Genomic DNA, 226,592 nt, shown 5'->3' on the forward strand with positions numbered 1-226,592 from the left:
CTGAAGGGCCGTCGAAGACTACGACGTTGATAGGTTGGGTGTGTAAGCGCTGTGAGGCGTTGAGCTAACCAATACTAATTGCCCGTGAGGCTTGACCATATAACACCCAAGCAATTTGCATGCTCTGTGCTGAAAAGCAAAGAGACCAGATTGCGGTGTGTGAAGACGAAATGAACCGAAAGTTCGAATCTCACAAAACACCGAAAGCTATCACATACCCAATTTGCTGACGCGAGGCCATCTGGTCACGACTCAGTACCCGAATTTCTTGACGACCATAGAGCATTGGAACCACCTGATCCCATCCCGAACTCAGCAGTGAAACGATGCATCGCCGATGGTAGTGTGGGGTTTCCCCATGTGAGAGTAGGTCATCGTCAAGATTAAATTCCAAAGCCCCTGTTTGCTAACGCAAACAGGGGCTTTGTTTTGGGCGGTCGAAAACATTCCGGTCATCACCGTTTCAGTCGGCTTGCCTCACTTGCAGCCTGCGGCCGCCTTCAATGCTAAAGTCGCTGCCTCGATTTTGCTTTTCCCAAGGAAGCCGTTATGCCGGATGCGACGTCCCTCAGCGCTGGATTCATGGTGGTTCACGGCAACCGCCTGGACGAGCTGCGCAGCTTGGTGGTCAGCTGGATGCGCCGCTATCCGCTCGCGCCCTTGGAAAACGAAATCGCTCTGGTACAAAGCAACGGCATCGCTCAATGGCTCAAGTTAGCCCTGGCTGAAGACCCAGAAGACGACGACATGGGGGGCTGCGGCATCGCTGCGGCAATCGACGTGCAACTGCCCGGCAGCTTCATGTGGCAGCTCTATCGCATGGTCCTGGGCCGTGACGAAATCCCGCCCAAGTCCCTGCTCGATAAAGCGCCTCTGACGTGGCGCCTGATGCGCCTGCTCCCTGAACTCATCGATCAACCGCACTTCGAGCCGTTGCAGCGCTTCCTTACTCACGACACTGACCTGCGCAAACGCTATCAACTGGCTGAACGCCTGGCCGACCTGTTCGACCAATACCAGGTGTACCGTGCCGACTGGCTGGAAGACTGGGCTGCTGGCCGCCACCAATTGCGTAACGGGCGAGGCGAATCCAAGCCCCTTAATCCCGCAAACTGCTGGCAGGCCGAATTGTGGCGTGCATTGCTGATCGACGTCGGTGAGGAGGGGATGGCCGAAAGCCGCGCCGGTGTGCACCAGCGCTTTATTGAACGCATCAATACCCTTGAACAGGCGCCCGCAGGCTTACCATCCCGAGTGATTGTTTTCGGCATTTCCTCATTGCCTGCGCAAGCCCTTGAGGCGCTCGCCGGCTTAGCGAGGTTCAGCCAAGTCTTGCTCTGCGTGCACAACCCTTGCCGTCATCACTGGTCCGACATCGTTGCCGACAAGGACCTGCTGCGTAATGAATACAAACGCCAAGCGCGCAAAGCCGGCATGCCGGTCACCATCGATCCGCAAACCCTGCACCAGCACGCCCACCCGCTGCTGGCCGCTTGGGGCAAACAGGGCCGTGACTACATCAGCCTGCTGGACAGTTACGACGACCCCAACAGCTACCGCGCCGCCTTCCGTGATGGCCGCATCGACCTGTTCAGTGACAGCGAGCCCACCACGCTGCTCAACCAGTTGCAGGATGACATCCTCGAACTGCGCCCACTCAACGAAACGCGCGAGCTATGGCCGGCCGTCGATCTAAATAACGACAGCTCCATCCGCTTCCACATCGCCCACAGCGCCCAACGCGAAGTGGAAATTCTCCACGACCAATTGCTCCAACGTTTCAGTGCCGACCCGACGCTGCGCCCGCGCGACATCATCGTCATGGTCCCTGACGTTGACAGCTACGCGCCGCACATTCGCGCCGTGTTTGGCCAACTTGAGCGAAGCGACCCACGCTTCATTCCCTTCACCCTTACCGATCAAGGCCAGCGCGGCCGTGACCCTCTGCTGATCGCCGTCGAACACCTGCTCAAACTCCCGGACAGCCGCTTCCCGGTCAGCGAAATCCTCGACCTGCTCGACGTCCCCGCCTTGCGCGAACGTTTTGCCATCAAGGAGCGCGACCTGCCTACGTTGCACCGCTGGATCGAAGGGGCGGGCATCCGTTGGGGCCTCAACGCCGAGCAACGCGCCGGCCTCGGCTTGCCGCATGAGCTGGAACAAAACAGCTGGCGATTTGGCCTGCGCCGCATGCTGCTGGGTTACGCCGTCGGCACCGGCGTCGCCTGCGACGGCATCGAACCCTACGATGAAATCGGCGGCCTCGACGCGGCCCTGATCGGCCCGTTGGTCTCCTTGCTCGATGCGCTAAACGACGCCCATCAGGCCTTGTCTCAACCGGCAGCGCCCCATGAGTGGGGTGAACGCCTGCAACGCCTTATGCAACTCTTCTTCCTGCCCAGCAGCGAACACGACGACTACCTCTTAGGCCAACTCGAACAACTGAGAGAGGACTGGCTGGAAACCTGCGAGTCCGTCGGCCTGCAGGACGAGTTACCCCTCACTGTAGTCCGCGAGGCCTGGTTGGCCGGCCTGGACCAGGGCCGTCTGTCCCAGCGCTTCCTCGCCGGAGCTGTCAATTTTTGTACCCTGATGCCCATGCGCGCCATCCCGTTCAAACTCGTATGCCTGCTCGGCATGAACGACGGGGACTACCCGCGCGCGCAACCGCCGTTGGACTTCGACCTGATGGGCAGCGACTACCGCCCCGGCGACCGTTCACGCCGCGAGGACGATCGCTACCTGCTGCTCGAAGCCCTGCTGTCCGCCCGCGACCAGCTCTACATCAGTTGGGTCGGCCGCAGCATCCGCGACAACAGCGACCGGCCGGCCTCGGTACTGATCGGCCAACTGCGAGACCATATCGCCAGCGGCTGGCACAACGCACACCAGCAAGAATTGCTCGAAGCAATGACCCAGGAACACCCGCTCCAACCCTTCAGTGCGCGTTATTTCCATGAAGGCGATGCGCTCTTCAGTTACGCCCGCGAGTGGCAGTTGCTCCACGAGGCACCCGAGGTTCCAGTTAAAGAACACGAACTGGCAGAGCACCAACAGGAAGAACCTCTGAGCCTCGGCCAGTTGCAGGATTTCCTGCGCAACCCGGTCAAACATTTCTTCAGTCAACGTCTGAAAGTGTTCTTCGAAGCCGCCGAAGTACCGCTCGCCGATGAAGAGCCCTTCGTGCTCGACGCGCTGCAACGCTACAGCCTCAGCGACAGCCTGCTGAACGCTGCACTGACCCAGCCCGATCATGTGGATCAAGCACTCAACGCCCAGGCCCTGCGCCTGCAAGGCAGCGGCCTGCTGCCCATGGTGGGTTTCGGCGAGTGCCTGCGTAACGAACTGATCGAGCCGCTGCCCGATTTGCTGCAACGCTACCGCCACTTATTGGCACTTTGGCCCACACCACAAACCACCGCCGAGCCGATCAGTTTTGAGCATCAAGGCATCCAGTTGGAAGGCTGGATCAGCGGCCTGCACCGACGCAGTGATGGCGGCTTGCTCAGCGTGACCACCATCCCCAACAGCATCGGTTCGATCAAGACGCGTAAGTGGCACCGTCTGATTCGCCCCTGGGTCAATCATGTGGTGGCGTGCGCCTGCGGCCTGCCACTCAGCACCGGTTTGGTGGCGAGTGACGACACCTTGTTACTCGCCCCGCTGGATCAATCCAATGCTCGGGAAATCCTTGGCAACGTGCTGCTGGCCTGGCATACCGGCATGCGTAAGCCGCTCCCGGTAGCCGTTAAAACCGCCTTCGCCTGGCTCGGCCAAACCGATCCCGCCAAAGCCCTGGCCGCCGCAAGCAAAGCCTATGAAGGCGACGGCCTGACCACCGACGGTGAGCGCCGCGAAACCCCTGCACTCACCCGCCAATTCCCCGACTTCGCCACGCTCATCGCCAGCGAAGAATTCGAAGGCTGGGCCGAAACCCTGTATCGCCCATTGCTCAATGCACCCTGGCGATCGCTCAACAGTGAGGAGGCCAGCGCATGATGGGTAAACCTTTAGCCCTGGCCTTCCCGCTAAAAGGCAGCCAACTGATCGAAGCCAGCGCCGGCACCGGCAAGACCTTCACTATTTCCGCGCTGTACCTGCGCCTGGTGCTTGGCCATGGCGGCGACGAAGCCGGCTTCGGCCGCGAGTTACTGCCGCCTCAAATTCTGGTGGTGACCTTCACCGATGCCGCCACCAAAGAGCTGCGCGAACGCATCCGCGTTCGGCTGGCGGAAGCCGCACGTTTCTTCCGCGACGAAATCGAGCAACCGGACGCATTGATCGCCGACCTGCGCGACCAATACCTCCCCGAGCAATGGCCCGCCTGCGCCAATCGCCTGGACATCGCCGCGCAATGGATGGACGAGGCCGCCGTCTCTACCATCCACAGTTGGTGCCAGCGCATGCTGCGCGAGCACGCGTTCGACAGTGGCAGCCTGTTCACCCAAACTCTGGAAACCGACCACAGCGACCTGCTCGGCGAAGTGCTGCGTGACTACTGGCGGCTGTTTTGCTACCCGATGCACGACGACGCACTCAACTGGGTGCGCAAAAACTGGAGCGGCCCCGCCGCCCTGATGCCCCGCGTACGTGCGCTGTTCGGCAGCGAACGGCCCACTGGTGAAAGCCGTGAGCCCGCCGAGCTGATCAACGCTTGCCTGCAAGAGCGCCGCGAAGCCTTGGTAAGTCTCAAGGCGCCGTGGCAACAATGGGCCGCCGAACTGCGTGATATCTGCCTGCAAGCCGTGGCCGCGAAAGCCGTCGACGGCCGCAAGATGCAGGCGCGTTACTTCGAGCCCTGGTTTGAAAAAATCAGTGCCTGGGCGGCTGACGAAACCCTCGAACAACTGGACATCGGCACCGGCTTCACGCGCCTGACGCCCGACGGCATGGCCGAAGCCTGGAAGGGCGAGCCGCCCAATCACCCCGGCATCGACGCCATGGCCACTCTCAAAGCCAGCCTCGATGCCTTGCCAACACCCGACGCCGCGGTGCTGCAACACGCCGCCGGCTGGGTGGGTAAACGCTTCGAAGAAGAAAAACGCCGCCGCGCCGAAATGGGTTTCGACGACATGCTGATCCGCCTCAACGCCGCCCTGCAGGCCGACGGTGGCGAACGTCTTGCCAGTGTGATCCGCGAGCAATTCCCGGTCGCCTTGATCGACGAATTCCAGGACACCGACCCGGTGCAATACAGCATCTTCGACAGCATCTACCGCATCGAAGAAAACCACCTCGACAGCGGCCTGTTCCTGATCGGCGACCCCAAGCAGGCGATCTATGCCTTCCGCGGCGCCGACATCTACACCTACCTGCGCGCCCGTCAGTCCACCACTGGCCGTCACCACACACTGGGCACCAACTTCCGCTCCAGCCACGCAATGGTCGAGGCGGTGAACCACGTGTTCCAGCGCGCCGAAAGCGGCCGGGGGGCTTTCCTGTTCCGCGAGCCGAATGGCGACAACCCGGTGCCGTTCCACTCGGTGCTGTCCCAGGGCCGCAGGGAGCAACTGCAAGTGGATGGCCACACGTTGCCGGCAATGAACCTCTGGCACCTGCCCACCGATCAGCCGATTTCCAACGCGGTGTATCGCCAGCAACTGGCGGCTGCCTGCGCCACCCAAATCGTCGCGTTGCTCAATGGCGGGCAGCAAGGTACCGCCGGTTTCCTACACGCGGACGCCAGCTTCAACGGCGTCCTTCCGTCAGACATCGCCATCCTGGTACGTGACGGCAAAGAAGCCCAAGCCGTGCGCGCCGAGTTGGCCGCTCGGGGCGTGCGCAGCGTGTACCTGTCTGACAAAGACTCGGTCTTCGCCGCCCAGGAAGCCCACGACCTGCTCGCCTGGCTCAAGGCCTGCGCAGAGCCCGACGTCGAGCGCCCGCTGCGTGCCGCGCTGGCCTGCGTGACCTTGAACCTGTCACTGCCGGAACTGGAGCGTCTGAATCAGGACGAACTGGCGTGGGAAACCCGCGTGATGCAGTTCCGTGGCTACCGCGCGATCTGGCGCACCCAAGGCGTGCTGCCGATGCTGCGGCGCCTGCTGCATGATTTCAAACTGCCGCAAACCCTGATCGCCCGCAGCGATGGCGAACGCGTGCTGACCAACCTGTTGCACCTCAGCGAGTTGCTGCAGCAGGCCGCGTCAGAGCTGGACGGCGAGCAAGCGCTGATCCGTCATCTGGCCGAACACTTGGCCCTCTCTGGTCAGGCCGGTGAGGAGCAGATTCTGCGCCTGGAAAGCGATGAGCAATTGGTCAAGGTAGTGACCATCCATAAATCCAAAGGCCTGGAGTACGACCTGGTCTTCCTGCCGTTCATCTGTTCGGCCAAGCCCGTGGATGGCAGTCGCCTGCCGCTGCATTACCACGACGAACAGGGCAAATCGCAAGTCAGCCTGCGGCCCACCGCCGAATTGATTGCCCAGGCCGATGATGAGCGCCTCGCCGAAGACCTGCGTTTGTTCTACGTGGCGCTCACACGGGCCAAACATGCGTGCTGGCTGGGCATTGCCGATCTCAAGCGTGGCAATAACAGCAGCTCGGTCCTGCACCTGTCCGCGCTCGGCTATTTGCTCGGCGCCGGTGCGTCGCTGGGCGAGTCTGCCGGCCTGGCGCGCTGGCTGCTGGATTTGCAGCAAGGCTGCGCCGCGATCCACTACGGCCATGTCCCGGACGCGCAAGACACGCTGTTTCACCCGCCGCGCAACGCAGCCACGTTGCTCGCGCCGTTGCTGCCCAAGCGCAAGGCCGCCGAAAACTGGTGGATCGCCTCTTACAGCGCATTGCGCATCGGCGACAGCATGAGCGCCGCGCCCCTCGAAGCACCGGAGAGCCCACAAGCCCAGAAGCTGTTTGACGACGAGCGTCTCGACCCCGACGCACCGCGTGAAGTGGCGGCGTCTGGTGGCGACATACACCGTTTCCCACGCGGACCAAACCCCGGCACCTTCCTTCATGGCTTGTTGGAATGGGCGGGCGAAGAGGGTTTCAACGTCACCCCCGAAGCCATCGAAAAAGCCGTAGGCGCGCGCTGTAACCGGCGCAATTGGGAAGGCTGGATCGTCACCCTCAGCGCTTGGCTCGGCCACCTGCTGCAAACGCCGCTGCCGGTGGATAACGATCAGCTCACCCTGAGCAGCCTGCAGCAGTATCAGATCGAGATGGAGTTCTGGTTCGCCAGCCACAAAGTCGACGTGCTGGCCCTCGATAAACTGGTGTGCCAGTACACCCACAACGGCGTGTCCCGCGTCGCCGCCGAACCGGTGCTGCTCAACGGCATGTTCAAAGGCTTTATCGACCTGACCTTCGAACACGACGGCCGCTACTACGTGGCTGACTACAAATCCAATTGGCTCGGCCCTGACGATTCGGCCTACACCTTAGAGGCCATGGAACACTCGATCCTCGAGCATCGGTACGACCTGCAATACGTGCTTTACCTGCTGGCCCTGCACCGCCAGCTGAAGGCGCGCCTGCCGGATTATGACTACGACCGCCACGTCGGCGGTGCGCTTTACGTGTTCCTGCGCGGCACGGAGTCGGTGAGCAAAGGCGCGTATTTCACCCGGCCGCCACGTGAACTGATCGAAGGCTTGGACGCGTTGTTCCAGGGCAAACCCATACCGCCCAAGGTTGAGCCCGCCTGGGAACAAGGAGTGCTGCTATGAGCCTGTCGCCGTTACCGCTTGAAGCGCTGATGCCGCTCAACCGCGCCGCCGACCTGCTGCAACTGCTCGAACGCTGGGTTGACCGGGGCTGGCTGCGCGCGTTGGACAAGGCTTTTGTCGGCTTCCTGCACGAGCTCGATCCGCAGGCCGACCCTCTGGTGTTGCTGGCCGCGGCCTTAACCAGCCACCAATTGGGCCATGGCCATGTGTGCCTCGACCTGTTCGAAACCCTCAAAGCGCCGGATTTCGCCCTGTCGCTGCCGCCCGAAGGCGACCTGCAAACCGGCGCGATGCTGCTGCCGTCGCAGCTGCTCGACGGCCTCGACGGCGCCCACTGGTGCCACGCGCTGGCTGCCAGCCAATTGGTCGCCCTGGCGCTTGATGGCAGCGAAGCCGCGCAGAGCCGCCCGTTGGTCTTGTCCGGCAAACGCCTTTACCTGCGCCGCTACTGGACGTACGAACGGCGCATCGACACAGCCTTGCGCCTGCGCCTGGCCACCCAGGAAGACATCGCCGCCGATTTGCCGCAACGCCTCGACAGCCTCTTCAACCAACCGCCGCCCGACGGCGTGATCGACTGGCAAAAGCTTGCCTGCGCCTTGGCCACGCGCGGTGCTTTCAGCATCGTCACCGGCGGCCCCGGCACCGGCAAGACCACCACCGTGGTGCGCCTGCTCGCGCTGTTGCAGGCGCCGGCCGTGGAAGCCGGCAGCCCGTTGCGCATCCGCCTGGCTGCGCCCACCGGCAAAGCTGCCGCACGCCTTACCGAATCCATCAGCCAGCAAGTGCAGTCGTTGACCGTGCCCGACAGCGTGCGGGAAAAAATCCCGACAGAGGTCACCACTGTTCACCGTTTGTTGGGCAGTCGCCCGGGCACGCGGCACTTCCGCCATCACCTGGGCAACCCGTTGCCGCTGGACGTGCTGGTGGTGGACGAAGCCTCGATGATCGACCTGGAAATGATGGCCAACTTGCTGGACGCCTTGCCGCCCCACGCACGCTTGGTATTGCTGGGCGACAAGGACCAGCTTGCCTCGGTCGAGGCCGGCGCCGTACTGGGCGATTTATGCCGCGACGCCGAAGCCGGCTGGTACAGCCCCGACACGCGCCAATGGCTGCAAGCGGTCAGTGGCGAAGACCTCAGCGCCAGTGGCCTTCACGAAGACCTCGACGCCAGCCATCCGCTGGCCCAGCAAGTGGTGATGCTGCGCTATTCGCGACGTTTTGGTGAAGGCAGCGGCATCGGCCAATTGGCACGTTGGGTCAACCAGCAAAACGCCGAAGAGGCGCGCCAACTGCTCGCTGCGCGCAGCCACGATGACCTGTTCTGCCTCAGCCTCAAGGGCGAGCATGACCACGCCCTTGAGCGGCTGATATTGGACGGGCAGGGCGGCGACGCCCAAGGCTATCGTTATTACCTTAACTTGCTGCAAAGCGCACGCCCGGCCCTCGACACCCCGCGCGAAGACCTCGCCTGGACGCACTGGGCGCAGCAACTGCTGCAAGCTTTCGACGCCTTCCAGTTGCTCTGCGCTGTGCGCAAAGGCCCGTGGGGCGTAGAAGGGCTGAACCTGCGCATCACCGCGGCCTTGCGCAAAGTGCGGCTGATCGAAGGGGACGAGCAATGGTACGAAGGCCGCCCGGTGCTGATGACCCGCAACGATTACGGCCTGGGCTTGATGAACGGCGACATCGGCATCGCGCTCAAACTTCCCGAAAGCGACGGCGGCCCCCACGTGCTGCGCGTGGCCTTCCCACGTAACGATGGCCAGGGCGGCGTGCGCTTTGTACTGCCCAGCCGTCTGAACGATGTGGAAACCGTGTACGCCATGACCGTGCACAAGTCCCAGGGCTCGGAATTTACCCACACCGCGCTGATCCTGCCGGATGCGCTGAACCCGGTGCTGACCAAAGAACTGATCTACACCGGCATCACCCGCGCCAAGCGCTGGTTCAGCCTGATCGAACCGCGTGGCGGCGTGTTTGAAGAAGCCGTGCGGCGTAAGGTCAAGCGCTTGAGTGGGTTGATGCTGGAATTGGACGTACCGGCTGTAAAAACTGACTGATTGGTCATGAAATATTTCTGATTCAGTCGTCTGAATTTTCTGGAAAAATAGCGGACTCCGCGAAGGCCCGGCTTCGCGGGGCCTTCCGCCGCTGTGCTATCGTTGCGGCATCACCCTGAAAAACCTGAAGAGAATCGCTGCATGAACGTGGCTGTCTCGCCCACAGAGCGCAGTTTGAGCTGGAGACGCATGTTACTGGTGGCACTTCTGTGCGTGCTCGCCCCGCGAGCATTTGCCCAGGCCCCCGGCCCGGCAGATCAGCGCGCCCAGGCGGTGACGCAAGTGGTGCTCGGCATCCTCAGCTATGCACGCTGGCCGGTGGAGCCTGCGCAACTGCGCTTGTGCATCGTCGGGCCCACCCAATACACCGATGACTTGGTCAAAGGCACTACCCAGGCGACCGGTCGTCCGGTGGTGGTGCAGCGTTTGCTCGCCGATCATCCTGATATCGTCAGTGCCTGCGACGCCGTGTACATCGGCAAACTCAGCGCCGATGAACGCTCGCGGTTGTTTACCTCACTGATCGGCCACCCGGTGCTGAGCATCAGCGAAGGCGGCGACCAATGCACCGTGGGCAGCCTGTTCTGCCTGCGCGTGGGTGATGAGCAGGTGTCATTTGAGGTCAACCTGGACTCCGTCGCCCGCAGCGGCGTGCGCATTCACCCCAGCGTGTTGCAGTTGTCCCGCCGTCGAGCGCCTGCGTCATGAGAACCCCGAAAGCGCGGCCGACCTTGCGCTCGGTCATCGGTCGTGGGCATTTGATCCTGGCGTTGGTGGCCGTGACCCTGGCCAGTGTGTCCTTAACCCTGCTCGGCGTGCTGGCGCTGCGCGTGTATGCCGAGCACAACCTGCACCTGATCGCGCGGTCGATCAATTACACCGTGGAAGCGGCTGTGGTGTTCAACGACAGCGCCGCCGCCACTGAAGCACTGAGCCTGATTGCCTCCACCGAAGAAGTGGCCCAGGCCGAAGTCTTCGATGCCAGCGGCAAACTGCTGGCGCAATGGGTGCGGCCGGAAACCGGCATGCTGTCCCAAGTCGAACTGGCACTGGCGCATGCCTTGCTCGAACAGCCCATCAGCCAGCCGATCCTGCACCAGGGGCAAACCGTGGGCAGCATTCACGTGGTCGGCCACGGCGGTAGCCTGCTGCGCTTCCTGCTCAGCGGCCTGGCCGGCATCGTGATTTGCACCGCCCTCAGCGCCTGGGTGGCGTTGTACTTGGCGCGGCGCCTGCTGCAGGGCATCACCAAACCGTTGCAAAGCCTGGCCGCGGTGGCCCACGCCGCCCGTAGCGAGCGAGACTTTGACCGACGCGTGCCACCGGCGCAGATCGCCGAGCTCGACAGCCTGGGCAGCGACTTCAACGCCCTGCTCGGCGAGATGGAAGCCTGGCAGAGCCACCTGCAAAGTGAAAACGAAACCCTGGCTCACCAGGCCAGCCACGACAGCCTGACCGGCTTGCCCAACCGCGCGTATTTCGAAGGCCGGCTGATCCGCGCGTTGCGCAGCGCCGCCAAGTTCAATGAACGGGTCGCCGTGTTGTTTCTCGACAGCGACCGTTTCAAAGACATCAATGACAACTTCGGCCACGCCGCCGGCGATGCAGTGCTGGTGGCCGTCGCCGAGCGGGTGCGCGCGCAGTTGCGTGAAGATGACCTGGTGGCGCGCCTGGGCGGTGATGAGTTCGCGGTGCTGCTGGCGCCATTGCATAAAGCGGAGGATGCCCAGCGTATTGCCGACAAGATCATTGCCAGCATGGACACGCCGATCCGGGTGCCCGGCAACACCGAGGTGTTGACCTCCCTCAGTATCGGCATTGCCATCTACCCCGATCATGGCGCCACTCCCGGCACCTTGCTCAATGCCGCCGATGCGGCGATGTACCAGGCCAAACGCTTGTCCCAGGGCGGCCAGCAAACGGCGGATTCGGAGCCCACCGCCGCAAACGTTATCCACAGGAGTTGATCCCTTGTTCTCGACCGCGCGTTTCATGTTTATCACGTTACTGGTGGCATTCCTTGCCCTCGGTGGGTGCCAGACGGCCCCACCCAAAGGCCTGACACCGGCGCAAATTGCAGTCCTCAAACAGCAGGGTTTTGAACTGACTGACGAAGGTTGGGCGTTTGGCCTGTCGGGCAAAGTGTTGTTTGGCAGCGACGTTGAAAGCCTCAACAAAGCCAGCACCGATATCGTTGAACGCATCGGCAAAGCCCTGTTGGGCGCCGGGATCGAACGCGTGCGCGTCGACGGCCACACCGACGCCTCGGGCAAAGAAACCTACAACCAGCAACTGTCCCTGCGCCGCGCCAAAAGCGTGAGCAACGTGTTGACCGGTGTGGGCATGAAGGAAGAAAACATCCAGCTGCGCGGTTTGGGCAGCAGCGAGCCGGTGGCGCCGAACACCACCGTAGCGGGCCGCACCGAAAACCGGCGCGTGTCGATTGTAGTGATCGCGGACTGAGCGGGTTCACCCCTCTCAATCTGAAATGCCATCAAACTGTGGGAGCGGGCTTGCCGGCGATAGCGGTGTATCAGCAGCAAATAATCTGACTGACCCACCGCCATCGCAGGCAAGCCACCTCCCACACTGATTTGTGCCTGACGCAAAATTTCCCGCCCGCCACAGTTCAAAAATGTGGGAGCGGGCTTGCCCGCGAATGCGGTGTATCAGCAGCAAATAATCTGGCTGACCCACCGCCTTCGCAGGCAAACCAGCTCCCACCTACATTTGTGCCTGACGCAAAATTTCCCATCCGGCACAGCCCCAAATGTGGGAGCGGGCTTGCTCGCGAATGCGGTGTATCAGCAGCAAATAATCTGACTGACCCACCGCCATCGCAGGCAAGCCAGCTCCCACACTGATTTGTGCCTGACGCGAAATTTCCCGCCCGCCACAGTTCAAAAATGTGGGAGCGGGCTTGCCCGCGAATGCGGTGTATCAGCAGCAATTGAGCTGACTGACCCACCGCCATCGCAGGCAAGCCAGCTCCCACACTGATTTATGCCTGATGCAAAATTTCCCGCCCGCCACAGTTCAAAAATGTGGGAGCGGGCTTGCCCGCGAATGCGGTGTATCAGCAGCAAATAATCTGGCTGACCCACCGCCTTCGCAGGCAAACCAGCTCCCACACTGATTTGTGCCTGACGCAAAATTTCCACCCGCCACAGTCCCAAATGTGGGAGCGGGCTTGCTCGCGAATGCGGTGTATCAGCAGCAAATAATCTGGCTGACCCGCCATCGCAGGCAAGCCAGCTCCCACCTACATTTGCGCCTGACGCAAAACTCCCACCCGCCAAAGCCCAAAACTGTGGGAGCGGGCTTGCTCGCGAATGCGGTGTATCAGCAGCAAATAAGCTGGCTGACCCACCGCCATCGCAGGCAAGCCAGCTCCCACACTAATTTGTGCCTGACGCAAAATTTCCACCCGCCACAGTTCAAAAAGTGTGGGAGCGGGCTTGCCCGTGAATGCGGTGTATCAGCAGCAAATAATCTGGCTGACCCACCGCCATCGCAGGCAAGCCAGCTCCCACACTGATTTGTGCCTGACGCAAAATTTCCCGCCCGGCACAGTTCAACTGTGGGAGCGGGCTTGCCCGCGATGGCGGTCGTTCAGGTAATGATGTATTGGCTGATCCAGCGCATTCGCGAGCAAGCCCACTTCCACCTTTATGCCGCAGTGTTCGCTTAACTGCCCGGCGTCATCGCTTGCGTCAGGTCATCCACCACGGCTTTGCCCATCTCACACAGGTAATGCGCGGCCCAGGCGTATTGCTCGCCGCGCACATCTATGGCGGCTTCCATCGCGAGTTTCTTAGAGTAAAAAAGCAGGGTGGAGGCGTGTTCCAGGGCTTGCTCAATCGGCATGCCGGCGTTGACGCGGAACAGGGGTTGTTGGTTTTCGCCGTAGTCGCCGAACGTGACGACGCCGAGGGTGGTAATGGAGGAAAGCGGTGGATCGGGGACGATTTTTGACATGATGTTTCCCAAATTTGCAGTAGGGGTCACCACGGCATGTCGCTAAACATGAAGAGGTGGCAGCTGTACACGGGTTAGCGAACCGGTAAATTTGGGAACCCGGCAGACCCGAAGGTCTCCCGCGTACAGCCGCCATAAAACGGTAAAGACAGGTCAAACGCCTGGCAATACTTTGGCATCACATCCCCAACTAATCCGAGTCGCTAAACCCGATCGCTGATGAGCAGCGAAGTCAGGAGGCTAGTGACCCAAACGGTAAGGCGCAATGGGGTAGAGAGTCTCTAGGAAACGTCCTGCAAATTAAAGCGAATCGTCATTGATGGCCCTTTAATCCGCGAACGTTATCTCCCGCGTTTCCCCCATCAACAACCCGGTGTTCTGCTCTGTCACCTCTCGGATGTAATCCCACAACAACGTAATCCGCTTCAACTTGCGCAAATCCTCCCGGCAATACATCCAGAACTGCCGCGTGATCGAAATCTGCTCCCCCAACACCGGCAACAACCGCGGATCCTGCGCCGCCAAAAAGCACGGCAATATCGCCATCGACCGACCCTGCTGCGCCGCCACGTACTGCGCGATCACGCTGGTGCTGCGCAAACTCGCGCTGGCGCCGGGCACTACATTCGCCAGGTACAACAGCTCCGAGCTGAACGCCAAGTCATCCACATAACTGATAAACGGATGCTCGGCCAAGTCCGCCGGGCGTTGGATGGGCGGGTGTTGGTCGAGGTAGTCCTGGGTCGCGTACAGCTGCAGTTTGTAGTCGCACAGCTTGCAGCATACATAGGGCCCGTGCTCCGGGCGTTCCAGGGCGATGACGATGTCGGCTTCGCGCTTGGACAGGCTGATGAAGTGGGGCAGGGGCAGAATATCCACCGAAATCGCCGGGTACGTGTCGACAAAATGGCTGAGCTGCGGGGTGACAAAAAAACTGCCGAAGCCTTCGGTGCAGCCCATGCGCACGTGGCCGGACAGCGCCACGCCGGAGCCGGACACCTGCTCGCACGCCATGTGCAGCGTGCTTTCGATGGACTCCGCGTAACCCAGCAAACGCTGGCCTTCAGCGGTGAGCACGAAGCCGTTGGTCCGGGATTTTTCGAACAGCAGCGTGCCTAGCGACACTTCCAACGAGCTGATGCGCCGCGACACAGTGGTGTAGTCCACCGCCAGACGCTTGGCGGCGACGCTGGCCTTGCGGGTGCGGGCCACTTCGAGGAAAAACTTCAGGTCATCCCAGTTCAGGGAGCCCAAGGACGTGATGTTTTTTTGCATATTGGACCGGCTTTTATGTGCGTTCTTATTAGAGATTTGCACATCTATACTCCAAAAACAGTCCGAACGCCTCATTCCCAAGGCGATTCACGCGCCTTGTCTCTGCATAACTACAAGATTGGAGACCACATGAACGCTTCTGCCGACATTTCCGTGCAACAGGTCAAGTTGCTGATCAACGGTGAATGGGTCGAGTCCAAGACCACCCATTGGCAAGACATCATTAACCCGGCCACCCAGCAAGTGTTGGCCAAAGTCCCTTTCGCCACCGCCGATGAAGTCAACGCGGCCATCGACGCTGCCCATCAAGCCTTCCAAACCTGGAAGCTGACGCCGATCGGTGCGCGCATGCGCATCATGCTCAAGCTGCAAGCCTTGATCCGTGAACATTCCAAACGCATCGCTGTAGTCCTCAGTGCCGAGCAGGGTAAGACCATTGCCGATGCCGAAGGCGATATTTTCCGTGGCCTGGAAGTGGTCGAACACGCGTGCTCCATCGGCACGTTGCAGATGGGCGAATTCGCCGAAAACGTCGCCGGTGGCGTCGACACCTACACCCTGCGCCAACCTATCGGTGTGTGCGCCGGTATTACCCCGTTCAATTTCCCGGCGATGATTCCGCTGTGGATGTTCCCGATGGCGATTGCCTGCGGTAACACCTTCGTACTCAAGCCGTCCGAGCAAGACCCGCTGTCCACCCTGTTGCTGGTGGAGCTGGCGCTGGAAGCCGGTGTGCCGGCCGGCGTGCTCAACGTGGTGCACGGCGGCAAGGATGTGGTAGATGCGCTGTGCACCCACAAAGACATCAAGGCTGTGTCCTTTGTCGGCTCAACCGCCGTGGGCACTCATGTGTACGACCTGGCCGGTAAACACGGCAAGCGCGTGCAGTCGATGATGGGCGCCAAGAACCACGCCGTGGTGCTGCCGGACGCCAACCGCGAACACACGCTGAATGCCTTGGTCGGTGCCGGTTTCGGCGCGGCGGGCCAGCGTTGCATGGCCACCTCGGTGGTGGTGCTGGTGGGCGCGGCCAAGCAATGGCTGCCGGATCTGAAAGCGTTGGCGCAAAAACTCAAGGTGAATGCCGGCAGCGAAGCCGGTACGGATGTCGGCCCGGTGATTTCCAAACGCGCCAAGGCGCGCATCCTGGAGCTGATCGAAAGCGGCGTGAAAGAAGGCGCCAAGCTGGAGCTGGACGGTCGCGACATCAAGGTGCCGGGCTTCGAGCAAGGCAACTTCGTCGGCCCGACCCTGTTCTCGGGCGTGACCACGGACATGCAAATCTACACCCAGGAAATTTTCGGCCCGGTGCTGGTGGTGCTCGAAGTTGCCACGCTGGATGAAGCCATCGCGCTGGTCAACGCCAACCCATTCGGCAACGGCACCGGCCTGTTCACCCAAAGTGGTGCGGCGGCGCGTAAGTTCCAGAGCGAAATCGATGTAGGCCAGGTCGGCATCAACATTCCGATTCCGGTGCCAGTGCCGTTCTTCAGCTTCACCGGTTCGCGCGGTTCCAAGCTCGGCGACCTCGGCCCCTACGGCAAGCAAGTGGTGCAGTTCTACACCCAGACCAAAACTGTCACGAGCCGCTGGTTCGATGACGACACGGTCAATGATGGCGTCAACACCACCATCAACCTGCGCTGATTCGGGAGACGACCATGAAGATTGCATTTATCGGCTTGGGCAACATGGGCGCGCCCATGGCCCGCAACCTGATCAAGGCCGGGCACGCGCTGAACCTGTTCGACCTGAACCAGACCGTGCTCAAGGAACTCGCCGAACTGGGCGGCACCATCAGCGACTCACCACGCGATGCCTCGAAGGACGCTGAGCTGGTGATTTCCATGCTGCCGGCCGCCGCCCATGTGCGCAGCGTGTGGCTGAATGAAGACGGCGTACTTGCTGGAATTGGAAAGGGCGTGCCCGCGGTGGATTGCAGCACCATCGACCCACAAACCATCCGCGATGTCTCTGCGGCGGCGGCCAAGCAAGGTGTTGCAGTGGCTGACGCGCCGGTCTCCGGTGGCACCGGCGGCGCACAGGCTGGGACGCTGACTTTTATGGTCGGCGCCACCCCGGAGCTGTTCGCCACCCTGCACCCGGTGCTGGCGCAGATGGGCCGTAACATCGTGCACTGCGGCGACGTCGGCACCGGCCAGATCGCCAAGATCTGCAACAACCTGCTGCTCGGCATCAGCATGGTCGGCGTCAGCGAAGCCATGGCCTTGGGCGATGCGCTGGGCATCGACACCCAAGTGCTGGCCGGCATTATCAACAGCTCCACCGGGCGCTGCTGGAGTTCCGACACCTACAACCCCTGGCCGGGCGTGATTGAGACCGCGCCGTCATCGCGAGGCTACACCGGTGGTTTCGGCGCCGACCTGATGCTCAAGGACCTGGGCCTGGCCACCGAGGCTGCGCGTCAGGCCAAGCAACCGGTGATTCTGGGCGCCGTGGCCCAGCAGTTGTATCAATCGATGAGCCAGCGCGGGGAAGGCGGTAAGGATTTCTCGGCGATCATCAATAGCTATCGCAAGCCCCAGTAGAGTGCCAAGCCCGCTTGCCGTAGCAAGCAGGCTTTCTATGGCAAATGGGCTTGTATGGCAAATGGGCTTTTTGTGGCTGGCAGACTTGTTGTGGCGAGCGGGCTTGCCCCGCGTTGGGCTGCGCAGCAGCCCCAATAAAGTCAACGCATTTTCCCAGCCAAACCGCGGTGCCTGGACCAGGGGCCGCTACGCAGCCCAACGCGGGCAAGCCCGCTCGCCACAAGGAAGTAGTCCGAGTTAGGTTGTTCAGGCAAACACAAAATACTTACGCACCGTCTCGACCACTTCCCACGTGCCCTTCATCCCCGGCTCCACCACAAAGATATCCCCAGCCCGCAGGTGGATCGGCTCCAGGCCTTCCGGGGTGATCACGCAATAGCCTTCCTGGAAATGGCAGTACTCCCACTTCACGTATTCCACGTACCACTTGCCCGGTGTGCAGATCCAGGTACCCATGATCTTGCTGCCGTCTTCGCTGGTGTAGGCGTTGAGGTTGACGGTGTGCGGGTCGCCTTCGAGTTTTTCCCATTTGCAGGCATCCAGGACCGGCAGTGGGTGGGTGTCGCGCAGTACGGTGATGGGCTTGGGCATGGTGGCTCCGAGGCAGGGGGACGAGAGTGGAACCCTATAGCGTCGGCGATCGGGTCAGTGGTCTGAACTCGACATCGGGATGCCCAGAAGCGCAGGCGAATGCGATTGCTCTGACACCCATGCAGTCCCTGTGGGAGCGGGCTTGCTCGCGAAAGCGGTGGCTCAGCCCGCACATGTCTTGACTGGCACACCGCCTTCGCGAGCAAGCCCGCTCCCACATTGGATCTCCAGTGTTTGAGCGGCTTTGGTCAGAAAAAATATTCGGGCGCCAATCCGGCATTTCCTCGCAGTAACTGCGAAAGAATTCCCGCCTGGCGCTGGAATTAGCAAGAAAATGCACGGCCGGCCCTCGTATCATTCACCCCAGAACGAGTGAGAGCCTTGAAATGAACCCAATAAAAACGTGGTGGGATATCAGCCCGCCCTTGAGCACGGCGACCCCGACCTGGCCGGGCGATACGCCGTTTCAGGAAGAGCGCGTGTGGCAGTTTGGCCCCGAGTGCCCGGTGAATGTGGGCCGCGTGACGTTCTCGCCGCACACCGGCGCGCATGTAGATGCCCCGCTGCATTACAGCGCTGACGGCGCGCCGATCGGCGAAGTGTCGCTGGACGTGTACATGGGCCCGTGCCGGGTGTTGCATTGCCTGGGCAGTGGCGCGCTGGTGCAGCCGCATCAGTTGGAAGGCCGTGTGGATAACTTGCCCGAGCGTGTGTTGCTGCGCACTTATCCACAAGCGCCCCTGACCGAATGGGATTCGAACTTCACCGCCATTGCGCCGCAAACCATCGAGCTGCTCGCCAGCCTGGGCGTGCGCCTGATCGGTATCGACACGCCGTCCCTGGACCCGCAACAGTCCAAGACCATGGATTCGCACAATGCCGTGGCCCGCCATGGCATGGCGATTCTCGAAGGCATCGTGCTTGATGACGTGCCGGAGGGCGACTATGAATTGATCGCGCTGCCGCTGCGCTTTGCCAACCTGGACGCGAGCCCGGTCCGCGCCATCCTCCGCCCGCTCAAGGAGCCCACGCGATGAGCCAATGCCCCTTCTCACCTGATTACCAGCCCCCGGAAGAATGGCATAACGCCGAGCTGAATTTTTCCGAGTCCATGAGCTACGGCGACTACCTGAACCTGGGCAAGGTCCTGAGCGCCCAGCACCCGCTGTCGCCCGACCACAACGAAATGCTCTTTATCATCCAGCACCAGACGTCCGAGCTGTGGATGAAACTGATGCTCCACGAACTCAAGGCTGCCCGCGAACACGTGCGCCTGGGCGAGCTGCCGCCGGCGTTCAAGATGCTGGCGCGGGTGTCGCGGATCTTCGATCAACTGGTGCACGCCTGGGCGGTGCTGGCCACCATGACGCCGTCGGAATACAAGGCCATTCGCCCGTTCCTGGGGCAGTCGTCGGGGTTTCAGTCGTTCCAGTACCGTGAGATCGAATTTATCCTCGGCAATAAAAGCGCGGCGCTGTTGCGGCCTCACGCGCACCGGCCGCAGTTATTGAACGAGTTGAAAGTGGCGATTGCCACGCCGTCGCTGTATGACGAGGCGGTCAACCTGATGGCGAAAGCCGGTTTGGCGATTGACCCCAAACGCGCCGAGCGCGACCCGACAACGGCCACGGTTCACGATGAGTCGGTGGAAGCGGCCTGGCGTGAGGTGTATCGCGACCCGAACCGGTATTGGGATTTGTATCAGTTGGCCGAGAAGTTTATCGACCTGGAGGATTCGTTCCGCCAGTGGCGCTTCAGGCATGTGACCACGGTTGAGCGGATCATCGGCTTTCAACCTGGTACGGGCGGCACCGAGGGCGTGGGGTATTTGCGCAAGATGCTCGACACGGTGCTGTTCCCCGAATTGTGGCGAGTGCGTTCCACGCTATAAAAAAAGCCCCGGAATCCCGGGGCTTTTTCATGAGCAATCCAATCAAGTGTGGGAGGGGGCTTGCCCCCGATGGCAGCGTGTCAGCCACCGCATCCGGTGTCTGACTCACCGCCATCGCGGGCAAGCCCGGCTCCCACAGGGATCAATGTGCATTCACCACAGCGCTACCCTTTTTGACCCGCATCCGGTAGGCCATGTAGATAATCCCCACCCAAACCGGCATCGCATACACCGACTCACGAATGCCATCGATCGCCAGCATCACGCTGACAATCATCGCCATGAACGCCAGGCACAGGTAGTTGCTGAACGGGAACCAGAAGGTCTTGAACGACGGCGTCACGCCTTGCTCGCCCATGGCCTTGCGGAACTTGATGTGAGTGATGCTGATCAGCGCCCAGTTGATCATCAGCGAGGCAACCACCAGTGCGAACAACAACTCCAGGGCGCTCTTGGGCGCGACGTAGTTGACCACCACGCACAGCATCGTCACCAGTGCCGAAATCGCCAGGGCGCGCAGCGGCACGCCTTGCTTGTTCAGCTTCATCAGCGCTTTGGGCGCATCGCCTTGCTCGGCCAGGCCGAACAGCATGCGGCTGTTGCAGTACACGCCGCTGTTGTACACCGACAGCGCCGCGGTCAGCACCACGAAGTTGAGGATGTGCGCGGCGGTGTCGTTACCGATCAGCGAGAAGATCTGCACAAACGGGCTACCGCTGTAGGGATCGCCCGACGCGCCGAGGGTTTGCAGCAGTTGGTCCCACGGGTACAGCGACAGCAGCACGGTCAGTGCGCCGACGTAGAAAATCAGAATCCGGTAGACCACCTGGTTGATGGCTTTGGGGATCACTTTGCGCGGCTCGCTGGCCTCGGCAGCGGTGATGCCCACCAGCTCCAGGCCACCAAACGAGAACATGATAAAGGCCATCGACATCAGCAGCCCCATGCCGCCATTGGGGAAGAACCCGCCGTGGCTCCACAGGTTGCTCACCGCGGCTTGCGGGCCGCCGGTGCCGCTGAACAGCAGGTAGCAGCCGAGCACGATCATGCCGACAATCGCGACTACCTTGATGATCGCGAACCAGAATTCGGCTTCACCGAAGAACTTCACGTTCAGCGTGTTGATCAGGTTGACCGCCACAAAGAACACCAGCGCGCTGACCCAGGTCGGAATTTCCGGCCACCAGAACTGGATGTACTTGCCCACGGCGGTCAGTTCGGCCATGCCCACCAGCACGTAGAGCACCCAGTAGTTCCAGCCCGCCAGGAAGCCTGCGTAGCCGCCCCAGTATTTGTGGGCGAAGTGGCTGAAGGAGCCGGCCACCGGCTCTTCGACGATCATCTCGCCGAGCTGGCGCATGATCAGGAACGCGATGAAACCGGCAATCGCGTACCCCAGGATCATCGACGGGCCCGCCGACTTGAGCACCCCGGCCGAGCCGAGGAACAACCCCGTGCCAATCGCCCCTCCCAAGGCAATCAGCTGAATATGCCGGTTCTTCAGGCCACGCTTGAGGCCTACCGGGTTAACCATGTCATCCGCCATTAACATTCCCTTCTACTTGTTTTTCTCAGGGTTGATTGCACGCCGCACCCGCCCCTCAAAAGTACTGAGGGGTCAGATATTACTCTGCGTAAACTTTTCGTAATACAGCTGAACGCCAACAAGTGCCTGATCCAGCAGCCATTGTTGGATGGATTCGACCATCGGAGGGGGGCCGCACACGTACATATCCGCCGATTGGTCCCGCAATTCGGCCAGGTCGAAATGCTCGGTGAGGTAACCGCGCTTGCCGGGCCACTCGGGCGATGGGTCACTCAGCACTTGGGTGTATCGAAACCCCGGGATTTTCGACGCGTAGGCTTCAATGCGTGTTGCTTCGCACAAGTCCTCGGCGCCCCGTACGCCGTAGTACAGGTGCACCGGCTGCTCGCAACCGTTGGCCGCCAGCTCATCGAGCATGCCCAGCAACGCCGACAACCCGGTGCCGCCCGCCACCAGCACCAGCGGTTGGGTGACATGCCGCAGGTAAAACGCGCCCAACGGTGCTTCCATCAACACTTCATCACCGACCTGGCAGCGCTCGCGCAGGTAGTTGCTCATGACGCCATCGGGCAGCAGGCGCACCAGAAACTGCAGCAGGTTACCCGGTCGGTTGGCGAAGGAGTACGAGCGCCAGCTGTCGGTGCCGGGCACCGACAGGCGAGCGTATTGGCCGGGCAGGAAGTCCAGCGGCGCCTCCAACTGCACGTGCAATATGGCCGTGCTGGCCGAGACCAACTGCACCGCACTCACCAATCCACGCACCTGCACCGGCCCCGGCGCATTGCACAGGCTCGAATCGAAATCGAAGTAAAACGTTGCATCGGATTTAACCCGCGTCTGGCAGCTGAGCATTTTACGTTGCTGCAGGTCGAGGCTGGAAAGCGCTTCCTCGTCGACATAATCCTGGCTGTAGTCGCCCGACTCGCAACGGCCCTGGCAGGTGCCGCACACACCTTCACGGCAATCCAGCGGGATCTTGATGCCGTTGCGCAAGGCCGCGTCCAGCAGGATTTCGTTGGCGCCCACCGGGAAAAACAGGGTTTTGCCGTCGGCAAAGCTGAAGGCCACTTTGTGATTCATCCGCATAACTCCGCGTATCTGATTGGATGGCTGACGAGTGAGCTTTTGTGGCGAGCGGCCTGTTGTGGCGAGCGGACTTGCCCCGCGTTGGGCTGCGAAGCGGCCTCAATAAGGTCACCGCATTTGTGCAGTCAAACCGCAGTGGCTGGGCCAGGGGCCGCTTCGCGCCCCAACGCGGGGCAAGCCCGCTCGCCACGACAAGCCTTCTCGCCACAACCGGCCCGGTCGCCACGCCAGGCATGGTCAAAGGTGATAAAAATCCAGCACCGAATTGATGGTGTCGTTGAGCAGCAGGGCGTGCTTGCGGGTGATCAGCCAGCTGTCGCCGTGGGCTTTCAGGCTGTAGGTGGCGCTGCCATAGAACTGCTCCGACATGGCCAGCCGATAGAACAGCGTGTGCCAGTTCAACTTCACTTCCAACAGCCCGCCGGGTTGCTCGGCAATCCGCACGTTATTGATCAGGTGCAAAGTGCGCGGCATTGGCGTGGCCGACGCCGCCTTGCCGGTGCGCAGGCGGAACACGCGGTCTTCCAGGCCCGAACGGTTGGCGTAATAGATCAACGACATCTCGCGCTTGGGGTCGCGGGTGTAGACGTGTTCCGAGTCCCATTGCGGCAGGTGAAACTCACTCTGCGGGTCGAACAACTGCACATAAGCGTCCCAGTCCTGGGCGTCGCACAACTCGGATTTACGGTAGAAAAACTGCTCGATCTGGTACTGCAATTGCGCATTCATCACTTCACCTCCCGCAGCTTCAGCGCGTGTTGGTCCAGGCCGTTGAGCAGGAAGTACTGCCAGTTGCGGTGCTGGTTGACGTACAGGCCTTCGTGGGTGAACTCGGTGCCGGTCATCGCCGGTTGGATGCCGATGGCTTCGCTGTTCGGCGTAGGCCCGGTCTCCCAGCGATGGCTGCCGCGTGAGATATCGCTCCAGCGTTCCAGGCGGCCCTGGAAACCGCGCTGGGCTTCGCGAAATTCCACCAGGTCATCGGGTGTGCCCATGCCCGACACGTTGAAGAAATCCTCGAACTGGCGGATGCGGTTTTCGCGATCTGCATCCGACTCGTTTTTCACCCCCAGGCACTGACTGATAATTTCGGTCTTGTTCCACGCCACCGGGCGAATAATCCGCAGCTGCGAGCTGATCTGGTCGAGGAAGAACAGGCTCGGGTAGATGTTCAGGTTGCGCAGGCGGTGCATCATCCACTCGGCCTTTTGCTGCCCGTGTTCTTCCACCAGGCGGGGCATGATGGTGGCGTAACCGGAGCGCACGCTCGGGTTGGGCATGTCGCTGAACAACAGGCTGTGGCCGTTGTTGAAGGCGAACCAGCCGTCATCGGTGTTCGCATCGCCCGCGCCGAGCTTGCTGTAGTCCAGCGTGCTGGCACAGCCGCTGCCGTTTTCGGTGTTCACCTGCTGACGATGCTGCACCGTGGCCACGTAGTTGTAGTGCACGGTGCTGACGTGATAACCGTCCAGGCCGTTTTCGTTCTGCAGTTTCCAGTTGCCGTCGTAGGTGTAGGCGGATTTGCCCGGCAGCACTTCCAGCTCACCGGTAGCGGACTGCGCGACCATCATGTCGAAGAACACTTTGGCGTCGCCGAGGAAGTCCTCCAGGCTGTCGCTGCCATTCACGTCCAGGCTGATAAACACAAAGCCCTTGTAGCTTTCGATGCGGGCTTTCTTCAGGCCGCGCGTGGCTTTGTCGAAGCCTTCCGGGTATTCCCCCGGCGCCTTGACCTTCACCAGCCGGCCATCGCTCTTGTAGCACCAGGCATGGAACGGGCAAGTAAAGGTGGATTGATTGCCTTTGCCGACGCGCGTCAGCGTGGTGCCGCGATGCTGGCAGGCGTTGATCAGCGCATTCAGTTGGCCCTCGCCATCGCGGGTGATGATCATCGGCTGGCGCCCGGCGCGCATCGTCACGAAGTCGTGGTTATGGGCCAGTTCGCTTTCGTGGCAGGCGTAGATCCAGTTTTTTTCGAAGATCAGTTCCATCTCCAGGTCGAACAGTTCCGGCTCGGTGAACATGTCCCGGGCGATGCGGAACACGGCGTCCGCCGGGCGAAAATCCAGGCAGCTTTCGATAAACGTTTTCCACTGCTCGACGTTTTTTGCACCACTCATGGGAGGCACCTTTTTTTGATAGGGGCTAATCGGTGGTTCATTAGAGGCAGCGCGGCAGGGTGCGGGCTATCCGCTTAATGGGCAGAGATGGGCCATATAGTTGGGCCGCATAGTTGGCGCGCGTCATTGGGCAGCAAATACCCAGTTCGGTGCAGCGAGGTGACGCGATGCGCTACTGTCATACCAAGGGAAAGTCGCAAAAACCTGCGGCTTATCCACATAGTCGATCGTTGCTATCCACCCCGTTGCATTACGGCGCGCGTGGCGTAGAACTTGCTGTCGATTGTCAACGACGCGCCGCCAGAGCGCGCAACCGCCTAACCGCCGTGGGTGCACCCTGATGAGTAGCCATACACGCGAAATCCATATTCAACGCTTCGACCTCGAAGGCGCCTGCAGCTGGATGTCCGGCATTTGTGGGCCGCACCGCCTGGCGACGTCGACGCCCGAGCGCCTGCGCTTTCACCACAGCGCCAATGTGTTCAAGTCCCGCGCTACCACCTTGGGCGTGATCGAGTACGGCACGGACGTGACCATCGGCATCGAAGACGCCGAGCACTTCAGCAGCTACAGCCTGAGCCTGCCATTGGTGGGCGAGCAGGAATTGAGCAAGAACGGCGAGCGGCTGAGTTCCAATCGCGACCAGGGCGTGATCCTGTCGCCCAACGAGCATCAGGTGCTGGCAATCTCCGGCGATTGCCGCAAGTTGCAGGTGGTGATCACCCGCGCGGCGATGAGTGAATCCCTGGAAGGTTTGCTGCAACGGCCAATTGAGGCACCGCTGCGCTTTGAGTCGGTGATGGACGCGGTGGAGGGGGCTTCAGCGTCGTGGTGGCGCATGGCGCGGTATTTCATTGCCGAGCTTGAGCGCAGCAGCGAGTTGTATGAGCAGGCGGCGTTTACGCGTGACTTGGAAAGCTCGTTGATCAAAGGCTTGATCCTTGCCCAGCCGAATAACTATTCAGAAGAGCTGCGCGACGTGCTGGGCGTGAAGCTGCCGCATTACCTGATTCGTGCCCGGCAGTACATCCACGACAACGCCCGCGAAGCGGTGCATCTGGAAGACCTGGAAGCGGCTGCGGGCGTGTCGCGGTTCAAGCTGTTTGATGCCTTTCGCAAGTACTTTGCGCTGTCGCCCATGGCGTACTTGAAGAAGTACCGGCTGGGCGCTGTGCGCCAGGAAATCCTTGAGCAGGGCTCTACTCGGACCATTTCCGAGATTGCCCTGGGTTGGGGCTTTACCCATTTAGGGCGGTTTTCGGCGGAGTACCGCAAGCTGTTTGATGAATCGCCTAGCCAGACCCTGCAGCGCAAGCGCCTGCGCAGTCTGTAAACCTTATGAAGATCAAACGGTGGGAGCGGGCTTGCTCGCGAATACGGTGTGTCAGTCAATGCATGTGCCGGCTGACCTACCGCATTCGCGAGCAAGCCCGCTCCCACAGGGGATTTGTGGTGTGCGGGCGCTCTCAGATCAACTCTTCCACCAACTGCAAACAATGACTGAGCCCCGGCGACTGGTCATTCACCCGCCGGCTGAGAATGATCGGCGAGGTCGCGGTGGTTTCCACAATCGGCGTGTAGCCGATATCCGCGCGGTGCAGCACCTGCACCGAGGCCGGCACCAGCGTCACGCCCATGCCAGCACCGACCAGGCCGATGGCGGTCTGCAATTCGTTGGTCCACTGCGCCACCTTGAGGCTCAGCCCGTGGGCGTCGAACAGCGCAATCACATGGTCGGCATAGCTGGGGCGCGGGTTGCCGGGGTAAAGCACAAATGGCTCGGCGGCCAATTGGGCGAGGGTCGCGGGCGCACCCAGCAGCGGATGGCCGGCGGGCAGTACGGCGACCAGTCGATCCTCCACCAGCACACGCTGGACGATGGCCGGGTCGTCGATGCGAATGCGCCCGAAGCCCACGTCAATGCGGCCGGCTTTCAGCGCTTCGACCTGCTGCAAGGTGGTCATCTCCGACAAACCCAATTCCAGCTCCAGCACCGCGTGGTTGCGCAGCCGCCGAATCAACTCTGGCAGCACGCCATACAAGGTCGACGGTGCAAAGCCAATGCCCAGCCAGGTCTTTTCGCCCTGGCCAATGCGGCGCGTGGTGTCGCACACCTTGCCCAGTTGCTCGAGCAGCACATTGGCGTGTTCATAGAAAAACCGCCCGGCTGCGGTCAGCCGCAGCGGTCGGCCACGCTCGAGCAGAATTACCCCCAGTTCGTCTTCCAATTGCTGGATCTGCCGACTCAGCGGCGGCTGGGCGATGTGCAGGCGTTCGGCGGCGCGGGTGAAGTTCAGCGTTTCACCCAGCACCTGGAAATAGCGCAGATGACGCAGTTCCATGGCGGCTCCTTTCATACCTTGAGGGTATTGTGCGAGACCCATTCTATATTGGAAGCCGCGAAAAATAGGGCACAGAATCGGCTCAAACCTATAAAGAACCCCACGGGTATAGCCATGCCGATTTGCGCCATCGAGTCGATTGAAACGGTCATCGTCGACCTCCCCACCCTGCGCCCGCACAAGCTGGCCATGCACACGATGCAAAACCAGACGCTGGTGATCATCCGCCTGCGCTGCGCCGACGGCATCGAGGGCATCGGTGAGGCCACCACCATCGGCGGCCTGAGCTACGGCAACGAAAGCCCTGACAGCATCAAGGTCAACATCGACCGCCATTTCGCGCCGCTGTTGATTGGCCAGGACGCGAGCAATATCAATGCGGCGATGTTGCGCCTGGAGCGCAGCATTCGTGGCAACACCTTTGCCAAGTCCGGCATCGAAAGCGCGTTGCTCGATGCGCTGGGCAAACGGCTTGACTTGCCCGTCAGCGAGCTGCTCGGTGGGCGGGTGCGGGATGCCTTGCCGGTGGCCTGGACCCTGGCCAGCGGCAACACCGAAAAAGACATTGCCGAAGCGGAAAAGATGCTCGACCTGCGCCGTCACCGCATCTTCAAATTGAAGATCGGCGCCGGTGAGGTTGGCCGCGACCTGGCCCACGTGATCGCGATCAAAAAAGCCCTGGGCGAGCGCGCCAGTGTGCGCGTTGACGTCAACCAGGCGTGGGACGAAGCCGTGGCCCTGCGTGCGTGCAAGGTGCTCGGCGACAACGGCATCGACCTGATCGAACAACCGATTTCGCGCAACAACCGCAGCGGCATGGCTCGGCTGAATCTATCGAGCCCGGTGCCGATCATGGCCGACGAGTCCATCGAGTGCGTGGAGGATGCCTTCAACCTGGCCCGCGAAGGCGCAGCCTCGGTGTTCGCGCTGAAGATCGCCAAGAACGGCGGCCCGCGCGCCGTGTTGCGCACCGCCGCCATCGCCGAAGCCGCCGGTATTGGCCTGTACGGCGGCACCATGCTTGAAGGCGGCATCGGCACCCTGGCCTCGGCGCATGCCTTCCTGACCTTGAACAAGCTGGCGTGGGACACCGAACTGTTCGGCCCGCTGCTGCTTACCGAAGACATCCTCACCGAGCCGCCGGTGTACCGCGATTTTGCGCTGCATGTTTCCACTGCACCGGGCCTTGGCCTGGCTATCGATGAAGAGCGTCTGGCGTTCTTCCGTCGTGACAACCACTAAGAGGCGCCTGCCATGTTGTTCCACGTAAAAATGACCGTGAACCTGCCCCTGGACATGAACCCTGAGCGCGCGGCTGGCCTGAAAGCCGAAGAAAAAGCCCTGGCGCAGCGCCTGCAGCAAGAGGGCAAATGGCGCCACCTGTGGCGCATCGCCGGGCATTACGCCAACTACAGCGTGTTCGACGTCGGCAGTGTGCAAGAGCTGCACGACCTGCTGATGCAGCTGCCGCTTTTTCCTTACATGGCCATCGAAGTGAATGCCTTGTGCCGCCACCCTTCGTCGATCCATGAGGACGACCGCTGAGCCTGTTTTGCACCCAATAATGACAAGATGAGGATTGCACCATGTCCATCCGACTTTCCCAGACTGCCCACGCCCAAGCGTTTCTCGAAGAAGCCAGCGGCAACCACAATGACGCTGGCAACCCGCGCGCCAAGGCGCTGATTTACCGGATCCTGCGCGACACGGTGAACATCATCGAAGACCTGGAAGTGACCCCGCAAGAGTTCTGGAAGGCGGTCAACTACCTCAACGAGCTGGGCAAACATCAGGAAGCCGGTTTACTCGCTGCCGGCTTGGGCCTGGAGCATTACCTGGATTTGCTGATGGACGCCGCCGACGAAGAAGCCGGCAAATCCGGCGGCACGCCGCGCACCATCGAAGGCCCGCTGTATGTGGCCGGGGCGCCGCTGAGCCAATACGAGGCGCGGTTGGACGATGGCAAGGACGACGCGGTGCCGCTGTTTATGCGCGGGCAAGTGCGCGGCACCGACGGCAAGCCATTGGCGGGTGCCATTGTGGATGTGTGGCAGGCCAATACCGGTGGCACCTATTCGTGGTTTGACCCGACGCAGTCGGAGTTCAACCTGCGCCGGCGCATCGAGACCGATGCCCAGGGCAACTACCGTTTTCGCAGCATCGTGCCATCCGGCTACGGCTGCCCGCCGACCGGGCCGACTCAGCAGCTGCTCGACCAACTGGGTCGCCATGGGCAGCGGCCGGCGCACATTCACTTCTTTATCTCGGCGCCGGGGCATCGGCATTTGACCACGCAGATCAACCTGTCGGACGACCCGTACCTGCACGATGACTTTGCCTATGCGACACGCGATGAATTGATTGCTGAGATTCGCTTCAGTGACGATCAACAACTGGCGCGGGAATTTGGGGTGCAAGGGCGCTTTGCGCAGATTGATTTTGACTTTGAGCTGCAACGGGCTGATGCGCCGGTAGAGCAAAAACGCATGCAACGCGTGCGCGCCCTCGAAGACTAAACACGGTTAAAAAATGTGGGAGCTGGCTTGCCTGCGATGGCATCAACTCGGTGTAACTGTTGCACCGAGGTGTCTGCATCGCAGGCAAGCCAGCTCCCACATTTGAATGGAGGCGTTGCGGCTATTTGCGCAGGACCAAGCCCAACACTTCATCCCGATCCTTGATCTTCTGCAACACAATCTCCGAGCGAATATCCATCACCCCTGCCGTGCGGTTCAGGTGGTTCACAATAAAGTCCGAAAAGTGCTTCAAATTCCGCGCCTGCACCCGCAGCACATAATTGCTCGCGCCGGTAATCACGTACGCGCTGGCCACCTCCGGCCAGCCTTGCACCTTTTTGATGAACGTCTCGTGCCAATCCTCCACGTCCTGGCGCAAGGACAGGTGCACGATGGCTTCCAGCTCGATTCCCAGCTGCTCGGCATTCAGCACCGCGCGGTAGCCGCTGATGATTCCCTCGCTCTCCAGCAGGCGCAAACGGCGCAGGCAGGCGGAGGGCGACAGGGCGACTTTTTCGGCCAGTTCCTGGTTGCTGATGCGGCCATCCTGTTGCAGAAAATGCAGGAGGCGCAGGTCGGTGGCGTCGAGAATCATGCTTAGAATAAATCCGCGTGTTTTGGGGTTAAATTCGAATTTCCTACAGCTTAATTAGCCTGTTACCCACCACTTTGCACGAAAATTCTCTAAAGCTTCGTTCATTATTTGCTGCATCTTCACTATAAAAACCAGGACAGCCCATGACCACCCGAAGCCACTGCCAAGCCCTCGACGCTCAGGACCCGTTGGCGCCACTGCGTCGTCAGTTCGCCTTGCCTGAGGGCGTGATCTACCTCGACGGCAACTCCCTCGGCGCGCGGCCGGTGGCGGCGTTGGCGCGGGCGCAGCAGGTGATCGCCCAAGAGTGGGGCAATGGCTTGATTCGCAGCTGGAACAGCGCCGGCTGGGCAGATCTGTCCCAGCGCCTGGGCAACCGCCTGGCGCCCTTGATTGGCGCGCGCGACGGCGAAGTGGTGATCACCGATACCACCTCCATCAACCTGTTCAAGGTCCTCAGCGCCGCGTTGAGCGTGCAGCGCCAACGCCAGCCGGGCCGTAAGGTGATCGTCAGCGAGGCGAGCAACTTTCCCACCGACCTGTACATCGCCGAAGGCCTGGCCGAGTTGCTGCAGCAGGGTTATTCGTTGCGACTGGTGAACAGCCCCGATGAACTGCCGCAGGCTATCGACCAGGACGTGGCGGTGGTGATGCTCACCCACGTCAACTACAAAACCGGCTACATGTACGACATGCAGGCGCTCACCGCCTTGAGCCACGAATGTGGCGCGCTGAGCATTTGGGACCTGGCGCATTCGGCGGGCGCGGTGCCCATCGACCTGCACAAGGCGCGGGCCGATTATGCGATTGGCTGCACCTACAAATACCTCAATGGCGGGCCGGGTTCCCAAGCGTTTGTGTGGGTCAATCCAGCGCTGGTGGATCTGGTGCGCCAGCCGTTGTCGGGCTGGTTCGGGCATACCCGGCAGTTTGCGATGGAAGCTCAATACGCGCCGAGCGCCGGCATTGCGCGCTATCTGTGCGGCACGCAGCCGATCACTTCGCTGGCCATGGTCGAATGCGGCCTGGAGATTTTTGCCCAGACCGACATGGCCAGCCTGCGGACTAAATCCCTGGCGTTGACCGACCTGTTTATCGCGCTGGTCGAAGCCCGCTGCGCCGCCCACGGCCTGGTGTTGATTACCCCGCGCGAGCACGCCAGGCGCGGCAGCCATGTGAGCTTCGAGCACCCTGAAGGTTACGCGGTGATCCAGGCGCTGATCGCCCGGGGCGTGATTGGTGATTACCGCGAGCCGCGCATCATGCGTTTTGGTTTTACGCCGTTGTACACAAGCTTCACCGAGGTATGGGATGCCGTGGAGATCCTCGGCGAAATCCTCGATAACGGCACCTGGGACCAGCCGCAGTTCAAGGTTCGCAACAGCGTCACCTGATTCACGCCGATTAAAAATGTGGGAGCGGGCTTGCTCGCGAAAGCGGTGGATCAGCCAGCACGTGTAGTGACTGGCACTGCGCATTCGCGAGCAAGCCCGCTCCCACAGTGGATCTGCGTCTATATCCAAACTGTGCAATCACAATAATAAAGGGGCACACCACGTGACCACACCCGACAACGGTTTTGCAGAGATCACCCATCGCGAACTGGGCCTGAGGCGCCAGCTCACTTCCGGCCAGATGAGCATGATCGCCATCGGTGGCGCCATCGGCACCGGACTGTTCATGGGCAGCGCCTATGCGATCGGCTATGCCGGGCCCAGCGTGCTGGTGAGCTACGCTATCGGCGCGCTGATCACCTTGCTGTTGATGGGCTGCCTGGGGGAAATGACGGTGGCGCATTCCACCTCGGGCTCATTCGGCGCGTACGCTGAGTTTTATATCAGCCCGCTGGCCGGGTTTCTGGTGCGTTACGCCTACTGGGCGGCGATTGTGCTGGCGGTGGGCGCCGAGGTCACGGCGGTGGCGATGTACATGAAGTACTGGTTCGCCAACGTGCCGGAGTGGGTGTGGATTGTGTCGTTTTCCAGTGTGCTGATCCTGCTCAATGCCATCAGCGTGAAGACCTTCGGCAATTTCGAATACTGGTTTTCGACGATCAAGATCAGCGCCATCGTCGGCTTCATCATCCTGGCGGTGTACGTGGTGTTCGGCTCCGGCAACCCGCAGTACGGCGTGCAGAACTACACCGCCCACGACGGCTTTTTCCCGCATGGCTTGAGCGGCATGTGGATCGCGGTGATCGTGTCGATCTTCAGTTACCTGAGCGTGGAGATGATCGCGGTGGCCGCCGGTGAAGCCGCCGACCCGGAACAGGCAGTGAAGAAAGCCTTTCGCGCGACCATCGTGCGGCTGGTGGTGTTCTACCTGCTGACCCTGGCGCTGATGCTGGCCATCGTGCCGTGGAACCAGGCCGGTCAGACCCAGAGCCCGTTCGTCACGGTGATGCAGACCATCGGCATTCCCGGCGCCACCGGGGTGATGAATTTTGTGATTCTGATCGCCGCGCTGTCGGCGATGAACAGCCAGCTCTACATCACCACGCGCATGATGTTCAGCTTGTCGCGGGCAGGCTTTGCGCCCAGGTCGATGGGTGCCCTGAGCAAGAGTGGCATTCCGCTGAACGCCTTGCTGCTGTCCAGTTCCGGCATTGCCCTGGCGACCTTGCTGAACGTGGTGTACCCGCAAAGCTCGTTCACACTGATGATGGCGATCTCAATGTTTGGCGCGATCTTCACTTGGTTCATGATCTTCCTCACGCACCTGTTTTTCCGCCGCTACCGCAAGCGCCATGGCGGGGCGAAGCTGTCGTTCCAACTGCGCCTGTTTCCCTACAGCACGCTGTTGGGCCTGGTGCTGATGGGGGCGGTGATGATCACCACGTATTTCACCGAGGCGTTCAAGATGACGCTGGTGTTTGGCGTGCCGTTCCTGCTGATGCTGTCGGCGGTGTATTACGGGTTTTTCCGCAAGGGCAGGGCGAGGGCATCGAACAAAGCCTTGGCGTAACCGGGCAATTGTTCGAAGGAGCGCGCGCATAACAGCAGCGTGCGGCGGGCCCACTCTTCGTGCAGCGGTTGGGCTTTGAAGCGGCGCTGCAGCGGCCAGCGCTCCAGTGCCGCTTGGGGCACGATGCCCAGGCCAGCGCCGCCCGCGACCATGCGAATCAACCCATCAAAACCATCGGCGCGGATACGGGTTTGCAGGCGAAAGCCGGCGTGCAGCGCCTGTTCCTCCAAATACACCGCCAGCGCGCTGTTGGCGGCCAGGCCGACGTAGTCGTATTGCAGGCTGTCGATGAAACTCGCCGTCGTCAGCGGATGGTCGAGGGGCATGATCAGTACCAGCGGGTCGTCGCGAAAGGGCAGGGTTTGCAGGCCGTGGGTGTCCACTGCGTCGGAAATGATGCCCAAATCCGCGGTGCCCTGACGCAGGGCTTGGGTGATGCGCAGGCTCGGCAGTTCTTGCAGGTCGATATCGAGATTGGGGTGTTCGCGCAGAAAATCGGCAAGCAATTCGGGCAGGTATTCACTCAGGGCGGTGGTGTTGCACAGCAGGCGCACCTGGCCTTTGACGCCATTGGCGTATTCGGCGAGGTCTTGTTGCAGGTGTTCGGCTTGTTGCAGCAGCAAGCGCGCGTGGCGGGCCAGCGCTTTGCCCGCTGGCGTCGGTGTGACGCCACGGCGGCCGCGCTCAAGAAATTCGATGCCCAACGACGCTTCCATCGCACGGATGCGCGCACTGGCGGCAGCCAGGGATAAATGGCTGCGCGCCGCGCCGGCGGTGATGTTGCCGGTGTCGAGAATGTGCAGGTAGAGGCGCAGGTCGATCAGGTCAAAGTGCATGGCTGAAGCTCTTCGGTGACTGGGCTGGCGCCTTCGCGAGCAAGCCCGCTCCCACAGTTGAAACGCATTCCAAAGGTGGGAGCGGGCTTGCTCGCGAAGAGGCCTTCAGCCTCACAAAAAACAAGAGGCTGCCTCAGTATATGGCGAATTTGCGACCTCATCGAAATACACCACAATCCTGGCATGACTACTTTCATGGCGTTCTACCAAAACCTCGGCCCCGCCCTGACCCTATTGGTCATCGGCACTTTCCTGCTAGCGGGCACCGTCAAAGGCGTCATCGGCCTGGGCCTGCCTACCGTGGCCATGGGCATGCTCGGCCTGGCTATGCTTCCGGCGCAGGCTGCAGCATTGCTGATTATTCCGTCGACGGTCACCAACCTGTGGCAACTGGTATTCGGCGGCCACTTGAGCGCGTTGCTCAAACGCCTGTGGCCGATGCTGCTGCTGATTTTCCTCGGCACCGGGCTCGGCACGCTGTGGCTGGGCATGGACGGCGGCCATTGGGTCGTTCGCGCGTTGGGTGGCGCGTTGCTGGTGTATGCGTTGAGTGGGTTGTTCCTGCCCACGTTCAAGGTGCAGCCTCACACCGAGCGCTGGCTGGGACCTCTGTGCGGGCTGATCACCGGCATCATCACCTCGGCCACCGGCGTGTTCGTGATTCCCGCCGTGCCGTATCTGCAAGCCTTGGGCTTGAACCGTGATCAGTTGGTGCAGGCGCTGGGGCTGTCGTTCACCGTTTCCACGTTGGCGCTGGCGGCGGGGCTGGCATGGCGTGGCACCCTCGGCGGCGGCGAAATGAATGCCTCCATACTGGCCCTGCTGCCTGCGCTGTTGGGCATGTGGTTGGGCCAGGCACTGCGTCAGCGCATCAGTGCGGTGCTGTTCAAACGGGTATTTTTTATCGGCATGGCGCTGCTGGGCGGCCATTTGCTGATCAGTGGTTGAAGCAAGAGTACGGCGTTATTCGTGCGTTTTGATCAAATGTATTTTGCCGCACCGCCGCTTATTCCGAGGGTTGAATGTCGATAGCCTGCCGGCAGACATTTCTAACCCTTTGGATTCGCTCCCATGAAAAAAGTACTCCTGCTCAACGGCGGCAAGAAATTCGCCCATTCCGACGGCCGCTATAACGCAACCCTGCATGAAGCCGCCGTGGCGGTGCTGGACCGCGGCGGGATCGACGTCAAAGTCACCCACATCGACGAAGGCTACGACGTGGCCGAAGAAGTGGCCAAATTCCTCTGGGCCGATGTGATCATTTACCAGATGCCCGGCTGGTGGATGGGCGCGCCGTGGATCGTCAAAAAGTACATCGACGAAGTCTTCACCGAAGGCCACGGCAGCCTCTACGCTAGCGATGGCCGCACCCGTTCCGACTCGTCACAAAAGTACGGCAGCGGCGGCCTGATCCAGGGCAAGCAGTACATGTTGTCGCTGACCTGGAACGCGCCGCAGCAAGCCTTCGACGACCCGACCGATTTCTTCGAAGCCAAGGGCGTGGACGCGGTGTACTTCCCGTTCCACAAAGCCAACGAGTTCCTCGGCATGACCGGCCTGCCGACCTTTCTGTGCGTGGACGTGATGAAACGCCCAGCCATCGAGGCGGATGTGGCGCGCTACGAGCAGCATCTGGCGCAGGTGTTTAACCTGTCGGTGTAAGCTGCTACCCACCGATCAAGAAGGACAGCCTGTGAAAGCCCGATCCGATGAGTTACAGATCTTCGTCAGCGTGATTGAGTGCGGTTCGATTTCCGCCGCGGCGGAGCAGGTTGGGCAGACGCCGTCGGCGGTCAGCCGCACCCTGTCGCGCCTGGAAGCCAAGCTCGACACCACGCTGATCAACCGCACCACGCGGCGCATGGACCTGACCGAAGAGGGTAAGTACTTCTTCGAGCAGGCCAAGGTGATCCTGGCGCAGATGGATGATCTGGAAGAGCGCCTGTCGTCACGCCAGAAAAACCCGGCCGGGCGGCTGCGCATCAATGCCGCCGTGCCCTTCATGCTGCACGGGATCGTGCCTTACATCGCCGAATTTCGCAGCCTCTACCCGGAAATCCAGCTGGAGCTGAACAGCGATGACTTGATCATCGACCTGCTGGAACAGAGCACCGACATTGCCATCCGTATCGGCGCCCTGGCCGATTCCACGCTGCACGCGCGCTCACTGGGCTGCACGCCGCTGCATATTCTTGCCAGCCCCGACTACCTCAAGCAGTTCGGCACGCCGACCACGGTGGCCGAGTTGGCGGACCATACGTTGCTGGGTTTTACCCAGACCGAAACCCTTAATCATTGGCCGCTACGCCATGTTGAGGGCGACCGTTGGCTGATCCAGCCGAGTGTCGCCGCCTCCAGTGGCGAGACCCTGCGCCAGTTGGCACTGGAAGGGCAGGGCATTTGTTGCCTGTCGAACTTCATGACCGTCGAAGACATCAACGCTGGACGCCTGGTGCCGGTGCTGGAGGCGTTCAACAGTGGCTATCGACAGCCGATTCATGCGGTGTTCTACCGCAACTCGCAGTTGGCGTTGCGCATCCAGTGCTTCCTGGACTTCATTCAGACCAAGCTGGCGCGGTATGCCTGCTGATTCGTGACCTGTGCGCAAGATTGAATTGGGCAACAAGGTCTTATTCGACAGGGACGGGTCCGTAACAATGGACCCATCACTTACCCAGTCAGGAGAACACTCCATGAACGTATTCGTAACCGGCGCAGCAGGTTTTATCGGCGGTTCCATCGCCACCGGCCTGGTCAAGGCTGGCCACACCGTTACCGGCCTGGTACGCAGCGCCGAACAAGCCGCTGAGATGACCGCCCTGGGCATCACCCCCGTGATTGGCACCCTGGATGACGCTGGCATGCTGACCGAGCAGGCCTCGAAGGCCGATGCGGTCATCAACGCCGCCAGCAGCGACCATCGCGCTGCCGTGGAAACCTTGCTGGCCGCCTTGAAAGGTTCGAACAAGCCCTTCCTGCACACCAGCGGTTCGAGCATCGTTGGCGATGCTTCGGGCGGTAAGGCCAGCGATGTCATCTATTTCGAGGACACGCTGCCGGCGCCGACCGTCGACAAGGCTGCACGTGTGGCCATCGACAACCTGATTCTGGCGGCGGCCAAAGACGGCGTGAATTCGGCGGTGATCTGCAACACCCTGATTTACGGCCACAGCCTGGGCGTGAAGCGTGACAGCGTGCAATTGCCGCGACTGCTCAAGCAGGCGCGCAAAAGTGGCGTGGTGCGCCATGTGGGCACCGGGCAGAACATCTGGTCCAACGTGCACATCGAAGACGTGGTGGCGCTGTACCTGCTGGCGCTTGAGAAGAATGTGCCGGGCACCTTCTACTTTGTGGAAAGCGGTGAAGCGGCGTTTTTCGACATGACCACCGCCATCGCCGAAGCGCTGAAGCTGGGCAAGCCGCAGGATTGGCCACTGGCCGAGGCTGAAGCCGAGTGGGGCTATGAAATGGCCAACTATGGCCTGGGCTCCAACAGCCGCGTACGCGGCAAGCATGCCCGTGAGTTGCTGGGCTGGGCGCCGAAGCGTACGTCGGTGGTGGAGTGGATTCGCAACGAAATGGTCTGACCCCTTAGCTGGCCCGGCATCACGAATGCCGGGTCGCGTCGTTACGGCAGGCTATAGGTCAGCAGCAGTACGCCGAAACCGATAAAGCACAGCCCAATCACCCGGCTCGCCAGGGTCGCGATTCGCGGCTGGCTCAGCAGCCTGACCATCTTGCGCGAAGCCAAGCCGTAACCTTGCAGCGTCAGCAGCGACAGCAGCATGAAGATCCCCGTCAACACCACAAACTGCATGCTCAAGGATGAGGTGGGCTTGATGAACTGCGGAAACAGTGCGGTGAAAAACAAGATGGGTTTGGGGTTGCTGATGGAGAGCAGGAATGACTCCTTGAACAGCGCGCCAAACGACCGCGCCGCGGCAGGGCTTTCTGCCTGCGCTCCAAACAGTTTCTTTTTTGCGATCAATTGCTGCACGCCCAGGTAGAACAGGTACAGCGCCCCTAAGGTTTTCAAGGCAGTGAATACCCATGGGTTAGTCTTGAGCAGCAAACCCACCCCGAGCATGGCCGCCAGCGACAGAAAAAACAGCCCGCAGATATTGCCCAATGCGCCGTACAGCACGGCCCCCGGACCTTGCCGCAGGCTGTTTTTTATCGCCAGCACGACCGCAGGGCCGGGGCTGGCAATGGACAGCCAGGCGATCAGGGAAAAAGTGAGGATCTGTCGTATATCCATATCGCCTCAGGGTCAGTCTTTTTTGGCCAGGACTGCGCGGTGCAGGCTGGGTGTTCCGTGATTGGCAATCAGCTCTTGGCGGATTCGGCAGATTCGCCATTCGCCCCTGCGCTTGGCCAGGTCAAAGAAGTAACGGCCGTAAGAGTGGAAAAAATCCGTCTCGCCCTGGCAGTTTGCGGTACGGAAGCGATAAATCTGGTAGTTGCACTGCGCACTGGCGTTATCCCCGCTGACGCTGACCAGGAGATTGGAGAAATTATGCTGCATCTTAAGCTCGCTCAGGGCTGCTTGGCGCAGGGCGATGTAGGCCTCACGCGTGATGAGCCCCGGCGGTTCGTCCCTGAAACTTGAATAATCAACGTGCAATTGCTCCCACAGGCAGCCCTCCATGCGCTGCCAGTCCAGCAAATCGAAGGTGGTTTGGAACTGGCAAAGCCGGTCATGAATGGCGAGCCTTTCAGCCAGTAACCTGTCGTTCATTCAACGGCCCTCACGTATGGTCACAGACGGTGCGCACGACGGTGTCCAGCGCCTGTTGCAGGTTGTTGGGAACGCAGGTCAAGGGCGGCATGATCTTGATCACGCGGCTCTGCCCGCCGCACTGCTCGACCAGGATGTGTTCGTTGCGCAGTTGTTCCAGCACCTGTTTCGCGGTGGCGGTATTTTCCAGTTCGATGCCGTGAATCATGTGGCGACCCCGCACCGGACAGCGCCCGGCAAGCTCGGCCATTGCCTGGCGCAAGATCTGTTCATTGCCCGTGAGCTGTTGGCGAAACGTGCTTGAAGCGAACATATCGAGCATGAAGCACGCTGACTGTACCGCCAACGTATTGCCCCTGAAGGTGCCGCTGTTTTCGCCAGGGTTCAAGGTGTCCAGTTCTTTTTTGACCAGCACCAGGGACATTGGCAGCCCAAAGCCGGAGAGGCTTTTTGCCAGGCAGATGATGTCGGGATAGGTCTGCGAGAGGGCTTCAAAGCTGAAGAACCCACCCGCGCGGCCACAGCCGACCTGGATTTCATCGGCAATGGTGACGATGCCTTTTCGCGCGCATAGCGCCAGCAGTCCTTCATACCAGGCGCCGGAGCAGGTGTGCAGGCCGCCTTCGGCCTGGATCGTTTCAAAGATCACGGCGGCCGGCAGGCCGTAGCCCGAGCTTTCGTCGTTGAGCAACTGTTCATACAGGGCGATGGCATCGACGTCTGTGCCCAAGTAGTGCTCATACGGCAGGCGCAGTACCGAGGCGAGATCGGTATAGGCGGACTTGCGCTTTGTAGCATTACCGGTCAATGACAAAGCGTTGTACGAAAGACCGTGGAACGCGTTGGTGAAGCACGCCACTTCGCGCCTGCCGGTGGCGTTTCGTGCGTATTTGATGGCCGCCTCGATGGCCAAGGTGCCGGCGGGCGGTGCGAAGTAGTAGTGGTAATAGCCCCGGTAGCGCTGCGGCAGGACAGTGGTTTCGAACAAGTGAATGAAATCGGCCTTGGCGCTGGTGAAAAAGTCCAGGCTATGCACCGGCCCATCCTGCTGCAGGTAATCCATCAGGCGTGCTTTGATCGTGGGGTTGTTGTGCCCGAAGTTGGCCACGCCGGCAGATGAAAACAGGTCGAAATAGGCTTCGCCATCGGCAGTGAAAAAGTATTCATTGCGGGCCCGGACTATCTGTTTACCGAACGGTGTGCCATAGGCGTTGACATTAGATTCCATGGTTGACGTCCTTGTTGACCAAGCGGTGGTAGAGATCTTTTATGGCGGTGCGCGGGTTGCTGCCGTCGAACACAAAACCCCGGCTTTTGTTGTCGTTGTAATGCGGGTCGATCTCACTGAGCGCCTGGTCTGCGACAGCACTGTATTTCCAGTGCAGACGCGGATGCAGGTGATGCAGCAAATGGTAGGAATCGGTCAGTGGGCATACCAGTGTGCGCATCAGCAAGCCATTGAAGTGACCATACTCGGTGCGTTGGGTGACCTGTTTGTCATGCGCAGACTTGTCGTTGCCCGACGCGGTGTACGGCATGAACCAACGGTGTTCCACCAATAACGACCACCAGGAATACAGCGGGTAGAACACCAACAAGGCAACCACGTAGGCACAAAGGGCGTAAGGACCGGCAACAAGGTAAAGCACCGACAGGATCAGGCCATTCACCCCCAGGCGGGGCCACTGACTGTGCGAGCCTGCGCAGCCGTCCCTCATGATGGTCAGGGTTTCACGCAGGCCACTGGGTGTGAGCGGGTGGAAGAACAAGCGCCAGAACCGTGCCGGGCTGATTCCCGGTACCAGGCCGATTCTTCTCAGCCGTGCCACGTTCGGGTCTTCTTCGGTGGCGGCATGCGGGTGATGAGCGACGCAGTGGCTCTGATAACGGGCGCTGGAGTCCGCGCGAAAGGTCGGAAAATTGCCCAAGTAATCGGCGATGCGAAATTGCAGCTGCCGGTCTGTGCCGAACCCCATATGCAGGGCCGTGTGCCCGATTTCCTGGAGCACGCGAAAGCGTCCCCCCATGAACACGGCAGCCGCCAGGGCCATTACCGGGTGCGGCCACCCGTGACACAAACCGGCCAACAGGGCTATTTCCAGCCACACGGCGCTGAACGAGAGCACCTCGTACCAATGGTCATGGGCGAGCACTGTATTGGGCCGTTCGCCCGCCAGGATGGCTTCGCGCACCGGGCGGTCGTCGCGGTAGCGACGCCACTCCAACAGCCTAACCAGCGCCCAGGCGATCAGGATCATAGACATGGCGTGCTCCCTAGGCCCTGAGTGTCTTGAGCAGTTTGTCGACGCCACGCATATCGCGGCTCATGCTGGTTGACGTGGTGCTGAAGTGCGCGTGGACACCGTGCGCGGCGAGGATCGTTTCGTACATGCTGAAGTCATGCAGCAGAAAGCTGTCACGGGCATGCTCGATGGCATCGCTGAGAAAGTTCGCTTGTTGCGGTTCAAGGGCGTGCAACAAATCGTGGGTGGCTTCGATGAATATCAGCGAGTGAATGGCCTCGTCGCGGTTGTGCTGGTCCACCAGCGCGCGGTTACTCTCCTTGATGGTGGTGCAACGCGACAGGGTTTCCAGGAACGCATTGATACTGACTTCAGCCACTGCCGCATAGGCGACGATGATCAGTTCGCGATTGAACGGGTCCGGCTCCTCCTGCAGCTGTGCCTGCATCGTCTTGACCGTGACTGAAAGGGCCGGTGAAAACGCCAGTGCGTAGCGCTTCAAGGCGTCGTCGATAGCCAGGGTATGAAAGTAAGTGTGGTACTGCTCGTCGGTGGCGGTCTGCATCAAGCCGCGCTTGACGGTGGTGCGTAAACCTTTTTGGCTGACAAGAAAGCGAATCGCCGGCAGGGCGATATGTTCTTCGGCCTGGATAGTGCGCCAGTTGTAGTTGAGCCACAGTCCAGTGGCGATGGAGGCGCGCTGGGCTTCAAATTGTTCAAAGTCGGGCGTTGTAAACGCCGGCAGCAGTTCCAACGGGTAGTCGGGCTTCTCATCCGCGATGAACTCGGGGTACCAGTGGCGTACGGAGGCCTTGTTCTTCCAGTGGGTCAATGCAGTGTCGATCTTAGACATTGACGTTTCCCTCCAGGATCGACAGGTAAGTATCGACGCTGATCTTGTGGTGGGGCGACGGCGGAAAGACATTGGCCGTCGCCAACGTCAGCAACTTTGAAATGCAGGTATTGATGAGTTCATCGGTGTAATGCGTGGTGACTTTGTCGCGCTCGATCATGGCGGTCGGCGGAAAGAAGATCGATTCCCGCCCGGACTTGACCACCGCGTCCCATACATTCAGCGATTGCCCGGAAAAGCGCGCCTTGCCGGAGAAGATTGAGTAGGGGATTACGCCGTTGTCCAGGGCATGGCGGGTCAGGATCTGGTTGGCGATTTCGGTGACGCGCTCGAAGATGACAAATCGCGCACCGGCGGCAATACCCTGGTCGAGCAGCTGTTTGAGCCGGCCGATTTCTTCAGCGTCATTGCCGTAGACACGGTTTTCGTTTTTTTGCGGCGTATAACCGATATGGATCGCCCACTCATGGTGCTGGCTACCGACTTCAAGCAATGGCCATAGATCCGCCTGCTCAAGAATTTCCAGCTTGATGATGTCGGCGCCGGCCTGGATGTAATCCGCAGTAATCGCCAGGGTTTCCTTGGGGGTCAGGCCTCCGGGGATGTCGGCCATGAGGGCCGGTTTGGGGATGTTGTATTCGTTTTTGTCTATTTCCTGGCGCACCTCGGCCACCAGCCCAGGCAGCAGGGTCTTGGACAGCGTCAGGTCCTGCTCACTGAGTTGGGTGGTGTGGCGACCCAGGTGTGTCATGAAGTAGGAATCACCGACCATTACCGACTCGACATTCTTGAGCTTCAAATCGGCGATGGCGCGGGCGACCGCTTTGTATTCGAAGTCGCGGTAAAGGTTGATTTTCAGACCGCAGGCTGCATCTGGCGAGGTTCTTGAGTTGAGCATTGTGGTGATCATGTCAGTTCTCTCGGGCAATCAGGGAGGTCAACAGGGCAAGGCATTCCTTCAGACGTTGCGGGGGTTCCGAGGTGAAGCACAACCGGACATAGGAAGCGTAATGCGCACCGAACAATCGGCCGTCGACCACACCGATACCGGCATTGAGCAGGTCTTCCAGGGTGAGTGCGCCAGGCAGGGGCAGGAACGCAAAGAACCCGCCACTGGGTAACGGGCAGTGGCCGTTCAGTGCCGCGCGGGTGAGGTGCAGGTTCTCGAAATACAACCTGCGGCGCTCGCTGATCAGGTGTTTTTCCAGCAGGAAGTGATGGGCGATGGTCTGCGAGAAACTGTTGAGTGTGTAGTTGGTGTTGCGGTATAGCCTTTCCAAGTGAGCGGCATGGGTTGCGCTGCTGTGGATAAAGCCGAGCCGGGCGCCGGGTATGCCCATCAGTTTGCTGAAGGTGAAGACGTTGCTGACCCTCGCGTGCTGGTACAGATCAGGCAGTGGCGCAAGGTGCTCGGTGTCGGTGTCGCGCTCACCGAAACCGAAATACGCGTGGTCGACGATCAGCGCGATATCGTGGCGTTCGCACAGGCCAATCAAGTGCATGACAAAGTCGTCGCTGGCGTAGTTACCCAATGGGTTGGCAGGCACCGCCAGGTACAGCGCCGCCGAGTCGCAGCCCAATCGTGATTCGATCAATGCCAGTAACTGTGGCTCAGGCACCAAGGCGCCGTCGTGGAGGGCCGCTATTTCATCCATTTGCCCGCCCGCCTGCTCAATCACACCGGGCAAGTACATCCAGTACGGACTGATCACGTGCACACGGTTTTTCCCAGGGTGCACGAACAGGTTGAAACACAGGCTCAGGCCGTGGGTTCCGCCGTTGCACAGGACGATTTCATCGTGCCGGCCTGCCTGCGCCAGAAAGACCTCGGCGAGCTTGCGCTTGAGCGGTTTTTCACCGCCCTCGATGGAGTGTTTCCCCGGCGCGATCAGCGGGGCGGGGATGTTCTTGAGGGTCTCGATCAGGTCGGGGTTTTTATACAGCTTGCCCTGATGCAGGGAATAACTGTGCGCAAGCAGGGATAGCCTGGCTTCCAAGTCGGCGAAAATGTCCATATTGCCCCTTCCATATCCATTGGCTGAGTGACTCGAATGCCTAAAACTGCATTTCAGATTCAGAGGTCACTACGGGGACAAATCCTGTCCACGACCCTAAGTGCAATACGTGCTGAGAAAGAATTGGATCCAATTAATGGCGCGCTTTGAGTTCTAGCTAATCGAAACCCGATCGCCAGTACAATGGCGTATTCGTCGTTATTCTTGGCGTATATGGCTTGCAAATAGGTCGTTGATGGGCGATTACCGATTGCTGGTCGGCATCACGTCAATTCCGTAAGATTCGCCACCTTCCTTTTCACCGCTGTTCGCCTGGTAGACCCATGAACCTGACTCGTCTGCGCGCCGATGCCCTGGCCGGCCTCACCACGTCCTTTGCGCTGCTGCCCGAATGCATCGCCTTCGCCCTGGTCGCCCACCTCAACCCGCTGATGGGGCTCTACGGTGCCTTCATCATTTGCACCCTCACCGCGTTATTCGGTGGCCGCCCCGGTATGGTTTCGGGCGCCGCGGGGTCGATGGCGGTGGTGATCGTCGCGCTGGTGGTGCAGCACGGCGTGGAGTATTTGCTGGCGACGGTGTTGCTGGGCGGGCTGATCATGGTTGCATTCGGTCTGTTGCGCCTGGGCAAGCTGGTGCGCATGGTGCCGCACCCGGTGATGCTCGGTTTCGTCAACGGCCTGGCGATCATCATCGCGCTGGCGCAATTGGAGCATTTCAAAAGCGGCGAAAGCTGGCTCAGCGGCGAGCCGTTATACGTAATGATCGGCCTGGTGGCGGTGACCATGGCGATTGTCTACTTGCTGCCGCGCCTGACGCGCGCTGTGCCGCCCGCGCTGGTGGCGATCCTCGGCGTCGGTTTGGCGGTGTACCTGCTCGGCTTGCCGACGCGCACCCTCGGCGATATGGCCCACATCGCCGGTGGCCTGCCGACCTTCGCGCTGCCGCAAATTCCCTGGACCCTGGAAACCCTCGGCATCATCGCGCCCTATGCGTTCCTGATGGCGATGGTCGGCCTGCTGGAAACCCTGCTGACCTTGAACCTCACCGACGAAATCACCGAGACCCGTGGCTACCCTGACCGCGAAAGCGTGGCCCTGGGCGCGGCGAATATGGTCTCGGGCCTGTTCGGCGGCATGGGCGGTTGCGCGATGATCGGGCAAACCGTGATCAACTTGAGCTCCGGCGGGCGCGGGCGTTTCTCCGGGGTGTTTGCCGGGGTGATGATCCTGTTGTTCATTTTGTTTCTGTCGCCGCTGATCGAGCGGATTCCGCTGGCGGCGCTGGTGGGCGTGATGTTTGTGGTGTCGCAGCAGACCTTTGCCTGGGCGTCGTTGCGGGTGATCAACAAAGTGCCGGTCAATGATGTGCTGGTGATTCTGGCGGTGACGGTGATTACGGTGTTTACCGACCTGGCCACGGCCGTGCTGTGCGGCATTGTGATTGCGGCGCTGAACTTCGCCTGGCAACAGGCGCGCGAGCTGTATGCCGATGAACATCTGGAAGCCGACGGCAGCAAGCTGTACCGCCTGCATGGCACGTTGTTCTTTGCCTCGACCACGCCGTTTCTGAACCAGTTCGACCCGGCCAACGACCCGGCTCAGGTGACGCTGGATTGTCGTCACCTGAGCGTTGTCGACTACTCGGCGATTGCCGCGCTGATGACCTTGCGAGAACGCTACCGCAAGGCCGGCAAACATCTGCGGGTGCTGCATTTGTCCGAGCGCTGCAAGAAGCTGTTAAAGCGTGCGCGCGTTCATCATGAGTAACTGATCATGGCCCGACCAGGTCTTCGAGCTCCTGCGCGCGGGTCTGGGTCATGTCCAGCACGCAGCCGGAGCCGTTGACCTGGTCGATGGTGCCGCCCGTGGCACTGCCGGCGAAGGCGCAATTGGCGTCACGGTATTTGAGCCACAGGCGCTGCACGTCCTGCAGCTTCTGCTTGCGGTCGCCTTCCTGGGCGTCCAGGGCGGTTTTATAGGCTTTGTTCAGGCGATCGTCCTGAACCTTGGTTTCCTTGACGTTGCAATTGACCATGTCGACGGTGGTGTTGGCGCTGTCCATGCATTTTTTCAGCGCCGCATTCTCGGCGGCCGAGGCGCTGGTGCAGAACGCCAGCAACAGCGCGCTGGCGGCGAAAGGAACAAGCAGGGTCTTGCGATTCATTGTCGGGATTCCTGATCGACGGTAGGGCTGCCCTCTCAGACTCGGCCCTTATGGTTGAGTTTCGGCGCGGCAAAAACTTCATGTAAGAACACCCCTCGGATTTTCATCGGCTGGCGCTGGGCATGCCCCCGAGCGACAGCACTTATCCGTGGGCGAAAATTACTTTCATAAAAATTGAAAATTTAATCGAGGAATGATTTATGAGTTTCACAACCAATTCGACGTGACCCTTTCCAAGGAGTACCGCATGGCCGCACCACTGGGCTTGGGGCTGTTGGCATACGCTGCCATCGCCATCATTGCATTGATCGTGCTGATCGCACGTTACCGACTCAACCCGTTTATCGTCATCACCTTGGTGTCCATCGGCCTGGCGCTGATGGCCGGCATGCCGGCAGACACGATCATGGGCTCGTACGAGGCGGGCGTGGGTAAAACCCTGGGGCACATTGCTCTGGTGGTGGCGCTGGGCACCATGCTCGGCAAGATGATGGCCGAGTCCGGCGGCGCCGAGCAGGTGGCGCGCACGCTGATCAACCGCTTCGGCGAGCGCAATGCGCATTGGGCGATGGTGTGCATCGCGTTTCTGGTGGGGCTGCCGCTGTTTTTTGAGGTCGGTTTTGTGTTGCTGGTGCCGATCGCCTTTACCGTGGCGCGGCGCGTTGGGGTGTCGATCCTGATGGTCGGCTTGCCGATGGTCGCCGGTTTGTCGGTGGTGCATGCGCTGGTGCCGCCACACCCGGCGGCGATGATGGCGGTGCTGGCGTATAACGCCTCGGTTGGGCAGACCGTGCTGTACGCAATTTTGATCGGTATTCCCACGGCCATCATCGCCGGCCCGCTGTACGCGAAGTTCATCGTGCCGCGCATTCACTTGCCGGCGCAGAACCCACTGGAACGCCAGTTTATCGAGCGCGAGCCGCGCACCCGTCTGCCGAGCTTTACGTTGACCATGGGCACCATCCTGTTGCCGGTGGTGCTGATGATGATCGGCGGCTGGGCCAATGTGATTTCCACCCCCGGCACTGGCTTTAACCAATTCCTGCTGTTTATCGGCAACTCGGTGATTGCGCTGTTGCTAGCGACCTTGGTGAGTTTCTGGACCTTGGGCCTGGCCCAGGGTTTCAACCGCGAGGCGATCCTCAAGTTCACCAATGAATGCCTGGCACCGACCGCCAGCATCACCTTGCTGGTGGGCGCGGGCGGCGGCTTGAACCGCATTTTGGTGGACGCGGGCGTCACCAACGAAATTCTCGGCCTGGCCCACGCCTTCCATCTATCGCCGCTGGTGATGGGCTGGTTGTTTGCTGCGCTGATGCGCATCGCCACCGGTTCGGCCACGGTGGCCATGACCACGGCCTCCGGTGTGGTCGCGCCCGTGGCAATGGGCCTGGGTTATCCACACCCTGAATTATTGGTGTTGGCCACCGGCGCGGGTTCGGTGATCTTTTCCCACGTCAACGACGGCGGCTTCTGGCTGATCAAGGAATACTTCAATATGACGGTGATCCAGACCTTCAAGACCTGGACCGTGCTGGAGACGTTGATCTCGGTGGTCGCGTTCGGTCTGACTTACGGCCTGTCTCTGGTTCTATGAGCCTTATTGTGTAACCCGGAGCCCCGATGGACATCCTCTACCAGATCCGCGCCCGCCAGGATTCCTTCAGCGCCGGCGAAGGCCGTATCGCCAAGCTGATGCTCGATGACGTGGGCTTTGCCGCGTCGGCCAGTCTGGAGGAGTTGTCCCAGCGCGCCGAGGTCAGCACGGCGACCTTGTCGCGATTTGCCCGCAGCGTCGGCTGTCGCGACTTGCGCGATTTACGCTTGCAACTGGCCCAGGCCAGCGGGGTGGGCAGCCGCTTCCTGGACCCGGCGGGGTTGCCGGAGCAGTCGGCGTTCCATCGACAGATTCTCGGCGATATCGAATTGACCTTGCGCCAGCATCTGTCGGGGTTCAACCAGGCGAGTTTTGTCGATGTCGTCAGCCTGTTGGGCAAGGCGCGGATGATTCACGCCTTTGGCATGGGCGGCCCGTCGAGCCTGTGCAGTGAAGAGTTGCAAGTACGACTGGTGCGCCTGGGTTACCCGATTGCCGCTTGCCGCGACCCGGTGATGATGCGCGTCACCGCCGCGACCTTGGGCCCTGAGCAGGCGCTGATCGTGTGCTCGCTCTCCGGCCTTACGCCCGAGTTGTTGGACGTGGTGAGGCTGGCGCGCAATTACGACGCGCCCATCGTCGCCATCACCCTGGCCGATTCACCGCTGGCGCAGCTGGCGGATGTGTTGTTGCCGCTGCAGCCGGCCGAAACCAGTTTTATCTACAAGCCCACCGCGGCGCGCTACGGAATGCTGTTGGCCATCGACCTGCTCGCCACTGAGCTGGCGCTGGTCATGCCGGACGAAAACCAGGAACGCCTGCGTCGGATCAAGCTGGCTCTGGACGATTATCGCGGCGGCCCCGATAGCCTGCCGCTTGGAGATTGATATGAAGTACGACACGCTGATACGCCAGGCGCTGATCATTGATGGCAGCAACACACCAGGTTATGTCGCCGATGTAGGGCTGCGTGACGGGCGTATCGAGACAATCGGCGATCTGTCGAACGCCCAGGCTGAGCATGAAATTGATGCAGATGGCCGCGTCTTGGCCCCCGGTTTTATCGACGTACACACTCACGATGACACGGTGGTGATCCGCCATCCGCAGATGCTGCCCAAACTCAGCCAGGGCGTGACCACGGTGATTGTCGGCAACTGCGGCATCAGCGCCTCGCCGGTGAGTCTGCGCAGTGATCCGCCGGACCCGATGAACCTGCTGGGCACGCGTGAAGCATTCGCTTACCCGCGGTTTGCCGATTACCGTGCTGCCGTGGAAAGTGCTCACCCTGCGGTCAATGTCGCGGCGTTGATTGGCCATACAGCGCTGCGCAGCAACCATATGGACGACCTGCACCGCACGGCCACACAGGCTGAAATCGCCGCCATGCGTGTGCAGCTGCGAGCAAGTCTTGAGGCTGGCGCGCTGGGTTTATCCACAGGCCTGGCCTACGCCAGCGCGTTTAATGCCGAGACCGATGAAGTGCTGCAACTCAGTGAAGAACTGACGGCGTTTGGTGCGGTGTACACCACGCATTTGCGCAGCGAATTCGAGCCCGTGCTGGAGGCGATGGACGAAGCGTTTTTGATCGGCCGACATGCCAAGGCACCGGTGATTATTTCCCACCTCAAGTGTGCCGGTGCGGGCAACTGGGGGCGCAGTCCGCAGCTGTTGGCGTCGCTGGAACTGGCGGCGAAAACCCACCCGGTGGGCTGTGATTGTTATCCCTATGCGGCCAGCTCTTCGACGCTGGACCTTAAGCAGGTCACCGACGCATTTCGCATCACCATTACCTGGTCGACGCCACACCCGGAAGTCGGCGGGCGCGACTTGCAGGACATCGCCGCCGAGTGGGATGTTTCGTTACTGGACGCGGCACGCCGCCTGCAACCGGCGGGTGCGGTGTACTACGGCATGGATGAAGCAGATGTGCGACGCATCCTCGCGCATCCGCTGTCGATGGTCGGGTCGGATGGCTTGCCGGAAGACCCGTTCCCGCATCCACGCTTGTGGGGCGCGTTCCCACGGGTGTTGGGGCATTTTAGCCGCGATGTGGGGTTGTTTCCGCTGCACACGGCGGTGCACAAGATGACCGGGCTGTCGGCGGCGCGCTTTGGCTTGGCCGAGCGTGGGGAAATTCGTCAAGGCTATTGGGCTGACCTGGTGTTGTTCGACCCATTGCGGGTGCGCGACGTGGCGGACTTCAAGGAGCCCCAACGCGCGGCTGAAGGCATTGATGGCGTGTGGATCAACGGCGTGTTGAGCTACAGCGACGGGCAGGCCAATGGTCAGCGGCCAGGGCGGTTTTTGGCGCGCAATGGGGATTTGCGTGGTGGGTTTTCGACTCTATAGTGGGCGCTTTCATACACGGAGCTGTGGTCATGCACTTAGGAAAAGTCACCCCCATTCTGCGGATATTCGACGAAGCCAAAGCGTTGGAGTTCTACGTCGACTTCCTCGGGTTCAAGGTCGACTGGCAGCATCGCTTCGAGGCGAATTTCCCGTTGTATCTGCAGGTGTCGCTGGGTGAGTGCGTGCTGCATTTGTCCGAGCATCATGGCGATGCGTCGCCGGGGTCAGCGGTGCGAATTCAGGCGCAAGGCGTGGACGCGTATCAGCAGCAATTGCTGGCCAAGGATTATCGGTATGCCAAGCCTGGCGTTGAAGAAACGCCTTGGGGCTCGCGGGAGATGAGCATCGGCGATCCGTTTGGTAATCGGCTGGTGTTTGTCGAGGAAGGCGAGGGCTGATCGGTCAATTGCAGGCAATAAAAAACCGCCTTAGTAGGGCGGTTTTTTATTGCAAACCCAGTGAGTGGCTGGGGTTGCTGTCTCAAAGGACGCATCGACCCGCGGGTGGATACTACCTGCCAGTCACATCGTCACGCAAGACGGAAAGGATGGTCGGCAGGGAGCGCTTTTCGGACTTCATCCCTGGACAGATTTGATCGCAAAAGCTTGCAATGAATCTATCGATAAATGCTGGATGTTTGACCACTGTTGGACACACCTGCGGCAGGAATGTTGGTTAGGCTCTTCCTCGTTCTGCGTTTGTCGCTTTTCAGGTGAGCCGGGTATGCGCGCGAATTCTGGACCGACCGCCACGGGCTAGTAATCCGTGCCGGATTGATGCGGGAAGGACCACTAGCCCGGCCACCTCAAAGGACGCATTGACCCGCGTCCAAAGGCTCACGTGTTCCGGTAAGTGCGCTGGAGGTAAGGCCCAACGCTTGGAGGGCCGAGTATGTCTAAGTTTGCACGACGTACGTGGAACCTAGTAGTGAGTGCCCTGCGTGTTTATCACGTGTGGACATTCCTGCGGGACAGCTTCGATGACCTTTAAGGTCTGAGAAGTGGAGCCGCCTCGGTTTCGGCCGAGGCGGTTTTTTGGTTTTTTAAACCCGGAAGTGGCTGACCATCTGCTGCAATTGGCTGCCCAGACGCGCCAGTTCCACGCTCGACTTGGCCGTCTCGTCGCTCGCCGTTGCGGTCTGCTCGGACACATCACGCACGTTCACAATGCTGCGGCTGATCTCTTCGGCCACGGCACTCTGCTGTTCGGCCGCGGCTGCAATCTGCTGGTTCATCGATTGGATGTTCGACACGGTGCGGGTGATGTTTTCCAGCGACACGCCGGCCTTGCGCGTCAGCTCAACGCTGCTGTCGGTGAGGCTGCGGCTGTTGTTCATCACGGTGGCCACTTGCTGAGTGCCGTTCTGCAGGCCGGCGACCAGGCCTTCGATTTCTTCGGTGGATTTCTGCGTGCGCTGGGCCAGGCCACGCACTTCGTCGGCGACGACGGCAAAGCCGCGACCGGCTTCACCGGCACGCGCCGCTTCAATCGCGGCGTTGAGTGCCAGCAGGTTGGTTTGCTCGGCCACGGCCTTGATCACGTCCATCACGCTGCCGATCTTGTTGCTCTCTTGCTGCAGGTGCGTCATGGCATCGGTGGAGCGCGCCACTTCAGCCGCCAGGCGTTCGATCTGGGCGATGGCCTCGGCCACCACTTTGTCGCCTGCGCGGGCTTGTCCATCGGCATCGGCGGCGGCCAGGGACGCTTGCTCGGCGTTGCGTGCGACTTCCTGCACGGTGGCCGTCATTTCGTGCATTGCCGTGGCGACTTGATCGGTCTCGATCTTCTGGCTGTTGACGCCGGCACTGGTCTGCTCGGTTACAGCCGACAGTTCTTCGGCGGCGCTGGCGATCTGGGTCACGCCATCGCGAATACCGCTGATCAATTCACGCAGGGTGGTGCCCATGCGCTGGATGCCTTGTTGCAACACGCCCAGCTCGTCACGACGGGTCACCTGGATATTGTGGCTCAGGTCGCCGGAGGCGATACGCTCCACCACGGCCAGGGTGTCCTGGATCGGGCGAGTGATTTGGCGGGTGATCACCAGTGCAGCAATGATGCCGACCAGCAGGGCGAGCAACGTGCTGATCAGTTGCAGGCTGCGGGCCTGGGTACTTTCGGCGTCACGACGGTCCAGTTGAATGTCGTACAGTTTGTCGCTGATGGTGACGATATCGGCGCCTTGAGTGGTCATTTCGGCGCGGGCGCTGACGATGTTGGCGTTGGCCGCCTTGTAGCTCTGCACGGCGCTGCGATAGGCGCCCAGGGCGGCTTCCAGCGAGGTCAATGCGCTTTGCTGGCTGGTGCCGAACGCCGCGCTGAGGCCTTTCAAACCGCCGATGGCTTTCTCGATTTGCGCAGTGGCGCGAGCTTCGGTCTCGGCATTGACGGTGTTGGTGTAGCCGCGCACCTCGTAACGGGCCAACTGGAACTCTTCCTTGGCGTGAGTCACGGCCTGGTACTGAGTGAAGCGCTCCGGGCTGTCGGGCATCTGCTGCACGCTGTTATCCAGCGCATCGATCTGTGCGTTGGCGATGTCGGCTTTGTCGCCCATGACCTGGCGCGCGGTGTTGCCATTACGGTAGGCCTCACGCATTTTGTTCAGGGACTGCTGATACGCGGTGATGACGGCCTTCTGCTCGGTGAGCAGCTTGAGGTTTTCCGGGCTCTTGAAGCTGTCCAGCAGTTTCTGTTGCTGTGCGGCGAAGGCGTCGAGACTGGTCTGTACGTTCTGTGCCACGGCTTCGTCGCCGTTGGCCAGCATGTATTGCAGGCGCACGATGCGCAGCTTGGTCAACGAGGCATTGAGCTGGGTGATGTCGCTCATCCAGTTGCTGCGGTCGATCAGGCTGCCCAGGCTGGTCCAGCCGGTCAGTGCCAGGATCGACGTGAGGACCAGCACCAGGCCGAAGCCCAGGCCGAGTTTGAGGTTGACGCTGATGTTGCCGAACCAGCTATTCATCGAATGCTCCGCAAGAATGATGTGTGTCTGCTGGACGGTGTTTTTTGTTTGAGCCAGCCAAAGTGTGTAGGGCTGTATCGGCGAAGGCGGGGGATTCTGAAATGTTTTTAATCTGGGTGCGACAAAGTGTCGCCATCGCCGCGGAGCAATCCATTCCCTGCCTGCCCTCAGAGGCCGGGGATGGGGGGCTCATCATCGGCCGGTCTTGTGTGCTAGTCTGCTGGCCCTTTTAGTTCAGGGCCGCCACGCAAAACAGCGTTTTTCGTAATGGCCCTACAGCGGAGCCTCTTCATGTCCGAAGTTAATCTGTCCACCGACGAAACCCGCGTCAGCTACGGTATCGGCCGTCAGTTGGGCGACCAACTGCGCGACAACCCGCCACCGGGCGTGAGCATCGACGCCATCCTGGCTGGCCTGACCGACGCGTTCGCAGGCAAACCAAGCCGCGTTGACCAAGAGCAAATGGCGGCCAGCTTCAAAGTTATCCGTGAAATCATGCAAGCCGAAGCGGCTGCCAAGGCTGAAGCCGCGGCTGGCGCTGGCCTGGCGTTCCTGGCTGAAAACGCCAAGCGTGATGGCATCACTACCCTGGCTTCCGGCCTGCAATTTGAAGTATTGACTGCCGGTACAGGCGCCAAGCCGACCCGTGAAGACCAAGTGCGTACTCACTACCACGGCACGCTGATCGACGGCACTGTGTTCGACAGCTCTTACGAGCGCGGCCAGCCTGCAGAATTCCCGGTTGGCGGCGTGATCGCCGGCTGGACCGAAGCCCTGCAACTGATGAATGCCGGCAGCAAATGGCGTCTGTACGTGCCGAGCGAACTGGCTTACGGCGCTCAAGGCGTTGGCAGCATCCCGCCGCACAGCGTTCTGGTGTTCGACGTCGAGCTGCTCGACGTTCTGTAAGACCTGAGAGCACTGGCATCGGCTTTATGTGGGAGCCGGGCTTGCCCGCGATGCGACGACTCGGTCTGACGTCTTACCGAGTTGAGGCTATCGCAGGCAAGCCAACTCCCACATAGGGCCTGTGTGTTGGCTCGCTCATGGATGGAACTTGCCATTGAGCTCCGTCGCCGGGCGCAACGCTCGGGCATAGCAGAACAGAAACAGATTACGCACCACTTCCTTCAGCACCCCAGGTTCACTGGAACTCAGGCCATTCACGTCCAGGTCGCCCTGGTCCTGCAGTTCATTCAGCGCTTCTTCTTCCAGCACTGCACAGACTTCCCCGGTTTCCCGATGCAGGATTCGCAGGTAGGGGTGTGGGCGGTCCAGCCAGGCATCTATCAAATAAGTCATGAGTCGTTCTCCTTGATGAGTTTCAATGAGAATAATTCTTATTCGTAGAATAGCAAGTGCCTATTGGCGGTTTCCTGGTTTTTCTGTGTGGATATTGCGCGTGATCAACGCTGAGGGCGAAACGCCATCCCGCGGCGGGCGCGGGATGGATGCAGCAGATTCAGACTTTACGGACGAACTCGGACTTGAGTTTCATCGGGCCGATGCCGTCGATCTTGCAGTCGATATCGTGGTCGCCGTCGCACAGACGGATGTTCTTGACCTTGGTGCCGACCTTGACCACCAGCGACGTGCCTTTGACCTTGAGGTCTTTGATCACGGTAATGGTGTCGCCGTCTTGCAGGACGTTGCCTACAGAGTCTTTCTTCACGGTTTCATCACCGGCTGCTTCGGCCTCGCCATTGGCGGACCACTCATGGGCGCATTCCGGGCAGATCAGCTGGGCGCCATCTTCGTAGGTGTATTCGGAATTGCATTTTGGGCAGGGTGGCAACGTGCTCACTAAAGCTCCTTGAAAGTCAGGAATGGCTAAAGTCGCACATTATATAGGGATTTGAGGCGCGAGCGGGGGAGTGGGTTGGCAGTGGGATCTGGATGTGGGAGCGGGCTTGCTCGCGAAGGCGGTGGATCAGCTGGATATTTCTCACTGATCCACGGTTTTCGCGAGCAAGCCCGCTCCCACACAAGCCCACTCCATCAATCGTCTTCAGTGCGTACGCGCGACCGCGAACTCACTCAGTTCGACCAGGGCATCCCGGTATTCGCTGGCAGGCAGGGCTTCAAGGCACTTGATGGCGCGGGCGACGTAGTCACGCGCCAGTTGCGCGGTGTACTCCAGAGAGCCCGAAGCTTCAACGGCTTCGCGGATGGCCTCCAGGTTTTCGATCCCGCCTTTCTGGATCGCCTTGCGCACCAGGGCGGCCTGTTCTGGCGTACCTTCGCGCATGGTGTAGATCAGCGGCAAGGTCGGCTTGCCCTCGGCCAGGTCGTCACCGACGTTCTTGCCCAGGGTCTCGGCGTCGCCCTTGTAGTCGAGCAGGTCGTCCACCAACTGGAACGCCACGCCCAGGTGATCGCCAAAGGTGCGCAGGGCTTCGGCCTGTTCGGCAGTGGCGCCGCACAGGGCGGCAGCACTGTGAGTGGAGGCTTCGAAGAGCATCGCGGTTTTGCCGCGGATCACTTCCATGTAGGTTTCTTCGGTGGTGCTGGCGTCGCGGACCTTCGACAGCTGCAACACTTCACCTTCGGCGATGATGCGCGTGGCTTGTGAAAGAATCTTCATCACCGGCATCGAGCCCAGTTCGACCATCATTTCGAACGAGCGCGAGTACAGAAAGTCGCCGACCAACACGCTGGGGGCGTTGCCCCACATGGCATTGGCGGTCTCACGGCCACGACGCATGCCGGACATGTCGACCACGTCGTCATGCAGCAGGGTGGCGGTGTGCAGGAATTCGATAGTGGCGGCCAGCAGGCGCAGGTCATCGCCTTCGCGGCCCAGGGCCTTGCCACACAGCAACACTAATAAAGGACGCAGGCGTTTGCCGCCCGCCGACGTAATGTAGTCGCCAATTTTGGAGACCAGCGGCACTTTAGAAGTCAGCTGCTGCTTGATGATGCCGTCGACGGCGCTAAAATCGTCCGCGACCGCGCGGTAGAAAGCTTGGGGTTGCATCAGCTACAGTCGCTCCAGAAGGGTTGCGCGGCATGCTAGGACCCTCACCCCCGGGTGTCAAGGCGCGATAGACGGCCTCTTGCAACGCTCCGTTGCCTTGCGTACAATCGCGCACCCTGAACTTCCTGGGCAGCACCTGCCTTACGCAATTGCATTCGGGACGTCCATCCCATGCAGCCATGCCAGCCAATACCTCTTCTTATAAAGCGCTGGGTGAGCAGGATTATCGGAGAAATACCATGTCGTACGCAGTAATTGTTACTGGTGGCAAGCAATACAAGGTCGCCCCAGGTGAATACCTGAAGATCGAAAAACTGGAAGTCGCCACTGGCGAATCCGTTACCTTTGATCGCGTTCTGTTGGTCGCCAATGGCGATGACGTGAACATCGGCGCTCCAGTTGTTGCTGGCGCTACCGTTGTGGCTGAAGTGATCTCCCAAGGTCGTCACGATAAAGTCCGCATCATCAAGTTCCGTCGTCGTAAGCACCACATGAAGCGTATGGGCCACCGCCAGTGGTACACCGAGATCAAAATCACCGGTATTCAGGCTTAATTTCAGCCTAATTCCTCACTAGGAGAATTGACTCATGGCACACAAAAAAGCTGGTGGTAGTACCCGTAACGGTCGCGACTCAGAAGCCAAACGCCTTGGCGTGAAGATGTATGGCGGCCAGAAAATCATTCCGGGCAACATCATCGTGCGTCAGCGCGGCACCCAATTCCACGCCGGTTACGGTGTTGGCATGGGTAAAGATCACACCCTCTTCGCTAAAATCGAAGGCGTGATCAAGTTTGAAGTAAAAGGCGCTTTCAACCGCCGTTACGTGAGCGTTGTCGCCGCTTAATTGCGCGATCGCTGGAAAAGCCCTGTCTCGCGACGGGGCTTTTTCGTTTGTGGAGTGAGTCTCTTGCAAAGCTGTTTGTAATGAGCTCAGGCGCTGGATAGGCGGTCATTGTTTGAGGTCGCTGCGCTCATTTTTGCAAGAGTCTTATGTCTTGGTTTCTTAAGCTCGTCCATGCGACGAGAGGCGTTTTGTTATGAAGTTCGTTGATGAAGTTTCCATCCGAGTAAAAGCAGGCGACGGCGGTAACGGTTGCATGAGTTTCCGTCGCGAAAAATTCATCGAAAACGGTGGCCCCAACGGTGGTGATGGCGGTGACGGCGGTTCCATCTACATGATGGCCGACGAAAACCTCAACACCCTGGTCGACTACCGTTACACCCGGCACTTCGATGCCGAGCGTGGCTCCAACGGCGGCAGCACCGACTGCACCGGTAAAAAAGGCGAAGACCTGGTGCTGCGCGTACCGGTCGGCACCACGATCATCGACTCGGCCACCCAGGAAGTGATTGGCGACCTGACCAAGGCCGGCCAGAAACTGATGGTTGTGCAGGGCGGCTGGCACGGTCTGGGTAACACCCGATTCAAGTCCAGTACCAACCGTGCACCACGCCAGACCACGCCGGGCAAGCCGGGCGAGCAGCGTGACCTCAAGCTGGAAATGAAAGTACTGGCAGACGTCGGCCTCTTGGGCCTGCCGAATGCCGGCAAAAGTACCTTCATCCGCTCGGTCTCGGCCGCCAAGCCGAAAGTCGCCGACTACCCGTTCACCACCCTGGTGCCAAACCTGGGCGTGGTCAGCGTGGACCGCTGGAAAAGCTTCGTGATCGCCGATATTCCAGGCTTGATCGAAGGTGCTTCCGATGGCGCCGGCCTGGGGATTCGCTTCCTCAAGCACTTGTCGCGTACCCGTCTGCTGCTGCACCTCGTCGACATGGCGCCGCTGGATGACACCAGCGCACCGGACGCCGCCGAAGTGATCGTCAGCGAACTGACCAAGTTCAGCCCGGCCCTGGCCGAGCGCGATCGTTGGTTGGTGCTCAACAAGTGCGACCAGATCCTGGAAGAAGAGCACGAAGAGCGCGTCAAGGAAATCGTCGATCGCCTGGAGTGGGAAGGTCCGGTCTACGTGATCTCGGCCATCGCCAAAGAAGGCACCGAGCGCCTGACCCGCGACATCATGCGCTACCTGGAAGACCGCGCCGACCGCCTGGCGGCCGACCCGGTATTCAAGGCCGAACTCGCCGAGCTCGATCAACAGATCGAAGACGAAGCCCGTGCCCAGCTGCAAGCCCTGGATGACCAGCGTGCCCTGCGCCGCAGCGGCGTGAAGTCGGTCCATGACATCGGCGACGATGATTGGGACGAAGAAGACGTGGATGATGAAGACGGTCCGGAAATCATTTACGTGCGCGACTGATTCGTTGCAGTAAACTTAAGCGCCGCTCACTCGAGCGGCGTTTTGGTATCTGGGTATACGGGTAGTCACTAAAGTAGTCACGAATAACGTTATGGGCCGCGCTGGGTCGCGCAGCCCTCAATCTAAGGTTGAAGATGATGCGGAGCAAAGTGACAGGTGCGCAGCGCTGGGTCGTAAAGATCGGAAGTGCGCTGCTGACGGCGGATGGCAAAGGTCTGGATCGCGCAGCCATGAGCGTCTGGGTCGAGCAGATGGTGGCCTTGCATGAGGCCGGTGTCGAGTTGGTGCTGGTGTCGTCCGGGGCCGTTGCCGCCGGCATGAGCCGCCTCGGCTGGACCGCGCGACCCAGCGCGATGCACGAGCTGCAAGCCGCCGCTGCCATCGGCCAGATGGGCCTGGTGCAAGCCTGGGAATCCAGCTTTGCCGAACATGGCCGCCACACGGCGCAGATCCTGCTGACCCACGACGACCTGTCCGACCGCAAGCGTTACCTCAACGCCCGCAGCACCTTGCGCGCGCTGGTCGAGCTCAAAGTGATCCCGGTGATCAACGAGAATGACACGGTGGTCACCGACGAAATCCGCTTCGGCGACAACGACACCCTGGCTGCGCTGGTGGCCAACCTTGTGGAAGCCGACCTGCTGGTGATCCTCACCGACCGCGATGGCATGTTCGACGCCGACCCGCGCAACAACCCCGATGCCCAACTGATCTACGAAGCCCGCGCCGATGACCCGGCGCTGGATGCCGTGGCCGGCAGCGTCGGCGGCGCGCTGGGCCGTGGCGGCATGCAGACCAAGCTGCGTGCTGCACGCCTGGCCGCGCGTTCCGGCGCGCATACCATCATCGTCGGCGGGCGCCTGGAGCGTGTGCTGGACCGTCTCAAGGCCGGTGAGCGTATTGGCACGTTGCTGTCGCCGGAACGCGGCATGCTGGCGGCGCGCAAGCAGTGGCTGGCCGGGCACCTGCAAACCCGTGGCACGCTGGTGCTGGACGATGGCGCCGTGTCGGCGCTGTCCCAGGGCAACAAGAGCCTGCTGCCAGTGGGTGTCAAGCTGGTGCAGGGCAGCTTCCGCCGTGGCGAGATGGTGGTGTGCGTTGCGCCCGATGGTCGTGAGATCGCCCGTGGCCTGGCCAACTACAGCGCCCTTGAAGCGCAGAAAATCATTGGACAATCGTCTGACGCGATTGTCGGACTATTAGGGTACATGGCCGAACCGGAACTGGTTCACCGCGATAACCTGATCCTGGTCTAAATAAAGGGAATACACGATGCGCGTCATGAACGGAGTACTCGGCCTGTTGCTGGCTCTGCCGCTGCTGGCCTCGGCTGAAGAAATTGGCCAGGTGTCGACGGTGTTCAAGTTTGTCGGGCCTAACGACCGGATCGTGGTCGAGGCGTTTGATGATCCCAAGGTTGATGGCGTGACCTGCTACCTGTCGCGCGCCAAGACGGGCGGCGTCAAAGGCGGCCTGGGCCTGGCCGAGGACCGCGCCGAAGCCTCGATCGCCTGCCGCCAGGTTGGCCCGATTCACTTCAAGGGTGAACTCAAGGATGGCGACGAAGTGTTCAAGGAACGCACCTCGCTGGTGTTCAAGACCATGCAGGTGGTGCGCTTCCTCGACAAGAAGCGCAATACCCTGGTTTACCTGGTTTACAGCGACCGTTTGATCGAAGGCAGCCCGCAAAACGCAGTCACGGCGATTCCGATTTTGCCGTGGCCGACCGCTCAGTAGCCGACAGGCGAGTTTTGTAATCGGCGTCTATGATTGCAGGCTTGCAGTCTGTAATCTCGAACGGCCGCAATGCGAAGAACATGGGATATCTGGAGTTCGTCATGAGTGCTTTCCACGACCTGAAACTCAAAGCTTTGGATGGTCAAGAGCTACCGCTGGCGCCCTTCAAGGGGCAAGTTGTGCTGGTGGTGAATGTGGCCTCCAAATGTGGCTTGACCCCGCAATACGCGGCGTTGGAAAACCTCTATCAGCAGTACAAGGGCCAAGGGTTTACCGTATTGGGCCTGCCGTGCAACCAATTTGCGGGCCAGGAACCGGGCACCGAGGAAGAAATCCAGGCGTTCTGCAACGTGAACTACGGTGTGACCTTCCCGTTGGGCAGCAAGCTCGACGTCAACGGCCACGATCGCCACCAGCTGTACCGTTTACTGGCGGGCGAGGGCGCCGAGTTTCCTGGGGATATCACCTGGAACTTCGAGAAGTTCCTGCTCGGCAAGGACGGGCGAGTGCTGGCTCGATTCTCGCCGCGTACCGCGCCGGATGATCCGACAATCGTGCAGGCCATCGAAAAAGCCCTGAGCTGAACGCCACCAAAGGTTTTCATCAGCGAGTGCGCTTCTGTGACAAGCGCGCTTGTTGTGGCGAGCGGGCTTGCCCCGCGTTGGGCTGCCAAGCAGTCCCAAAACAGACACCGCCATTAAGCCGATAAACGCGCTCGCTTCAAATGGGGCTGCTGCGCCGCCCAACGCGGGGCAACCCCGCTCGCCACGGGTTTTGTGGTGATTCACTTCCTGACTTTTACCCCTTAATCACCCAGATCAATAGTGCTTTCAGGCGCTGCACACTGCTCATATTATCTGCATCATAAATACCTCTTCCGCGGAGTGCTCCCATGCCTGTCCAAGCCTTGTTCAAACCTTTCCAGCTCGGTGCACTGCAACTGTCGACCCGCGTGGTCATGGCGCCCATGACGCGTTCGTTTTCGCCGGGTGGCGTGCCCAATGCCAAGGTCATCGAATACTACCGCCGCCGCGCCGCCGCCGGCGTGGGCCTGATCATCACCGAAGGTACCGTGGTCGGTCATCAGGCCTCCAACGGTTACCCGAACGTTCCGCATTTTTACGGTGAGGCCGCGCTGGCTGGCTGGAAGAAAGTGGTCGACGCCGTACACGCCGAAGGCGGCAAGATCGTGCCGCAACTGTGGCACGTGGGCAGCGTGCGCCGTATCGGCACCGAGCCTGACGCCAGCGTCCCGGCCTACGGCCCGATGGAAAAACTCAAGGACGGCAATGTGGTCGTCCACGGCATGACCACCCAGGACATCCAGGACGTGATCAATGCCTTCGCCCAAGCCGCCAAGGATGCCCAGCGCATCGGCATGGACGGCGTGGAGATCCACGGCGCCCACGGTTACCTGGTCGACCAGTTCTTCTGGGAAGGCAGCAACCAGCGCACCGACGAATACGGTGGCAGTCTGGCCAACCGTTCGCGTTTTGCCATCGAACTGATCCAGGCCATCCGCGCCGCCGTAGGCCCGGACTTCCCGATCATCCTGCGTTTCTCGCAGTGGAAGCAGCAGGACTACACTGCGCGCCTGGTGCAAACACCCGAGGCGCTGGGTGAGTTCCTCAAGCCGTTGTCCGACGCGGGTGTGGATATTTTCCACTGCTCAACCCGTCGTTTCTGGGAGCCGGAATTCGAAGGTTCCGACCTCAACCTGGCCGGTTGGACGCGCCAGCTCACCGGCAAGCCGACCATCACCGTTGGCAGCGTCGGCCTGGACGGCGAGTTCCTGCAGTTCATGGTCAACACCGACAAGGTCGCGCAGCCGGCCAGCCTGGAAAAGCTGCTGGAGCGCCTTAATAACGATGAGTTCGACCTGGTCGCCGTGGGCCGTGCCTTGCTGGTGGATCCGGATTGGGCGGTGAAGGTGCGCGAGGGGCGTGAGGGCGACATCCTGCCGTTCAGTCGTGAGGCGTTGACGACCCTGGTGTAAGAGGCGAAAGGGCGGGCACCGGGTGTCCGTCCTTGCACACTCCGCGTAACTGACGTTCGAACTGTTCGATAATCGCCGGCCAGCCCTGGCGGCTCGCATGTTGGCGAGCGTTCAGGCGCATACGGCGCAGGCTCTCTGCATCTTCCAGCAACCAGTTGGCGGCATCGCAAAACGCAGCCTCATCCCCCGGCATCGCCAGCACGCCGTTGTAGCCATGGCGGATATGCTGGGTTGCGGCCGCCTGATCGTAGGCCACCACCCCCAATCCCGAGGCCATGGCTTCCAGCACCACGTTGCCGAAGGTTTCGGTCAGGCTGGGGAACAGGAACACATCGCCGGAAGCGTAATGCCGGGCCAGTTCTTCACCGCGCAGGGTGCCGCAGAAAATCGCCTCAGGCAGTTCCTTTTCCAGCATCGTGCGTTGGGGGCCATCGCCGACGATGATCAGTTTCATCTGGCGCAACGGATAGGTGTCTTGCAAGGTTTCAAAGCAGCGCTTGAGCAACCCCAGGTTTTTCTCCTGCGCCAGTCGACCTACGTGCAGCACGGCGATCTGCTCAGCGTTCAATGCCCAACTTTCACGCAAGGCGTGGTCGCGTTTCGCTGGGTGGAACAACTGGCTGTCGACCCCGCGCGCCAACATTCCCAGACGCTCGAAATTCCGCCGCTCCAGCTCCAGGCGCTGACTGGTGCTGGGGACCAGCGTCAGCGTCGAACGGTTATGGAACCAGCGCAAATAGTGCGTGACCATGCGGCTGAGCAGGCTCAAACCGTATTGGTTCGAGTACTGCTGGAAGTTGGTGTGAAAGCCACTGACCACGCTGATGCCCAGGCGCCGTGCCGCGCGCAACGCCGACAAGCCCAACGGCCCTTCGGTGGCGATGTAGAGCACGTCGGGGCGCTGACGGGTCCAGCGGCGCAGTAACTTATGCATCGACGACTGGCCCCATTGCAGGCCGGGGTAGCCTGGCAGCGGCCAGCCGCGGCACAGCAGCAGCGCGTCATCGCTGGGGCGGCTCTGATCGCTGCCCTGGCGTGGACGCACTAACTCGACCTGATGGCCGCGCGCGCGCAAACCTTCACACAGGCGGCCAAGGGTATTGGCCACCCCGTTGATCTCTGGCGGGAAGGTTTCGGTGATCAGGGTGATGTGAAGCGAAGCTGTCGTCATGACCCACAGTGTCACCGTGGGCCATGTCGTCATTGTGTCATTGGCATGATGGATTTATGACCGGGTCACTTTCTGCATCGCCATGGCCTCGGCGCCTTGTTCACGCACCCAGAACAGCGTGGCCCCGGCCACCGCCGCTGGCATCATCAGCAGGTTGACCACCGGCACCAGCAGCACCAGATAGACGATGCCGCCGAAGCTCATGCTCTGCCAGCGCTTCTGGCGCAGCCAGGCGAGCATTTCGTTCCAGCCCAGCTTGTGGTTGTCTGCCGGGTAGTCAATGTACTGGATCGCCATCATCCACACGCCGAACAGCAGCCACAACGGCGCGGCGATCAGGTTGACCACCGGAATGAACGACAGGATAACCAGGCCGATGGCGCGTGGCAGGAAGTAGCCCAGCTTGCGCATTTCCCGCGCCAGCGTGCGGGGCACCATCGCCACCAGTTCGCCCCAGCTGAACGGCGGGAAGTCGTCGGTGCCGCGCACCACCACTTCAACTTTCTCGGCGAGAAAGCCGTTGAAGGGCGCCGCGATGATATTCGCCAGCATGGTGAAGGTGAAAAACACCATCAGCACCACCAGCACCACAAACAGCGGCCACAGGATGTAACTGAGGAAACTCAACCAGCCCGGCAGCGTCGGCATCAAGGTGTCGACCCACAGGCTGAACTGATGGCCGGCGAAGTAGATCAAACCGACGAACAGCACCAGGTTGATCGTCAGCGGCAGCACTACAAACAGGCGCAGGCCTGGGCTCAATACCAGTTTGAGGCCTTCGCGCAGGTACTGCGGGCCGGAAAGAGCGGGGGCGGGCATTGGAGAACTCCGAGCAGGATGACAAACGCGCCGACCTTACCGCCTTTGCATCCTGGGTGAAAGCAGCGACATCAGCGGTAACATCTAAGCACAATGGCGTCGATTAATCGGGTGGCAGGGATAGAGACCACCTATGAGCTGGATTGTTATTCCGTATTTCCTTAATCTTGCCCCCCTCTATACGCTGCACCCATTATTTTCAGGATCTGCGAGTTCAAGCCTTCCCCAAGTGCTTCGCGGTCCTTTTTTATTCCAGCCGTTCTGTAGTCCGGACGGTCGATAGGAGTGAGTCATGTCTGATACCCGTCATTCGCGAGTGATTATTCTCGGTTCCGGCCCTGCCGGTTACAGCGCTGCCGTTTACGCTGCCCGAGCCAACCTCAAGCCGCTGCTGATCACCGGCATGCAGGCGGGCGGTCAGTTGACCACCACCACTGAAGTCGACAACTGGCCGGGCGACGTCCATGGCCTGACTGGTCCGGTGCTGATGGAGCGGATGAAAGAACACGCCGAGCGCTTTGAAACCGAGATCGTTTTCGACCACATCAACCAAGTCGACTTCTCGAAAAAGCCTTACAGCCTGACTGGCGACAGCGGTGTGTACACCTGTGACGCGCTGATCATCGCCACTGGCGCCAGCGCCCGTTACCTGGGCCTGCCGTCGGAAGAAGCATTTATGGGCAAAGGCGTATCCGCCTGCGCGACCTGCGACGGTTTCTTCTACCGCAACAAGCCTGTTGCCGTGGTCGGTGGTGGCAACACCGCCGTGGAAGAAGCGCTGTACCTGGCTAACATCGCCAGCACCGTGACCCTGGTTCACCGCCGCGAGACCTTCCGCGCCGAGAAGATTCTGATCGACAAGCTGCACGCCCGTGTCGCTGAAGGCAAGATCATCCTCAAGCTCAACGCCACCCTCGACGAAGTCCTGGGCGACAACATGGGCGTGACCGGCGCTCGCCTGAAAAACAACGACGGCAGCTTCGACGAGCTGAAAGTCGACGGCGTGTTCATCGCGATCGGCCACACCCCGAACACCTCGCTGTTCGAAGGCGTGCTGGAAGCCAAAGACGGTTACCTGGTGGTGCAAGGCGGCCGTGAGGGCAATGCCACCGCAACCAACATCGAAGGCATCTTTGCCGCCGGTGACGTGGCTGACCACGTCTATCGCCAGGCCATCACCTCGGCCGGCGCCGGCTGCATGGCGGCCCTGGACGCCGAGCGTTACCTCGACGGTTTGAAGAACGCTTCGTTCTAAACCCGTTGAAATGAAAAAACCGGCTGCGAGGCCGGTTTTTTTATGTCTGCGATTTATGCAACACCGCCGTTCAAATGTGGGAGCGGGCTTGCTCGCGAATACGGTGTATCAGTCACCAGACGTATTGACTGACACTCTGCATTCGCGAGCAAGCCCGCTCCCACATTTTGATCTATGCCTGACTCAGGATTTGCGGGTCAGTGGCTGTGCGGCGAACTTCACACCCGCCAACCCATGCTCGATCAGCGCACGAATGTTGCCGTGATCGCTGCCTTCAGGCGTAGCCACCACCGAGCGGTAATGCTCGCCAAACGCCAGCAGCGCTTCCTGATCGCTCAAGCCTTCCAGCAACGCCAGGCCCAGGGTCTTGCACGACCCTTCGTTCTGCCCGGCGGCGTTTTCCACGTTGCCATTGGTGAAGGCTTGCGGCTGGTAGTCGTAACCCGTGGCTACAAAAGCCAAGGTGTCAGCAAAGGCATGTTCGCCGCTGTTGAGGCTGGCGCGCAGGGTGTTCAAATCAGTCATGGGTTTTTCCTTTGGCAAACGCCGCCTGTTGCTCGGCATTGGCTTCTTTCTGGTATTGGGCTTTCCACTCGGCGTACGGCATGCCGTACACCACTTCACGGGCGTCATCGAGGCTCAGCTCGATGTGGCGCTCATCGGCCTCGGCCTTGTACCACTTGGACAAGCAGTTACGGCAGAAGCCCGAGAGGTTCATCAGGTCGATGTTCTGTACATCCTTGCGGCTGTCCAGGTGTGCAACCAGCCGGCGGAAGGCGGCGGCTTCAAGTTCGAGGCGTTGTTGATCGTTCATGGTGGTCTCTTTGAGACAGCTTCAAGCGGGCAAGCTTCAAGCTGCAAGTTGGAGTGTGGTCGGCCTTTAGCTTAGCGCTTGCAGCTAGCGGCTTGCAGCTAGCGTTATCGACACCGACTCGGCAAAGCGCAGCGCGTGAGGCTTGTCCACTTCGACTTCGGCGTACAGCACCGACTCGTTGCTCATCACCAGGTCCAGCAGCTCCTGGGTCAGGCGCTCGAGCAGGGCGAAGCGGTTGCCTTCGACGTGGGCGATGATGGCCTTGGTGATGGTGCGGTAGTTCAGCGCGTGATCGATGTCGTTGTCGCGCACGGCTTCCTGGGCGGCGTACAGGATGGTCAGGTTGATCAGCACGTCCTGCTTGTTGAGGATCTCGTCCTCGTTGATGCCGATAAAGGTGCGCAGGCACAGGTCCTTGACCCGGATGCGCGCCATGCCTGGTTGAAGTTGTGGCATTGCTACTTGCTCCGTCCAATCAGTTGCAGGAACTCCATGCGGGTGGTGTTCGACTCGCGGAACGCGCCGAGCATCACCGAGGTGTTCATGGTTGAATTCTGTTTTTCCACGCCGCGCATCATCATGCACATGTGCTTGGCTTCGATCACCACTGCCACGCCGGCGGCCTGGGTGACCTGCTGAATCGCGTCGGCAATTTGCCGCGTGAGGTTTTCCTGGATCTGCAGGCGTCGCGCGTACATGTCGACAATGCGCGCCAGCTTCGACAGCCCGAGCACCTTGCCGGTCGGAATATAGGCCACATGGGCCTTGCCGATAAAGGGCAGCAAATGGTGCTCGCACAGCGAATACAGCTCGATGTCCTTAAGGATCACCATTTCGTCATTGTCGGACGCGAACAGCGCACCGTTGACGATTTCGTCCAGGTTCTGCTCGTAGCCGTGACACAGGTACTGCATGGCCTTGGCAGCGCGCTTGGGGGTGTCGAGCAAGCCTTCGCGTTCCGGGTCTTCGCCCAGGCCTTTGAGAATTTCGCGGTAGTGTTGGGGCAGGGACAAGGTCATACAACATCCTCACAAACGGCTTACTTGATATGCCGCCCGCCGTTGACGGTCAGGGTGGTACCGGTGACATAAGGGTTGTCCAGCAGGTAACGCACGCTCTGGTAGATCACCTCGGGCCCGGGTTCGATGCCCAGTGCCGATTTGGCCAGGACGTTGGCGCGGTAGGCCGCGTCGTCGCCCTCGTTGAACATCACCATCGCCGGCGCAATGCCATTGACCTTGATCAGCGGCGCGAACTGCGCAGCAAACGACAACGTGAGGCTGTCGAGCCCGGCCTTGGTGGCGCAATAGGCAATATGCTGGCGGCTGCCTTTGCGCACTACGTCGTCGCTGATATGCACGATATCGGCAGGTGAAGAGCGTTGCAGCAAGGGTGAACAATGCAGGTTGATCAGGTACGGCGCAAGCATGTGCACGCTGAACATGTCGGTAAACGCGCGGCTTTCGTCGCCGGGCGTTTCCGCGACCCACGCCGATGCGTTATGGATGATCGCGCGCAGGCTGTTGGTGTGGGTTTGCAGTTGGGCGATGAAGGCCAGAATCCCGGCTTCACTGGAGAAGTCGGCAAACACGGCGACCGCGCCACGCTCGCGCAAGGCCTCAACGCCTGGACGCTCGCTGCGGTAGCTGAAAATAACCGGCTGGCCCTCGTCCAGCAGGCGCTCGGCGCAATGCAGGCCGACACGCTGGCCGGCACCAGTGATCAGGATCGGGGCGTTCGTTGCAGTCATGGGAGGCTCAAGTCGCTGGCAGGCTGAAACTATACCAGCGACCGGCCGCCCCTGTACTCAAGCGGCAGCTTCGGCGACCTTGCGCGTCGGCGGTGTGGGGTGCAGCCAGTGCGCCAGCAGGTGCGTCGACAGGGGAATGAACCAGAAAACCATCAAGGGCGTGAGCGCCAAAGTGCTGACCAGCACGCGTGGGGCCAGGTCCAATTCGTTGAGCAGCGGCCCCAGGACGAAGTTGAACAGTAGCGACACCGGGAAAAACGCCAGCCAGATCGCCACAGCCTGTTTCCAGCGCGGCGGCCGTGCACCCACGGCGCCGAACCAGCCATCGATGCCACTGACGCGATGCTCGGACGGGTCGGCGAACAGCTCGCTGCCACGGCTCAACCAGGCACTGCGCGAGGCGGAAAACTCCCAGGCGTGCAGGGTTTTTTCGTCGGCAAAGCGGAAGATGATTTGAAACTCGTCGTCGTGGGGCGGCGGAGCCAGTACACCGGAACCCAGGTAACCGGGGAAGTCAGTGGCCAATTGCTCGCCTTCACGCAGCCAGGCCATCAATTCTTCATAACGCCCTTTGGCCACGCGGCGCGCAACCATCAAGGTGACAGGGGAGGTAGACATTGTGTATCTCCAAATAATCAGGTGCGCTGAGCCGGGTAGACGGCGCACAAAGGTGGCGGCCGGGTAGGCCATCACCTGAAAAACAGGCAAGGATTATTCCTGTTTTGCAAAAATACGCCAGTGACATTGGTCAGAAGGGTGCGGGCCTTGAAAAGGATAAGTGGAAAGGCGTTAAATGGGATCCAAATCTACATGGATGTTTTTTGATCCCCGATGCCCGAAATTACTGCTCCTGTTCACGAAATCGCCCACGGCAGCCTTGCCGATTCCAGCGAGCTTTTTCCGATTCGTGAAGTCTCGAGATTGACAGGTGTCAATCCGGTCACCTTGCGAGCCTGGGAGCGACGGTATGGCCTGATCCAGCCCGCGCGCACCGAAAGTGGGCATCGCCTCTACTCCAGGACCGATATTGAGACCGTCAACAGGATTCTCGATTGGATTGAGCGCGGCGTTGCGGTAAGCAAAGTCGGCAAGATCCTCGCCCGCGATGATCAGCAAGCCGATGTGGTTCGCGCCGAGCGAGACTCGATCGAGGACACGCAATGGCAAACGCGGTTGAGGCAGGCCATCAGTGCTTTCGATGATCGCGCCCTTGAACACCTGTACAGCCAGTTGTCAGCGACCTACCTGCCGAGTGTGGCGTTTCAAGACATCCTCATGCCCCTTTGGAGCAACTTGCTGCGTCATCAAGGCCGCTTCGGCCAAGCCAGCGAGTGGTTATTTTTCGATGCTTTCCTGCGTGAGCAAGCCTGGCTGCGCTTGCAACTGGGCAGCGGCTCGCCCGGGTCCCTGGTCTTGCTGGCGGCGTTGCCCGGCGAATGCCGTAAGTTGGAATTGCTGGTGGCGGCGCTATTGGTCGGCCGGCAGGATTTGCCCATGAAGGTGCTGGAAGTGGGTCAGCCCCTGGACGAACTGACATTGGTCTGTGAAAAAATCCGGCCCCAGGCGCTCGTCATCTTCTCCAACCATTCACACAACCATGAGCTGGCCGAGCGCCTGAGTCGCTTGGCGATGACGCTCAATTGCCCACTGTTTCTGGCGGGCGCCGCGTCTGACTTCGCCGAAAAAGACCTGGCAGGTTCCTCGGTCGGCTGCCTGGGCAGCGATGGGCTTGTGATGCAGCGCCGCTTGCAACAGTTTCTGAGTGGGCAGCTGGATACCTGAAGTCAGGCGTGTACGTGCGGATGAACCAGGCGATGCTGGTGCAGGATGAACTGGCGCAGCCGCTCGATTTCATCCGCATCGCTTTGGCTCAGGCGGTAAGCGAATAAGCCGCGGGCCGTTTCCCGCTCCAGCGCGCCGCGCAAGGCAATGCGTTCGTAGCCGGACGGGCTGAACCACAGAGAAAAGGTTTTCGGCGGTTTGACCCGGCCACGAATCTCAACCAGCACGCCTTTGAATGACACCTCGTGAACCCATAACGCGGCAGGGTTGCCCTTGACGTTTTCCAGTGCCACCGGTGCTTCAAGGGCCAGACGCCACGGCCGGATCATCGGCCCGTCTTCAAAAATGCTCGGCACGCCCAGGCGCAGATGAACTGCGTGAAACTCGTCTTCTACCAGGTGCAGCGGGAACGTGAGTTGCTGGTTGTCGAACTGCGCCTGGATGGTGACGTGGTCGTGAGCGGCCAAGCGCGTGAGCAAATCACGAATCTGTGCACCGCCGTTGACCGTCAGGCTCGACCACGCATCCCGCAGGTTGAGCTGCGGGTTGTGCTGCATGTCCTGGATAAAATCCAGTTCGTCCTGCGTCAAAAGCGCGTCGCGGTGCATTGATGGAGCTCAACGATGAGACATTAAAAAGCCATTATCGCTCTAAAGACCGTGTTTTTTACACTTTGTTAATTCCGCTCGTCGCTTTGAGCGCCGCCAACTCGCCTTTAAGCTCGGCCACCTGTGCTTCCAGCTGGGCCACGCGTAGTTGTGCTTTCACCTGCGCGCTGACGTCTTTTTGCACGCCCACAAAATAGGTCTGCTTGTCGGCTTCGTTGTAAACCGTCGACAGCGATAGCTCGTTCCAGAAAGGCGCGCCGTCCTTGCGGTAGTTGCGCAGGATCTCCCGGCACGAACCGCCGCTGTCGAGGGCTTCACGAATCGCCATCAAGGCTGGCTGGTCGCGGTCGCCCGCCTGCAGGAAGCGGCAATCCTGATACAGGATGTCGTCCAGTGCATAGCCGGTCATGCGCTCGAAGGCCGGGTTAACGTAGATCAGCGGCTTGTCTTTGCCTTCGCGTTCGGCGACGACGATGCCGTCGTTGGAGGCGTTGATGACCAGCTGCATCAGTTTGGCGTTAATCATTGAGCGGTCCATGGCTTGTTTTTAGAGACTGCAGTGTATGGCATGCCCTGAATGTTGCGCGGCATGCGCCGAAATATTTGCGCCAGCTGCTAACATCCCACGCTTTGGCTCAACTACAGGATCAGATTGATGAAAGTCGCTATCCTTTCCGGCTCGGTCTACGGCACCGCTGAAGAAGTCGCTCGCCACGCCGCCGGCATCCTCAACGCGGCCGGTTTTGAAGCCTGGCACAACCCGCGCGCCACCTTGGCCGATGTGCAGGCCTTTGCTCCTGAAGCCTTTCTGGCGGTAACATCCACCACCGGCATGGGCGAGCTGCCTGACAACCTGCAACCGCTGTATTCGAGCATCCGTGACCAACTCCCAGCCGCCTGGCGCGGGCTGCCCGGTGCCGTCATCGGGCTGGGCGACGCCAGCTACGGCGACACCTTCTGCGGCGGCGGCGAGCAAATGCGCGAGCTGTTCGGCGAGTTGGGCGTGCGCGAAGTGCTGCCGATGCTGCGCCTGGACGCCAGCGAAAGCGTCACCCCGGAAGCCGATGCAGAACCGTGGCTGGCCGAGCTGGTCACTGCACTGCGCGGTTGACCGGGAATTCACGCAGCAGCGCCAGCCAGGCCTGGGCGGCTTTGGACAGATAAGCGCCCTCACGCCAGATAAAGGCAATGTCCCAGCGCAGGAAGTCCGGCGCCTTGAGTGTCAGGCGCACCACGCCCGGTCGCACCAACCCGCGGGCGACCACGCTGGGCAACAGCACCACGCCCTGACCGGCCGCGACCAGGGCGACGAGAAAGTCCGCCTGGCCGCTACGGCCGATCTCCTTCGGCGTAAAGCCCAATTGCTGACAAGCCTGCATCAGTCGGTCATTGAGCACAAAACTGCGTTGGTACATCAGGAAGGGCGTGTCCGCCAGTTCCTCCAGGCGTACCTGGGCATTCTCGGCCAATGGGTGATCCATCGGCAGCAAGGCATCCAGCGGCTCGTCGCAAAAGGGTTGCCAGGCAAAGGCCGGATCACTGGGCATCAGCGTACCACCCACGTCCAGCTCACCACTGAGAATCGCCTGCTCGATCGTGCGGCTGCCGCCTTCGAGCAATTGGATGGTGACCTTGGGGTAACGCCTGCGGTACTCGGCAAACAGCCCGGCAAACAGCGTGTCGCCCGCCAACAGCGGCAAGCCCAGGCGCAGCTCGCCACGGGCCAGTTGCTGCATATCATCGAGCTCACTGAGCAGTTCTGTTTGCAGGCGCAACATGGCTTCGGCGCGCTGCAACACCACCTCGCCGGCGGCCGTCAGGCGAATGTGCGAGCCCGTGCGTTCCAGCAGCGGCGTGCCCAGGCTCTGCTCCAACTGTGCCACTTGTTTGCTGACGGCCGATTGGCTGATGTGCAAGGTTTTACCGGCCTGGGTAAAGCCGCCCCGACGGATCACTTCGACAAAACTGCGCAGCTGTTTGAATTCCATAGGCCTGATTCCAGTTTGGAATAGCTGGCAGTCTAACAATTCGCTGTGGGGATGGGGGAGGCGTCTTTAAACTGAGCGCCTGTGAGGATCAAACGCTTATGAATCGTTTCAGCTTCAAACATATCGCCCGCCTGCTGACTGAGCTGGTTGTGCTGCTGGCTATCTATTTTCTGGGTACCCAGCTTGCTGTGTGGTTGGCTTGGCCCATACCCGGTGGCGTGGTGGGCTTGGGCCTGTTGCTGGCGACATTCGCCACCGGCCTGGTCAAGCCGGCCGCCCTGCAACTGGGCGCCGGGGTGTTGATGGCAGAGATGCTGCTGTTTTTTATTCCCGCACTGATGAGCCTGCTTGATTACGGCGGCCTGGTGCGTAACGACGGCTGGCGCATCCTGCTGGTGATCGGTTTCAGCACACTGTCGGTGATGCTGGTGACGGCTTTCACCGTAGAGATGGTCTGCCGCTGGAGCATGCGCCGTGAAGCTTGAGTTGATGCCGGTGTTCTGGCTCGCCCTGACCTTGGGCGCCTATGTCTTCAGCCGCTGGATCTATCGCCGCACCGGGCGCTACGTGCTGTCGCCCTTGATCCTCGTACCGGCGCTGCTGTTGGCGGTGGCCGCGCCGATGCACACGGCGTACGCCGAATATGCCGCCGACACCCACTGGCTGATGCTGGTGCTGGGCCCGGTCACCGTGGCGTTTGCGGTGCCGATCTGGCAACAACGCCGCTTGCTGGCGCGTCATTGGTCGGCGTTGCTGCTGGGCATGGTCGCCGGCAGCGCGGCCTCCATCGGCACCTCGTTCGGGCTGGCCAAGGCGCTGGCATTGAACAGCTCGGTGACGATGTCGCTGTTGCCGCGCTCGATCACCACGCCGTTTGCCATGCCGGTTTCCTCTGACCTGGGCGGTGTACCGGAACTCACCGCTGTGTTTGTGATGTTCACCGGCGTGTTCGGCGCCATGCTCGGCGGCGTGCTGCTCAAGTGGTTGCCGTTGCGCACGCCCCTGGCGCGTGGCGCGTTGTTTGGTGTGGGCGCTCATGGCGCGGGCGTCAGCCGGGCGCAGGAAGTGGGCGGTGAAGAGGGCTCGGTCGCGGGCCTGGTGATGGTGTTGACGGGCTTGCTCAACCTGTTCGCCGTGCCTTTATTGGCGGCGCTTCTCTGACGCGGCGCCCGCTGACTTCAACTATTCTTGTTGCTGACTCGTTCGGTCATCAAGCTGGCTGCGAAGGCGACTACTTGCGCGATAGCGTCTGACTAGACTGGCCCTTCACTCAAAAAAACAATAAGAAAATGTGCCAAGGAGGTCGTTGCCGTGAGCCTAGCCCCCGTTCTATCGCCACAGAATGTCAAAGACCAGGTCAGCGCTGCCGAATGGCAAGCCCGTGTCGACCTGGCCGCCTGTTATCGCCTGGTCGCGCTGCATGGCTGGGATGACCTGATCTTCACGCATATTTCGGCCAAGGTGCCGGGCACCGATGATTTTCTGATCAACCCCTACGGGCTGATGTTTCACGAGATCACGGCGTCGAGCCTGGTCAAGGTCGACCAGGCCGGCAACAAGCTGATGGACAGCCCCTACGAGATCAACCCCGCGGGCTACACGATCCACAGCGCCATCCATGACGTGCGCCACGACGTGGCCTGCGTGATACACACCCACACGCCCGCCGGTGTTGCTGTTTCGGCGCAGAAGCAGGGCGTGTTGCCGATCAGCCAGCAATCGTTGTTCGTGCTCGCAAGCCTGGCGTATCACGCCTACGAAGGTGTGGCGCTCAACCATGAAGAAAAGGCGCGCTTGCAGGCAGACCTGGGCGACAACAATTTCCTGATGCTGCACAACCATGGCCTGCTGACCTGCGGCGGCACCATCGCTGACACGTTCCTGATGATGTTTATCTTCCAACGCGCCTGCGATATCCAGGTGCTGGCGCAAAACGGCGCGGCTGAGTTGATTGCCATCGAGCCGCAGATTCTTGCCGGGTCCAGGGCTATGGTGGCCGCGGTCACCAAGAGCGCTCAGGGTATGGGCGGCGCGCTGGCCTGGCCCGCGCTGCTGCGTAAATTGGACCTGCAAGATCCCGGGTATAAAAGCTGATGCCACTCGCCGAAATCCCGCTCAGAGCCTGGCGCAAACGCGCTCAGGAATTCGTCTTCCGTGGTCGTACGATCCGTTACTGGGTGGCCGGGCAGGGCGAGCCACTGCTGTTGATTCATGGTTTCCCCACGGCCAGTTGGGACTGGCACTACCTGTGGCAGCCGCTGGCCCAGCGCAACCTGGTGATTGCCTGCGACATGCTGGGGTTCGGCGACTCGGACAAGCCGGTGGATCACGAATATTGCCTGTTGGAGCAGGCCGACCTGCAGCAGGCGTTGCTCGACCACCTGCGCGTGGAGCAACCGGTGCATGTGTTGGCCCATGACTACGGCGACAGCGTCGCCCAGGAATTACTCGCCCGTCATTACGAAGGCCGTTTTCCGATGGCCAGTTGCGTATTCCTCAACGGCGGGCTGTTCCCGGAAACCCATCGCCCGGCGTTGGTGCAAAAACTGCTGCTCAGCCCGCTTGGCTGGATGATCGGCCGTGCCTTCGGGCGCAATGCCTTGTCGAACAGCTTCAGCCAGATTTTTGGCCCGAATACGCGGCCCAGTGAAAGCGCGCTGGATGATTTCTGGAGCCTGATCAGTTGCAATGACGGCACGCGCATCCTGCACAAACTGATTGCCTACATTCCCCAGCGCCGCCGCTTGCGGGAGCGCTGGGTGGACGCGTTGCAGCGCGGCGAGGTGCCGTTGCGCGTGATCGACGGCGAAGTCGACCCGATCTCTGGTGTGCATATGGTGGAGCGTTATCACCAGTTGGTGCCGCACGCCGACACGGTGTTGCTGGCCAATATCGGTCACTACCCGCAGATAGAAGCGCCGGTACTGGTGCTCAAGCATTACCTGGCGTTTCGCGAGCGCGTCGGCCAGCCCGCGCCACGGGTGGCCTATTCCTGAGCCACCCGTTGTGGCGAATGAGCTTGTTGTGGTGCGCCAGGCTTACATTAGCGAGCGGGCTTGCTGTGGCGAGCGGGCTTGCCCCGCGTTGGGGCGCGAAGCGGCCCTGAAACCTGCCACCGCGATACACCAGAACACTGTGCAGTAACCTTATCGGGGCGGCTTCGCCACCCAACGCGGGGCAAGCCCGCTCGCCACAAGAGGCCTGCTGCTCAGCAAGCCTGCTTACCACAGCAGACTCGCTCGCCACTGAGAAGGCGACGCCCTGCGAAAACCTGGGACGCACAATCATCCCGCTGCCTTATCGAGCACCATTCAGCCTCGGCCGACTTTATTGTGACCGGAGGCTGTGTGCCTGACACTCACGCCATTGCCATTGTCGCCAGCGGAGTTCGGTATGAGTGAGTCAGTGCAGTTCCAGGATAAGGTCGTGATCATCACCGGTGCCGGCGGCGGGTTGGGCCGTGCGCATGCGCTGCTGTTCGCCCGACACGGGGCCAAGGTGCTGGTCAATGACCTCGGCGGTTCCACTCAAGGCGAGGGCGCCAACGCCTCGGCCGCCGATCGCGTGGTCGCCGAAATCCGCGAAGCGGGCGGCATTGCCGAAGCCAACCATGACTCCGTCACCGACGGTGACAAAATCGTGCAGAACGCGCTCGATGCATTCGGCCGCATCGATGTGGTGGTCAACAACGCCGGCATCCTGCGCGACAAGACCTTCCACAAAATGGACGACGGCGGCTGGGACCTGGTGTATCGGGTGCATGTCGAGGGTGCCTACAAAGTGACCCGCGCTGCCTGGCCGCATTTGCGTGAGCAAGGTTATGGCCGGGTGATCTTCACCGCGTCCACTTCGGGCATCTATGGCAACTTCGGTCAATCCAACTACGGCATGGCCAAGCTGGGCTTGTACGGCTTGACCCGCACCCTGGCGCTGGAAGGGCGCAAGAACAATATTCTGGTCAATGCCATCGCCCCCACCGGCGGCACGCGCATGACCGAAGGCCTGATCCCGCCGCAAGTGTTCGACCGCCTCAAGCCGGAGCTGGTCAGCCCGTTGGTGGTGTACCTGGGCAGCGAGGCGTGCCAGGAAACCTCCGGCCTGTTTGAAGTGGGCGGCGGCTGGATCGGCAAGACCCGCTGGGAGCGCAGCCTGGGTGTAGGGTTTGACCCCGAAGCCGGGTTTTCACCCGATGATGTGGCTGCGCATTGGGCGCAGATCTGCGACTTCGAAGGCGCCGCGCACCCCAAGGACAATATCGAGGCATTGAAGGAGATGATGGCCAACTTGCAGAAATTCAGCCTCTGATCGTTGCTCGAACACTATCGAATACCGCGGGGCGCTGATGGCGCCCCGTTTTCGTTCAGGCATAAAAAAGGCCGCTGCATAGGCAGCGGCCGAAGTAAGACGTTGGATCAAGGAGCGACAAATCAACGTCAGTGAACACGGGTAACAGATTGAATAAATTAGCCAATCCGTCGAAATTCAGCTGTTCTCTCCAGGTTGGGAGCGGGCCGTTTGCCCTGAGAGCGAGGTAAGAATAGTCGGTTGTAACAAATTGAGTAATAGCGGTTCAAGACAAGGACTGTTACCAAATTGGCAACAGTCGCGCCGCAGGCCATCCATTCCCCTGATAACGCGCTATCTACCCCAGTCATGGGCCGGTCAAAACCCCGGCCAGAGCGGCTGCTAATCCTTTCGAGCGACACTGCGAATACCCCTTTGGTGCGCTTATCGCTCCTCGCGGGCGGCAGTAGGGTGGGGCCTTCTGTCACTCACCGGGGAAGACGCATGACAAAAACAACAATGCGCGCCATCTTCACGCCACAGGCGCTCGCCGCGGCGGTTGCACTGGGCTGCTGCGCCCAGGCACAGGCTGTTTCGTTCAACATTGGCGAGATCGAAGGGCAATTCGATTCTTCGCTGTCGGTCGGCGCCAGCTGGGGCATGCGCGATGCCGACAAAAAGCTGGTGGGCATTCCCAATGGCGGCACGGGTCAGGCGTCCACCGGGGATGACGGGCGGCTGAACTTCAAGAAGGGCGAAACCTTCTCCAAGATCTTCAAAGGCATTCACGACCTGGAGCTCAAGTACGGCGACAGCGGCGTGTTTGTGCGCGGCAAGTACTGGTACGACTTCGAACTGCAGGACGAAGACCGCAAGTTCAAGCAGATCAGCAATCACCATCGCGACGAAGGCGCGCGGTCGTCCGGCTATGAGCTGCTGGATGCCTTCGTCTATCACAACTATTCGATTGGCGACCTGCCCGGCAACGTGCGCGTCGGCAAGCAGGTCGTCAGCTGGGGCGAAAGTACGTTCATCGGTAACTCGATCAACAGCATCAACCCCATCGACGTGTCGGCCTTTCGTCGCCCCGGTGCCGAAATCAAGGAAGGCCTGATCCCGGTGAACATGCTGTTCGCGTCCCAGAGCCTCACCAACCAGCTGTCGGTGGAAGGTTTCTACCAGTTGAACTGGGAAAACACCGTGGTGGACAACTGCGGCACCTTCTTCGGCAACGACGTGGTTGCTCACGGCTGCAACAACAACTACACCGTCGCCAGCCCGGCGATTGCGCCGCTGCAGCCGGTGGCGGCCGCGTTCGGCCAGGGCTTTCAAGTCACGCGCGAAGGCGTGGTGGTGCAGCGTGCCAAAGACCGCGAAGCCCGCGATGGCGGGCAGTTCGGGGCGGCCTTGCGCTGGCTTGGCGATGACACCGAGTACGGCCTGTACTTCATGAATTACCACAGCCGCACACCCACCGTGGGCACGATCACCGCCAACACCAACCTGGCCACCATCGGGCGTATCGCGGCCACCGCCAACGCCATCGCGCCCGGCAGCGGCTCGGGCCTGGCCCAGAGCACCATGCTCGGTCGTGGTCAGTACTACCTCGACTACCCGGAAGACATCCGTCTGTACGGCGCCAGTTTCTCCACCACCTTGCCCACCGGCACGGCGTGGACCGGCGAGATCAGCTACCGCCCGAATGCGCCGGTGCAGCTCAACACCACCGACTTGACGCTGGCGTTGGTCAACCCGATTGCCGGCCAAACCGCCTCGCCGATCCGCAGCTCGTTCGGCTCGGATAACTCAGGCTACCGCCGCAAGGAAATCACCCAGATCCAAAGCACCATGACCCAGTTCTTCGATCAGGTGCTGGGCGCCGAACGTCTGACATTGGTGGGCGAGGCGGCCTATGTGCACGTCGGCGGCCTGGAGGCCAAAACCAAACTGCGCTACGGCCGCGACTCGGTGTATGGCGCCTATGGTTTCGGCGGCGATACCGACGGCTTCGTCACCGCCAATTCCTGGGGTTATCGCGCCCGCGCAATCCTGGATTACAACAACGTGTTTGCCGGGGTGAACCTCAAGCCCAACCTGTCCTGGTCCCATGACGTCAGCGGCTATGGGCCGAACGGGATATTCAACGAAGGCGCCAAGGCGATCAGCGTCGGTGTGGACGCGGATTACCGCAACACCTACACCGCCAGCCTGAGCTACACCGATTTTTTTGGCGGCGACTACAACACCCTCACCGACCGCGACTTTATCGCCCTCAGCTTCGGCGTGAACTTCTGATCTGCTTTAAGGAAGGACAACAACCTATGCGTAAGATATTTGCAGTGATGGCCCTGAGTCTGCTGGCCGCCCACGTGATGGCGGCGGTATCGCCCGAAGAGGCCGCCAAGCTTGGCACCACCCTGACGCCGGTCGGCGCTGAAAAAGCCGGCAACGCCGACGGCTCGATCCCGGCCTGGACCGGCGGCATCCCCAAAAACGCCGGCGCGGTGGACAGCAAGGGTTTTCTGGCCGACCCATTTGCCAATGAAAAACCGCTGTTCGTGATCACCGCCGCCACGGTCGACAAGTACAAAGACAAGCTCTCCGACGGCCAGGTGGCGATGTTCAAGCGCTACCCCGAAACCTACAAGATCCCGGTGTACCCAACCCACCGCACGGTCAACCTGCCGCCGGACATCTACGAGTCGATCAAGCGCAGCGCGCTCAACGTGCATGCGATCAACGACGGCAATGGCCTGGAGAATTTCACCGGCAACCGCTACTACGCGTTCCCGATTCCGAAGAATGGTGTGGAAGTGCTGTGGAACCACATCACCCGCTACCACGGCGGCAACCTCAAACGCATCATCACCCAGGCGACTCCGCAAACGAATGGCAGCTACACGCCGATCCGTTTCGAGGAAGAAGTGGCAGTGCCGCAAGCCATCCCGGACATCGACCAGGCCAAGGCGGCCAACGTGCTGAGCTTCTTCAAGCAATCGGTCACCGCCCCGGCACGTCTGGCGGGCAACGTGCTGTTGGTGCACGAAACCCTCGACCAAGTGAAGGAACCGCGCCTGGCCTGGATCTACAACGCCGGCCAGCGCCGGGTTCGCCGCGCGCCGCAAGTCTCCTACGACGGCCCGGGCACCGCTTCCGACGGCCTGCGCACCACCGACAACTTCGACATGTTCTCTGGCGCGCCCGACCGCTACGACTGGAAGCTGGTCGGCAAAAAAGAGATCTACATCCCCTACAACAGCTACAAGCTCGATTCGCCGACCCTCAAGTACGACGACATCATCAAGGCCGGGCACATCAACCAGGACCTGACCCGCTACGAACTGCACCGCGTGTGGGAAGTGATCGGCACCGTCAAGCCGAGCGAACGGCACATCTACGCCAAGCGCCACATGTACATCGACGAAGACAGCTGGCAGGTCGCGCTGGTTGATCACTACGACGGCCGTGGCCAACTGTGGCGGGTTGCCGAGGGCCACGCGCAGTTTTACTACGACCATCAGGTGCCGGCCTACACCGTGGAAACGCTGTACGACATCATCGCCGGGCGCTACATCGCGCTGGGCATGAAAAACGAGGAGAAGAGCAGCTTCGTGTTCGGCTTTGCGGCCAAGGCGGCGGATTACACACCGGCAGCGTTGAGGTCTGAGGGCGTGCGCTGATCCGGGACCAAACTGGGATCAAAATGTGGGAGCGGGCTTGCTCGCGAAGGCGCAGTGTCAGTCACCGAATGCCTGGACTGATACACCGCCTTCGCGAGCAAGCCCGCTCCCACATTGGGTTTTGTGCATGGCTATAAATCACCCCGCTGAATACTTCTTCAACAACCTCCGACCACAGGACTAGGGTAGGCGCCAGGTTGCATAACAATAAAAAGCAGGATGCAGCAATGACCGCCATGACACGCTGCCTGGACCGTCCTGGATTCATGCCACGGCTGTCCGCCCACCATCTGTTGCGCCCGCGCCTGGCCGGGCCTTTGCTGGCGGCGCCGGTCAGGGTGAAGCTGCTCTGCGCGCCGGGTGGCAGTGGCAAGAGCGCGTTGCTCGCCGAGTGTGCGTTGCAGGCGCCGGCGGAGTGTCAGGTGTATTGGCTGGCGCTCAATGGCGCCGTGCTCAGCCCCGATGATTTTGGCGCGCGGCTGGCGCAACACCTCGGTTTGTCGTTCGTCGACGAAGCCACCTTGTTGCTCGACCTCAGCCGCTGGCACAGCCCGGCGTGGATATTTCTCGACGATTTCTGCCGCCTGCCGGCCCCCGAACTGGACGCCTTGCTCGACCGTTTGCTGAGCGCCGCCAGCCCGGCGCTGACCTGGTGGCTGGGCGCCCGGCGGCGCCCGCTGTGCAACTGGCCGCGTCTGCTGCTCGACGATGAGCTGCTGGAATGCAGTGAGTTGATGTTCAACCCTGCGGAAATCCAGCAACTGCTCGGGCCCACGCACACCGTCGACAGCGTGATGCAGTTCAGCGGCGGCTGGTGCGCCGGCGTGCGTATCGCCTTGCTCGGTGACGGGCACCCGGACAGAACCTTGCTCGACTACCTGCAACACGAACTCTTCGGCACCTTGCCCGCCGAGCTGGCGGAGGCCTGGCGTGTGTTGGCGCATATGCCGCGCTTCAACCCGGGCTTGTGTGAGCACTTGTTCGGCTTTGGTGACGGCGATCACTACCTGCGCGACCTGCAAGCGCTGGGCGCATTTATCCAGCCGTGGGAGGACACCACTGATTGGCTGCAAATTTTTGCGCCATTGGCGCAACTGATCCGCGATGAGCCCTGGCCGGCCAAGCGTTCCTGGCACCGTCGCGCCTGCCAATGGTTCACCGCACAGCAGGACTGGCAGGCCGCCTTTGAACAGGCGCTGCTGGCCGAAGCCTACGAAGTGGCGGTGAGCCTGTTGCAGCACTTCAGTTTTGAAGACTTGTTCCGTCAACAGAACGCAGTGCTGCTGTTGCGCCTGCATGAGCAGCATGGCGATGAATTGATGCTCGGCTCGGCGCAACTGGTGGGGCTGGTCACGGCGGCGTTGCTGTTTGCCGGACGCTTCGACCAGGCAGCCTTGTGTATCGATCAATTGGCGCGGTTCGCCCCGCAACCGACCGCGGCGCAACAGCGTTATCTGTTGGCCCGCTGGCAGGCGCAATGGGGCTGGCTGTTGCACTTGAGCGGCGATGCCCAGCGCTCCCGCGAGCATTTTCTCGAGGCGCTGCAAGCCTTGCCCGACAGCGCCTGGACCTCGCGCCTGATGTGCCTTTCGGGCCTGACCCAGCAAGCTTTGCTGCGCGGTGAACTGGACGTGGGCCAGGCCTTGAACCGCGAAGCCCTGTGCCTGGCGCGTGCACAGGGTTCGTTGGTGCTGGAGGCATTGCTGGAGCTGGATCACGCGCAACTGCTGGAACAACGCGGCGCACCCTATCGGGCGCAGAGCCTGTTGGAGCATGTGCAGGCAATGCTGGTGGGGCAGCGGCTCAAGGCCGGCCCGTTGGTGGGGCGGATTGCCTTGCGGCGCGGGCATCTTGCGTTGCGACAAGGCCAGGATGCGCTGGCCACTGAGTGTTTCGAGGCCGGTTTGACGATGTGCCTGCACAGCCAGGACAAGCGCGTGCTGTACGGTTTTCTCGGCCTGGCGCTGCTGGCAGCGAACCGAGGCGATTACGCCCAGGCGTTTATCCAGCTGCGTGAGGCCGAGCGCTTGATGCAGCAGCGCCAGGTACCGGACACGGTGTATCGCGCGGTGCTGCTGTTGGTCAGCGGGCATTTCTGGTTGCAGCAGGGCCGCGCCGAATTGACGCTGGAAGCGGTGCGCCGGGTGCTGCGCCACTTTCGCGGGCCCGATGCCAAGCAGGCGCCGCCGGCCACGCTGGAATTGATCCCGCGCCTGGAGTATTTGCTGGTGCTGGCCGAAGTGAAGCTGGGCTGTGCCGAGCAGCCAATTGCACGGCTCAATGATTTGCTCGACACCACTCGGCAGCGCGGCATGCTGTGCCTGGAAACCGAGTTGCAACTGGTGCTGGGCGAGGTGGCCTGGCAACTCGGTGATCCGCTGATGGCTCGTCGGGCCCTGGAGGCTGGGCTGGCGCTGGCCGGGCGCTGCCAGGTGCAGCAGGCGATTCGCGAACTGCGGTTGCGCTCGCCAGGGTTACTGAGTGAACTGGGCCTGGAGGCGCAGGCGGCGCCCAGCGGCGTGGCGGAAAGCCCCCTGAGCCAGCGCGAGCTGCAAGTGCTGCAATTGATCGCCCTGGGCAACTCCAACCTGGAAATCGCCGACCGGCTGTTTATCTCGTTGCACACCGTCAAGACCCACGCGCGACGTATCCACAGCAAGCTCGGCGTGGAGCGGCGCACGCAGGCGGTGGCGAAAGCCAAGACATTAGGGTTGATGGCGTAGGCGGCGGGATCATCCATAGGGTTTGAATGCCGTCTCATGCTCTCGTGGCGAGCGGGCTTGCCCCGCGTTGGGCTGCGCAGCGGCCCTGTAAGGATATTGAGATTTTCCTCGTGGAGCACGGCGACTGTTTTTGGGGCTGCTGCGCAGCCCGACGCGGGGCAAGCCCGCTCGCTACGGGTGCGGGTGTGCTGGAGGGGTTGTGTTTAGCCGTAGAAGGCTTGGCGGTATTCGCCGGGTGTGGCGCCATGGCTTGGCGAAAGCGATGGGCAATGACGTCTCATGCTCTCGTGGCGAGCGGGCTTGCCCCGCGTTGGGCTGCGCAGCGGCCCTGTAAGGATATTGAGATTTTCCTCGTGGAGCACGGCGCCTGTTTTTGGGGCTGCTGCGCAGCCCGACGCGGGGCAAGCCCGCTCGCCACGGTTGCGGGTGTGCTGGAGGGTTGTGTTTAGGCGTGGAAGGCTTGGCGGTATTCGCCGGGTGTGGCGCCCATGGCTTGGCGAAAGCGGTGGGTGAAGTGGCTGGCGCTGGAGAAGCCGCACATCCAGGCAATGTCGCCCAGTGGGAGCGTGCCGGCACGCAGCAGGCTTTGCGCGCGGGCCAAGCGTCGCGCCAACAGGTATTGATGGGGCGGCAGGCCGAAGCTTTGGCGGAACATCCGCGCGAAATGGTATTCCGACAGCGCACACATCCCGGCCAATTGCCCCAGGCTGATCGGGTCGTCGAGGTGATGGTCGATGTAGTCCACCAACCGCCGGCGCTGATGCGCGGCCAATCCGCCTTTCAAACGCAGACCGTCGCGCGCGCCAACCTGGCTGAGCAAGGTGTGGCTGAGCATTTCATGGGCCAGGCTGCTGGTCAGCAGGCGTTCGGCGGGCTCGTGCCAGTTGAGCGCGATCAACTGGTGAAAGCGCCGGGCCTGGCTGGCGTCTTCAAGAAAGGTGCTTTCGCGCAATTGCAATGCGCGCGGTTCGCGGTCCAGCAGGGTGACGCAGCCGAGGGCAAATTGCTCGGGGCTGAAGTACACATGGGCCAGGCGGATTTCACCATTGATCACCCAGGCTGACTGATGCTCGGCCGGCAGGATGCAAAGTTTGTCAGGGCCACCTTTGGTGCCGGGCTGATCACGGCGAAAAGTCCCGGTGCCGCCGCCGATGTAGCAGGACAAAGTGTGGTGGGTGGGCGCCTGGTAGTCCTGAGCATCGTGATGGTTGCTCCACAACGCCGCAGACAGGCCGTCACCGAGCTCGGCGCACGCTTCGAGACGTGCGTTGGGCGAGCGGTTAAGGGCTTGAAAGACTTGCAGGGATTCCAGCTCTGGCATGGTTGTTCTCTCCGACGCCTTGCATCCTACTCCGCAGCGCGGGCGCTGTGATCCCGCCGCCCGACAAAAGCGCAAGAATGTGCAAGAGCGCGGGCCGGTCTGCGGGCAACACTGTGCCTCAATCGACGGAGCCCGCTATGAACCTTTTCCTGTACTTACTTACCGTGCTGATCTGGGGCACTACCTGGATTGCCCTCAAGTGGCAATTGGGTGTCGTGGCGATTCCAGTGTCGATCGTCTATCGCTTTGGCCTGGCGGCGCTGGTGCTGTTTGCGCTATTGCTGCTCAGCCGCAAATTGCAGGTGATGAACCGGCGCGGGCACCTGATTTGCCTCGCCCAGGGCGTGTGCCTGTTTTGCGTCAACTTCATGTGTTTTCTGACGGCCAGCCAATGGATTCCCAGCGGCCTGGTGGCGGTGGTGTTTTCCACGGCCACGCTGTGGAATGCCCTCAATGCGCGGGTGTTTTTCGGTCAGCGGGTGGCGCGCAACGTATTGATGGGCGGCGCGCTTGGATTAATGGGGTTGGGTTTTCTGTTCTGGCCGGAGCTGGTCGGGCACACCGCCAGCCCCCAGACGTTGCTGGGCTTGGGCTTGGCGTTGTTGGGGACGATGTGTTTTTCGGCCGGTAACCTGCTGTCTAGCCTGCAGCAGAAGGCCGGGCTCAAGCCGTTGACCACCAATGCCTGGGGCATGGCCTATGGTTCGGTGATGCTCGCGACCTATTGCGCGGTGCGTGGGATACCGTTCGACATGGATTGGAGTGCGCGTTATGTCGGAGCGCTGTGGTACCTGGTGATTCCGGGCTCGGTGATTGGTTTTACCGCCTACCTCACGTTGGTGGGCCGTATGGGCCCGGAGCGCGCGGCGTATTGCACGGTGCTGTTTCCGGTGGTGGCGCTGAATGTGTCGGCGTTTGCCGAGGGGTATCAGTGGACGGCGCCGGCGTTGATGGGGCTGGTGCTGGTGATGCTGGGGAATGTGTTGGTGTTTCGTAAGGTCAAACCGAGCCAGCCTGTGGATCCGATGCTCAAGGCCAAGCAAATCTGATGGGGGCGCTGGCTTGCCGGCGATGGCGGTAAGTGGATGAGCCGGCAGGTACACCGCTATCGCCGGCAAGCCAGCTCCCACCTTGGAGCGAGTTGTTCCTGCGTTCAGGCTGGGTGATCGTTCTATTTGAGACCCAGACGTCTGGCCATGCGACCGAGGTTGGCGCGGTCGAGGCCCAGTTCGCGGGCGGCGCTGGCCCAGTTGTGCTGGTGGCGCTCCAGGCAGGCGCTGATGACTTGGCGCTGGTAGTGCTCGGTGGCTTGGCGCAGGTCGCCGGTGACCACAGGGGCCACATCGGCCAGTGCTTCGATTGCCAGCGGCGCGCTGACATCGGGCAGGTCCAGGTCTTGGGCACTCAGGCTCAGGATCTTCGGACGTTCGCGACAGTTTCCCAGGGCTTTTAGCGCGCTGCGTCCGATCAAATGTTCCAGCTCGCGCACATTGCCCGGCCAGTTGTACGCCAGCAGCGCCGCTTGAGCGTCGCTGGTCAGGCGCAGACTGCCCAGGCCCATGCGTGAACGGTTCTGCTCGAGGAAGAAGCCCGCCAGCAGCAGCACATCACGGCCTCGTTCACGCAGCGCCGGCACTTGCAGCGGGTACACGCTCAGACGGTGATAAAAGTCGGCACGGTAGCGGCCGTTGCGCACCTCTTCGGCCAGGTCGCGGTTGGTGGCGGCGATCAGGCGCACGTCCACTTGATGCTCCTTGTCCGAGCCCAGGCGCTGCAGTTGGCCGCTTTGCAGCACGCGCAACAGTTTGGCCTGCACGGTCAGCGACAGCTCGCCCACTTCATCCAGAAACAGCGTGCCGCCATTGGCCAGTTCGAATTTGCCGCGGCGCTCGTTCAGCGCGCCGGTAAAGGCACCGCGCACATGGCCGAACAGCTCGCTTTCCACCAGGGTTTCCGGGAGTGCAGCGCAGTTGAGGCTGATCAGAGGTTTGTCTGCGCGCGGCGACGCGGCGTGGATGGCCTGGGCGACCAGTTCCTTGCCGACGCCGGTTTCGCCGGTAATCAACACGGTCAGGTCGCTGCCGCCCACCAGCTTGATTTCTTCGACCAGGTGCTTGTGGGCCTTGCTCTGGCCAATCATTTCCTTGTGCTGCTGGCCGCTGGCCTGGCGGTAGATCTCGGCGCGCTGGTGCTCATCTTCGGCGCGCAAGGCCAAGCGCTCGATACGTTCGGCGACGTTGACGGTAGCCGCTGCCAGGCTGGCGAAGGCCTGCAGGGCGTCGAGTTCGACACGCTCGAAGCGCTCGGTGTCCAGCGCGTCGAGGGTCAGCAGGCCCCAGGGTTTGTCGTCGATAAACAGCGGGCAGCCCATGCAGTCGTGCACTTGCAGGTGGCCGTGCAGGCCATCGACCAAACCATCGTAGGGGTCCGGCAGTTCGCTGTCGGTGTCAAAGCGGGTAGGGCCGGGGCTGCTCAGCAGCACCGCAAAGCGTGGGTGCTCGCTGACCTTGAAGCGTCGGCCGAGGGTGTCGGTGCTCAAACCGTCCACCGCCAACGGCACCAGCCATTCACCGTCCAGGCGCAACAGCGCGGCGGCATCGCACGGCAGCAGCGCGCGCATGGCTTGCAACAGGCGTCGGTAGCGCTCGCCTTCGGGCAGTTCGCGCGACAAGTCGGCAACCAGAGGCAGCAGGGTAGTGAGCAGCGATTGTGCAGTCATAATGACTCCTTGTAGTCCTTATGACTATAAAGTGTAGGAAGTCATATTGACTACTTTATATTTAACTCATTGAAAAATAACGGTTTATAAGTTGGCACGAATACTGAGTACGTAAGGGCAATCAGTAAAAAGACCCAGGAGTCTGCCATGCTTAGTGCCCAAGACCGTGCCATCGTCAAATCCACCGTGCCCCTGCTGGAAAGCGGCGGCGAAGCGCTGATCACGCACTTCTACCGCATGATGCTCAGCGAGTACCCGGACGTTCGCCCGCTGTTCAACCAGGCCAATCAGGCCAACGGCGACCAGCCCCGCGCCTTGGCCAATGGCGTGCTGATGTACGCGCGGCATATCGACCAGTTGGACCAACTGGGCGATCTGGTCGCAAAGATCATCAACAAGCACGTGGCCCTGCAGATCCTGCCGGAGCACTACCCGATTGTGGGCACGTGCCTGCTGCGGGCCATTGCCGAGGTGCTGGGCAGCGAGATTGCCACGCCCGAGGTGCTGAGCGCCTGGGGCGCCGCCTATGGTCAGTTGGCCGATATCCTGATAGGCGCCGAAGCCGCCATCTACGACGAAAAAGCCCAGGCCCCGGGCGGCTGGCGCGGTGCGCGGCCGTTCCAGTTGGTCAAGCGCGTGGAGGAGAGCAACGAAATCATTTCGTTCTATTTTGCCCCGGTGGATAACGGCCCGATCCTGGCGGCCGCGCCGGGCCAGTACCTCGGCATGAAGCTGATGATCGATGGCGAAGAAGTACGCCGCAATTATTCCTTGTCGGCCCTGAGCGATGCGGGTTTGTACCGCATCAGCGTCAAGCGCGAGGCCGGTGGGCGGGTGTCCAACTACCTGCATGACCAGATGCACGTCGGCGCGACCCTCGACCTGTTCCCGCCATCGGGCGAATTTACCCTGGTTGCCAGCGACAAGCCGCTGGTGCTGATCAGCGGCGGGGTGGGCATCACACCGACGCTGCCGATGCTCGAAGCAGCCCTGGCCACCGAGCGCCCGGTGCACTTTATCCACTGCGCGCGAAACGGCGGGGTGCATGCGTTCCGTGATTGGGTCGACGCCCTGGCGGCCAAGCACCCGCAACTCAAGCGCTTCTATTGCTACGCAGAAGACGATGGCGTGAGCCCGGCCGCAGACAAAGTCGGGATGCTGAGCCAGGAGCAACTGGCGGCGTGGTTGCCCGAACAGCGTGACCTCGACGCCTACTTCCTCGGCCCTAAAGGCTTCATGGCGGCAGTCAAGCGCCACCTCAAAGCCCTCGGTGTGCCGGACAAACAGGCGCGTTACGAATTCTTCGGCCCGGCCGCGGCCCTGGAATAAGGTTTCCAGGCACAGCACCGTTCAACCTGTGGGAGCGGGCTCGCTCGCGAAGGCTCAGTGTCAGTCGACTTATAAAGTGGCTGATCCACCGCCTTCGCGAGCAAGCCCGCTCCCACAATTGGCTTTGCATACCTCCCGATTAATCCGCCGTTAACCCCTTTCTGTTTTAACCATCCCCTGTGTGTAAACTTGCGGCCATCAGGCACAACCATAATCAGGCAAAGGGAAACGGGGATGAGTGACGAATTGCGTTTAGGCAGGGAGCGGCGCTTTCTGGTGTTGCTGGGCATCATCTGCCTGGCGCTGATCGGCGGTGCGTTGTACATGCAGGTGGTACTGGGCGAAGCGCCATGCCCGCTGTGCATCCTGCAGCGCTACGCCTTGCTGTTGATCGCGGTGTTTGCGTTCATCGGTGCCGCCATGCGCCGCCAAGGCGCGGTCACCTTCTTTGAAGGGTTGGTGGTCCTCAGCGCCTTGGGCGGTGTGGCTGCGGCCGGCCATCATGTGTACACGCAGTTTTTCCCTGCGGTCAGCTGTGGCATCGATGTCCTGCAGCCGATTGTCGATGACTTGCCGCTGGCCAAAGTCTTTCCCCTGGGCTTCCAGGTCGATGGCTTCTGCAGCACGCCGTACCCGCCGATCCTTGGCCTGTCCCTGGCACAGTGGGCGCTGGTAGCGTTTGTGCTGACGGTGATCCTGGTTCCGCTGGGCATCTATCGGAATCGCCAACGCACGGCCTGAAGCAGCCCACTGAAACGCCCTGTTCTGGCTTAATGGAAGGACGGGGCGTTTTTGTATGTAGGGTTTTGTGAAAGGGACGTGACGAAGGGCAACTTGAGGTGCGCGCAGCGTGCGACATGTTGTCACACGGACGGGGTCGCAGGACGTTTCTGACGCGCCGCGCCGGTCCATAAATTTGCATAAAACGGCCAAGATGTGCTGTCAGTTCGTCGATTGAGCGGTGCCGCGAACGTCGCACCGGTTGCCTCATTCGGTGATGTCCGAATGCCTTGTTTTATGGGGACTTGGATACGTTTTGCATGCCCTTACAAGGTGTAAGGGAAGGGCGCTGTCACGCAATAACACGGCAATTTTTGTGGTTTTTGTTGAGAATCGAACACGATAAGATCCCGAACCTTTACAAGATTGGTGAAGGATTGTTGCTGGAATCGATAAAAATTATTTCTTTATAAGACATGGTTTATACATCGCTAGCTAACTACAATCGCCCGCACTGAATGTCCGGTGCTGTTCAATCTTTGAGCATTGGAGCGGTCGAGGGGCAGATGGATGGCTCTGTGCGACCCCAGGTTCCGGCAGCCTTTCAACTATCCGCACCAAATGGAATTGGTCTGTAACAAGGCCTTTAGCCACGAAATCGAATAAGAACTCACCGCAGGTCCGTGCAACGTCCATGTATGGCGTGCCGGGCAGGCTCTTATTCAATCGAAGAGAAATGCCAACCCTTGGCAGGGTGAAGTGTTGGCGATCAAAACCCAACTGCATTGCGCAAGCTGCTTTAGAGGTCGTGAGATGAGTAAAAACAGGTACCCCCGATTACTAGGCTTTTTGCCGCTGCTTGGCATGTTGTTAATGCTGGGAGGCTGCAAGTGGACCTTGCTCGACCCAAAAGGACAGGTCGGTCTGGATGAACGAAACCTGATCATCACCGCCACCCTGCTGATGCTGCTGGTCGTGGTCCCCGTGATCATCATGACCTTCGCCTTCGCCTGGAAATACCGCGCGTCGAACACCAGCGCTACCTACGCGCCGAAGTGGTCGCACTCCACCAAGATCGAAATCGCAGTGTGGCTGGTGCCGGTCCTCATCATCATGGCCCTGGGTTATGTGACCTACAAGTCCACCCACGCACTGGACCCGTACCGTCCGCTGGAATCCGACGTCAAGCCGATCAACATCGAAGTCGTCGCGCTGGACTGGAAGTGGCTGTTCATCTACCCGGACCTGGGTATCGCCACTGTTAACGAAATCCAGTTCCCGGAGCACACTCCGCTGAACTTCAAGATCACCTCCGATGCTGTGATGAACTCGTTCTTCATCCCTGCTCTGGGCGGCCAGATCTACGCGATGGCAGGCATGCAGACCAAGCTGCACCTGATCGCCAACCAGAAAGCTGAAATGGAAGGCATCTCCGCCAACTATAGCGGCGCTGGCTTCACCGGCATGAAATTCAAAGCGATCTCGACGAGCCAGGAAGATTTCGACGCCTGGGTAGCCAAAGTCAAGGCCGCACCTAAACAGCTTGATCAAGCTGAATACGATGCTCTTGCCAAACCAAGCCAGAACAACCCAGCCACTCTGTACTCCGCGTACACGCCGGACCTGTTTCAGAAAATCGTCGACAAGTACGAAGGTATGAAGCCAGGCAAGCCGGTCAAGCACGAGAAGAAAGAAGTGGCCGTGGTTGAAGGTTCTGACACGGGCTCGCATTCAACTGCTGGGGCAGAGGAGTAAACGATGTTTGGTAAATTAAGTTGGGATGCGGTCCCGTTCCACGAGCCGATCGTGATGGTGACTATCGCCATGATCGCGCTGGGTGGTCTGGCACTGTTTGCTGCAATCACGTATTTCAAGAAGTGGACCTACCTGTGGACCGAGTGGTTGACCTCTGTCGACCACAAAAAAATCGGTGTCATGTACGTCATCGTTGCCATGGTCATGCTGCTGCGTGGTTTTGCCGACGCCATCATGATGCGTACCCAGTTGGCCATGGCCACCGAGGGTTCGCCTGGCTACCTGCCGCCTGAACACTATGACCAGATCTTCACCGCTCACGGTGTGATCATGATCATCTTCATGGCGATGCCATTCTTCACCGGCTTGATGAACCTTGCCTTGCCGCTGCAGATCGGTGCGCGTGACGTTGCCTATCCGTTCCTGAACTCCTTGAGCTTCTGGCTGCTGGTTTCCGGCGTGGTGCTGATCAACCTGTCCCTGGGCGTCGGCGAATTCGCCAAGACCGGTTGGGTTGCGTATCCACCGCTGTCGGGCATTCAGTACAGTCCGGGCGTGGGTGTGGACTACTACATCTGGGCGCTACAGTTATCAGGACTCGGGACGACACTGACGGGGGTCAACTTCCTGGCCACCGTCCTGAAAATGCGCGCCCCTGGCATGAAACTGATGGACATGCCGATCTTCACCTGGACCTGCACCTGGGCCAACGTCCTGATCGTGGCTTCGTTCCCGATCCTGGCCGCTACCATGGCGCTGCTGTCGCTTGACCGTTACCTGGATTTCCACATTTTCACCAATGAACTTGGTGGCAATCCGATGATGTACGTGAACCTGTTCTGGGCATGGGGTCACCCTGAGGTGTACATCCTGATCCTGCCAGCGTTCGGTATCTTCTCTGAAGTGATCTCGACCTTTACCGGCAAGCGCCTGTTCGGTCACCACTCGATGGTTTACGCATCGGGCGCGATCTCTATACTGGGCTTCATGGTGTGGCTGCACCACTTCTTCACCATGGGCTCGGGGGCCAGCGTCAACGCCTTCTTCGGCCTGGCGACGATGCTGATTTCCATCCCGACGGGGGTGAAGCTATTCAACTGGCTATTCACCATCTACCACGGCCGTCTGCGTGTCACCAGCCAGGTTCTGTGGACCCTGGGCTTCATGGTGACCTTCGCAATCGGCGGCATGACCGGCGTACTGCTGGCCATCCCGGGTGCTGACTTCGTACTGCACAACAGCCTGTTCGTGATCGCTCACTTCCACAACGTGATCATCGGTGGTGCTGTATTCGGTTACATCGCTGGTTTCGGCTTCTACTTCCCGAAAGCGTTCGGCTTCAAGCTGCACGAAGGTTGGGGCAAGGCTGCATTCTGGTTCTGGATCTCGGGCTTCTTCGTCGCTTTCATGCCGCTCTATGCACTGGGCTTCATGGGCATGACCCGTCGCCTGAACGCTACCACCAACCCTGAGTGGGTGCCGTACCTGTACGTTGCCATGTTCGGTGCGTTGATGATCGCTGCCGGTATCGCCTGCCAGCTGATCCAGCTGTACGTGAGTATCCGTGACCGTAAGCAGAACGCTTGCGAATCCGGCGACCCATGGAATGGCCACACCCTGGAATGGTCGACTTCGTCGCCACCGCCGTTCTACAACTTCGCTGTGATTCCTACTGCGAACACGATCGATGCGTTCACCGAAGCGAAGGAAAACGGTACTGCGTACCAGCAACCCAAGCATTACGAGCCGATCCACATGCCGAACAACACCGCCACTGGCGTGGTGATGGGCGCGCTGTTGACCGTGTTCGGTTTCGCGATGATCTGGCACATCTGGTGGCTGGCAATCGTGGGCCTGGTAGGCACCATCGGTTACTTCATCATTCACGCTGCCCGTGATGATCAAGGCTACATGGTGCCGGTCGAAACGATCGAGCGCATCGAAGCCGAGCAACACGCTCGCCTGGTAGCCGAGAAGAAAATCCCGGCCAACCGTGTAGAAACCTCGTTGGAACAGGCTTAAACCATGTCGAACTTAGTGACCAATGCTGGACACGCCCATGTCGATGACCATGGGCACGATGACCATCACCACGACTCGGGGCCAATGACCGTATTCGGTTTCTGGCTCTACCTGATGACCGACTGCATCTTGTTTGCGTCGATCTTCGCGGTGTACGCGGTACTGGTAAACAACGTAGCGGGTGGCCCATCGGGCCACGACATCTTCGAACTGCCTTACGTGCTCGGCGAAACCGCCTTGCTGTTGTTCAGTTCGATCACCTACGGCTTCGCCATGCTGGCCTTCTACAAGGGCAGCAAGAAGGGCGTACTGAGCTGGTTGGCACTGACCTTCCTGTTCGGCCTGGGCTTTATCGGTATGGAGGTCAACGAGTTTCACCTGCTGATCTCCGAAGGCTACGGCCCGCACCGTTCCGGCTTCCTGTCCGCGTTCTTCACGCTGGTAGGCACCCACGGTCTGCACGTATCTGCCGGCCTGCTGTGGATGGCGGTGATGATGTATCAGGTCAATAAACACGGCCTGACCAACACCAACAAGACTCGCCTGAGCTGCCTGAGCCTGTTCTGGCACTTCCTGGACGTGGTCTGGATCTGCGTCTTCACCGTTGTTTACCTGATGGGGACTCTGTAATGGCTAATGCACACTCCCATGACCATGACAGCCATGATGCGAGCCACGGCAGCGTTAAGTCGTACGCCATCGGCTTCATCCTGTCGGTAATCCTGACGCTCATCCCGTTTGGTCTGGTGATGTACCCGACCCTGCCGAAGTCCATCACGTTGATGATCGTTCTGGCATTCGCGGTGATTCAGGTTCTGGTTCACCTGGTGTACTTCCTGCACCTGGATCGTTCCAAAGAGCAGCGCGATAACGTGATTGCGTTTGTGTTCGCAGGCCTTGTGATCCTGCTGCTGGTTGGTCTGTCGATATGGATCATGTTCAGCATCCACACGTTCATGATGGCGAAGTGAGGTAAGACCCGATGTCGCTTAAGCACTTTATCCAAATCACCAAACCGGGGATCATTTTCGGTAACGTGCTTTCTGTGGCAGGCGGTTTCTTCCTGGCCTCCAAGGGACATGTCGATCTGGCCATCTTCCTGGCTGCAATGATCGGCACCTCCCTGGTGGTAGCTTCCGGTTGTGTATTCAACAACTGCATTGACCGCGACATCGATATCAAGATGGAACGCACCAAGAACCGCGTGCTGGTCCAGGGCCTTATCTCCCTGAAACTGGCACTGCTGTTCGCGACCGTCCTGGGTGTTGCCGGCGTCGTGTTGTTGTACAAGGTGGCCAACCCGTTGGCGGCGCTGTTTGCCGTGATCGGCTTTGTCATCTACGTCGGCCTTTACAGCCTGTACCTCAAGCGCAAGTCGGTTCACGGCACGCTGGTGGGCAGTCTGTCGGGGGCGATGCCGCCGGTGATTGGTTATGTGGCTGTGACCAATAGCTTCGACATGGCCGCGCTGGTGCTGCTGGTGATGTTCAGCCTGTGGCAGATGCCGCACTCTTATGCCATCGCGATTTTCCGCTTCAATGACTACCTGGCGGCTTCGATCCCGGTTCTGCCGGTCAAGCGTGGCATCCAGGTGGCCAAGAAACACATCCTGCTCTACATCCTGGCCTTCCTCGTGGCGACCTTGATGTTGACCTTCAGTGGCTATGCCGGCATGAGCTACCTCGCCGTCGCTGCCGCCATGGGCATGTACTGGTTGTACATGGCCTGGACCGGCTACAAGGCGGTGGATGACACCGTCTGGGCGCGCAAGCTGTTCGTGTTCTCGATCTTCACCATCACCGCGCTCAGCGTGATGATGTCCCTGGACTTCCAGGTACCGAAAGAGCTGTTGCTGACCTACGCACACTGAGTCATCGAGCAGTAAAAAACCCCGCCTTCGCAAGAAGCGCGGGGTTTTTTATGGAGTGGCCTTTAAACTATTCCCGAATTCTACAAATGCAGGAAGCAAACCGATGAGTAAAAAAGCCGTTATCGTATTCAGTGGCGGGCAGGACTCTACGACCTGTCTGATCCAGGCACTGCCGCTGTATGACGAAGTGCACTGCATTACCTTCGACTATGGCCAGCGCCATGTGGCAGAAATCGAGGTTGCTCAGAAGCTTGCCAAGCAGTTGGGCGCTACCGTTCACAAAGTCATGGACGTGTCCCTGCTCAACGAGTTGGCCATCAGCAGCCTGACTCGGGACAACATCCCGGTGCCGACCGTGAACAGTTCAGGCGACAGCCTGCCCAGCACCTTTGTGCCGGGGCGCAATATTCTGTTTCTGACCCTGGCGTCGATCTACGCCTATCAGGTAAAGGCGCAAACCGTCATTACGGGGGTGTGCGAAACCGACTTCTCAGGCTATCCCGATTGCCGCGATGAGTTCGTCAAAGCGCTGAACAAGGCGCTTGAACTGGGCATGGAGTACACGCTGCGCCTGGACACCCCGCTGATGTGGCTGAACAAGGCCGAAACCTGGGCCCTGGCGGATTACCATAACCAGTTGGACCTGGTTCAGCACCAGACCCTGACCTGCTACAACGGCGTCCTCGGCAGCGGTTGCGGTAACTGTGATGCGTGCAACTTGCGGGCTCGCGGCCTGAATGACTACCTGCAGAACAAGGCCGATGTGATGAACAGCCTCAAGCAGAAGTTGCAGTTGAACTAAATCAGCCCACATCCGCCTCGTCATACTCCTCTGTACGTGTTGTGCGAATCCAACACCCGCCTACAAGGAGTAGTCCATGGTCAGCGTAAGTCGTCGGTCCCTTCTCGCCATTGGCGCGGCCCTGCCGGTGCTGGGGCGCCTGGATTGGGCGGTGGCCAGCCCGCCGCCGGCACCCGCTGACAAGGTGCGGCTCAATTACAACGAAAGCCCCTACGGCCCCTCAGCCGCTGCCCGTGAGGCGATGCAGCGCGGGGTGGCCATCTCCGGGCTGTATCCCTATGGCCACATGTACGCCTTGGCTGGGCTGTTTGCCCAGCAGCAAGGCATCGCCGAAGAACAGGTCGCCGTGTTTGCCGGCTCCATGGCAGCGCTGCGCTACGCCGTGCTGGCGTTTACCAGCCAGACACGCGGGCTGGTGATGGCCACGCCGTCCTACGAAGTACCGCGCCAGGCCGCCGACTCATGGAAAGCGCCGGTGCGCGAAGTGAGCCTCAATGCCGAGCATGCGCACGACGTGCCCGCCATGCTTGCCGCCGATCCGCAGGCGGGCATGCTGTACCTGTGCAACCCCAACAACCCAACCGGCACCCTGACGCCAACCGAGGCGATCCGCCAGGCGTTGGCGAACAAGCCCAAAGGCAGCGTGCTGGTGGTGGACGAGGCGTACATCGACTTCTCTGATGCCCCAAGCTGTGTGAGTTGGGTCAAGGACCATGACGATTTGCTGGTGCTGCGCACCTTCTCGAAACTCTACGGCATGGCCGGCGCGCGCCTGGGCTTGGCGATTGGCCACCCGGCGCTGCTGGAACGGCTGGCGGTGTTCGGCGGCGACAACGTGCCAGCAGCCTCCACCTTGCTCGGCGCCCGGGCGAGCCTGGAAGACGTCAAGCTGCTGCCCCATCGCAAGGCGCTCAACGCTCGGTTGCGGGATGAGACCGTGGCGTGGCTGAAGGCGCGGGGGTTTGCCTGCACCGCGTCGCACAGCAACTGCTTCATGATCGACGTGAAACAACCGGCCCAGCAGGTCATCGAAAAGCTCGCAGCACACAATGTGTTGATCGGGCGGGTCTGGAAAGACTGGCCGCAATGGGTACGGGTGACGGTGGGCAATCAGCACGAGATGCAGCGGTTTCGCGAAGTATTTGCGGCGCAGGTGGCCTGAGCCAGGGCGCTCGGCAGCGCAAATGGCCATTGCGTGCTGATGGTCGGCTCGGTCCAGGAAGCACTGGACAAGCCCTGTACGGCATGTTTCATTCTTGTCTTTGTGTAGAGATATTTCCTACAGTATGGGTCGACTCTGACCAGAGGCTTCGGGATTGAAGCGTTCCCGTCAGAGCATTAGCCTCATACGTTGTCACTCATCAGGGACGATATTCATGCGAAGCGATGGCCAATCCAGCAACACCATGTCCATACAGCCCGCCGATGTGCGCCAATTGCTCGATGCCGAACTGACCCGGCGCGGCCTGGGGCACTTCGAGGTGTATCAGTGTGGGCCGACACTGGATGAAGCAGAGATCATCACCAACTACCCCGACGCGCTGGACCGCTCCGACTCGGCGGACGACTTTTACCAGCGTGGCCAACTGCTGTCCTTGTCCAAGGAGCGGGTCAAACCTTTTTTCTGGAGCGATGAAAACATCCTCGCGCCTGCCGCAGAAGCGGTGCCGGTGCCTGGGCCCTGTGCACCGGTGGGCGAGGGCGCAAGCTTTATCGTGCATGGCAACCGCGGTTTTTACTCGATCCTCAACCTGTGCAGCTTCGGCGAAGACCAGCAGTTTCGCGACACGGTGTTGGCCAACAAAAGTGAACTGCAGATGCTGCTGGTCTCGGTCTACGACGAGGCCCTCGAAAGCTGCGCCACGGTCACGCCTGCGCCGATACAGGAAACGGTACTGACCCCACGAGAAACCGAAGTGTTGTCCTGGACCAGCCTGGGCAAGACCTACAACGAAATAGCCCTCCTGACCTCAATGAGCCCGCGTACCGTCAAGTTTCATATGAAGAATATCTTCAGCAAGCTGGACGTCACCAACGGCAAATCGGCGATTCGCAAGGCCCTGAACCTGGGGTACATCCGCGAACAGGCCTGATCTAGAGGCTTCCCACCTTATAAACGCTACGCTCGCCGGTGATTTTTCAGCGGCGAGTCTACGCGTGCGTCTCGTCGCAGCCTACCTGTCTAAAAGGGCAGCTTGTTCGCCATCGAGCGGTGCTTTAGTTTTTTTTGCAGCCGATGAGTCTAGCTCAGGCAAAAAAAACAATAGCCGCACCACCTGAAAAAATTCCTTTGCCCAGCAATGAGACGGGTGTTGCAGCGTGCCGCTTAATTATGGAGTGATTATGCTGGTCGATAAAAACAAAGAACCTGCTGGCGAATACGCCGCGGGCATTTCCCGTGAAACCTTTGGAATGCTCAAGCACCTGTGCAAAAAAGATAACTATCACTGGGCCATCGCGTTGGGTAAGGATTACGCAATCATTGCCTTTGCCATCTACCTCTCCTTGGGCATCAGCTACTGGTTCTACCCGGTTTCGCTGTTTCTGATCGGCACCACACAACGCGCCCTGGCGAATGTGCTGCACGAGTCGGCGCACAAGATGCTGGCCAAGAACCGCGTTATCAATTGGGTCTCCGGCACGTTTCTCTCAGGCTACCTGATCTTCCACCTGCATCAGTCCTACAGCACATCGCACATCAAGAACCACCACGTGCACCTGGGCGATCCGGAAAAAGACCCTGACTACGCCTTCCACTTGCAGTGCGGCCTGTACGACGTCCAGCAAAGTGAACGTGAGTTCTTCCTCAAGAACGTCTTGCTGGCGCTGTCCGGTTACCGGACCGTGCAGTACATCCGGTACATCATCAAAGACCGCGTCAAAGCCCAGGGTGCGGATAAAACCATCCGCAACGAACGCATCATGCTGTGGGCTTACTGGGCGGTAATCTTCGCCGTCGCCGCCTGGTTCGGGGTGGTCGCGCAGCTGTTGCTGTTCTGGCTGGTGCCGCTGTTCACCACCGCCGTGGCCGTGGGCTGGATCATCGAGTTGGCCGAACATTACCCATTGCCGGCTGCTGAGACCGAGAAGCTGCTGCTCACCCGCAATCGCAAGGGCAACGCCCTGGAGAACTTCTTCTTCGGCCGCCATGACGACAACTACCACCTCGTGCACCACCTGCACCCGGCCATTCCTCACTGGAACATGCGCAAGGCTCATGAGCTGCTGATGTCGCACCCGGAGTACGCGCGTTGGGACAACCTGTGGGCGGGGATCTTTACCCGTGACCGCCATGGCCGCCACAAGGAAACCATGCTCAGTTACGCGGCCAAGTTTCGCGCGCACAAGATTGCCAACCACACCGATGATTCGAGCTTCGCACGTCGGATGCTGAACCAGGCCTACGGGGTTTAACGCCATGAATGACATCGACAACAGCCTGCTGGCAACCCTGGCCCTGAAGAAACTGGCGGCGAACAAGACGTACCGTGACCTGTTCCTGGCCAGTGGCACGCTGCGCGACTTCCTGCGCCCGGCCGCCCTGCGCTACATCATTTCCGAAGACCGCCTGGAGATGCTCGACAAGCTGGCCGCCCTGCAAGGCAAAGGCTATCGCACCGGCGTCGAATACGTCGGTGAAGAGGCCACCACCCTGGCCGAGGTGACCACGGCCACCGACGAATACCTGAAGCTGATCGACCTGATGGCGCTGCACCCCACACTGGCCGAGCCGCCACAGCTGGGTTTTGACCTGTCCAACGTCGGCACGATCATTTCCCGTGAACTGGCGATCGAGAACTGCTCGAAGATCCTTGCCCATGCAGCCGACAAGGAGGTCGGTGTGATCCTCAGCATGGAGCGGTCCCAGTGGACCGACTCGATCCTGGATATCTTCATGCACCTGAGTGCACGTTTTGCCAACTTGGGTATCACCCTGCAGGCGCAGTTGAACCGTACGCCCGATGACCTGGCGCAAGTGCTCGCAACGGGCTGCAAAGTGCGCCTGGTCAAGGGCGTCTATGCTGAGCCTGCTGCGATTGCCTTGCCGCGCGGTGCGCAATTGAACGAGCGTTACCTGGGGCTGTTGGACCGCATCAACGGCGCCAGCACGAACTACGCGTTCGCCACCCAGGACCCGCTGCTGGTGAAGGAGATTCTCGCCAGCGGGATTGCCAGCCGAGGCGAGCTGGAGATGCTGCACGGCGTGCGCCCCGAGCTGATCAAGGCGGTCAAGGACCAAGGCCAGGTCAAGACGCGTGTTTCAGCGGTCTACGGCACCAACTGGTACCTGCACCTGCTGCACCGCGTGGCTGAGTTCCCACAGAATATTTTTCTGGCGCTGGATGACGTGGCCTCGCCACGGCCTTCCGAAACCGCCAATCACTACTGAAAAGGACATTCTCATGAAGCAGTACGTCGCGTTGGTAGATGTCTATTCGAGCGGTAACTTTTTGCCGCAGTTCTTCCATGAGGCGGGCATCGGCCTGATCCATGTGCAGAGCACGCCGGAACTGATGCCGAGCATGTTGGGGCCGAACCTTTCGGAGTTCGAACACAACCTGATTTTCAACGGCAACCCCGAAGACGTCGTGCGTCGCCTGCGTGAGTTCAACGTGATTGCGGTGATCGCCGGCCAGGAACCCGGCGTGCCGTTCGCGGACTACTTGAGCGAACAGCTGCAACTGCCTTCCTCCAACGGCAGTGCCGGTTCCCGGGCACGTCGCGACAAGTTCGAGATGATCAGCAAAGTGGCCGCCGCCGGCCTGCTGACCGCGCGGCAGATCAAGTCCGCCGACCCGGCCGAGCTGCTGGCCTGGGTGCAGGACGGCCAAGTGTTCCCATGCGTGATCAAGCCGCTGAGCTCGGCCTCAACCGACGGCGTGTCGATCTGCCACAACGTCGAGGACGTGAAACGCGCCTGCGAGGAAGTGGTGTCCAACCTGGATATCTTCGGCCTGGCCAATACCGAAATTCTTTGTCAGTCCTACCTCAAGGGCCCGGAGTACATCGTCGATACGGTCAGCCGTGACGGGCAGACCTATGTCTGCGGTATCTGGCGCTACGTGAAGCGCGAGATCAGCGGTGGCAAGAACATCTACGACCGCGACGTGCTGATTGCTCCGGACAGCGCCGAGGCCAACGTGCTGGTGGACTACATCGTGCAAGTGCTCAAGGCGCTGGGGATCAATAACGGCCCGGCCCATTCGGAAGTGATCCTCACCGAGGCCGGCCCTGCGCTGGTGGAAGTCGGCGCACGCTTGAACGGCAACATGGAACCCAGGTTCCATGACATCAGCCTGGGCGGCAATCAGGCGCAGCTCACCTATCTGGCGTACTGCGACGGTGAGGCGTTCAAAGCCGGTTATGCCGGCAAGCGCTACCACAAGCTCAAGGAAGCCTGTGTGATCAACACCGATACCACGCTTCAAGGTGAGGTCACCGGGTTCAACGACGCCGCCATCCACCTGATCGAGGCATTGCCCTCGGTGCATAAACTGAGTGTCAAATACAAGGCTGGCAAGTTGATGAAAAAGACCGTGGACCTGCTCAGCAGCCCGCTGCGCGTGTTCCTGGTATCGGAAAACCAGCGCGATATCGACAAGGACTACGAGCAGATCCGCCAGTACAAAGACAACGTGTACGTGATCCGCTGATGATGGGCACCTATCGCGCGTTACGCGGGCTCAACGGTCGGTTGCAGTCGCTGTTCCTGATTACCCTGGTGTTCCGCATGGGCACCATGGCGTTCCCTTTCTATGCGGCGTACCTGATTCATCAGCACGCCGTGTCGGCGGGCACGGCTGGCTTGCTGGTCGGGGTGTACGGCGCGGGTGCGCTGTTTGTGGACTTGATCATCGGCGCGGTGATCAAGCGCTTTTCCGCCAACCGGGTGATCCTCGGTTCGTTGCTGCTCAATGCCGTGCTGTTGCTGATCATTCCTTCAGTGGACAACACGGCCGCGCTGTTTGTGTTGTCGTTTCTGTGGGGCGCCTGTTACGAGGCGTTCACGCCGGCGACGTTCTCCGAAACCGTCACCCACAGCAGCAGTGAGACGCGCAAAGTGGCGTTCTCCTGCAACCGTCTGGCCATCAACATCGGCATGGCCATCGGGCCACTGTTGGGCAGTCTGATATTCCTCAGCAACGCCGACGCAGTGTTCTACCTCAACGCCGCATTGTCGTTGGTGTCGTTCGTCGCCTGCCTGCGGTTTGGACGCGCGGTTCCGGTGGCACCGGTGACCACGCTCGCCGGCAAGGGCAATGGGTTGCCGGAGAGCGCGCCGCATGAGCGGTCGCGGTTGCTGGTGATCCTGTTGGCGGCATTGCCGGTGCACATCGCCTACGCGCTGCCGCCGACTTTCCTGTCGGCCTACATCATCAATTACACCGAGTTGCCGGCTTACTACGTCGGCATCATTTTCTTTATCAATGCATTGTTGGTGATTCTGTTCGAGGTACCGATCAACCAACGTATGTCGCACCTGTCGAGCAGCCGCTCGTTGGTGGCCGGTTTCCTGGTGGCCGGCGTGGGGTTTTTCCTGATGGGGTTCAGTCACATCGGCGCGTTGCTGCTGGTGGCCACTGTGCTCTGGAGCCTGGGCGAAATGATCGTGTTTCCCGGCATCACCCACTACGTCAGCAGTATTTCCAGTCGCCATACCGTGGACCGCAACCTCGGTTACTACTCGGCGGGCGTCAACATCGGGGTCATGATCACCCCGTCGCTGGCGTTTATGTTGGTGTCCCAGCCGTCCTTGCCTTCGCCGTGGCTGCTGGCCGGCACCGTATTGCTGCTGTTCGCGGTGGCGGTGGGCGTGATGAAAAGCTCGACACTTTTGTGGAACAAGGAAGCGTGAAATGAATATCGTGCATTTGAACACTGCCGGTGCCGGCCTGATGTCATCGGCCACCCTGAACGCGATCCAGCGCTTCACGGCCATCGAGGCCCAGATGGGCAGTTATGAGACCGAGCTGGCCTACGACGAGTTGCTCAACGTCGACCTGTATCGGGCGGCAGCCGGGCTCTTGAATGCACAGCCCGCGGACATCGGTTTTTTCAGCAGTGCCACCGAAGCCTGGACCAGCATCCTCGGCAAACTGAAATTTCCCCGTGGTAAGCGCGTGTGGGTGTCGACCTCGGAGTACGCCGCAAACCTGATCTTCTTCAACTACCTCAAGCTGTCGCGCGATATTCGCGTTGAAGTGATCCCGACCACCGCCACCAGCCCGCTGGACCTGGAATGGGTGCGACGTCATCTGGACGACGATGTGTTCCTGGTCAGCGTGTCGCACTTGCCGTCGTGCTGCGGCGTGATCAACCCGGTGGAAGCCCTGGGCGCGCTGCTCAAAGAGTCGAACACGCTGTATGTGGTGGATGCGTGCCAGTCGCTGGGGCAACTGCCGCTGGACGTGCGGGATATCCATTGTGATTTGCTCACCGGCGCGGGCCGCAAGTTTCTCTGTGGGCCACGCGGCAGTGGGATCGCCTACGTGTCGCCACGCCTGCTCAGCCAGTTGACGTTGAATTTCGCTGACTTGCACGCGGCCAGCACGGATGGCCAGGTCAATCGGATCGAGGTGTCCGGGGCTCGGGTGCTGGAGATTGCAGAAAAGAGCTTTTCAGCGTTGGTGGGGTTGCACACCGCGTTGAGTGAATACACGCAGGTGGCAGCAAAGGTGAGCACCGAGCCCTACGCGCTGCTGGCACAGGAGCTACGGCGCCTGCCGCAGTTGACGCTGCTGTGTGATCAGTTTCAGCAGACCGGGATTGTCTCGTTCGTGCCGCACAACCTGTCGGCCAAGGCGTTTGTCGGCCAGGCCCGCGAGCTGGGGCTCAATCTGTGGGCGGGCACTGCCGCCCATACGCCGCTGCTGTTGAAGGACCTCGGCGCGACGCATTTCGTGCGCGCCTCGGTGGGCCGGCATGTCACCCAGGCCCAGGTTGAGCAGGCCCTGGTGACCTTGCGCGCACTTATTGCGCAGTGATGGCGTAACCGTCAAAGGCGCTTTGTTGTTGCAGCGCGGTCACGATGCTTTTGCGCGTGACCGGCTGTTCTACGCCGCTGTTGTCCACAAAGGTTTCACTTTCCAGTTCCGCCTCGTTGCCTTCACCCACGAACGTAAAGCCCAGGAATTCCAACGCCTCACGGTCAACGTTCAGCTTGGAGCGAGGTGTACGCAGTGGCAGGGTGACGCTGATGCCATCCTTGCTGATCACAAACACTTCGGCTTCCTTCTTCGCGCGTGCTGCCTTGCTCTTGCCGGCGCTGGGGTTGCTGATGGCCTGGTGAGACTGGTTCAGCACCTTCAGGGCCAGGCCATAGACCAGTTCCTGAAACTCGGGATCGTCCTTGAAGCTGGACAGAATGCGGCTGATCGAGAACTTGCTGCTGAGGTCCTCCAGGGCGATGTTGTCGGCGGCCTCGGCGTCTTTCAGTTGCTTGAGCTGGCCCATCAGGTCGTAGGCCTTGTCGTCGTCGAAGGCGTCGTGGGCCTGGCGGATGGCCACGCGCAATTCGCGGATCTGGTCGCTTTCCTTGGAAGTGTGGAATGCGTCCAGCACCATCTCACTGATGATCTTGGCCGCAGGCACATGCTGTGAAAGATTGATGGCGTTTTCGTATTCAGCTTTGGACTGCAGGGCTGTTACGGATTCTTCGGTGGAGTGTTCGGTGTAAGAATCGGACATTGAAATTTCACTACTTCAGTAAACGGGACAAAAAAGCGTCGCGCATTTTCAGCGGGGAGGGGGATCAGGTCAAGGCAGCACAATGCCCTTGTCGCGGCGCAACGCCGTCAGCGCCCGCTGCAGCCGCAGGGCGCGTCCACAGAACAGACCAACGGTAAACCCCGAGACACCGCCCACCGCCACCAGCATCGCTGGCGTGCTCAAAAACAGCGGATGCACCGCCTGCTGGTAGCCGAAGCAATACTTCGCTGCAAAGAACAACTGCGAGATCAGCAAGGTTTTCCACGTGCCTGGCAGCACCAGGGTGTCGCCATCGGCGTCGAGCCTTGCGCCTTCTGCGTTGAACAGCAACATGCCCAGCAGGCTGCCCATCAACGCGCCGCCGATCCAGGCGCTGCTCGACAGCATCGACGGCGTCAGCGACGTCAGCGACCACACCACCAGCACCACCGGCAGGATTATCAACGCGCGACGATTCTCGCGCCCGCCCAGGCAGGCCTTGATGCCGTAGTAACAAATCCACAGGTAAACGGCGTACACCCAAAGGGGCGTGCCTTGAAGGATATCGAGCATGGGGCGCTTCCGTGCGGTGTGGGTAGGTGGCGGATAGTCGTTGAGGCGTCAGGGGGTTGTCCATCAATTTGGCCCTGACCCACATCAACACCGTGCCCGACAAAAGCCGTTACAACACAGAGGCCTGATGAACCCATAAAAACGATGACCTACCTGCGCCGAGGAGACCGCTCCAGGCCAGGTTATTAAAGGATTAATGCCATGGCCTTTTCCCTGTCACGCCTGGCCTTGCTGGGGGCGACGCTCTGTCTGGCGCTACCCCTGCACGCCGCCTCCACCGAAATCGAACACGGCAAATACGTTGCGCAACTGGGCGACTGCATCGCCTGCCATACGGCCAAGCAAGGCAAGGTGATGGCCGGCGGGCTGGCCCTGAGCACGCCGATGGGCACGATCTATTCGAGCAACATCACACCCGACCGTGAGTCCGGCATCGGCAGCTACACCTTTGAACAGTTCGACAAGGTGATGCGCGAAGGCGTGACGCCTGCAGGTGTGAATCTTTACCCGGCGATGCCCTATCCGTCCTACGCCAAAATGAGCGAAGAGGACATGCGCGCCTTGTACGCTTACCTGATGCAGGGCGTTGAGCCGGTGCAGCAGGCCAACCTTGAGGCGGACATGGGCTTCCCGTTCAATCAGCGCTGGGGCCTGGCGCTGTGGAACGTTGCCTTTCTCGACACGCAGCCGTTCCAGCCGGACCCGAGCCGCAACGAGGTGCTCAACCGTGGCGCCTATCTGGTCCAGGGCCTGGGCCATTGCGGCTCCTGCCATACCCCGCGCGGCATCGCCTTCCAGGAAAAAGCCATGAGCGATGAGGGCCGCAGTGGCCGGCATTACCTGGCTGGCGAAACCGTCGAGCACTGGCGCGCCCTGAGCCTGCGCAACCTGTGGACCGTGGAAGACACCGTGCAACTGCTCAAGACCGGGCAGAACCGCTTCGCCACCGTGGCCGGCAACATGGCCGATGTGATTCACCACAGTACTCAGCACTTCAGTGACTACGACCTCACGGCCATCGCCAGCTACCTCAAATCCCTGCCGCCAGGCAAAGACGATCTGCCAATGCCGTCGGTGGCCCGTGCACCCGCCGCGCCGCCGGCCGACTTGTTTACCAGCCGTGGCGGCTTGGGTTACCTGCAGTTTTGCAGCGACTGCCATCGCAGCGACGGCGGCGGCGTGAAAGGCCTGTTTCCACCGTTGGCCGGTAACCCGAGCATCGCTGCCAACAACCCGACCTCGCTGCTGCACATCACCCTGACCGGCTGGAAGACCGCACAAACCGCCACCCACCCACGGGTCTACACCATGCCCGGTTTCAGCCGGCTGGCGGACTCGGAAATCGCCGAGATCCTGAGCTTCGTGCGCACCCGCTGGGGCAACGAGGGCACGCCGATCAGCGCCGCCCAAGTGAAAACGCTGCGTGACCAACTCAACCCTGCCCCCAGCGATTCATCGGCCTTCGAAACCCCACGCCTGGCCGACTTGCTCGCCGCACCGAATGCCGACCAAGTGGTGCGCGGCATGCGCCTGCACCTGCAGACCCAGGCGCTGCTGCCGGAGAACGTCGGCAATGCGCTCAACTGCACCAGTTGCCATCTGAACGCTGGCACCGTGGCGGACGGCTCGCCGTTTGTGGGCGTGTCGACGTTCTTCCCCAGCTATGCGCCGCGTGCCGGCAAGGTGGTGACCCTGGAGGAGCGCATCAACGGTTGCTTTCGTCGCTCGATGAATGGCAAACCGCTGCCGCCACAATCGGCGGATATGCAGGCGATGGTCGCGTACTTCGACTGGATGAAAAACAACACCCGGCCCGAAGACAAAGTCGCCGGGCGCGGTGTGGGCAAGATCGACCCTTCAATCAAGCCAGACCTGGAAAACGGCAAGCAGGTGTACGCCAAGCAATGCGCGGTGTGCCACGGCGACAACGGCCAAGGCCTGGCGCGTGCCGACGGCGAGCAAGTGTACCCGCCGTTGTGGGGCGAGCAGTCGTTCAACATCGGCGCCGGCATGGCGCGGCCCTACACGGCGGCGGCGTTCGTCAAACGCAACATGCCGATTGGGTTCCACGAGAAATTCCCGTTGGGGCAGGGTGGTTTGTCGGACCAGGAAGCCGTGGACGTCGCGGCGTATTTCTCCGGCCAACCGCGCCCGGATTTCCCGGACAAGGCCAAAGACTGGCCCAACGGCGGCAAGCCCGCCGATGCGCGCTACTGAGTCAGCTGCTTGAGACAGGCCTCAAGGATATCCAGGCCTTCCTCCAGCACCGCAGGCTCGGTGGTCAGCGGTGCCAGCAGGCGGATGATGTGTCGCGACTTGCCGCTGGGCATCAGCAGCAAACCGGCATCCCGCGCCAGGCCCAGCAGTTGGGTCAGTTGCCTGGACGCGGGCGTGCCGTCGGCATTGGCCAACTCGATGCCACGCATGGCACCGACGCCGGTCAGGCGGCCCAGAGAGGGCACACCTTGCGCACGCCATTGCTCATAACGGCTGACGATGGCTTCGGCCTGGTGTGAACCCCAGGTTTTCAGGTGTTCATCCGTCATCGCGTCCAGCGTGGCCAATGCGGCCGCGCACGCAATCGGGTTGCCGGAGTAGGTGCCGCCCAGGCCGCCTTTGGGCAAGGTGTCGAGCAAGGCTTTGCGCCCGACCACCGCGCCCAATGGCACGCCGCCGGCGATGCTTTTGCCGAGCAGGATCAAGTCCGGTTCAATTCCAAGGCGCGAGAAGGCGAAGCGCTGGCCGGTGCGGCCGAAGCCGGACTGGATTTCGTCGGCGATCAGCAGGATGTTTTTCTCATCACAGAAACGTCGCAAGGCCTGGGCGAATTCGACGTCCAGGGCCAGGAAACCGCCTTCGCCCTGTACCGGCTCGATGATGAAACAGGCCACGTCCTCAACGTCGATTTCCACGCTGAACAGGCGGTCCATGGCCTTGAGTGCTTCGGCACAACTCACGCCGTTATCAACACTGGGGTAGGGCAGGTGGTACACCGGCCCAGGCAATACACCGACCTTTTGCTTGTAGGGCGCTACCTTGCCATTGAGGTTGAGTGTGGCCAGGGTGCGGCCGTGAAAGGCACCGTCAAACGCGATCACCGCCGTGCGCCCGGTGGCGCCGCGCACAATCTTCAACGCGTTTTCCGCTGCTTCCGCACCGCTGTTGGTGAGCATGCCGCTTACCGGGTAATCCACCGGGATAAACGCGGTAAGACGGTCCATCAATTCGATGTAGGGCGCGTGAGGTGCGGCGTTGAACGCGTAGTGGGTCAGTTTGGTTGCCTGCTGCCGAATCGCCTCGACCACGCCTGGGTGGCAATGCCCGAGGTTGAGCACGCCGATGCCGCCGACAAAATCGATGTAGCGTTTGCCCGCGGTGTCCCAGACCTCGGCGTTCTTGCCGTGGCTGAGGCTGATGGGGTGAACGATGGAAATCGACTGGCTGATGGTTTCGCGGCTCATGAATCTCGGACTCGGCAATGGCGGGCGTCTTTTTATCTAAGCCGCGCGCCCGGCCTTGCCGCAAACGAAATAAAGTCGCCGGGTCATTATTAAAAGTCGGGATGTGCTTTTAAGTAGTCCACCATCCAGTTCAAGAATGCTTTTACCTTAGGGACCTCGCCGGCGTGTTCGGCATGCGCGATAAAGTGCGCGCCGGCGCTGGGCATTGTGTAATCCCAGGGTGTCATCAGGCTGCCACTGGCCAACTCTTCGGCCACCAGGTATTGCGGCACCAACGCCACGCCGTAGCCCGACTGCGCTGCGCGAATGCACATGTAGAAGGTGTCGAAACGCGGCCCGTGATAGCTGTTCTGCGAATGCAGGCCCTGCTCCAGAAACCACTCATGCCAGGCTTGCGGGCGTGACGTGCATTGCAGCAAGGTGTGGCGCGAGGAGGCATCGCTGCCTTGGGCAACAAACCCCGGTGCACAGACCGGCACCACGGCCTCGCGAAACAGCTCGATGCACGTCGCTCCCGGCCAAGAGCCCTGGCCGAAGAAAAACGCAATATCGGCCTTGGCCTGCAACACGTCGAAGGGCTCCAGCTCGTTGCGCACATCCAGGTGGATGTTCGGATATCTGGCCGCAAAATCCTTGAGCTTGGGCACCAGCCAGCGGTCGCCGAAGGTCGGCTGGGTGGCGATGCGCAGCACTTCGGTCTCGCCGCCGTAGGTGAGGATGTAGCGGCTGGAAATGTCCACCTGAGTCAAAATCTTGTGGACCTCGGCGAGGTACAACGAGCCTGCTGGCGACAGGTACAGACGCTGGCGCACGCGCTCGAACAGGTTGTGGCAGAGCATCTCTTCGAGCTGCGCGACTTGCTTGCTCACGGCACTTTGGGTCAGGTGCAGCTCTTGGGCGGCGCGGGTGAAACTCAGGTGGCGGGCGGCGGCTTCGAAGCACTGCAGGGCGGTCATCGAAGGGGTCAAGCGTTTAGAGATCATGCAGTTCATTCCAAATCGGAAGGAGCCTTTGCCTAAAGGTCGTTTGTGACAGGGGCGTAAAGCCGTCGATACTGCGCGGCCACACTATAAACCGGCGCGGGCTGTGCGGCGCCGAATAATAAAGATCGACAGGGAGTGCCTCGCATGAACAACCTCAAGACCACCTTGGCCGCCCTCACCGCTGCTGCGGTCGTGGGCCTGGCGGGCAGTGCCCACGCCGGCGTGACCCTCGACGCAATCCAGAAAAAAGGCTTTATCCAGTGCGGCGTCAGTGACGGTTTGCCGGGCTTCGGCGTGCCGGACGCCACCGGCAAAATGACCGGCATCGATGTAGACGTGTGTCACGCCGTCGCCGCGGCGGTGTTCGGCGACGCCTCAAAAGTGAAGTTCAGCCAGTTGACGGCCAAAGAGCGGTTTACCGCGCTGCAGTCCGGCGAAATCGACTTGATCTCACGCAACACCACCTGGACCAGTTCCCGTGACTCGGGCATGGGCCTGGTGTTCACCGGCGTCACCTATTACGACGGCATCGGTTTTCTGGTTAACAACAAGCTGGGGGTGACCGGCGCCAAGCAACTCGACGGCGCGACTATCTGCATCCAGGCCGGTACCACCACCGAGCTCAATGTCTCGGATTACTTTCGCACCAATGGCATGAAGTACACGCCAATCACCTTCGACACCGCCGACGAAAGCGCCAAGGGTCTCGAAGCCGGGCGCTGCGATGTGTTGACCACCGACCAGTCGGGCCTTTACGCGCAGCGCATCAAGATGGCTCACCCGGATGAGTTCGTGGTGTTGCCGGAAGTGATCTCCAAGGAGCCACTGGGGCCGCTGGTACGCAAGGGCGATGACGAGTGGTTCAGCATCGTCAAATGGACGCTGTTCGCCATGCTCAATGCCGAGGAAATGGGCATCACCTCGCAGAACGTCGAAGCGCAGGCCAAATCCAGCAAGAACCCCGACGTTGCGCGGCTGCTGGGTGCCGACGGCGATTACGGCAAAGACTTGAAACTGCGCAAGGACTGGGTGGTGCAGATCGTCAAGCAAGTGGGGAACTATGGCGAAGTGTTCGAGCGCAATATCGGCCAGGGCAGCGTGTTGAAGATCAAGCGTGGGCTCAATGCCTTGTGGAGCAACGGCGGCATCCAGTACGCGCCGCCGGTGCGCTGATCACGCCAAGCCGGTGTGGCCGCTGTATTTACTCCGACACCACGTCCTTTCCCGCCGCCTTGGATCGATACAGCGCTTGATCGGCGCGTGCCATCAAGGCGGCAGGGGCCTCACCCATACGACGCTCGACCACACCCAGGCTCAGGGTCACTTTGAAATCGCCCACGGCAGGTATTTCGGTGATTTTCTGCCGCACGCTTTCGGCCAGTTGCTTGGCCGAATCGAGAGTGCTTTTGGGCAGCACCACCATAAACTCGTCACCGCCCCAGCGCGCCAGCAAATCACCGGGCCGCACACAGGCTTCCAGGTTTTCCACTACCCGAATCAAGGTCCTGTCGCCGACGCCATGGCCGTGTTGGTCATTGATCGGCTTGAAGTCGTCGATATCCATGGCCACCAATGCCAATGGCACGCGGAAGCGCTCGGCGCGCTCACATTCCTCCAGCAGCACTTTTTCCAGGCGATAACGGTTGGCGATACGCGTCAGGGCGTCCTGTTCGGCCAGGGAGCGGTTCTCATCCAGCTGCAATTGCAGTTGCTGATTGACCCGAGACAATTCACGGGTGCGTTCGGCCACCAGAGCCTCCAGCGATTGATTACGCTTTTGCAGCTGTTCGATGGAGTTCTTGCGGGTGTGAATATCGCGGTGGGCGCCGACCATGCGGGCTACCGAGCCGTCAGGGTTACGTGCAATGACGTAGCCCCGGTCTTCGATCCACAGGTAGCTGCCGTCTTCTTTTCGGCAGCGGTACTCGGCCTGGTAATGGGGGGCACGCTGATTGATGTAGTCATCAAACACGGCCATCACGCGGGGGTAATCCTCGGCGTGGATCACACTCTCCCAGGTGAACACAGAGTTTTCCAGGGAGTGGCGGGGGTAACCCAGCATTTCGTACCAACCGGGGTTGCGGTAGACGAAGCCGGTATTGGCGTTCCAGTCCCAGATGCCATCGCTGACCAGTTCCATGACGGCATGCAACATATCGGCGTTGAGTTCGGAAAAGTCATTGCGCAGCGGGTTATTGCCGGAGGTATCGTCCATCTTTGCGCTTCCCTGCGTGGGCTGGTTTATAAGGCCAGTCTTCGTTGACGCCGATACTCCGTGGCTGGCGCTACTGTACATCGGGACTTGCGCGGTTTGAATAGGGCGGCTGTGCTGCTTTAGATGTATGGCTATGAGCCATCTATGCTGCAGTGCAACACTATTTGCTGAATTTACGTGGGCTGAGTTTCACGTCATCACCGGTCATGTATTGGTGTTCGGTAAAAGCCGTACTTCTACCCGCTGGCCCAAAGCTCTTGCAGCACTCGCCAGGGTTGCCAGAGTCATGCCGGCATCGTTTTGATCCAGCGCCCTATCCACAGCAGTGCGGCTGGTGTGCATACGTTCTGCCAGCGCTTTCTTGCTGACTTTCTGTGCCTTCATTGCTTGCGCCAACTGCCAGGCGATAACACGCTTCAATGCGGCAGCGGAGACTTCTTCTATGAGCCCATCGTCACTGAGAAAATCATCGAAGTTTGAGCCGATATGTTTATTCATGGTGGTCCCTCAAAGCTTGTTTTTACGACGCCTGGCAGTGTTCAGGTCCACTGACGTCGTTTTCTGGCTCTTTTTGATAAAGCCGTGCAGCAACACAATTTCGCGGTCAACTAACGTAAAAATGACCCGTGCAATGTTCTCATTGAGGTCACTTCGTATTTCCCAAAGGCTGTGCTCCAGCTTTCGAACCAGCGGCATTCCCAGCGGCCATCCAATCTGGACTGCTTTGATGTCAATGCCTATGAGTCTGCGTGACTCCCTTGGCAGTTCCAGCAGCCATTCACGCACCGGCTCGTTGCCAGCCTGCGTCCGGAAAAACGCGACGCTCAACATGAGAGGTAAGTCGTTCACAAGAGTGCACCAAAATAGGTTCATGCGGCAATCGACGATTGATGAAGCTTTTCGCGAAAAGCGGTCAGAGCCTGGCACTTTTTTTGTGAGCGATGGATGTTGAAGGTTTTCTGAAAATTACAGCAAAAACAGGTGTTTATGATTTTTCCGCAAAGTGAGTGCGAGCGTGGTTTTGCATGTGTAAGAAAATTTACTCCGGCGCCAGCATCCTCGTCCGGGGCTTTCCATCGGCGTTGTGCTGGTAAATCGCCTCCGGTTGGCCGTGGTCGTTGAAAAACACCTGACCGATGCCCGCCGAGTTCCACAGCCGTTCGCCCGCTTCGGCATGTTCCGGAATATGGGGCACCACCTGCATGGTACGGCGGCGTGTAAACCAGTTGAGCGGTGAGCGTGGTGAGTAGAGCCAGCGGTTCAGGCGGTCGAACCATTCCAGCAGGCGTGGGGGGAACTCGTTCTTGATGCCGCTGCTGGTGATCTGCCAGATTCTCGGCCCGCCGTTGCGGTGGCGGATCAGCACTTGGTAGACGAACGAGTAATGCACGTCGCCCGAGAGGATTACGTAGTTACCCGGCGTGCGCGAGTGGCGGAAGATGTTGAGGATTACCTGGGCGGCGCCGCGATGGGCCATCCAGTTTTCGGCGTCTACCAGCAGCGGGTAGCCGCACCAACTGAACACCTTCTGCACGGTTTCGATTAGCTTGACGCCAAAGATCGGCGCGGGCGAGACGATGATGGCGCAGGGGTGGTCCAGCAGTTCCTGTTGCAGCTCGCTCAAAGCTTCCCAGTCCAGCAGGCCGGAGGGCTGCTTGAGCGTGAACTCGCTGCGCCAGCGGCGGGTACGGGTGTCGAGCACCACCAGGGCCGGTGTGGTGGGCAGCACGTAATGCCAGTGCTGGAATTTCAGCAGCGCTGCCAGCAGGCCATCTTGCAGGGCGGCGTCCAGATGGTTGCCTTTAACCTCGTTGGCCAGTGCCTGGGTTTGGCTCAGCAGCTCAGCAAATACATCTGGCTGGTTGCCCCAACCCTGGCACAGCAGGTAGGCGAGCAGGGCATTGCCGATAATGCGCCTGGAAAACGGGTGGCCGTAGGCGGTTTCCTCCCATTGGGCACTGAGGTTCCAGTCGTCGGTGATGTCGTGATCGTCGAAGATCATCAGCGTCGACAAGTGAGCCAAGACCCGTGCGGCGCCCGGCAACCCGTGTCGGAATTGATCAATGGGCACCTGTTCGCGGGCATAACGCTGCTGCTCCTCGACGCTCAGTTGCGGTGGTTGTGGCGTGATCAATTGCCAGGGCGTGGGCGACCAGGCCAGCAAGTACATTGCAATGACCTCGGCAAAGCTCACCAGGTGATTGTCGGCCGTGCTGCTGGTGAAAATCGGCTTTTTAACGCCACCAAAAAACCGCTCGCGCAGGGTCTCGTTGCTGTCCAGCGCCGGGAGCAGGTCGGCGCGATGGTAATAGCTGGCGCGGTGCCCGTAGAGGCTGGCGCTGTCAGTCACCACCGCACCCTCCAGGTATTCGTCAAACAGGCCCAGTCGCGCGATCAGCGCATGAATCGCGCGCAGCATCGGGCCGGCGACATCGTCGGCGTAGATCTGGTCACCGCTCATCATCAGCAAGGCCGGGCGTTCGGCCGACGTGTGTGCGTCGGCCAGCAGGCGGTCGATGCACAGCAGGCCGTCGTCGGCTCGGTGGTGCGGTTTGCGGCAGGAACCGTGTACCAACTGGTGGATACGGCTGTGCAGCACGAAGTTCGGCTGCCGGGCGTCGGCATACAGCAGGTGCGGCGCCCACTCGGCGATGCCCAGGTTGTCGATCAGCAGGTCATAGCCGATGACCACGTCCAACGGCAGGGCGTCGTCCAGCGCCACGTCGAGCAGGTGAATGAAAGCGTGGCGCCCCACCGGCACGACTTGGCATTGGCCTTGATCCAGGCGGATATCGCGGCTGTGTTCGGCAACGTGCAGCCTCAAGGTCGGCGACAGTTCACGGCTTGCCACTAACCACAACACCAGGCGGCGAGGCTCCAGCCGCCGTAACAGCGGCCCGGCAAGAACGGCGGGCAGTGTGCCTGCTTCAAGCATAGGGATGAGAACTCTGTGCAGGAAAGGCCGGCAGGTTAACCCAGCGGATGTCAGTGTTTTGTTAAGGGATGGCGGGGGCGGGATGGCTTGGCCCCGCCTTGCATAGGCTAGAGCAGATTGCCCTTGCCCAGGCTTTCCAGGTTGCCTGAGCGGTTGTCCTTGTCTGGGGCATTTGCGCCGCTCAGGCCTGTGGCTGCCGCCTGATCGGAGCTTGGCTTCGGCGGTTGTGGGGGCGGCGCGGCGTTGGTCAGCTGGATAGTGTTGATGTAGTTCAGGTTAGCGCTGAGAAAAAAATCCATTGGGGTGTGCTCGGTAAGGCCAGGAAAGTGTTGTTGCGTTGCGAACGCGCACAGAACTTACAAAGCCTTGGCTGGCGCGGCTATACACGCGTTGGGTCAAAACGTGACAAGGCTACCGGCCACCAATCCGTGGCGGGCGAGACGCCCAGCGCCGGGGTGGTGTGTTGCCGGTATCGCCAGCCGGCCTGATGTGGAGAGCAAGCCCGCTCGCCACATCAAGTGCACTTGCCGCTGTCAGGGGTGTGCCCCCTCAGTTCCCCTGGGCACCGTAAAGCGAAACTCGCTGCCCCGGCCAACCTCACTGTGCGCGTCGATTTGGCCGCCATGGGCCTGGACGATGCCCTGAGTGATGTACAGCCCCAAACCACTGCCGGTCGGGTTGTTTTCGGTCTGGGTCCAGTAGCGATCAAACACATGCGGTAACTGTTCAGGCGCAATGCCTTCGCCGGAATCGCGCACCGAAAACACGATCTCTTCGTCATTGCTCATGGCGCTCACGCCGATATTTCCCTGGCGCGGGGTGAACTTGATGGCGTTGCCGATCAGGTTCGACAACACCTGGAACAGGCGCTCAGGGTCCCCGTTGATCTGCAACCCCGGTTCCGCGTTGAACGACAGCTCGATGCCTTTCTCCATCGCCAGCGGCGCGAGCAGGGCATAGGCTTCTTCAAACATCTGGCTGACGTCCAGCACCACCGGCTTGACCACATAACGGCCCGCCTCGATCTTCGAGGTGTCGAGCAAGTCCTCCAGCAGCACGTTCATGCGCCCTGCGGCCTGTTGCATGGTGTCGATCGCCGAAGAAATACGTCGCGAGGTGTGCGGGCCTTCGGAGCTGAACGCCTTTTGCATCATGCCGCAAAGCATCGAGATAACAGTCATCGGGTTACGCAGGTCGTGGGACACCACGGCCACCAGGTCATCGCGCGCGCGTACGGCTTGTTGTTCGCGTAACACTTGGCGGGCGAGGTCATTTTCCAGGGCTGAACGGCGCAGGTCGTTGGCAGCAAACCGGTCACCATGGCTCCATTTGGTGGAGATGCCGGCCATTTCCACTTTCCAGATTTCAAACGAAGTCCGTGGGCGAAGGCGCAAGCCAGCGTCTGACTCTTCCAGATTCAACGGCTTGTCCGGGTTGCCGCTCCAGTTGATGTTCTCTTTGACTTCCGGGCGAAACCACAGCACGCCGTTATCCACAGGCTTTGGCAGGCTCATGGCCAACACGCCACTGGCCACGTGCTGGAACTCGGCGGCCGGCGGGTACACCGAGGTCAGGTTGTGGCTGGAAAACACCGGTTCGCCGCTGGCTTGCAGCCATGCGTGCAACGCGCGAATCTGCTCGGGCTGCGGGCAGTTGCCGTAACGGTGCAACTGTTTGTCCTCGATGATCGCCACGCCGCCCGACAGGGTCAGGTCCATCAAGACTTGCGGCTGCTGGGCCAGGCCGTCGAACACGTTTTGTTCGGATGCTTTCATCGCGCGATCAAGCAGGGCCAGGGCCTCGACTTTTTCGTCGCGTTGGCGGCTCAGGTCCAGGGCCTCCATGGCGCTGATCTGCAACGACAGCACCTGGCCGATGGTTTGGCAGGCCAGGCGCAGGTCATTGGGCACCAGCAGTGGCTCGCGGTTACCGCAACTGATCAGGCCCCAGAGCTTGTCGCCTGCCATCAAGGAGATGCTCATGGACGACAGCACGCCCATGTTCTGCATGTACTGGCAGTGAATCGGCGACACGCTGCGCAGGGTCGCAAAGCTCAGGTCCAGCGGTTGGCCGGTGTCCGGGCGCAGCTTGGGCAGCAACGGCACAGGCTCATAGGCGGCATTCGGGATGATGCGCAGCCAGTTGGTGCGGTACAGCTCGCGGGCCTGCTCGGGGATGTCGGACGCCGGAAAGAACAGCCCGTTGAACAGCTCCATGGACGGCGCCGAGGCTTCGGCGATCACCTGGCCATGGCCTTCCTCTTCAAAGCGGTAGATCAGCACCCGGTCGTAGCCGGTGATGGCCTGGATTTCATGCACGCTGATTTCGTACAGCGCTTGCAGGGTTTTCGCTGACTGTAGGCGTTGCAGCATCTTGCCCAGATCGCTGGTGCGACCCTTCAGGGCTCGCGGTTTGAAATCTTCCAGGCGCGGTTCGAATTCGAGCACCAGCACCTCTTGATGGCGGTGCAGCAGGCCTTCGAATTGCGCGCCGTTGAAGGTGACATGCAGCGCTGGGCCGTCGGAAAACGTGTTGTGTTCAGCCATGGTCTGCACGGCTTGAGCATGTTCTGCGCCCATCAGCGTGTGCAGCGGCTGACCCAGCAGCGACTCGGGCGTGTGACCGAACAGGCTGCCAACGTTGGCGCTGACCTGAATGATGCGCAGGTCCGGCTCCGACAACGTCAACAGCACGCCATGGGGCTGTATCGCGCCGGGGGTGCGGATGGGTTCGTCGGCACAGTTGGCAAGCAGTTCTTCAAAATCTTCGGGTTTCATAGCAGTACCTCCTGGCTGACGAGCCAATGCTCGAAGCCGCTGAATGTCGAACAAGCTGCCTGCACTGCGCGCTGTTTGGCGTGCGCATCCAGGGGTTGGCGGCTCAGGTAATCGAGAAAGTCTTTCCAGCGTCGACCGGTCTCGGCGCCGTATACATTGAGAAACGCGCCGCCGTGTTCGGCGTCGATGCCCAGGCGCTGGGCCATTTCCCGGCGCAGCACTTGCCCACCCAGGGTTGCGCCTTCCAGTACATAGAGGGCACCGAGGCAGGCAGCAGGGGTCTCGAACAGGGGGAGGGTGGAACAGCGGGGCAGGGCGGTGATGGCGTCGTCAGTCAACCCAAGGGCGTAAAGATCGTGCAGGAGTGTGGGCGTTTTCACACGCAATGACGTATCGAATCCATCGGGGATCAAGCCACTGTCATACAGCGCGGCTTCCATCGGCTCATAAAAACCGTAGTACGCCTGAAGCAATCGTCGGTACCAGTCGGCATCCAGACGCTCGGAAAAAAACGGCAGGCGTTTTTCCAGCGCAACATGCAGCGAGCCAGTGCCTGAACGTAACGCTTCCAGCAATGAGGGCGCACTGACGTCAGGGGCCTGTGAATGCATTCAATGAGCTCGAACTGTGGGCCTTTCGGCCATGAATGACGCTGTAAATGGGCGACGATTCTACACAACTCATTGCCATCACCTGTGCGCACTAGGCGAAAAGGCTGACCGGCGGATCAGAAAAGTCACTCCTTGCGTGATTAATGACCACGGAAAAGCACCTCAAGTTCGCTTTCAGTGATATCGCGGCGATATCAGTGCAGGGACATACCCTGTTGGTTCAGCGCCGTTTGTACGCACTCAACCAGGTGTTCGGCGCTCCACGGCTTGGGTAAAAAACGCACGGAACCGCCCAACTGCGCCGCCAGCTTGATATTGCCGGAGGTCAGCACCACGGGCACAGACGGCCAGCGATGCGCCACCACCTTGCTCAAGTCATAACCATTGAGCAAACCGGGCATCTGGATATCACTGACAATCAAATCCACGGGGTCGTCGCCGCGCTCCAGGTAAATCATCCCTTCATCCGCCGAAGGAAATGACGTGACGTGCGCCCCGAAATCCTCCAGTACATCCACCATTAACGAGCGAATGATCTCGTCGTCTTCCAGCACTAAAATCGATGGCTGAGCCATGATCCTTACTCCACCATCAGGGTTCAGTAAGGTGGAGTGGGGCGGGCGTGAATAGGTTCGATTGGATATATTCCGGGCGATGGATGGTCGTTTTAGAGCGGTCAGGAAGGCGTTGCCCGCAGCGGCATACGTCGCTTGCAGGCATAATCGCCCCACCGTTGCCTGATGTGGAGCCTTCATGAAGCACGCCTTATTGACCCTCGCCCTGATTCTCACCACCGGCCCGGCTTTAGCGGCAGGCGATGCCGAGGCCGGCGGTAAGCTTTTCAGCAAGACCTGCGGCGGTTGCCACAGCATCGGCGAAGGCGCGCGCGGCGGCTTCGGTCCGCAGCTTAACGGCATCATCGGCCGCCCTGCCGGCACCACCACGGACTACCAGTACTCCGACGCGATGAAAAACTCGGGCGTGGTCTGGACCCGCGACAAACTCGCCGCCTATATCGAGGCGCCAAAAAAAGTCGTCAGCGGCACGCGCATGATCTTCTGGGGCATCAGCGACCCGCAAAAGATCGAAGACATCCTGGCCTACCTCGAAACCTTCCAGCCCAAATGATCACTCGCGCACGTTCCTGAACAGCATCAACCGCGCACTTTCATGCAGCCCGCGCGTCAGGCCCTGCAGGCGGTGAAACTCTTCAGGGTGCTGCTTGGCCACGTCTTCGCGAGGTGTTTGCGACGCCAGGTCATGCAGGGTTGGTGAACTGCCATCGTGTTGCATCTGCAACAGGAAGTCCTGGGTCACGCCGCCGATAATCGGGAACGTGCCCTCGTGCAACACCAGTGGCACCACACGTTCGCCTTCCGGGGCCGGCTGCTGGATGTCGCGGCCCATCGCGCCAGTGCGAAAGGGGATGCCTGCCATGCCGGCGACTGTCGGCAACAAATCCGCAAGGCCCACCGCCTCTTCAATCATCCGTGGTTGCAGGCCCGGCGCGTGGATCAGCAACGGTACGTTGTTGCTTTCCAGACCCAGTTGCTCGAAGGCCGGGGCCATGTGCGGTATCTGGCTGATGCGGGTGTTGTGGTCGCCGAAGAACACAAAAATGCTGTTGTCGTACCAGCCGCCGGCCTTGGCGATGTCCATCAGGCGGCCGATGTTGAAGTCCAGTAAACGCACTGCGTTGTACTGCTCGACGCTGCGCGAGCCAGCGGCCTGGGCCTGTTCCAGGGTCACGTCTCTGACCTGGAAGCCGTCGTTCTGCTTGGGAATGGTGAACGGGCGATGGTTGCCGGAGGTTTGCACGTAAGCGAAGAACGGCCTGTCCTTGGGCACGGCGCGCAGCAGTTGGTCGCCCTCCTTGAACAGGTCCAGGTCAGAGATGCCCCACACGTCCACCCGCGGTGAGCGCCAGTAGCTTTCGTCAAACAGCTGCACGCCATCGATGCTTTGGCGGATCAGCGCATTGATATTCGCCCAGCCAGCGTTGCCGTTGATCATGTAGAACTTCTGGTAGCCCTCGAACGCGTTGATCAACGTGTGCTGCCGCGTGATCAGCGGGTTACGCGTGGCGGTCTCCTGGCGGGTCACATCGGGCACGCCGGTGATGCTCGCCCACACGGTTTTGGCGGTGCCGGTGACGGGCACATAGAAGTGTTTGAAGAACCAGCTTTGCGTTGCCAACGTGTCCAGGTTCGGTGTGGGGTTCAGCGGGTTGCCGTAGGCACCGACGGCGCTGGTGCCGAGGGATTCGAGCATCACGAAAATCACATTGGGCGGGCGCTCGCCTTGCAGACGGTAGGGTTGCACGCCTTGTTCGCGGGTGAAATTCAGTTGTTGGGGATCGGGCTGGTCAACGCCCAGATACTCGGCAACCTGCGCATAATGTTCGCGCACTGTGGCTTCATCGAATTGCGCCTGGCCGACCTTGAGCGTGTCGTACAAAAACAGCACCGGGTTCAGGCCCACGGCGGCAACCTGGCTGTTGCCGGAAAAAAACGCATCGCTCCAGCGCAGCGGCACCGGGTTTTCCAGGTTGAGGTTGGCCACGCGGCCAAGCAGCGCCAGCAGCACGGCGACAACGCCGACGACGGCCACACAAGCCACGGCCCATTTGCTGATGACTGTGGGTTCGCGATCCAGGGTCAATCGCTCCAGGCACATCAACGCCCATACCCACAGCGCCACGGCGGCCAGCCAGCAGGCGGTTATCCACAGCACCGGGTAGGTTTCCCACACCATCTGTTGCGAAATCTGTGCGTCTTGCGGGTAGCGCAACACGGTCGCGTTGATGCGCACGCCGAGGTAGGCGTAGTGGCCGAAGTCGATGATGTACACCAGGCCGACCACGGCCAGGGCTACGACCAGATAGCCGCGCGCCAGCCAGCGCAGGGCGGGCAGGGTGGTGAGGTTCCAGCGGGGAAGCCAGGCCAGCACGGCCAGTGGCAACATGATCAACACGGCCAGGCGCAGGTCGAAACGCAGGCCGATGCCCAGGGTTTCCGCCAGCGCCGGGGTGTTTAAATCCAGACCGGAAAAGCTGATCAAAAACACCAGCCGCAGAGCCGCCAGCAACGCAAATACCAACCCGATCGCGCCCATGCCGTAGCGCAGGCTGCGTGATTGCAACACACCCATCATTGACCTCTACTCAGTCTCACAAACACCACACAGCAAATGTGGGAGCGGGTTTGCCCGCGATAGCGGTGGTTCAGTGCCAGCGTGGTTGCCGGACACGCCGCCTTCGCGGGCAAGCCCGCTCCCACAGGTTGAGTTGCATTAACCGGGTGACTACGCAGTAGCCCGCCAGAACCGGATCGACCCCATTTGATCGCTCCTTCCCAATTTCCAAAACGACACCACTCCAATGTGGGAGCGGGCTTGCTCGCGAAAGCGGTTGATCAGTGCCAAAGTTGTTGCCTGACACGCCGCCTTCGCAGGCAAGCCAGCTCCCACAGTTTGGATCGTGTTAACCAGTGACTACGCAGTAGCCCGCCAGGAGCGGATCGCCATCGGTGACCCTTCCCAATCTCCAAAACGACGCTGATCAAAGGTGGGAGCGGGCTTGCCCGCGAAAGCGGTTGATCAGTGCCAAAGTTGTTGCCTGACACGCCGCATTCGCGGGCAAGCCCGCTCCCACAGGTTGAGTTGCATTAACCCGACGACTACGCAGTAGCCCGCCAGAACCGGATCGACCCAATCGGATCGCCATCAGTGACCCTTCCCAATTTCCAAAACGACACCACTCCAATGTGGGAGCGGGCTTGCCCGCGAAAGCGGTGGTTCAGTGCCAGCGTGGTTCCCTGACACGCCGCATTCGCGAGCAAGCCCGCTCCCACAGGTTGAGTTGCATTAACCCGGCGACTACGCAGTAGCCCGCCAGGAGCGGACCGCCATCGGTGACCCTTCCCAATCTCCAAAACGACGCTGATCAAAGGTGAGAGCGGGCTTGCCCACGAAAGCGGTTGATCAGTGCCAAAGTTGTTGCCTGACACGCCGCCTTCGCGGGCAAGCCCGCTCCCACAGGTTGAGTTGCATTAACCCGACGAATACGCAGTAGCCCGCCAGGAGCGGATCGATCAGGTAATCCCAATAGTTCTCCGACGCCTTGAGCCGCAGTGCGAAGGCCAGGGTGCCCACTGCCAGCATCCACACCGCCAACGTGTTGCGCAGCCAGAGCAGCAGTAACGCCGCCGCGCCCACCAGTACAATCATCGGCCGCGGGTTGAAGCCCCAACGGTAAGGGTCGTAATACGTCAGGCCCATCGTGGCTGGATACGCGTATTGGCAGCCAGTTGCTGACCATGGCGCGCATCGAACCGCAACTGAACAACCCCGTGTGTAAGCCTGTGCAACTGACGGAACTGGTGCGCGAAGAACTGGCTGAGCTGACGCCACTGGCGATGGAGAAGGGTGTGGAGCTGGTGCTGGAAGGGGAAGAAGAATGCTGGGTGCAAACTGAGCCGGTGGCGCTGGCGATTGCGTTGCAGAACCTGGTGACCAATGCGCTTAACTTTTCGCCTGCGGGCAGTGAAGTGAAAGTGGTGATCGACGCTGACTGCTTGAGCGTGGAAGACCAAGGTCCGGGGATTGATGAAGCGGAAATGGAGCGGTTGTTTGAGCGGTTTTACAGTCGGGATAACGCTAATGGCGCTGGGCTGGGGTTGGCGATTGTAGAGATGATTGTGGGGAAGATTGGATGCAGGCTTACGCTGCACAATCTGGAGCAGGGCGGCCTGCGCGCGCGGCTGGTATTTAACGAAACCTGAATCAACCCCGGCTCAAATGTGGGAGTTGTCGAGCCCCAGCGAGGCTACGATGGGATCGCCTCGGTACGCCTGACTGACCGAAGCACTTGCATCGCTGCGCTCTTATGTCCTTTGCGCCTCTAGCGGCAAAAAATCCGTCTGGTACGCCGCGAAGGCGACGCGGAACAGCGCATGAAAACACGGAGATAGTGTGTTGAGGGACAGTGACTAGGCCAAGTAGAGCTAAGAGATCGGGCCGAACAAATGCGGGTGCTGCGCCTGGAAGGACCTGAAGGTCTGGTACTTCCAGCGCTCACCACCTGGGTCTTCGTCTGTCGTGCTGACCTCGCCGAAGTACCAGTGCTCTGACTCGAAGATATCTCCGTCTTCATTCTCGTGAACGAAGTGAAAGCCGACTTCGTGAAGCCCCGGTGGGATGGTCAGGCTCCATTCTTTGGCCAGGCTTCGGCCAGTGATTCGAGCTTGGCGAAAGTACTCATAGTCGAAAGGTTGAGTGTGGCCGAGATAGCGAGCTTTATCGGTGTAGATACAGACGCGGCTTGAGAACATATCCGGAACCATGACGCAGGCGACAACCCAGCATTCCGGGGCGTCGTCTGGTCGCGCTTTAAGCAGATGGCCTGAGACATTGATCAACTGTTGAGCACAGTGCGCCTGAATTTGCGGTGTGGTTTGTTTGCCCTCAACAAGATTTTCGATGACTGGGATTCTTTCGGTTACGTAGTCAGGTTGAGGCGGTAATTCTTCGTAGAAACAGCCTTCGAAGCTGTCGGCCCAGCGGCTCAGGGCTCTTAGGCGCCTGGGGATGTTGCGGAGCTTTTTGTTTGTTAGTGAAAGTCTGCGCATGGAGTCTTATTTTTCCTAAGTGAGGTCACAGTTATGCATCTTCGTAATCGAGTGCTATGAAATAGTCGCTGTCTGTAAGAGCGATTTCATGAGCGAATAAGGGTTGCACAAGCGATAGCCATTCCCGGCGCAGTTCAAACATGCCGTTATTGACTACCTCCTCCTTCGAGAGCCCTAGCGTTGTGACAACGGAGTAGTCCTCCCCCAGATCCTTTGAGTCTTCGGTGCCAACCAACCATTCCGTGGTTTTGTCGAACCAATCTAATCTCACTTTGAGTCCCATATAGCCTCACAAGTATTTAGCGATGTTTCGTTTTTTGTTTGCCGGTTTCAGCTGCTCGCCCGTTATATGACTGAATGCCCCGATGTGGCTTCCATCACTTGCTCGATAGGCTTCTAGCTCGCCGTGTTGTGAATCCCATTCATAGATTGTCCGCCCTTTTTCATCAATCCAGCGTTCTCTTAACCCACCGCCGCCCTGTTTTGGAGTTTTAGGCTTTGCCTTTATCAGGTTCAAAAATCCGGTTATTTGCTCCGCTTTAGGCGCCTTGTGGTACTTGTGATCCCCAGCCCGAACGCTAACCACCACATACAGCGGCCGAACCCCCGACTCCACTGGAAACACCAGAATAAAATCCCGATACTCCGGCGGATAAATCGGGTTCACCAGAATCTGTGCGGCCTTCTCCGTCGGGGGGTAAATCCAAATCACCGGCGCTTGCGGCGCAGCTTCCAATGCCGGAATACCCAGCGTATCCCCCGGATCAACCGCAGGCGTCCAGATCAGTTCCACGCCCTCACCCAAATCCGCCACAAACTGGTCGCCACGGCTTTGGAACTGCACCACATCAATCATCTGCCAATCGGCAGTGTTGCCCGTGTAAAACCCGTACCCCTTGAGCGTACCGTCCCCACGCTGCTCGACATGCAAACGCATCTGCGACCGCGCCCGTTGCAGCGAACGCAACTGCTCCTCGCTGTAGAGCGCGCTATCACCCAGCTCCGACGGCCAAGCCAGCGCCACCAAGCCCGCCAATAAACCACCGGCTACAGTGCCAGCGGCGGTTGCTGCGGATTCCACCACCGCCGAACGCAACGCCAACTGCCCCAAGCCAACGGGCAGGGCACTGCCGCTGATCTTGCGCAAAGCAACCGCGCCTCGGCTGTCCACCTCGCGCCCACCCAACAGGCTGAAGTGGCCGTAATCCTTGATCAGCTCCAACGGTACGTAACCGCTGGGGTCGTTGTAGCGAATGATGCCGTCGGGCAGTTGGCAGGGTTTGGTGAACACGCAACCGGGAAGCTTCGCGGGCGTAGGCGCCGGTGCAGGTGTTCGGTCGAGCAACACCATGGGCGGCGAATAGGGCACCCGTTTCGGCTGCGGCATCAGGATTCGTCGTTTGAGTTGTTCTTCTTCGGTGATGGGGTACACGCGTTCTGACATGACGGGCTCACTTCCTTGTGCGAGGGAGTGAGCGTACGAGGTGGGATCAGAGGCTGATGTCGGGTTTGTTCGATGGTGTGCGTGGGAAAAGTCAGCTGGTTTCTAGCGACCCAAAAATGGGGAGTTGGGGTTGCTGATGTTAGTGCCTACAGGCAGGTAGGACCGTTCTGAATTTGCTCCTGCGTCATCTTTAGCTCCTAAGCGTTTGCTACGGTCGCGAGCCAAATACGCGATGGATACGCCGAATGCTCACGTTCAACACCCTTTGGAAAAACCATCCCGAAATTTTCGGAGACGCTGCTCCATGCCGAACCAACGGCGCCAAGAATTTCAGTGATCAATGCGCGATCAACCTTGGCGTGCCGCCATGGACAACAGCGCGGATCGCTGCGCCTGGGCGGCGCATTATTTGGGGGAGATGGCGAAGGCGGTGGTGGATGATTTGGCCAATGGGATGTTGCCGAATGGGTGATGGAGGAGGGTGACGCTGTTGGTGTGTAGGCGGGTGAGTTGAGGGTGTGGCAGCTGGCGTCTTCGCAGGCAAGCCAGCTCCTACAGTGGAGGGTGTACATCCGTTGAGTCAGTGTTAGCAGTAAAAGAGACCTTGGGGCGCCAAGGTCTCTTTATTTGTCTATGTGTATGACGTTTTGCTCGCGGATCTGTATCTAACGGCCTGCTTTTCAACGCCCTACCATGGTGCCCAGCACAACTCTTAAGGAGCGACACCATGCCCGAACTGTCCAGCTGGCTGGCCTACGGCCTGATCTCACTCGGCATGGTACTCACGCCCGGGCCGAACATGATTTACCTCATTTCCCGCTCGATTTGCCAGGGGCGCACGGCCGGGTTGATCTCACTGGGCGGCGTTGCGTTGGGCTTCCTTGTTTATATGTTTTGCGCGGCATTGGGCATCACCGCGTTGGTGATGGCGGTGCCGTTTGCCTACGACGCGCTGCGACTCGGCGGGGCGTTGTACCTGGTGTACCTGGCCTGGCAGGCGGTCAAGCCGGGTGGTCGTTCGCCCTTTCAGGTTCGGGAATTGCCCCAGGACAGCCCGCGCAAGCTGTTCATGATGGGCTTTGTGACCAACCTGCTGAACCCCAAAGTGGCGGTGATGTATTTGTCGCTACTGCCGCAGTTCATCGACCCGAACGGGCATGGCAGCGTGCTGACGCAGTCCCTGGTGCTGGGCTTTACGCAGATTGCCATCAGCGTGAGCGTTAACGCGTTGATTGCCATGATGGCGGGCTCCATCGCGGTGTTCTTCGTCACCCGCCCGGGCTGGCAGGTGGTGCAGCGCTGGGTGATGGGCTCGGTGTTGATGGGGTTGGCGGTGCGAATGGCGGTTGAAGGGCGGCGGTAAGTCGCTTGTTACAGGATGGCTTTCAGGTAGTCCTTGAGTGCGTCGAGCGGGGCATTGAGTGCTTCGAGTGTCGGCGCTTGGCGCACGTCCACCGCGAGCCGTTGCAGCTCACGCCCCATCACTGTGTTTGGCCCGCCCAGGGAGTCGAGTGCTAACGTCAGGCATTCATCAAGCTTGAGTTGAATCGTGGCCAAATCCCCCTGACGCACCAACAAACCGAATACCTCGCGCTCATACCCGTCCATGACCAGGTCATCGCGCAGAATCGGGCTCGCGCCTTCGGTCTCATGCACCAGCTTGAGAGCAAAAAGGGCAACAGCTTCCAGCGTCAATTCCATGGTCCCGGCTCCTTAACGTCTGCGTTCGCCTGCGGCTGCTCACTTTTCGACAGGCGAAAAAAAAGACCTTGAATTTCAAGGTCTTTCTTTAAGATGGTGCCCCGAGGGAGACTCGAACTCCCACTCCTTTCGAAAACGGATTTTGAATCCGCCGCGTCTACCAATTCCGCCATCAGGGCTCAATGGCGGCGAAGTATAGAGATGAGATTACCGTTGGTCAATCACGTTTCATGGTCTATTTTCACTATTTCCGCTAGACTTCCCGGCCCTGCTAGACGAACCCCATCATGCGCGTTGCTGACTTTACTTTTGAGCTCCCTGATTCGCTGATCGCTCGCCACCCTTTGGCCGAGCGTCGCGCCAGTCGACTGCTGACCCTGGACGGGGTGAGCGGTGCCCTCGCACACCGTCAATTCACTGATTTGCTTGAGCATTTGCGCCCAGGCGATCTGATGGTGTTCAACAATACCCGGGTGATTCCGGCACGGCTGTTTGGCCAGAAAGCGTCCGGCGGCAAGCTGGAAATTCTGGTCGAGCGGGTGCTGGACAGCCATCGCGTGCTGGCCCATGTGCGTTCCAGCAAGTCGCCGAAACCGGGCTCGAGCATCCTCATCGATGGCGGTGGCGAGGCCGAGATGGTCGCGCGCCATGACGCGCTGTTCGAGCTCAAGTTTGCCGAAGAGGTGTTGCCGCTGTTGGAACGCGTCGGCCATATGCCGTTGCCTCCTTATATAGACCGCCCCGACGAAGACGCGGACCGCGAGCGCTACCAAACGGTGTACTCCCAGCGCCTGGGTGCTGTTGCCGCGCCGACGGCCGGGCTGCACTTTGACCAGCCGCTGCTGGATGCGATCGCCGCCAAAGGCGTCGAAAGCGCCTACGTGACTCTGCACGTGGGGGCCGGCACGTTTCAGCCGGTGCGTGTGGATAACATCGAAGACCACCATATGCACAGCGAGTGGCTGGAAGTCAGCCAGGAAGTGGTGGATGCGGTGGCGGCGTGCAAGGCGCGCGGCGGTCGTGTTGTGGCGGTGGGCACCACAAGCGTGCGGTCGTTGGAGAGTGCGGCGCGTGATGGCGTGCTCAAGCCGTTCAGCGGCGACACCGATATCTTTATCTTCCCGGGCCGGCCGTTTCATGTGGTCGATTGCCTGGTGACCAACTTCCATTTGCCGGAATCCACGCTGTTGATGCTGGTGTCGGCATTTGCCGGTTACCCGGAAACCATGGCCGCTTATCAAGCTGCCATCGCCAACGAGTACCGTTTTTTCAGCTACGGTGATGCGATGTTTATCACCCGAAACCCTGCGCCGACTGCTCCTAAAGAAGCGGGCCCTGAGGAACAACTATGAGTCGTATGTCGTTTGAATTGTTGGCCACGGATGGCAAGGCTCGTCGTGGTCGCCTCACGTTTCCGCGCGGCACCGTCGAAACCCCGGCTTTCATGCCCGTGGGCACTTACGGCACCGTCAAAGGCATGCTGCCGCGTGACATCGTCGCCACCGGCGCCGAAATCATCCTCGGCAACACCTTCCACCTGTGGCTGCGCCCGGGCACGGAAGTGATCAAGAAGCATGGCGACCTGCATGACTTCATGAAGTGGCAGGGCCCGATCCTCACCGACTCCGGTGGTTTCCAGGTGTTCAGCCTGGGCGCCATGCGCAAGATCAAGGAGGAGGGCGTGACCTTCGCCTCGCCGGTCGACGGTTCCAAGGTGTTCATGGGCCCGGAAGAGTCGATGCAGGTGCAGCGCGACCTGGGCTCCGACATCGTGATGATCTTTGACGAATGCACGCCGTACCCGGCGGACGAAGACGTGGCGCGTATCTCCATGGAGCTGTCGTTGCGCTGGGCTCAGCGTTCGAAGAATGCCCACGGCGACAACACCGCGGCGCTGTTCGGTATCGTTCAGGGCGGCATGCACGAAAGCCTGCGCAAGCGCTCGCTGGAAGGCCTGGACAAGATTGGCTTTGACGGCCTGGCCATCGGCGGTTTGTCGGTGGGCGAGCCCAAGCACGAGATGATCAAGGTGCTGGATTACCTGCCAGGCCTGATGCCGGCTGACAAACCTCGTTACCTTATGGGCGTTGGCAAACCGGAGGATCTCGTAGAGGGTGTGCGCCGCGGTGTGGACATGTTCGATTGCGTGATGCCAACCCGTAATGCCCGCAATGGGCATCTGTTCATCGATACAGGCGTGCTGAAGATCCGTAACGCGTTCCATCGCCATGATGATTCGCCGCTGGATCCCACCTGTGACTGCTACACCTGCCAGAACTTCTCGCGCGCTTATCTGCACCATCTGGACAAGTGCGGGGAAATGCTGGGTAGCATGTTGAATACCATCCACAATTTGCGTCACTACCAAGTCCTGATGGCTGGTTTGCGCGAGGCTATTCAACAGGGTACATTGGCCGCCTTCGTCGATGCCTTCTATGCCAAGCGCGGGCTCCCTGTGCCGCCCTTGGACTGAGTTTTCCGACCCTAAGATTCACTATTTGCAACTGGAGTGCTAAATGAGCTTTTTTATCTCTAATGCCATGGCTGACGCCGCTGCGCCTGCCGCTGCCGGCCCTATGGGCGGTGGTTTTGAGTGGATTTTCCTGGTCGGCTTCCTGGTTATTTTCTACCTGATGATCTGGCGTCCACAGGCCAAGCGCGCCAAAGAGCAGAAAAACCTGCTGGGCAGCCTGCAAAAAGGCGACGAAGTTGTGACCACTGGCGGCATCGCCGGCAAGATCACCAAGGTTTCCGATGCTTTCGTGGTTCTGGAAGTCTCCGACACCGTAGAAATGAAGTTCCAGAAGGGCGCCATCGCCGCCACGTTGCCAAAAGGCACGCTCAAAGCGATCTGAGTAACAACCTTTACCAATCGACGGGGCGCGCAAGGCGCCCCGCGTTATAAGCGGGCGGCGTGATGCTGAACAAATACCCTCTGTGGAAATACGTACTGATCCTGGCGGTGCTGGCGATCGGTTTTATTTATTCCGCTCCCAATCTTTATCCTGATGACCCTGCGATCCAGATCACGGGCGCCAGCACTTCGCTGCAAGTCAATCAGGCTGACCTGGAACGCGCGAGCAAAGCGCTCACCGACGCGGGCATTCAGGTTAAAGCGGCAACATTGGCGGCTGATGCGAAGGGCGGCTTGTTGCGCCTGACCAAGGCAGAAGACCAATTACCGGCCAAAGACGTTGTGCGCAAGGTCATGGGTGACGACTACGTTGTCGCGCTGAACCTGGCACAGACCACGCCAAAGTGGCTGCGCAGCATTGGCGCGCACCCGATGAAGCTGGGTCTGGACTTGTCCGGTGGTGTGCACTTCCTGTTGGAAGTCGACATGGACAAAGCCCTCGACGCACGCCTGAAAGTCTACGAAGGCGATGTGAAGAGCCTGCTGCGCAAAGAGAAGTTGCGTTATCGCAGCCTGCCGCAGCTCAACGGTGCCATCCAGCTGGGCTTCTCTGACGAAGCGTCCCGCGAACAGGCCCGTGCGCTGATCCGCAAGAACTTCAACGATTTTGACATCGTGCCGGCCGACCTCAATGGTCAACCTGTACTGCGTCTGGCGATGACCCCAGCCAAGCTGGCGGAAATCCGCGAATACTCCATCAAGCAGAACTTGACCACGGTACGTAACCGCGTCAACGAGCTGGGTGTGGCTGAGCCGATTGTTCAGCGTCAAGGCGCCAACCGCATTGTGGTTGAGCTGCCGGGCGTGCAGGACACTGCTGAAGCCAAGCGTATCCTGGGTAAGACCGCCAACCTGGAGTTCCGTCTGGCTGCTGAGCCGGGTGCTTCTCGCGCGACTGCCGAAGAATTCGAGTTCCGTGAAGGTAACCGTCCTCCAGCGTTGATCGAGCGTGGCTTGATCATCACCGGCGACCAGGTCACCGACGCCAAGGCAGGTTTTGGCGAGCACGGCACGCCTGAAGTGAACATTCGTCTGGATGGTCATGGCGGCGAATTGATGAGCCGCGCCACGCGCAGCAACGTTGGTCGCAGCATGGCGGTGATCTTCATCGAGCAGCGCCCGATCACCACCTACACCAAGCAAGTGGTCAACGGCGTCGAGAAAGACGTGCCGGTGCAGACCTTCAAGGAAGAGAAGAAGATCATCAGCCTGGCGACCATCCAGTCGCCGCTGGGTGCTCAATTCCGCATCACGGGCCTGAACGGCCAGGGCGAATCGTCCGAGCTGGCACTGCTGCTGCGTGCCGGTGGTCTGGCGGCGCCGATGTACTTCGCTGAAGAGCGCACCATTGGCCCGAGCCTGGGTGCTGACAACATCACCAAGGGTATCGACGCAGCCTTGTGGGGCATGCTGTTCGTGTCGCTGTTCATCATCGCCATCTACCGCTTCTTCGGTATCATCGCCACCGTGGCCCTGGCGGGCAACATGGTCATGCTGCTGGCGCTGATGTCGCTGCTGGGCGCTACGCTGACCCTGCCAGGCATCGCCGGTATCGTACTCACCATGGGTATGGCGGTAGACGCCAACGTACTGATCTTCTCGCGGATTCGTGAAGAGATCGCGGCGGGCATGACCGTACAACGTGCAATCAACGAAGGCTTCGGCCGGGCATTTACCGCTATTCTCGACTCCAACTTGACCACTTTGCTGGTCGGCGGGATTCTCTTTGCCATGGGCACCGGCCCGGTCAAAGGTTTTGCGGTCACCATGTCCCTCGGTATCTTTACCTCGATGTTCACGGCCATCATGGTGACCCGCGCAATGGTCAACCTGATCTTTGGCGGGCGTGACTTCAAGAAGTTGTGGATTTAAGGGGCTGCCATGTTACGTACAATCAACTTCATGGGCGTTCGCAACATTGCGTTCGGCGTCACTGTGCTCCTTACCGTTCTGGCGCTGTTCAGCTGGTTCCATAAGGGCCTGAACTACGGTCTGGACTTCACCGGCGGTACGCTCATCGAGCTGACCTACGAGAAGCCGGCCGACGTTACGCTGGTGCGCAACGAGCTGGTCAAGGCCGGCTATCACGAAGCCATCGTGCAGAGCTTTGGTGCGACCACCGACCTGCTGGTGCGTATGCCAGGTGAAGACCCGCAACTGGGTCACCAGGTAGCCGAAGCCTTGCAGAAGGTCGGCGGCGACAACCCGGCGTCGGTCAAGCGCGTTGAGTTCGTAGGCCCGCAGGTGGGTGAAGAGCTGCGCGACCAGGGCGGCCTCGGCATGCTGATGGCGCTGGTCGGCATCATGATCTACCTGGCGTTCCGCTTTCAGTGGAAGTTCGGCGTCGGCGCAATTGTGTCGCTGATCCACGACGTGATCGTGACCGTGGGTATCCTCGCGTACTTCCAGATCACCTTCGACCTGACGGTGTTGGCGGCGGTGCTGGCGATCATTGGTTATTCGCTCAACGACACCATCGTGGTATTCGATCGGGTGCGTGAAAACTTCCGCGTACTGCGCAAGGCGTCGCTAATCGAGAACATCAACGTCTCGACGACCCAGACCCTGCTGCGGACCATGGCGACATCGATCTCCACCTTGCTGGCGATTGCTGCGTTGATGATCTTCGGTGGCGACAACCTGTGGGGCTTCTCCCTGGCGCTGTTTATCGGCGTTCTGGCGGGTACCTACTCGTCGATCTACATCGCCAACGTGGTGCTGATCTGGCTGAACCTCAACAGTGAAGACTTGATCCCTCCTGCCGCTACCGGCAAGGAGGTCGACGACCGTCCTTGACGGGCGCTTGTTGACACGCTGTTACAAAGAAGGCGCGAGTATTGAACTCGCGCCTTTTTTTTTGCTCCAAGGCTGGGTATAGCGCGGACGTTTCGGTCCGTTTGTGATGGTCAGGAGGTTCACGTGAACAAGTCGTTGCTGGTTGGTGCGGTATTGGGTGCTGTCGGTGTGACTGCCGGGGGTGCTGTTGCCACCTACAGCCTGGTAAAAAGCGGCCCTGAGTATGCGCAAGTGCTGGCGGTGCAGCCGGTGAAGACCCAGATTAAAACCCCGCGCGAGGTCTGCAAGGACGTCGCCGTAACCCGGCAGAAGCCGGTGCAGGATCAACATCAAATCGTCGGCACCGTGGTTGGTGCGCTGGCCGGTGGCCTGTTGGGCAACCAGGTCGGTGGCGGTAATGGCAAGAAGCTGGCGACTGTAGCCGGTGCGGTGGGTGGCGGTTACGCCGGTAACAAGGTTCAGGAAGGCATGCAGAACCGCGATACCTACACCACCACACAAACCCGTTGTAACACCGTCAACGACATCAGCGACAAGGTTGTCGGCTATGACGTGCGGTACACCCTGGATGGCAAAGAAGGTTCGGTGCGCATGGACCGTGATCCAGGTGGCCAGATTCCAGTGGATAAAGAAGGTCGTTTGGTCCTGGGGCAAAACCAGCAGTAATTCCAGGCCGAGCGCGGTTCAAAATGTGGGAGCGGGCTTGCTCGCGAACGCGGAGTGTCAATCAACAGATTTATTGACTGGCTACCGCTTTCGCGAGCAAGCCCGCTCCCACATTGGGTATGGGTGACGCTGGAATTGCCGTATCGCCCAAATGACAGGCATAAAAAAAGCACCCCTCGGGGTGCTTTTTTGTGCCCGCTCGCTTAGCGCTTCAGCGAAGCCGGCAGGTGCGGCTGGATCGCCGTCAGTACAGCCTTGAAGCACTTGGTGTTACCGGCAACGACGTGGCCTTTCTCAAGGAAGTCGTGGCCGCCAGTGAAGTCGCTCACCAAACCGCCAGCTTCTTGAATCAGCAGGGCGCCTGCGGCCATGTCCCACTCGGACAGGCCCGACTCCCAGAACGCATCAAAACGACCGGCAGCTACATAGGCCAGGTCCAGGCTGGCTGCGCCAGCGCGACGGATACCGGCGGTCTGGCCAACCAGGGCGCGGAACATGCCCAGGTAGTTTTCCAGGTTGTCCATCTGGTCGTCACGGAACGGGAAGCCCGTGCCCAGCAGGGCGCCGTCCAGGCTGGTGCGACCGCTGACACGCAGACGGCGACCATTCAACTGGGCCCCACGGCCGCGGCTGGCGGTGAATTCTTCCTGGCGAACCGGGTCCAGAACCACTGCGTGTTCCAGGCGGCCGCGGTATTTGCAGGCAATGCTCACGGCAAAGTGTGGAATGCCGCGCAGGAAGTTGGTGGTGCCATCCAGTGGGTCGATGATCCACAGGTAGTCTTCGCCTTCGCCGCTGCCTTTGTGCAAACCGGTTTCTTCGCCGAGGATGCCGTGGGTAGGGTAGGCCTTGCGCAGAGCGTCGATGATTTTCTGTTCGGCGGCGCGATCCACCTCGGACACATAATCCTTGGCGTCTTTTTCGTCGACCTTGATGGTATCCAGGCGCTCGATGGAGCGGAAGATCAATTCACTGGCGCTGCGGGCGGCGCGCAGCGCGATATTCAGCATGGGCTGCATGGATGTGTCACCTAAGGTTGTTAAAGAAAGCCGGGCATTCTAGCAGAAACTTTCTTCAGGTGAAGGACGACGTTAGCTTTCATGGCATAACCTTAGGCTGTTCTGTAAGATTTGCTCCCCTTTCCCGTGTCCGAGAGCGCCTCCCTTGCTGCAAAACATTCGTGTCGTTTTGGTCAATACCAGTCATCCCGGCAACATCGGCGGGGTGGCGCGAGCCATGAAAAACATGGGGCTGACGCGCCTGGTGCTGGTCGAGCCGCGCGTGTTCCCGCACCACGAGGCCGATGCCCGTGCATCCGGCGCCAATGACATCCTCGAAAAAGCCCAGGTCGTCGCCACGCTGGAAGACGCCTTGGTCGGCTGCAACCTAGTGCTCGGCACCAGCGCCCGCGACCGTCGCATCCCCTGGCCGCTGCTGGATCCGCGCGAGTGCGGCACCAAAGTAGTGGAAGAAGCTGCCGGCGGCGCAGAAATCGCCTTGGTATTCGGCCGTGAAGACTCCGGCCTCACCAATGAAGAGCTGCAGCGATGTCATTACCATGTGCACATTCCATCAGACCCTGAATTCAGTTCGCTGAACCTCGGGGCGGCGGTGCAGGTATTGAGTTATGAAGTGCGCATGGCCTGGCTGGCCGCTGAAGGTCAGCCGAGCAAGGTAGAAAAGGATGAAGTCGCATCGACCAAGAGTGGCGAACTGGCCACGATGGACGAGCTGGAGCGATTCTATGAGCACCTGGAGCAAACCCTGGTGGCCATCGAATTCCTCGATCCGGAGAAACCACGGCACTTGATGGCGCGCCTGCGTCGCTTGTACGGGCGCAGCTCGGTCAGTCGAGCAGAGATGAATATATTGCGTGGCATCCTCACGGAAACCCAGAAAGCGGCCCGTGGCGAGCTGCTTAAGCGGAAGGATTAAAAATGTTCGAGCGTTTGCGAGAAGATATCCAGAGTGTTTTCCACCGTGACCCGGCGGCGCGCAACGCCTTTGAAGTGCTGACCTGCTACCCGGGCATGCACGCGATCTGGATTCACCGCCTGTCCGGCGCGTTGTGGGGCATGGGCTGGAAATGGCTGGCGCGCGTGGTGTCGAACTTCGGCCGCTGGTTGACCGGCATCGAGATTCACCCGGGTGCCAAGGTGGGGCGTCGCTTCTTTATCGACCATGGCATGGGCATTGTGATTGGCGAGACCGCCGAAATCGGTGATGACGTGACCCTGTATCAAGGCGTGACGCTGGGTGGCACCACCTGGAATAAAGGCAAGCGCCACCCGACTTTGGGTGATGGCGTGGTGGTAGGGGCGGGCGCCAAGGTGCTCGGTCCCTTTACGGTGGGTGCCGGTGCCAAAGTAGGTTCCAATGCTGTGGTGACCAAGGCCGTGCCGCCTGGCGCCACCGTTGTGGGCATTCCTGGGCGGATCATCGTCAAGCCGGAAGTCGGCGACGAGCAGGAAGCCAAGCGCAAGGCCATGGCTGAGAAGATCGGCTTCGATGCTTACGGCGTCAGCGAAGACATGCCTGACCCCGTGGCGCGTGCCATTGGGCAATTGCTTGACCACTTGCAGGCAGTTGACGGCAAGCTGGACGGCATGTGCGGCGCGTTGAAGGAGCTGGGCAGCAGCTATTGTGCGAAAGATCTGCCTTCGCTGCGCGAAGAAGACTTCGCTGAGATCAAGAGCGAACACGCCACAACCAAGGCTGGGTGAGCGCGGCCCCTGTGGGAGCTGGCTTGCCTGCGATAGCGGTCTGCCAGCCACCCTTTCATTGCTGATCCACCACTTTCGAGGGCAAGCCAGCTCCCACATTTGATCTCCACTGGTCTTGAGATAAGGCTTGGGCCCTGTTCCCGCTGTTCGATCCCACCCCATCCTGCTATGATTCGCGCGCCCTTTTTACGGGTAATCCTGACTAAAGTACTAGGTCTTATAGTTGACTTAAATACTCGGGAATCGCATACTTGCTCCCATTCTGAAACACCTTGGTACTTGTCCATGAGACTGACTACAAAAGGCCGATACGCGGTAACCGCCATGCTTGACCTGGCCTTGCACGCGCAAACTGGGCCGGTGTCCCTGGCCGATATCTCCGAGCGCCAAGGCATTTCCCTGTCCTACCTCGAACAGCTGTTTGCCAAATTGCGCCGTAGCAACTTGGTTTCCAGCGTACGTGGGCCGGGTGGTGGCTACCAACTGTCCCGTGACATGCAGGGCATTCAAGTAGCCCAGGTGATTGACGCGGTCAACGAATCCGTCGATGCCACCAAATGCCAGGGTTTGGGTGATTGCCACGCCGGCGACACCTGCCTGACGCACCACTTGTGGTGTGACTTGAGCCTGCAGATCCATGAGTTTTTGAGTGGTATCAGCTTGGCTGATCTTGTGACTCGCCGTGAGGTGCAAGAAGTAGCCCAGCGTCAGGACCAGCGCCGTTGCAACACCAAGGCGCCGCGTCTGGACAAGATCGAAGCGTCCGCCGTCGAGTGACAGCCGCAGAGCTAACGGCACGCCAGCCAGCCTGATTTAGGAGAAAGTCCATGAAATTGCCGATTTACCTTGATTACTCAGCGACCACCCCGGTTGATCCGCGTGTCGCGCAAAAGATGAGCGAATGCCTGCTGGTTGACGGAAACTTCGGCAACCCGGCCTCCCGTTCCCACGTGTTCGGCTGGAAAGCCGAGGAAGCGGTCGAGAATGCTCGTCGCCAGGTTGCTGACCTGGTGGGCGCCGACCCACGCGAAATCGTCTGGACCTCCGGTGCTACCGAGTCCGACAACCTGGCAATCAAGGGCGCGGCGCATTTCTACGCGACCAAAGGCAAACACCTGATCACCACCAAGATTGAGCACAAGGCTGTCCTCGACACCATGCGCCAACTGGAGCGTGAAGGTTTTGAGGTCACCTACCTCGAGCCAACCACCGACGGCATCGTCACCCCGGCCATGATCGAAGCCGCGCTGCGTGAAGACACCATCCTGGTTTCCGTGATCCACGTGAACAACGAAATCGGCACCATCAACGACATTGAAGCCATCGGCGAGCTGACCCGTTCCAAGGGCATCCTGCTGCATGTCGACGCGGCTCAGTCCACCGGCAAGGTCGACATCGACCTGTCGAAACTGAAAGTCGACCTGATGTCGTTCTCCGCCCACAAGACCTACGGTCCTAAAGGCATCGGCGCGCTGTACGTGAGCCGCAAGCCTCGCGTGCGCATCGAAGCCACCATGCACGGCGGCGGTCACGAGCGCGGCATGCGTTCCGGCACCCTGGCGACCCACCAGATCGTCGGCATGGGTGAAGCCTTCCGTGTAGCCAAAGAAGACATGGCTGCCGAAAACGTGCGCATCAAGGCGTTGAGCGATCGCTTCTATAAGCAGGTCGAGAACCTTGAAGAGCTGTACATCAACGGCAGCATGACCGCCCGTGTACCGCACAACCTGAATTTGAGCTTCAACTACGTCGAAGGCGAGTCGCTGATCATGGCGCTCAAGGACCTGGCGGTTTCGTCCGGTTCGGCCTGTACCTCGGCCTCGCTTGAGCCTTCGTACGTGCTGCGCGCCCTGGGCCGCAACGACGAATTGGCACACAGCTCGATCCGCTTTACGTTCGGCCGTTTCACCACCGAAGAGCAAGTCGACTACGCCGCGCAGAAAGTCTGCGAAGCCGTCAACAAGCTGCGCGTTCTGTCGCCGCTGTGGGACATGTACAAAGACGGTGTCGACATTTCCAAGATCGAGTGGGCGGCACACTAAATATAGAAGCCGCCACCCAAGCTCTGTAGGAACGTGGCGGAAAACGCAGGCGTTTTTACAGGGTTCCAGAGCGGCCCTGATGAGTGAGGATTCAGTACCATGGCTTACAGCGAAAAGGTCATCGACCACTACGAAAACCCGCGCAACGTCGGCAAGATGAACGCGGAAGACCCTGATGTCGGCACTGGCATGGTCGGCGCTCCGGCGTGCGGCGACGTTATGCGCCTGCAGATCAAGGTCAACGACGCTGGCGTTATCGAAGACGCCAAGTTCAAGACTTACGGCTGCGGTTCCGCCATTGCCTCAAGCTCCCTCGCGACCGAGTGGATGAAAGGCAAGACCCTGGATGAGGCTGTCACCATCAGCAACACCCAGCTGGCCGAAGAACTGGCCTTGCCGCCAGTGAAAATTCACTGCTCCGTACTCGCAGAAGACGCCATCAAGGCGGCCGTTCGCGACTACAAGCAGAAGAAAGGCTTGATCTAAGCATTTGGCGACGAGTAAGGAGTCAACGATGGCTATCAGCATGACAGAAGCGGCTGCGCAGCACATTCGCCGCTCCCTGAATGGGCGCGGTAAAGGTGAGGGGATTCGTCTGGGTGTTCGCACCACGGGCTGTTCCGGCCTTGCCTACGTGCTGGAGTTTGTCGACGAGGTGGTCGAAGAGGATCAGGTGTTCGAAAGTCACGGCGAGAAAGTGATCATCGACCCTAAAAGCCTTACCTACCTGGACGGCACCGAGCTCGATTTCGTCAAGGAAGGGTTGAACGAAGGCTTCAAGTTCAACAACCCAAACGTGCGCGGTGAATGTGGCTGCGGCGAAAGCTTCAACATCTGAGGCTATCTGTGGGTACTCCTTGTCATTTCGCTTTATTCGAGCTGCAGCCGAGCTTTCGGCTGGACCTCGAGCAGCTTGCCACGCGCTACCGAGAATTGGCGCGTGGCGTGCATCCGGACCGCTTCGCTGACGCTTCCGAGCGTGAGCAACGCCTGGCGCTGGAGAAGTCGGCCAGCCTCAATGAAGCCTATCAGACGCTTAAAAGCCCCCCGAAACGCGCGCGTTACCTGCTCGCGATGAATGGTGGCGAGTTGCCGATTGAAGTCACGGTGCACGACCCGGACTTCCTGATGCAGCAGATGCAGTGGCGCGAAGAACTCGAAGACTTGCAGGACGAAGCCGATGTGGCCGGTGTCGCAGTCTTCAAGCGCCGTCTGAAAGTGGCCCAGGATGAGCTCAACGAAAGCTTCGCAGCCTGTTGGGATGATGCAGCGCAACGTGAACAGGCCGAACGCCTGATGCGGCGCATGCAGTTCCTCGACAAGCTCACCTACGAAGTGCGCCAGCTAGAAGAGCGCCTCGACGATTAACCCAGTGCTGCCCGTGCACGCCTGATAGACAGATAAGACCTGATTACCATGGCCCTACTGCAGATCGCCGAACCCGGCCAAAGCCCTCAACCGCACCAGCGTCGCCTGGCGGTCGGGATTGACCTGGGCACCACCAATTCCCTGGTCGCCGCCTTGCGCAGCGGCCTGTCCGAACCGCTGCCCGACGCCGATGGCCAGGTTATCCTGCCGTCGGCCGTGCGCTATCACGCTGACCATATTGAAGTCGGTGAGTCGGCCAAGCTGGCGGCGTCCTCCGATCCTTTGAACACCGTGCTGTCGGTCAAGCGCTTGATGGGTCGTGGTCTGTCCGACGTCAAGCAATTGGGCGACCAGCTGCCGTATCGCTTTGTCGGTGGCGAATCGCATATGCCATTCATCGACACCGTCCAGGGCCCCAAAAGCCCGGTGGAAGTGTCGGCCGATATCCTCAAGGTGCTGCGCCAGCGCGCGGAAACCACCTTGGGCGGCGAACTGGTCGGCGCGGTGATCACCGTGCCTGCGTATTTTGACGACGCTCAGCGCCAAGCCACCAAGGACGCGGCGAAACTCGCCGGTCTGAACGTGCTTCGCCTGCTCAATGAGCCGACGGCCGCCGCTGTGGCCTATGGCCTGGATCAGCACGCCGAAGGCCTGGTTGCAATTTACGACCTGGGTGGCGGCACCTTTGATATTTCGATCCTGCGCCTGACCGGCGGTGTGTTCGAAGTGCTGGCCACCGGTGGCGATACCGCCCTGGGCGGCGATGACTTCGATCACGCCATTGCCGGCTGGATCATCACCAGCGCCGGTTTGTCCGCCGACCTTGACCCGGGCGAGCAGCGTCATTTGCTGCAAACCGCCTGTGCGGCCAAAGAAGCGCTGACTGACGCCCGTTCTGTCGATGTTTCCTACGGTTCCTGGTCGGCCCAGCTGACGCGCGAAGCCTTCGACGCGCTGATCGAGCCGATGGTCGCTCGCAGCCTTAAAGCCTGTCGCCGTGCGGTACGTGATTCCGGTGTTGAGCTGGAAGACGTGGCTGCCGTGGTCATGGTCGGCGGTTCGACCCGTGTGCCGCGTGTGCGCGAAGCCGTTGCTGAGGCATTTGGTCGCCAGCCGCTGACCGAAATCGATCCGGATCAAGTGGTCGCCATCGGCGCCGCCATCCAGGCCGATACCCTGGCCGGCAACAAGCGCGACGGTGGCGAATTGCTGCTGCTCGACGTGATCCCGTTGTCCCTGGGGCTGGAAACCATGGGCGGCCTGATGGAGAAGGTGATTCCACGCAACACTACCATCCCCGTTGCCCGCGCCCAGGACTTCACCACGTATAAAGATGGCCAGACGGCCATGATGATTCATGTGCTGCAGGGTGAGCGCGAGCTGATCAGCGACTGCCGTTCCCTGGCACGCTTTGAATTGCGCGGCATTCCGGCGATGGTGGCCGGTGCAGCGAAAATTCGCGTGACCTTCCAGGTTGACGCCGATGGTCTGCTCAGCGTGGCTGCGCGTGAACTGGGTTCGGGCGTAGAAGCCAGCATCCAGGTCAAGCCGTCCTACGGCCTGACCGACGGCGAAATCGCCAAAATGCTCAAGGACTCGTTCCAGTACGCCGGTGACGATAAAGTCGCCCGCGTACTGCGTGAACAGCAAGTTGATGCGCAGCGCTTGCTTGAGGCCGTACAAGGCGCTCTCGACACCGACGGCGAGCGCCTGTTGGACGCCGAAGAGCGCATGGTCATCGACCTGCAGATGCAGGAACTGGCCGAACTGATGAAAGGCAACGATGGTTACGCCATCGAGCAGCAGACCAAGCGCCTGTCGCAAGTGACTGATGCCTTTGCCGCCCGCCGCATGGATCAGACGGTGAAAGCCGCACTGGCCGGGCGCAACCTGAATGAAATCGAGGAATAATTAATGCCGCAGGTCATTTTTCTGCCACACGCCGAGCATTGCCCGGACGGTATGGTCGTGGAGGCTGAGACCGGCAAGTCCATCCTCGAAGTTGCCCATGACAACCACATCGAGATCGAGAGTGCCTGCGGCGGTGTTTGCGCCTGCACCACCTGCCACTGCGTGATTCGCGAGGGTTTCAACTCGCTTGAAGAAGCGGATGAGCTGGAAGAAGACTTTCTGGACCGCGCGTGGGGCCTCGAAGCGACTTCTCGCCTAAGCTGTCAGGCAAAGGTTGGGACCGAAGACATCACCGTCGAAATTCCGAAATATTCCCTCAACCATGCGGCTGAAGCACCGCATTGATTCAAGGAAATGTCATGAGCCTGAAATGGGTTGATGTACAAGAAATCGCTATACAACTTGCTGAAGCCCACCCTGAGGTCAATCCTCTGACGGTCAACTTCGTCAAGCTGCGCAATCTGGTGATGGAGCTGCCGGACTTTGACGACATCCCCGACCGGGGTGGCGAAAAGGTTCTGGAGGCGATTCAAGGCCTGTGGATCGAAGAAGCAGACTGAGCCGCCTTATTACGCAGTTAGGCAATACCCAATAACCCGCGTATAATTCGCGGGTTTAATTTTTCGTAAATTACCGTTTCTGGAGTTACACCATGGCTGTTCAACGTACTTTCTCCATCATCAAGCCTGACGCTGTTGCAAAAAACGTCATCGGCGAGATCACCACTCGTTTCGAAAAAGCCGGCCTGAAGGTTGTAGCTTCGAAACTCAAGCAACTGTCCAAAGCTGAAGCTGAAGGCTTCTACGCTGAGCACAGCGCTCGTGGTTTCTTCGGCGACCTGGTTGCCTTCATGATCTCCGGTCCTGTTGTTGTTCAGGTTCTGGAAGGCGAAAACGCTATCGCTCTGAACCGTGAGCTGATGGGCGCTACCAACCCTAAAGAAGCAGCTGCCGGCACCATCCGTGCTGACTTCGCTGAGTCCATCGACGCCAACGCTGTTCACGGTTCGGACTCCGAAGCCGCTGCTGCTCGCGAAATCTCGTACTTTTTCGCTGCTACTGAAGTAACCGCTCGCTAAGCATCGGCTTAAAGAGTGAGGGTGAATCCATGACTACATCGACTGTTAAAACCAACCTGCTGGGTCTGACTCAGCCGGAAATGGAGAAATTCTTCGACTCAATCGGGGAGAAGCGTTTCCGTGCCGGTCAGGTAATGAAGTGGATTCACCACTTTGGTGTCGACGATTTCGACGCCATGACGAACGTCAGCAAGGCCTTGCGCGATAAGCTCAAGGCCATTGCTGAGGTCCGTGGTCCCGAAGTGGTCAGCGAGGACATCTCCAGCGACGGCACCCGTAAGTGGGTGGTGCGCGTGGCGTCCGGCAGCTGCGTCGAGACCGTCTACATTCCCCAGGGCAAGCGCGGCACTTTGTGCGTTTCGTCCCAGGCAGGCTGTGCCCTGGACTGCAGTTTCTGCTCCACCGGCAAGCAAGGCTTCAATAGCAACCTCACCGCCGCCGAAGTCATCGGCCAGGTGTGGATTGCCAACAAATCCTTTGGCAGCGTCCCGGCAACCGTCGACCGTGCCATCACCAACGTGGTGATGATGGGCATGGGTGAGCCGCTGCTGAACTTCGACAACGTGATTGCGGCCATGCACCTGATGATGGACGACCTGGGCTACGGCATTTCCAAGCGCCGTGTGACCCTGTCGACCTCAGGCGTAGTGCCGATGATCGATGAGCTGGCCAAGCACATCGACGTCTCCCTGGCGTTGTCGCTGCACGCGCCCAATGACGCATTGCGTAATCAATTGGTGCCGATCAACAAGAAGTATCCGCTTAAGATGCTGCTCGAATCTTGCCAGCGTTACATGGCGACTTTGGGCGAGAAGCGTGTGTTGACCATTGAGTACACCATGCTCAAGGACATCAACGACAAGGTTGAGCACGCCGTCGAGATGATCGAGTTGCTCAAGAACACCCCGTGCAAGATCAACCTGATTCCGTTTAACCCGTTTCCACATTCTGGCTACGAGCGGCCGAGCAACAATGCTATCCGCCGTTTCCAGGATCAACTGCACCAGGCCGGCTACAACGTCACCGTACGCACCACGCGTGGTGAAGACATCGACGCCGCCTGTGGCCAATTGGTAGGGCAGGTGATGGACCGCACCCGCCGTAGCGAACGTTATATCGCCGTGCGCGAACTTAACGCCGCCGAAGATTTGCCGCAAATTGCTGTGAATCGAATCTGAGAGAGGATCTCTATGCCCTTGCGCCTTGCGCTGCTTTTGCTAGTTACCGGCCTCGCGGCCGGTTGTGTTTCATCGGGCCATGACAGCCCGCTGCAGACGGGTAAAGGCCGTGACGAGGCGCGAGTTGCCTATGTGCAACTGGGCTTGGGTTATTTGCGGCAAGGCATGAGCGAGCAGGCCAAGGTGCCGTTGAAAAAGGCCCTCGAACTGGACAGCGATGATGCCGACGCGAATGCCGCATTGGCTTTGGTGTTCCAGGCCCAGGCTGAGCCTGAGTTGGCCGATCAATATTTCCACAAGGCTTTGGCCTCGCGTCCTGCCGACCCTCGGCTGCTGAACAATTACGGCAGCTTCCTGTTCGAGCAGAAACGTTATGACCAGGCCTCCCGTTATTTCCAGCAAGCCTCCGCCGACGCCCTTTACCCGGAGCGGTCGCGGGTATTCGAGAACCTTGGGGTCACCTCGATGCGCCTCGGCCAGCGTGACAGCGCGCGCCAGCAGCTGGAAAAAGCCCTGCATTTGAACAGTCGTCAGCCACTCGCGTTGCTCGAAATGGCTGAGTTGTCTTACGAAGACAGGCATTATGTGCCGGCACGTGACTATTACGAGCGTTTTAGCCTGCTCAGCGGGCAAAATGCACGTAGTCTATTGCTCGGTGTGCGGCTGGCGACGGTTCATGATGAACGCGATACAGCCGCACGTTTTGGCCAGCAACTCGAACGACTCTATCCCGGTACGCCGGAATATCAGCAATACCTGTCGGAGCAATGATGAAAGCGGCGCACCCGGAAGTTGTAGCAGCTAATCGCGTAAACCCAGGCGAGACCTTGCGTCAGGCCCGCGAAAGCAATGGTTGGTCGCTGGCAGAAGTGGCCCTCAAGCTCAATTTGACCACGACTTCCCTGGGCAACCTGGAAGCCGGCGCGTTCGACAAGCTGCCTGGGCATACCTTCGCCCGCGGCTATATCCGCGCCTATGCCAAGCTGCTGGGCATTGACCAGACCGTGCTGGTCCAGGAATTCGACCAATTTACCGGCACCGACTCTCAGGGCAGCAATGTGCATGGCCTGGGTCGCATCGAAGAACCGGTGCGGGTTTCCCACACGATTTTGCGCATTGTCAGCCTGTTGCTGCTGATTGCCGTGATCGGCGGCGGTTTCGTCTGGTGGCAAGACCAGGCCTCCCAGCGCAGCAAGGACCTGACCAGCAACGCCATGGAGCACGTCGAAGTCGAAAGCGCCGACGGCACCACCCAAATTCACCCGCTGGACGAGCCGGAAGACCAGGCCGTTGCCGAAGGGCAGGCCGCGCCAGAAGCGCCGGCCGCCGCCGAGCAGCCCACGCCGGAAGCGGGTACTGCAGCGGCGACTGCTGCCGTGCCGACTCCAGCCGCACCGGCGGCCCCGGCCGCGCCAACTGCCCAGGCCCATACCCCAGCCGTTGCCGCTCAGGCTCCAGCGACCGCCGCGCCAGCTGCACCGGCAGCGCCGACCGTTGCGCCGCCTGCTGCGCCTGCGTTGATCGCCGGTGACGGCCATATCCAGATTACCTTCGTCGCTGACTGCTGGACGCAAGTCACCGATGGCAACGGCAAAGTGCTGTTCAGTGGTTTGAAGCGTAAGGGAGATACGCTTGACCAAGGCGGCAAGCCTCCTTTGACGCTGCGTCTGGGCTTTGCCCGTGGCGCGCAAGTGGCCTACAACGGCCAGCCTGTGGACGTAGCGCCGTTCACCAGTGGCGAGACCGCTCGCCTCAAGTTGGGACAATAGTCATGCACGGCGAATCTCCAATCAAACGTCGCGTATCGCGCAAGATCTGGGTCGGCTCGGTGCCGGTGGGTGGCGATGCCCCCATCGCGGTGCAGAGCATGACCAACAGCGACACCAATGATGTCGCCGCCACCGTCGCCCAGATCAACCGTCTGGAAGCGGCCGGCGTAGACATCGTGCGGATTTCCGTGCCAGACATGGACGCTGCCGAAGCCTTCGGCCGCATCAAGCAGCTGGTCAAGGTGCCGCTGGTTGCCGACATTCACTTCGATTACAAAATTGCCTTGCGTGTCGCTGAGTTGGGCGTCGATTGCCTGCGCATCAACCCGGGCAACATTGGCCGCGAAGACCGTGTGCGCGCGGTGGTGGATGCTGCCCGTGATCGCGGCATTCCGATCCGCATCGGTGTCAACGCCGGTTCCCTGGAAAAAGACCTGCAGAAGAAATACGGCGAACCGACCCCGGCCGCGCTGGTTGAATCGGCGCTGCGCCACGTTGAGCACCTTGAACGCCTGAATTTCCAGGACTTCAAGGTCAGCGTAAAGGCTTCCGACGTGTTCATGGCGGTAGAAGCCTACCGCCTGCTGGCCAAGGAAATCGTGCAGCCGCTGCACCTGGGTATCACTGAAGCGGGCGGTTTGCGCTCAGGCACAGTGAAATCTGCGGTAGGTCTCGGTATGCTGCTCGCCGAAGGGATTGGCGATACTATCCGCATCTCCCTGGCGGCGGACCCGGTAGAGGAAGTGAAGGTCGGTTACGACATTCTCAAATCCCTGCATTTGCGTTCCCGTGGCATCAACTTCATTGCCTGCCCGAGCTGCTCGCGGCAGAACTTCGACGTGGTGAAAACCATGAACGAACTGGAAGGGCGCCTCGAAGACTTGCTGGTGCCACTGGATGTTGCGGTGATTGGCTGTGTGGTTAACGGCCCGGGTGAAGCCAAAGAGGCGCACATCGGCCTGACTGGCGGTACGCCCAACCTGATTTACATCGACGGCAAGCCGTCGCAGAAGTTGACGAATGACAATCTGGTGGATGAGCTCGAAAGACTGATCCGCGAGAAAGCGGCCGAGAAGGTCGCGGCTGACGCAGCGCTGATCGCGCGCGGCTAAGAACGAATTTAAGGATTAGATGTGAGCAAGTCTCTGCAAGCCATTCGTGGCATGAACGACATCCTGCCGGAGCAGACGCCGTTGTGGCGCTACTTCGAAAGCACGGTCGCGCGCCTGCTGGATAACTACGGTTACAAGCAGATCCGCATGCCGATCGTCGAATTCACCGAGCTGTTCAAGCGCTCTATCGGTGAAGTGACCGACATCGTCGAAAAAGAGATGTACACCTTTGAAGACCGCAACGGCGACTCCCTGACCCTGCGTCCGGAAGGCACCGCTGCGTGCGTGCGCGCCGTGCTCGAGCATGGCATCACGGGTGGCGGCCAGACCCAGAAGCTGTGGTACATCGGCCCGATGTTCCGCCACGAGCGCCCGCAGAAAGGTCGCTACCGTCAGTTCCACCAGATCGGTTGCGAAGTCTTCAACCTGGATGGTCCGGACATCGACGCCGAGCTGATCGTGCTGACCTGGCGCCTGTGGGGCCAACTGGGTATCCGCGACGCGGTCAAACTCGAACTCAACAGCCTGGGCACCAGCGAATCCCGGGGCCGCTATCGCGAAGCCCTGGTCGAGTACCTGTCCGCGCACCTGGACAAGTTGGATGAAGACAGCCAGCGCCGTCTGAAAACCAACCCGTTGCGTGTACTGGATACCAAGAACGCCGACACCCAGGCCGTACTGGTCGATGCGCCGAAAATGGCCGACTACCTGGACGACGAATCGCGCACGCACTTCGAGGGCCTCAAGGCTCGTCTGGATGCGGCCGGTATTCCCTACGTGATCAACCCGAAACTGGTGCGTGGCCTCGATTACTACAGCAAGACCGTATTCGAGTGGGTCACCGACAAACTCGGCGCTCAGGGCACCGTGTGTGCCGGTGGTCGCTACGACGGCCTGGTTGAGCAAATGGGTGGCAAGCCGACCACGGGCGTGGGCTTTGCCATGGGTATCGAGCGGCTGATCCTGCTGCTCGAAACCCTGGAGCAGGTTCCGGAAGAAATTTCCCGTCAGGTGGATGTGTACCTGTGCGCCTTTGGCGAGGCCGCCGAACTGGCAGCCCTGGCCCTGAGCGAGAAAGTACGCGACCAACTGCCGAACCTGCGCCTGCAGGTCAATGCCGGCGCCGGCAGCTTCAAGAGCCAGTTCAAGAAGGCCGACAAGAGCGGTGCGCTGTATGCACTGATCCTCGGCGATGACGAGCTGGCCCAGCAAGTGATAGGTTTCAAACCCCTGCGTGGCCAGGGCGAGCAACAGAACATTGCCTTTGATGCGCTTGCCGCGCACTTGGCCACCTGCGTCGTGCAGGGTTGAAGCTGTCGAACAGCCGAATTTAGCGATTAAGGAGTATTGGGGTGTCGAGTACTGATGATGAGCAGATGGCCGAGTTCAAGGACTGGTGGCAGCGTAACGGCAAGCCCCTGGTTACCGGCGGTCTGCTGGCTTTAGTGGTGGTGTTCGGCTGGCAAGCCTGGCACAAGTATCAGGCCAACCAGTCCCAAGGCGCCTCGGTCCTCTATCAGCAATTGCTGGAAACCACGCTCACGCCGGACGGCAAGCCTGATCCTGCCCAGGTTGCAGACCTGGCCGGCAAGCTCAAAAGCGAATTCGGCGGTAGCACCTACGCCCAGTACGGCAGCCTGTTCGTCGCGAAAGTTGCGGTGGACACCGGCAAATTGGATGACGCCGCGACCGAACTGAAGGCCATCGCCGACAAGCCGACCAACCCGACCCTGGGTGAAATCGCACGTCAGCGCCTGGCACAGGTATTGGCGGCACAGAACAAGGCTGACGAAGCACTCAAACTGCTCGACGGCGATGCTGACAAAGCATTTGTGGCCACTCGTGAAGAGCTCAAGGGCGACCTGTTGGTCCAATTGGGTCGTACCGACGAAGCCCATGCTGCGTACCAAAAAGCCAAGGCGGCGCTGTCTGATGAAGCGGCAGTCGGTGGCTTACAAATCAAGCTGGACGACTTGGCCAAAGGGGATGCGTGACGTGATCCGTTGGAAACATGCAGCATTGCTGGCTCTGGCCGTTCTGGCCGCGGGTTGCAGCAGCAACAGTAAAAAAGAACTGCCTCCGGCCGAGCTGACCAGCTTCAAGGAAGAAGTGGTCCTGCAAAAGCAGTGGAGCCGCTCCGTCGGTGATGGCCAGGGCGACCTGTACAACCTGCTGCAGCCGGCAATCGACGGCGAAAACATTGTGGCCACTGACTCCACTGGCGTGATCATTGCCATGGATCGCATGAATGGCGACGTGAAGTGGAAGAAAGACCTCGAGTTGCCGGTTTCCGGTGGCGTGGGTGTGGGCTACGGCATGGTGCTGGTCGGTACGCTCAAAGGCGACGTGGTTGCTCTGGACTCGGCGACGGGCGAAGAGAAATGGCGCGCTCGTGTGACCAGTGAAGTGCTCGCAGCGCCTGCCACCAACGGCGATGTCGTAGTGGTGCAGACCCAGGATGACCGTGTGATCGGCCTGGACGCCGCCACCGGCAACCAGCGTTGGTTGTACGACAGCACCCCTGCGGTGCTGACGCTGCGCGGTACCAGTGGTCCGATTGTGACCAACAACCTGGCCGTTGCAGGCCTGTCGACCGGTAAAGTGGTCGCCCTGGATACCCAGAACGGCGTGCCGGCCTGGGAAACCCGTGTGGCAATCCCTCAAGGTCGTTCCGAACTGGATCGCGTTGTGGACATCGACGGCGGCTTGCTGCTGTCGGGCGAAACCCTTTACGTGGCCACCTACCAGGGCCGCGTTGCGGCGCTGGACCTGCAAAGCGGCCGCATCAACTGGCAGCGTGATGCTTCCAGTTATGCCGGTGTCGCCCAAGGGTTTGGCAGCGTCTACGTAAGCCTGGCGTCCGGCACCGTTGAAAGTGTCGATGAGCGTTCCACCACTGCATTGTGGAGCAACGACTCTCTGGCCCGCCGTCAACTGTCGGCACCGGAAGTGTTCTCCAGCTACGTAGCGGTAGGCGACTTCGAAGGTTACCTGCATCTGCTGAGCCAAGTGGACGGTCGTTTTGTCGGCCGCGAGCGTATCGACAGCGACGGCCTGCGTGCCCGTCCGCTGGTCGTGGGTAACATGCTTTACGTGTATGGCAACAGCGGCAAGCTGGAAGCCCTGACCATCAAGTAAGAACTATGCTTGGGGTAAAACCCAGGCGGCCCCGCTTCGGCGGGGCATGCGGCATTTAAATATGCTGCCCCGAGCACCAGCCGCTGCCTTGCAGCGGCTTTTGTATTTTCTGAAATAACGAAGTGGAGAGCCGCATGGTTCCCGTAATCGCCCTGGTGGGCCGACCTAACGTCGGCAAGTCCACCTTGTTCAACCGCCTGACCAGGACTCGCGACGCCATCGTCGGCGACTTGTCCGGTCTGACCCGTGATCGCCAATACGGTGAGGCAAAGTGGCAAGGGCGCTCCTACATTATTGTCGACACCGGTGGTATCTCCGGTGACGAGCATGGCATGGACGAAAAGATGGCCGAGCAGTCGCTGCTCGCTATCGAAGAAGCCGATGTCGTGTTGTTCCTGGTGGACGCCCGCGCGGGCTACACCGCTGCCGACCAGATGATTGGCGAGCACCTGCGCAAGCGCAACAAGCGTTCCTATCTGGTCGCCAACAAGATCGATAACATCGATCCTGAGGCGGCCCGTGCCGAGTTCAGCCCGATGGGCCTGGGCGACGCGATCCCGGTCGCCGGTGCTCACGGTCGCGGTATCACCCAGATGCTGGAAATCGCCCTGCGCGACTTCCCTAAGGATGACGCCGAGGAAGAAGAAGGCATCGAGGAGATCGTCGCCGAAGGTGAGGAAGCCAAGCGCATTCCTGGCCCGAGCGAAAAAGACGGTATCAAGATTGCCATCATCGGCCGCCCGAACGTTGGCAAGTCGACCCTGGTTAACCGCATGCTCGGTGAAGACCGCGTAATCGTTTATGACCAGCCCGGTACCACCCGCGACAGTATCTACATCCCGTTCGAGCGTAACGACGAGAAGTACACGCTGATCGACACCGCCGGTGTGCGCAAGCGCGGCAAGATCCACGAGGAAGTTGAAAAGTTCTCGGTGGTCAAAACCCTGCAAGCGATCAAAGACGCCAACGTGGTGATCTTCGTGATGGACGCCCGCGAAGGCGTGGTGGACCACGACCTCAACTTGCTGGGCTTTGCCCTGGAAGCCGGTCGCGCCCTGGTGATCGCGATCAACAAGTGGGACGGCATGACGCCGAGCGAGCGCGATTTCGTCAAGATCGAGCTGCAGCGTCGCCTGTTCTTTGTTGAGTTCGCCGATATCCACTTTATCTCGGCACTGCACGGCACTGGCGTGGGTAACCTCTACGCGTCCGTACAGAACTCGTTCAAGTCCGCGGTCACCCGATGGCCGACCAACCGTCTGACCCAGATCCTGGAAGACGCGGTTGGCGAGCACGCGCCACCGATGGTCAACAACCGCCGGATCAAACTGCGTTACGCCCACTTGGGTGGTGCCAACCCGCCGATTATCGTGATCCACGGTAACCAGATCGAGAAGGTGCCAAAGTCCTATGTGCGTTACCTGGAAAACACCTACCGCCGTGTCTTGAAACTGGTCGGTACGCCGATCCGTATCGAGTTCAAAGGTGGCGAGAACCCATACGAAGGCAACAAGAACACATTGACTGACCGTCAGGTGAACAAGAAGCGTCGTTTGATGACTCACCACAAGAAGGCCGACAAGAAGCGCCGCGACAAGAAATAAGCGCCGCTTCAAGTTCTAAGCTACACGCTGCAAGAGAGGGCTCTTTTTGAGCCCTTTTTTGTGCCTGATGGATTGCTGGCTTGACCTGCTTGCAGCTTGCAGCTTAAAACTTGCAGCTCACCCGAAGGGGGCTCCCATGATCACCAGCAAGCTGCCGAATGTCGGTACGACCATTTTCACCACCATGTCGCAACTCGCTGCCGAGACCGGCGCGCTCAACCTGTCCCAGGGCTTTCCCGATTTCAATGGACCCAAGGCGTTGCTCGATGCGGTGGGCCAGCACGTTGCCAGCGGGCATAACCAGTATTCACCGATGACCGGTTTATCAGCCCTGCGCCAGCAAGTGGCGGCCAAGATCGCCCGCAGCTACGGCGCTACGGTTAATCCCGACAGCGAAGTGACCATTACTCCCGGCGCCACTGCCGCGATTTTCTGTGCGATTCAGGCGGTGATCCGCAACGGCGATGAAGTCATCGTGTTCGACCCCTGCTACGACAGCTACGAGCCCTCGGTCGAGCTGGCCGGCGGTCGCTGCGTGCATGTGCAACTGAGCCTGCAGGGCTTCTCCCTGGACTTTGAAAAGATCAAGGCCGCGCTGTCGCCGCGCACGCGCATGATCATCCTCAACACCCCGCACAACCCGACCGGCGCACTGATCAGCCGCGCCGAGCTGGACCAGTTGGCCGAATTGGTCCGCGACCGTGATATCTATCTGGTCAGCGATGAAGTCTACGAACACTTGGTGTTCGACGGCGTGCCCCATGTCAGCGTATTGGCCCATGAAGAACTGTATCAGCGTGCGTTCGTGGTCAGCTCTTTTGGCAAGACTTACCACGTCACCGGCTGGAAAACCGGCTACGTGGTCGCGCCACCGGCGCTGACCGCTGAACTGCGCAAGGTGCATCAATATGTCAACTTCTGCGGCGTGACCCCTTTGCAGTACGCTTTGGCGGACTTCATGGCCGATCACCCGGAACATGTCGAACAATTGCCGGCTTTCTACCAGGCCAAGCGCGATCTGTTCTGCGACTTGCTGGCGCCGTCGCGCTTCAGCTTTGCCCGGGTGACCGGTACTTACTTCCAATTGGTGGATTACTCACAGATTCGCCCGGACCTGGATGACGTCGCCATGTCGCTGTGGATGACCCGCGAGCACGGCGTGGCGACGATCCCGGTCTCGGTGTTCTACCAGAACCCACCCCAAGGCCAGCGCCTGGTGCGCCTGTGCTTTGCCAAACGCGAGGAGACGCTGCAACAAGCAGCCGAAAAACTATGCGTGATCTGAGTGCGTTACCCAACCTGAACATCGCCCTGGTGCAGACCAGCCTGGTGTGGCATGACCGTCAGGCCAACCTGGAACATTTCGAGCTGTTGCTGGAGCAGGCCAAAGGGGCCGACCTGATTGTGCTGCCGGAGATGTTTACCACCGGGTTTTCAATGGCGTCGCAGACCCTTGCTGAACGGGAAAACGGCCCGACCCATCACTGGCTCCAGGCTCAGGCGGCGAAGTACAACGCCGTGATCACCGGCAGTGTAATTATCCAGGCCGCCGACGGCAGTCATCGCAACCGCCTGCTGTGGGCGCGGCCGGACGGCGAGGTGTTGCACTACGACAAGCGCCACTTGTTCCGTATGGCGGGCGAGCACGATCACTACACGCCGGGCGAGCGCCAGGTGCAGTTCGAATTGAAGGGTTGGCGTATTCGGCCGTTGATTTGCTATGACCTGCGCTTCCCGGTGTGGAGCCGTGATGCTCAGGACACTGACTTGCTGCTGTACACCGCCAACTGGCCGGGTGCGCGGCGCCTGCACTGGAACCGTTTGCTGCCAGCGCGCGCGATCGAAAACCTGTGCTACGTGGCGGCGGTGAATCGCGTGGGCACGGATGGGAAGGGCTTTGCCTACACCGGAGACAGTCAGGTGCTGGATTTCCAGGGCGAGACCTTGCTGAGTGCAGGGGAGGCGGATGGCGTGTTTCAGGTGTGCCTGGAGGCGGCGGAGCTGGCGGCGTATCGCGAAAAATTTCCGGCGAACCTTGACGCAGACAGGTTTGAGTTTGTCTGAAAGACCGCTTTGGCGAGCAAGCCCGCTCCCACATTTGGAATGCATTGCGCCTGTGGGAGCGGGCTTGCCCGCGAAGGGGCACTTACTGACCCCACAAATCCTGCGCCCAACAAAAAGGCCCCTGAGTGCTCACCCAGGGGCCTTTTGCATTTCCACGAACCCGCTTACGCCGCTTTCGCTTCCTGCTGGCTCAACGAGCGGTTCAGGGCACTGAACAGCGCCTTGAAGCTGGCCGTGGTGATGTTTTCATCGATGCCCACGCCATGCACCGGACGCTCGCCATTCACACGCAGCTCAATGTAGGCCGCTGCCTTGGCGTTGGTGCCTGCCCCGATGGCATGTTCGTTGTAGTCCATGATCTCTACGCCAATCGGCAAGCCAGCCACCAGCGCTTCCAGGGCGCCGTTGCCTTTGCCTTTCCAGTGCAGGTTGGTTTCGCCCTGGCCTTTGCCCGAGACTTCCACTTCGACAAAGCTGTTGCCGTTTTCTTCCTGCAGACGATGGCTGACCAGCGCGTACGGCGTGTTGGCTTGCAGGTATTCACGCTGCAGCAAGGCGTAGATCTGTGGCGCGGTCATCTCAAGACCCACGCGGTCGGTTTCAGCCTGGACCACCTGGCTGAATTCGATCTGCATGCGGCGCGGCAAGCTGATGTCGTATTCCTGCTCCAGCAGGTAGGCGATGCCGCCTTTGCCCGACTGGCTGTTCACACGAATCACCGCTTCGTAGCTGCGGCCAATGTCGGCCGGGTCGATCGGCAAGTACGGCACTTCCCACAGCGCGTCGGCTTTCTGCTGGGTGAAGCCCTTGCGGATCGCGTCCTGGTGGGAGCCGGAGAACGCGGTGTGCACCAGGTCGCCGACGTACGGGTGGCGTGGGTGCACTTGGATCTGGTTGCATTCCTCGACGACTTTGCGCACGCCGTCGATGTCGGAGAAGTCCAGTTGTGGGTCCAGACCCTGGGTGTACATGTTCAGTGCCACGGTCACGAGATCGACGTTACCGGTGCGCTCGCCGTTGCCGAACAGGCAGCCTTCGACACGATCGGCGCCGGCCATCAGGCCCAGCTCGGTGGCGGCTACGCCGGTGCCACGGTCGTTGTGCGTATGCAGGCTGATGATCACGCTGTCGCGGCGGTTGATATGACGACCGAACCACTCGATCTGGTCGGCATAGATGTTCGGCGTTGCGCACTCGACGGTGGCGGGCAGGTTGAGGATCATCTTGTGCTCAGGCGTCGGGTTCCACACCTCGATCACCGCGTCACACACTTCTTTGGCGAACTCCAGCTCAGTGGCGCTGAAGGTTTCCGGGGAATATTCGAAGGTCCATTGGGTTTCCGGCTGCTGGGCGGCGTATTTGACGAACAGCTTGGCGGCGTTGACCGCAATGGCCTTGATGCCGTCCTTGTCCTGGTTGAACACGATGCGGCGGAAGGACGGCGAAGTGGCGTTGTACAAGTGCACGATGGCCTTTTTGGCGCCGCGCAGGGATTCGAAGGTGCGTGCGATCAAGTCTTCACGGCCCTGGGTCAGCACCTGGATGGTGGTGTCCTCGGGGATATGGTTGTCTTCGATCAGGGTGCGCACGAAGTCAAAGTCGGTTTGCGAGGCAGCCGGGAACGAGGCTTCGATTTCCTTCACGCCCACCGCAACCAGGGTCTTCCAGAAACGCAGTTTTTTTGCGGCGTCCATCGGCTCGATCAGCGACTGGTTGCCATCACGCAAGTCGGAACTGCACCAGATCGGCGCTTCGGTGATGGTTTTCGACGGCCAGGTGCGGTCCGGGATATCGATGGTCGGGAACGCACGGTACTTCGAAGACGGGTCTTTGAGCATGCTCATCGGGAAATCCTTTGTTGTAGGGGCCGAGAAAAGGCGGCCTGCCGTAGAACTGTTTTTAGGGATAAAGCAAGAAGACGAGGCAGATCGATTCAGCCTGGCAGTCGTGCGCTGACGAGGCACAGGCTGCGGTGCTGGCGGAGCTGAATGAGGGTGTGAGAGGTTTTCATAAGCTCAACCCTAACCGCCGGGGTGAAAGATGGCAAGCTGTCGAGAAAAATTGAGATAAGTTCTGCTATCTGGCGGGCGTGCGAGATTTTATGGCGGGTTTGTAGCTGAGAGTTGATTTTAATTGCGTGGCCTTTATTAGGGGCGCAATTGTGTTGGCAGACCTGGCGTCATCGCGGGCAAGCCCGGCTCCCACAGGGAATCGCGATCACCTGTGGGAGCCGGGCTTGCCCGCGATGAGGCCGGTATGTTCAATATTTATATCAGGGCTGGAACGCGCCAATAAAGATCGCCGGGTCGACTCGTGCATCGTTGAGGCTGATGTTCCAATGCATGTGCGGCCCGGTCGCGCGGCCCGTCGAGCCGACCTTGCCCACCACCGCGCCGCGCGCCAGTTGGTCGCCCACCTTCACGTCGATCTTGGACATATGGCAGAACATGCTGATAAAGCCCTGGCCATGGTCGACAAAGACGGTGTTGCCGTTGAAGAAGTAATTGCCGGTAAGGATGACTTTACCGGCCGCCGGGGTCTTGATCGGCGTGCCGGCGCCGACGGCGAAGTCGAGGCCCGAATGCGGGTTGCGCTCCTCGCCGTTAAAGAACCGGCGTACGCCAAACTTGCTCGACAGCGGCCCGTTCACGGGTTTATCCAGCAGTAAGTTGCTGGGCGTGTTTGGACTGAAACTGCGGTAAGCCTTGAGCTGAACCGCCAGTTCGCCCTCGATACGCTTGAGCTGTGCCGGGTCAGGATTGACCTGGCTTTTGTTTTTCAGGGTGATGTGCTGCTCGGGGTATTTCTTGAAGCCCACCACAAACGGCAGGGTTTGCCCACCGCTGGTGAGGCGTTGGGTGCCGGGTTTAACCGTCAGGGGAATCCCGACAATCGCCAGCCAGGTGTTCTGTTCCTTGACCACCAACACCGGCCTGTTCTGATAGGTGGCTTTGGGCGCGGTTGCCGACGCACCCAGATCGACCACTGCGACGCCGCCCGGCACCGGCTTGTTCAGCAGCCTGGTGATGTAGCTGTCGGCATGGGCATTGAAGGTGAGGCACAACAGCATCAGCAGGCTAAATAGACGGGGCATCAATCAATCCAATAACGAAAGGGTGACGGGCGTCAGGTGGTTATCTTCCACCCGCACCTGCAATTGGCCTTCACCGAGGCGCGCGGTCAGGCGCTGGCCGGTGTGGGTTTGCGCGGCGTTGCGGATCGCCTGGCCACGTTCGTCCAGCAAAATGCTGTAGCCACGGCCCAGGGTCGCCAGCGGGCTGACCACTTGCAGCGTCTGCACCTGGCTTTGCAGTTGCAAGCGACGCGCCTTGAGGCCTTCGCGCATGGCGCGCGGCAGGCGTTCGGCGAGGCTGTCCAGGCGCTGGCGCAGCAGGGCCAGTTGACGGCCGGGGTGCTGACCGGCGAGGCGGGTTTCCAGGCGGATCAGGCGTTCGCGGCGGGTATTGAGGCTGCGTTCGAAGGCGCGGCGCATGCGCATGTCCAGGTCATCCAGGCGCTGGGCCTGTTGACGCAGACGTTCGCCGGGGTGACGCAGGCGGCGGGCCATGCCTTCCAGGCGCAGGCGCTCGTGACTCAGGCGATTGCGCATTAGCATCACCAGGCGGCGGTGCAGGTTTTCGACCTGGCGCACCAAATGGCTGGCATCGGGGGCGAGCAATTCGGCGGCAGCGGAGGGCGTGGGCGCGCGCACGTCGGCCACGAAGTCGCAGATCGACACATCGGTTTCATGGCCGACGGCGCTGACAATCGGCGTCACGCACGCGTCCACCGCACGCGCCACGGCTTCTTCGTTGAAGCACCACAGATCTTCCAGGGAGCCGCCGCCGCGAGCGAGGATCAATGCGTCGAAGCCGCGTGCGTCGGCCAGCTTGAGGGCGCGCACAATCTGCGACACGGCCTCGCGGCCTTGCACGGCCGTCGGGATCAGCGTTAATTCAACGTTCGGCGCGCGGCGGCCGAACACGCTGATGATGTCGCGGATCACCGCACCTGTGGGCGAACTGATGATGCCAATGCGCCGAGGATGCGCCGGCAGCGGCACCTTGCGTTCGGCACTGAACAAGCCTTCGGCGCTGAGCTTTTCCTTCAACGCATCAAAGGCCAGGCGCAGCGCGCCATCACCGGCGGGCTCTACGGTGTCGAGGATCAATTGATAGTCGCCACGGCCTTCGAACAGCGAGACCTTGCCGCGCACTTTGACCGCCAAACCATCCTTCAAGGCTTGGCGCACCCGTGCGGCATTGTTGCGAAACAACGCGCAACGTACCTGGGCGCCGCTGTCCTTGAGGGTGAAGTACACATGGCCGGACGCCGGGCGGGCGAGGTTGGAGATCTCGCCCTCGACCCAGATATTGGTGAACACGTCTTCCAGCAACACCCGCGCGCGGCCGTTGAGCTGGCTGACAGTCAGGACTTCGCGGTCCAGGCCCAGACGGGCAAAAGGATCTTTAATCATGGGCGGCAGTTTATAGGCATTCGCGCAAGGTTTGGCAGAATTGCTCGACCAGCGCGCTCGGCGTCTGCGCGCAGGCCAGGGCCACGGTGCTGAGGCAGTCCGGATCAGCCAGGGGCAAAAAGTGCAGGTTGGCGGGAGCGATGTCCTGCATGGATTTTGGTAACAAGGCAATTCCGAAACCGGCCTGGATCAGTTGCAGCTGCGTGGTTTTGCGTGACATCACCCGTGCAGCCTTGGGGAAAAATCCTGCGCGCATGCAGAGTTCGGCTGACAGATAACTCAGGCCGCCGCGTTGGGGATGGGGGATCGAGATAAACACTTCGTCCTTGAGCTGTTCCAGGTCGACAGGTGCATTGCTGCGCGCCAGCGCGTGATCAGGCGGCACAGCCAGCACCAACTGTTCGTTGTACAAGGGCACCACCCGGACACCTTCGCGTTGGCGCAACACCGGCAAGCGCAACAGCCCGACTTCAAGCCGACCCTCGGCGATTTCCTCAAGTTGCGCCTCGGAGGACAGTTTGACGATGTCCATCGACACGCCAGGGCAGCGCTCCAGCCAGGTGCTGATGGCTTTCAACAAGTGCCCGCTCATCGGCACGGTGCTCGAATGGCTCAGGCGCAACGTGCCCAGCTGGCCATGGCCCACCTGGGTGGCCATTTCGCCGGCCTTGAGCAACTCGCTCAGCAGGTTGCGCGCCCTTGGGTAAAAGGCTTCGCCGGCCGCCGTCAGCCGGGGTTGGCGCGCGGTGCGTTCGAACAGTGGCGTTTGCAGCTGGGTTTCCAGCTCTTTGATCTGTCGGCTCAGGGCCGATTGCGCCACAAACAGGCGTTCGGCGGCGGCGCTGAAGCTGCCGCTGTCGGCGATTTCGACGAAGTAGCGCAGTTGGCGAGTGGAAATCACGCGTCATGCCTTTTCGAGATGAGTGGAGGGCTTTGAAGATATTAGTCGCAACCTTCGCCGATGGCTAAAGTGCACGTCATCTCTTTCAAGGAAGTGCCCATGAGCCCGGTTGAGCTGATGAGTCAGTGGTCGTTTAGCGGCGTTGATTGGCTGGTGATCGGCCTCGGCATTGTCGTGGCCTACATCGTGTTTGGTATCGCAGGCTTTGGTACGGCGCTGGTCGCGGGGCCGATCCTGATTGTGTTTATGCCGTTGTCGAAAATCATCCCGCTGCTGGTGTTGCTCGACTTTGTCGCGGCCTTTGGCAACCTGCTGCAATCGCGGCGAGAGGTGAACAAGCCGGAGCTGTTGCGATTGCTGCCGTGCATGGCCGTCGGTTGCACGCTTGGGGTGGTGTTTTTGCTCAATCTGCATTCGGACCTGCTGCTGCTGTTGATGGGGCTGTTTATCAGCGCCTATGCGATTTACAGCCTGGCGGTAAAGGCGCGGCCGACGCAGCTGGCGGCGGGCTGGTCGATTCCCATGGGCACGGTCGGTGGGTTGTTTGGTGCCTTATTTGGCAGTGGCGGCTTTTTATATGCGATCTACCTGAACAGTCGTTTGCCCAAGGACGCGGCGCGGGCCACGCAAAGTGCGTTGATCAGTTGCAGCACGGTGGTGCGCCTGAGCCTGTTCCTGATTGCCGGGGTGTATGCTGATTGGCCGCTGTTGATGTTGGCGCTGTGCCTGTTGCCGGCGATGGCCCTGGGGCTGTGGGTGGGGCGCAGGCTGACGATGCGGATGTCGCGTGAGGCGTTTGTGCGGTGGGTGACTTGGCTGGTGTTGGCGAGCGGCATTGCGTTGATCGGGCGGTACTTGAGCACTTGACCTGTGTGGGGCAGGGATTAAGCTGCCAGCCTTCAGGGCCTCATCGCGGGCAAGCCCGGCTCCCACATTTTTGATTTGTGAACGCAGTCAAATGTGGGAGCGGGCTTGCCCGCGATGGGGCCAGTAGCCACACCGCAGGACTCTCATGAACTCCCAAAGCATCCTTGTCCCGAAAATTTCCACCTTGCCCGTCCACGAACCCCGCGCGCGTGCGATCGTGCGCTGGCTGGTGCGCAAGAACATCATCAAGGAAGAGCTGACCACCTGCGGGCGCACCGGCAATCGCATGGCCTACGCCCTGGCCGACGGCGCCCGTGCCGTGGTGTTGCACCCCGACGCGCTGCCGTTCAACGAGCCGATCAATGGCCTCGAGATTATCTACAAACGCTGCATCTATACGCCGGCCAAGGGTTTTCTCGAAGAAGCCGGCTGCCCGGAGTGCCTTAAAGAAGTCGGCGAGGCGCTCTTCGAAAGCCTGGAAGACTGGATGCCCGGCCACACCGACAACTTCACCTGCCCTTTGTGTGGGCATGAAGACGACATCAACGGGTTTCTGTTCCTGCAGGAATGCGGGTTTTCCAACCTGGGTTTCATTTTCAACAACTGGGCAGAGGCGGGCTTCAAGCAGAGCTTTATCGACGAATTCGCCGATTGGCTGGACCAAAAGATGAGTTGGGTCAAAGTCGAGCTTTAACCCTTCTATCAGTATTACCAAGTTTGTCAGAGTTTTACATTGAGCCTGACAGGGTGCATGTATATAATGGCGCGCTTCCATTTTCCCGCTCGGGAGCCCCCGCGATGCTGCGTATCAGCCAAGAAGCTCTGACATTCGACGACATTCTCCTAGTGCCCGGTTATTCCGAGGTGCTTCCTAACGAAGTCAGTCTCAAGACCCGCCTAACCCGTGGCATCGAGCTGAATATTCCCCTGGTTTCCGCTGCCATGGACACCGTCACCGAAGCCCGTTTGGCAATCGCCATGGCTCAGGAAGGCGGCATCGGCATCATCCACAAGAACATGACCATCGAGCAGCAAGCTGCCGAAGTGCGCAAGGTCAAGCGTTACGAAGCCGGTGTGGTGAAAGATCCAATCACCATCGAAGCCGACGCCACCGTGCGTGACCTGTTCGACCTGACCCGCCTGCACAACATCTCCGGCGTCCCGGTACTGCACGATGGCGACCTGGTCGGCATCGTCACCTCCCGTGACGTGCGTTTCGAGAACCGTCTTGAAGTCACCGTCCGCGAAGTGATGACGCCTAAAGAGCGCCTCGTGACTGTCAAGGAAGGCGCCGACAAGAACGATGTGCGCGAGCTGCTGCACAAGCACCGCATCGAGCGCGTGCTGATCGTCGACGACAAATTCGCCCTCAAAGGCATGATGACCGTCAACGACATCGAAAAAGCCAAGGCTTACCCGCTGGCCAGCAAGGATGACCAAGGTCGTCTGCGCGTTGGCGCTGCGGTCGGCACCGGTAAAGACACCGGCGATCGCGTTTCGGCCCTGGTCGCTGCCGGCGTTGACGTGGTGGTGGTCGACACTGCCCACGGTCACTCCAAAGGCGTGATCGACCGCGTGCGCTGGGTCAAACAGAATTTTCCTGACGTGCAAGTGATCGGCGGCAACATTGCCACCGGCGCTGCCGCCAAGGCCCTGGCCGAAGCGGGCGCCGACGCCGTCAAGGTCGGTATCGGCCCGGGCTCGATCTGCACCACGCGTATCGTCGCCGGTGTGGGCGTGCCACAAATCAGCGCCATCGCCAACGTCGCCGCTGCCCTTGAAGGCACCGGCGTTCCGTTGATCGCCGACGGCGGCATCCGTTTCTCCGGTGACCTGTCCAAGGCCATCGTCGCCGGTGCTTCCTGCGTGATGATGGGCTCGATGTTCGCCGGTACTGAAGAAGCGCCGGGCGAGATCGAACTGTTCCAGGGCCGTTCGTACAAGGCTTACCGCGGCATGGGTTCGCTGGGCGCCATGTCCCAGGCGCAAGGCTCTTCCGACCGTTACTTCCAGGACTCCTCGGCAGGCGCCGAGAAGCTCGTACCGGAAGGCATCGAAGGCCGTGTGCCGTACAAAGGCACCTTGAGCGCGATCATCCATCAACTGATGGGCGGCCTGCGTTCCTCGATGGGCTACACCGGCAGCGCCGACATCGAAGAAATGCGTACCAAGCCTGAATTTGTACGGATCACCGGCGCCGGCATGGCTGAATCCCATGTCCACGACGTGCAGATCACCAAGGAAGCGCCAAACTACCGCGTAGGTTGAGGCTTCCAGCAAAATGTTAAGTAACCGGGGCTGTTTTATTCAGCCCCGAGTTGTTTCTGAATTACATAGACGAGACTGATCCTCATGGCCCTCGACATTCACGCCCACCGCATCCTGATCCTCGACTTCGGTTCCCAGTACACCCAGCTGATCGCCCGCCGCGTGCGCGAAATCGGCGTGTACTGCGAACTGCACCCGTTCGACATGGATGACGAAGCGATTCGCGAATTCGCCCCTAAAGGCGTCATCCTCGCCGGTGGCCCCGAGTCCGTGCACGAAGCCAACAGCCCGCGCTGCCCGCAAGCCGTATTCGACCTGGGCGTGCCCGTCTTCGGTATCTGCTACGGCATGCAGACCATGGCCGAGCAACTGGGCGGCAAGGTTGAAGGTTCCGAGCTGCGTGAATTCGGTTACGCCCGTGTTGATGTGGTCGGCAAGAGCCGCCTGCTGGACGGCATCGAAGACCACATCGACGCTGACGGCCTGTTCGGCCTCGACGTGTGGATGAGCCACGGTGACAAGGTCACCAAGATGCCGGAAGACTTCCACATCCTGGCCAGCACTCCGAGCTGCCCGATTGCCGGCATGTTCAGCGACGAGCGTCGTTACTACGGCGTGCAGTTCCACCCTGAAGTCACCCACACCAAGCAAGGCGGGCGCATCCTGTCGCGCTTCATCCTCGACATCTGCGAGTGTGAAGCCCTGTGGACCCCGTCGAAAATCGCTGAAGACGCCATCGCCCAGGTTCGCGCCCAGGTCGGCACCGACAACGTGCTGCTTGGCCTGTCCGGCGGCGTTGACTCCTCGGTAGTTGCTGCCCTGCTGCACAAAGCCATCGGCGACCAGCTGACCTGCGTGTTCGTCGACAACGGCCTGCTGCGCCTGCACGAAGGCGAGCAAGTGATGGCCATGTTCGCCGAGAACATGGGCGTCAAGGTGATCCGCGCCAACGCGGAAGACCAGTTCCTGAACAACCTGGCCGGCGAGTCCGATCCAGAGAAGAAGCGCAAGATCATCGGCCGCACCTTCATCGACGTATTCGATGCCCAGTCCAACAAACTGGACAACATCAAGTACCTCGCCCAGGGCACCATCTACCCTGACGTGATCGAGTCGGCTGGCGCCAAGAGCGGCAAGGCTCACGTGATCAAGTCCCACCACAACGTGGGTGGCCTGCCTGAGGAAATGAACCTCAAGCTGGTAGAACCGCTGCGCGAGCTGTTCAAAGACGAAGTCCGCCGTCTGGGCCTGGAACTCGGCCTGCCGTACGACATGGTCTACCGCCACCCATTCCCAGGCCCGGGCCTGGGCGTGCGGATCCTCGGTGAAGTGAAGAAGGAATACGCCGACCTGCTGCGTCGCGCCGACCACATCTTCATCGAAGAACTGCGCAAAGCCGACTGGTACCACAAGGTCAGCCAGGCGTTCGTGGTATTCCAGCCAGTTAAGTCGGTGGGTGTGGTAGGCGATGGCCGTCGTTACGCCTGGGTTGTTGCCCTGCGTGCGGTGGAAACCATCGACTTCATGACCGCCCGTTGGGCACACCTGCCGTACGAACTGCTGGAGACTGTCAGCGGCCGTATCATCAATGAAATCGAAGGTATCTCGCGCGTGACGTATGACGTGTCGAGCAAGCCGCCGGCGACGATTGAGTGGGAGTGATCCTGCGCTAGCAGGTAAACGCTAAATAACAAAACCCCGGCCATGTGCCGGGGTTTTGCGTTTCAGGCGTCAGGCGTTTAGAAAAACTCATCCAGCAGGCAGTAAAACTTCATCCGCTGCTCATCAGGCTCAACACCATAAAGCTCAAAGAATGGCTTTACCCATTTCGGCCCAACGTTGCGTTCGATGCTGCGTGCCGCCAGGGCCAGGTCTTGATAGCGGTCGCTGATGCCAAGGCGTCCGCAGTCGATAAAGCCGCTGAAACGGCCGTCTGCGGCCATGAAATTCGGCAGGCAGGCGTCACCGTGGGTCACTACCAGGTCGTGGGTGTTGGGCTGGTTCGACAAGAGCTCGGCGAACACATCCTCGAGGCTTCGCCCGAGTCGTTCGTCGTCGAAGTCCGTCTCATCGATCAGCCCGGCATTGACGTGCGCCCGCGCGAGCGCGATGCGCTGTTGCAGGGCGTGATCGAAGGGGCATTGCGCGATGGGTACCTGGTGCAGGGTGCGCAGGGCTGTCGCCAGGATGTCGACGGTCTGCGCGGCGGACAGCGTGTTGGCGCTGGCCAGGTCCTGCCCAGGCACGGCGGTCATCAGCAGCCAATGGTGGTGGGTGTCTATCAGCTCATCCAGTACAACGGGTGCAGGCAAATTAACCTGCCGGAGCCACCGAAGGCGCTCGATTTCGTCCGCAAGTTCGCTGAACTCCACCAGGGGTTCGGCCTTCAGGAACAGATCCTTACGCCCGACCTGGCGCAGGCGGAACACGTCAGCCCGCGATTCACCGATGGTCTGTTGCTCAATCAGCGCCTGCGCAAACTGTGCACGCCACTTGTCTGGGATATTCACAGTACCTGACCTCTCTGGTCTCAGCGCCGCGCAATATCCGAGAAGTAAAACTTGTCCAGCGTATGCCGCGACTCGGTGTACTCGAACTGCCGCCCATCCTGCAAAAACGTCTGGTTACTCACCACGATCACATGGCTCTGACCTTCGAGGTCCAGGTGGGTCTGATCGTCCTTGCTGCGCGGCAGGGCTTCGATGGTGCGTTGCGCGTAGCTGATCTGCAGCTGCAGCGTTTGTTCGATAAACGCGTAGATGGACTGTTCGGCGATGTCGCGGTCCAGACCGGGGATCAGTTCGGCAACGAAGTGGTTGATGTCGAGGATCACCCGTTTGCCGCCGATGCGCCGTACCCGTTTGATCCGCGTGATCAGAGTGCCGGGTTCGGCCTCGATGTGTTGCAGCAGTGAACCTTCCAGCGGGACTTGGCTGAACTCGACGACTTCGGTGCGTACGTCATCGCCCAGGTCAGCGTGGGTTTCGTGGAAGCTGACGATGCCGCCCAGTTGAAACTCGATCGGGTTGGGCGACAGCACGAACGTGCCCTTGCCGTGAATTTTTTGCGCGAAACCGCGCTCCTGCAGCTGCTCGATTGCGCGACGCACGGTGCCACGGCTGGCCTGGTAGGCGTCCATCAGTTCGGTTTCGGAGGGAAGGCGCGTGCCGCGTTGCAGGCGTTCGGTGGTGATGTTGGCAAGCAGATCCGTATAGATCTGGTTGTATTTGCTCATGGGGATGGCTCTATGCCCGACTTGATGAGGGTGAACTGCGCGTTCAAGGCAGGAACCTTAGTGGCAGAGGTGGGCTTTGTCCATTGGCCACCTGTGGAATAGAGGAAAAGTCTGACTCCACATTCAGAAAATTAAACTATTTGTAACTCGTACAGACGAGTTGTTGCTTTAACTCGTACAGACGAGTACTTTTGCCCTCGGCGTGCTGCCAATGACTGCCCCCAAATAAAAAAATCAAAGTGGAAACCAAGCATGAGCCACGACTATTCGACTATTGCCCGCGAGATTCTCGAGAACCTCGGGGGCAGCGACAACCTTGAGCAGGCTGCCCACTGCGTGACCCGCCTGCGCCTGGCGCTCAAGGACCCGAGCCTGGTCAACAGCAGTGCGTTGAACCAGGTCGATCTGGTCAAGGGGTCGTTCTTCACCGGCGGCCTGTTCCAGGTGGTGATCGGCCCAGGTGAAGTGGAGCGGGTTTACGCCGCCCTGCGCGAGCAGACCGGTCTTGCCGCCTCCACCATCGCCGACGTGAAAAAGAAAAGCGCTGACAAGATCAACCCTATGCAGCGCCTGGTGCGGGTGTTCTCCGATGTGTTCATGCCGATCCTGCCGGCGCTGATCATTGCCGGCTTGCTCATGGGTGTGAACAACCTGATGGGCGCAAAGGGCATGTTCATCGCGGACAAGACCTTGCTGGAGGCCTACCCGAACCTGGACGGGGTGTGGAGCCTGATCAACCTGATGGCCAACACTTCGTTTGTGTTCCTGCCCGCGCTGGTGGGCTGGTCGGCGGCCAAGCGGTTTGGCGGCAGTGAAATCCTCGGCATCGTACTCGGCCTGATGCTGGTGCACCCGGACCTGCTCAATGCCTGGAACTACGGTAAGGCGGTCAGCGGGCTTGATGGCCAGAGCATGCCGTACTTCGATATTTTCGGCTGGTTCAAAATCGAGAAGGTGGGCTATCAGGGGCAAATACTGCCGATCCTGATGGCCGCCTATGTCATGAGCGTCATCGAGAAATGGCTGAAGGCGCGTGTACCCAATGCCATTCAATTGCTGGTGATTCCAATCACCACCATTGTCGTCACGGGCGTGCTGGCGCTGGCGATTATCGGCCCTGTGACCCGTCACCTGGGCATCCTGATCACCCAAGGCCTGGTCACGCTGTTCGACCTGGCGCCAATGTTGGGCGGGGCGATATTCGGGCTGCTGTTTGCACCGCTGGTGATCACCGGCATGCACCACATGTTCCTTGCCGTGGACCTGCAATTGATCGCCATTCAGGGGGGCACCTTTATCTGGCCAATGATTGTCATGTCTAACCTGGCCCAGGGCAGTGCGGCGCTTGGGGTGTTCTACATGACGCGCAATGCACGAGACAAAAGCATGGCGTCCACCTCCGCAATCTCCGCTTACTTCGGCATCACTGAACCGGCGATGTTCGGCATCAACCTGCGCTTCAAGTTTCCGTTCTATTCAGCGTTGCTCGGCTCGGCCATGGCCAGTGTTTTCCTGGCGATGAACCAGGTCCAGGCCTCTGCCATTGGGGTGGGCGGCTTGCCTGGCTTTATCTCGATTATTCCGCAGTTCATCCCGGTGTTTTTGATTGGGATGTCGATCGCGATTGTCGTGCCGTTTGTTTTGACCTGTGTGTTGAGCATGAGGATTGTTCAGCCTGGATACAGGGTCGCCTGACCTACCGCTATCGCAGGCAAGCCAGCTCCCACAGTTGATCGCATTTCAAATTGAAGGAACCCACCATGCAAAACTGGCAGCACTCGGTGATCTACCAGATCTACCCAAAAAGCTTCCACAGCCACGCGGGTAACGCCACCGGTGACCTGCTGGGCATCGTGGACAAGCTCGATTACCTGAAATGGCTGGGCGTGGATTGCCTGTGGATCACCCCATTCCTGCGCTCGCCGCAGCGCGACAACGGCTATGACATCAGCGACTACTATGCCATCGACCCAAGCTACGGGACCATGGCCGACTGCGACCTGCTGATCAGCGAAGCGGCCAAGCGCGGCATCACGCTGATGCTCGACATTGTGGTCAACCACACCTCGATCGAGCACGAGTGGTTCCAGCAGGCGCGCAGCAGCCTCGATAACCCGTACCGCGACTTCTACATCTGGCGCGACCAGCCAAACAACTGGGAGTCCAAGTTCGGCGGCTCCGCCTGGGAATACGAAGCGCAAACCGGCCAGTACTTCCTGCACCTGTTCGACCACACCCAGGCCGACCTGAATTGGGACAACCCCAAGGTGCGCGCCGAAGTGTTCAAGTTGATGCGCTTCTGGCGCGACAAGGGCGTGGGCGGTTTCCGCCTGGACGTGATCAACCTGATCTCCAAGCCCGCCGATTTCCCCGAAGACAACACGGATGGTCGTCGCTTCTACACCGACGGCCCGAACGTGCACGAATACCTGCAGGAAATGCACCGCGAAGTCTTCGAAGGGCATGACCTGATCAATGTCGGCGAGATGTCGTCCACCAGCCTGGAACACTGCATTCGCTACTCCAATCCTGAGTCGAAAGAGCTGTCGATGACCTTCAACTTTCATCACTTGAAGGTCGACTACCCGGACCTGCAAAAGTGGGTGAAGGCCGACTTTGATTTCCTGCAGCTCAAGCAGATTTTCTCTGACTGGCAACTGGGCATGCAGGCCGGTGGTGGCTGGAATGCGCTGTTCTGGTGTAACCACGACCAGCCGCGGGTGGTCTCGCGTTTTGGTGACGACGGCGAGCACCGCGTGGTCTCGGCCAAGATGCTCGCCACGGCGCTGCACTTCCTTCAGGGCACGCCGTATGTGTACCAGGGCGAAGAGTTGGGCATGACCAATCCTGGCTTCAACACGATCGAGCAGTACCGCGATGTCGAGACCCTGAACATCTTCCGGCTCAAGCGCGATGCCGGTGAGTCCGAGGCCTCGAGCATGGCGGCGATCATGCAGAAGTCGCGCGACAACGGCCGCACGCCGATGCAGTGGAGCACTGAAGTCAACGCCGGTTTCAGCAGCGGTGAACCCTGGATCGGTATTCCAGCCAACGCGGCGCAGATCAACGTCGAAAGCCAACGGGATGACCCGGATTCGGTGCTGCATCACTACCGTGCGCTGATTGCGTTGCGTCGGCATGAGCCGCTGATTCAGGCGGGGGTTTATCGCCCACTGCTGCAAGACCACCTTCAGGTCTGGGCCTACCTGCGCGAAGGCCATGGCGAGCGCTTGCTGGTGGTGAACAACTTCTATGGCAAACCCTGCGAAATCCAGCTGCCGCAAGGCGTGATCAACGCGTCGAGCGCGCAGCGCCTGCTGATCAGCAACTACCCCGATTGCCCGTTGCGTACGGCCACGGTGGTGTTGCGCCCTTATGAATCTTTCGTGCTGCACCTGACCGACTGAACCACCGCGAGTCACCCGTAGGAGCCCACTTGCCGGCGATAGCGCCCTGAGCGCGCCATTGCCAGCGAGCAGGCCCCTGCACGCCGCGCGAAAGACAAAAAGTAAGAAAAAAATAAAAATAAAAGGAGTGCTTCATGAAAACAACAATAAAGCTGGGCCTCATTGCGTCATGCCTCACCGCACCTTTTGCCGCGCAGGCCCTGGAATTTGCCGGTTACTTGCGCAGCGGCGCGGGCACTTCAACGGGCAGTGGCAAGCAGCAGTGCTTCCAGTTGCCGGGGGCGCAATCCAAATACCGTCTGGGTAACGAATGCGAGCAGTACGCCGAGCTTGAGCTGCGCCAGGACCTTCTGACACTCGACGACGGCTCGGTGCTCAGCGTCGATGCCATGGCATCGCTGTACAACAAGTACGACCGTGCCCTGAAGTTCCAGGGCGAAGACAACGGCTCCGCGCGCATGCCGCAGATGTATGCGCAGTGGTCCAATTTGCCCAGCCTCAATGGCGGCTCGGTCTGGGCGGGCCGGCGTTACTACAAACGTAACGACATCCATATCTCCGACTTCTACTACTGGAACCAGAGCGCCACGGGCGGCGGCGTCGAGGACGTGCTGATCGGCGACCTCAAATACAGCTACGCCATTTCCCGCAAGGACAACCTGTACCAGAAGGAATACGCCACCCGTCACGACTTCAACGTCGCGGGGTTCAAGACCAACCCCGGCGGTGAGCTGGAGTTTGGCTTGAGCTACATCGAAAAAGCCGGCGGGCGCGACGCCAACAGCGGTTGGGCGATCACGGCGCAGCATGTGCAAAAACCTTTCCTGGGCGGCAAAAACAAATTCGCCTTGCAGTACGGCGAAGGCCCCGGCACGGGCTTGGGCTACACCGGCAACACGGCGTTGGATAACAGCAGTAAAAGCTACCGCGCCGTGGAGTTTTTCGACTGGCAGGTGACCCCGCGTTTCGGCGGGCAGGTCGAGGCGGTGTATCAAAAAGATATTCGCCCCGGCAGCCAGGACCAAACCTGGATGTCCATCGGCGTGCGCCCGGCGTATGCCATCAGCGAGCAGTTCAAACTGGTCACCGAACTTGGGCATGATCAGGTCGACGCCACCGGTGGCACGCGCAAGCTGAGCAAATTCACCTTCGCCCCGACCTGGTCGCCCAATGGCCCGGATTTCTGGGCGCGGCCGGAAGTGCGTTTGTACTACACCTATGCAACCTGGAACGAAGCGGCCAAGCGCGCGGCGAATGAATTGGCGGCGGGCTCGGCGTTGTCCGACACCGGCGCCTACGGCACCGCGCGGCATGGCTCGAATGTGGGTGTGCAGGTCGAATACTGGTGGAAATAACGCGGATTTAAGTGAATGAGTTTTATGTGGGAGCTGGCTTGCCTGCGATAGCAACACCTCGGTTTTACTGAGAAACCGAGTCGCCAGCATCGCAGGCGAGCAAGCTCCCACATTGGATCTTCGTTCGCCCTATGATTTTTACAGAACAAAACAGCAGGTGAAGTCATGACCACAACGCAACCCCTGGAACTGCTGGCGCCGCTATCGGGTGTGCTGCTGGCGCTGGATCAGGTGCCCGACCCGGTGTTCGCCAGTCGCATGATCGGCGACGGCCTGTGCATCGATCCCACCTCGCAGACCCTTTGCGCGCCGCTGGCCGGGGTGATCAGCAGTCTTCAGGACAGTGGCCATGCGGTCAGCGTTACCGACGACAACGGCGTCCAGGTGTTGATGCATATCGGCCTGGACACGGTGAACCTGGCAGGCCAGGGCTTCACGCGGCTGGTGCAGGAAGGCCAGCGAGTGGAAGCTGGGCAGCCGCTGATTGAATTCGATGCCGATTACGTGGCGCTCACTGCGCGCAGTTTGTTGACCTTGATGCTGGTGGTCAGCGGCGAGCCGTTTACGCTGTTGGCGCCGGACGGCAATTGCGTGGATGTGGGCCAGCCGCTGCTGCGAGTATCCCCCGGCGAGGCAACTGCAGCAGTCGCGCAGGAGGAGGGTGAGGCCCTGTTCTCCAAGCCGCTGAGCTTGCCCAACGCCAACGGCTTGCACGCCCGCCCTGCGGCGGTGCTTGCCCAGGCGGCCAAGGGTTTTGAGGCGAGCATTTACTTGCACAAGCAAACCCAAAGCGCCAACGCAAAATCCCTGGTGGCGATCATGGCGCTGCAAACCGCACAGGGCGACACCTTGCAGGTCAGTGCGGCGGGTAACGATGCCGACGCGGCGATCAAGGCATTGGTCGCGCTGTTGGCCGAGGGCTGCGGCGAAACGGTTGTGGCACCGGCGCAGGTGGTTGAGGCAGTCGCGCCCGTGTCGTCGGCCGCGTTGCTGCGTGGCGTGTGTGCGTCACCGGGTTCGGCATTTGGCCAGGTTGTGCAGGTGGCAGAACCGGAGCTGAACATCATTGAAAACGGCACGGGCGAAACCGCCGAGCGCGACGCGTTGACGCGTGGCCTGCTGGCGGCGACCGAGGCGCTGCAAACCCTGCAGGCCAAGGCGGCCGGCAGCGCCCAGGCCGAAATTTTCAGGGCCCATCAGGAGTTGCTCGAAGACCCGACCCTGCTGGAGCAAGCCCACGGCCTGCTGGCCGAAGGCAAAAGCGCCGCCTTTGCCTGGAACAGCGCCACCGTTGCCACCGCCAAGCTGTTCCAGGGCCTGGGCAATGCGTTGCTCGCCGAGCGCGCGGCGGATTTGGCCGATGTCGGCCAGCGCGTGTTGAAGCTGATTCTCGGTATCCAGGACCGCGCATGGGACTTGCCCGAGCAGGCCATCCTGATCGCCGAGCAACTGACGCCGTCACAAACCGCCAGCCTGGATACGCGCAAGGTGCTGGGGTTTGTCACTGTCGGCGGCGGCGCGACCAGTCATGTGGCGATCCTCGCCCGTGCGCTCGGCCTGCCGGCGATTTGCGGTGTGCCAGGGCAGGTGTTGGCACTGGCTAATGGCAAACAAGTCCTGCTTGACGCCGATAAAGGCGAGCTGCACCTGGAGCCAGACCTGGCTGAAATCGAGACACTGCAGGCGGCCCGTGATCAGCAAGTGCAGCGCCGTCAGCGTGAGGTGGCGCAGGCGGCCTTGCCGGCCACGACCCGCGACGGTCATCACGTTGAGGTCACGGCCAACGTCGCTTCATTGCAGGAAGTGGAGCAATCCCTGGCCCTGGGCGGTGAAGGCGTCGGCCTGCTGCGTTCGGAATTTCTCTACCTGGACCGCAACCGCGCACCCAGCCCCGAGGAGCAAGCGGGCACCTACAGCGCCATCGCCCGCGCCCTGGGCACTGAGCGTAATTTGGTCGTGCGCACCCTGGACGTGGGGGGCGACAAGCCGTTGGCCTATGTGCCGATGGAAAGCGAGATCAACCCGTTTTTGGGCTTGCGCGGTATCCGCCTGTGCCTGGAACGCCCGGAGCTCCTGCGCGAACAGTTTCGCGCGATCCTTGCCAGCGCCGGTTTGGCGCGGCTGCACATCATGTTACCAATGGTCAGCCTGCTCTCGGAGCTGCACCTGGCGCGCAGGATTCTTGAAGAGGAAGCGCTGGCGCTGGGGCTTGAAGCGTTGCCGAAGCTGGGCATCATGATCGAGGTGCCGTCTGCGGCGCTGATGGCCGATGTCTTTGCCCCGCATGTGGACTTTTTCTCCATCGGCACCAATGACCTCACCCAATACACTTTGGCCATGGACCGTGATCACCCACGGCTGGCCAGCCAGGCTGACAGCTTTCACCCTGCGGTGTTGCGCCTAATCGCCACCACCGTCAAGGCCGCGCATGCCCATGGCAAGTGGGTGGGCGTGTGTGGCGCGTTGGCGTCCGAAGCGTTGGCGGTACCCATGTTGATCGGGCTAGGCGTGGATGAGTTGTCGGTCAGCGTGCCGCTGATCCCGACCATCAAGGCCACCGTGCGCGAGCTGGACCTGGCTGACTGCCAGATCATTGCCCGCCAGGTGCTGGGCCTGGAAGAAGCCGCGCACGTACGCGAGGCCCTGCGCCAGTACCACGCGGCTACCGTTCAAACCTCACCTGTCGTGGAGCACTGAGCATGTTCGAGAAATTGCAGCGGGCGTTCTGGAAAGCCCTGACCCCGGATTTGATTGCCGAGACGGTCGCGGCGCCGACGCCGAGTCTGTTGTCGGCCAGCGTGCTGAGTGCATTGGGTGGCGCGGATAACCTCAAGTCGCAGCAACGCGTGGCGTTGACGCGGGTGCGTGTGCAACTGCAGGATGCGGCGCGGTTGGATGAGCCGGCGTTAAAGGCGGCGGGTGTGCAGGGGGTGATGGTGTTGGGCGGCGGCGTCGTGCATTTGCTCACGGGTCTCTGAAGCCAGGCGCAGCTCAAAAATGTGGGAGCGGGCTTGCTCGCGAAGAAGGAGTGCCAGTCACTGAATGTGTCGACTGACACACCGCTTTCGCGAGCAAGCCCGCTCCCACACGGTTTTGGGGTGTTTGGGCGAGTGGCTTACAGCTGCGGGTTATCTTCCGGCGGCTTGGTCTTGTCCACGCCCGGCACATGCAAATTGCCGTCGACCACCTGGTTGCCTTCCAGCTGCGGCTGGGTCACCCAGGTGAGGATGTCGTAGTAACGCCGGATGTTCGCCACAAAATGCACCGGCTCACCGCCGCGCGCATAGCCATAGCGGGTTTTGCTGTACCACTGCTTCTGCGCCAGGCGCGGCAGCATCTTCTTCACGTCCAGCCACTTGTTGGGGTTCAGGCCGTCCTTCTTCGCCAATGTGCGCGCGTCTTCGAGATGGCCGGTGCCGACGTTGTAGGCGGCGAGGGCGAACCAGGTGCGATCCGGCTCGGCGATGCTGTCGTCCAGCTCATCCTTGATTTTCGCCAGGTATTTGGCGCCGCCCATGATGCTTTGCTTGGCATCCAGGCGGTTGGACACGCCCATGGCCTGGGCGGTGTTCTGGGTCAGCATCATCAGGCCACGCACGCCGGTCTTGGAGGTGACGGCCGGTTGCCACAGTGATTCCTGATAGCCGATGGCCGCCAATAGGCGCCAGTCGACTTTTTCTTCCTTGGCGTAAGTCCGAAAGTGCTTCTCGTATTTGGGCAGGCGTTGCTGCAAGTGCTGGGCAAAGGTGTAGGCGCCGACGTAACCGAGAACATCGACGTGCCCGTAATAGCGGTCTTTAAGACGCTGCAGGGTGCCGTTCTTTTCCACCTTGTCCAGGTAGCTGTTGATCTCGTTGAGCAGGCTATTGTCATCGCCTGCCGCCACGGCCCAGCTTTGGTGGCTGGCATTGCCGAGGTCGAAGGCCACGCGCACGTTGGGGAAGTACACCTGGTTCATCGCGACTTCGTTGGAGTCCACCAGGGTCAGGTCGATTTGCCCCTCGTCGACCATGCGCAGCAGGTCGACGACTTCAACGGCGTCGGACTCTTCGTATTCAATCGCGGGATTTTGCTTTTTCAGCTCGGCCAATTGCTCGGCGTGGGTGCTGCCCTTGAGCACCATGATCTTCTTGCCCACCAGGTCGGCTGCGGTGGTGGGGCGCGGCTGGCCGTTGCGGTAGATGATCTGCGGCGTCACTTCCAGGTAAGGGTGCGAGAAGCGCACCTGTTGCTCGCGCTGTTCGCTGCTGACCAGGCCGGCGGCGGCCAGAACCGGGCCGTTGGGTTTGCCCAACTGGCCGAACAGGTCATCGAGGTTGTCGGCGGTCTCGATTTCCAGCTTCACGCCCAGGTCGTCGGCAAACCGCTTGACCAGTTCGTATTCGAAACCGGTTTCACCGTTGCGGTCCTGGAAATACGTGGCCGGGCTGTTTCGGGTGATCACCCGCAATACGCCATCCTCCTTGATTCGCTCGAGCGTGCTGGGTTTATCAACACAGGCGCTGAGCATCAGGAAGAGTCCGGTTGCGATCAGCCATTTGGCGCATCGCGGGCGCAAAGCAGTAGGGGAGAACATCTGCGCAGTATACGCAAACGACCCTCAGCGCCATATCTCGACAGCAGCGGACTTGTCTGCTAGCGCCCGCAGAACCGGGCTGCAGCCCGCAGAAACGCGGGTTGGCGAGGGTTTGTGACGGTTAAAATAACTGCGCGCCCAGCCCCGGAAAATGCCCCGATACTGTGCAAACCGTGCCAACTGACGTTCGGCAGCGGCCAGCCGTGCCGTTTCGGGTGCCGTTGGCGATGGTTTACGCTAGAATGCACGGCCTCAAAGCACACCCCCTTCCCGAGGCTGTCCCGAAGATGTTGATCCTGCGCGGCGCTCCTGCCCTTTCTGCCTTTCGCCACAGCAAACTCCTTGAGCAACTGAGCCAGAAGGTTCCAGCGGTTACAGGCTTGTATGCTGAATTTGCTCACTTCGCCGACGTCACCGGCGTGTTGACCGCCGACGAACAGCAAGTGCTGGCGCGCCTTCTGAAGTACGGCCCAAGCGTTCCCGTTCAAGAGCCTGACGGCCGCTTGTTCCTGGTTCTGCCGCGGTTCGGCACCATCTCGCCCTGGTCGAGCAAGGCCAGTGATATCGCCCGCAACTGTGGCCTGGAAAAAATCCAGCGTCTGGAGCGCGGTATCGCTTTCTATGTTGCCGGCCAGTTCAGCGATGCCGAAGCCGAGCTGATCGCCAGCAGCCTGCACGACCGCATGACGCAGATCATCGTCAGCCAGCTGGAACAGGCTGCCGGTCTGTTCAGCCACGCCGAACCCAAGCCGCTGACTGCGATTGACGTGCTCGGCGGTGGCCGCGCCGCCCTCGAGAAGGCCAACACCGAACTGGGCCTGGCCCTGGCCGAAGACGAGATCGACTACCTGGTCAACGCCTTCAACGGCTTGAAGCGCAACCCGCACGACATCGAGCTGATGATGTTTGCGCAGGCCAACTCCGAGCATTGCCGTCACAAAATCTTCAACGCTAGTTGGGACATCGACGGCCAAAGCCAGGAAAAAAGCCTGTTCGGCATGATCAAGAACACCTACGTGATGCACAGCGAAGGCGTTCTGTCGGCTTATAAGGACAACGCCTCGGTGATCGTCGGCTCGGTGGCCGGCCGTTTCTTCCCGGACCCTGAGACCCGCCAGTACGGCGCGGTGCAGGAGCCGGTGCACATCCTGATGAAGGTTGAGACTCACAACCACCCGACCGCAATTGCCCCGTTCCCGGGCGCAGCTACGGGTTCGGGCGGCGAAATCCGCGACGAAGGCGCCACCGGCCGTGGCGCCAAGCCAAAGGCGGGCCTGACCGGTTTCACCGTGTCCAACCTGCAGATCCCAGGTTTTGAACAGCCGTGGGAAGTGCCGTACGGCAAGCCTGAGCGCATCGTGACCGCGCTGGACATCATGATCGAAGGCCCGCTGGGCGGCGCCGCGTTCAACAACGAATTCGGGCGTCCGGCCCTGACCGGTTACTTCCGTACCTTTGAACAGTCCATCACCACCCCGCGTGGCGATGAAGTGCGCGGCTACCACAAGCCAATCATGTTGGCCGGCGGCATGGGCAACATCCGTGCAGAACACGTCAAGAAAGGCGAGATTCTGGTCGGCTCCAAGCTGATCGTCCTCGGCGGCCCGGCGATGTTGATCGGCCTGGGTGGCGGTGCTGCTTCCTCCATGGCCACCGGCACCAGCTCGGCAGACCTGGATTTTGCTTCCGTACAGCGCGAAAACCCAGAGATGGAACGCCGCTGCCAGGAAGTCATCGACCGTTGCTGGCAGCTGGGTGACAAGAACCCGATCAGCTTCATCCACGACGTCGGCGCCGGCGGTTTGTCCAACGCCTTCCCGGAACTGGTCAACGATGGCGAGCGTGGCGGTCGTTTCGAACTGCGCAACATTCCAAACGACGAGCCGGGCATGGCCCCGCACGAAATCTGGAGTAACGAATCCCAGGAACGCTACGTACTGGCCGTTGGCCCTGAAGACTTCGCGCGCTTCCAGGCCATCTGCGAGCGTGAGCGTTGCCCGTTTGCCGTGGTCGGCGAAGCCACTGCCGAGCCGCAACTGACGGTCACCGACAGCCACTTCGGCAACAGCCCGGTCGACATGCCGCTGGAAGTGCTGCTGGGCAAGGCCCCGCGCATGCACCGTTCGGCGGTGCGTGAAGCCGAGCTGGGCGACGACTTCGACCCAAGCACTCTCGAACTGGCCGACAGCATCGAACGCGTGCTGCACCACCCGGCCGTGGCGAGCAAAAGCTTTCTGATCACCATCGGCGACCGCACCATCACCGGCCTCGTGGCCCGTGACCAAATGGTTGGCCCATGGCAAGTGCCGGTGGCCGACGTTGCCGTCACCGCCACCAGCTTCGACGTTTATACCGGTGAAGCCATGGCCATGGGCGAGCGCACGCCGCTGGCCCTGCTGGATGCTCCGGCGTCGGGCCGCATGGCCATTGGTGAAACCCTCACCAACATCGCCGCCTCCCGCATCGGCAAGCTGTCCGACATCAAGCTGTCGGCCAACTGGATGTCCGCTGCCGGTCACCCAGGTGAAGATGCGCGCCTGTACGACACCGTCAAGGCTGTCGGCATGGAGCTGTGCCCTGAGCTGGGCATCACCATTCCGGTGGGCAAGGACTCGATGTCCATGGCCACCCGTTGGAACGAAGACGGCACCGACAAGAGCGTGACCTCGCCGCTGTCGTTGATCGTTACCGGTTTTGCACCGGTGACCGACATCCGCCAGACCCTGACCCCGCAACTGCGCATGGACAAGGGCACCACCGATCTGATCCTGATCGACCTGGGTCGTGGCCAGAACCGCATGGGCGCCTCGATCCTCGCGCAAACCCACGGCAAGCTCGGCAAGCACGCGCCGGACGTGGATGACGCCGAAGACCTGAAAGCCTTCTTCGCCGTGATCCAGGGTTTGAACGCCGACGGCCACCTGCTGGCTTACCACGACCGTTCCGACGGCGGCTTGCTGACCAGCGTTGTAGAAATGGCCTTCGCCGGTCACTGCGGCCTGAACATCGTGCTCGACAGCGTTGCCGAGGATGCGTCCGAAATCAACGGCATCCTGTTCAACGAAGAGTTGGGCGCCGTGATCCAGGTTCGCCAGGACGCCACGCCAGACGTGCTCGCACAATTCAGCGCCGCCGGCCTGGACGACTGCGTGGCAGTGATCGGTCAGCCGATCAACAACGGTGAGGTCAACATCTCCTTCAATGGCGACACTGTGTTTGCCGGCCAGCGCCGTCTGCTGCAACGCCAGTGGGCCGAGACCAGCTACCAGATCCAACGCCTGCGTGACAACGCCGACTGCGCCGAGCAGGAATTCGACGTGATCCTGGAAGAAGACAACCCGGGCTTGAGTACCAAGCTCAGCTTCGACGTCAACCAGGACATCGCCGCGCCTTACATCAAAAAAGGCATTCGGCCACAAGTTGCGGTACTGCGTGAGCAGGGCGTCAACGGCCAGGTGGAAATGGCGGCTGCGTTCGACCGCGCCGGCTTCAATGCGATCGACGTGCACATGAGCGACATCCTCGCCGGTCGCGTTGACCTCAACGCGTTCAAAGGCCTCGTCGCCTGCGGTGGTTTCTCCTACGGCGACGTGCTGGGTGCGGGTGAAGGCTGGGCCAAGTCGGCGCTGTTCAACAGCCGTGCGCGTGATGCGTTCCAAGGCTTCTTCGAGCGCAACGACAGCTTCACCCTGGGTGTGTGCAACGGTTGCCAGATGATGTCCAACCTCAGCGAACTGATCCCGGGCAGCGAGTTCTGGCCGCACTTTGTGCGTAACCGTTCCGAGCAGTTCGAAGCCCGTGTGGCCATGGTGCAGGTGCAGGAGTCCAACTCGATCTTCCTGCAAGGCATGGCCGGTTCGCGCATGCCAATCGCCATCGCCCACGGCGAAGGCCATGCCGAGTTCGAAAGCGAAGAAGCCCTGCTCGAAGCCGACCTGTCCGGCTGCGTGGCGATGCGGTTTGTCGATAACCACGGCAAGGTCACCGAAAGCTACCCGGCCAACCCGAACGGCTCGCCGCGCGGGATCACCGGCCTGACCAGCCGCGACGGCCGCGTGACCATCATGATGCCGCACCCGGAGCGTGTATTCCGCGCCGTGCAGAACTCGTGGCGCCCGGAAGAGTGGAACGAAGACGGCGCCTGGATGCGCATGTTCCGCAACGCCCGCGTGTGGGTGAACTAAGGCGGTGTACAAGCTCGCTTTCTTTGTGCCCGCAAGCCATGTGGAGACGGTGAAAACCGCCGTCTTCGCTGCTGGCGGCGGGCGCATCGGCAACTACGACAGCTGTGCCTGGCAAGTGCTGGGCCAGGGCCAATTCCGCGCGTTGGACGGCAGTCAGCCGTTTATCGGGCAAGTGGGCCAGGTTGAAGTGGTTGAAGAATGGAAGGTTGAGCTGGTGGTGGCGGATGAGTTGATTGTGGCTGTAGTGGCTGCGCTCAAACTGAGTCACCCGTATGAGACACCGGCGTATGAGGTGTGGCAGCTGGCGGATTTTTGATGTGCTGGCTGTGAAAACAAGAAACCCGCTGGGCCAGTTTGGTCAGCGGGTTTTTTGTTGGCTGTGATGGCCTCTTCGCGAGCAAGCCCGCTCCCACATTTGACCGCATTGCCACGTCGGGCACCGATCAAACTGTGGGAGCGGGCTTGCCTGCGAAGGCGTCGGGACAGGCACCTCAGACCTTTCCCACATGCCTTTCAGGTTGTCCCTCGGAACTGGCGTCACTAATCTTCTCGGGTTGCTGCCAATGTGGTGACCAGGACTGCAAGCCTGAATTTCACCAGGAGCCTATTACGTCTGGAGCTTTATGATGATCAGCGAAAACTTGCGGTCTGGTTCAACCATGTTTCAATCCGAATCCCAGCAGGTTGGTAATTCGCCCACCGATCAAATCTTCACCGTACTCCCCAATCTGAACAGCGAAACCCTCCTGGCCAATGCCTCCCAAGACCTGGCATCCGTGCAAGCACTGGCGGGCAATCTGGCGTTTGACATCGACGGCCCGCAGCGTGATGCGGTGCTGGGAATTCATCGGATGCTGGAGGGTATCCAGTTGATGGTGGATCGGGTGTTGGATTTAGTTGAGGTGCCTGAACCGAAGTAATCGGGCGCCTGTCGGGCCCAATCGCGGGCAAGCCCGCTCCCACATTTTGAGCTGTGAATACAGTCAAATGTGGGAGCCGGGCTTGCCCGCGATGAGGCCAGAACAGCCGCTACGGCGCTAGACCCTGGCGCCGACCTCACGGCCACTGACCAACCGCTCCAGCGCCTCACTCAACCCCGAGGCCTTGTCACCAATCAACAAGTGCCAAACACCGCTATCCAACTGGCTCACGCCCTGGCAACCGAGCGCCGTCAGATCAGTCTCGGACAACACCGAATCATCCCCCAATTCCACCCGCAACCGGGTCATCGCCACGGCGTCCAGCTGGCGTACATTTTCGCGGCCACCCAAGGCCTTCAGCCATTTCTCGGCCTCCTGCACATTCACCGCAACCGGCTTATCCACAGGTGCAGCCGCCACGGGCGCACTGGCAACAAACGATGGCATGGCCAAGCGAATCTCGTCAGCAATGCTGTCGGCCATCGGCCCGACCACCACCTGCAAACTCCCGCCATTGCCTGGACGAACCACAGCCATGGCGCCCAGTGCTTTCAAATCCGCGTCCACTGCTTTGTTGCGATCCACCATGTCCAACCGCAGGCGGGTGGTGCAGGCGCCGACACTCAGCAAATTCGCCGCACCGCCCAGTGCACGGATGTAGGCGCCGGCCCGTTGGTTATCACTCATCGCTTCGGCCTGCACCACCTGGATGTCTTCACGCCCCGGCGTCTTCAGGTTGAAGCGGCGAATGCAGTAGTTGAACACGCTGTAGTAGATCACCGCGTACGCCAGGCCGACCGGGAACACCAGCCAGCCGTTGGTGGACTTGCCCCAGCCCAGCACCATGTCGATAAACCCACCGGAGAAGGTAAAACCGAGGTGGATATTCAGCATGTTGGTCACGGCCATCGACAGGCCGGTGAGTACCGCGTGAATCAGGTACAAAAACGGCGCGAGGAACATGAATGCGAACTCAATCGGCTCCGTCACGCCGGTCAAGAACGAGGTCAGCGCCATCGACAGGAAAATCCCGCCCATCACCTTGCGGCGCTCCGGCAGGGCGTTGCGGTACATCGCCAGGCAGGCGGCGGGCAGGCCGAACAGCATCACCGGGAACATGCCGGTCATGAACTGGCCACCTTTGGGGTCGCCGGCAAAGTAGCGGGTCAGGTCGCCCGTGACGACGGCACCGGTGGTCGGGTCGGTAAAGGTGCCGAACACGAACCACGCCATGTTGTTGAGGATATGGTGCAGGCCGGTGACGATCAGCAGGCGGTTGAACACGCCGAACACGAAGGCGCCAAAGCTGCCGCTTTCCATCAGCAGCACACCGAAACTGTTGATGCCGTGCTGGATCGGCGGCCAGATCAGGCCAAAGATCACGCCCAGGGCCACTGCCGAAAAGCCGGTGACAATCGGCACAAAACGTCGCCCGCCAAAGAAGGCCAGGTATTCGGGCAACTTGATGTCTTTGAAGCGGTTGTACAGCCCGCCCGCCATCAAGCCGCTGGCGATACCGGCGAGCATGCCCATGTTGATGGTGGTGTCCATCACCTTGAGCGTGGAAACCATCACCAGGTAACCAATCGCACCGGCCAGGCCCGCCGTGCCGTTATTGTCGCGGGCAAACCCCACAGCGATTCCGATGGCGAAGATCAGTGCGAGGTTGGCGAAGATCGCCTGCCCGGCGTCGTGCATCACGGCGATGTTGAGCAGGTCGGTGTCGCCCAGGCGCAGCAAGAGGCCGGCGATCGGCAGGATCGCGATCGGCAGCATCAGCGCGCGGCCCAGGCGTTGTAAGCCTTCGATAAAATGTTGGTACATGGCGTGTCTCCCTTTTTCTTGTTGTTGTCAGCTCAGCGGCCAGTGGTGTTGGCAGGCTTGGCGAACCGCCTTGGCGCTGCTCAGGTCGAGCAGGCCAAGGCTCAGTTGCCGGCAGTGAGCCGCGTCCAGGTGACGGACGCGGTCCTTGATTTCTCCGATCTGTGGCGGGCTCACCGACAGCTCGCTGACGCCCAGTCCGACCAGCACTGGCGTGGCCAGCGGATCGGACGCGAGGGCACCGCAAACGCCGACCCAACGCCCATGCTTGGCCGCGCCCGCGCAGGTTTGCGCGATCAGGCGCAGCAGCGCCGGGTGCAAGGCATCGACCCGCGCGGCAAGGCCGGCGTGGTCGCGGTCCATGGCCAGGGTGTACTGGGACAGGTCATTGGTGCCGATGGAGAGGAAGTCGGCGTGCTGGGCCAACTGCTCGGCCATCAACGCGGCGGCGGGTACTTCGATCATCACGCCCAGCTCCGGGCGCTGAGTCAGCCCCAACTCGGCACACAACTCGTCCAGGCGCTGGCGGATCTGCAGCAGTTCATCCACTTCGCTGACCATCGGCAGCAGAATGCGGCACCGTGCCAGGGGGCTGACTTGCAGCAGCGCGCGCAGTTGCTGGTCGAGCAGTTCGGGCCGCACCTGGGCCATGCGGATACCGCGCAGGCCCAACACCGGGTTGGCCTCCACAGGCAGCGGCAGGTAGTCGAGCTGCTTGTCGCCGCCCACGTCGATGGTGCGGATGATCACCGACTTGTCGCCCATGGCATCCAGCACGGCTTGGTAGGCTTGGCGCTGCTCTTGTTCATCCGGCGCGGTGCGGCGATCGACGAAGAGGAATTCGGTGCGCAGCAGGCCGACGCCATCGGCGCCGTTTTCAAACGCCACGTGGGCCTCGGCGCTGGAGGCGACGTTGGCGGCCACTTCAATACACACGCCATCGCGGGTGTGCGCCGGTTCTTGTGCTTGTGTCTGTTGCTGCTGGCGGCGCAGTTTTTGCGCGTCGCGAATCTGGTGCACTTCAGCGTGACGCGCCTCGCTGGGCGTCAGTTCCAGGCGCCCATTGACCGCGTCGAGCACCACGCGTTGGCCTTGGGGCACATCAAGCACTGCTGCGCCCAGCGCCACCACGCAGGGCAAGCCTTTGCCGCGAGCCAAAATGGCCACGTGGGACGTAGCACCGCCTTCGGCCATGCAGATGCCGGCCGCGTGTTGCGCACTCAGTTGCAGCAGGTCGGACGGCGTCAGCTCGTGGGCGCTGACAATCGCCCCGGCAGGCAATTCGAAATGCCAGGTTTCGCCCAGTAGTGAACGCAGCACGCGTTGCTGCAAGTCGCGCAGGTCGTTGGCGCGCTCGGCGAACAGCGGTTTGCCCAACGCCAGCAACACCGCGCATTGCGCCTGGATTGCATCGCGCCAGGCGTGGGTGGCGGCGCTGCCCTGTTCGATGGCCGCGGTGGCCGCGTCCAGCAGGGCCGGGTCTTCCAGCAGGGCGAGGTGGGCGGCGAAGATCTCTTCTTCTTCGACGTTTTTGCGTTGGCGGGCGTGGTCCAGGGTCGTGCGGATCTCGCCACGCACTTGCTCAAGGGCCGTGTCCAAACGTTGCAGTTGTTCATCGGCCGAGTGATTGCCGGTGTCGGCCGGCAGTTCTATACCGGTGAGACGCAACAGCGGCCCGCAGACCAGGCCGGGGGCCGCGCACACGCCTTGCAACACACCGGCTTCGGTGTTCGCCTTGCGTGGGGCGACCGCCACGGGCGCGTGGTGTTCTTCGCTGACCGCCACCGACAGCGCCGCCACCAACGCCTGCAACGCCGCCTCGCAATCCTTGCCGCGGCAAGTGACGCGTACTTCGTCGCCTTCACCGATCCCCAGCCCCATCAAGCCAATCAGGCTGTCGCACGGCGCTGACTTGCCCGCGAAGTGCAAGTGCGCGTGGCTGCTGAAACCCTGTGCGGTTTTGCGGATCAATGCGGCGGGGCGCGCATGCAAACCGCCACGGTGTGTAATGCGCACGCAGGCGCGGACTTCGGTGACCGAGTTATCCACAACCGCCTGCTGGGTGGTCGCTGAGCGCGTGACGATGTGCAGCAACGGCTCACCGACCTGGGTGATTTTTCCTGCCACCGGCCGCAGCTCAAAACGCTCGCCATTGGTCAGGATAATCAGGCTGACCAGGCTTTTGCACTGGCGCGCAATGCGGTCCAGATCAAACTGCACCAGCGCCTGGCCCTTGCTCACCCGTGCGCCTTCCTTGACCAGCAGCGCAAACCCTTCGCCATTGAGTTCCACCGTGTCGATGCCCACGTGCATCAGCACCTCGGCGCCGTTTTCGGCACGAATCGTCAGGGCATGCCCGGTGCGCGCGACATGGATGATCACCCCGTCACAGGGTGCGTGCAGGCAATCGTTCAGCGGGTCGATGGCGATACCGTCACCCATGGCACCACTGGCGAACACTTCGTCGGGCACCTCGCCCAGGGCGAGCACCGGGCCACTGAGTGGGGCGCTGAGGGTCAATTCATTATTGTTGTTGGACATGGGCACGGTACTCATCAGGAAAACACGACAATCGACTCAGTGAGTGCGGGTAACTTTGCTCAGGTGACGCGGCTGGTCGGGGTCCATGCCCCGGGCTTGCGCCAGGCCGGCGGCCATTACGTAGAAGCTTTGAATCGCCAGGATCGGGTCCAGGCTTGGGTGCTCGGCGCGGCTCAGGGTCAGGTCGCGCTCGGCGATATCGTCTGGCGCAGCCAGCAGCACGCGCGCGCCGCGCTGACGCATGTCGGCGGCCAGGCTCAGCAGCCCGGTTTGCTCGGCGCCACGTGGGGCGAATACCAGCAGTGGGTAGTTTTCGTCGATCAAGGCCATCGGCCCGTGGCGGACTTCAGCGCTGCTGAAGGCTTCGGCCTGGATCGCCGAGGTTTCCTTGAGCTTGAGCGCGGCTTCCTGGGCGATGGCAAAACCGGCGCCACGGCCGATCACCATCAATTGCTGGCAGCCACGCAGAGCCTCGATGGCGCTGCTCCAATCCTGTTTGGCCGCTGCACGCAGTTCATCGGGCAGCGCGCGGCAGGCTTGCAGCAAGGCGGCTTCCTGGTTCCAGTGGCCAATCAACTGTGCGCTGGCGCTGAGGGTGGCGATGAAGCTTTTGGTCGCGGCCACGCTGTGTTCCGGCCCGGCGCACAGCGGCAGGTGGAATTCGCAGGCGGCTTCCAGTGGCGAGTCTTCGGCGTTGACCAGCGAAATGCTCAAGGCACCGCGTTTGCGCAGCAAGCGCAGGCTGTTGACCAGGTCCGGGCTTTGCCCCGACTGCGAGAAACCGAACGCCACCTGACCGCTGACTTTCAATGGCGCCTGCAACAGGGTCACCACTGACATCGGCAGCGACGCCACCGGAATGCCCACGTGCTGCATGGCCAGGTAGGCGAAGTAGCTCGCGGCGTGGTCCGAGCTGCCACGGGCAATGGTCATCGCCACTTGCGGCGGCTGGCGGCGCAGGCGACCGGCGATTTCCTCCAGCAGCGGGTCCAGGCGCTGCAGTTGCGCGGCCACGGCATCACAGGAGGCCAGGGCCTCTTCAAGCATTTTTGAAGTCAATGGTTTCTCCTTCGACCATTACGTCGGTGAGGTGCAGGGAGCGGTCCAGGCGTACGCAGTCGGCGAAGCTGCCGGGTTGCAGGCGGCCGCGTTCTTCCAGGCCCAGGTAATCCGCAGGAAATTGCGACAGGCGTTGTGAGGCTTCGCTGATGGGCAGGCCGATTTTCACCAGGTTGCGCAGTGCCTGGTCCATGGTCAGCGTGCTGCCGGCCAGGGTGCCGTCGGCCAGGCGCACGCCGCCCAGGCATTTGGTCACGGTGTGGCTGCCCAGCTTGTATTCGCCGTCGGGCATGCCGGCGGCGGCGGTGGAATCGGTGACGCAGTACAGGCACGGGATCGAGCGCAGGGCCACGCGCATGGCGCCGGGGTGCACGTGCAGCAAGTCGGGGATCAACTCGGCGTACTTGGCGTGGGCCAGGGCGGCGCCGACGATGCCCGGTTCGCGGTGATGCAGCGGGCTCATGGCGTTGTACAAATGCGTGAAGCTGGTAGCGCCGGCGGCGAGGGCGGCGACGCCTTCTTCATAACTGCCCAATGTGTGGCCGATCTGCATGCGCACGCCGCGTTGGCTGAGGGCGCGGATCAGGCCGTCATGCCCGGCGATTTCCGGGGCGATGGTGATCACCCTGATCGGCGCCAGGCGCAGGTAGGCTTCCACTTCGGCCATCAGCGCGGTGTGGGCGAAGTTGGGTTGGGCACCGAGTTTGCCCGGATTGATATAGGGGCCTTCCAGGTGCACCCCGAGTACGCGGGCGCTGCCGGTCGGGCGCTGCTCGCAGAAGCTGCCAAGCTCGCCGAGCACGCGGGAGATCTCGTTCACCGGCGCCGTCATGGTGGTGGCCAGCAGCGACGTCGTGCCAAAACGCACGTGGGTGCGGGTGATGGTCTCGAAGGCGTCTGCGCCTTCCATGATGTCTTTGCCGCCACCGCCGTGCACATGCAGGTCGATGAAACCCGGCAGCAAGTAGGGCAGGTCGTTGTCAGCCGGGTCGCACGGGGTGCCTTGGACGGCGACCACTTTGCCGTGTTCGTGCACCAGGCGGCCGCGAATCCAGCCGCTGGGCGTGAGGATGTTGTCTTCGGACATGGGCAGTTCTCTAAATGCGCAGTTCAGCGGAATAGTCATGGCGGCGCAGCTCTGCGACGAAGTCGTAGTAGTCGTTGCGGCAGTAGGTGTCGGTGATTTCAATCGGCGTGTTGTCGGCGGTGTAGCCGACCCGCGTCATCAGCAGCATGGCGGTGCCGGGGGCAATGCCCACCAGCTTGGCGAACTCATCCGAGGCGTTGATCGCCTGGATATGCTGCAAGGCGCGCACGATGGGCTTGCCGATGCTTTCCAGGTACTCGTACAGCGAATTGCCGATGGCCTGCGGATGCGGCAGCACCGAGGCGGGCATGGCGGTCATTTCAATTGCCATCACCGTGTCGTCGGCCTTACGCAGGCGTTTGAGGCGCGCGACTTTGTCGGTCGGCGACAGGCCCAGGCGGATCAGTTCTTCGTGGGTCGGCGGGGTGATGTCGCGTTCCAGCCACTGCGAAGTGGGTACAAAGCCTTTCAGCCGCAGCATTTCGCTGAAGCCCGACAGGCGTGACAGCGGTTGTTCCAGACGCGGCGTGATAAAGGTGCCGGAGCCCTGGCTGCGACGGATCAGGCCTTGGGCAAACAACACTTCCAAGGCCTTGCGCGCGGTCACCCGCGAGATGCTCAGTTGCTCGCTGAGGGCGCGTTCCGACGGCAAGGCCTGCTCGGATTTCCACTGGCCGGCATGGATCGCCGCTTCAAGGTTACGGGCCAGTTGCAGGTACAGCGGCGTGGATTGTTTCTCGTCGGGGCGCAGCGTCTGGATGGGATTCATCTGTGAAGTTTCCGATGCGGTTATTGGAGTGTTGTCGCCCGGTAATGGCCGGAAATTAATACCACTTAAATACCATGTCAATGCAGCCAAAACGGTGCAGGACCCGGTTTCAGGGCGCTTTAAGGGTGCGTGGTATCAAGTGGTATTAGAGAGGTCTTTATCGCGCGCAGAACTGTGCAGCCCGGCGCGGTGAACTGGTATTCACCGGCAGGCGCTGCCAGGGGCAGGAATTATTTTCAGATTATTTTACGAACGGTACGAAATTACGGCCGAATCTCGATCATGGTGCCGTCTTTGACCAGGTTCCAGACTTCGCGCATGTCGACATTGCGCATGCCGATACAGCCATCGGTCCAGTCGAGGGTGTGGAACCATTGCTCCGGGTATTCTTCGGTGTCGGGCGTGCCGTGGATCATGATCATGCTGCCCGGTCTCACGCCTTCGCGGCGCGCGCGGGCAGAGTCGCTGATGTTGGGGTAGGAAATGTGCAGGGCCAGGTTGTAGCGGTCGCTGGTCTTGCGCCAGTCGATCCAGTAAAAACCTTCCGGCGTGCGGCGGTCGCCCTCGAACTGCTTGGTGCCCTTGGGGTTTTTGCCCAGCGAGATGCGGTAGGTTTTGAGCGGTTTGCCGTCGTTGATAAGTTGCAACTGGTGCGCGGACTTGAGCACCAGGATTTTCTCGACAGGTTTGCCGCCGAGGATTTCCACCGTGGAGGCCGAGGACAGGGTAGCGAACGACAGGCAGATGAAAGCGAGCAACCAACGCATTGAAACGGTTTCCCTTGTTAGACGGTGCTGCCTGAAGGTGTTATTTGGCCGGCCGCGTCATCGGCGGCACCGACTCGCTGCGTACCGGGAACTGTTGTTGCCGGCGGTCAGCGAAGAAGCATTCTAAGGTACGCCCGACCGTGCGGAAAGCCAGCTCTGACCAAGGGATATCGGCTTCATCGAACAGCTTCACCTCAAGGCTTTCGGGGCCTGCGGTAAAGTCCAGGTCGACCAGTTCGGCACGGTAGAAAATATGCACCTGGCTGATGTGCGGCACGTCGATCAGGGTGTAGATGCTCATGTTGCGCACGCGGGCGCAGGCTTCTTCCAGGGTTTCGCGCATGGCGGCCTGTTCCACGGTCTCGCCGTTTTCCATAAAGCCTGCGGGCAAGGTCCAGTAGCCCAGGCGCGGCTCGATGGCGCGGCGGCACAGCAGCACTTGATCGCCCCACACTGGCACGGTGCCGGCGACGATATTGGGGTTCTGGTAGTGAATGGTCGAGCAGTGATCACACACATAGCGCAGGCGTGTGTCGCCTTCGGGAACGCGCTGGGTAACCGGTTTACCGCACTGGCTGCAGAAGTTCATGCTGGGGTTCCTGGAGAGTGGGCCTATCTTGGCTTGGCGGGCAGGGCCCTGCAAGTTGTCGTTTCGCGACATGTGCCGGGTTTTGGGGTTGGGCACCCGCCCGCTTTGGTGCATGATGCAAGGTAGCCAACAGACCGAGATGACTCATGCTGGACGAGCTACTTCGCCGGGTAAGCAATCACACCCCTCACACACTGGAAACTGACGGGCGTTTCCCCGAGGCTGCCGTGTTGGTGCCGATTACCCGCAGTGACGAACCCGAGCTGATCCTGACCCTGCGCGCCAGCGGCCTGTCGACCCACGGCGGCGAAGTGGCGTTTCCGGGCGGGCGGCGTGACCCCGAAGACCCGGACCTGATCTTTACCGCGCTGCGCGAAGCCGAAGAAGAAATCGGCCTGCCGCCCGGCCTGGTGGAAGTCATCGGCCCGTTGAGCCCACTGATTTCCCTGCACGGTATCCGCGTGACGCCGTATGTCGGGGTTATTCCCGATTACGTTGAATACCTGGCCAATGATGCCGAGATCGCCGCCGTATTCAGCGTGCCTCTGGAGTTCTTCCGCCAGGACCCGCGCGAGCATACCCACCGTATCGATTACCAGGGCCGCAGTTGGTATGTGCCCAGCTATCGGTTTGGCGAATACAAAATCTGGGGGCTGACGGCAATCATGATTGTCGAGCTGATCAACCTGCTCTATGACGACGCGCAGATCAGCCTGCACCAGCCACCCAAGAGTTTCATCAATACCTGAGCCATCGCTTGAATGGCACCGCCGTGAGGACACACCATGAAATACCGCCTGGGCGACGCCCGCGTCGAGACTCATCCGCAAAGCTGGGTGGCGCCCAATGCCACGCTGGTCGGCAAGGTCAAGCTGGAGGAGGGCGCCAATGTGTGGTTCAACGCGGTGTTGCGTGGCGACAACGAACTGATCCTGATCGGCAAGAACAGCAACGTGCAGGACGGCAGCGTGATGCACACCGACATGGGCTACCCGCTGACCCTGGGCACCGGCGTGACCATCGGCCATAACGCCATGCTGCATGGCTGCACCGTCGGCGATTACAGCCTGATTGGCATCAACGCGGTGATCCTCAACGGCGCCAAAATCGGCAAGCATTGCATCATTGGCGCCAATTCGCTGATCGGCGAAGGCAAGGAAATTCCCGATGGCTCGCTGGTAATGGGCTCGCCGGGCAAAGTGGTGCGCGAGTTGACCGAAGCGCAGAAGCGCATGCTCGAAGCCAGCGCCGCGCACTATGTGCATAACGCGCAGCGCTATGCGCGGGACTTGGTTGAGCAGGAAGAATGAACCCGATTGAACGCCCTGTTGCCTCGCCCTGCGTGAGCATTTGCGCGCTGGATGACGATGATATTTGCACAGGCTGCCAGCGCAACGTGGATGAGATTACGCGCTGGAGCCGCATGGACAATGCCGAACGCCGGGTGGTGTTGGGGTTGTGCCACGAGCGGGCGAAGGCGAGTGGGTTGGTGTGGATGATGCCGGGGAAATCCGGCGCCTGAGCCATTGCTATCGCAGGCAAGCCAGCGCCCACAATGGATATGTGAATACATTCAAAAATGTGGGAGCTGGCTTGCCTGCGATGAGGCCCTGCCAGACGACATCCCTGTAATTGTGTACCCTGTGCGGCATTACCCACAGGTCCATCTCCATGCTCTTCCTGATCGCCTACATCAGCAGCGTCGTGCTGATCAACTTCGCCTTCTCCACCGCTCCGCACCTGGACGTCATCTGGTCCGCCTGGGGCGGCCTGGTGTTTATCCTGCGCGACATGGTGCAAACCCGCTTCGGCCATGGCGCGATACTCGCCATGCTGGCGGCGCTGGTGCTGTCGTATATCACTTCCGACCCGTCCATCGCCCTGGCCAGCGCCACGGCATTTGCGGTGTCCGAATGCATTGACTGGCTGGTGTTCAGCATCACCAAGCGTCCACTGCACGATCGCCTGTGGATAAGTTCGGCGCTGAGTATTCCCCTCGATACCTTTATCTTCTTCGGCCTGATCGGCGCGCTGACGCCAGCGGTGGCGGGCACGGCGTTGGTGTCGAAATTCGCCGGGGTCACGGTGGTGTGGCTGATCATGGCCTGGCGCCTGCGCAAACGCGCCGTCGCCAACTGAGGCCAATTCTTGCAGTTCATGTAAAATGCCGGCCTTTCTCCCCATGATCCGCTCCCCTGAGGACCTGAGATGACCCGAATCGGAACTCCATTGTCGCCAACCGCGACCCGCGTTTTGCTGTGTGGCTGCGGTGAGCTGGGCAAGGAAGTGGTAATCGAACTGCAACGCCTGGGCGTTGAAGTGATTGCCGTGGATCGTTACGCCAACGCGCCGGCCATGCAGGTTGCGCACCGTAGCCACGTGATCAACATGCTCGACGGCGCCGCCCTGCGTGCCGTGATCGAAGCCGAGAAGCCGCACTTCATCGTGCCGGAAATCGAAGCCATCGCCACCGCCACGCTGGTAGAGCTTGAAGCCGAAGGCTTCACCGTGATTCCGACCGCGCGTGCCACCTCGCTGACCATGAACCGCGAAGGCATCCGTCGCCTGGCCGCCGAAGAGCTGGACCTGCCGACGTCGCCGTACCACTTTGCCGACACCTTCGAGGACTACAGCAAGGCCGTCCAGGACCTGGGCTTCCCGTGTGTGGTCAAGCCGGTGATGAGTTCTTCGGGCAAGGGCCAGAGCCTGCTGCGCAGCGCCGATGACGTGCGCAAAGCCTGGGATTACGCTCAGGAAGGCGGGCGTGCCGGTAAAGGCCGCGTGATCATCGAAGGCTTTATCGACTTCGATTACGAAATCACCCTGCTGACTGTGCGCCACATTGGCGGCACCACCTTCTGCGCGCCGGTCGGCCACCGTCAGGAGAAAGGCGACTACCAGGAATCCTGGCAGCCGCAAGCGATGAGCCCGATTGCCCTGGCAGAATCCGAGCGCGTCGCCAAAGCCGTGACCGAGGCGCTGGGTGGCCGTGGTCTGTTTGGCGTGGAATTGTTCATCAAGGGCGATCAAGTGTGGTTCAGCGAAGTGTCGCCGCGCCCGCATGACACCGGCTTGGTGACCTTGATTTCTCAGGACCTGTCGCAGTTCGCGCTGCACGCGCGCGCGATCCTGGGCCTGCCGATTCCATTGATCCGCCAGTTCGGGTCTTCGGCCTCGGCGGTGATTCTGGTGGAAGGGCAGTCGACCCAGACCGCGTTCGCCAACCTCGGCGCGGCCTTGAGCGAGCCGGACACGGCGTTGCGTCTGTTTGGCAAGCCAGAAGTGAATGGTCAGCGCCGGATGGGTGTGGCGTTGGCGCGGGATGAGTCGATTGAGGCGGCGCGGGCTAAGGCGACTCGTGCTTCGAAGGCTGTTGTTGTAGAGCTGTAAAACCGCGTCGCGCCCTTCGCAGGCAAGCCAGCGCCCACATTTGATTGGGTTCACATATTTTGAATTGTGAATGCCTTCAAATGTGGGAGCGGGCTTGCTCGCGAAAGCGGTCTATCAGGCGACCTTGTTCAAATCATTATCCCGCGTCTCTTTCAGGCACAGCACAGCAATCAAGCTGAGCAACGCTGCCGCTGACACATACCCGCCGACATAACTCAGCCCGCCCATCGCCACCAGCTTGGTCGCGAAAAATGGTGCGGCCGACGCCCCGACAATCCCGCCCAGGTTATACGCCGCCGACGCGCCGGTGTAACGCACGCGGGTCGGGAACAGTTCCGGCAGCATCGCGCCCATTGGGGCGAAGGTCACGCCCATCAGAAACAATTCCAGTGCCAGGAACAGAGCGACGGCCCAAGTCGAGCCGTGGGTGAGCAGCGGCTCCATGGTGAAACCCGACAGAATCGCAAGAAGGGCGCCGACGATCAGCACCGGCTTGCGCCCGTAACGGTCGCTGGCCAAAGCCGCCAGCGGCGTAGCCAGGCCCATGAACAACACCGCAAAGCAGAGCAGGCCCAGGAACGTCTCGCGGCTGTAGCCCAGTGTTGAAACGCCGTAACTCAACGAGAACGCGGTGGTGATGTAGAACAACGCATAGCACACCACCATCGATGCCGCGCCCAGCAGGACCGGCAGCCAATGCTGGCTGAACAACTCCACCAACGGCACTTTCACCGGCGCTTCTTTGGCGACGGCGTTGGCGAACACCGGGGTTTCATGCAGTTTGAGGCGTGCATACAGGCCAACCATCACCAGCGCTGCGCTGAGAATGAACGGGATGCGCCAGCCCCAACTGCGGAACTGCTCGTCGTTCAGGCTCATGGCCAGGATCAGGAACAAACCGTTGGCCGCCAGAAAGCCAATCGAAGGGCCCAATTGCGGAAACATGCCGAACCAGGCGCGCTTGCCCTTGGGGGCGTTCTCGGTGGCCAGCAATGCTGCGCCGCCCCATTCGCCGCCAAGCCCCAGGCCCTGGCCGAAGCGCAGCACACACAACAGGATCGGGGCCCACGCGCCAATGCTGTCGTAACCCGGCAGCAAACCGATCAGCGTGGTGCACACGCCCATCAGCAGCAACGAGGCGACTAAGGTTGATTTGCGCCCGATACGGTCACCGAAGTGGCCGAACAGCGCCGAACCCAGCGGGCGAGCGATGAAGGCGATGCCAAAGGTCAGGAACGACGCCAGCATCTGCGCTGTGCCGGAAGTCTGCGGGAAGAACACCGGGCCGATCACCAGCGCAGCGGCCGTGGCGTAGATGTAAAAGTCGTAGAACTCGATGGCGGTGCCGACGATGCTCGCGGTGGCGACCCGTGCGGTCGAGTTGAGCGGGGCAGCGGTTGCAGCCTCGTTATAGGTGGTGCTCATTGAGGTATCCCTGACGGTCATTGCGCGTTTGGACGCGGATTATTATTGGTCAAACACCCATGGATCAGGGGTGTAAGCGGGGCGGCTCGGGATGGGAGCAAACACCGGTCAGACACGGTAACGCAGTGCCTGGACGCGCTGAGTGCGGGTAGCACGCGGTCGGGCGGGGCTCTGGTAAGCCGCACCGATTATAGGAAGGGGTTTGAACATACAACAAGAGGGCGGGCGAGGATCTCTTGGCTGGAAACCGGATCAATGTGGGAGCTGGCTTGCCTGCGATACAGGCGCCCCGGTACATCAGGAGTACCAAGGTGATGCCATCGCAGGCAAGCCAGCTCCCACATGGGCAATGTGTTTTGCCAGGGGGTCAGGCGGCGACAGGCACCCGGCTGGTGTGCCAGATCAGTACCTTGCTGACGCGGTTGTCCTCGGTCTCGAGGATTTCCAGGCGATAGCGGCCGATCTTCAGGCACACCGCGCAATCCGGAATGGTCTCCAGCGCTTCGGTCACCAGGCCGTTGAGGGTCTTGGGGCCGTCGCTGGGCAGGTGCCAGCCCAGGCTTTTATTCAGCTCGCGGATCGAAGCGGCGCCGTCGATGATGTAGCGGCCGTCGGGCTGCGCTTCGATATGCGGGTTGTCCGCTGCCTGATCACTTTCGAATTCGCCGACGATTTCTTCGAGGATATCTTCCAGAGTGACGATGCCCAGCACTTCGCCGTATTCGTCCACCACCATGCCCAGGCGCCGCTGCTGCTTGTGGAAGTTCAGCAATTGCAGTTGCAGGGGCGTGCTTTCGGGGACGAAATAGGGCTCGTGGCAGGCGGCGAGCAAGGCTTCTTTGGTCAGGCTGGCGTCGGGCAGCAGGTGTTGGATCTGCCGGGTATTGAGCACCGCTTCGACCTGGTTGATGTCACTGTGGAACACCGGCAAACGGGTGCGCTGCGAGGTGCGCAGTTGCTCGATGATTTCCTCGACCGAGTCATCCAGGTTGATACCGTCCACTTCGCTGCGCGGCACCAGGATGTCGTTGACCGTGATGTTGTCCAACGCGTGAATGCCGGGCATGCCGGGCGTACGATTGTCGTCGGCCTCGGGCTCGGGTTCATCGTCGTGATCGGGCAATGGTTCGTCGCTCTTTTTCACCACGCCGGATTTGCGAGCGAACGGGCGCAGCAATAACAGGCTGATGCCATTGAGCAGCCAGGCCAGGGGGTAGAGGATTTTCAGCGGCACACCCAGCAGCGTATTGCCAAAGCCCAGTACGGCTTGCGGGTGGCGAACCGCCAGGGCGCGCGGCAGGTAGTCGGCGAGCACCAGCAGGATCGCGCAAGAGATCAGCCAGCCGAGCCACGGGCCGTTCTGCGCCCAGGCGTAGATTGCCAGCAGCGTGCAGAGAATCACCACGGCCGCACGACACAGGCTGTTGCACAGAATCAGGCTGTTACGCGGGAAGTTCAGGCGGGCGGCAGCCTTGTCACCCTGGCGTGTACCGGGGCGCAGCGCCAGCACGTGTTGTTGTGCGGCTTCGATGGCGGTAAACAGCGCCGCCCATAACACCAGCAAGGCGATTACCGCGAGCATCGGCCCAAGGGGCAAGTTGTCCATGATCGCTGCCCGTCAGATATGCAGTATGTATTCGCGAACCAGCTTGCTGCCGAAATAGGCCAGCATCAGCAGGCAGAAACCGGCCAGGGTCCAGCGGATCGCCTTGTGCCCACGCCAGCCGAGGCGGTTACGCCCCCACAGCAGCACGCTGAACACCACCCAGGCCAGGCACGCCAGCAGGGTTTTGTGCACCAGGTGTTGGGCGAACAGGTTTTCGACGAACAGCCAGCCGGAAATCAGCGACAGCGACAACAGCGTCCAGCCGGCCCACAGGAAGCCGAACAGCAGGCTTTCCATGGTTTGCAGCGGCGGGAAGTTCTTGATCAGCCCGGACGGGTGCTTGTTTTTAAGCTGGTGGTCCTGCAGCAGCAGGAGCAACGCCTGGAACACCGCAATCGTGAACATGCCGTAAGCCAGGATCGACAGCAGGATGTGGGCGAGAATGCCCGGCTCCTCGTCGATCACTTGCACGGTGCCGGTCGGGGTGAATTGCGCCAGCAGCACCGTCAGCATTCCCAGCGGGAATAGCAGCACCAGCAGGTTTTCCACAGGGATGCGGTAACAGGCCAGCAGCGTCAGGGCGATGACGGCCGCGGCGATCAGACTGGCGGCACTGAAAAAGTCCAGGCCCAGGCCGACCGGCGTCATCAAGTGAGTGAACAGGCTCGCGGCCTGGGTGAGCAGGGCGACGACGCCCAGGCCTACCAGCAGACGTTTATCCGCTTTTGTGCCTTGGGCCAGACGAGTGCCCTGATAGAGAGTCGCAGCGGCGTACAAAATGGCGGCGGCGAGGCTGGGTAGCAAACTGGGTGACAAGGGGACCATAAATCCTGATAGACAAGCCCGAAAGGCGCTGAGTTTGGCACACACCAACGCTGCACGAAAGACTCCCGGGCCAGACAGCGGGTGTGCACAGGCGCAGTCTTCGCTATAATCCGCGACCTGCCCACGCCGCAGGCTCGCCGAGCGCTGTTTTTAACAGCGATTTACCACAGCCTGGGCCGCCATTACCTCGGTCTACAAAGCATTTCGATGAATAGGGCCTGAAAGGATCGCGCATGTTTGAAAACTTGACTGACCGTCTCTCGCAGACGCTGCGCCACGTAACCGGCAAGGCCAAGCTGACCGAGGACAATATTAAAGACACCCTGCGTGAAGTACGCATGGCGTTGCTGGAAGCCGACGTGGCCTTGCCGGTGGTGAAGGACTTCGTCAACTCGGTCAAGGAGCGCGCGGTCGGCACCGAAGTGTCCCGCAGCCTGACCCCGGGCCAGGCCTTTGTGAAGATCGTGCAGGCCGAACTCGAAAGCCTGATGGGCGCGGCCAACGAAGACTTGAACCTCAGCGCCGTGCCACCGGCCGTCGTGCTGATGGCCGGTCTGCAAGGTGCGGGTAAGACCACCACCGCCGGCAAGCTGGCGCGCTTCCTTAAAGAGCGCAAGAAGAAGTCGGTAATGGTGGTGTCGGCCGACGTTTACCGTCCGGCGGCCATCAAGCAGCTGGAAATGCTCGCAGGCGAAGTGGGCGTGACCTTCTTCCCGTCCGACCTGAGCCAGAAGCCGGTCGACATTGCCAACGCGGCTATTAAAGAAGCCAAGCTCAAATTCATCGACGTGGTCATCGTCGATACCGCCGGTCGCCTGCACATCGATGAAGAGATGATGGGCGAGATCAAGGCGCTGCATGCCGCGATCAATCCGGTCGAGACGCTGTTCGTGGTCGACGCCATGACCGGCCAGGATGCGGCCAACACCGCCAAGGCCTTTGGTGATGCGCTGCCGTTGACCGGCGTGATCCTGACCAAGGTCGACGGTGATGCCCGTGGCGGTGCTGCGCTGTCGGTACGTGCAATCACCGGCAAGCCGATCAAGTTCATCGGTATGGGCGAGAAGAGCGACGCGCTCGAGCCGTTCCACCCTGAGCGTATCGCTTCGCGTATCCTCGGCATGGGCGACGTGCTCAGCCTGATCGAGCAGGCCGAAGCCACGCTCGACAAGGACAAGGCCGATAAGCTGGCCAAGAAGCTGAAGAAGGGCAAGGGCTTCGACCTCGAAGACTTCCGTGACCAGCTGCAACAAATGAAGAACATGGGCGGCCTCGGCGGCCTGATGGACAAACTGCCGAACATCGGCGGTGTGAACCTGGCGCAAATGGGCAATGCCCAGGGCGCGGCAGAGAAGCAGTTCAAGCAGATGGAAGCCATCATCAACTCCATGACCCCGGCCGAGCGCCGCGACCCTGAGCTGATCAGCGGTTCGCGCAAGCGTCGGATCGCCATGGGCTCCGGCACCCAGGTGCAGGACATCGGTCGCTTGATCAAGCAGCACAAGCAGATGCAGAAGATGATGAAGAAGTTCTCCGCAAAAGGCGGAATGGCCAAGATGATGCGCGGCATGGGCGGTATGTTGCCCGGCGGCGGCATGCCAAAAATGTAAAGAATTCGAGCGGAAGTTCACTTCTGCTCCGACCCACAGGGATGTGGGATCTCCAGCAAACCCGCGGTTAGCGGGAGCTGACTCGCCGTTTTAACCGACGGCTCTATAGCAGATCTGAGTGGCACGCTGATAGGCGCCAGAAAAAGACATTTGCAAAAGTCCGGATATTCCTTAGAATATGCGGCCTTTCGGGCACCTATGCCCGCTGTGCATTTAGATTTGCAGCACCGACTACAGGAACGATGTTCACATGCTAACAATCCGTCTTGCCCTTGGCGGCTCCAAAAAGCGCCCGTTTTACCACTTGACCGTAACCGACAGCCGCAACCCGCGCGACGGTTCGCACAAGGAACAGGTTGGTTTCTTCAACCCTGTTGCTCGTGGTCAAGAAGTTCGTCTGTCCGTGAACCAAGAGCGCGTAGCCTACTGGCTGAGCGTGGGTGCACAGCCATCCGAGCGCGTTGCAAAACTGTTGAAGGACTCGGCTAAGGCCGCAGTCTGAGCAATATGAACGCGACGCCAGCTGTTGCTGATGATTTGATCGTTATCGGCAAGATTTACTCTGTTCATGGCGTTCGCGGCGAAGTGAAGGTGTATTCCTTTACTGATCCGACTGAAAACCTGTTGCAGTACAAAACCTGGACGCTCAAGCGCGAAGGTAGTGTGAAACAGGTCGAGCTGGTCAGTGGACGCGGGAGCGATAAGTTCCTGGTCGCAAAGCTCAAGGGTCTTGATGATCGTGAAGAAGCTCGTCTTCTGGCCGGTTATGAGATCTGCGTGCCGCGCAACCTGTTCCCTGAATTGACCGACGGCGAGTACTACTGGTACCAGCTGGAAGGTCTGAAGGTTATTGATCAACTCGGGCAATTGCTCGGGAAAATCGACCATCTTCTGGAAACCGGCGCCAATGATGTAATGGTGGTCAAGCCTTGCGCTGGCAGCCTGGATGATCGCGAACGCCTGTTGCCGTATACCGAGCAATGCGTGTTGGCCGTCGACCTGGCAGCGGGCGAGATGAAGGTGGAATGGGACGCGGACTTCTAAGCGTGGCTAATTTGCGCATTGAAGTGATCAGTTTGTTTCCCGAGATGTTTTCCGCCATCAGCGAGTACGGCATCACCAGTCGGGCGGTGAAACAGGGGCTGTTGCAGCTTACCTGTTGGAACCCGCGAGACTACACGACAGATCGACATCACACTGTGGATGATCGCCCATTTGGCGGTGGTCCGGGCATGGTGATGAAGATCAAGCCCCTGGAAGACGCGTTGGTTGAGGCCAAGGCAGCTGCCGGGGAGAAGGCGAAGGTAATTTACCTGTCCCCTCAAGGCCGTCAGCTGAAACAGGCTGCGGTACGCGAACTGGCGAATGAGGAAGCACTGATCCTGATTGCCGGTCGCTATGAAGGCATTGACGAGCGGTTTATTGAAGCTCATGTCGATGAAGAGTGGTCGATTGGGGACTATGTCCTGTCTGGCGGCGAGCTGCCGGCGATGGTCCTGATAGATGCGGTTACACGACTGCTGCCTGGAGCTTTAGGGCATGCGGACTCCGCGGAGGAAGATTCCTTCACGGATGGTTTGCTGGATTGCCCGCACTACACCCGACCGGAGGTGTATGCGGATCAGCGTGTTCCCGACGTATTGCTAAGTGGCAATCACGCACACATCCGGCGTTGGCGTTTACAGCAGTCCCTTGGTCGGACCTATGAACGACGCGCCGATCTTCTGGAAAGCCGCTCGCTTTCTGGAGAAGAGAAGAAGCTGCTCGAGGAATACATCCTCGCGCGGGACGATAGTTAACAACGTATCGATGGTAGGTCCATTGACTTACCTTAGGAGCACAGCATGACTAACAAAATCATCCTTGCACTCGAAGCAGAGCAGATGACCAAAGAGATCCCTACCTTTGCCCCGGGCGACACTATTGTCGTTCAGGTGAAAGTGAAGGAAGGCGACCGTTCGCGTCTGCAAGCGTTCGAAGGCGTGGTAATCGCCAAGCGTAACCGTGGTGTGAACAGTGCTTTCACTGTTCGTAAAATCTCCAACGGTGTTGGCGTAGAGCGTACTTTCCAGACCTACAGCCCGCAAATCGACAGCATGGCCGTTAAGCGTCGCGGTGACGTACGTAAAGCCAAGCTGTACTACCTGCGTGACCTGTCCGGTAAAGCAGCTCGCATCAAGGAAAAACTGGCTTAAGTCCAGCTTCCCGATGCAGAAAAAAGCAGCCTACGGGCTGCTTTTTTGTGCCTGAAATTTGTCCCTTGCCGGTACTTGCCCATGACCACCCGCCTCGAAGAAATCCAGCGTCGCACCGACCTGTCCGTGACCCACGTGACCAAGGCTGTGTTTCCGCCGACTACCAACCACCACAACACCCTGTTCGGCGGCACCGCCTTGGCCTGGATGGACGAGGTGTCGTTCATTACGGCCACGCGTTTTTGCCGCTTGCCGCTGGTGACGGTCTCCACCGATCGCATTGATTTCAATCACGCGATTCCGGCCGGTTCTATCGTTGAACTGATCGGCCGCGTCATCAAGGTGGGCAACACCAGCCTCAAGGTCGAAGTCGAAGTGTTCGTCGAGAGCATGAGCGCCGATGGTCGCGAAAAGGCGATCCAAGGCGTGTTCAGCTTTGTCGCGATCGATGCCGACAAGCGTCCGGTGCCGGTGCTGCCAGGGTTTGTTGACTGATCCTGAACCGAGTCGCGGCCATCGCAGGCAAGCCAGCTTCCACATTCGATCGGTGTTGATGATGCTATCAGGCAAAACACAAAACCCATGTGGGAGCTGGCTTGCCTGCGATAGGATCTACCAGACACTCCAGTCATCAGCCTGAGCCCCTATGCCCGCCATTGACCACCCTCTGATCGACCGCTTTCTCGACGCCTTGTGGCTGGAAAAAGGCCTGTCGGACAACACCCGCCAGGCCTATCGCAGTGACCTTGCCTTGTTCAATGGTTGGCTGCAGGAAAGAAACCTCGAACTGATCAATGCCGGTCGCGAGCTGATCCTCGATCACCTGGCCTGGCGTCTTGAGCAGAACTACAAGCCGCGTTCCACTGCGCGATTTCTTTCCGGCGTGCGTGGCTTTTATCGCTACCTGCTGCGGGAAAAGCTCATCGCCACCGACCCGACGCTGCAAATCGACATGCCACAACTGGGCCGGCCATTGCCCAAATCCCTGTCGGAAGCCGACGTGGATGCCTTGCTCGCCGCGCCCGACCTCAGCGAAGCCATTGGCCAGCGCGATCGCGCCATGCTCGAAGTGCTCTACGCCTGCGGCCTGCGCGTGACCGAACTGATCAGCCTGACCCTTGAGCAAGTCAACCTGCGCCAGGGCGTGCTGCGGGTGATGGGCAAGGGCAGCAAGGAGCGCTTGGTGCCGATGGGCGAGGAAGCAATCGTGTGGGTCGAGCGCTACATGCGCGATGCCCGCATCGAGTTGCTCGGTGGGCGGCCCAGCGATGTGCTGTTTCCCAGCCTGCGCGGCGAGCAGATGACCCGCCAGACTTTCTGGCACCGTATCAAGCACCAGGCCAAGGTGGCCGGGATCGGCAAGGCGCTGTCGCCGCACACGTTGCGCCATGCGTTCGCCACCCACTTGCTCAACCACGGTGCGGACCTGCGTGTGGTGCAAATGCTGCTGGGGCACAGTGACTTATCCACAACCCAGATCTATACGCATGTCGCGCGGGCACGCTTGCAGGATATGCACGCCAAGCACCACCCGCGCGGATGAAATTCCACCCGAAACGGCCCAATTTGCCCGCCGCAGTCTGCCCTCCGGCCCAACTGTGGTAGGCTTTGCCGGTTAGCAAAGGGGACGGTCAGACTTTTGTTTGCCTTGTGTGTATGACCCCGTATTTTCAGATCGGTGTTCCACACCCGTCCCTGCATCTGCCTTCAGGAGTTCCCATGCGCTTGACCCAGATTATTGCCGCCGCAGCGATTGCGTTGGTTTCCACTTTTGTTGTCGCCGACGACGCCGCCGAACAAACGATTCGCAAGAGCCTGGCCAACCTGCAACTCGACACGCCGATCGAAAGCATCAGCGCCAGCCCGATGGCCGGCCTGTATGAAGTCAAGCTCAAAGGCAGCCGCGTGCTGTACGCCAGTGCCGATGGCCAGTACATCGTTCAGGGCTACCTGTTCCAGTTGAAGGACGGCAAGCCGGTCAACCTGACCGAGAAGGCCGAGCGCTTGGGCGTGTCCAAGCTGATCAACGGCATCCCGGTGGCTGAAACCGTGGTGTACCCGGCCATCGGCGAGACCAAGACCCACATCACCGTGTTCACCGACACCACCTGCCCGTACTGCCACAAGCTGCACGCCGAAGTGCCTGCGCTGAACAAGCTCGGTGTGGAAGTGCGCTACGTAGCGTTCCCGCGCCAGGGCCTGGGCTCGCCGGGTGACGAGCAGTTGCAGGCGGTATGGTGCTCGACCGACAAGAAAGCCGCGATGGACAAAATGGTCGATGGCAAGGAAATCAAGGCGGCCAAATGCGCCAACCCGGTTTCCAAGCAGTTTGCCTTGGGTCAGTCGATTGGCGTGAACGGTACACCGGCCATCGTTTTGGCTGACGGCCAAGTCATTCCGGGCTACCAGCCGGCGCCACAAGTTGCCAAACTGGCATTGGGTGCGAGTAAGCAGTAATCGTCGAGCCTTTGGCGATCATGCTCCGCCGAACAGTCGGCGGGGCATTAATTGAGAGCCGCAGTTGTGCGGCTGTTTTCCACGGCCGACCTTGAGTCGGCCGTTTCATGGGGAGTTCTTCAGTGAAACCGGTCAAAGTAGGCATCTGTGGGTTAGGGACCGTCGGTGGCGGCACCTTCAACGTACTTCAGCGTAATGCTGAAGAAATTTCCCGCCGTGCAGGGCGTGGGATTGAAGTGGCACAAATTGCCACGCGTACGCCAAAGCCTCAGTTCCAAACGACCGGTATTGCGATTACCAACGATGTCTTCGCCGTGGCGACCAACCCTGAAATCGATATCGTCATCGAGCTGGTTGGTGGCTATACCGTGGCCCGCGAGCTGGTGCTCAAGGCCATTGAGAACGGTAAACACGTGGTCACCGCCAACAAGGCGCTGATTGCCGTGCATGGCAACGAGATCTTCGCCAAGGCGCGCGAGAAGGGCGTGATCGTGGCGTTCGAAGCGGCCGTGGCCGGTGGCATTCCGGTGATCAAGGCGATCCGTGAAGGCCTGTCCGCCAACCGCATCAACTGGGTGGCCGGGATCATCAACGGCACCGGTAACTTCATCCTCACCGAAATGCGCGAGAAGGGCCGTACTTTCGAAGACGTGCTGGCCGAAGCCCAGGCCCTGGGTTACGCCGAAGCGGACCCGACTTTCGACGTGGAAGGCATCGACGCCGCGCACAAGCTGACCATCCTGGCGTCCATCGCCTTTGGCGTCCCGCTGCAGTTCGACAAGGCCTACACCGAAGGCATCACCAAGCTGACCACCGCCGACGTGAATTACGCCGAAGCCTTGGGCTACCGCATCAAGCACTTGGGCGTAGCGCGCAGCACCCCGGCCGGTATCGAACTGCGTGTACACCCGACGCTGATCCCGGCCGATCGGCTGATCGCCAACGTCAATGGCGTGATGAACGCGGTGATGGTCAACGGCGACGCGGCAGGTTCGACCCTGTTCTACGGCGCCGGCGCTGGCATGGAGCCGACCGCTTCGTCGGTGATCGCCGACCTGGTTGACGTGGTTCGCGCCATGACCAGCGACCCGGAGAACCGCGTGCCGCACCTGGCGTTCCAGCCGGACTCGCTGTCGGCCCACCCGATCCTGCCGATCGAAGCCTGCGAAAGCGCCTACTACCTGCGTATCCAGGCCCAGGATCATCCGGGCGTGTTGGCCCAGGTGGCGAGCATCCTGTCGGAGCGCGGCATCAACATCGAGTCGATCATGCAGAAGGAAGTCGAGGAGCAAAACGGCCAGGTGCCGATGATCCTGCTGACCCACCGCGTGCTCGAGCAGCACATGAACGATGCCATCCGGGCTCTCGAAGCTCTTCAGGGCGTGGTTGGGCCGGTCGTTCGTATTCGCGTCGAACATCTAAATTAATTCAGCTGCAAGCGCCAAGCTGCAAGCTGCAAGTAAAAGCAGATCCGCTGTTACTTGCAGCTTGTCACTTGAAGCTTGAAGCCCAAACCGAAGGTTTGCCCCTATGCGTTACATCAGCACCCGCGGCCAGGCACCGGCCCTGAATTTCGAAGACGTTTTGCTGGCAGGCCTTGCCACGGACGGCGGCCTGTATGTGCCGGAAAACCTGCCACGCTTTACCCAGGAAGAAATCGCTTCGTGGGCCGGCCTGCCGTACCACGAGCTGGCCTTCCGCGTGATGCGCCCGTTCGTGACCGGCAGCATTCCGGATGCTGACTTCAAGAAGATCCTGGAAGAAACCTACGGCGTGTTTTCCCACAGCGCCATCGCGCCATTGCGTCAGCTCAATGGCAACGAATGGGTACTTGAGCTGTTCCACGGCCCGACCCTGGCGTTCAAGGACTTCGCCCTGCAGTTGCTCGGTCGCTTGCTCGATTACGTGTTGGAAAAACGCGGCGAGCGCGTGGTAATCATTGGCGCGACCTCCGGTGATACCGGTTCGGCGGCCATCGAAGGCTGCAAGCACTGTGAAAACGTCGACATCTTCATCCTGCACCCGCACAAGCGCGTGTCGGAAGTGCAGCGTCGCCAGATGACCACCATTTTTGGTGAGAACATCCACAACATCGCCATCGAAGGCAACTTCGATGACTGCCAGGAAATGGTCAAGAACAGCTTCGCCGACCAGAGCTTCCTCAAGGGCACGCGCCTGGTCGCCGTGAACTCGATCAACTGGGCGCGGATCATGGCCCAGATCGTTTACTACTTCCACGCAGCCCTGCAGCTGGGCGGCCCGGCGCGTTCGGTGTCGTTCTCGGTGCCGACCGGCAACTTCGGCGACATTTTCGCCGGTTACCTGGCACGCAACATGGGCCTGCCGATCAACCAGTTGATCGTCGCCACCAACCGCAACGACATCCTGCACCGCTTCATGAGCGGCAACCAGTACGTCAAGGAAACCCTGCACGCGACGCTGTCGCCGTCGATGGACATTATGGTGTCGTCGAACTTCGAACGCCTGCTCTTCGACATGCACGGTCGCAATGGCGCCGCCCTGGCCGAGCTGATGAGCAGCTTCAAGAGCGGTGGCGGTTTCAGCGTCGACCAAGAGCGCTGGACCGAAACGCGCAAGCTGTTCGACTCCCTGGCGGTGGACGATGCACAGACCTGCGAAACCATCGCTGAAGTCTATGCCCAGACCGGCGAACTGCTGGACCCGCACACCGCTATCGGTGTGAAGGCAGCGCGCGAATGCCGTCGCAGCCTGGATATTCCGATGGTCATTCTGGGTACGGCTCACCCGGTCAAATTCCCGGAAGCGGTGGAGAAGGCGGGCGTAGGCAAGGCGCTGGAATTACCGGAGCACTTGGCTGACCTGTTCGAGCGCGAAGAGCGTTGCACGGTGTTGGCCAATGACTTGAAGACTGTGCAGGCGTTTGTCAGTCAGCACGGGAACCGTGGCAAGCCGTTGTAAGGCGAACCGCGTAGGCAAAAACGCCGCTTTCCCTTCCTCGGGTCAGCGGCGTTTTTTGTTTAAGGCAGGCCTGCTTGCTACGAGCGCTTACCCGAGCAGCTGCTGCGCAGGGGCTACGACGGTGCCCAATACCGTAAACATGGCCATGACGACACCCATTGGGTACCAGGCATTCTCTCGGGTGATCTTGTGAGCTTGCGCACTGCATGTGCGTTGTTCTGCATCGATGCGTAAGCAGGAGTGTGCGCGCGTTTTTTGCCTGTCATGTTTCAAGTGCATGCTGGTTCACGTCACTCCCTGACGGCCCCATAAAGACGATAAAGCGAACTTTCCTACGTCATAACCAGTCACTTAGGATAGATGCAGCTCCCGTTGAAACGATTGTTCCCGAACTATTGAGTGGTGATCGAGATGGAAAGTATCAGCCTATTGCTCGAAGAAGCACTGAGCCCTTATCAGGTGACATTGACCACCGCTGGTGTGCAGGACGAATGCCTGGTGACCGTGAAGAACCCGGCCGGCGCCATCGTTGTCGAGCGTGAAGTTGACCGCGCGCAATTGACTGATAAACGCGTGCTGGTGGATGTGGTGGATTGCTTGCTGCGCGATCTGAAAATCGCCGAAGGGCGTCTGGAACCGTCCGTCATCGCGGCCTTGCGCAGCGCTGCCCAGACCCGCAATGGCGCCCTTGCATGAAGAATTGTTTAACTAGGGAAACTTCCTACAGCATGGCCGGTCAGATTTTGTAACAGCAAGAGCAAACATTGTGCTCCGGTGTTTGTGGCTTGTTGTACTGGTCTTTGTAGGCCACGTTTAACCCCGAAGTGTCTCCCCACTCTTCGGGGTTTCTTTTTGCCTGCGATTTGTCCTGTGATTACTCAGGGTTCGGTGAATCCTGGAAAAAACCAGGGTTGTCGCGCAAGTACTGTTCTCGCGTGAGCGGGTCCAGCCACGATGTGTAGGACTGCTGTAACTGCTCCTGCGGGATGTCGCGTAATACCTGGTCGATACGTGCCATGGCCAGGCGGCCTTGAGGCGTGTCCGAGCAACCGATGTGCGTACGCTGATAAGGCGCTGAGCCCTTGATGGGATAAAACACCAGGTCTCGTGCGGCGATGCCTTGTTGCGTGGCGTGATAGCGGATTTCCGGCCAATAGCCCAGCACCGCTTCCAGCCGCCCAAGGCGTTGCATTTGCAGCAGGCTGCCAAGGGCGTCATTGCCGTAATGGAGCGCCAGAATGTGGGGATCGACGCCTTTTAGCTGTTCGTCGATGACGGGGCCGTAACTGCGTTCGGCGGTGGCGCCGATGCGTGCTTTGTGGGCGTCGAGGAAGGCTTGCAGGTCAAAGTGTTCGTCGACGATAAAGGGCGTCATTGCCGCTTGCTGGTTTCGCCTTATGGCTACGCCGTTGCTCGCCACCGCAAATGCCTGGGCAGAGAACACGATGTACTTCGCGCGTTCCGGCGTCCACAGCAGCGACGGGTCGCAGGTCAGGGAGGCGGCGCGCAGCATCTGGATGCCGCGGGCGCGATTGACGTGCATCACGGTGTGCCGGTATTGCGGCAGACGCTCGCTGAGCACAGGCAGCAATTGATCCAATGCCCCTTGGCCTTTCTGTGGGCCCTCGAAGATGGTCAGCGGCGGCAGGTCGCGCAGCAACCAGATCATCGTGTCCTCGGCACGCACGGCGAGCGGCCATACGCCGAACATCGCGCCGATGAAGCACAAGGGAATGGACCAGCGTCTACACGGGCCAGCCATCAGATCGCGCCGCCCTCGCGCAAGCGGGTGATGGCCGCCGTGTCGTAGCCCAATTGGTTAAGTACCTCGCCGTTGTGCTCGCCCAGATGCGGCCCGACCCATTCACAACTGCCGGGCGTGTCCGACAGCTTGGGCACGATCCCCGGCATCTTGAAGTCCTTGCCGCCCGGCAACTGAGCCTGGAGGAACATTTCCCGCGCGAGAAATTGTGGGTCGCCGAGCATGTCTTCGGCGCTGTAGATGCGGCTCGCGGGCACTTGGGCCTGGTTGAGTTGCTCGACCACCTGGTCCAGTGGCAGCGAATTGACCCAGCGGTCGATCACGCCATACAGCTCGTCACGGCGGCTGTCGCGCCCATCATTGCTCGCCAATGTCGGATCGTTGGCCAGGTCCTCACGCCCAATGGCCGACATGAAGCGCTTGAAGATCGCGTCGCCATTGGCCCCAATCTGCACATGCTTGCCATCGGCGCTGGTATGGATCGAAGACGGCGTGATGCCGGGCATGATGTTGCCGGTGCGTTCACGGATAAACCCGAACACATCAAACTCCGGAATCATGCTCTCCATCATCGCGAAGATAGCCTCATACAGCGCCACGTCCACCACTTGGCCAAGCCCGCCGTTGACTTCGCGATGACGCAACGCCATCAGCGCACCAATCACCGCCCACAAGGCGGCTATCGAATCGCCGATGGAAATCCCGGTGCGTACCGGCGGGCGATCTTCGAAGCCGGTGATATAGCGCAAACCGCCCATGGATTCGCCCACCGCGCCGAACCCTGGCTGGTCCTTCATTGGCCCGGTCTGGCCAAATCCTGAAAGCCGTACCATCACCAGCTTCGGGTTCAAGGCATGCAGGGTTTCCCAGCTCAAGCCAAGTTTTTCCAGTACACCGGGGCGAAAGTTTTCGATCAGGATGTCGGCGTCTGCCAGCAACTGTTTGAGAATCGCCAGGCCATCCGGGTGCTTGAGATTCAGCGTCAGCGACTTCTTGTTACGCGCCTGCACAAACCACCACAGCGACGTGCCCTCATACAGCTTGCGCCATTTACGCAGCGGGTCGCCGCCATCAGGAGACTCGACCTTGATCACCTCGGCCCCGAATTCGGCGCAGATACGTGACGCAAACGGTCCGGCGATCAGGGTGCCCAGTTCGATGACTTTCAGGCCGGCAAGCGGTTTGGCATTAAACGACATGAGGATCCTTAGCAAGCGCGGGACGGTGGTGTGATGCCTTTTAACATAGGCGAGCGGCCCAGGGATAAGGATGATGCAGCGCAGTATTCGTTGATTGACCTCGCCATCGGTTAGACTGGCCGCCTTTCCCTGTCTCTAGAAGCCCGTTCATGGCCCAGCCGTCCACGACCTACAAATTCGAACTCAACCTCACCGACCTTGATCGCTCGGTGTATGAGAGCGTCAAACAGACCATCGCCCGCCATCCATCGGAAACCGAAGAGCGCATGACCGTGCGCCTGCTGGCTTACGCCCTCTGGTACAACGAGCAACTGGCGTTCGGTCGTGGCCTGTCAGATGTCGACGAACCAGCCTTGTGGGAAAAAAGCCTGGATGATCGGGTGCTGCACTGGATCGAAGTCGGCCAGCCTGACGCCGACCGCCTGACCTGGTGTTCGCGCCGTACCGAGCGCACCAGTTTGCTCGCCTATGGCAGCTTGCGCGTGTGGGAAGGCAAAGTGGTGCCGGTGGCCAACAACCTGAAGAACGTGCACATCGCTGCCGTGCCGCAGGAAGTCCTCGAGACCCTGGCCAAGGACATGCCGCGCGTGATCAAGTGGGACGTGATGATCAGTGAGGGCACGATTTTTGTGACCGACGACCGTGGCCAACATGAAGTGCAATTGCAATGGCTGGTCGGCGAACGCGGCTGAAATTCTGGGAGTCGGGTTGTGTGGGCGCTGGCTTGCCTGCGATGCAGACACCTCGGCCTTTCAGCGATACCGAGGTGATGCATTTGCGAGCAAGCCCGCTCCCACAGGAGCCGGCTCCTACAGCTGATCCATGTTGCTTTCAGCATTGTTGTTTAACCGTTGTACTAGAAGAGAAGCTTCCGTCACCCCATGCGTATCGATCCTCGCCCGTTGCCCGCTGTCCTGCCGTTTCTCGGTGAATTGCCACCGCTGTTGACCCGTCTTTACGCCGCACGCGGGGTGCAGTCCGAAGCTGAGCTGGACAAAAGCCTGGCGCGGTTGATTCCCTACCAGCAGCTCAAGGGCATCGACGCGGCGGTGGACCTGCTGGTGACGGCCTTGGAGCAGCGCCAGCGCATCCTCATCGTGGGTGACTTCGACGCCGATGGCGCCACTGCCAGCACGGTAGGCACTCTGGGCCTGCGTTTGCTCGGTGCGGCCCATGTCGACTACCTGGTGCCCAACCGCTTCGAATACGGCTATGGCCTGACGCCGGAAATCGTTGCGGTGGCGCTGCAGCGCGAGCCGCAGTTGCTGATCACCGTGGACAACGGCATTTCCAGTGTCGAAGGCGTGGCGGCGGCCAAGGCGGCAGGGTTGAAGGTGTTGGTCACCGACCACCACTTGCCGGGTGATGAGTTGCCGGCGGCAGATGCCATCGTTAATCCGAACCAGCCCGGTTGCGAATTTCCCAGCAAGGCGCTGGCTGGCGTAGGCGTGATCTTTTATGTGCTGATGGCCTTGCGCGCGCGACTGCGCAGCCTGGGGTGGTACGCCAACAAGCCCCAGCCGAACATCGGCGAGTTGCTCGACCTGGTGGCCTTGGGCAGTGTCGCCGACGTGGTGCCTCTGGACGCCAACAACCGCATCCTGGTGCACCAGGGCCTGGAGCGTATTCGCGCCGGTCGCGCGCGGCCGGGCATCAAGGCGATTCTTGAAGTCGCCAAGCGCGACCACGCGCGCATCACCTCCACCGACCTCGGTTTTATCCTCGGGCCGCGCTTGAATGCCGCCGGGCGCCTGGATGATATGAGCCTGGGCATCGAATGCCTGCTCACCACCGACTTCGCCGCCGCGCGGGAAATGGCAGCGCAGCTGGACGGGATGAACCAGGACCGCAAATCCATCGAACAGGGCATGCAGCGCGAAGCGCTCGCCCAGCTCAAGGACTTGCCCGTGGAATCGATGCCCTATGGTTTGTGCCTGTTCGACCCGGAATGGCACCAGGGCGTGATCGGCATTCTGGCGTCGCGAATGAAAGAGCGGTATTTCCGTCCGACCATCGCCTTCGCCGATGCCGGTGACGGCCTGCTCAAGGGCTCAGGGCGCTCTGTGCAGGGTTTTCACATCCGTGACGCGCTGGCGGTCGTCGCAAGCCAGCATCCCAGCCTGATCACCAAATACGGCGGCCACGCGATGGCGGCTGGTCTGACCTTGCCGGAGGCGAATTTCCCGCTGTTTGCCGAGGCCTTTGACGCTGAAGTCCGTCGGCAACTGCGGGAAGAAGACCTGACGGGCCGGCTGCTGTCGGACGGCACGCTGGCGGTGGAAGAGTTTCACCTGGAACTGGCGCGCGCATTACGGCATGCCGGGCCGTGGGGGCAGCACTTTCCCGAGCCGTTGTTCCACGGTGTGTTTCAGTTGGTCGAGCAGCGCGTGGTCGGTGAGCGGCACCTCAAAGTGGTGCTCAAGAGCGAATGCGGGTCGGTGAAGCTTGATGGCATTGCGTTTGGTGTGGACCGTGAGGTCTGGCCTAATCCGACGGTGCGTTGGGTCGAGTTGGCCTACAAGCTGGACGTGAACGAGTTTCGTGGGAATGAGACTGTGCAGTTGATGATTGCGCACATCGAACCGCGCTGAATCTATACCACACTGCAAAAAAACATGTGGGAGGGGGCTTGCCCCCGATAGCGGTACTTCAGTCAGCGTATCTGTAGCTGACCCACCGCCATCGGGGGCAAGCCCCCTCCCACATTTCAAGCCATGCAATACCCGAAATTACTCGGCTTTGTCCTTGGCCTGATGCTTGACGATGATATCCACCAGGCGCTGTGCCAGCGCTGGGTAGTTCTCGTCAAAGTGATGCCCGCCTGGCAGCTTCACGGCTTCGCCAACAGCGGTCTTGTCGGTGCAGCCACTCTCGTCGACTTCTTCGGCGCCGTAGATGCACACCACTTTGTCAGCCGGCAACTTGGCCATTTCCGGGCCGGTGGCGGCTTCTTTACCGGCGTTGCCCAACCAACCTTCCACTTCGATCTCAAAGCTGCCGGTGCGTGCAAATGCCAGCAGGATGATTGCGTCGACGCGCTGCTGTTCGTTTTCCGGCATGCGGTTGTAGATCGCCGGCAGTACGTCGGCGCCGAATGAATAACCGGTCAGCACGAAGCGTTTGGTGCCCCATTTCTGCCGGTAGTGCTGCATCAATTCGGTGAGGTCCTTGGCGCTTTGTTCAGGCGTTTTGTGCTGCCAGTAGTAGCGCAGGGTGTCGATGCCCACGACCGGGTAACCGATCTTGGCCATTTCACCGGCGACGTCACGGTCCAGGTCACGCCAGCCGCCATCGCCGGAGAGGAACAGGGTGACGGTGTCCTTGGCTTGGCCGGCCGGTACTTCAACTACCGGAATCGCCAGGCCGCCGTTGTCCGAACCCACCAGCTGCTTGCGCAGTTCGTTGTTCAGCACTTGCGGGTAGTGGATGTCGTAGTCGCTGATGCTGGTAGTCGCGCGCGGGGTGTCGCGTACGAAACTGGCACTTTCGTCGTCAGGATTATCGTTCCACGCCACCAGCCAATTGCCATGGGCAGAGGTCTTCGGCAGTGGGTCCTTGCAGCCTTCCTGCACCAGGGCGAAGCCGACGGAGATGGCGTTGGCCTTGTCATCGTTCTGTGTGGCCAGCCAGCGCCAGGCGAGTGCTGCGCCAGGGCCGATGCCGCTGACCAGCGTTGCCGGGCCTTTGAGCTGTGCCAGGGCGCTTTGCAGCGCTTGTTCCTGCAGCTTGCAGTCATCCTTTGGCAGGATCACTTGAACGATTTGCGCAGAGCCGCCCTGGCTCAGAGCAATCAGTTGGCTATCGGTCAGGGTCTCATCGGCCATTACGGCCACGGCCACACGGGCTTTTGCCGAGCCGTTAGGCGTCACACGGGTCATCACCGAACCGTCGGCCTGGGGCAATTGTTCCAGGGTCGGTTGCGGGGCAGGGCGGTTCCAGTACCAGAAGCCACCCGCCGCGATCAGCGCGAGCAGCACTACAAAGGCCAATACATACCGCCAGGAGCGTCGAATCATCAGCGTTTCACCAATCCAGTCAAGCCGCCCGCAATCAGGGCGGCGGTATCGGCCAGTGCCACCAGCGGATCAAGTCCTGCGGGCACGGCCATATAACGGGGTTCCCAGTCAGGCTGGAACTTGTCTTTAAAGCGGCGCAAACCTTGGAAGTTATACAGTTGCTCGCCACGTCGGAACACCATCGAGCCCAGGCGTTGGGTCAGCGGTGCGCCACGGCGTGGTTGCAGGCCCGACAACGGCACCATGCCGAGGCTGAAGCGGGCGTAGTCGTGGTTCTTATAATGTTGAATCAGGCCAACCATCATGAATTCCATGGTCAGCTTCGGCGCGTCCGGGTGCGCACGCATCAGGTCGAGACTGGCCAGGTCATGGTTGTAAGTCTCGAGCAGGTTGGCGAAGGCCACCGGGCGCCCTTCGAAGCGAATGATCGCGATACGAAAGTGCTTGAGGTAGTCGTCGCTGAAACGGCCTAGGGAAAAGCCCTTTTCCCGCACGTTCTTGCCGGTCAGCCAGGCATCGGAGATGACCTTGAGTTCTTCCATCGGCGCCTGGCCCGGTTCGAAGATCTCCAGGGACAGGCCGTCCCGGGTGCCACGGTTCCAGGTGTAGCGCAGGTCCTTCATCTCTTTGCCCTTGGCTTCCAGGTCAAAGCGTTTCAGGTCGACACGAGCTTCTTCGCCCAGCTTGATCGCGGTCAGGCCGATGTCCATGTAGTACGGCAGGTTCTCGGCGCGGACCTGATAAAACACCGGGCGCGCGTGATGGATGTCGCACAGGTCACGGAACTGCCAGATCATCTCGGCGCGCGGCTGGGTCGGGCCGATCGGGTCATACAAGGCCACCAGGCTGCGCCCGCGGCGGGCATACATCAGGAAGGCTTCATCGTTGGGGTGGAACAGCAGCGCCTTGTCGCCGGTCAGCGCCAGACCACCGTCGGGCTGTGAGGAGGCCATCAGGATCTTGGTGGCGCGTTCCAGTTCGTCCGGGGTTGGCAGATGAATCACCGGGCGCGCGGTGCGCAGCAGCCAGGTCAGCGAGACGATCACCAACAGCACCGCTGCACCCAGCAGCGAGCGCAGGCCGCGTGGGGCGTTGGCGTCCAGGGTGAACTGCCACCACAGCTGGTGGCTGTACGGCACGTCTTGATAGGCAAACAGCAGCAACCAGATCGAGGCGCCCAACACACAGACGCTGGCCACCAAATACAGCGGCGAGAACGGCAGTTCGGTCAGGCGGCTGGCGCGGTAGAACGAGCGCCGGAAGATCGCCAGCAGCACGGCGGTCATGATCATCAGGCTGGCTTCTTCCCAATCGAAGCCTTTAAGCAGTGAGAGCAGGGCGCCGGTGAGCAGCAACACCATGGTCAGCATCCAGGCGGCCGACAAACGCCGACGCAAGCCCTGGGCGAGCAACAGGCACAGCACGCCGATCAAGCTGGCACCGAAGTGCGAGGCGTCAATCAGGCGGTGGGGAATCAGGAAGCCGATGTTTTCCAGGCGTGAGTCGATTTCCGGCGTTGCGCCGGAAAACAGCAGGACCACGCCTGACAAAAAAACCAGTACGGCCAACACCGGTGCGGCCAGGCCGGAGGCGACCCGTAGGCTTTGCTGGGTCTGGAACAGGCGCTGGGCTTCGTTGACCAGCAGGAACACGCAGGCGATCAGCAGCGGCAGCACCACATAAATCATGCGGTAGAGCAGCAGGGCAGCAGCCAGTGGCGCGGCGCCAAGCTTGTCGGCGAATGCCGCGAGCAGAATCGCCTCGAACACGCCAACACCGCCTGGCACGTGGCTGAGTACACCGGCGGCCAGGGCCAGCAGGTACACCAGCAGGAAGGGGCCGAACGGCGGCGCTTCCGGCAGCAGCATATAAAGGACGGTGGCGGCAGCGGCAACGTCCAGCGCGGTGATGATCAGTTGCAGGAACGTCAGGCGCCGGCCCGGCAGGCGCAGGGTGCGACGCCCCGCCTTGACCAGCAGGTTGTCTGGATAAGGTTGCTCCGGCAGGCGACGGCGGTAAATGCCGATGCACAGCGCGGCGGACAGCAGCAGCACTGCACCGGCAATACCGCCGAGCACGCCTTGCGACAGGTGCAGGTAGGTCGATGCCGCCGGCAGGTTGCTCAGTGTGGCCAGTGCTGCCAGTGGCGGCAGCGCCGTACCAAGGGCCAGGCTGGCGAACACGGTCATGTGCGCCACTTCCGAAGCCCCAATACCGTGGCGTGCGTATAAACGGTAGCGCACGGACCCGCCGGAGAGCATCGACAAGCCAATGGCGTTGCCGATGGCAAAGGCGGTGAAGCCGCCCAGCGCCAGGGTCTTGGCCGGCAGTTTTACGCCGGCGTAGCGTGCGCCGGAGAATTCATAACCCAGCAGAATGATGAAACCGGCGACGGCCGCCGCGAACGCACCCAGCAGGGCGGGTCTGGGCACTTCCAGGATCGAGTCGTGGAGCGCATACAGGTCCAGTTCCAGCAGTAAGTGTCGGCAGGCGATCAGGGCGATTGCGAACAGCAACAGGGTAACGGCCAGCCCGATCGGCTGACGGTATTTGCTCAACAGATCCAGCCAACGCAAACGGGTGGGTGTGATCGGTTGTGTCGCTGTGACGGTGTCTTGTGGTTCAGACGAGTTGGCGCGCATCAATCACCTCGTGGATTGTGCGCGACAGGATGGAGGTATCCAGCCAAGTTACCAATCCCTATGGACAAAATAATTACAAATATTAACGCGTATCGCCGGGTGCGGCGACTGCGGCCATTGGTCGTAGAGGGTAATGCTTGAGCATTCAGCATAGCTTGCAATGAGATGGACTCTACAAACCGTGTACGGTTTCATGAAAGATGCCATGCCATTGTTTCAGAAGAACTTTTTCGCCAGATACAAAAAAGGCCACTCTTTCGAGTAGCCTTTTTTGATGTTTGGTTGCGGGAGCCGGATTTGAACCGACGACCTTCGGGTTATGAGCCCGACGAGCTACCAGACTGCTCCATCCCGCGTCTGTGGGCGGCATTCTACAGCCCAACGCCGAGGTGTCAACCGTTAATGGGCCGATGGGTCAAATTAGTGTGAATTAGCCCGTTGCACGCCGACCACGTGCGGTAAGTGCGCGCAGGACAACGATTTTTCTGTCTTACAATTTGCGTACACATGCAAAACAAGCGCGCACAAAAAAGGCCACTCTTTCGAGTAGCCTTTTTTGATGTTTGGTTGCGGGAGCCGGATTTGAACCGACGACCTTCGGGTTATGAGCCCGACGAGCTACCAGACTGCTCCATCCCGCGTCTGTGTGTCGGCATTCTACAGAGGAACGCGAGTGTGTCAACCCGTGAATAGAAGAAAAGCGCTTGTGGTTCAATCGGTTAGCTCTCCAAGGCAACCCGTGGAAGGGCGCGGGGCCAGTGTGGCCGAGGGTTTCAGCTCTATCGGCAGGCGAATTTCGATTGAGAAAATAAATTCATCAGTAAAATTTCCTACCGCTGAAGCGGAAGATTCAAACTACTGGTGCTATATACAGGGGTGAGTGCGATACTGGCCACCCGTTGGATTACACCCTCTGTTTATATGACGCAGCGCAAAATCATCCACGTCGACTGTGATTGCTTCTACGCCGCCATCGAGATGCGCGACGATCCGAGCCTGGCACAAAAGCCCCTCGCGGTTGGCGGCTCGGCGGACAGAAGGGGGGTGATCGCCACCTGTAATTATGAGGCGCGGGCTTACGGGGTGCGTTCGGCCATGTCTTCCCGCCACGCCTTGAAGCTGTGCCCGGACCTGACCATCGTCAAGCCGCGCATGGATGCCTATAAAGAAGCGTCGAAGGAAATCCAGACGATCTTTCGCGATTACACCGACCTGATCGAGCCACTGTCGCTGGACGAAGCCTACCTGGACGTCTCTGACAGCCCGCACTTTGGCGGCAGTGCCACGCGCATCGCTCAAGACATTCGCCGCCGAGTCTCCAACCAGCTGCACATCACCGTGTCCGCCGGCGTTGCGCCGAACAAATTTCTGGCCAAGATCGCCAGCGACTGGAAAAAACCCAACGGCCTGTTTGTGATCACCCCGGATCAGATCGAAGACTTCGTCTCCCAGTTGCCGGTGAACAAGTTGCACGGCGTTGGCAAGGTGACCGCCGATAAGCTGGCGCGCCTTGGGGTTGCAGACTGTCTGCAATTGCGTGAGTGGAACAAGCTGGCGCTGGTGCGTGAATTCGGCAGTTTTGGCGAGCGTCTGTGGAGCCTGGCTCGTGGGATTGATGACCGCGTGGTGCAGAACGACAGCCGTCGGCAATCCATCAGTGTGGAAAATACCTACGACGCGGACTTGCCGGATCTCTCAAGTTGCTTGGCGAAACTGCCCGAGCTGATGGAAACCCTGGCCGGACGCATGGCGCGCATCGACAGCAGCTATCGCGCGGGCAAGCCGTTCGTCAAAGTGAAGTTTCACGACTTTACTCAAACCACCTTGGAGCAGGCTGGGGCAGGGCGTGATCTGGAAAGTTATCAACAGCTGTTGACCCAGGCGTTCAATCGCGGCGGCAAACCGGTGCGGTTATTGGGGATCGGGGTGCGGTTGCTGGATCTGAGCAGCGGGAACGAACAGCTGCAGTTTCCCTGGTAGAAGCCGGAAGCCAAATGCGGGAGCGGGCTTGCTCGCGAAGGCGCCGTGTCAGTGGATACATTCATCACTGACACGCTGCTTCGCGAGCAAGCCCGCGCGCACATTTAGCTCTTTACCTGTCTTGAGGTCCTAGCGTGCCCCAGGGTCCGCCACCAACCGTCCCGCATCCTTGGTCAGCGCCTGCACAAACTCCTGCTGCAACTCGGGATCATTGCGGGTCAGTTCGATCAGGCTTTGTTCCAGCTCACTGGCTTCTTCCTCAAGGCCCAGCTCCGACAGGCGCTTGACCCGGTGCACCCACTGGTTGACCTCGTCGTCTTCCAGGTCGTCGTAGATCAGGCCATGGGCTTCCAGCAACTTGCCGCGCAGGGTGTTGCTGATCGCCAGGGTGGAGTCCGAGTGCACGTCGTCCTGGCCATCTTCCACGCTGATCTTCAAGGTGGTGACGCGGTTCAGGTCCTGCTCGGCAAACGGGCTGTCCAACAGGTTCAGGCGCAGTACGCCGTCGCGGTCGGTGGTCAGCTCGTGGGTCTGCTTGCCGGCGGTGACCTGTACCGGACGCTCGCTCCAGGGCAGGCTCGAATACTCCGTGCGCTTGTCACGCTGGACTTCATCGATACCGGCCAGGTTCTGTTGCGCACGGCCGTGGGATTGCACGTTCATGAACGGGTTGATGCCGTCCACGCCGTAGCTCAGCCAGTCGCGCGTCATGCTGGTCGGCAGGTTGCCGAGGGCGAAGATGTTCGCCACGTTGGCCCCCGCGCCGGCCACCAGGGCGACCGCACCCAAGGGCATCTCATAGAGTTTGCGCCAGGGCTGGTAGGGGGTGTAGCGATCGTAACGGCGGGTGACTTCGAATTCGGTGACCTCAAAGGTCTTTTGCTCGTGAATGCGAACCCGGCGTTGCGGCAGTTCCAGCACTTTGGGTTCACCTACATCGATCTGCAGGCTGTGGTCGAGCAATTTGCGCTCGACCCGCTCCTCGTGCTCACTGCGTTGCGACATCTGGTTGGCGCAGCCGCTGACCAGCAGGGCGCCGCACAAGGCGGCGCCCCCCAGGGCTCTGGTGTTTCGCTTGAACATGACTTCTCTTGATCTGGTTTTCAGCGACGAATACGCGCCTGAAGGAAAGACAGCACGTCAGCCACCGGCAACGGTTGGGCTTCGGCTTCGGTCCGGCTCTTGTATTCCAGATTGCCATCGGCCAGGCCGCGGTCACTGACCACGATTCGGTGCGGGATGCCAATCAGTTCCATGTCAGCAAACTTGATGCCGGGACTGGTTTTCTTGTCGCGGTCATCCAGCAACACTTCAAAACCGGCGGCCGTCAGTTCGGCATACAGTTTGTCGGTGGCTTCGCGTACTTGCTCGGTTTCGTAGCGCAGCGGCACCAGAGCGACCTGGAACGGCGCCAGGGCGTCACTCCAGATGATGCCTTTCTCGTCGTTGTTCTGTTCGATGGCCGCTGCCACCACACGGGAAACACCAATGCCGTAGCAGCCCATGTCGAGGGTGATCGGCTTGCCGTTCTCGCCCAGTACTTCGCACTTCATCGCCTTGCTGTACTTGTTGCCCAGCTGGAAGATGTGCCCGACTTCGATGCCGCGTTTGATTTCCAGGGTGCCCTTGCCATCCGGACTTGGGTCGCCGGCAACAACGTTACGCAGGTCGGCCACGGTTGGAACTGGCAGGTCACGCTCCCAGTTCACGCCGAAGTAGTGCTTGTCGTCGATGTTCGCGCCAATGCCGAAGTCGCTCATCAGCTCGACCGAACGGTCGATGATGATCGGCAGCGGCAGGTTCAGTGGGCCGAGCGAACCGGCACCGGCGCCAATTGCATCGCGCAGTTCTGCGTCTGTGGCCATGACCAGCGGGCTGGCCACGCCAGGTTGCTGGGCAGCCTTGATTTCGTTGAGTTCGTGGTCGCCACGGATGACCAGGGCGATCAGCTTGCCTTCTTCTTCGGCGCGCACGATCAGGGTCTTGACGGTCTTTTCAATCGGCAGATTGAATTTTTCCACCAGCGCCGCGATGGTCTTGGTCTCTGGGGTGTCCACCAGGCGCAGCTCTTCGCTTGGCGCCGGGCGGGACGTTTCCCGTGGCACGGCTTCGGCTTTCTCGATGTTCGCCGCGTAGTCGGAACCGTTGCTGAAGACGATATCGTCTTCACCGGACTCGGCCAGCACGTGGAACTCGTGGGAGCCGGCGCCGCCGATGGAGCCGTTGTCCGCTTCAACCGGGCGGAATTTCAGGCCCAGGCGCGTGAACACGTTGCAGTAAGCCTGGTGCATGCGGTCGTAGGTGACCTGCAAGGAGGCCTGGTCAGCGTGGAAGGAGTAGGCGTCCTTCATGATGAATTCGCGGCCGCGCATCAAACCGAAGCGTGGGCGGATTTCGTCACGGAATTTGGTCTGGATCTGATACAGGTTCAGCGGCAGCTGCTTGTAGCTGCTCAGCTCATTGCGCATCAGGTCGGTGATCACTTCTTCATGGGTCGGGCCGGCGCAGAAGTCGCGGCCATGACGGTCCTTGAAGCGCAGCAACTCAGGGCCATACTCTTCCCAGCGCCCGGATTCCTGCCACAACTCAGCCGGTTGCGTGCTCGGCATCAACACTTCCAGAGAGCCGGCGGCGTTCATTTCTTCGCGAACGATGGCTTCGACCTTGCGCATCACCTTCAAGCCCATGGGCAGCCAGGTGTACAGGCCGGAGGCCAGTTTGCGGATCATGCCGGCGCGCAGCATCAGCTGATGGCTGATCACAACCGCGTCGGAAGGCGTTTCTTTCTGTGTGGCGAGCAAATATTGACTGGTACGCATGGTAGGCCGTTGTCGGTTGCTTGGACTTGAAATGACTTGGGATTGTACGGGCGCAAACTGCTGGAGTACAGGTATCAGAATGCAGAGGCGGTGTGGGAGCGGGCTTGCTCCCACATTGACAGAGGTGTGTCAGTCTTCGGTGGGCGGGCTCAACCGAATCCGTCTATTTTCCTGAAACCAGTGCAGGGCAATCAGGAACAGCGTCGGTACGCCCAGCAGGCAGGTGATCAGGAAGAAGTTGTGATAGCCGAACTTCTCCACCATCACCCCTGAATAGCCGCCAATCAGGCGCGGCAGCAACAGCATGATCGAGCTGAGCAGCGCGTATTGGGTAGCGGAGAACTTGAGGTTGGTCAGGCTCGACAGGTAGGCGACAAACGCCGAGGTGGCAAGGCCGGAGCTGAAGTTGTCCAGCGAGATGGTGAAGATCAGCATCTGCAGGTCGGGGCCCATGTCCGCCAGCATCACGAACAACAGGTTGGTGCCGGCCGAGGCCACGCCGCCGATAAACAGGATCGGCAGGATCCCGAAGCGCACGATCAGCAAGCCGCCCATGCCGGCGCCAAGCAGGGTCATGATCAGGCCGAAAATCTTGCTCACTCCGGCAATCTGGTCCTTGGTGAAGCCCTGGTCGATGTAGAACACGTTGGCCATCACGCCCATCACCGTGTCCGACATGCGATAGGTGGCGATCAGCCCGAGCAGCAGCAAGGCCTGCCAGCGGTAGCGCAGGATAAAGTCGTTGACCGGCGTCAGTACCGGCGCCAGGCCGCGTCGGCCCATGGCCGACAGGCACAGCGTGGTCAGGATGATATAGAGGATGGCGCGCAGGAAGGCGCGGTCCTCCATCAACAGTTCCCACAGGCTGACGCCGTGGAACAGGACGCTGGCGAAATCGGTGTTGTAGAGCTGGGTGAACATCGCCGGGACGGACACCAGCAACACGATCAGTACAAACACCGAGACCAGCTGATGCACGAAGCTGTAGCGGCCGGCCTGCAACTGCGTTCGCAGTGGCACATTGGGTTCGCGCATGAACAGGGTGGTCAGCAGCGCCGGAATCATCAGCAGGCCGAACAGCACGTAAGTGCCGGTCCACGCCGAGTGCTTATAGTTGAAACCGGTCGAGCCGAAGCCTTCGGCAAAGAACAGTGCGCCGGCGGTGGCCAGCAGGGCGGCGATGCGATAACCGGACATGTAGCTGGCGGCGAGGGCGGCCTGGCGGCTGTCGTCGGCGATTTCCAGGCGATAGGCGTCTACCGCGATGTCTTGGGTGGCCGAGGCGAAGGCGACGATCACAGCAATAGCAATCAGCCACGACAAGTGCTTTTGCGGGTCGCAAAAGCCCATGCCGATCAACCCGAGGATCACCAGCGTCTGGGCCAGCACCAGCCAGGAGCGACGTCGTCCGAGTTTACCGAGCAGCGGCAAACGCCATTGGTCGAGCAGCGGTGACCAGACCCATTTGAAGGCATAGGCCAAGCCGATCAGGCTCGCATAACCGATGGTCTCGCGGGCCACACCGGCCTCGCGCAACCACACTGAAAGCGTCGAGAACACCAACATGTAAGGCAAGCCGGCGGCGAAACCGAGCAACAACAGCACTAACGTCGAGGGGCTGGCATAGGCGGCGAGCGCGGCGCGCCAGGTTTTACGGGGCATGGGCTGGAGTCTGCCTCAGATTTGCGGAAACAAAGCGCGCACTCTAACCGCTGTGCTCTACCGGGCGCCAGCCATGACGCTGAATATCAACGCGATTGTTCAGGATACTGACACCTTCGCTGCGTAAACGCGCACGTTGCTCGTCACCTGAGGCACTGCCCACTGGCAGACTTATCCGACCACCGGCGCCCAGCACCCGGTGCCAGGGCAGCCGGCTGTCCTCGGGCAACTGGCTCAGCGTGCGGCCGACCCAGCGGGCCGCCCGGCCCAGCCCGGCCAGCTGCGCCAATTCGCCGTAACTCACCACGCAGCCTTCGGGCACCTGCGCCAACGTCAGGTACAACGCCGTACGGCGCATTTCTGCCGGGCTTTGGGGGGGATCGGCGGGTTCAATCACTGTGGGCATCGTCAGGGTCTTTGTAAGAAACGTCTGTAATCATGGTGTTGAGAATTGAACTCAATATAAATACTTGAGTCAGTCCTAGCTATCTAACACGATAACGCCCCTTTTTCGCCAACCCTGAGCCCCGAATACGCTTATGTTGTCCAGAACCTTGCTGTGCCTCGCTGTTATCAGCGCCTCCACGCCCCTGCTCGCCGACACCGTGTGGTTAAAGAACGGTGACCGCCTGACCGGCAAGATCAAAGTCTTCGACGGTGGCAAGTTGCTGATTCAGACCAGCTACGCAGGGGCCATCCCGGTGGATTGGAAGCAGGTGAAAACCCTGGAAAGTGACCAGGAGTTGCTGGTCAAGCAGGACGCATACAGCGGTGAGAAGGCCAAATCCCTGAAAGCTGCGGATGACGGCAAGGTGGTGCTGGCCAATGGCGAGGCGCCCAAAACCGTGGAACTGGCCAGTATCCAGCAAATCCTCAAGCCCAAGCCGGTCATCGAAGACCTGGTGTGGAAGGGCAACGTCGACCTGGCGCTGGACTACAAGCGCGCCGACAAAGACACCAATGATTACGACGTGGACTTCAAGACCACGGCCCGTCACGGCCAGTGGCGCCATACCGCGCAGGGCGAATACAACCGCGAGTTCCAGGATGACGTCACCACCACCGACAACTGGGCGCTGGAATATGACCTGGACCGTTTCATCACCGAGCATTGGTTCTGGCAAGGCCGCCTGACCTACAAGCGCGACAAGGTGGAAGACTTGTCCCGCCAGCGCACGGTCGGTACCGGCCCTGGCTACCAGTTCTGGGACGATGAGCTGGGCGCGTTCTCCCTCGGTTCGCTGGTGAACCGCACCGATTACGAATATGCCGACGGCGGTAAATCCAATTTCTACTCGCTGGCCATGAAGTGGAACTACAACCGCTATCTGGTGGGCAAGACTGTGGAGTTCTTCACCAACGGCGAAGTGGGCAAGCCGCTCGCCGGGCCGTCCGATTACTCCCTCGATGCGGAAATGGGCCTGCGTTACAAGGTCACCGAATGGGCGTCCCTCAACCTCAAGGCTGAACGCGACATCATCAGTGGCGAATCGCAAAGCAGCTTGAGCAAGACCCGTTACACCGCAGGGTTCGGCGTGGCCTGGTAAGTGCACTCTGGCAACCTGCGCGGATATTGATTACCTTGTGTTGAGATCCATTCCCATATGCTGTGGGCGGCGGAATACCCGAGGAGTCATACGTTGAGCGCGCACGTTGCCAAGAACGCCCGAGAGCTGTTGCTCAAGGAATACCGTGGGGCTCTCTCCACATTGTCCAAAGCCATGCCCGGGTTTCCCTTCGGCTCGGTCGTGCCGTATTGCCTCGACGAGCAGGGCCGCCCGCTGATCCTGATCAGCCGTATCGCCCAGCACACCCATAACCTGCAGAAAGACCCCAAGTGTTCGCTGCTGGTGGGTGAGCGCGAGGCCGATGACGTGCAGGCAGTGGGGCGCCTGACCTACCTGGCTGAAGCCGAGAAACTCGAAGATGCCACTGCCATTGAAGCGGCTGCCGAGCGTTATTACCGTTACTTCCCCGATTCGGCCAACTACCACAAGGCCCACGATTTCGACTTCTGGGTACTCAAGCCGGTGCGTCACCGCTATATAGGCGGGTTTGGCGCGATTCACTGGGTCGACCACCTGACACTGGCCAACCCGTTTGCAGGCAAAGCCGAGCGCAGCATGGTCGAGCACATGAACGCCGACCACACCAAAGCCATCGCCCATTACGTCGCGCTGACCGGCTTGCCGACCGTTGAACCTGCGCAATTGGCCGGCATCGATAGCGAAGGCATGCACCTGCGCATTGGCCAGTCGCTGCATTGGTTGCCGTTCGCGACGCCTTGCAACACTCCGACACAAGTACGCGAAGCCCTGGTTTCATTGGCCCACGCTGAGGTTTGGCCGAAAAAAGAGCCTGCCAACGCTTGAATTCACGAAATGGCGACGTCATCTAAGGTGGACTGGCAAGGCATTCTTGCGTTGAGGAACCATTTGATGCGCCCTTTTTTATTGCTCTTTCTGCTGTTCCCGGTGCTGGAGCTGTTCGTATTCGTTCAAGTCAGCAGTGCGATCGGGTTTTTCCCGGCCCTGTTATTGATCATTCTCGGCTCGATGCTCGGCGTTCTGGTGCTGCGCGTCGCCGGCTTGGCCACAGCGTTGCGTGCGCGTGAAAGTCTGAACCGCGGCGAGCTGCCCGCGCAAACCATGCTGGAAGGCCTGATGATGGCCCTGGCCGGTGGCCTGTTGATCCTGCCGGGTTTCATCAGCGACGTGGTCGGCCTGGTCATGCTGCTGCCGGTCACTCGCAAGCTGCTGGCCGGCAAGATGCGTCAGCGCGCCGAAGAAGCGGCGATTCGCCAGCGTGCGTTCGCCGATGACCTGCAACCCCGCGGTGGCCCGGCTCCGCGCCAGCCTTTGGGACGCGAGGGCGATGTGATCGAAGGCGAATTCGAACACCGCGACAGCAAATAACCGCTTTATTGGCACGGCACCTTCGGGTGCCGTGTTGCTTTTGTGCGTCGGCAAACATAAAAAATTTCCGCCGCGGCCCCTTGTAATAAGCTTATGCGCCCTTATGTAACGGTCACCGCAAGGTTTCTGGTGGCGACACCAGACAGACTTCCGCGTCTTGCTTGGCGAGGCGCGACCGGCACAGCCGGAATACAACCCGCCGGTACCGATACCGGCCGATGAAAAACACAATTAGGAGAGATCGACAATGAGCAAGCTTCGTCCTCTGCACGACCGCGTCGTTATCCGTCGCAGCGAAGAAGAAAAGAAAACCGCTGGCGGTATCGTTCTGCCAGGTTCGGCTGCTGAAAAAGCCAACCACGGTGTGATCGTCGCTGCAGGCCCAGGCAAGACTCTGGAAAACGGTGAAGTGCGTGCGCTGGCCGTTAAAGTCGGTGACAAGGTTGTTTTCGGCCCTTACTCCGGCAGCAACACTGTGAAAGTTGACGGCGAAGACCTGCTGGTAATGGCTGAGAACGAAATTCTCGCTGTACTGGAAGGCTGATTTTCCCGCTCATTTTTCCGTTACTCCAAAGAATTTAAGGAATATCGATCATGGCTGCTAAAGAAGTTAAATTCGGCGATTCCGCCCGCAAAAAAATGCTCACCGGTGTCAACGTCCTGGCTGACGCAGTAAAAGCGACCCTGGGCCCTAAAGGCCGTAACGTGATCATCGAGAAGAGCTTCGGCGCTCCGACCATCACCAAGGACGGCGTTTCTGTAGCAAAAGAAATCGAACTGGAAGACCGTTTCGAGAACATGGGCGCGCAGTTGGTCAAAGACGTTGCCTCCCGTGCCAACGATGACGCAGGCGACGGCACCACCACCGCTACCGTTCTGGCTCAAGCTATCGTCAACGAAGGCTACAAAGCCGTTGCTGCCGGCATGAACCCGATGGACCTCAAGCGCGGCATCGACAAGGCGACCATCGCTGTTGTTGCTGAGCTGAAAAACCTGTCCAAGCCATGCGCTGACACCAAGGCTATCGCTCAGGTCGGTACCATCTCCGCCAACTCCGACAGCTCCATCGGCGACATCATTGCCGAAGCCATGGAAAAAGTCGGTAAAGAAGGCGTGATCACCGTTGAAGAAGGCACTGGCCTGGAAAACGAACTGTCGGTTGTAGAAGGCATGCAGTTCGACCGTGGCTACCTGTCCCCGTACTTCGTCAACAAGCCAGAAACCATGGTTGCCGAGCTGGACAGCCCGCTGATCCTGCTGGTCGACAAAAAGATCTCCAACATCCGCGAAATGCTGCCAGTGCTGGAAGCCGTTGCCAAAGCCGGCCGCCCACTGCTGATCGTTTCCGAAGACGTTGAAGGCGAAGCCCTGGCGACGCTGGTTGTGAACAACATGCGTGGCATCGTTAAAGTCGCAGCCGTCAAGGCTCCAGGCTTCGGCGACCGTCGCAAGGCCATGCTGCAGGACATCGCTGTGCTGACTGGCGGTACCGTTATCTCCGAAGAGATCGGCCTGAGCCTGGAAAGCGCCACCCTGGAAAACCTGGGCAGCGCCAAGCGTGTGACCATCTCCAAGGAAAACACCATCATCGTTGACGGTGCTGGCGTAGACCAGGACATCCAGGCTCGCATCACTCAGATCCGTGCCCAGGTTGCCGAAACTTCCTCGGACTACGACCGTGAAAAACTGCAAGAGCGTCTGGCCAAGCTGTCCGGCGGCGTTGCAGTGATCAAGGTTGGCGCTGGTTCCGAAGTTGAAATGAAAGAGAAGAAAGCCCGCGTTGAAGACGCCCTGCACGCAACCCGTGCAGCCGTTGAAGAAGGCGTGGTACCTGGCGGTGGCGTTGCGCTGATCCGTGCTCTGGAAGCGCTGGTTGACCTCAAAGGCGACAACGCAGACCAGAACGTGGGTATCGCTGTACTGCGTCGTGCCGTTGAAGCTCCACTGCGTCAGATCGCTGCCAACTCCGGCGACGAGCCGAGCGTTGTGGTCAACGAAGTCAAGAACGGCAAAGGTAACTACGGTTACAACGCTGCAACTGGCGTCTACGGCGACATGATCGAAATGGGCATCCTGGACCCTACCAAGGTGACCCGTTCGGCATTGCAGGCAGCGGCCTCCATCGGCGGTCTGATCCTGACCACCGAAGCTGCGATCGCTGATGCACCGAAGAAAGAAGGCTCGGCTGGCGGCGGTATGCCAGACATGGGCGGCATGGGTGGCATGGGCGGCATGATGTAAGCCAGCCTTACCCGGCACCTGAAAAACCCCGCCTGCAGTGATGCAGGCGGGGTTTTTTTATGCGCGGTATTTGCCGCAGGCACGCGGGTCAGCGCGTGCTCACCTGTGGGATGACTTCCTTGGGTGCCTTCCAGCTCAGCAATTGTTGCTTGAAGCCGTAGCTCGCGCCTTGGTAGTAGGCGATTGCGCGCTGGATCAACGGGTCGTCACTGCCCACACGCAACTCCTGGCTCTCACCCAGCGCCTGGTCATGGCGACGCAGGGCCTGGCGCGGGCTGAGGATCGCCAGGTCATTGCCGTCAAACAGCCCAAGGTGCTGGTAGTTGCCGATGACGACGCGGGGCGGCAGCGGATTGTCCTGCAACAGGTTGCGGCCGAAGAAGGTCGACTCGTAGCTCAGGTTGATCAGGCCCAGCAAGGTGGGCGCCAGGTCGATCTGGCTGGCCAGTTGCGCTGTTTCACGCGCTTCAATCAGCTTGGGTGCATAGATGAACAGCGGGATCTGGTAGTTGGCAACAGGCAAGTCCTCTTTGCCTGCGCTGCCGGCGGTGTGGTCGGCGACAAACACGAAGATCGTGTTATCGAACCAGGGTTTCTGGCGTGCCGCATTGAGGAACTCGCCGATGGCGTGGTCGGTGTATTTCACCGCGCCGTCACGGCCATTGCCGGACTTGATATCAATGCGCCCTTCCGGATAGGTGTAGGGGCGATGATTGGAGGTGGTCATCAGTTGCAGCAAGAAGGGTTGCTGTTTGGCGTAATCGGCGTCGGCCAGCTTCAGGGTTTGCCGGTAGAGATCTTCGTCGGCCATGCCCCACGCGTTTTTGAACGAGATTTCTGATTCGGCCACGCTGCTCTGGTCCACCACCCGGTAACCGTTGCCGCTGAAAAACGCGTTCATATTGTCGAAATAACCGCGCCCGCCGTAGACAAATACGCTGTCGTAGCCGATGGCCCCGAGGTGCTGGCCGAGGCTGGCGAAACCGCTTTCACGCCCGATACGTTTGACAATCGATCGGCCTGGCGTGGGGGGAATCGCCAGCGTGATCGCTTCCAGGCCACGGTCCGTACGGGTGCCGGTGGCATAAAAGTTACTGAAGTACAGGCTTTGTTTGCGCAAGGCATCCAGATTGGGCGTGAGGTTGCGCCCATCGCCGTTGCTGCCCATGTACTTGGCACTGAAGCTTTCGATGGTCACCAACACAATATTGGGTTTGCGCAACGTGCCGGGGTTGGTGATTGCCCGGCGTATGTCCAGCGGGTCAGTGCCGACGAAGCGCGCATTGGGCTCACTGAGCTCGGCGCGCAATTGCCTGGCAACCACGTCGTCAGGCAGGCTTTTGTAGAACTGCGTGTAATCGAGCTCGTTGT

Annotated in this window: 205 protein-coding genes, 3 tRNA genes, 2 rRNA genes and 5 pseudogenes (1 of these 215 running past the window's edge); 131 read left to right on the plus strand and 84 right to left on the minus strand. The window is 60.5% G+C overall.

What is annotated here, in order from left to right:
• The 8 genes from AC19YS_RS00005 to yfiB form a co-directional block, all read left to right on the plus strand.
• Positions 1-99 (plus strand): 23S ribosomal RNA (locus AC19YS_RS00005); the annotation flags it as partial.
• Positions 100-267: 168 nt separating this feature from the next.
• Positions 268-383: ribosomal RNA gene (rrf, locus tag AC19YS_RS00010) — 5S ribosomal RNA — on the plus strand.
• 166 nt (positions 384-549) lie between these two features.
• A complete protein-coding gene (gene recC / locus AC19YS_RS00015; RefSeq protein WP_500600562.1) occupies positions 550-3,999 on the plus strand; it encodes an exodeoxyribonuclease V subunit gamma in 3,450 nt (1,149 codons plus the stop codon).
• The gene (gene recB, locus AC19YS_RS00020; protein WP_200623772.1) at positions 3,996-7,670 is read left to right on the plus strand and encodes an exodeoxyribonuclease V subunit beta; all 3,675 of its coding nucleotides are present in this window, start codon (positions 3,996-3,998) and stop codon (positions 7,668-7,670) included. Before recC ends, recB begins: the two co-directional genes overlap by 4 nt.
• Positions 7,667-9,736, plus strand: coding sequence for an exodeoxyribonuclease V subunit alpha (recD, locus tag AC19YS_RS00025; RefSeq protein ID WP_500600563.1), 2,070 nt, complete (start codon positions 7,667-7,669; stop codon positions 9,734-9,736). Before recB ends, recD begins: the two co-directional genes overlap by 4 nt.
• Positions 9,737-9,877: 141 nt before the next feature.
• Positions 9,878-10,444: a regulatory sequestration protein YfiR gene (gene yfiR / locus AC19YS_RS00030; protein WP_106578168.1), complete on the plus strand. Its 567-nt coding sequence runs from the start codon at positions 9,878-9,880 to the stop codon at positions 10,442-10,444.
• A complete protein-coding gene (gene dgcN, locus AC19YS_RS00035; protein WP_500600564.1) occupies positions 10,441-11,703 on the plus strand; it encodes a diguanylate cyclase DgcN/YfiN in 1,263 nt (420 codons plus the stop codon). The genes yfiR and dgcN overlap by 4 nt, the downstream gene beginning before the upstream one ends.
• A gap of 4 nt (positions 11,704-11,707) precedes the next feature.
• The gene (gene yfiB, locus AC19YS_RS00040; RefSeq protein WP_200623774.1) at positions 11,708-12,199 is read left to right on the plus strand and encodes an outer membrane lipoprotein YfiB; all 492 of its coding nucleotides are present in this window, start codon (positions 11,708-11,710) and stop codon (positions 12,197-12,199) included.
• 1,224 nt (positions 12,200-13,423) lie between these two features.
• On the opposite strand, the gene AC19YS_RS00045 is transcribed toward yfiB, so the two are convergent.
• The gene (locus tag AC19YS_RS00045; protein ID WP_500600565.1) at positions 13,424-13,714 is read right to left on the minus strand and encodes a DUF3077 domain-containing protein; all 291 of its coding nucleotides are present in this window, start codon (positions 13,712-13,714) and stop codon (positions 13,424-13,426) included.
• A 327-nt stretch (positions 13,715-14,041) separates the two neighbouring features.
• Entirely contained in the window at positions 14,042-14,989 is a 948-nt protein-coding gene (locus tag AC19YS_RS00050) for a LysR family transcriptional regulator (protein ID WP_500600566.1), read from the minus strand.
• A gap of 129 nt (positions 14,990-15,118) precedes the next feature.
• Here AC19YS_RS00050 and AC19YS_RS00055 point away from each other — a divergent pair, with 129 nt between their 5' ends.
• Together AC19YS_RS00055 and mmsB are read left to right on the plus strand one after the other, a co-directional pair.
• Complete coding sequence (locus AC19YS_RS00055) at positions 15,119-16,636, plus strand: CoA-acylating methylmalonate-semialdehyde dehydrogenase (RefSeq protein ID WP_500600568.1); 1,518 nt, start codon at positions 15,119-15,121, stop codon at positions 16,634-16,636.
• Between the two features lie 14 nt (positions 16,637-16,650).
• Positions 16,651-17,538: a 3-hydroxyisobutyrate dehydrogenase gene (gene mmsB / locus AC19YS_RS00060; RefSeq protein ID WP_500600570.1), complete on the plus strand. Its 888-nt coding sequence runs from the start codon at positions 16,651-16,653 to the stop codon at positions 17,536-17,538.
• Between the two features lie 246 nt (positions 17,539-17,784).
• Here the strand turns inward: mmsB and AC19YS_RS00065 are convergent, their stop codons facing one another.
• Complete coding sequence (locus tag AC19YS_RS00065) at positions 17,785-18,129, minus strand: cupin domain-containing protein (RefSeq protein ID WP_179609820.1); 345 nt, start codon at positions 18,127-18,129, stop codon at positions 17,785-17,787.
• A gap of 386 nt (positions 18,130-18,515) precedes the next feature.
• On the opposite strand from AC19YS_RS00065, the gene kynB reads away from it, so the two are divergent.
• Both kynB and kynA read left to right on the plus strand, forming a co-directional pair.
• Positions 18,516-19,166, plus strand: coding sequence for an arylformamidase (gene kynB, locus AC19YS_RS00070; protein WP_106578176.1), 651 nt, complete (start codon positions 18,516-18,518; stop codon positions 19,164-19,166).
• Positions 19,163-20,020 (plus strand): tryptophan 2,3-dioxygenase, encoded by an 858-nt coding sequence (gene kynA / locus AC19YS_RS00075; RefSeq protein WP_200623776.1) that lies wholly within the window; start codon positions 19,163-19,165, stop codon positions 20,018-20,020. The genes kynB and kynA overlap by 4 nt, the downstream gene beginning before the upstream one ends.
• Before the next feature lie 142 nt (positions 20,021-20,162).
• Here the strand turns inward: kynA and AC19YS_RS00080 are convergent, their stop codons facing one another.
• The 4 genes from AC19YS_RS00080 to antA form a co-directional block, all read right to left on the minus strand.
• On the minus strand, positions 20,163-21,566 hold the full coding sequence (locus tag AC19YS_RS00080) for an amino acid permease (RefSeq protein WP_200623777.1): 1,404 nt from the start codon (positions 21,564-21,566) through the stop codon (positions 20,163-20,165).
• 72 nt (positions 21,567-21,638) lie between these two features.
• Positions 21,639-22,646, minus strand: a complete 1,008-nt coding sequence (gene antC, locus AC19YS_RS00085; protein ID WP_179609818.1) for an anthranilate 1,2-dioxygenase electron transfer component AntC — start codon at positions 22,644-22,646, stop codon at positions 21,639-21,641.
• Positions 22,647-22,889: 243 nt separating this feature from the next.
• The gene (gene antB, locus AC19YS_RS00090; protein WP_124418464.1) at positions 22,890-23,381 is read right to left on the minus strand and encodes an anthranilate 1,2-dioxygenase small subunit; all 492 of its coding nucleotides are present in this window, start codon (positions 23,379-23,381) and stop codon (positions 22,890-22,892) included.
• Positions 23,381-24,772 (minus strand): anthranilate 1,2-dioxygenase large subunit, encoded by a 1,392-nt coding sequence (antA, locus tag AC19YS_RS00095; protein ID WP_500600573.1) that lies wholly within the window; start codon positions 24,770-24,772, stop codon positions 23,381-23,383. The genes antB and antA overlap by 1 nt, the downstream gene beginning before the upstream one ends.
• Before the next feature lie 340 nt (positions 24,773-25,112).
• On the opposite strand from antA, the gene AC19YS_RS00100 reads away from it, so the two are divergent.
• Positions 25,113-26,105 carry an AraC family transcriptional regulator gene (locus AC19YS_RS00100; protein ID WP_106578182.1) on the plus strand — a complete coding sequence of 331 codons (993 nt, stop codon included), beginning with the start codon at positions 25,113-25,115 and terminating at the stop codon, positions 26,103-26,105.
• 133 nt (positions 26,106-26,238) lie between these two features.
• On the opposite strand, the gene AC19YS_RS00105 is transcribed toward AC19YS_RS00100, so the two are convergent.
• Positions 26,239-27,114, minus strand: a complete 876-nt coding sequence (locus AC19YS_RS00105) for a LysR family transcriptional regulator (RefSeq protein ID WP_119736683.1) — start codon at positions 27,112-27,114, stop codon at positions 26,239-26,241.
• Between the two features lie 114 nt (positions 27,115-27,228).
• Here AC19YS_RS00105 and AC19YS_RS00110 point away from each other — a divergent pair, with 114 nt between their 5' ends.
• The 3 genes from AC19YS_RS00110 to catA are packed head-to-tail and all read left to right on the plus strand — an operon-like array spanning position 27,229 to position 29,630.
• Positions 27,229-28,356, plus strand: a complete 1,128-nt coding sequence (locus AC19YS_RS00110) for a muconate cycloisomerase family protein (protein WP_500600575.1) — start codon at positions 27,229-27,231, stop codon at positions 28,354-28,356.
• Between the two features lie 12 nt (positions 28,357-28,368).
• Complete coding sequence (gene catC / locus AC19YS_RS00115; protein WP_106578185.1) at positions 28,369-28,659, plus strand: muconolactone Delta-isomerase; 291 nt, start codon at positions 28,369-28,371, stop codon at positions 28,657-28,659.
• A 41-nt stretch (positions 28,660-28,700) separates the two neighbouring features.
• The gene (gene catA / locus AC19YS_RS00120) at positions 28,701-29,630 is read left to right on the plus strand and encodes a catechol 1,2-dioxygenase (RefSeq protein WP_124418461.1); all 930 of its coding nucleotides are present in this window, start codon (positions 28,701-28,703) and stop codon (positions 29,628-29,630) included.
• A gap of 121 nt (positions 29,631-29,751) precedes the next feature.
• On the opposite strand, the gene AC19YS_RS00125 is transcribed toward catA, so the two are convergent.
• Positions 29,752-30,225: an Lrp/AsnC family transcriptional regulator gene (locus AC19YS_RS00125; RefSeq protein WP_500600577.1), complete on the minus strand. Its 474-nt coding sequence runs from the start codon at positions 30,223-30,225 to the stop codon at positions 29,752-29,754.
• Between the two features lie 143 nt (positions 30,226-30,368).
• Between AC19YS_RS00125 and kynU the strand changes: the two genes are divergently transcribed.
• Together kynU and AC19YS_RS00135 are read left to right on the plus strand one after the other, a co-directional pair.
• A complete protein-coding gene (kynU, locus tag AC19YS_RS00130; protein ID WP_500600579.1) occupies positions 30,369-31,619 on the plus strand; it encodes a kynureninase in 1,251 nt (416 codons plus the stop codon).
• A 163-nt stretch (positions 31,620-31,782) separates the two neighbouring features.
• Positions 31,783-33,189 (plus strand): amino acid permease, encoded by a 1,407-nt coding sequence (locus AC19YS_RS00135; RefSeq protein ID WP_500600580.1) that lies wholly within the window; start codon positions 31,783-31,785, stop codon positions 33,187-33,189.
• On the opposite strand, the gene AC19YS_RS00140 is transcribed toward AC19YS_RS00135, so the two are convergent.
• The gene (locus tag AC19YS_RS00140; RefSeq protein ID WP_106578189.1) at positions 33,135-34,025 is read right to left on the minus strand and encodes a LysR family transcriptional regulator; all 891 of its coding nucleotides are present in this window, start codon (positions 34,023-34,025) and stop codon (positions 33,135-33,137) included. The genes AC19YS_RS00135 and AC19YS_RS00140 overlap by 55 nt on opposite strands.
• Positions 34,026-34,208: 183 nt before the next feature.
• Here AC19YS_RS00140 and AC19YS_RS00145 point away from each other — a divergent pair, with 183 nt between their 5' ends.
• The 4 genes from AC19YS_RS00145 (at position 34,209) to AC19YS_RS00160 (ending at position 37,612) form a co-directional block, all read left to right on the plus strand.
• Positions 34,209-34,973, plus strand: a complete 765-nt coding sequence (locus AC19YS_RS00145) for a sulfite exporter TauE/SafE family protein (protein WP_500600583.1) — start codon at positions 34,209-34,211, stop codon at positions 34,971-34,973.
• Positions 34,974-35,096: 123 nt separating this feature from the next.
• Positions 35,097-35,687 (plus strand): NADPH:quinone oxidoreductase MdaB, encoded by a 591-nt coding sequence (gene mdaB / locus AC19YS_RS00150; protein WP_179609808.1) that lies wholly within the window; start codon positions 35,097-35,099, stop codon positions 35,685-35,687.
• Between the two features lie 31 nt (positions 35,688-35,718).
• Positions 35,719-36,615, plus strand: a complete 897-nt coding sequence (locus AC19YS_RS00155; protein WP_500600584.1) for a LysR substrate-binding domain-containing protein — start codon at positions 35,719-35,721, stop codon at positions 36,613-36,615.
• 103 nt (positions 36,616-36,718) lie between these two features.
• Positions 36,719-37,612, plus strand: coding sequence for an NAD-dependent epimerase/dehydratase family protein (locus tag AC19YS_RS00160; protein WP_500600585.1), 894 nt, complete (start codon positions 36,719-36,721; stop codon positions 37,610-37,612).
• Between the two features lie 41 nt (positions 37,613-37,653).
• Here AC19YS_RS00160 and AC19YS_RS00165 read toward each other — a convergent pair whose 3' ends face one another.
• Genes AC19YS_RS00165 through AC19YS_RS00195 form a run of 7 tightly spaced genes read right to left on the minus strand, consistent with a single transcriptional unit; the run spans position 37,654 to position 43,874 of the window.
• Positions 37,654-38,283, minus strand: a complete 630-nt coding sequence (locus AC19YS_RS00165) for a LysE family translocator (protein WP_169367606.1) — start codon at positions 38,281-38,283, stop codon at positions 37,654-37,656.
• A 12-nt stretch (positions 38,284-38,295) separates the two neighbouring features.
• Positions 38,296-38,763 carry a nuclear transport factor 2 family protein gene (locus tag AC19YS_RS00170; RefSeq protein ID WP_448193771.1) on the minus strand — a complete coding sequence of 156 codons (468 nt, stop codon included), beginning with the start codon at positions 38,761-38,763 and terminating at the stop codon, positions 38,296-38,298.
• A 10-nt stretch (positions 38,764-38,773) separates the two neighbouring features.
• Positions 38,774-39,991: a diaminobutyrate--2-oxoglutarate transaminase gene (locus tag AC19YS_RS00175; protein ID WP_169367604.1), complete on the minus strand. Its 1,218-nt coding sequence runs from the start codon at positions 39,989-39,991 to the stop codon at positions 38,774-38,776.
• The gene (locus AC19YS_RS00180) at positions 39,981-41,027 is read right to left on the minus strand and encodes a fatty acid desaturase (protein WP_169367603.1); all 1,047 of its coding nucleotides are present in this window, start codon (positions 41,025-41,027) and stop codon (positions 39,981-39,983) included. Before AC19YS_RS00180 ends, AC19YS_RS00175 begins: the two co-directional genes overlap by 11 nt.
• Positions 41,028-41,037: 10 nt before the next feature.
• The gene (locus AC19YS_RS00185; protein WP_500600587.1) at positions 41,038-41,859 is read right to left on the minus strand and encodes a diiron oxygenase; all 822 of its coding nucleotides are present in this window, start codon (positions 41,857-41,859) and stop codon (positions 41,038-41,040) included.
• Positions 41,852-42,769, minus strand: a complete 918-nt coding sequence (locus tag AC19YS_RS00190; protein WP_169367601.1) for a 3-methyl-2-oxobutanoate hydroxymethyltransferase — start codon at positions 42,767-42,769, stop codon at positions 41,852-41,854. Before AC19YS_RS00190 ends, AC19YS_RS00185 begins: the two co-directional genes overlap by 8 nt.
• Position 42,770: 1 nt before the next feature.
• Positions 42,771-43,874: a pyridoxal phosphate-dependent aminotransferase gene (locus AC19YS_RS00195; protein ID WP_179609805.1), complete on the minus strand. Its 1,104-nt coding sequence runs from the start codon at positions 43,872-43,874 to the stop codon at positions 42,771-42,773.
• Between the two features lie 323 nt (positions 43,875-44,197).
• Between AC19YS_RS00195 and AC19YS_RS00200 the strand changes: the two genes are divergently transcribed.
• Positions 44,198-45,643: a SulP family inorganic anion transporter gene (locus tag AC19YS_RS00200; protein WP_106578195.1), complete on the plus strand. Its 1,446-nt coding sequence runs from the start codon at positions 44,198-44,200 to the stop codon at positions 45,641-45,643.
• Positions 45,644-45,647: 4 nt separating this feature from the next.
• Here the strand turns inward: AC19YS_RS00200 and AC19YS_RS00205 are convergent, their stop codons facing one another.
• The gene (locus AC19YS_RS00205; RefSeq protein WP_500600590.1) at positions 45,648-46,040 is read right to left on the minus strand and encodes a lysozyme inhibitor LprI family protein; all 393 of its coding nucleotides are present in this window, start codon (positions 46,038-46,040) and stop codon (positions 45,648-45,650) included.
• A gap of 247 nt (positions 46,041-46,287) precedes the next feature.
• Between AC19YS_RS00205 and AC19YS_RS00210 the strand changes: the two genes are divergently transcribed.
• The 4 genes from AC19YS_RS00210 to AC19YS_RS00225 are packed head-to-tail and all read left to right on the plus strand — an operon-like array spanning position 46,288 to position 50,387.
• Positions 46,288-47,637 (plus strand): GntT/GntP/DsdX family permease, encoded by a 1,350-nt coding sequence (locus AC19YS_RS00210; RefSeq protein ID WP_164487961.1) that lies wholly within the window; start codon positions 46,288-46,290, stop codon positions 47,635-47,637.
• A 26-nt stretch (positions 47,638-47,663) separates the two neighbouring features.
• A complete protein-coding gene (locus AC19YS_RS00215; RefSeq protein WP_500600592.1) occupies positions 47,664-48,524 on the plus strand; it encodes a MurR/RpiR family transcriptional regulator in 861 nt (286 codons plus the stop codon).
• A gap of 1 nt (position 48,525) precedes the next feature.
• Entirely contained in the window at positions 48,526-49,989 is a 1,464-nt protein-coding gene (locus tag AC19YS_RS00220; RefSeq protein ID WP_200623786.1) for an N-acyl-D-amino-acid deacylase family protein, read from the plus strand.
• A 29-nt stretch (positions 49,990-50,018) separates the two neighbouring features.
• Positions 50,019-50,387, plus strand: coding sequence for a glyoxalase superfamily protein (locus AC19YS_RS00225; RefSeq protein WP_106578200.1), 369 nt, complete (start codon positions 50,019-50,021; stop codon positions 50,385-50,387).
• A 644-nt stretch (positions 50,388-51,031) separates the two neighbouring features.
• Here AC19YS_RS00225 and AC19YS_RS00230 read toward each other — a convergent pair.
• On the minus strand, positions 51,032-51,895 hold the full coding sequence (locus AC19YS_RS00230; protein WP_371317720.1) for a methyl-accepting chemotaxis protein: 864 nt from the start codon (positions 51,893-51,895) through the stop codon (positions 51,032-51,034).
• A 39-nt stretch (positions 51,896-51,934) separates the two neighbouring features.
• Positions 51,935-52,951: pseudogene (locus tag AC19YS_RS00235) on the minus strand (methyl-accepting chemotaxis protein); the annotation flags it as partial.
• Between the two features lie 291 nt (positions 52,952-53,242).
• Between AC19YS_RS00235 and bamJ the strand changes: the two are divergent.
• Positions 53,243-53,860, plus strand: coding sequence for a BamJ family beta-barrel-assembly machinery protein (gene bamJ / locus AC19YS_RS00240; RefSeq protein WP_106578202.1), 618 nt, complete (start codon positions 53,243-53,245; stop codon positions 53,858-53,860).
• 135 nt (positions 53,861-53,995) lie between these two features.
• Here the strand turns inward: bamJ and AC19YS_RS00245 are convergent, their stop codons facing one another.
• From AC19YS_RS00245 to AC19YS_RS00255, 3 genes are all read right to left on the minus strand, one after another.
• Complete coding sequence (locus AC19YS_RS00245; RefSeq protein WP_003194088.1) at positions 53,996-54,253, minus strand: PA4570 family protein; 258 nt, start codon at positions 54,251-54,253, stop codon at positions 53,996-53,998.
• 160 nt (positions 54,254-54,413) lie between these two features.
• Positions 54,414-54,755, minus strand: a complete 342-nt coding sequence (locus AC19YS_RS00250) for a zinc ribbon domain-containing protein YjdM (protein ID WP_017254008.1) — start codon at positions 54,753-54,755, stop codon at positions 54,414-54,416.
• Between the two features lie 204 nt (positions 54,756-54,959).
• Positions 54,960-55,928: a polyprenyl synthetase family protein gene (locus AC19YS_RS00255; protein WP_106578203.1), complete on the minus strand. Its 969-nt coding sequence runs from the start codon at positions 55,926-55,928 to the stop codon at positions 54,960-54,962.
• A gap of 239 nt (positions 55,929-56,167) precedes the next feature.
• On the opposite strand from AC19YS_RS00255, the gene rplU reads away from it, so the two are divergent.
• The 7 genes from rplU (at position 56,168) to AC19YS_RS00290 (ending at position 61,924) form a co-directional block, all read left to right on the plus strand.
• Entirely contained in the window at positions 56,168-56,482 is a 315-nt protein-coding gene (rplU, locus tag AC19YS_RS00260; RefSeq protein ID WP_007950961.1) for a 50S ribosomal protein L21, read from the plus strand.
• Positions 56,483-56,516: 34 nt separating this feature from the next.
• On the plus strand, positions 56,517-56,774 hold the full coding sequence (rpmA, locus tag AC19YS_RS00265; protein ID WP_003176049.1) for a 50S ribosomal protein L27: 258 nt from the start codon (positions 56,517-56,519) through the stop codon (positions 56,772-56,774).
• A gap of 193 nt (positions 56,775-56,967) precedes the next feature.
• The gene (gene cgtA, locus AC19YS_RS00270) at positions 56,968-58,191 is read left to right on the plus strand and encodes an Obg family GTPase CgtA (RefSeq protein WP_016976186.1); all 1,224 of its coding nucleotides are present in this window, start codon (positions 56,968-56,970) and stop codon (positions 58,189-58,191) included.
• Between the two features lie 137 nt (positions 58,192-58,328).
• Positions 58,329-59,447, plus strand: a complete 1,119-nt coding sequence (gene proB / locus AC19YS_RS00275; RefSeq protein WP_026013771.1) for a glutamate 5-kinase — start codon at positions 58,329-58,331, stop codon at positions 59,445-59,447.
• A gap of 16 nt (positions 59,448-59,463) precedes the next feature.
• Positions 59,464-59,928, plus strand: a complete 465-nt coding sequence (locus AC19YS_RS00280; protein WP_106578204.1) for a CreA family protein — start codon at positions 59,464-59,466, stop codon at positions 59,926-59,928.
• Positions 59,929-60,029: 101 nt separating this feature from the next.
• The gene (locus tag AC19YS_RS00285; protein WP_106578205.1) at positions 60,030-60,512 is read left to right on the plus strand and encodes a glutathione peroxidase; all 483 of its coding nucleotides are present in this window, start codon (positions 60,030-60,032) and stop codon (positions 60,510-60,512) included.
• Between the two features lie 308 nt (positions 60,513-60,820).
• Positions 60,821-61,924, plus strand: coding sequence for an NADH:flavin oxidoreductase (locus AC19YS_RS00290; protein ID WP_200623790.1), 1,104 nt, complete (start codon positions 60,821-60,823; stop codon positions 61,922-61,924).
• On the opposite strand, the gene AC19YS_RS00295 is transcribed toward AC19YS_RS00290, so the two are convergent.
• Both AC19YS_RS00295 and cysZ read right to left on the minus strand, forming a co-directional pair.
• The gene (locus tag AC19YS_RS00295) at positions 61,893-63,095 is read right to left on the minus strand and encodes a glycosyltransferase family 4 protein (protein WP_119736716.1); all 1,203 of its coding nucleotides are present in this window, start codon (positions 63,093-63,095) and stop codon (positions 61,893-61,895) included. The genes AC19YS_RS00290 and AC19YS_RS00295 overlap by 32 nt on opposite strands.
• 54 nt (positions 63,096-63,149) lie before the next feature.
• A complete protein-coding gene (cysZ, locus tag AC19YS_RS00300) occupies positions 63,150-63,914 on the minus strand; it encodes a sulfate transporter CysZ (RefSeq protein WP_200623792.1) in 765 nt (254 codons plus the stop codon).
• 292 nt (positions 63,915-64,206) lie between these two features.
• Between cysZ and trxB the strand changes: the two genes are divergently transcribed.
• Positions 64,207-65,169: a thioredoxin-disulfide reductase gene (gene trxB, locus AC19YS_RS00305; protein ID WP_200623793.1), complete on the plus strand. Its 963-nt coding sequence runs from the start codon at positions 64,207-64,209 to the stop codon at positions 65,167-65,169.
• Between the two features lie 183 nt (positions 65,170-65,352).
• Here trxB and AC19YS_RS00310 read toward each other — a convergent pair whose 3' ends face one another.
• The 6 genes from AC19YS_RS00310 to AC19YS_RS00335 form a co-directional block, all read right to left on the minus strand.
• Positions 65,353-65,694 (minus strand): HopJ type III effector protein, encoded by a 342-nt coding sequence (locus AC19YS_RS00310; protein ID WP_500600598.1) that lies wholly within the window; start codon positions 65,692-65,694, stop codon positions 65,353-65,355.
• Positions 65,687-65,983: a DUF1244 domain-containing protein gene (locus AC19YS_RS00315; RefSeq protein ID WP_106578210.1), complete on the minus strand. Its 297-nt coding sequence runs from the start codon at positions 65,981-65,983 to the stop codon at positions 65,687-65,689. The genes AC19YS_RS00310 and AC19YS_RS00315 overlap by 8 nt, the downstream gene beginning before the upstream one ends.
• Positions 65,984-66,067: 84 nt before the next feature.
• Entirely contained in the window at positions 66,068-66,439 is a 372-nt protein-coding gene (gene folX, locus AC19YS_RS00320) for a dihydroneopterin triphosphate 2'-epimerase (protein ID WP_003194073.1), read from the minus strand.
• A gap of 2 nt (positions 66,440-66,441) precedes the next feature.
• Positions 66,442-67,002 (minus strand): GTP cyclohydrolase I FolE, encoded by a 561-nt coding sequence (gene folE, locus AC19YS_RS00325; RefSeq protein WP_053257937.1) that lies wholly within the window; start codon positions 67,000-67,002, stop codon positions 66,442-66,444.
• 20 nt (positions 67,003-67,022) lie between these two features.
• Positions 67,023-67,733, minus strand: coding sequence for a dihydromonapterin reductase (folM, locus tag AC19YS_RS00330; protein ID WP_200623796.1), 711 nt, complete (start codon positions 67,731-67,733; stop codon positions 67,023-67,025).
• 57 nt (positions 67,734-67,790) lie between these two features.
• On the minus strand, positions 67,791-68,351 hold the full coding sequence (locus tag AC19YS_RS00335; protein ID WP_200623797.1) for a putative antibiotic biosynthesis monooxygenase: 561 nt from the start codon (positions 68,349-68,351) through the stop codon (positions 67,791-67,793).
• A gap of 213 nt (positions 68,352-68,564) precedes the next feature.
• Between AC19YS_RS00335 and AC19YS_RS00340 the strand changes: the two genes are divergently transcribed.
• Entirely contained in the window at positions 68,565-69,515 is a 951-nt protein-coding gene (locus AC19YS_RS00340; RefSeq protein WP_500600600.1) for a MerR family transcriptional regulator, read from the plus strand.
• Positions 69,516-69,517: 2 nt separating this feature from the next.
• On the opposite strand, the gene AC19YS_RS00345 is transcribed toward AC19YS_RS00340, so the two are convergent.
• Together AC19YS_RS00345 and AC19YS_RS00350 are read right to left on the minus strand one after the other, a co-directional pair.
• Positions 69,518-70,123, minus strand: coding sequence for a hypothetical protein (locus AC19YS_RS00345; protein ID WP_106578214.1), 606 nt, complete (start codon positions 70,121-70,123; stop codon positions 69,518-69,520).
• Positions 70,124-70,181: 58 nt separating this feature from the next.
• Positions 70,182-70,649, minus strand: coding sequence for a PAS domain-containing protein (locus AC19YS_RS00350; RefSeq protein ID WP_106578215.1), 468 nt, complete (start codon positions 70,647-70,649; stop codon positions 70,182-70,184).
• Positions 70,650-70,778: 129 nt separating this feature from the next.
• Here AC19YS_RS00350 and AC19YS_RS00355 point away from each other — a divergent pair, with 129 nt between their 5' ends.
• The gene (locus AC19YS_RS00355; RefSeq protein WP_448208842.1) at positions 70,779-71,234 is read left to right on the plus strand and encodes a flavodoxin; all 456 of its coding nucleotides are present in this window, start codon (positions 70,779-70,781) and stop codon (positions 71,232-71,234) included.
• Here AC19YS_RS00355 and AC19YS_RS00360 read toward each other — a convergent pair.
• Entirely contained in the window at positions 71,215-72,111 is an 897-nt protein-coding gene (locus AC19YS_RS00360; protein ID WP_106578217.1) for a LysR family transcriptional regulator, read from the minus strand. The two genes, AC19YS_RS00355 and AC19YS_RS00360, sit on opposite strands and share 20 nt — an antisense overlap.
• 98 nt (positions 72,112-72,209) lie before the next feature.
• Here AC19YS_RS00360 and AC19YS_RS00365 point away from each other — a divergent pair, with 98 nt between their 5' ends.
• The 8 genes from AC19YS_RS00365 (at position 72,210) to AC19YS_RS00400 (ending at position 82,798) form a co-directional block, all read left to right on the plus strand.
• The gene (locus AC19YS_RS00365; protein WP_200623800.1) at positions 72,210-72,596 is read left to right on the plus strand and encodes a CidA/LrgA family protein; all 387 of its coding nucleotides are present in this window, start codon (positions 72,210-72,212) and stop codon (positions 72,594-72,596) included.
• On the plus strand, positions 72,586-73,272 hold the full coding sequence (locus tag AC19YS_RS00370; protein ID WP_200623801.1) for an LrgB family protein: 687 nt from the start codon (positions 72,586-72,588) through the stop codon (positions 73,270-73,272). The genes AC19YS_RS00365 and AC19YS_RS00370 overlap by 11 nt, the downstream gene beginning before the upstream one ends.
• 150 nt (positions 73,273-73,422) lie before the next feature.
• A complete protein-coding gene (locus AC19YS_RS00375) occupies positions 73,423-74,205 on the plus strand; it encodes a class II aldolase/adducin family protein (protein ID WP_169367593.1) in 783 nt (260 codons plus the stop codon).
• Positions 74,205-75,107 carry an alpha/beta fold hydrolase gene (locus tag AC19YS_RS00380; RefSeq protein WP_119736739.1) on the plus strand — a complete coding sequence of 301 codons (903 nt, stop codon included), beginning with the start codon at positions 74,205-74,207 and terminating at the stop codon, positions 75,105-75,107. Before AC19YS_RS00375 ends, AC19YS_RS00380 begins: the two co-directional genes overlap by 1 nt.
• Before the next feature lie 397 nt (positions 75,108-75,504).
• A complete protein-coding gene (locus AC19YS_RS00385; protein ID WP_500600605.1) occupies positions 75,505-76,416 on the plus strand; it encodes an SDR family oxidoreductase in 912 nt (303 codons plus the stop codon).
• A gap of 483 nt (positions 76,417-76,899) precedes the next feature.
• On the plus strand, positions 76,900-78,690 hold the full coding sequence (locus AC19YS_RS00390) for a DUF1302 domain-containing protein (RefSeq protein WP_500600607.1): 1,791 nt from the start codon (positions 76,900-76,902) through the stop codon (positions 78,688-78,690).
• 26 nt (positions 78,691-78,716) lie between these two features.
• Positions 78,717-80,075, plus strand: a complete 1,359-nt coding sequence (locus AC19YS_RS00395) for a DUF1329 domain-containing protein (RefSeq protein ID WP_200623802.1) — start codon at positions 78,717-78,719, stop codon at positions 80,073-80,075.
• 227 nt (positions 80,076-80,302) lie between these two features.
• Complete coding sequence (locus AC19YS_RS00400) at positions 80,303-82,798, plus strand: LuxR C-terminal-related transcriptional regulator (RefSeq protein WP_500600610.1); 2,496 nt, start codon at positions 80,303-80,305, stop codon at positions 82,796-82,798.
• Between the two features lie 445 nt (positions 82,799-83,243).
• Here the strand turns inward: AC19YS_RS00400 and AC19YS_RS00405 are convergent, their stop codons facing one another.
• Positions 83,244-84,119 carry a helix-turn-helix domain-containing protein gene (locus AC19YS_RS00405; RefSeq protein ID WP_169367589.1) on the minus strand — a complete coding sequence of 292 codons (876 nt, stop codon included), beginning with the start codon at positions 84,117-84,119 and terminating at the stop codon, positions 83,244-83,246.
• 137 nt (positions 84,120-84,256) lie between these two features.
• Between AC19YS_RS00405 and AC19YS_RS00410 the strand changes: the two genes are divergently transcribed.
• Positions 84,257-85,168 (plus strand): DMT family transporter, encoded by a 912-nt coding sequence (locus AC19YS_RS00410; RefSeq protein ID WP_119736752.1) that lies wholly within the window; start codon positions 84,257-84,259, stop codon positions 85,166-85,168.
• Positions 85,169-85,290: 122 nt separating this feature from the next.
• On the opposite strand, the gene norR is transcribed toward AC19YS_RS00410, so the two are convergent.
• Complete coding sequence (gene norR / locus AC19YS_RS00415) at positions 85,291-86,838, minus strand: nitric oxide reductase transcriptional regulator NorR (RefSeq protein WP_500600611.1); 1,548 nt, start codon at positions 86,836-86,838, stop codon at positions 85,291-85,293.
• A 147-nt stretch (positions 86,839-86,985) separates the two neighbouring features.
• On the opposite strand from norR, the gene hmpA reads away from it, so the two are divergent.
• The 15 genes from hmpA (at position 86,986) to AC19YS_RS00490 (ending at position 103,321) form a co-directional block, all read left to right on the plus strand.
• Entirely contained in the window at positions 86,986-88,167 is a 1,182-nt protein-coding gene (hmpA, locus tag AC19YS_RS00420; RefSeq protein ID WP_106578229.1) for an NO-inducible flavohemoprotein, read from the plus strand.
• Between the two features lie 234 nt (positions 88,168-88,401).
• Positions 88,402-88,908 (plus strand): disulfide bond formation protein B, encoded by a 507-nt coding sequence (locus tag AC19YS_RS00425; protein ID WP_500600612.1) that lies wholly within the window; start codon positions 88,402-88,404, stop codon positions 88,906-88,908.
• Positions 88,909-89,700: 792 nt separating this feature from the next.
• On the plus strand, positions 89,701-90,642 hold the full coding sequence (cyoA, locus tag AC19YS_RS00430; RefSeq protein WP_500600928.1) for a ubiquinol oxidase subunit II: 942 nt from the start codon (positions 89,701-89,703) through the stop codon (positions 90,640-90,642).
• A 3-nt stretch (positions 90,643-90,645) separates the two neighbouring features.
• Entirely contained in the window at positions 90,646-92,664 is a 2,019-nt protein-coding gene (cyoB, locus tag AC19YS_RS00435) for a cytochrome o ubiquinol oxidase subunit I (protein WP_500600613.1), read from the plus strand.
• 3 nt (positions 92,665-92,667) lie between these two features.
• The gene (locus AC19YS_RS00440) at positions 92,668-93,294 is read left to right on the plus strand and encodes a cytochrome o ubiquinol oxidase subunit III (RefSeq protein WP_016971084.1); all 627 of its coding nucleotides are present in this window, start codon (positions 92,668-92,670) and stop codon (positions 93,292-93,294) included.
• The gene (gene cyoD, locus AC19YS_RS00445) at positions 93,294-93,635 is read left to right on the plus strand and encodes a cytochrome o ubiquinol oxidase subunit IV (RefSeq protein ID WP_010206434.1); all 342 of its coding nucleotides are present in this window, start codon (positions 93,294-93,296) and stop codon (positions 93,633-93,635) included. Before AC19YS_RS00440 ends, cyoD begins: the two co-directional genes overlap by 1 nt.
• A gap of 11 nt (positions 93,636-93,646) precedes the next feature.
• Positions 93,647-94,534, plus strand: a complete 888-nt coding sequence (cyoE, locus tag AC19YS_RS00450; protein WP_106578233.1) for a heme o synthase — start codon at positions 93,647-93,649, stop codon at positions 94,532-94,534.
• Positions 94,535-94,637: 103 nt separating this feature from the next.
• Positions 94,638-95,336 (plus strand): 7-cyano-7-deazaguanine synthase QueC, encoded by a 699-nt coding sequence (gene queC, locus AC19YS_RS00455; protein ID WP_500600616.1) that lies wholly within the window; start codon positions 94,638-94,640, stop codon positions 95,334-95,336.
• Positions 95,337-95,412: 76 nt separating this feature from the next.
• Complete coding sequence (gene ptaA, locus AC19YS_RS00460) at positions 95,413-96,498, plus strand: pyoverdine biosynthesis transaminase PtaA (protein ID WP_106578235.1); 1,086 nt, start codon at positions 95,413-95,415, stop codon at positions 96,496-96,498.
• A gap of 214 nt (positions 96,499-96,712) precedes the next feature.
• Positions 96,713-97,429: a helix-turn-helix transcriptional regulator gene (locus AC19YS_RS00465; RefSeq protein WP_106578236.1), complete on the plus strand. Its 717-nt coding sequence runs from the start codon at positions 96,713-96,715 to the stop codon at positions 97,427-97,429.
• A 250-nt stretch (positions 97,430-97,679) separates the two neighbouring features.
• Entirely contained in the window at positions 97,680-98,750 is a 1,071-nt protein-coding gene (locus AC19YS_RS00470) for a fatty acid desaturase family protein (RefSeq protein ID WP_119736768.1), read from the plus strand.
• Positions 98,751-98,754: 4 nt separating this feature from the next.
• The gene (locus AC19YS_RS00475; RefSeq protein ID WP_500600619.1) at positions 98,755-99,726 is read left to right on the plus strand and encodes a proline dehydrogenase family protein; all 972 of its coding nucleotides are present in this window, start codon (positions 98,755-98,757) and stop codon (positions 99,724-99,726) included.
• Between the two features lie 13 nt (positions 99,727-99,739).
• The gene (locus AC19YS_RS00480; RefSeq protein ID WP_119736772.1) at positions 99,740-100,990 is read left to right on the plus strand and encodes an ATP-grasp domain-containing protein; all 1,251 of its coding nucleotides are present in this window, start codon (positions 99,740-99,742) and stop codon (positions 100,988-100,990) included.
• Positions 100,990-102,192 carry an MFS transporter gene (locus AC19YS_RS00485; protein WP_106578240.1) on the plus strand — a complete coding sequence of 401 codons (1,203 nt, stop codon included), beginning with the start codon at positions 100,990-100,992 and terminating at the stop codon, positions 102,190-102,192. Before AC19YS_RS00480 ends, AC19YS_RS00485 begins: the two co-directional genes overlap by 1 nt.
• A 1-nt stretch (position 102,193) precedes the next feature.
• Complete coding sequence (locus tag AC19YS_RS00490) at positions 102,194-103,321, plus strand: aminotransferase class V-fold PLP-dependent enzyme (protein WP_119736777.1); 1,128 nt, start codon at positions 102,194-102,196, stop codon at positions 103,319-103,321.
• Here the strand turns inward: AC19YS_RS00490 and AC19YS_RS00495 are convergent.
• On the minus strand, positions 103,308-104,024 hold the full coding sequence (locus tag AC19YS_RS00495) for a hypothetical protein (protein ID WP_106578242.1): 717 nt from the start codon (positions 104,022-104,024) through the stop codon (positions 103,308-103,310). The genes AC19YS_RS00490 and AC19YS_RS00495 overlap by 14 nt on opposite strands.
• A gap of 69 nt (positions 104,025-104,093) precedes the next feature.
• Positions 104,094-104,603, minus strand: a pseudogene (locus AC19YS_RS00500) (DUF6622 family protein); the annotation flags it as partial.
• Positions 104,604-104,798: 195 nt separating this feature from the next.
• On the opposite strand from AC19YS_RS00500, the gene AC19YS_RS00505 reads away from it, so the two are divergent.
• Positions 104,799-106,814, plus strand: coding sequence for a c-type cytochrome (locus AC19YS_RS00505; protein WP_500600621.1), 2,016 nt, complete (start codon positions 104,799-104,801; stop codon positions 106,812-106,814).
• Here the strand turns inward: AC19YS_RS00505 and AC19YS_RS00510 are convergent.
• Positions 106,808-108,058 carry a 2-aminoadipate transaminase gene (locus AC19YS_RS00510; protein ID WP_500600623.1) on the minus strand — a complete coding sequence of 417 codons (1,251 nt, stop codon included), beginning with the start codon at positions 108,056-108,058 and terminating at the stop codon, positions 106,808-106,810. The two genes, AC19YS_RS00505 and AC19YS_RS00510, sit on opposite strands and share 7 nt — an antisense overlap.
• Before the next feature lie 89 nt (positions 108,059-108,147).
• Entirely contained in the window at positions 108,148-109,041 is an 894-nt protein-coding gene (locus tag AC19YS_RS00515) for a LysR substrate-binding domain-containing protein (RefSeq protein ID WP_500600625.1), read from the minus strand.
• 144 nt (positions 109,042-109,185) lie between these two features.
• Here AC19YS_RS00515 and AC19YS_RS00520 point away from each other — a divergent pair, with 144 nt between their 5' ends.
• Positions 109,186-110,214, plus strand: a complete 1,029-nt coding sequence (locus AC19YS_RS00520; RefSeq protein WP_179676745.1) for an amino acid ABC transporter substrate-binding protein — start codon at positions 109,186-109,188, stop codon at positions 110,212-110,214.
• A gap of 28 nt (positions 110,215-110,242) precedes the next feature.
• Here the strand turns inward: AC19YS_RS00520 and AC19YS_RS00525 are convergent, their stop codons facing one another.
• From AC19YS_RS00525 to AC19YS_RS00560, 8 genes are all read right to left on the minus strand, one after another.
• Positions 110,243-111,256, minus strand: a complete 1,014-nt coding sequence (locus AC19YS_RS00525; protein WP_500600627.1) for a GGDEF domain-containing protein — start codon at positions 111,254-111,256, stop codon at positions 110,243-110,245.
• 204 nt (positions 111,257-111,460) lie between these two features.
• Positions 111,461-111,754 (minus strand): XRE family transcriptional regulator, encoded by a 294-nt coding sequence (locus tag AC19YS_RS00530; protein ID WP_119736790.1) that lies wholly within the window; start codon positions 111,752-111,754, stop codon positions 111,461-111,463.
• 9 nt (positions 111,755-111,763) lie between these two features.
• The gene (locus AC19YS_RS00535; protein ID WP_325167542.1) at positions 111,764-112,105 is read right to left on the minus strand and encodes a type II toxin-antitoxin system RelE/ParE family toxin; all 342 of its coding nucleotides are present in this window, start codon (positions 112,103-112,105) and stop codon (positions 111,764-111,766) included.
• A gap of 190 nt (positions 112,106-112,295) precedes the next feature.
• Positions 112,296-114,191, minus strand: a complete 1,896-nt coding sequence (locus AC19YS_RS00540; RefSeq protein WP_200623815.1) for an alkaline phosphatase D family protein — start codon at positions 114,189-114,191, stop codon at positions 112,296-112,298.
• A gap of 107 nt (positions 114,192-114,298) precedes the next feature.
• The gene (locus AC19YS_RS00545; RefSeq protein ID WP_169367578.1) at positions 114,299-114,490 is read right to left on the minus strand and encodes a hypothetical protein; all 192 of its coding nucleotides are present in this window, start codon (positions 114,488-114,490) and stop codon (positions 114,299-114,301) included.
• Between the two features lie 234 nt (positions 114,491-114,724).
• Positions 114,725-116,968 (minus strand): ATP-binding protein, encoded by a 2,244-nt coding sequence (locus AC19YS_RS00550; RefSeq protein ID WP_169367577.1) that lies wholly within the window; start codon positions 116,966-116,968, stop codon positions 114,725-114,727.
• Positions 116,965-117,579, minus strand: a complete 615-nt coding sequence (locus AC19YS_RS00555) for a biliverdin-producing heme oxygenase (RefSeq protein WP_500600631.1) — start codon at positions 117,577-117,579, stop codon at positions 116,965-116,967. Before AC19YS_RS00555 ends, AC19YS_RS00550 begins: the two co-directional genes overlap by 4 nt.
• Positions 117,580-117,773: 194 nt before the next feature.
• Positions 117,774-118,154, minus strand: a complete 381-nt coding sequence (locus AC19YS_RS00560) for a response regulator (RefSeq protein ID WP_106578253.1) — start codon at positions 118,152-118,154, stop codon at positions 117,774-117,776.
• Positions 118,155-118,332: 178 nt separating this feature from the next.
• On the opposite strand from AC19YS_RS00560, the gene AC19YS_RS00565 reads away from it, so the two are divergent.
• Complete coding sequence (locus AC19YS_RS00565; RefSeq protein WP_106578254.1) at positions 118,333-118,707, plus strand: c-type cytochrome; 375 nt, start codon at positions 118,333-118,335, stop codon at positions 118,705-118,707.
• Here AC19YS_RS00565 and AC19YS_RS00570 read toward each other — a convergent pair whose 3' ends face one another.
• Positions 118,708-120,729 (minus strand): LTA synthase family protein, encoded by a 2,022-nt coding sequence (locus tag AC19YS_RS00570; protein ID WP_200623817.1) that lies wholly within the window; start codon positions 120,727-120,729, stop codon positions 118,708-118,710.
• An 831-nt stretch (positions 120,730-121,560) separates the two neighbouring features.
• Positions 121,561-121,869, minus strand: a pseudogene (locus AC19YS_RS00575) (hypothetical protein); the annotation flags it as partial.
• Here AC19YS_RS00575 and AC19YS_RS00580 point away from each other — a divergent pair.
• A pseudogene (locus AC19YS_RS00580) lies at positions 121,869-122,360 on the plus strand (sensor histidine kinase); the annotation flags it as partial. The pseudogenes AC19YS_RS00575 and AC19YS_RS00580 sit on opposite strands and share 1 nt — an antisense overlap.
• A gap of 222 nt (positions 122,361-122,582) precedes the next feature.
• Here the strand turns inward: AC19YS_RS00580 and AC19YS_RS00585 are convergent.
• Genes AC19YS_RS00585 through AC19YS_RS00595 form a run of 3 tightly spaced genes read right to left on the minus strand, consistent with a single transcriptional unit; the run spans position 122,583 to position 124,650 of the window.
• The gene (locus tag AC19YS_RS00585; protein ID WP_500600634.1) at positions 122,583-123,206 is read right to left on the minus strand and encodes a DUF3916 domain-containing protein; all 624 of its coding nucleotides are present in this window, start codon (positions 123,204-123,206) and stop codon (positions 122,583-122,585) included.
• Positions 123,207-123,237: 31 nt separating this feature from the next.
• Positions 123,238-123,489 carry a colicin E3-like toxin immunity protein gene (locus tag AC19YS_RS00590; RefSeq protein ID WP_124418422.1) on the minus strand — a complete coding sequence of 84 codons (252 nt, stop codon included), beginning with the start codon at positions 123,487-123,489 and terminating at the stop codon, positions 123,238-123,240.
• Between the two features lie 6 nt (positions 123,490-123,495).
• Positions 123,496-124,650 carry an S-type pyocin domain-containing protein gene (locus AC19YS_RS00595; RefSeq protein WP_500600636.1) on the minus strand — a complete coding sequence of 385 codons (1,155 nt, stop codon included), beginning with the start codon at positions 124,648-124,650 and terminating at the stop codon, positions 123,496-123,498.
• A gap of 361 nt (positions 124,651-125,011) precedes the next feature.
• Between AC19YS_RS00595 and AC19YS_RS00600 the strand changes: the two are divergent.
• Positions 125,012-125,151 (plus strand): annotated as a pseudogene (locus AC19YS_RS00600) (DUF3077 domain-containing protein); the annotation flags it as partial.
• 226 nt (positions 125,152-125,377) lie between these two features.
• Positions 125,378-126,013, plus strand: a complete 636-nt coding sequence (locus AC19YS_RS00605; protein ID WP_500600638.1) for a LysE family translocator — start codon at positions 125,378-125,380, stop codon at positions 126,011-126,013.
• 8 nt (positions 126,014-126,021) lie between these two features.
• On the opposite strand, the gene AC19YS_RS00610 is transcribed toward AC19YS_RS00605, so the two are convergent.
• Together AC19YS_RS00610 and AC19YS_RS00615 are read right to left on the minus strand one after the other, a co-directional pair.
• Entirely contained in the window at positions 126,022-126,351 is a 330-nt protein-coding gene (locus AC19YS_RS00610; protein ID WP_500600640.1) for a hypothetical protein, read from the minus strand.
• A 94-nt stretch (positions 126,352-126,445) separates the two neighbouring features.
• Positions 126,446-126,530: transfer RNA gene (locus AC19YS_RS00615), tRNA-Leu, on the minus strand.
• Positions 126,531-126,638: 108 nt separating this feature from the next.
• Between AC19YS_RS00615 and queA the strand changes: the two genes are divergently transcribed.
• The 6 genes from queA to AC19YS_RS00645 all read left to right on the plus strand — a co-directional run bounded on the left by queA (position 126,639) and on the right by AC19YS_RS00645 (position 132,727).
• Positions 126,639-127,703, plus strand: coding sequence for a tRNA preQ1(34) S-adenosylmethionine ribosyltransferase-isomerase QueA (gene queA / locus AC19YS_RS00620; protein WP_119736825.1), 1,065 nt, complete (start codon positions 126,639-126,641; stop codon positions 127,701-127,703).
• A gap of 5 nt (positions 127,704-127,708) precedes the next feature.
• On the plus strand, positions 127,709-128,824 hold the full coding sequence (gene tgt, locus AC19YS_RS00625) for a tRNA guanosine(34) transglycosylase Tgt (RefSeq protein WP_003175976.1): 1,116 nt from the start codon (positions 127,709-127,711) through the stop codon (positions 128,822-128,824).
• A gap of 43 nt (positions 128,825-128,867) precedes the next feature.
• Positions 128,868-129,206, plus strand: coding sequence for a preprotein translocase subunit YajC (yajC, locus tag AC19YS_RS00630; protein WP_003175975.1), 339 nt, complete (start codon positions 128,868-128,870; stop codon positions 129,204-129,206).
• Between the two features lie 62 nt (positions 129,207-129,268).
• Positions 129,269-131,137 (plus strand): protein translocase subunit SecD, encoded by a 1,869-nt coding sequence (secD, locus tag AC19YS_RS00635; RefSeq protein ID WP_106578266.1) that lies wholly within the window; start codon positions 129,269-129,271, stop codon positions 131,135-131,137.
• A gap of 9 nt (positions 131,138-131,146) precedes the next feature.
• On the plus strand, positions 131,147-132,061 hold the full coding sequence (secF, locus tag AC19YS_RS00640; RefSeq protein ID WP_106578267.1) for a protein translocase subunit SecF: 915 nt from the start codon (positions 131,147-131,149) through the stop codon (positions 132,059-132,061).
• A 123-nt stretch (positions 132,062-132,184) separates the two neighbouring features.
• On the plus strand, positions 132,185-132,727 hold the full coding sequence (locus tag AC19YS_RS00645) for a glycine zipper 2TM domain-containing protein (RefSeq protein ID WP_015885750.1): 543 nt from the start codon (positions 132,185-132,187) through the stop codon (positions 132,725-132,727).
• Positions 132,728-132,930: 203 nt separating this feature from the next.
• Here the strand turns inward: AC19YS_RS00645 and suhB are convergent, their stop codons facing one another.
• Positions 132,931-133,746 (minus strand): type III secretion system regulator SuhB, encoded by an 816-nt coding sequence (gene suhB, locus AC19YS_RS00650; RefSeq protein ID WP_003175971.1) that lies wholly within the window; start codon positions 133,744-133,746, stop codon positions 132,931-132,933.
• 145 nt (positions 133,747-133,891) lie between these two features.
• Here suhB and trmJ point away from each other — a divergent pair, with 145 nt between their 5' ends.
• The 21 genes from trmJ (at position 133,892) to AC19YS_RS00755 (ending at position 152,714) form a co-directional block, all read left to right on the plus strand.
• A complete protein-coding gene (trmJ, locus tag AC19YS_RS00655) occupies positions 133,892-134,662 on the plus strand; it encodes a tRNA (cytosine(32)/uridine(32)-2'-O)-methyltransferase TrmJ (protein WP_003210307.1) in 771 nt (256 codons plus the stop codon).
• A 2-nt stretch (positions 134,663-134,664) separates the two neighbouring features.
• Positions 134,665-135,450 (plus strand): serine O-acetyltransferase, encoded by a 786-nt coding sequence (cysE, locus tag AC19YS_RS00660; protein WP_106578268.1) that lies wholly within the window; start codon positions 134,665-134,667, stop codon positions 135,448-135,450.
• Positions 135,451-135,735: 285 nt separating this feature from the next.
• Positions 135,736-136,227: a Fe-S cluster assembly transcriptional regulator IscR gene (gene iscR, locus AC19YS_RS00665; protein WP_003194020.1), complete on the plus strand. Its 492-nt coding sequence runs from the start codon at positions 135,736-135,738 to the stop codon at positions 136,225-136,227.
• A 50-nt stretch (positions 136,228-136,277) separates the two neighbouring features.
• Positions 136,278-137,492: an IscS subfamily cysteine desulfurase gene (locus AC19YS_RS00670; protein WP_057723964.1), complete on the plus strand. Its 1,215-nt coding sequence runs from the start codon at positions 136,278-136,280 to the stop codon at positions 137,490-137,492.
• A 99-nt stretch (positions 137,493-137,591) separates the two neighbouring features.
• Positions 137,592-137,978: a Fe-S cluster assembly scaffold IscU gene (gene iscU, locus AC19YS_RS00675; RefSeq protein ID WP_003175965.1), complete on the plus strand. Its 387-nt coding sequence runs from the start codon at positions 137,592-137,594 to the stop codon at positions 137,976-137,978.
• 28 nt (positions 137,979-138,006) lie between these two features.
• Entirely contained in the window at positions 138,007-138,330 is a 324-nt protein-coding gene (gene iscA / locus AC19YS_RS00680; RefSeq protein ID WP_003209680.1) for an iron-sulfur cluster assembly protein IscA, read from the plus strand.
• 8 nt (positions 138,331-138,338) lie between these two features.
• Positions 138,339-138,860: a co-chaperone HscB gene (hscB, locus tag AC19YS_RS00685; protein WP_106578269.1), complete on the plus strand. Its 522-nt coding sequence runs from the start codon at positions 138,339-138,341 to the stop codon at positions 138,858-138,860.
• A gap of 48 nt (positions 138,861-138,908) precedes the next feature.
• Positions 138,909-140,771, plus strand: coding sequence for a Fe-S protein assembly chaperone HscA (gene hscA / locus AC19YS_RS00690; RefSeq protein WP_106578270.1), 1,863 nt, complete (start codon positions 138,909-138,911; stop codon positions 140,769-140,771).
• 3 nt (positions 140,772-140,774) lie between these two features.
• Positions 140,775-141,116, plus strand: coding sequence for an ISC system 2Fe-2S type ferredoxin (gene fdx, locus AC19YS_RS00695; RefSeq protein WP_015885743.1), 342 nt, complete (start codon positions 140,775-140,777; stop codon positions 141,114-141,116).
• A gap of 14 nt (positions 141,117-141,130) precedes the next feature.
• On the plus strand, positions 141,131-141,331 hold the full coding sequence (gene iscX, locus AC19YS_RS00700; RefSeq protein ID WP_003238461.1) for a Fe-S cluster assembly protein IscX: 201 nt from the start codon (positions 141,131-141,133) through the stop codon (positions 141,329-141,331).
• 92 nt (positions 141,332-141,423) lie between these two features.
• Positions 141,424-141,849, plus strand: a complete 426-nt coding sequence (ndk, locus tag AC19YS_RS00705) for a nucleoside-diphosphate kinase (protein WP_003175956.1) — start codon at positions 141,424-141,426, stop codon at positions 141,847-141,849.
• A gap of 29 nt (positions 141,850-141,878) precedes the next feature.
• Positions 141,879-143,027 carry a dual-specificity RNA methyltransferase RlmN gene (gene rlmN / locus AC19YS_RS00710; protein ID WP_005791178.1) on the plus strand — a complete coding sequence of 383 codons (1,149 nt, stop codon included), beginning with the start codon at positions 141,879-141,881 and terminating at the stop codon, positions 143,025-143,027.
• A 12-nt stretch (positions 143,028-143,039) separates the two neighbouring features.
• Positions 143,040-143,798, plus strand: coding sequence for a type IV pilus biogenesis/stability protein PilW (pilW, locus tag AC19YS_RS00715; protein ID WP_200623822.1), 759 nt, complete (start codon positions 143,040-143,042; stop codon positions 143,796-143,798).
• The gene (locus AC19YS_RS00720) at positions 143,798-144,796 is read left to right on the plus strand and encodes a RodZ domain-containing protein (RefSeq protein ID WP_200623823.1); all 999 of its coding nucleotides are present in this window, start codon (positions 143,798-143,800) and stop codon (positions 144,794-144,796) included. Before pilW ends, AC19YS_RS00720 begins: the two co-directional genes overlap by 1 nt.
• A 2-nt stretch (positions 144,797-144,798) precedes the next feature.
• Complete coding sequence (ispG, locus tag AC19YS_RS00725) at positions 144,799-145,908, plus strand: flavodoxin-dependent (E)-4-hydroxy-3-methylbut-2-enyl-diphosphate synthase (protein WP_071485714.1); 1,110 nt, start codon at positions 144,799-144,801, stop codon at positions 145,906-145,908.
• A 21-nt stretch (positions 145,909-145,929) separates the two neighbouring features.
• Positions 145,930-147,219, plus strand: a complete 1,290-nt coding sequence (gene hisS, locus AC19YS_RS00730) for a histidine--tRNA ligase (RefSeq protein ID WP_106578273.1) — start codon at positions 145,930-145,932, stop codon at positions 147,217-147,219.
• A 65-nt stretch (positions 147,220-147,284) separates the two neighbouring features.
• The gene (locus AC19YS_RS00735; protein ID WP_177410102.1) at positions 147,285-147,902 is read left to right on the plus strand and encodes a tetratricopeptide repeat protein; all 618 of its coding nucleotides are present in this window, start codon (positions 147,285-147,287) and stop codon (positions 147,900-147,902) included.
• Positions 147,895-149,046, plus strand: a complete 1,152-nt coding sequence (gene bamB / locus AC19YS_RS00740; protein ID WP_106578274.1) for an outer membrane protein assembly factor BamB — start codon at positions 147,895-147,897, stop codon at positions 149,044-149,046. Before AC19YS_RS00735 ends, bamB begins: the two co-directional genes overlap by 8 nt.
• Before the next feature lie 134 nt (positions 149,047-149,180).
• Positions 149,181-150,650 (plus strand): ribosome biogenesis GTPase Der, encoded by a 1,470-nt coding sequence (gene der, locus AC19YS_RS00745; protein ID WP_106578275.1) that lies wholly within the window; start codon positions 149,181-149,183, stop codon positions 150,648-150,650.
• 136 nt (positions 150,651-150,786) lie between these two features.
• Positions 150,787-151,935, plus strand: coding sequence for a pyridoxal phosphate-dependent aminotransferase (locus tag AC19YS_RS00750; RefSeq protein WP_200623825.1), 1,149 nt, complete (start codon positions 150,787-150,789; stop codon positions 151,933-151,935).
• Entirely contained in the window at positions 151,923-152,714 is a 792-nt protein-coding gene (locus AC19YS_RS00755) for an amidohydrolase (protein ID WP_106578277.1), read from the plus strand. The genes AC19YS_RS00750 and AC19YS_RS00755 overlap by 13 nt, the downstream gene beginning before the upstream one ends.
• A gap of 164 nt (positions 152,715-152,878) precedes the next feature.
• Here AC19YS_RS00755 and leuA read toward each other — a convergent pair whose 3' ends face one another.
• From leuA to AC19YS_RS00775, 4 genes are all read right to left on the minus strand, one after another.
• Positions 152,879-154,558: a 2-isopropylmalate synthase gene (gene leuA, locus AC19YS_RS00760; protein ID WP_083356880.1), complete on the minus strand. Its 1,680-nt coding sequence runs from the start codon at positions 154,556-154,558 to the stop codon at positions 152,879-152,881.
• 428 nt (positions 154,559-154,986) lie between these two features.
• The gene (locus AC19YS_RS00765; protein ID WP_106578279.1) at positions 154,987-155,808 is read right to left on the minus strand and encodes a peptidoglycan DD-metalloendopeptidase family protein; all 822 of its coding nucleotides are present in this window, start codon (positions 155,806-155,808) and stop codon (positions 154,987-154,989) included.
• 3 nt (positions 155,809-155,811) lie between these two features.
• Positions 155,812-157,191 (minus strand): exodeoxyribonuclease VII large subunit, encoded by a 1,380-nt coding sequence (xseA, locus tag AC19YS_RS00770; RefSeq protein WP_106578280.1) that lies wholly within the window; start codon positions 157,189-157,191, stop codon positions 155,812-155,814.
• A gap of 10 nt (positions 157,192-157,201) precedes the next feature.
• Entirely contained in the window at positions 157,202-158,092 is an 891-nt protein-coding gene (locus AC19YS_RS00775) for a LysR family transcriptional regulator (protein ID WP_200623826.1), read from the minus strand.
• A 99-nt stretch (positions 158,093-158,191) separates the two neighbouring features.
• Here AC19YS_RS00775 and AC19YS_RS00780 point away from each other — a divergent pair, with 99 nt between their 5' ends.
• From AC19YS_RS00780 to guaA, 4 genes are all read left to right on the plus strand, one after another.
• Entirely contained in the window at positions 158,192-158,959 is a 768-nt protein-coding gene (locus AC19YS_RS00780) for a sulfite exporter TauE/SafE family protein (protein WP_200623827.1), read from the plus strand.
• Positions 158,960-159,104: 145 nt separating this feature from the next.
• A complete protein-coding gene (locus AC19YS_RS00785) occupies positions 159,105-159,653 on the plus strand; it encodes a sugar ABC transporter ATPase (RefSeq protein ID WP_200623828.1) in 549 nt (182 codons plus the stop codon).
• Positions 159,654-159,757: 104 nt separating this feature from the next.
• A complete protein-coding gene (gene guaB, locus AC19YS_RS00790; protein ID WP_016977684.1) occupies positions 159,758-161,227 on the plus strand; it encodes an IMP dehydrogenase in 1,470 nt (489 codons plus the stop codon).
• A gap of 84 nt (positions 161,228-161,311) precedes the next feature.
• A complete protein-coding gene (guaA, locus tag AC19YS_RS00795; protein WP_015885725.1) occupies positions 161,312-162,889 on the plus strand; it encodes a glutamine-hydrolyzing GMP synthase in 1,578 nt (525 codons plus the stop codon).
• A 77-nt stretch (positions 162,890-162,966) separates the two neighbouring features.
• Here guaA and AC19YS_RS00800 read toward each other — a convergent pair whose 3' ends face one another.
• Together AC19YS_RS00800 and treR are read right to left on the minus strand one after the other, a co-directional pair.
• On the minus strand, positions 162,967-163,737 hold the full coding sequence (locus AC19YS_RS00800) for an APH(3')-II family aminoglycoside O-phosphotransferase (protein WP_500600651.1): 771 nt from the start codon (positions 163,735-163,737) through the stop codon (positions 162,967-162,969).
• A gap of 20 nt (positions 163,738-163,757) precedes the next feature.
• Complete coding sequence (gene treR, locus AC19YS_RS00805) at positions 163,758-164,462, minus strand: trehalose operon repressor (protein ID WP_106578287.1); 705 nt, start codon at positions 164,460-164,462, stop codon at positions 163,758-163,760.
• Between the two features lie 252 nt (positions 164,463-164,714).
• Between treR and treP the strand changes: the two genes are divergently transcribed.
• The 5 genes from treP (at position 164,715) to AC19YS_RS00830 (ending at position 172,202) form a co-directional block, all read left to right on the plus strand.
• Positions 164,715-166,157, plus strand: coding sequence for a PTS system trehalose-specific EIIBC component (treP, locus tag AC19YS_RS00810; protein ID WP_500600653.1), 1,443 nt, complete (start codon positions 164,715-164,717; stop codon positions 166,155-166,157).
• 65 nt (positions 166,158-166,222) lie between these two features.
• Positions 166,223-167,869 (plus strand): alpha,alpha-phosphotrehalase, encoded by a 1,647-nt coding sequence (gene treC, locus AC19YS_RS00815; RefSeq protein WP_500600654.1) that lies wholly within the window; start codon positions 166,223-166,225, stop codon positions 167,867-167,869.
• Positions 167,870-168,003: 134 nt separating this feature from the next.
• The gene (locus tag AC19YS_RS00820; RefSeq protein WP_106578290.1) at positions 168,004-169,224 is read left to right on the plus strand and encodes a maltoporin; all 1,221 of its coding nucleotides are present in this window, start codon (positions 168,004-168,006) and stop codon (positions 169,222-169,224) included.
• A 165-nt stretch (positions 169,225-169,389) separates the two neighbouring features.
• Positions 169,390-171,921, plus strand: coding sequence for a phosphoenolpyruvate--protein phosphotransferase (gene ptsP, locus AC19YS_RS00825; RefSeq protein ID WP_500600656.1), 2,532 nt, complete (start codon positions 169,390-169,392; stop codon positions 171,919-171,921).
• A gap of 2 nt (positions 171,922-171,923) precedes the next feature.
• Positions 171,924-172,202 carry a PTS sugar transporter subunit IIB gene (locus AC19YS_RS00830; RefSeq protein WP_500600657.1) on the plus strand — a complete coding sequence of 93 codons (279 nt, stop codon included), beginning with the start codon at positions 171,924-171,926 and terminating at the stop codon, positions 172,200-172,202.
• A 137-nt stretch (positions 172,203-172,339) separates the two neighbouring features.
• Here AC19YS_RS00830 and mltF read toward each other — a convergent pair whose 3' ends face one another.
• Positions 172,340-173,800 carry a membrane-bound lytic murein transglycosylase MltF gene (gene mltF, locus AC19YS_RS00835; RefSeq protein ID WP_500600658.1) on the minus strand — a complete coding sequence of 487 codons (1,461 nt, stop codon included), beginning with the start codon at positions 173,798-173,800 and terminating at the stop codon, positions 172,340-172,342.
• Between the two features lie 287 nt (positions 173,801-174,087).
• On the opposite strand from mltF, the gene purL reads away from it, so the two are divergent.
• From purL to AC19YS_RS00850, 3 genes are all read left to right on the plus strand, one after another.
• Complete coding sequence (gene purL / locus AC19YS_RS00840; protein WP_500600659.1) at positions 174,088-177,984, plus strand: phosphoribosylformylglycinamidine synthase; 3,897 nt, start codon at positions 174,088-174,090, stop codon at positions 177,982-177,984.
• Between the two features lie 4 nt (positions 177,985-177,988).
• A complete protein-coding gene (locus AC19YS_RS00845) occupies positions 177,989-178,300 on the plus strand; it encodes a YqfO family protein (RefSeq protein WP_106578295.1) in 312 nt (103 codons plus the stop codon).
• A gap of 343 nt (positions 178,301-178,643) precedes the next feature.
• Positions 178,644-178,904, plus strand: coding sequence for a DUF6124 family protein (locus AC19YS_RS00850; protein ID WP_200623873.1), 261 nt, complete (start codon positions 178,644-178,646; stop codon positions 178,902-178,904).
• A 117-nt stretch (positions 178,905-179,021) separates the two neighbouring features.
• Here AC19YS_RS00850 and nagE read toward each other — a convergent pair whose 3' ends face one another.
• The 7 genes from nagE to AC19YS_RS00885 form a co-directional block, all read right to left on the minus strand.
• Positions 179,022-180,728, minus strand: a complete 1,707-nt coding sequence (nagE, locus tag AC19YS_RS00855) for an N-acetylglucosamine-specific PTS transporter subunit IIBC (protein ID WP_200623834.1) — start codon at positions 180,726-180,728, stop codon at positions 179,022-179,024.
• Between the two features lie 27 nt (positions 180,729-180,755).
• On the minus strand, positions 180,756-183,266 hold the full coding sequence (gene ptsP / locus AC19YS_RS00860) for a phosphoenolpyruvate--protein phosphotransferase (protein ID WP_124418401.1): 2,511 nt from the start codon (positions 183,264-183,266) through the stop codon (positions 180,756-180,758).
• A gap of 36 nt (positions 183,267-183,302) precedes the next feature.
• A complete protein-coding gene (locus tag AC19YS_RS00865) occupies positions 183,303-184,325 on the minus strand; it encodes an SIS domain-containing protein (protein ID WP_500600662.1) in 1,023 nt (340 codons plus the stop codon).
• A complete protein-coding gene (gene nagA / locus AC19YS_RS00870) occupies positions 184,306-185,412 on the minus strand; it encodes an N-acetylglucosamine-6-phosphate deacetylase (RefSeq protein WP_214247103.1) in 1,107 nt (368 codons plus the stop codon). The genes AC19YS_RS00865 and nagA overlap by 20 nt, the downstream gene beginning before the upstream one ends.
• 10 nt (positions 185,413-185,422) lie before the next feature.
• Positions 185,423-186,181, minus strand: a complete 759-nt coding sequence (locus AC19YS_RS00875; RefSeq protein ID WP_106578301.1) for a GntR family transcriptional regulator — start codon at positions 186,179-186,181, stop codon at positions 185,423-185,425.
• A gap of 263 nt (positions 186,182-186,444) precedes the next feature.
• Positions 186,445-186,948 (minus strand): L,D-transpeptidase family protein, encoded by a 504-nt coding sequence (locus tag AC19YS_RS00880; RefSeq protein WP_106578302.1) that lies wholly within the window; start codon positions 186,946-186,948, stop codon positions 186,445-186,447.
• Positions 186,949-186,988: 40 nt separating this feature from the next.
• Positions 186,989-187,537: an NUDIX hydrolase gene (locus AC19YS_RS00885; RefSeq protein ID WP_500600665.1), complete on the minus strand. Its 549-nt coding sequence runs from the start codon at positions 187,535-187,537 to the stop codon at positions 186,989-186,991.
• A 146-nt stretch (positions 187,538-187,683) separates the two neighbouring features.
• Between AC19YS_RS00885 and AC19YS_RS00890 the strand changes: the two genes are divergently transcribed.
• The 5 genes from AC19YS_RS00890 to purT all read left to right on the plus strand — a co-directional run bounded on the left by AC19YS_RS00890 (position 187,684) and on the right by purT (position 190,927).
• Complete coding sequence (locus AC19YS_RS00890) at positions 187,684-188,286, plus strand: CoA pyrophosphatase (protein WP_060754282.1); 603 nt, start codon at positions 187,684-187,686, stop codon at positions 188,284-188,286.
• A gap of 36 nt (positions 188,287-188,322) precedes the next feature.
• Positions 188,323-188,847: a gamma carbonic anhydrase family protein gene (locus tag AC19YS_RS00895; RefSeq protein WP_106578304.1), complete on the plus strand. Its 525-nt coding sequence runs from the start codon at positions 188,323-188,325 to the stop codon at positions 188,845-188,847.
• A complete protein-coding gene (locus AC19YS_RS00900; RefSeq protein ID WP_119736859.1) occupies positions 188,844-189,059 on the plus strand; it encodes a DUF1289 domain-containing protein in 216 nt (71 codons plus the stop codon). Before AC19YS_RS00895 ends, AC19YS_RS00900 begins: the two co-directional genes overlap by 4 nt.
• A 149-nt stretch (positions 189,060-189,208) precedes the next feature.
• Complete coding sequence (locus AC19YS_RS00905) at positions 189,209-189,676, plus strand: VUT family protein (RefSeq protein WP_106578306.1); 468 nt, start codon at positions 189,209-189,211, stop codon at positions 189,674-189,676.
• Positions 189,677-189,745: 69 nt separating this feature from the next.
• Positions 189,746-190,927: a formate-dependent phosphoribosylglycinamide formyltransferase gene (purT, locus tag AC19YS_RS00910; RefSeq protein WP_500600669.1), complete on the plus strand. Its 1,182-nt coding sequence runs from the start codon at positions 189,746-189,748 to the stop codon at positions 190,925-190,927.
• A 114-nt stretch (positions 190,928-191,041) separates the two neighbouring features.
• Here purT and AC19YS_RS00915 read toward each other — a convergent pair whose 3' ends face one another.
• From AC19YS_RS00915 to AC19YS_RS00925, 3 genes are all read right to left on the minus strand, one after another.
• Entirely contained in the window at positions 191,042-192,352 is a 1,311-nt protein-coding gene (locus AC19YS_RS00915; RefSeq protein ID WP_500600670.1) for an MFS transporter, read from the minus strand.
• Between the two features lie 367 nt (positions 192,353-192,719).
• A complete protein-coding gene (locus tag AC19YS_RS00920) occupies positions 192,720-193,958 on the minus strand; it encodes a transporter associated domain-containing protein (protein ID WP_500600672.1) in 1,239 nt (412 codons plus the stop codon).
• Positions 193,959-193,970: 12 nt separating this feature from the next.
• Positions 193,971-194,783: a cytochrome C assembly family protein gene (locus AC19YS_RS00925; protein WP_500600674.1), complete on the minus strand. Its 813-nt coding sequence runs from the start codon at positions 194,781-194,783 to the stop codon at positions 193,971-193,973.
• Positions 194,784-195,016: 233 nt separating this feature from the next.
• Between AC19YS_RS00925 and ffh the strand changes: the two genes are divergently transcribed.
• The 11 genes from ffh (at position 195,017) to AC19YS_RS00980 (ending at position 204,681) form a co-directional block, all read left to right on the plus strand.
• Positions 195,017-196,393: a signal recognition particle protein gene (gene ffh / locus AC19YS_RS00930; protein WP_010207982.1), complete on the plus strand. Its 1,377-nt coding sequence runs from the start codon at positions 195,017-195,019 to the stop codon at positions 196,391-196,393.
• Between the two features lie 250 nt (positions 196,394-196,643).
• The gene (gene rpsP, locus AC19YS_RS00935) at positions 196,644-196,895 is read left to right on the plus strand and encodes a 30S ribosomal protein S16 (RefSeq protein WP_124430409.1); all 252 of its coding nucleotides are present in this window, start codon (positions 196,644-196,646) and stop codon (positions 196,893-196,895) included.
• A 5-nt stretch (positions 196,896-196,900) separates the two neighbouring features.
• A complete protein-coding gene (gene rimM, locus AC19YS_RS00940; protein ID WP_003175898.1) occupies positions 196,901-197,437 on the plus strand; it encodes a ribosome maturation factor RimM in 537 nt (178 codons plus the stop codon).
• The gene (gene trmD, locus AC19YS_RS00945; protein ID WP_177343966.1) at positions 197,419-198,192 is read left to right on the plus strand and encodes a tRNA (guanosine(37)-N1)-methyltransferase TrmD; all 774 of its coding nucleotides are present in this window, start codon (positions 197,419-197,421) and stop codon (positions 198,190-198,192) included. Before rimM ends, trmD begins: the two co-directional genes overlap by 19 nt.
• A gap of 45 nt (positions 198,193-198,237) precedes the next feature.
• Entirely contained in the window at positions 198,238-198,588 is a 351-nt protein-coding gene (rplS, locus tag AC19YS_RS00950) for a 50S ribosomal protein L19 (RefSeq protein WP_003175895.1), read from the plus strand.
• A gap of 81 nt (positions 198,589-198,669) precedes the next feature.
• Entirely contained in the window at positions 198,670-199,083 is a 414-nt protein-coding gene (locus AC19YS_RS00955) for an acyl-CoA thioesterase (RefSeq protein ID WP_003193963.1), read from the plus strand.
• A gap of 151 nt (positions 199,084-199,234) precedes the next feature.
• Complete coding sequence (gene xerD / locus AC19YS_RS00960) at positions 199,235-200,131, plus strand: site-specific tyrosine recombinase XerD (RefSeq protein ID WP_214247100.1); 897 nt, start codon at positions 199,235-199,237, stop codon at positions 200,129-200,131.
• Positions 200,132-200,307: 176 nt separating this feature from the next.
• On the plus strand, positions 200,308-201,045 hold the full coding sequence (locus AC19YS_RS00965; RefSeq protein ID WP_106578312.1) for a thioredoxin fold domain-containing protein: 738 nt from the start codon (positions 200,308-200,310) through the stop codon (positions 201,043-201,045).
• Positions 201,046-201,167: 122 nt separating this feature from the next.
• On the plus strand, positions 201,168-202,472 hold the full coding sequence (locus AC19YS_RS00970; protein ID WP_119736870.1) for a homoserine dehydrogenase: 1,305 nt from the start codon (positions 201,168-201,170) through the stop codon (positions 202,470-202,472).
• Between the two features lie 103 nt (positions 202,473-202,575).
• Entirely contained in the window at positions 202,576-203,985 is a 1,410-nt protein-coding gene (thrC, locus tag AC19YS_RS00975; RefSeq protein ID WP_119736873.1) for a threonine synthase, read from the plus strand.
• A gap of 411 nt (positions 203,986-204,396) precedes the next feature.
• Positions 204,397-204,681 (plus strand): DUF3509 domain-containing protein, encoded by a 285-nt coding sequence (locus AC19YS_RS00980; protein WP_106578316.1) that lies wholly within the window; start codon positions 204,397-204,399, stop codon positions 204,679-204,681.
• Between the two features lie 178 nt (positions 204,682-204,859).
• On the opposite strand, the gene AC19YS_RS00985 is transcribed toward AC19YS_RS00980, so the two are convergent.
• Together AC19YS_RS00985 and AC19YS_RS00990 are read right to left on the minus strand one after the other, a co-directional pair.
• Positions 204,860-205,747 carry a TIGR02285 family protein gene (locus tag AC19YS_RS00985; protein WP_448198011.1) on the minus strand — a complete coding sequence of 296 codons (888 nt, stop codon included), beginning with the start codon at positions 205,745-205,747 and terminating at the stop codon, positions 204,860-204,862.
• Positions 205,747-206,946: a CaiB/BaiF CoA transferase family protein gene (locus AC19YS_RS00990; protein ID WP_500600679.1), complete on the minus strand. Its 1,200-nt coding sequence runs from the start codon at positions 206,944-206,946 to the stop codon at positions 205,747-205,749. Before AC19YS_RS00990 ends, AC19YS_RS00985 begins: the two co-directional genes overlap by 1 nt.
• Before the next feature lie 149 nt (positions 206,947-207,095).
• Between AC19YS_RS00990 and AC19YS_RS00995 the strand changes: the two genes are divergently transcribed.
• Complete coding sequence (locus AC19YS_RS00995; RefSeq protein WP_003193952.1) at positions 207,096-207,638, plus strand: YaeQ family protein; 543 nt, start codon at positions 207,096-207,098, stop codon at positions 207,636-207,638.
• A 189-nt stretch (positions 207,639-207,827) separates the two neighbouring features.
• Entirely contained in the window at positions 207,828-209,537 is a 1,710-nt protein-coding gene (recJ, locus tag AC19YS_RS01000; protein ID WP_106578319.1) for a single-stranded-DNA-specific exonuclease RecJ, read from the plus strand.
• Positions 209,538-209,675: 138 nt separating this feature from the next.
• Here the strand turns inward: recJ and AC19YS_RS01005 are convergent, their stop codons facing one another.
• From AC19YS_RS01005 to AC19YS_RS01020, 4 genes are all read right to left on the minus strand, one after another.
• Positions 209,676-210,962: a virulence factor family protein gene (locus AC19YS_RS01005; RefSeq protein ID WP_106578320.1), complete on the minus strand. Its 1,287-nt coding sequence runs from the start codon at positions 210,960-210,962 to the stop codon at positions 209,676-209,678.
• Positions 210,962-213,604: a bifunctional lysylphosphatidylglycerol flippase/synthetase MprF gene (gene mprF / locus AC19YS_RS01010; RefSeq protein WP_106578321.1), complete on the minus strand. Its 2,643-nt coding sequence runs from the start codon at positions 213,602-213,604 to the stop codon at positions 210,962-210,964. Before mprF ends, AC19YS_RS01005 begins: the two co-directional genes overlap by 1 nt.
• Before the next feature lie 279 nt (positions 213,605-213,883).
• Positions 213,884-213,960, minus strand: a tRNA-Met gene (locus AC19YS_RS01015).
• A gap of 208 nt (positions 213,961-214,168) precedes the next feature.
• A tRNA-Met gene (locus AC19YS_RS01020) sits at positions 214,169-214,245 on the minus strand.
• A 280-nt stretch (positions 214,246-214,525) separates the two neighbouring features.
• On the opposite strand from AC19YS_RS01020, the gene dinB reads away from it, so the two are divergent.
• On the plus strand, positions 214,526-215,584 hold the full coding sequence (dinB, locus tag AC19YS_RS01025; RefSeq protein WP_500600682.1) for a DNA polymerase IV: 1,059 nt from the start codon (positions 214,526-214,528) through the stop codon (positions 215,582-215,584).
• 129 nt (positions 215,585-215,713) lie between these two features.
• Here the strand turns inward: dinB and AC19YS_RS01030 are convergent, their stop codons facing one another.
• The 4 genes from AC19YS_RS01030 to AC19YS_RS01045 all read right to left on the minus strand — a co-directional run bounded on the left by AC19YS_RS01030 (position 215,714) and on the right by AC19YS_RS01045 (position 220,471).
• Positions 215,714-216,667 carry a hypothetical protein gene (locus AC19YS_RS01030; RefSeq protein WP_106578323.1) on the minus strand — a complete coding sequence of 318 codons (954 nt, stop codon included), beginning with the start codon at positions 216,665-216,667 and terminating at the stop codon, positions 215,714-215,716.
• Positions 216,668-216,687: 20 nt separating this feature from the next.
• A complete protein-coding gene (locus AC19YS_RS01035) occupies positions 216,688-218,403 on the minus strand; it encodes a proline--tRNA ligase (protein ID WP_200623840.1) in 1,716 nt (571 codons plus the stop codon).
• A 129-nt stretch (positions 218,404-218,532) separates the two neighbouring features.
• Entirely contained in the window at positions 218,533-220,065 is a 1,533-nt protein-coding gene (locus tag AC19YS_RS01040) for an AmpG family muropeptide MFS transporter (RefSeq protein ID WP_106578325.1), read from the minus strand.
• A 43-nt stretch (positions 220,066-220,108) separates the two neighbouring features.
• Complete coding sequence (locus AC19YS_RS01045) at positions 220,109-220,471, minus strand: MGMT family protein (RefSeq protein ID WP_106578326.1); 363 nt, start codon at positions 220,469-220,471, stop codon at positions 220,109-220,111.
• A gap of 133 nt (positions 220,472-220,604) precedes the next feature.
• Between AC19YS_RS01045 and AC19YS_RS01050 the strand changes: the two genes are divergently transcribed.
• From AC19YS_RS01050 to groL, 5 genes are all read left to right on the plus strand, one after another.
• Positions 220,605-221,612, plus strand: coding sequence for a DUF481 domain-containing protein (locus AC19YS_RS01050; RefSeq protein WP_106578327.1), 1,008 nt, complete (start codon positions 220,605-220,607; stop codon positions 221,610-221,612).
• 93 nt (positions 221,613-221,705) lie between these two features.
• Positions 221,706-222,437, plus strand: a complete 732-nt coding sequence (locus AC19YS_RS01055) for a HugZ family pyridoxamine 5'-phosphate oxidase (protein ID WP_500600685.1) — start codon at positions 221,706-221,708, stop codon at positions 222,435-222,437.
• A 66-nt stretch (positions 222,438-222,503) separates the two neighbouring features.
• Positions 222,504-222,980: an FxsA family protein gene (locus AC19YS_RS01060; RefSeq protein WP_016971150.1), complete on the plus strand. Its 477-nt coding sequence runs from the start codon at positions 222,504-222,506 to the stop codon at positions 222,978-222,980.
• Between the two features lie 247 nt (positions 222,981-223,227).
• A complete protein-coding gene (locus AC19YS_RS01065) occupies positions 223,228-223,524 on the plus strand; it encodes a co-chaperone GroES (RefSeq protein ID WP_017846112.1) in 297 nt (98 codons plus the stop codon).
• A 50-nt stretch (positions 223,525-223,574) separates the two neighbouring features.
• The gene (gene groL, locus AC19YS_RS01070) at positions 223,575-225,221 is read left to right on the plus strand and encodes a chaperonin GroEL (RefSeq protein WP_106578329.1); all 1,647 of its coding nucleotides are present in this window, start codon (positions 223,575-223,577) and stop codon (positions 225,219-225,221) included.
• 88 nt (positions 225,222-225,309) lie between these two features.
• Here groL and AC19YS_RS01075 read toward each other — a convergent pair whose 3' ends face one another.
• Positions 225,310-226,592: the 3' portion of an LTA synthase family protein gene (locus tag AC19YS_RS01075; RefSeq protein ID WP_500600687.1), read on the minus strand. 667 nt of this gene lie beyond the right edge of the window; the window shows 1,283 of its 1,950 coding nt (coding positions 668-1,950); its start codon lies off the right edge, out of view; the stop codon is at positions 225,310-225,312.

The sequence above is a fragment of the Pseudomonas sp. MF08831 genome (assembly GCF_059862645.1).

Excerpts from the sequence above, each read along its gene's own strand:
- nagE (WP_200623834.1), bottom strand. The coding sequence starts at position 180,728 with ATGTACCAACATTTTATCGAAGGCTTACAACGCCTGGGCCGCGCGCTG.
- recC (WP_500600562.1), top strand. The coding sequence starts at position 550 with ATGCCGGATGCGACGTCCCTCAGCGCTGGATTCATGGTGGTTCACGGC.
- AC19YS_RS00205 (WP_500600590.1), bottom strand. The coding sequence starts at position 46,040 with ATGAATCGCAAGACCCTGCTTGTTCCTTTCGCCGCCAGCGCGCTGTTG.
- AC19YS_RS00080 (WP_200623777.1), bottom strand. The coding sequence starts at position 21,566 with ATGGCGGATGACATGGTTAACCCGGTAGGCCTCAAGCGTGGCCTGAAG.
- AC19YS_RS00210 (WP_164487961.1), top strand. The coding sequence starts at position 46,288 with ATGGCCGCACCACTGGGCTTGGGGCTGTTGGCATACGCTGCCATCGCC.
- iscR (WP_003194020.1), top strand. The coding sequence starts at position 135,736 with ATGAGACTGACTACAAAAGGCCGATACGCGGTAACCGCCATGCTTGAC.
- tgt (WP_003175976.1), top strand. The coding sequence starts at position 127,709 with ATGTCGTTTGAATTGTTGGCCACGGATGGCAAGGCTCGTCGTGGTCGC.
- AC19YS_RS00220 (WP_200623786.1), top strand. The coding sequence starts at position 48,526 with ATGAAGTACGACACGCTGATACGCCAGGCGCTGATCATTGATGGCAGC.
- AC19YS_RS00765 (WP_106578279.1), bottom strand. The coding sequence starts at position 155,808 with ATGCCCCGTCTATTTAGCCTGCTGATGCTGTTGTGCCTCACCTTCAAT.
- proB (WP_026013771.1), top strand. The coding sequence starts at position 58,329 with ATGCGGAGCAAAGTGACAGGTGCGCAGCGCTGGGTCGTAAAGATCGGA.
- suhB (WP_003175971.1), bottom strand. The coding sequence starts at position 133,746 with ATGCAGCCCATGCTGAATATCGCGCTGCGCGCCGCCCGCAGCGCCAGT.
- AC19YS_RS00440 (WP_016971084.1), top strand. The coding sequence starts at position 92,668 with ATGTCGAACTTAGTGACCAATGCTGGACACGCCCATGTCGATGACCAT.
- AC19YS_RS00175 (WP_169367604.1), bottom strand. The coding sequence starts at position 39,991 with ATGGAATCTAATGTCAACGCCTATGGCACACCGTTCGGTAAACAGATA.
- AC19YS_RS00125 (WP_500600577.1), bottom strand. The coding sequence starts at position 30,225 with ATGATTCTCGACGCCACCGACCTGCGCCTCCTGCATTTTCTGCAACAG.
- AC19YS_RS00100 (WP_106578182.1), top strand. The coding sequence starts at position 25,113 with ATGAGTAGCCATACACGCGAAATCCATATTCAACGCTTCGACCTCGAA.
- AC19YS_RS00390 (WP_500600607.1), top strand. The coding sequence starts at position 76,900 with ATGACAAAAACAACAATGCGCGCCATCTTCACGCCACAGGCGCTCGCC.
- AC19YS_RS00290 (WP_200623790.1), top strand. The coding sequence starts at position 60,821 with ATGCCTGTCCAAGCCTTGTTCAAACCTTTCCAGCTCGGTGCACTGCAA.
- AC19YS_RS00165 (WP_169367606.1), bottom strand. The coding sequence starts at position 38,283 with ATGGATATACGACAGATCCTCACTTTTTCCCTGATCGCCTGGCTGTCC.
- AC19YS_RS00195 (WP_179609805.1), bottom strand. The coding sequence starts at position 43,874 with ATGGACATTTTCGCCGACTTGGAAGCCAGGCTATCCCTGCTTGCGCAC.
- AC19YS_RS00890 (WP_060754282.1), top strand. The coding sequence starts at position 187,684 with ATGCTGGACGAGCTACTTCGCCGGGTAAGCAATCACACCCCTCACACA.
- AC19YS_RS00590 (WP_124418422.1), bottom strand. The coding sequence starts at position 123,489 with ATGGGACTCAAAGTGAGATTAGATTGGTTCGACAAAACCACGGAATGG.
- yfiR (WP_106578168.1), top strand. The coding sequence starts at position 9,878 with ATGAACGTGGCTGTCTCGCCCACAGAGCGCAGTTTGAGCTGGAGACGC.
- AC19YS_RS00425 (WP_500600612.1), top strand. The coding sequence starts at position 88,402 with ATGAGTGACGAATTGCGTTTAGGCAGGGAGCGGCGCTTTCTGGTGTTG.
- AC19YS_RS00380 (WP_119736739.1), top strand. The coding sequence starts at position 74,205 with ATGCCACTCGCCGAAATCCCGCTCAGAGCCTGGCGCAAACGCGCTCAG.
- AC19YS_RS00485 (WP_106578240.1), top strand. The coding sequence starts at position 100,990 with ATGATGGGCACCTATCGCGCGTTACGCGGGCTCAACGGTCGGTTGCAG.
- recD (WP_500600563.1), top strand. The coding sequence starts at position 7,667 with ATGAGCCTGTCGCCGTTACCGCTTGAAGCGCTGATGCCGCTCAACCGC.
- AC19YS_RS00105 (WP_119736683.1), bottom strand. The coding sequence starts at position 27,114 with ATGGAACTGCGTCATCTGCGCTATTTCCAGGTGCTGGGTGAAACGCTG.
- AC19YS_RS00980 (WP_106578316.1), top strand. The coding sequence starts at position 204,397 with ATGGAAAGTATCAGCCTATTGCTCGAAGAAGCACTGAGCCCTTATCAG.
- ptsP (WP_124418401.1), bottom strand. The coding sequence starts at position 183,266 with ATGTCCAACAACAATAATGAATTGACCCTCAGCGCCCCACTCAGTGGC.
- secF (WP_106578267.1), top strand. The coding sequence starts at position 131,147 with ATGTTACGTACAATCAACTTCATGGGCGTTCGCAACATTGCGTTCGGC.
- AC19YS_RS00955 (WP_003193963.1), top strand. The coding sequence starts at position 198,670 with ATGACCACCCGCCTCGAAGAAATCCAGCGTCGCACCGACCTGTCCGTG.
- der (WP_106578275.1), top strand. The coding sequence starts at position 149,181 with ATGGTTCCCGTAATCGCCCTGGTGGGCCGACCTAACGTCGGCAAGTCC.
- AC19YS_RS00495 (WP_106578242.1), bottom strand. The coding sequence starts at position 104,024 with ATGTCCGATTCTTACACCGAACACTCCACCGAAGAATCCGTAACAGCC.
- cyoB (WP_500600613.1), top strand. The coding sequence starts at position 90,646 with ATGTTTGGTAAATTAAGTTGGGATGCGGTCCCGTTCCACGAGCCGATC.
- AC19YS_RS00995 (WP_003193952.1), top strand. The coding sequence starts at position 207,096 with ATGGCCCAGCCGTCCACGACCTACAAATTCGAACTCAACCTCACCGAC.
- AC19YS_RS01040 (WP_106578325.1), bottom strand. The coding sequence starts at position 220,065 with ATGCCCCGTAAAACCTGGCGCGCCGCGCTCGCCGCCTATGCCAGCCCC.
- AC19YS_RS00345 (WP_106578214.1), bottom strand. The coding sequence starts at position 70,123 with ATGCACCGCGACGCGCTTTTGACGCAGGACGAACTGGATTTTATCCAG.
- AC19YS_RS00965 (WP_106578312.1), top strand. The coding sequence starts at position 200,308 with ATGCGCTTGACCCAGATTATTGCCGCCGCAGCGATTGCGTTGGTTTCC.
- treR (WP_106578287.1), bottom strand. The coding sequence starts at position 164,462 with ATGAGCAAATACAACCAGATCTATACGGATCTGCTTGCCAACATCACC.
- cysZ (WP_200623792.1), bottom strand. The coding sequence starts at position 63,914 with ATGCCCGCCCCCGCTCTTTCCGGCCCGCAGTACCTGCGCGAAGGCCTC.
- AC19YS_RS01035 (WP_200623840.1), bottom strand. The coding sequence starts at position 218,403 with ATGCGTACCAGTCAATATTTGCTCGCCACACAGAAAGAAACGCCTTCC.
- purT (WP_500600669.1), top strand. The coding sequence starts at position 189,746 with ATGACCCGAATCGGAACTCCATTGTCGCCAACCGCGACCCGCGTTTTG.
- folE (WP_053257937.1), bottom strand. The coding sequence starts at position 67,002 with ATGACCTTGTCCCTGCCCCAACACTACCGCGAAATTCTCAAAGGCCTG.
- queC (WP_500600616.1), top strand. The coding sequence starts at position 94,638 with ATGAGTAAAAAAGCCGTTATCGTATTCAGTGGCGGGCAGGACTCTACG.
- AC19YS_RS00350 (WP_106578215.1), bottom strand. The coding sequence starts at position 70,649 with ATGATTAACGCCAAACTGATGCAGCTGGTCATCAACGCCTCCAACGAC.
- mdaB (WP_179609808.1), top strand. The coding sequence starts at position 35,097 with ATGAAAAAAGTACTCCTGCTCAACGGCGGCAAGAAATTCGCCCATTCC.
- AC19YS_RS00160 (WP_500600585.1), top strand. The coding sequence starts at position 36,719 with ATGAACGTATTCGTAACCGGCGCAGCAGGTTTTATCGGCGGTTCCATC.
- xerD (WP_214247100.1), top strand. The coding sequence starts at position 199,235 with ATGCCCGCCATTGACCACCCTCTGATCGACCGCTTTCTCGACGCCTTG.
- AC19YS_RS00520 (WP_179676745.1), top strand. The coding sequence starts at position 109,186 with ATGAACAACCTCAAGACCACCTTGGCCGCCCTCACCGCTGCTGCGGTC.
- AC19YS_RS00295 (WP_119736716.1), bottom strand. The coding sequence starts at position 63,095 with ATGACGACAGCTTCGCTTCACATCACCCTGATCACCGAAACCTTCCCG.
- dinB (WP_500600682.1), top strand. The coding sequence starts at position 214,526 with ATGACGCAGCGCAAAATCATCCACGTCGACTGTGATTGCTTCTACGCC.
- yajC (WP_003175975.1), top strand. The coding sequence starts at position 128,868 with ATGAGCTTTTTTATCTCTAATGCCATGGCTGACGCCGCTGCGCCTGCC.
- AC19YS_RS00920 (WP_500600672.1), bottom strand. The coding sequence starts at position 193,958 with ATGGACAACTTGCCCCTTGGGCCGATGCTCGCGGTAATCGCCTTGCTG.
- AC19YS_RS00670 (WP_057723964.1), top strand. The coding sequence starts at position 136,278 with ATGAAATTGCCGATTTACCTTGATTACTCAGCGACCACCCCGGTTGAT.
- AC19YS_RS00245 (WP_003194088.1), bottom strand. The coding sequence starts at position 54,253 with ATGACTTATTTGATAGATGCCTGGCTGGACCGCCCACACCCCTACCTG.
- AC19YS_RS00785 (WP_200623828.1), top strand. The coding sequence starts at position 159,105 with ATGAACTCCCAAAGCATCCTTGTCCCGAAAATTTCCACCTTGCCCGTC.
- recB (WP_200623772.1), top strand. The coding sequence starts at position 3,996 with ATGATGGGTAAACCTTTAGCCCTGGCCTTCCCGCTAAAAGGCAGCCAA.
- thrC (WP_119736873.1), top strand. The coding sequence starts at position 202,576 with ATGCGTTACATCAGCACCCGCGGCCAGGCACCGGCCCTGAATTTCGAA.
- AC19YS_RS00925 (WP_500600674.1), bottom strand. The coding sequence starts at position 194,783 with ATGGTCCCCTTGTCACCCAGTTTGCTACCCAGCCTCGCCGCCGCCATT.
- cyoE (WP_106578233.1), top strand. The coding sequence starts at position 93,647 with ATGTCGCTTAAGCACTTTATCCAAATCACCAAACCGGGGATCATTTTC.
- AC19YS_RS00225 (WP_106578200.1), top strand. The coding sequence starts at position 50,019 with ATGCACTTAGGAAAAGTCACCCCCATTCTGCGGATATTCGACGAAGCC.
- folX (WP_003194073.1), bottom strand. The coding sequence starts at position 66,439 with ATGCCACAACTTCAACCAGGCATGGCGCGCATCCGGGTCAAGGACCTG.
- AC19YS_RS00735 (WP_177410102.1), top strand. The coding sequence starts at position 147,285 with ATGGCCGAGTTCAAGGACTGGTGGCAGCGTAACGGCAAGCCCCTGGTT.
- AC19YS_RS00475 (WP_500600619.1), top strand. The coding sequence starts at position 98,755 with ATGAATGACATCGACAACAGCCTGCTGGCAACCCTGGCCCTGAAGAAA.
- AC19YS_RS00565 (WP_106578254.1), top strand. The coding sequence starts at position 118,333 with ATGAAGCACGCCTTATTGACCCTCGCCCTGATTCTCACCACCGGCCCG.
- kynB (WP_106578176.1), top strand. The coding sequence starts at position 18,516 with ATGAACCCAATAAAAACGTGGTGGGATATCAGCCCGCCCTTGAGCACG.
- secD (WP_106578266.1), top strand. The coding sequence starts at position 129,269 with ATGCTGAACAAATACCCTCTGTGGAAATACGTACTGATCCTGGCGGTG.
- leuA (WP_083356880.1), bottom strand. The coding sequence starts at position 154,558 with ATGAGCATGCTCAAAGACCCGTCTTCGAAGTACCGTGCGTTCCCGACC.
- cgtA (WP_016976186.1), top strand. The coding sequence starts at position 56,968 with ATGAAGTTCGTTGATGAAGTTTCCATCCGAGTAAAAGCAGGCGACGGC.
- AC19YS_RS00985 (WP_448198011.1), bottom strand. The coding sequence starts at position 205,747 with ATGGCTGGCCCGTGTAGACGCTGGTCCATTCCCTTGTGCTTCATCGGC.
- AC19YS_RS01060 (WP_016971150.1), top strand. The coding sequence starts at position 222,504 with ATGCGCCCTTTTTTATTGCTCTTTCTGCTGTTCCCGGTGCTGGAGCTG.
- queA (WP_119736825.1), top strand. The coding sequence starts at position 126,639 with ATGCGCGTTGCTGACTTTACTTTTGAGCTCCCTGATTCGCTGATCGCT.
- AC19YS_RS00990 (WP_500600679.1), bottom strand. The coding sequence starts at position 206,946 with ATGTCGTTTAATGCCAAACCGCTTGCCGGCCTGAAAGTCATCGAACTG.
- AC19YS_RS00215 (WP_500600592.1), top strand. The coding sequence starts at position 47,664 with ATGGACATCCTCTACCAGATCCGCGCCCGCCAGGATTCCTTCAGCGCC.
- mmsB (WP_500600570.1), top strand. The coding sequence starts at position 16,651 with ATGAAGATTGCATTTATCGGCTTGGGCAACATGGGCGCGCCCATGGCC.
- antA (WP_500600573.1), bottom strand. The coding sequence starts at position 24,772 with ATGAGTGGTGCAAAAAACGTCGAGCAGTGGAAAACGTTTATCGAAAGC.
- AC19YS_RS00315 (WP_106578210.1), bottom strand. The coding sequence starts at position 65,983 with ATGAACGATCAACAACGCCTCGAACTTGAAGCCGCCGCCTTCCGCCGG.
- iscX (WP_003238461.1), top strand. The coding sequence starts at position 141,131 with ATGAGCCTGAAATGGGTTGATGTACAAGAAATCGCTATACAACTTGCT.
- AC19YS_RS00255 (WP_106578203.1), bottom strand. The coding sequence starts at position 55,928 with ATGCAACCCCAAGCTTTCTACCGCGCGGTCGCGGACGATTTTAGCGCC.
- trmD (WP_177343966.1), top strand. The coding sequence starts at position 197,419 with ATGGGACGCGGACTTCTAAGCGTGGCTAATTTGCGCATTGAAGTGATC.
- AC19YS_RS00530 (WP_119736790.1), bottom strand. The coding sequence starts at position 111,754 with ATGAATAAACATATCGGCTCAAACTTCGATGATTTTCTCAGTGACGAT.
- AC19YS_RS01005 (WP_106578320.1), bottom strand. The coding sequence starts at position 210,962 with ATGATTCGACGCTCCTGGCGGTATGTATTGGCCTTTGTAGTGCTGCTC.
- AC19YS_RS00190 (WP_169367601.1), bottom strand. The coding sequence starts at position 42,769 with ATGATCACCACAATGCTCAACTCAAGAACCTCGCCAGATGCAGCCTGC.
- fdx (WP_015885743.1), top strand. The coding sequence starts at position 140,775 with ATGCCGCAGGTCATTTTTCTGCCACACGCCGAGCATTGCCCGGACGGT.
- ptsP (WP_500600656.1), top strand. The coding sequence starts at position 169,390 with ATGACCACAACGCAACCCCTGGAACTGCTGGCGCCGCTATCGGGTGTG.
- xseA (WP_106578280.1), bottom strand. The coding sequence starts at position 157,191 with ATGATTAAAGATCCTTTTGCCCGTCTGGGCCTGGACCGCGAAGTCCTG.
- dgcN (WP_500600564.1), top strand. The coding sequence starts at position 10,441 with ATGAGAACCCCGAAAGCGCGGCCGACCTTGCGCTCGGTCATCGGTCGT.
- catC (WP_106578185.1), top strand. The coding sequence starts at position 28,369 with ATGTTGTTCCACGTAAAAATGACCGTGAACCTGCCCCTGGACATGAAC.
- AC19YS_RS00875 (WP_106578301.1), bottom strand. The coding sequence starts at position 186,181 with ATGAATCCCATCCAGACGCTGCGCCCCGACGAGAAACAATCCACGCCG.
- AC19YS_RS00515 (WP_500600625.1), bottom strand. The coding sequence starts at position 109,041 with ATGATCTCTAAACGCTTGACCCCTTCGATGACCGCCCTGCAGTGCTTC.
- AC19YS_RS00850 (WP_200623873.1), top strand. The coding sequence starts at position 178,644 with ATGTTTCAATCCGAATCCCAGCAGGTTGGTAATTCGCCCACCGATCAA.
- kynU (WP_500600579.1), top strand. The coding sequence starts at position 30,369 with ATGACCACCCGAAGCCACTGCCAAGCCCTCGACGCTCAGGACCCGTTG.
- AC19YS_RS00145 (WP_500600583.1), top strand. The coding sequence starts at position 34,209 with ATGACTACTTTCATGGCGTTCTACCAAAACCTCGGCCCCGCCCTGACC.
- AC19YS_RS00480 (WP_119736772.1), top strand. The coding sequence starts at position 99,740 with ATGAAGCAGTACGTCGCGTTGGTAGATGTCTATTCGAGCGGTAACTTT.
- rimM (WP_003175898.1), top strand. The coding sequence starts at position 196,901 with ATGAACGCGACGCCAGCTGTTGCTGATGATTTGATCGTTATCGGCAAG.
- AC19YS_RS00185 (WP_500600587.1), bottom strand. The coding sequence starts at position 41,859 with ATGTCTAAGATCGACACTGCATTGACCCACTGGAAGAACAAGGCCTCC.
- AC19YS_RS00200 (WP_106578195.1), top strand. The coding sequence starts at position 44,198 with ATGAACCTGACTCGTCTGCGCGCCGATGCCCTGGCCGGCCTCACCACG.
- AC19YS_RS00610 (WP_500600640.1), bottom strand. The coding sequence starts at position 126,351 with ATGGAATTGACGCTGGAAGCTGTTGCCCTTTTTGCTCTCAAGCTGGTG.
- AC19YS_RS00830 (WP_500600657.1), top strand. The coding sequence starts at position 171,924 with ATGTTCGAGAAATTGCAGCGGGCGTTCTGGAAAGCCCTGACCCCGGAT.
- catA (WP_124418461.1), top strand. The coding sequence starts at position 28,701 with ATGTCCATCCGACTTTCCCAGACTGCCCACGCCCAAGCGTTTCTCGAA.
- AC19YS_RS00465 (WP_106578236.1), top strand. The coding sequence starts at position 96,713 with ATGCGAAGCGATGGCCAATCCAGCAACACCATGTCCATACAGCCCGCC.
- AC19YS_RS00050 (WP_500600566.1), bottom strand. The coding sequence starts at position 14,989 with ATGCAAAAAAACATCACGTCCTTGGGCTCCCTGAACTGGGATGACCTG.
- ispG (WP_071485714.1), top strand. The coding sequence starts at position 144,799 with ATGCACGGCGAATCTCCAATCAAACGTCGCGTATCGCGCAAGATCTGG.
- antB (WP_124418464.1), bottom strand. The coding sequence starts at position 23,381 with ATGAATGCGCAATTGCAGTACCAGATCGAGCAGTTTTTCTACCGTAAA.
- AC19YS_RS00365 (WP_200623800.1), top strand. The coding sequence starts at position 72,210 with ATGAATCGTTTCAGCTTCAAACATATCGCCCGCCTGCTGACTGAGCTG.
- recJ (WP_106578319.1), top strand. The coding sequence starts at position 207,828 with ATGCGTATCGATCCTCGCCCGTTGCCCGCTGTCCTGCCGTTTCTCGGT.
- AC19YS_RS00550 (WP_169367577.1), bottom strand. The coding sequence starts at position 116,968 with ATGAAACCCGAAGATTTTGAAGAACTGCTTGCCAACTGTGCCGACGAA.
- AC19YS_RS00400 (WP_500600610.1), top strand. The coding sequence starts at position 80,303 with ATGACCGCCATGACACGCTGCCTGGACCGTCCTGGATTCATGCCACGG.
- treC (WP_500600654.1), top strand. The coding sequence starts at position 166,223 with ATGCAAAACTGGCAGCACTCGGTGATCTACCAGATCTACCCAAAAAGC.
- AC19YS_RS00285 (WP_106578205.1), top strand. The coding sequence starts at position 60,030 with ATGAGTGCTTTCCACGACCTGAAACTCAAAGCTTTGGATGGTCAAGAG.
- AC19YS_RS00340 (WP_500600600.1), top strand. The coding sequence starts at position 68,565 with ATGCCCGAAATTACTGCTCCTGTTCACGAAATCGCCCACGGCAGCCTT.
- trxB (WP_200623793.1), top strand. The coding sequence starts at position 64,207 with ATGTCTGATACCCGTCATTCGCGAGTGATTATTCTCGGTTCCGGCCCT.
- bamJ (WP_106578202.1), top strand. The coding sequence starts at position 53,243 with ATGTCCGAAGTTAATCTGTCCACCGACGAAACCCGCGTCAGCTACGGT.
- AC19YS_RS00505 (WP_500600621.1), top strand. The coding sequence starts at position 104,799 with ATGGCCTTTTCCCTGTCACGCCTGGCCTTGCTGGGGGCGACGCTCTGT.
- pilW (WP_200623822.1), top strand. The coding sequence starts at position 143,040 with ATGCCCTTGCGCCTTGCGCTGCTTTTGCTAGTTACCGGCCTCGCGGCC.
- groL (WP_106578329.1), top strand. The coding sequence starts at position 223,575 with ATGGCTGCTAAAGAAGTTAAATTCGGCGATTCCGCCCGCAAAAAAATG.
- AC19YS_RS00885 (WP_500600665.1), bottom strand. The coding sequence starts at position 187,537 with ATGAACTTCTGCAGCCAGTGCGGTAAACCGGTTACCCAGCGCGTTCCC.
- kynA (WP_200623776.1), top strand. The coding sequence starts at position 19,163 with ATGAGCCAATGCCCCTTCTCACCTGATTACCAGCCCCCGGAAGAATGG.
- guaB (WP_016977684.1), top strand. The coding sequence starts at position 159,758 with ATGCTGCGTATCAGCCAAGAAGCTCTGACATTCGACGACATTCTCCTA.
- AC19YS_RS00750 (WP_200623825.1), top strand. The coding sequence starts at position 150,787 with ATGATCACCAGCAAGCTGCCGAATGTCGGTACGACCATTTTCACCACC.
- guaA (WP_015885725.1), top strand. The coding sequence starts at position 161,312 with ATGGCCCTCGACATTCACGCCCACCGCATCCTGATCCTCGACTTCGGT.
- AC19YS_RS00140 (WP_106578189.1), bottom strand. The coding sequence starts at position 34,025 with ATGCACTTTGACCTGATCGACCTGCGCCTCTACCTGCACATTCTCGAC.
- AC19YS_RS00180 (WP_169367603.1), bottom strand. The coding sequence starts at position 41,027 with ATGTCTATGATCCTGATCGCCTGGGCGCTGGTTAGGCTGTTGGAGTGG.
- norR (WP_500600611.1), bottom strand. The coding sequence starts at position 86,838 with ATGACTGCACAATCGCTGCTCACTACCCTGCTGCCTCTGGTTGCCGAC.
- AC19YS_RS00510 (WP_500600623.1), bottom strand. The coding sequence starts at position 108,058 with ATGAGCCGCGAAACCATCAGCCAGTCGATTTCCATCGTTCACCCCATC.
- AC19YS_RS01030 (WP_106578323.1), bottom strand. The coding sequence starts at position 216,667 with ATGTTCAAGCGAAACACCAGAGCCCTGGGGGGCGCCGCCTTGTGCGGC.
- AC19YS_RS00355 (WP_448208842.1), top strand. The coding sequence starts at position 70,779 with ATGAAAGTCGCTATCCTTTCCGGCTCGGTCTACGGCACCGCTGAAGAA.
- AC19YS_RS00915 (WP_500600670.1), bottom strand. The coding sequence starts at position 192,352 with ATGAGCACCACCTATAACGAGGCTGCAACCGCTGCCCCGCTCAACTCG.
- AC19YS_RS00905 (WP_106578306.1), top strand. The coding sequence starts at position 189,209 with ATGCTCTTCCTGATCGCCTACATCAGCAGCGTCGTGCTGATCAACTTC.
- nagA (WP_214247103.1), bottom strand. The coding sequence starts at position 185,412 with ATGTCCGAAGACAACATCCTCACGCCCAGCGGCTGGATTCGCGGCCGC.
- AC19YS_RS00280 (WP_106578204.1), top strand. The coding sequence starts at position 59,464 with ATGCGCGTCATGAACGGAGTACTCGGCCTGTTGCTGGCTCTGCCGCTG.
- rplS (WP_003175895.1), top strand. The coding sequence starts at position 198,238 with ATGACTAACAAAATCATCCTTGCACTCGAAGCAGAGCAGATGACCAAA.
- ptaA (WP_106578235.1), top strand. The coding sequence starts at position 95,413 with ATGGTCAGCGTAAGTCGTCGGTCCCTTCTCGCCATTGGCGCGGCCCTG.
- AC19YS_RS00395 (WP_200623802.1), top strand. The coding sequence starts at position 78,717 with ATGCGTAAGATATTTGCAGTGATGGCCCTGAGTCTGCTGGCCGCCCAC.
- AC19YS_RS00385 (WP_500600605.1), top strand. The coding sequence starts at position 75,505 with ATGAGTGAGTCAGTGCAGTTCCAGGATAAGGTCGTGATCATCACCGGT.
- AC19YS_RS00065 (WP_179609820.1), bottom strand. The coding sequence starts at position 18,129 with ATGCCCAAGCCCATCACCGTACTGCGCGACACCCACCCACTGCCGGTC.
- rlmN (WP_005791178.1), top strand. The coding sequence starts at position 141,879 with ATGACTACATCGACTGTTAAAACCAACCTGCTGGGTCTGACTCAGCCG.
- rplU (WP_007950961.1), top strand. The coding sequence starts at position 56,168 with ATGTCGTACGCAGTAATTGTTACTGGTGGCAAGCAATACAAGGTCGCC.
- AC19YS_RS01045 (WP_106578326.1), bottom strand. The coding sequence starts at position 220,471 with ATGCCCACAGTGATTGAACCCGCCGATCCCCCCCAAAGCCCGGCAGAA.
- AC19YS_RS00525 (WP_500600627.1), bottom strand. The coding sequence starts at position 111,256 with ATGGACGATACCTCCGGCAATAACCCGCTGCGCAATGACTTTTCCGAA.
- AC19YS_RS00410 (WP_119736752.1), top strand. The coding sequence starts at position 84,257 with ATGAACCTTTTCCTGTACTTACTTACCGTGCTGATCTGGGGCACTACC.
- AC19YS_RS00555 (WP_500600631.1), bottom strand. The coding sequence starts at position 117,579 with ATGCATTCACAGGCCCCTGACGTCAGTGCGCCCTCATTGCTGGAAGCG.
- rpsP (WP_124430409.1), top strand. The coding sequence starts at position 196,644 with ATGCTAACAATCCGTCTTGCCCTTGGCGGCTCCAAAAAGCGCCCGTTT.
- AC19YS_RS00405 (WP_169367589.1), bottom strand. The coding sequence starts at position 84,119 with ATGCCAGAGCTGGAATCCCTGCAAGTCTTTCAAGCCCTTAACCGCTCG.
- AC19YS_RS00560 (WP_106578253.1), bottom strand. The coding sequence starts at position 118,154 with ATGGCTCAGCCATCGATTTTAGTGCTGGAAGACGACGAGATCATTCGC.
- AC19YS_RS00045 (WP_500600565.1), bottom strand. The coding sequence starts at position 13,714 with ATGTCAAAAATCGTCCCCGATCCACCGCTTTCCTCCATTACCACCCTC.
- ndk (WP_003175956.1), top strand. The coding sequence starts at position 141,424 with ATGGCTGTTCAACGTACTTTCTCCATCATCAAGCCTGACGCTGTTGCA.
- AC19YS_RS01050 (WP_106578327.1), top strand. The coding sequence starts at position 220,605 with ATGTTGTCCAGAACCTTGCTGTGCCTCGCTGTTATCAGCGCCTCCACG.
- AC19YS_RS00055 (WP_500600568.1), top strand. The coding sequence starts at position 15,119 with ATGAACGCTTCTGCCGACATTTCCGTGCAACAGGTCAAGTTGCTGATC.
- AC19YS_RS00900 (WP_119736859.1), top strand. The coding sequence starts at position 188,844 with ATGAACCCGATTGAACGCCCTGTTGCCTCGCCCTGCGTGAGCATTTGC.
- cyoA (WP_500600928.1), top strand. The coding sequence starts at position 89,701 with ATGAGTAAAAACAGGTACCCCCGATTACTAGGCTTTTTGCCGCTGCTT.
- AC19YS_RS00540 (WP_200623815.1), bottom strand. The coding sequence starts at position 114,191 with ATGCTTGAAGCAGGCACACTGCCCGCCGTTCTTGCCGGGCCGCTGTTA.
- AC19YS_RS00780 (WP_200623827.1), top strand. The coding sequence starts at position 158,192 with ATGAGCCCGGTTGAGCTGATGAGTCAGTGGTCGTTTAGCGGCGTTGAT.
- ffh (WP_010207982.1), top strand. The coding sequence starts at position 195,017 with ATGTTTGAAAACTTGACTGACCGTCTCTCGCAGACGCTGCGCCACGTA.
- AC19YS_RS00820 (WP_106578290.1), top strand. The coding sequence starts at position 168,004 with ATGAAAACAACAATAAAGCTGGGCCTCATTGCGTCATGCCTCACCGCA.
- antC (WP_179609818.1), bottom strand. The coding sequence starts at position 22,646 with ATGAATCACAAAGTGGCCTTCAGCTTTGCCGACGGCAAAACCCTGTTT.
- AC19YS_RS01065 (WP_017846112.1), top strand. The coding sequence starts at position 223,228 with ATGAGCAAGCTTCGTCCTCTGCACGACCGCGTCGTTATCCGTCGCAGC.
- treP (WP_500600653.1), top strand. The coding sequence starts at position 164,715 with ATGAGCCACGACTATTCGACTATTGCCCGCGAGATTCTCGAGAACCTC.
- AC19YS_RS00570 (WP_200623817.1), bottom strand. The coding sequence starts at position 120,729 with ATGGGTGTGTTGCAATCACGCAGCCTGCGCTACGGCATGGGCGCGATC.
- AC19YS_RS00490 (WP_119736777.1), top strand. The coding sequence starts at position 102,194 with ATGAATATCGTGCATTTGAACACTGCCGGTGCCGGCCTGATGTCATCG.
- AC19YS_RS00470 (WP_119736768.1), top strand. The coding sequence starts at position 97,680 with ATGCTGGTCGATAAAAACAAAGAACCTGCTGGCGAATACGCCGCGGGC.
- AC19YS_RS00880 (WP_106578302.1), bottom strand. The coding sequence starts at position 186,948 with ATGCGTTGGTTGCTCGCTTTCATCTGCCTGTCGTTCGCTACCCTGTCC.
- mltF (WP_500600658.1), bottom strand. The coding sequence starts at position 173,800 with ATGTTCTCCCCTACTGCTTTGCGCCCGCGATGCGCCAAATGGCTGATC.
- rpmA (WP_003176049.1), top strand. The coding sequence starts at position 56,517 with ATGGCACACAAAAAAGCTGGTGGTAGTACCCGTAACGGTCGCGACTCA.
- cyoD (WP_010206434.1), top strand. The coding sequence starts at position 93,294 with ATGGCTAATGCACACTCCCATGACCATGACAGCCATGATGCGAGCCAC.
- iscA (WP_003209680.1), top strand. The coding sequence starts at position 138,007 with ATGGCTATCAGCATGACAGAAGCGGCTGCGCAGCACATTCGCCGCTCC.
- bamB (WP_106578274.1), top strand. The coding sequence starts at position 147,895 with ATGCGTGACGTGATCCGTTGGAAACATGCAGCATTGCTGGCTCTGGCC.
- AC19YS_RS00720 (WP_200623823.1), top strand. The coding sequence starts at position 143,798 with ATGAAAGCGGCGCACCCGGAAGTTGTAGCAGCTAATCGCGTAAACCCA.
- AC19YS_RS00585 (WP_500600634.1), bottom strand. The coding sequence starts at position 123,206 with ATGCGCAGACTTTCACTAACAAACAAAAAGCTCCGCAACATCCCCAGG.
- AC19YS_RS00545 (WP_169367578.1), bottom strand. The coding sequence starts at position 114,490 with ATGGATTTTTTTCTCAGCGCTAACCTGAACTACATCAACACTATCCAG.
- AC19YS_RS00360 (WP_106578217.1), bottom strand. The coding sequence starts at position 72,111 with ATGGAATTCAAACAGCTGCGCAGTTTTGTCGAAGTGATCCGTCGGGGC.
- AC19YS_RS00335 (WP_200623797.1), bottom strand. The coding sequence starts at position 68,351 with ATGTCTACCTCCCCTGTCACCTTGATGGTTGCGCGCCGCGTGGCCAAA.
- AC19YS_RS00595 (WP_500600636.1), bottom strand. The coding sequence starts at position 124,650 with ATGTCAGAACGCGTGTACCCCATCACCGAAGAAGAACAACTCAAACGA.
- AC19YS_RS00310 (WP_500600598.1), bottom strand. The coding sequence starts at position 65,694 with ATGACTGATTTGAACACCCTGCGCGCCAGCCTCAACAGCGGCGAACAT.
- AC19YS_RS00895 (WP_106578304.1), top strand. The coding sequence starts at position 188,323 with ATGAAATACCGCCTGGGCGACGCCCGCGTCGAGACTCATCCGCAAAGC.
- cysE (WP_106578268.1), top strand. The coding sequence starts at position 134,665 with ATGTTCGAGCGTTTGCGAGAAGATATCCAGAGTGTTTTCCACCGTGAC.
- AC19YS_RS00230 (WP_371317720.1), bottom strand. The coding sequence starts at position 51,895 with ATGGGCACCACCCTGCGTGAATTGATCAGCGGTATTCGCGATGGCGTG.
- hscA (WP_106578270.1), top strand. The coding sequence starts at position 138,909 with ATGGCCCTACTGCAGATCGCCGAACCCGGCCAAAGCCCTCAACCGCAC.
- AC19YS_RS00755 (WP_106578277.1), top strand. The coding sequence starts at position 151,923 with ATGCGTGATCTGAGTGCGTTACCCAACCTGAACATCGCCCTGGTGCAG.
- folM (WP_200623796.1), bottom strand. The coding sequence starts at position 67,733 with ATGACTGCAACGAACGCCCCGATCCTGATCACTGGTGCCGGCCAGCGT.
- AC19YS_RS00110 (WP_500600575.1), top strand. The coding sequence starts at position 27,229 with ATGCCGATTTGCGCCATCGAGTCGATTGAAACGGTCATCGTCGACCTC.
- AC19YS_RS00605 (WP_500600638.1), top strand. The coding sequence starts at position 125,378 with ATGCCCGAACTGTCCAGCTGGCTGGCCTACGGCCTGATCTCACTCGGC.
- mprF (WP_106578321.1), bottom strand. The coding sequence starts at position 213,604 with ATGCGCGCCAACTCGTCTGAACCACAAGACACCGTCACAGCGACACAA.
- AC19YS_RS00170 (WP_448193771.1), bottom strand. The coding sequence starts at position 38,763 with ATGAACGACAGGTTACTGGCTGAAAGGCTCGCCATTCATGACCGGCTT.
- purL (WP_500600659.1), top strand. The coding sequence starts at position 174,088 with ATGTTGATCCTGCGCGGCGCTCCTGCCCTTTCTGCCTTTCGCCACAGC.
- hmpA (WP_106578229.1), top strand. The coding sequence starts at position 86,986 with ATGCTTAGTGCCCAAGACCGTGCCATCGTCAAATCCACCGTGCCCCTG.
- iscU (WP_003175965.1), top strand. The coding sequence starts at position 137,592 with ATGGCTTACAGCGAAAAGGTCATCGACCACTACGAAAACCCGCGCAAC.